Origin of the sequence: Microbacterium testaceum (assembly GCF_029761935.1) — a bacterium.
GTDB lineage: Bacteria > Actinomycetota > Actinomycetes > Actinomycetales > Microbacteriaceae > Microbacterium > Microbacterium testaceum_A.
The window spans coordinates 173,015-399,797 of sequence record NZ_CP121699.1 but is presented as its reverse complement, the minus strand read 5'-3'; the positions used below and the strand labels follow the sequence as shown (position 1 = coordinate 399,797).

Below are 226,783 nucleotides of genomic sequence, written 5' to 3'. Positions count from 1 at the left end.
TCGTACGACACGCCCTCGAGCTCGGAGCCCAGGATCGTGGACTGGACGGCCTCGCGGGCGGCATCCGCGCTCTCGTATCCGAGGTCTTTGGCGTAGCCGGGCAGCAGGTCTTCGGCCAGCAGGTAGCGGTGGGCGACGGCCTCGAAGGCCTCGTCGGGCGTGCCGTCGGGAGCGCGGTGCACGTCGGCGGCACCGTTCGGTCCGCCCTCGATCACGGCATAGCGGATGCCGGGACCCACGGCCAGCGCGAGGTTCGTCGGCAGCGTCCACGGCGTCGTCGTCCACGCCAGTGCGCGGACGCCCGTGAGACCCAGCGCCTCGGCCTTGGCCCCGACCAGCGGGAAGGTCACGGTGACCGAGGGGTCCTGACGCATCTTGTAGACGTCGTCGTCCATGCGCAGTTCGTGCGTGGACAGGGGCGTCTCGTCGCGCCAGCAGTACGGCAGCACGCGGTAGCCCTCGTAGGCGAGGCCCTTGTCGTGGAGCGTCTTGAACGCCCACAGCACGCTCTCCATGTAGGTCGTGTCGAGCGTCTTGTAGCCGCGCTCGAAGTCGACCCAGCGGGCCTGACGCGTGACGTAGTCTTGCCAGTCGCGCGTGTACTCGAGCACCGACTCGCGGGCCTTGGCGTTGAAGGTCGCGACCCCCATCGCCTCGATCTCGTCCTTCTCGGTGATCCCGAGCTGCTTCATCGCCTCGAGCTCGGCGGGAAGGCCGTGCGTGTCCCACCCGAAGACGCGGTCGACCTTCTTGCCGCGCATCGTCTGGAAGCGCGGGAAGACGTCCTTCGCATACCCGGTGAGCAGGTGGCCGTAGTGCGGCAGGCCGTTGGCGAACGGGGGGCCGTCGTAGAAGACCCACTCCTCGGCGCCCTCGCGGTTCGCGATCGACGCGCGGAAGGTGTCGTCGTGCGCCCAGAAGGCGAGCGTGTCATTCTCGATCGACGGGAAGCGGGGGCTCGGAACGACGGATGCCGCGTCGGCGGCCGGGCCGAAGGATGAGGGGCGTGGGTAGGTCATGTCTCTCCGCAGGTTGGGATCCACCTGCGGGGACGATCCGTGCGGACCGCGGTACCACCCCGCGTTGCGCCGCCCCCGTTCGGGACCGGCGCCACTCTCACTGCGGCTGTGACGGGCCTGCCCCGCGCGGTTCTACTCCGGGCCTGAACCCGTTTCTTCCGCGTGCTCCCCGGTGATGGCCGGATCGGTGCGTGTACATCCAGTCTACGCGAGCCGCGCGGGGTGCGCTGCGGGGTGTGCGCGGCCGTCGAGCGTCCGAGAAACACGGACGCAGGGGCGGACTCGTCCGGGTGTCATGGACACTCGGCGCAGGCAGAGGCCGGACACGACCCCCGGCTCACGCGCCGGGCACGCCCAGACCGGCCGCGGCCAGCAGTTCCCGAGTGAACGGATGCCGCGGGGCGGCGAACACGCACGACACGGTGCCCGAGTCGACGACGCGCCCGTCCTTCATCACGATCACGTCATCGGCGATACCGGCGACCACGTCGAGGTCGTGCGTGACGAACACCATGGCGAGGTCGCGTTCGGCCTGCAGGGCGCGTAGGCGGTCGAGGATCCGAGCGCGCACCGACGCGTCGAGCGCCGACACCGGCTCGTCGAGTACGAGAAGGTCCGGCGTCACGGCGAGGGCGCGGGCGATCGCGACGCGCTGTCGCTGTCCGCCCGACAGCTGTGCGGGTCGGCGCCGGACGAACGCGGGCGAGAGGCCCACCTCTTCGAGCAGGGCGGCGACGTTAGTGCGACGCTCGGAGCGCGGGACTCCCCCGGCGGCTACGGCCTCGGTGAGCGTGCGACCCACGGTCCAGCGGGGGTCGAGGGCGCCCCACGGGTTCTGCTGCACGAGCTGTACGCGGGTGCGCGCGGCGCCGCGGGCGACCCCGGGCGACCAGGGGCGTCCCGCGAACGTCATGGTCCCGGAATCCGGATCCGCCACTCCGACGATCAGGCGCGCAAGGGTTGTCTTGCCCGACCCCGACTCCCCCACGACCGCGAGGGTCCGACCGCGGCGCACCTCGATCGACACGTCGTCGACCGCGGCCCGCTCGCCGAAACGTTTGATCAGTGCGTCGGCGGTGAAGATCGGGGCGTCCGTGCGCGGTGCCCGGCGGAGCGGCTCGTGCGACACCGCCGCGACGAGCGCGCGCGTGTGCGGGTCGCGCGGAGCGGCGAGCACCTCGGCGGTCGGCCCGGTCTCGACGACGCGTCCCTCGTGCATCACGACGACGCGATCCGCCACGCGGGCGACCGCCCCGAGGTCGTGGCTGATGAAGACCACGGCCACGCCGTCGTCGGCGATGCGACGCAGCAGGTCGAGCACGCGGGCCTGAACGGTGGCATCCAGCGCGGTGGTGGGCTCGTCGGCAACCAGTACGGCGGGGTTCGCGGCCAGCACCGAGGCGATCAGCGCGCGCTGCCGCAGACCGCCGGACAGCTCGTGGGGGTACTGCCGCGCTCGCGCGTCGGGCTCGGGGAGCGAGACGCGCTCGAGGCTCTCGCGCACGCGTGCGGCGAGCGCCGCTCCGCGCACCTCGGGCTCGTGGATGCGCACGGGCTCGGCCACCTCGGCGCCGATGCGTCGCAGCGGGTCGAGAGAGACGAGGGCGTCCTGTGAGACCAGGGCGATCCGGTGGCCGCGCAGCCCGCGCCACTGCCGCTCACCGAACGAGCGGGCGTCGACGCCGTCGATCTCGAGCTCGTCGGTGCGCGCCGTGAGGCCCGCGGGCACGAGCCCGAGCAGGGCACGGGCGCTCACCGACTTGCCGGTGCCCGACTCCCCCACGATCGCCACGCATTCGCCCGGGGCGACGTCGAGGTCCAGCCCGCGCACGATCGCACCGGCCGGGCCGTCGATGCGCAGACCGCGCAGCCGCAATCCGCTCATGCGTCGCGTTCCTCGGCTCGAGCCCGCAGGACGCGGCCGATCACGCTGACGCTCACGACGGTCGCGGTGATCGCGAGCCCGGGGAACACGGCGACCCACGGCGCCTGCAGCAGCAGGTTGCGTCCGGCCGAGAGCATGAGGCCCCATTCGGCGGTGGGCTCGGTCGGGCCGAGGCCGAGGAAGCTGAGCCCGGCCGCCGCGAGGATCGAGGTGCCGATGCCGATCGTGGCCAGCACGCTCACCGCACCCAGCACGCCCGGCAGCACGTGCCGCACGTGCACGACGGCGGCGGGAACCCCGATGGTCCGTGCGGCCTCGACGTGCTCCGCGGCGGCGAGGGTGCGCGTCTGCGCCCGCGCCAGGCGGATGTACACGGGTACCGCGGCGATGGTCACCGCGACCGCGACGTTGACCGGGCCGGGGCCGAGCACCGCGACGACCAGCAGGGCGACCAGGAACTCGGGAAACGCCAGCAGCACGTCGACGACGCGCATGGCCGCGGCATCCGCCCATCTGGGCGCGACGGCCGACAGCGAACCGGCGATCACCCCGACGACCAGCGCTAGGCCGGTGGCGAGCAGGCCGATGCCGACCGAACGGCCGGCCCCGTAGACCACGCGGGAGTACACGTCGCGGCCGCTCTGATCGGTGCCGAACCAATGCGCCGCGCTCGGCGGCTGCAGGGTCGCGCGCACGTCGGTCAGTAGCGGGTCGTGCGTGGCGAGCAGACCCGGGGCGACGGCGGCCAGGGCGATGACGGCGAGCACGGCACCGGCGATCCCGAGCGCCACGGCCTGGCCGCGGCGCTTCATGAGGGCACCGCCGTGCGTGCGGCCAGCGCCGGGGCCGCCGTCCGCAGCCGCGGGTCGATCAGGGGCACCACGAGGTCGACCACGGTGTTCACCACGACGAAGACAAGGGCGCTCAGCAGGATCACGCCGGTGATCACCGGCAGGTCGCGATCCGTGATCGCGGTCAGCGTCACGCGCCCGATGCCGGGCCGGGCGAACACGGTTTCGACGAGCACCGCACCGCCGAGCAACGACCCGACGAGATAGGCGGCGAGCGTCACTCCCCCGACGCTCGCGTGGCGCAGCGTGTGGTGCACGCTCTCACGCAGGGGTGTCGCGCCGCGGGCGCGCACGGTGGTGAGGAACGGCTCGCGCTCGGCCGCCTCGACCCCGTCGCGCAGCACCTGCGACAGCAGGGCCGCGACCGGCAGGGCCAGGGTCACCGCGGGCAGCACGATCGCCGCGGCATCCCGCGCCCCCGATACCGGGAACCACCCGAGCTGGAACGAGAAGACGCTCAGCAGCAGCAGCCCCGTCCAGAACACCGGCGACGACAGCACGACGAGTTCGATTCCGGATGCCACGGCCCGACCGGTCCGCCCGCGCACCATCAACGACGAAGCGAGGGCCAGCACGACGGCGATGACCAGCGCGAGAGCCGAGAGCTGCAGGGTCGGGGCGAGCTGGCGCCCGATGACCTCGACGACCGGCTGGCGCAGCTGATACGACTCGCCGAGGTCGCCGCGCACGAGTCGGCCGAGGAACGTCGCATACTGCTCGAGCACGGGCCGGTCGAGCCCCAGGTCGCTGCGGATGCCCGCCTTGACCGCCTCGCTCACCTGCGCCTGCGGTCCGAGCAGCACGTCGACCGGGTCGCCCGGGATGATCCGGAACGCCACGAACGCCAGCGTCGCCGCCCCCCACAGCACCAGGACGACGGATGCCACGATCCCGCCGAGGCGCCTCAGCAGGGCGCGCGAGCGAGAACGTGGCATCCGAATAGTGTGTCTGAAACCCGGCGGCTCAGCCGACCGAGGCGGTCGCGAACAGCGGGCGGCCGTACAGGTCGAACGTCAGGCCCGAGACCTTCGGGGCGACGGCGCTGATCAGGGCCGGGCTGTACAGAGGCACGATCGCGGCCTGCTCGGCGTTCCACTGCTGCACCTGGGCGTAGATCGCGTTGCGTGCGGCCGGGTCGGTCGTCGAGGCGCCCTGCTCGAGCAGCGCGTCGAGCGCGGGGTCGCTCACCTGCGAGGCGTTCTGGAACCCGTCGGTGGCGAGGTGGCTGCGCAGCAGATCGGCGTCGACGCCCGAGAAGCCCCAGTCGGTGACGTCGTAGGTCTTCGGTCCGTACTGCTCGTTGTAGGCGCCCGGCTCGAGCACCTCGCGCTGCAGGTCGAAGCCCACGGCCTTCAGGTCGCTCTGCACGGCGTTGGCGAGCGCGGCGCGGTCGTCGGGAACCGGAGTCCACGCGATCCAGCGCGCGGTGAGGCGCTGACCATTCTTGGTGCGGATGCCGTCGGCATCCCGTCCCGTCCAGCCGGCCTCGTCGAGGAGGGCGTTGGCCTGAGCCTGGTCGAAGGGCCACGAGTTCTCGAGGCTCGCGTCGTAGCCGGGGGTCGTCGCGCCCAGGACGCTCCAAGCGCGGGGGTACTGGCCGAAGAAGATCTCCTTCACCGCGGCGTCAACGTCGATCGCGCGGGTGAAGGCCTGACGCACCTTCTGGTCGGCGAACACGCCGTACTTCTCGTTGAGGAACAGCGAGTACGGCAGTCCCGGGTAGGCGATCGACTTCACGGTGTCGTCAGAGGGAACCTGCGCGACGAGGTTCGGCGGCAGGTTGGTGACCACGTCGGTCTGGCCGCTCGACAGCGCGCCCACGCGCACCGACGCCTCGGGCAGGATGTCGACGCGCAGCGTCTTGAAGCTCGGCTTACCGCCGCCGTCGGGACCCCAGGTGTAGTCGTCGTTGCGGGTATACACGATGTCCTGGTCGGGCGTGTATTCGGTGAGCTCGAACGGGCCGGTGCCGACGGTCACGTCGGGGCCGCCGGCCTTCAGCTGGTCGGCCTTGGTCTCGAGCACCTTCGGCGAGTAGAAGCCGAGAAGCGCGGTGCTGGCGGCCTGCAGGAACGGAGCGTAGGGCTGCGTGAACCGCACGCGCACGGTGTGCTCGTCGACCACGTCGGTGCCGGCGTACAGCTCGCCGCCGAGCATGCTGGCGGCCTGCGCCGACGCGGTGTCGGGGTTCACGATGCGGTCGAAGTTCGCCTTGACCGCGGCCGCGTCGAAGGGCGTGCCGTCGTGGAAGGTCACGTCGGTGCGCAGACGGAAGAGGTAGCTCGCGCCGCCGTCCTCGACGTCCCACGACTCGGCGAGCCACGGCGAGAACGTGCCGTCGGCCTCCTGGAACACGAGCGAGTCGAGCACCGCGCGCTGCACCATCGCCGACACGTCGAGCTGGCTGGTCTGCGGGTCCATGTGCCCGGCCGAGAGGTTCGCTCCCTCGATCGCCCAGACGACCTCGCCGTCGCCCTGCGCGGCGGGGTCCGACCCGGCGCAGGAGGAGAGCGAGAGGGCGGAGACGGCCGCGACGGCGACCGCCGACAGCACGCGACGCGAAAGCGAAGAAGGCATGGAGAAACCTCGGAATCTCTGGTGGGAAGGCTTTCAGCTTACCGGGGTTCCTGGACCGGGTGCGGAAACCCCGGCGCGGGGTGCTCGCCGGCAGCGAACGGCCGCGCATCCTCCGCGCGAGTCGCCAGAAATTGTCGCCCAGGGGGACGCGAAGCGACAATTCCTGGCGAGTCACGCAAGATTCCCGCCTCGCGCGCGACCCCCGGTATCGTGGGACCTAGAACCCATCAGGCACGCTCACACAGTGCCGCCCATATCGCTCGAGGAGTACTCCTATGGCCACCATTCCCGACAAGCCCGCCCTGGAAGGCCTCGAGCAGAAGTGGGACGCCGCGTGGCGTGAACGCGGCACGTACGTCTTCGACCGCCTGCGCGCAGCCGAGCTCGGCCGCCAGGGCGTGTACTCCGTCGACACCCCGCCGCCGACGGCATCCGGAAGTCTCCACATCGGCCACGTGTTCTCGTTCACGCACACCGACGTGAAGGTGCGCTTCGAGCGCATGCGCGGCAAGACCGTGTTCTACCCCATGGGCTGGGACGACAACGGCCTGCCGACCGAGCGCCGCGTGCAGAACTACTACGGCGTGCGCTGCGACCCCTCGCTCCCCTACGACGCCGACTCCACCCCGCCGTTCGCGGGTGGCGACAACAAGAGCAGCAAGGCCGCCGACCAGGTGCCCATCAGCCGCCGCAACTTCATCGAGCTCTGTGAGCAGCTGACCGTCGAAGATGAGAAGCAGTTCGAAGATCTCTTCCGCGAGCTGGGCCTCAGCGTCGACTGGACCCAGACCTACCGCACGATCTCCGACGACTCGATCCGCACGAGCCAGCTGGCGTTCCTGCGCAACATCGAGCGCGGCGAGGCGTACCAGGCCCTCGCGCCGACGCTGTGGGACGTGGACTTCCGTTCCGCGATCGCGCAGGCCGAGCTCGAGGATCGCGACCAGCCCGCGGCCTACCACCGCGTGGGCTTCGCCAAGACCGACGGCTCGGGTGACGTGTTCATCGAGACGACCCGCCCCGAGCTGCTGCCCGCGTGCGTGGCCCTCGTCGCCAACCCCGACGACGAGCGCTACCAGCCGCTGTTCGGCACGACCGTGCGCACCCCGCTGTTCGACGTCGAGGTGCCCGTGCTCGCGCACCCCCTCGCGCAGAAGGACAAGGGATCGGGCATCGCCATGATCTGCACCTTCGGCGATGTGACCGACATCATCTGGTGGCGCGAGCTCGACCTCCCCAACCGCACGATCATCGGCAAGGACGGCCGGATCGTGGCCGAGGCTCCCGATGTGATCGTGACGGATGCCGCGAAGGCGGCCTACGACGAGCTCGCGGGCAAGACCGTGTTCAGCGCCAAGAAGCGCATCGTCGAGCTGCTGCAGGAGTCCGGCACTATGGAGGGGGCTCCCAAGCCCTTCACCCACCCCGTGAAGTTCTTCGAGAAGGGGGACCGCCCGCTCGAGATCGTGTCGACGCGCCAGTGGTACATCCGCAACGGAGCACGGGATGCCGAGCTGCGCGAGCGCCTCATCTCGCTCGGTCGCGAGATGTCGTGGCATCCCGACTTCATGCGCGTGCGATTCGAGAACTGGACCAGCGGCCTCACCGGCGACTGGCTCGTGTCGCGGCAGCGCTTCTTCGGCGTGCCGATCCCGGTCTGGTACGGCCTCGACGACAGCGGTGAGCGCGACTACTCGCGCGTGCTGACGCCCGACCTCGCGGCGCTGCCGGTCGACCCCACAGTGGACGTGCCCCCGGGATACACCGAAGACCAGCGCGGCGTGGCCGGAGGGTTCGACGCCGAGCGCGACATCCTCGACACCTGGGCGACCTCGTCGCTCACCCCGCAGCTGGCCGGTGGCTGGCAGCGCGACGAGGAGCTGTGGAATCTCGTGTCGCCGTTCGACCTGCGGCCGCAGGGTCAGGACATCATCCGCACGTGGCTCTTCTCGACCATGCTGCGCAGCGCCCTCGAAGACGACCGCAGCCCGTGGACGGATGCCGCCATCTCGGGCTTCATCGTCGACCCCGACCGCAAAAAGATGTCGAAGTCGAAGGGCAACGTCGTCACGCCCGCCGACATCCTGAAGCAGCACGGCTCCGACGCGGTGCGCTACTGGTCGGCGTCGAGCCGCCTCGGCACCGACGCGGCGTTCGACCCCCAGAACCCCACGCAGGTGAAGATCGGTCGCCGCCTCGCGATCAAGCTCCTGAACGCCGCGAAGTTCGTGCTGTCGTTCCCCGTGCCCGAGGGCGCCGAGGTGACGCACGCGCTCGATGCGTCGATGCTCGCGACGCTGGATGCCGTGGTGCGCGACGCGACCGCGGCGTTCGAGGCGTACGACCACGCGCGGGCGCTCGAGATCACGGAGTCGTTCTTCTGGACGTTCTGCGACGACTACCTCGAGCTCGTCAAGGAGCGCGCGTACGACCAGTCCGACGTGGGCCAGGCCTCGGCCGCCCTTGCCCTGCGCACGGCCCTGTCGACGCTCGTCCGTCTGTTCGCGCCCGTGCTGTCGTTCGCGTCCGAAGAGGTGTGGTCGTGGTTCGAAGAGGGTTCGGTGCACACCGCGGCCTGGCCCGAGCCGCTCGGCATCGAGGGCGACCCGGCCGTGCTCACCGCCGTGAGTGCTGCGCTCATCGGCATCCGTCGCGCCAAGACCGAGGCGAAGGCCTCGCAGAAGACGCCGGTGACCTCGCTCACCGTGTCGGGGCCGCACGTCGAGGCTCTGCGCCTCGCCGAGGGCGACCTGCGCGCCGTGGGCCGCATCGAGATGATCTCGTTCGCCGAGGCCGACACCACCACCGTGACCGACATCGTGTTCGCACCCCAGGAGGCCTGATGCAACTCGGAACCCGCTGGACCGCCCGCGAACAGCCACCGAAGGCTGTTCCCGAGGTGCTCCACGCCCAGATCGCCGCCGTCGAAGCCGCGCTGAACCCCGATGGGCTCAGCGCGCCCGCTCCGAAGTGGACGCTGACCTTCCTCGAGGGGCGCCCCGTCGCCGAGCTCGACACGGGGGTCATCGTGAGCCAGGATGCCGCGGGCGAGGTCGTCGTGCGTTACGACGACGACGCCGAGTTCGCCTGAGCCTCACCGCTCGCGATCGCAGAGCCCGTCGACGCCTTCGCGCGTCGGCGGGCTCTGTGCGTTGCGTTTCTCGGGTGGCTGGGCCTGTCGAAGCCACCGGCGGTTCACCGGTCGCGGGCCTCGACAAGCCCCGGGCCCTGAGGCGTCACCGCGGCAGCAGGTACCGCGCGGCATCCGCCGACATCGCCAGCGACGCGGCACGTCCGGCTCGCCGCGCGGGCTCCGCCTCGACGGCCCACGCGCGACGGCGCATCCGCTCTTCGGCGGCGCGGGCCATCGCTCGCGACAGCGCGAGCAGCGCGGCCTCGAGTCGGGTGGGACGCACCGGCAGGGCGATGGTGCGGGTGACGGCGGTCATGCGGAGCCCCTCTCGGTCGGCAGCGGGAAGACGTCGTTGCGGATCGTCACGGGGCGGACGCCCTCGCCCTCCTGATCGCGGTAACGCTGGACGGTCTCATCGATGAGCGCCCCGATGCGCTGCACGAGATCCCGCGACTGCTCGGCGGTCAGGCGCGCGGTCGCGGTCGAGATCACGGACGCGTCGCGCCACTCTTCGTCCTCGTCCCAGCCGTGCGTGGCGAAGTGCATGAGCTGCTGGTGACGCAGCGTCAGGGTCTCGGAGTGAACGGCTTCCAGCACGGCGCGTCCCGACGGCGTGTGCTCGAGCTCGGGGTTGGTCAGCGTGACGCTGCCGGCCGGACGCTCCCACCAGCGTTCGCGGGCGGTTCCGCGATCGGCGACTTCGCGGATGAGGTCGTGACGGGCCAGCGCCCGCAGGTGGTAGCTCGTCGCTCCGGTGGACTCCCCCGTCAGCTCCGCGAGGCTGCTCGCGGTCTGCGGGCCGTACTGGCTGAGGATGTCGTAGAGCCGCACGCGCAGCGGGTGCGCCAGGGCGCGGAGCGCGCCGGCATCCAGAACACGCTCTTCGCGGGGCTCCGACCTGTCGACCATGAATGCAAAGATACCTTTGCACGGAATCCTTTGCAACATCTTCTCTGCACCCCGTCCACGACTGCGCCTAGGCTGGATGAATGACGGATGCCGTGAACAATCCCCTCCTCGCGCCGCCCTCGCTCCCCTACGACCTGCCGCCCTACGGCAGCATCGACGTCGAGCACTACCTCCCCGCCTTCCGCGCCGGTTTCGCCGCGCAGCGGGCGGAGGTCGACGCGATCACCGCGCAGAGCGACGCGGCCACGTTCGAGAACACACTGGTCGCCCTGGAGCGCAGCGGGCAGATGCTCGACCGCGTCGCGCGCACCTTCTACACCGTGGCCTCCGCCGACGGCACGCTCGCGATCCAGGCCGTCGAGGAGGAGCTCGCTCCCCTCATGTCGGCGCACCGCGATGCGATCCACCTCGACGCCGATCTGTTCGCCCGGATCGCCGCCGTGCACGCGCAGCTCGACTCCCTCGGCCTCGACGCCGAGAGCCGTTACCTCGTCGAGCGGTACCACCGCGAGATGTCGTTGGCCGGCGCCGGTCTCGACGATGCGCAGAAGCAGGAGCTGACGGAGCTGAACCAGCGACTGTCGGTGCTGACGACCACGTTCGAGAAGAACCTGCTCGCCGACACCAACGGGCTCGCGGTGGTGTTCGACTCCGCCGACGAGCTCGACGGCCTCAGCGACGGTGAGCTCTCGGCGGCGGCGCAGGCGGCCACGAGTCGCGGCCTCGACGGGCGCTACGTCGTGAACCTCACGCTGTACACCGGTCACCCTCTGCTCGCGTCGCTGACGAACCGAGAGAGCCGTCGCCGTCTGCTCGAGGCCTCGCGCTCGCGCGCCACGCGCGGCAACGACAACGACAACCGCGCGGTCCTCCGCGAGATCGTGCGCCTGCGCGCCGAGCGCGCCGCGGTACTCGGCTACCCCTCACACGCCGCCGCCGTCCTCGCCGATCAGACGGCGGGTTCTCCGGATGCCGCGCGCGACCTGCTGCGCCGACTCGCCACCCCCGCTGCCGCCAACACCCGGGCCGAGCAAGAGGCTCTGCAGAAGATTGCCGAGGCCGATGGCATCCGGATCGAAGCCCACGACTGGGCCTTCTACACCGAGAAGGTCCGCGCCGAGCGCTACGACCTCGACCGCGCAGCCCTGCGTCCGTGGTTCGAGGCAGAGCGGGTGCTGCGCGACGGCGTGTTCTTCGCGGCCGAGAAGCTCTACGGCATCCGCATGACCGAACGCCACGACCTTCAGGGCTATCACCCCGACGTTCGCGTCTTCGAGGTGCACAACGCCGACGGCAGCGAGCTCGGGCTGTTCCTGCTCGACCTGTACACGCGTGACAGCAAGCGCGGCGGGGCGTGGATGAACTCGATCGTGACGCAGTCGGCCCTCCGCGGCACCGCCCCGGTCGTCGTCAACAACCTGAACGTGAACAAGCCCGCCCCCGGCACCCCGACGCTGCTGACGCTGGACGAGGTCACCACGCTCTTCCACGAGTTCGGCCACGCCCTGCACGGACTGTTCGCCACTGTCACGTACCCGCACTTCGGGGGAACGGCCGTCTACCGCGACTTCGTCGAGTTCCCCAGTCAGGTGAACGAGATGTGGATCCTCTGGCCCGAGATCCTGACCAACTACGCCCGTCACATCGACACCGACGAGCCGCTGCCGACCGATGTTGTCGAGCGTCTGCACGCCTCCGAGGCGTTCAACCAGGGCTTCGCCACGAGCGAGTACCTCGCCGCGTCCTGGATCGACCAGGCGTGGCACGGCCTCTCGGTCGAGGAGGCGTCGGCCGACATCGACGTCGCGGCCTTCGAGGCGGCGGCCCTCGCGGACATCGGACTCGACAATCCCGCCGTCCCCACCCGCTACGCCTCGACGTACTTCGCCCACGTGTTCTCGGGCGGTTACAGCGCCGGGTACTACTCGTACATCTGGAGCGAGGTGCTCGACGCCGATACCGTGGAGTGGTTCCGCGAGAACGGCGGCCTCACGCGCGAGAACGGCGACCGGTTCCGCCAGAAGCTGCTGGGAGTCGGTGGTTCCGGCGATCCTCTTGCCGCCTACCGGGATTTCCGGGGCCGTGATGCCGAGATCCAGCCGCTTCTGCAGCGCCGCGGTCTCGCCGGCTGAGGTCGACGTGCCCGGCCGCTCTCGGCGTCCGGGCACGTAGCGTCAGAGTGCGTACTTGAAGCCGACGTGCGAGTCGGCGAAACCGAGACGCGTGTAGAACCGGTGGGCGTCCACGCGCGCAGCGTCGGAGGTCAGCTGCACGAGGGCCGCGCCGGTCGCGGGTGCGGCGACGTGCATCACCCAGCGCATCACCGCGCTGCCGATCCCACCGGAACGCACACTCGAAGACACCCTGACCGCCTCGACGAGCAGCCGGGTGGCCCCCTGACGTGCCATGCCGGGGATGACAGTGAGTTGCAGGGTGCCGATCACCACCCCCGCCGCGTCGTCGACGACGATCAGATCATTCAACGGCGCCTCGAGGACGCTCCGCAATGCGGTGGCGTACGTTCCCTCGTCCGAGGCATCGGCGCGATCGCCGCGCGCCGCACTGACGGGGTCATCTGCCAGGAGCGCCATCAACGCGGGCAGGTCGGTCGGCTTCGCCCGGCGGACGGTCACCTCGCCGATGCGGGCGGTCACCGTCGTGGGCAGATCGAGGTCGGAGAGCACGTTCTCCATCTTGCCGTGCGCGTCAGCGCCAGCCGAGCACCTCGCGCACGACTGCTTGCGACGCCGGTGAGCCGTCGTTCTTGATGGAGAGCAGCTTCTCGCTGGAGACGAGCCGGTTTCTCGAACGGTACAGATCGGTAATCTCCGTGACCGCTCCCCGGAGGAGAGGGGCGGCGTCGTTGGCGTACGAGCCACCGCGGGTCGAGTAATGCGGATAGACCACGAGCTCTGACGCGTCACCTAGCGACCGGGCTGCAGCGACGACGAGGGTCGGAGTCGCGCCACGCCAGAACCGCGGAAAGAACTCCAGCCCCGTGCCCTCGGCGAAGAATTCCAGCACGCTCCGCTTCCGTGACTGTTTGATGTCTCCGAGGCGAACGTCACGCACAACCCACTCCGAGCCGAGCTGGCGGATGGCGTTCGCATAAGCATCACCGCCGTCTACGAAACCGGAGCGCACGAGCACGTCTACCGCCGTGCGGAGAAGGTCGACAGGATCTTCGTTCACGACGAGCCGTGCCCCGCCGGGATCGATTCCGTTCCACCGAAGCGGGGCGACGTGCGCGTCCTCGCCGCGATCTCTCGAGGTCACAGCGACCACGCTCTCGCGACGGCGTCATCAGCATCGCGGTATGCCTGGGCGGCCACGCGGGCAGCTTCGGCGGCCGCACGGCCGACATCAACCATGTGAGTCACGTCGTTGAGCCAGGTCGTCTGCTTGGCGGCGTAGGAGGTCGCCGCTTCGCCCTTCCATGCGCCAAGGAGCGCGTCGCGGGCAGATGAGAGTGTTGCCGTCTCAGACGCAATGCGGTGCGCCGCGGCATCGATCGAGGACGCCGTGTCGATAAGACTGTCCGGCTTGATGGAGAAGATCGTCATTGATTCAATGCTCCTCTTCACGGTCCGCGACGCGCGAGGTCCAGCGCGTCGCGGATCTTGGTCAATGCCTCAGCGTGGCGCTCCCGCGATTGTCGAACGGCAGCGTCGAACTCGGCGTCGGGCGCGGTGCGGTTAGTGTCCGATTCTTCTCCATCGTCGGCCTCGTTCCAGGAGTCGCGAAGCGAGCGCACGTTGTCCAGTGACATCTTGCGCAACGCTTGCGCCGCCGCGCTCTGGTCGTCTCCTCCGAAAACCGCGCGCAAACTTGTCTCGCCTAGATCGATCCGAGACTGCACGATGCGCCAATCCGCGCCCATTTCGCCCGCGCGAGCGCGGGCCGCGCGACTCTCGTCGGCTTCTCGTCGCGCCTCCGCCTCGATGGCGGACCGCCGATCCTCACGCTCGACGTCCTCTTGCAGCAAACGTGCAAAAGTCTCGGCCATGGTTCGGAAGTCACCGACCAGACGCTCGTCGTCGGGTCCGGGGATGTGATCTGGAAACGCGTCATGCATTGGGGCCATCAAACTCTCACCGCCGCACCGCGAGCAAGTCCCTCGTAAAGATCAGCCATTCGCATCGCACTGTCCGTCATCGTGCCGATGTTGCTCACCATTCCGGATACGAGGTCGTAAATCATGTTGATCCACTTGTACGCCCATCGTGCATCCTCGATGAGCTTGTAGACCGTAACTCCTGCATTCACCGCCGCCACGACCCAGCCACCGACCGGCACGGCTGCGGCTGCGGCAATACGAAGAAGATCTTCCGACAGCCGAGCCAGGATCTTCAAGATCCGACCGACGGCTTCTTTGCACAGCAGGATCAGCACCTTGATCGCCGTCGCCACGGTGCCCGCGGGTCCTGCCACGACGGTGTGGGCCTGCGACATCACGCCGGCCGCCGCGACGAACGCCTCGGAGCCCTTGCCGGTCCACGACGCGAGGGGCGGCAGAAGCCCCATCGCGTTCTGACCGATCGCGCTCATGGCGTCCCCCGCGTGCGTCCAGGCGAACTGTGCCTCGCGCATGCGCTCCCAGTCGCCCGAGAAGGGCTTCGTCACCTCTTCCAATAGTGAGTAGCCGACGAGCTCTTCGAAGAGCCAGTCCACTCCGCCGAAGATCGGACCAGCCTTCCAACGGATGCTCTCGATCTCGGGATCCTCGCCCTGGGGTCGAGAGAGGAAGGAGCGCACGTCCTGCTTCTCGGTGACCGTTCGAGACGCGGAGAGTCCGTCTCCCACGCGGTCGGAGATTCCCGATGCCGTCCCGTCGGCCCACTCGACGGCCGAGTAGCCGTCCCAGAAGGCTTGGTTGAACAGGTTCCCGTCGGGCTCGCCGTAGCGTCTCGATGCCCCGCCCTGTGCAGCGCCGAGAATCGGCGCGGTGCCAGGCGCATACGGCGGCGTGTCGACGCCGAGAGACGCGGCGACCTGAGCGATCGCGTCGTGCGCCGTCTGCTCGGCAGCGCGGTACGCGGCGACCGTCTCGCCCATCCGCTCGGTGCCGATGCCGAAAGCCTGCGACGACATGTCGGCCACGCGTTTTCCGACGTCGACGATGCCGTCGCTGATCGGCTGAAACAGCTGCAGGATGAGGCCCAACTCTCCCGCATTCAGGCGGGCGTACGTTTCGAGGTGTTCCCCGATCGCCTGCCCGTGTTCGGCCTGCCTCTCGAGCACCTGCTGCGCAAGCGACAGCTGGTCGGTATCGACATCCATTCGGTCCCCCCGGTCCGTAGGTGAAGGTGTGAGCGGAGCGGGTTACGCGCTCCGTCGCTTCTGCGCCAGCACGATGGTCGGCTGCGCGCGGTCTTCGACGGCCGCACGCGTGATGACGACCTTAGCGATGTCGTCGGCCGAGGGCACGTCGAACATGATCGGGCCCAGGACGTCTTCGAGGATCGCGCGCAGACCGCGCGCGCCGGTCTTCCGCAGAACGGCGAGGTCGGCGATCGCGCGCAGCGCGTCCTCTTCGAACTCGAGCTGCACACCGTCGAGCTCGAACATCCGCTGGTACTGCTTGACCAGCGCGTTGCGCGGTGCCGTGAGGATCTCCATCAACGCGTCCTGATCCAGGGGCGAGACGGATGCCACGACGGGCAGGCGACCGATGAACTCGGGGATCAGGCCGAACTTGTGAAGATCCTCGGGCAGGGCCTCGCTGAACAGGTCGGGCGCGTCTTCCTTGCGCTGCAGCGGAGCGCCGAAACCGACGCCGTGCTTGCCGACGCGTGCCGAGATGATCTCTTCGAGACCCGCGAAGGCCCCGGCCACGATGAACAGGACGTTCGTCGTGTCGATCTGGATGAACTCCTGGTGCGGGTGCTTGCGGCCGCCCTGCGGCGGAACCGAAGCGACCGTTCCCTCGAGGATCTTCAGCAGCGCCTGCTGCACGCCCTCGCCCGACACGTCGCGCGTGATCGAGGGGTTCTCGGCCTTGCGGGCGATCTTGTCGACCTCGTCGATGTAGATGATGCCGGTCTCGGCGCGCTTGACGTCGAAGTCGGCGGCCTGCAGGAGCTTCAGCAGGATGTTCTCGACGTCTTCACCGACGTAGCCGGCCTCGGTGAGGGCGGTGGCATCGGCGACCGCGAAGGGCACGTTGAGGCGCTTCGCGAGGGTCTGGGCGAGGTAGGTCTTGCCGCAACCGGTGGGCCCGAGCAGCAGGATGTTGCTCTTGGCGATGTCGATCTCTTCGGCGCGCTGCTCCGCGGGCTGAAGGGTGCCGTGCGAGCGCACGCGCTTGTAGTGGTTGTAGACGGCCACGGCGAGGGCGCGCTTGGCGGGCTCCTGCCCGACGACGTACTCCTCGAGGAACGAGAAGATCTCGCGCGGCTTGGGCAGGTCGAACTCGGCGACCTCCCCGGCCGACGATTCGGCCATGCGCTCTTCGATGATCTCGTTGCAGAGCTCGACGCACTCGTCGCAGATGTAGACGCCCGGACCGGCGATCAGCTGCTGTACCTGCTTCTGGCTCTTGCCGCAGAAGGAGCACTTGAACAGGTCGGCGCTCTCACCGATACGTGCCATGGCCGGTTCCTCCCGTCACCCGGCCCCCGCCGGTGTGTTACCCGAGCCTAACCCGAGCCCGGGTGATCCAAGGGCATTCGCGCGCGCGGCGGTGTCGTGATCGCCCACGGCGGACTCCCGGCATCCGGTCTCGCACCCGATCGTCGCGCACGTCGAGCTGCCGCTGTGGCCACCCCGCCGCGGCGGCAGGCGGCGCCGAGACGGCATCTCGCTGACGCGTCCGTTGCAGCGTGACGCCGATTCGTCACCCAGATGCGGTCTCGCGGTCCGGAGCCCCGCGCACGACAACCCCCAACGCGCGACGAAGCCCCGCAGACCGAAACGGGTCTGCGGGGCTTCGTCGTGTCGCGAGCGCGTCAGGCGGTGAGGGCCGCCGGGGTGCGCTTGCGGGTCGTGAGCACCTGGTCGACGATGCCGTACTCCATCGCCTCGGCGGCCGAGAGGATCTTGTCGCGGTCGATGTCCTTGTTGACCTTCGCGACGTCCTGACCGGTGTGGCGCGCCATGGTCTCTTCGAGCCAGGTGCGCATGCGGAGGATCTCCTGCGCCTGAATCTCGATGTCGGACGCCTGTCCGTGTCCGGCCTCGCCCATGGCGGGCTGGTGGATCAGGATGCGGGCGTTCGGCAGGGCGAGACGCTTGCCGGGGGCGCCGGCGGCCAGCAGCACGGATGCCGCGGAGGCGGCCTGACCGAGCACGACCGTCTGGATCTGCGGCGAGACGTACTGCATCGTGTCGTAGATCGCCGTCATGGCCGTGAACGAGCCACCGGGCGAGTTGATGTACATGATGATGTCGCGGTCGGGGTCCTGCGACTCGAGCACGAGCAGCTGGGCCATGACGTCATCGGCCGACGCGTCGTCGACCTGCACGCCGAGGAAGATTACGCGGTCTTCGAACAGCTTGTTATAGGGGTCCTGGCGCTTGTAGCCGTAGGCCGTGCGCTCCTCGAACTGAGGAAGGACGTAGCGGCTCGAAGGCATGTGCGATGCGGCGCCGCCGAAAGTGGGGATGTTCATGATGGTGTCCTTTTCCTCTCGGCTCAGGCCGCGGTTCCGCCGCCGCCGGTGACGTCGGTGGCGTGCTCGCGCATGTGGTCGACGAAGCCGTACTCGAGGGCTTCCTGAGCGGTGAACCAGCGGTCGCGGTCACCGTCGGCGTTGATCTGCTCGACGCTCTTGCCGGTCTGGGCCGCGGTGATCTCGGCGAGACGGCGCTTCATGTCGAGGATGAGCTGCGCCTGCGTCTGGATGTCGCTCGACGTTCCACCGAAGCCACCGTGGGGCTGGTGCAGCAGCACGCGCGCGTTCGGCGTGATGTAGCGCTTGCCCTTGGTGCCGCTGGTCAGCAGCAGCTGGCCCATCGAGGCCGCCATGCCGATACCGACGGTGACGATGTCGTTCGGCACGAACTGCATCGTGTCGTAGATCGCCATACCGGCCGTGATCGAGCCGCCGGGTGAGTTGATGTAGAGGTAGATGTCCTTCTGCGGGTCTTCTGCGGCAAGCAGCAGGATCTTGGCGCAGATCTCGTTGGCGTTGTCGTCGCGCACCTCGGAACCGAGCCAGATGATGCGGTCCTTGAGCAGTCTGTCGAAGACGCTCGTTGCCATAAGGGGTTCGGGCATGTGTGCTCCTCTTCCGTGATCTGAAATGAATCTACCGGCGCGTTCCGGAGCGGGATGCCGTGTTCGCCGCGGGCGGATCAGCGCGCGTTGTCGGCGATTTCTCGCGCATATCCCGTCACAGAACGGGCATAGCGCGGCAGGTGCGGGGCGAGGGCCTGAAGGGCGATGGATGCCGCCCGCTCGGGCTTGCCGTTCGACACGAGCGCGAGGGCGTAGAAGGCGGCGGCCGCGTCGTGCAGAGGCCCGCGCGGTTCGCGCTCGTACTCCGCCTCGAGCATCGCGAGCGACTCTTCGGTCTTGCCGAGGTTGCGGATCGTGCTCGCGAGTTGGATCGTCGCCCGCGTGCGTCGCTCGTCGTCGAGCCCGATCTCCAGGGCGCGGCGGTACAGCACCTCCGCCTCGTCTTCGACGCCGGCCGAGTCGCGCGCCCCGGCGCGTTCGAACAGCGCCACCGCATCGTCCGCCGGGCGCTCGGTGGCGAGCTCATCGATCCGCTCGATCACGAGCTCGGGGCTCAGCGTGTCATGGGCCCAGACGGCATCCACCCTGCTCTGCCAGTCGTTCATGTGTCGCATCCTCATCATCGTTCTGATCCCACGCTCACGCACTGCATGTTCAGAACACCCCGGGACGCTCGAGATGCGGTCCGAGTGTTCTGGACACTCAGCGGGGTCGTTCCCCCGGACGGCGCCCGGGGACGGAAAAGGGGGCGGATGCCACGGCATCCGCCCCCTTCGTCACGACTTACTCGCTGTCGGCGGCTTCGTCGGTCTTCTTCTTGGCGGGGGCGCGCTTCTTGGCGGGAGCCTTCGCGGGGGCCTCCTCCGCGGCGGGCGCCTCGTCAGCGTCGGCCTTCTTCTTCGCGGGGGCGCGCTTCTTGGCGGGAGCCTTCGCGGGAGCCTCCTCAACGGCGGCCTCCTCGGCGGGAGCCTCGTCCGCAGCGTCGTCACCCTCGACGGGCTCTTCGCCCTCGACGGCGACGAAACCGGTCAGGTCGACGGGCTTGCCGTCGGTGTCGACGACGGTGACCTTGCCGAGCGCGATCGCGAGGGCCTTGTTGCGAGCGACCTCACCGACGAGCGCGGGCAGCTGGTTGCCCTGCTGCAGCGCGTTGACGAAGTCCTGCGGCGCCATGTTGTACTGCGCGGCCGACTGGATCAGGTACTGGGTCAGCTCGTCCTGCGACACCTGGACGTTGGCGTCTTCGGCGATCTTGTCGAGCACCATCTGCGTGCGGAACTGCTTCTCGCTCGCTTCGGTGACCTCGGCGCGGTGCTCGTCGTCTTCGAGGCGGTTCTCGCCCTCGAGGTGCTGGTGCACCTCGTCCTCGATGAGCTGCGGCGGAACCGGGATCTCGACGGCCTCGAGGAGCGCCTCGATGAACTTGTCGCGCGCGGCCGAACCCTGGGTGAAGACGGACTGCTGCGACACGCGCTCGCTGAGCGACTCGCGCAGCTCGGCGATGGTGTCGAACTCCGACGCCATCTGCGCGAAGTCGTCGTCGGCCTCGGGGAGCTCGCGCTCCTTGACGGCGGTGATGGTGACCGAGACCTCGGCCTCTTCACCGGCGTGCTCGCCGCCGACCAGCTTCGAACGGAACGTGGTCTGCTCGTCGGCCGTGAGCGACTCGATGGCCTCATCGATGCCCTCGAGCAGTTCGCCCGAGCCGATCTCGTACGACACGCCCTCGGCGCGGTCGATCTCGTTGCCGTCGATCGTGGCGACCAGGTCGAGCTCGACGAAGTCACCGGTCTTGGCGGGACGGTCGACCGTGATCAGCGTGCCGAAGCGCGCACGCAGGCGGTCGAGCTCGGCGTCGATACCGGCCTCGTCGACCTCGGCGGCGTCGACCGTCACCGTGATCGAGTCGTACGCGGGCAGGTCGAACTCGGGGCGAACGTCGACCTCGACGTCGACGATGAGGTCGCCCGAGAAGTCCTTGAGCTCGGGGAGCTCGACGATCTCGGCGTTCGGACGACCGATGACGCGCAGGTCGTTGGCCTCGACGGCCTCGCGGTAGAACCCGTCGAGCCCTTCGTTGACGGCGTGCTCGATGACGGCGCCGCGGCCCATGCGCTGGTCGATGATCGGCGCGGGCACCTTACCCTTGCGGAAGCCGGGGATCTGCACGTCGCGGGCGATGTGCTCGTAGGCGTGGGCGATGCTCGGCTTGAGCTCGTCGGGCGAAACCGTGATGTGCAGCTTGACCCGGGTGGGGCTGAGCTTCTCGACGGTGCTGTTGACCATGCGGTTCGTTCTCCTCGTGTGGCCCGCGCGCACGCGGGGGCCGATTGGGCCTGTGGTCTGTGGGGCCGTTCGTCGGGGCGACAGGATTTGAACCTGCGGCCTCCCGCTCCCAAAGCGGGCGCTCTACCAAGCTGAGCTACGCCCCGGGGCGGCGCGCGGCACGCGCCGACGAAACGACCGCTGAAAGTCTAGTCGATCCCCCTGGCTGCGCCGATTTCGCCGACCCCCTTGCGTGTGAGAGCGGAGGGATACCGACTTTCCCGCGTTCGCGACGGGCCTCAGGGTGTCGTAGAGTAGGGGTCGTCCGACTCCGCGGTTCGTCAGAAAACCGCGGAAATTCGGGGCTGTAGCTTAGTGGTAAAGCCTCTGTCTTCCAAACAGATGATGCGAGTTCGATTCTCGTCAGCCCCTCCATTTCTTGTCCGAGCCGTTGCTAGCGCATCGCGCATCGATTCGCGACTTTCTCGCTGATGCCCCGGTGTTCGCTACGTTTTCTGCCGTGCGCGGAGGGCGCGCACGCTGGCGGCGAACGGGGCGGACGATGCGCAGAACGACGGTCACACGACGAGCTCTCGCGTTGTCGCTCGCAGCGATCATGGGGGCCGGTCTCGCTGCCTGCACCGGCAGTCCCGATTCCGGCGGCGACTTCAGCGCGCAGCGTGAGACGGTGACCGCGTTCATGACCGCTCTCGAACGCGGTGCCGCGCAACAGGCGTCTACGTACCTCTCCGACACCACGTCGTTCCCACGGGAGGCGATGACCGACGAGTTCTACGCGAAGGCAGCCGAACACCCCGCCGACGCGCGCATCTCCGTCGCCACGGATGTCGACGGCAAGGTCGCCGTCCAGGTCGACTACCACCTCGGCGACGACGACCGTGAGCTGAATCTGATGCTGAACCAGGCGGATCCGCCGCGAATCGAGCAGTGGTCGGGTATGCCGACCATCCTGCGCTCCGCCGGCGGAGACGGCCGGCTGGTGATCTCGGGCGCGCTCACCCTCGACCTGGGGGCCGAGTCGACCTACGCCTCGCTGCTCCCGGCGCGATACAGCGTCGCGTTCGCGGGTTTCGCGACGGCAGACGACGTCGACGCCTTCGACCTGGACTTTCCTGTGAGCTCTGAGGCCGCCGACGCCCGACTGCCCGACGGCGTGAGCTTCGCCGGAGGAGCGCTCGAGTTCGGACGCTGACGCCGGCGGTTCAGCCCTCGAGCTCCCGCGTGAACGATTGCGGCAGAACCACGTTCTGGCGCGCGCCCACGAAGAACCGGGCGACCTGCGCGGGCCGGTATCCGGCGATGCCGCAGCCCACCTCGGTGACGAGGAAGCGCAGCTCGGCATGCTCCGCGGCGAAGGCGACGAAGCGCCGCGCCTGCTCCTCGAAGACGCCGAGTCCCGACATCGTGTCGATCCCGTACGACTGACCCTGCAGGCCTTCGCTCTGACCCCAGATCGCGCCGAAGCGGTCCATCGCGAACCGTGCCGCTCCCCCGCCGTGCGCCCCCGACGAGTTCGAGCCGAAGACGAAGATCTCGTTCGGGGCGAGCGATGTGATGTGCACGCGCGCGAGGTTACGCGCCGGAACTCTCGCCGTCCGCCGGGGTTGCGGCATCCTGAATCCGCGTCGCCGAGCCGTGGCGTTCGACGTGCGCGAGATACGTCTGCGCGTTACGGAGGATCTTCGCCCGCTCCTCCGGCGTGAGCGCACGCCTCACCTTCGCGGGGACGCCCGCGACCAGCGACCCCTCGGGGATGACGGTGCCCTCGAGCACGACAGCTCCCCCGGCGATCAGGCATCCGGGACCGATGTCGGCGCCCGACAGGACGACGCTGCCCATACCGATCAACGAGCCGTCGCCGATCGTGCAGCCGTGCACAACGGCGTTGTGCCCCACCGAGACGTCGGCACCGATAGTGACCGGGCGCCCGGCGTCGACGTGCACCGACACGTTGTCCTGCAGATTGCTGCGTGCGCCGAGGACGATGCGCGCGCTGTCACCGCGCACGACGGCGTTGTACCAGACGCTGGCCTGTTCGCCGAGAGTGACATCGCCGATGATGCGCGCACCGGATGCCACGAACGCGGTGTCGTGCAGGCTCGGAGCGGCTCCGCTGAGAGCGACAACAGAGGCATCGAGGGCGATCGGCATGAGCCCGAGGCTAGCCCTACCGAGGAGCTACCGAGAAGCGCGAGAGCACTACCGAGCGCGGACGAACACCGTAGCTCCGGCCCGCGGATCAGTAGCGGCGATCCTGATCACGGCTCATAGTTTCGGTCCCACCACACCCGCATCGCCCTTGGAGACCTCATGTCGCAGTCGACCGAACCCGCTACCCGCACCCGCGCCGACCGCCCGGCCCGGCGACACCGCCGCACCAAGGCGATCCTCGCGATCGCGGCCGGCACGACCCTGCTTCTCGGCGGGGGCGGCACCTACGCGTTCTGGAGCACGCAGACCGCGTTGACCGCGGGGACCGTGAGTTCCGGGAACCTCGCCCTGTCGCTCGGCACGGGCTCGTGGAGCCTGAAGGGAGTCCTCGGGCAGGCGACGTCGGTGTCGAACCTCACCAACGTCAAGATCGTCCCCGGCGACGTGCTCACGCTCACACAGCCGGTGACCGTCACCCTCGTCGGCGACACCCTGGCCGCCGACCTCGCGGTCACCCAGGGCGCCAGCTTCGTCACGGGTCCCGCAGCCCCCTACGTGAAGGTCGCGGTGAACATCACCGGCCTGGGCGCGCAGACGGGGACCAACACCTATCGCGTGACTCCCGCCACGGCCGGAACCCTGACCGCCACCGTCACGGTCACCTTCGATTCGACGACCCCCAACCTCGTGGGCGTGAACACCCCCGTAGACCTCAACCAGCTCGCGTTCTCGCTGACCCAGGCCTCCAGCTGAGGAACGACCCATGCACCGTCGCGACGATCGCGTTCCACGGCGCGTCCGGTGGACCGCGGTCCTCGTCGCAGCGCTCGTGCTGGGCCCCGGCACACTGGCGGCACACGCCGTCTGGTCGGACCGCCACCCGGTCACCGCTGGGGTGACCTCGACCGGCTCACTCGGAGCGACCGCGAGCTGGGCGGGGAGCTGGAGCGCGTGGCAACCGCTCGTGCCGGGGCGCTCCAGCGACACCGCGGCCCTGCGTGTGAGTGCGACCGGGTCGGGTGACACGTTGCGCTGGCGGGTGAACGCCGCGGCGTCGGTGTCGGCAGCGCTCACGCCATACGTCTCGACACAGGTGTTCGTTGGGGCTTGCGGGACGGGAACGCCCCTGCCCGCGGGTGGGTACGCCCCAGCTGGCGGATACGCGCTCGGAGCGTCGGTCGACCTGTGCCTGCGCGTCACTCTCGACCCGAATGCTCCGTCCACGACCCAGGCGATTGCTCTCACCCCGCAGATCACCGTCACCGTCGATCAGGCGACGTCGTGAGCCGTCGTCGTGCGGTCGTCGCCCTCGCGGCCGCCCTGGCCCTGGCGCTCGCCGTGCCCACCGCCGCCGCGGCCGCGTGGCGTGCGTCCACCTCCGCGCCGGCGTTCTCGCTCAGCACGTCCGCACTCGCGGCGCCCGTCACGACGTGCACGTCGAAGCCGGCGGTACTCGGCTTGTCGTCGTACGCGCAGATCTCGTGGTCCCCGATCACCGACGCGACGTCGTACACCGTGACCGCCACGAACTCCGCGAACGGCGCCACCCAGGTGGTCGCGACGGGCGTGACCGCCACGACGATCGATATCACCGGCTCTGTGCTGTCGTCGCTCCTGGCGTCGGTGCTGAGGGCGCTGCTCGAGGGCGGCACTGTCGTGATCACCGTCACCGCCGTCACCCAGAAGTGGACATCACCGCCCAGCAACGGGCAGCCCATCGTCCTCTCCAGCCTGGTCGGCGGACTGCTCGGGGGCGTCACATGTCAGAGCTGATCGAGGATCCCCGGACTCCCGGCTCCACCACTCCGCCGCCGGAACGGCCGAGGTGGACTCGGGCGCGCGCCATCGTGGGCACTGTCCTTCTCTTCGCGGTGTCGCTTTTTGCCCTGATCACCGTGGTGATCCCTCTGCTCCTCGGCGCGCAGACGTACACCGTCCTGACCGCGAGCATGCAACCGGGCATGCCACCGGGGACGTTGATCGCGGTCCGCCCGTCGTCGATCGACGACGTCAGGGTCGGGGATGTCGTGACCTATCAGCTGCGCTCGGGCGAACCCGCCGTGGTAACCCACCGCGTGGTGGGCACGACCAGCAGCACCGGTGGCGCGCGGCTGCTGATCACGCGCGGAGACGCCAACGACGCCGACGATCCCCCGGTGCAGAGCGAGCAACTTCGCGGGACGGTGGTCTTCGCGGTGCCGTATCTCGGGTACCCGGGGATCATCTTCGGAGGACAGGAGCGAGGGATCGTCATCGCGGCGGTCGGTGTCGCGGTCGTCGGCTACGGCCTGGTCCTGCTGATCTTCGATCTCCTCCGTTCGCATCGCCACCGGAGAACGACCACGGCGTTCGCTCTGATCCTCGTCACGGCATCCGCTCCCCTGCTGACGCCGGCTCCCGCATCGGCTTCGTCCAGCCAGCTGCTCGTGAGCGACGATGGGGCGCGCTTCGTCTCCGACGGAGCGGTGCGTCTGTTCGACCAGCCGGACCGCATCGTTCCGGGTGGCACGCTCACCTCCACCCTCTGGATCAGAAACGCGAGTCCCGATCCGGCACGGGCGGGGCTGCGCCTCGATACCGCCCCCGTCGACACGGACCCGCGCGACATCTCGTTCGCGCGCTCTCTCACCCTGGTCGTGGCCTCGACCCCGGTGCCGCAGGGCGACCAATGGGTGAGCTCGGTGATCGCGCCGGGTGACACGCTGCGTGTCGACCTCGGAGTGAGGATGGATGCCGCCTCCGGCAACATCTCGCGCAACGCTGACGCCGTCGTGACGCCCGTCGTCCGGCTCACGGATGCGACAGCGACCGACCCTCCGACCGGAGAGCCCGGTCCGACCCTCGCGGACCCGGCCCACACCGGAGGATCTCTCGCGTGGACCGGCATCCGATCAACGCCCTGGGGAATGCTCGTCGCCGGAGCCGCCGCGGTGGTGACCCTCGGTCTCGCCCTGGGGCTGAGACGGGACCAAGGAAGGTGAGGATTGCCTATTCACCAGGGATTTAGCCGAGCCTCATCTTGCTTGCGGAATGCTCCCACGTGAGTAGCGTTGCATCCAACGAGACTTCGAACGTCGCCTAAGGAGCACCCATGAGCACCGTCCAGACCCCCGCCGCCACCACCGTCGACCCGACGATGGCCGCCGGCACCGCCCAGTTCCTCTCCCCCGTCGTCATCGGCCTCGAGGCGCTCGTCGTCAACGGCAAGCAGGCGCACTGGCACGTCCGCGGCGCCAACTTCATCGGCGTGCACGAGCTGCTCGACTCGGTTGTCGCTCACGCGCAGGAGTGGGCCGACCTGGCCGCTGAGCGCATCGTCGCGCTGGGTCTTCCCATCGACTCGCGCCTGTCGACCGTCGCCGCCAAGGCGAAGGCCACTGAGATCCCCGCTGGTTTCGCGCAGTCCGACGTGGTCATCCGCGCCGTGATCGCCGACATCGACGCGGTGCTCGTCGACATCGAAGCCGCCATCGAGGGTCTCGACGAGATCGACATGTCGAGCCAGGATGTGGCGATCGAGATCAAGCGCGGTCTCGACAAGGACCGTTGGTTCCTGTTCGCGCACCTCGCCGCGTAAGACTTTCCTCGAATGGGACGGTGCTTCGGCACCGCCCCCTTCGTCGTTCCGGCACGTCTCCCGCTCCCCCACCCCTCCGCCGCGCGCGTGAGGGGTCACCTCCTGTCGTCGGGAGACGCGCCAAGCGACAAAAAGTGACCCCTCACGCGGAAAAGAACGACCGTGCGTCAGGCGCCGTGCGTGACGCGACCCGCGAGCAGCGTCGCACGGACGGGCATCGCGCGCAGTCCACGCTCGTCGGCGGTCAGCGGGTCGGCCCCGACGATGACGAGATCGGCGACGGCACCCGGTGAGATCTCGGCGGGTGCGGTCGATCCCCCCGCCGTCGAGGCCGCGATCGCCGTGTCGATGTCGACCCGCTGGTGCGGCTGCCACGCGTCGCGTCCGTCGCGCGTGCGGAACACGGCCGACGCCATCGCGGCCCAGGGGTCGAGGGGCGCGACGGGCGCGTCCGAACCGAAGCGCAGGTTCGCGCCGCTGTCGGCCAGGGCCCGTAGCGGGTAGGGTTGCGCGGATTGCTCGGCCCAGATGGCATCCGTCATGTCCCGATCGTCGAGCGCGTGCTCGGGCTGCACGCTCGCGGCGACCCCCAGACGGGCGAAGCGCGGAATGTCGGCGTGCGCGACGAGCTGCGCGTGTTCGATGGTGCCCACCGCGCCGGTGAGGGCGTACGCGTCGAGCGCGTGGGCGTTCGCCACGTCGCCGATGGCGTGGATCGCGCATTCGAGTCCGGCCGCCGTGGCCCGCGTCATCATGTCGACGAGCTCCTCCGGCGGGACGGTCAGCAACCCGTGGTTGCCGGTGTCGCCCGGATAGTGGTGGGCGCACGCCGCGGTGCGGGTGCCCAGCGAGCCGTCGGTGATCGCCTTGAGCGGCCCGACCCGCACGAGACCGTTCGACGATCCCCTCACGGGGTCGCCCGTGCGAAGGCCCTCGGCGATGGCCCGATCCAGGTCCTGCGGGTACGTGCCGTACGAGATGCGCAGGGTGTCGAATCCGCGCGCCGCTCGCCGCTGCCAGGGGGCGTCGTTCCAGGTCATGTCGAGGTCGACGAGACCCACGACCCCGCGAGCCGCGGCCGCGCGGGCCATGCGCTCCACGGCGGCGTCGGCGACGTCGGCCTCGACGGCGTTCACACGGCGCGAGATCTCGAACGCGTCCTCTTCGACGAGCATCCCGGATGCCACGGGCTCGAAGTCCTCGCGTCGGAAGGCCGCCGTGTTCATCCACACGCTGTGGACGTCGGCGTTGATCAGGTACGTCGGCACGCCCCCGGTGGTGGCATCCAACAACTCCAGGCTCGGCACATCGGACCAGAGCCCGTCGCGGAATCCGGAACCGACCCGGCGGCCGTCGGACTCGGGGGCGAGCGCCATGATCGTGGCGGCGTCGCGCGCGCTCGCCACCTCGCCGAGGGGCACGCGATCCGCCGCGAGGGCCCACTGGAGCACGTGCACGTGGTGGTCCCAGAGCCCGGGGAGAAGCCACCCGCCCTCCCCCTCGAGGACGGCGCCGGTGGGCCGCAGGTTGCCGGTCGGCGCGATGTCGGCGATCCGTCCGTCGGCGATGACGATGTCGACGGGCTCGGACGTCGGGAGGAATTCGCGTCCGGGTCCGGCGACACGCACCGCGCGGAGAAACCCGACGTTCTCGCCGATCACGGGCGGACCCGCGCGTCGGCGGCGCGACGCATCTCGACGGAGAGCTCGTGGCGCCCCTCGGCGGTCAGACCGTCGATGATCGTCTCGACGACCTCCGCGGGACGGTTCTGGCTGAGCTTGCGCTTCGCCGTCACCCGCGTCGGCGTGAGGCGGAACCCCATGGTCCCGCGTTCGAGCCTTTCGACGAAGGCGGCGTCGTTGGGCACCGCGTACAGCCCTCTCGCGTCGTCACCATCTCCCTCGAAACGCTCCACCAGGCGCTCGAGTACCCGCAGGTTCTCTTCCGGAGAGAGAAGTTCCGGGATGCCGCTGAGGTGCGCCGACACGAAGTTCCACGTCGGCACGGCAGGGACGTCCCCGTACCACCGCGGCGTGATGTAGCCGTGGGGGCCCTGGACGACGACGAGCAGTTCCCGGTCGCCGAGACCGAGGATCGCGTCGTCGGGCTTGCCGACATGGCCCACGATCGTGAGGTCGTCGCGGGTGTCGTCGAGCATGACCGCGTAGTGCGAGGCGACGAGACCGTCGTCGGTCTGACTGACGAGGGTGACCCAGGGGTTGAGGTCGATGAGACGACGGATCTCACCGACGTCGGTCATCGTGAAGCTCGGATTCTGACGCACCGAATCAGCCTAGAACGCGGCGCGGGGCGGCTCGAACAGGCTCAGCCGCCTCCTGCCCCGGTCCCTGAGCCTGTCGAAGGGTCTGGCGAGACGTGTGGGTCCCTGAGCCCGTCGCCGGGGACGGAATCCGCTCGGTCACGCCTGGCACTTCGGGCACCAGTACAGCTTGCGCCCGGCGGCTTCTTCCATGACGATCGCGGTTCCGCACACGCGGCAGGGCAGTCCTTCGCGGTGGTAGACCCAGTGCCGGTCGGCGCGGCGCGCCATCGCGCGGCGATAGGCGGCGGGGTCGAGCCCGTCCATCGTCATCATCTGACCGGTCTCGACACCGATCGGCAGCAACGTCGCCCAATCGCGCCAGATGCCCCGCACGACCTCTTCGGGTACGTCGCGACCCGGCGTGTGGGGGTTCTGCCGCGCGCGGAACAGCAGCTCGGCGCGGTACACGTTGCCGATGCCGCTCACGACGGCCTGGTCCATCAGCAGCAGACCGATGGGCGTGGGCTTCTTGCGCACCGTGGCGGTGAAGCGCTCCTCGCCCTCTGCGAGGTCGTCGACGAGGGGGTCGGGCCCGAGCTTCGCGATGGTCGCCTGCACCTCGTCGGGTGTCTGCAGCACGCAGGCTGTCGGTCCGCGCAGGTCGGCGCACGTGTTATCGGTGAGCAGGCGCAAGCGCACCTGACCGACCACCGGCGGCGGCCACTCGTTCTGCTCCTCGAGCCCCGTCGTCTGCTCCGACATGCGCACGCGCGTGCGACGTGGTGCGCCGATCGAGGTCAGGGAGTTCTCGCCCGCTGTATCCAGGATCGGCTCGTCGTCGACGACCGTGCCGCGCTGATTCGTCTGGCCCATGCGGCCGTTGGCCGAGGCGATGGTCGCATCGACGACCACCTCGCCCGAGAAGTCCCAGGCGCCGTACATGCCGAGGTGCACGCGCAGCCACACGTCTCCGTCGAAGCGGAGGAACATCTGCTTCGCCACGGCCCGCACCTCGAGCGCCTCGCGGCCGTCGATGACCGAGGCACCTTCGACGAAACGCCCCTGGGGACTGGATGCCGAGACCGTGCGTCCCACGATGTTGCGGTCGAACTGCCGCGCGATGCGGTGGACGGAATGCCCCTCGGGCATCAGCCTGCCTCGGGGTCGAACGAGTCGCTCGCGTCGGTCATGGTGTTCTGCTTCTCGCCGGCGCGCGGGTCGGGCAGCAGCACCCCGTCCTGCTCGAAGGCGGCGAGCTGCCCGATGCGGCGAGCGTGGCGCTCCTCACCCGAGAAGGGCGTCGCGATGAAGCGGTCGATGAACGACGCGGCCTCGTCGAAGGTGTGCTGTCGCGCACCGATGGAGATGACGTTGGCGTCGTTGTGCTCACGGGCGAGCTCGGCCGTGGAGATGTTCCACACGAGCGCCGCGCGCACGCCGAGCACCTTGTTCGCGGCGATCTGCTCGCCGTTGCCCGAGCCGCCGAACACGACACCGAGGGCCTCGACGCCCGCGGCCTGATCGCGGACGACGGCTTGCGCTGCGCGGATGCAGAAGGCCGGGTAGTCGTCGAGGGCGTCGTACTCGACCGGGCCGTGGTCGACGACCTCGTGCCCCTGAGCGGCGAGGTGGTGCTGGATCTGGGTGGAGAACTCGAGACCGGCGTGATCGGTGCCGATGTGGATGCGCATGCGGCAAGTCTATTGAGCGGGTCCGACATCGAGGGCGGACATGACGACGCCGCCCGCTCCCGGTGAGGAACGGGCGGCGTACGGGGTCGTCAGGGACGCAGACCTGCGGCGACCGGCTTGAAACCGGCCCGGATGTTCTCGCAGCACCCCGGGCGGCACACGTCGTACCAGGGGCCCAGGTCGGTCAGGTGGGGGCGCTCCGCCTTCGGCGTGCCCTTCAGCCGCTCCTCGACCAGGTCGACCAGACCCGAGACGTACGCGGGGTCGATGCCCGGCGTGGGCGTCCGCACCGCACGGATGCCCGCCTCTTCGGCGGCCTCCATGGCCTCGGTGTCGAGGTCCCAGAGCACCTCCATGTGGTCGCTGACGAAACCGAGGGGCACGATGACGACCGCCTCGGCGCCGCGGCCGGGAAGCTCCGCGATCACGTCGTTGACATCGGGCTCGAGCCAGGGCTGCGTGGGCGGGCCCGAGCGCGACTGGTACACGAGCTCCCACTCGACGTCGGCGACGGCGGCGGCGACCTCGGCCATGACGAAGGCGGCGACGGCCTTGTGCTGCGCCTCGTAGGCCCCGCCCTCTCCGAACTCGACGTCGCGAGGGCCGGAACGCTCCGCGTCGGCGCTCGGAATGGAGTGCGTGGAGAAGAGCACGCGGATCTTCTCGGGCGCGATCCCGTCGGCGACGTAGGCCGAGACGGCATCCGTCACGCCCCGGACGAAGGTGCTCACGAAGCCCGGGTGGTCGAAGAACTGACGGACCTTGTCGATCGTCACCGTCTCGCCGAGACCGGTCGCCTCGAGCACACGGGCGTAGTCTTCGCGGTACTGACGGCAGCTCGAGAACGAGCTGTAGGCGCTGGTCGCGATCGCGAGGAGGGTCGTATCGCCCGCCTCGGCCGCCTCGGTGACGGCCTCTTCGAGGTACGGCGACCAGTTGCGGTTGCCCCAGTACACGGGCAGACCCAGTCCGCGCTTGGCGATCTCAGCCTCGAGGGCGGCCTTGAGCTCGCGATTGTGCTGATTGATCGGGCTGACGCCGCCGAAGTGACGGTAGTGGTGGGCGACCTCTTCGAGTCGCTCATCGGGGATGCCGCGCCCACGCGTCACGTTGCGCAGGAACGGGATGACGTCGTCCTGACCCTCGGGCCCGCCGAAGCCGGCGAGGAGGATGCCGTCGTACGCCACCGGCGTCTCGACCCACTTGGGTCCGGACGCCGCGGCGGGCGACGCGTAGAGGACGGTCTCAGGGCTGGTGTCCGTGTCGGTCGTGCTCACGATCACATCCTCGCACTCCCGCGCGAGGCGCGGACGCGAGATATCTCGCTACTAGGCTTATACGGTTGTCACCGACGTCAACCGCGTCACCTGCGACAAACCACCCAGATCCCCGGGAGAACGCCAGTGCCAGGAGAGAACCTCACCCGCATCGAAGCGCAGGAGCGTCGCGCGATCGTCGACACGCACTCCTACGACGTGCAGCTCGACCTCACGCGCGGAGACGAGGTCTTCGCCTCGCGCACCGTCGTGACCTTCGCCGCCACCGAGGGCGCGTCGACCTTCATCGACCTGATCGCGCGCACCGTGCACGCCATCACCCTCAACGGCCGCTCGCTCGACCCCGCCGCCGTCTTCGGCGACTCGCGCATCGCGCTCGACGACCTCGCGGCCGAGAACGAGCTCGTCGTCGAGGCCGACTGCGAATACACCAACACCGGTGAGGGTCTGCATCGCTTCGTCGACCCCGTCGACGGAGAGGTCTACCTCTACTCGCAGTTCGAGGTGCCCGACTCGCGCCGCATGTACACCGTGTTCGAGCAGCCCGACCTCAAGGCCGCGTTCACCTTCTCGGTCACCGCCCCCGCGCGCTGGAAGGTCGTCTCCAACTCCCCCACGCCTGAGCCGGTCGCCGTCTCTGATGACACCGCCCGCTGGGACTTCCCCGCCACTCCGCGCATCTCCTCGTACATCACCGCTCTCGTCGCGGGTCCCTACGAGGCGACCTACAGCGAGCTCACGAGCGCCGACGGCCGCGTCATCCCCCTCGGCGTCTTCGCCCGCAAGAGCCTGTGGCAGTACCTCGACGCCGACTACGTGTTCGAGAAGACCCGTCAGGGCTTCGCGTACTTCGAGGAGAAGTTCGGCTTCCCCTACCCGTTCGCCAAGTACGACCAGCTCTTCGTCCCTGAGTTCAACGCCGGCGCGATGGAGAACGCGGGTGCGGTCACCTTCACCGAGACCTACGTCTTCCGCAGCAAGGTGACGGATGCCGTGAAGGAACGTCGCGTCGTGACGATCCTCCACGAGCTCGCGCACATGTGGTTCGGCGACCTCGTCACCATGAAGTGGTGGAACGACCTCTGGCTGAACGAGTCGTTCGCCGAGTGGGCCTCCACGATCGCCACCGCCGAGGCCACCGAGTGGGAGGCCGCCTGGACGACCTTCAACGCGATGGAGAAGACCTGGGCGTACCGCCAGGACCAGCTCCCCTCGACCCACCCGGTCGTCGCCGAGATCAACGACCTCGAAGACGTGCAGGTGAACTTCGACGGCATCACCTACGCCAAGGGCGGCTCCGTGCTGAAGCAGCTCGCCGCCTGGGTGGGTATCGAGCAGTTCTTCGCGGGCGTGGCCGCGTACTTCCAGAAGCACCAGTGGTCGAACACCGAGGTCGGCGACCTGCTCGTCGAGCTCGAGGCCACCAGCGGTCGCGACCTGGGCGACTGGGCCAAGAAGTGGCTCGAGACGGCGGGTGTCAACACGCTCACCCCGCTCATCGAAGAGGGAGCGGACGGCACGATCACGCGTTTCGCCATCGTGCAGACCGCCCCTGCCGACTACCCCACCATCCGCCCGCACCGCCTGGGCGTGGGCTTCTACTCGGTGACCGAGTCGGGCTCGCTCGAGCGCGTCCACCGCGTCGAGATCGACGTCGACGGCGACCGTACCGAGGTCGCCGAGCTCCGTGGCATCCGTCGTCCCGACCTCGTGCTGCTCAACGACGATGACCTCGCCTACGCGAAGATCCGTCTCGACGAGCGCTCGCTGGCCACCGCGATCGCGCACCTGAAGGACATCTCCGACCCGCTCGCGCGTTCGCTCGTGTGGGGTGCGGCGTGGGATCAGACTCGGGATGCCGAGGCCTCGGCCACCGATTACCTCGACCTCGTCCTGCAGAACATCGGCTCCGAGACCGAATCGACTACGGTGCGCACGACGCTGGGCCAGCTGCAGCTCGCCGCGAACTCGTACGTCGCCCCCGCGACCCGTGACGCGGCGCGCGAGCGCGTGGCCGACGGCCTGTGGGAGCTGGCGCAGAAGGCCGAGGCCGGCAGCGACAGCCAGCTGCAGTTCGTGACGGCGTTCGCCTCGGCGGCCTCCACCCCGGCCCACGCCGAGACGGTCCGCGCCCTCCGCGACGGCGACACGACACTCGAGGGCCTCGCGATCGACACCGACCTGTCGTGGCAGCTCCTGGTCTCGCTCGCCTCCGCGGGCGTGGTCACGGCGGCCGACATCGACGAGGCGCGCGCCGCGGACAACACGGCGAAGGGCGGGGAGTTCGCGGCCATGGCCAAGGCGTCGCTCCCCTCGCACGCGGCGAAGCAGGAGGCGTGGGACTCGCTCATCGAGCGCGCCGACGCGCCGAACACGATCGTTCGGTCGACGGCCTCGGGCTTCACGAACCCGACGACGGTCGACGTGCTCGCCGACTTCGTCGAGCCTTACTTCGCGATGCTGCTGCCCATCTGGGAGTCGCGCAGCTACCAGATCGCGCAGTACCTGATCGTGGGCCTGTATCCCGCCGCCCTGGCGAACAAGGCGCTGCGCGACGCGACGCGTCAGTGGCTGTCGCAGAACGCCGACGCCGCCCCCGCGCTTCGTCGCCTCGTCGGTGAGAACCTCGCCGGCGTCGAGCGCGCGCTGGCGGTCCAGGAGCGCGACGCCCAGTAAACCGCGTCAACGTCGGATGCCCTCTCCCCCTCGGGAGGGGGCATCCGTCGTTGCGGGGTCATCCTCCCGTCGCTCGCGATCATCCGAACGGAGGACGCGGCGACCGGGGCGCCGTCCCTAGCGTGGAGGCATGATCGTTGCAGACAACCTCACCAAGCGGTACGGCGACAAGACCGCCGTCGACGGCGTCTCGTTCACGGTGGCCCCTGGGCGGGTGACCGGCTTCCTCGGACCCAACGGTGCGGGGAAGTCCACCACGATGCGCATGATCGTCGGCCTCGACCGCCCGACCGCCGGCCGCGTGACCGTGGGCGGCCAGGACTACCGGCACCTTCGCTCGCCCCTCACCGAGGTCGGCGTCCTGCTCGACGCGAAAGCCATCCACACCGGCCGATCGGCGCGCAACCACCTTCGCGCCATGGCCGCGACGCACGGCATCGGGAACGCCCGCGTCGACGAGGTGATCGAGCTCACCGGCATCGGATCGGTGGCCGGCAAGCGCGCGGGTGGTTTCTCGCTCGGCATGGGTCAGCGCCTCGGCATCGCGGCCGCCCTGCTCGGCGACCCGCACACGCTGATCCTCGACGAACCGGTCAACGGCCTCGATCCCGAGGGCGTCCGCTGGGTGCGCCAGTTCGTGCGCCATCTCGCGGGCGAGGGTCGAACGGTCCTGCTGTCGAGCCACCTCATGAGCGAGATGTCGCAGACCGCCGATCACGTGATCGTGCTGGGGCGCGGACGCGTGCTCGCCGACGCGGCCCTCCCTGACCTCGTCCGCACCTGGACCACGACCACCCTGCTCGTGCGCTCCCCCCGCCTCGGCGAACTCGTCACCGCCCTCGAGATCCCGGATGCCACCGTCTCGGCCGTCGAGCCGGGCGCGGCGCAGATCACCGGGATCACGGCCGAAACGGTCGGCGACATCGCCGCCGCCCGCGGCATCCCCCTCTACGAACTCAGCCCGCGCGTCGGCTCCCTCGAGGACGCCTATCTCGCCCTGACCGACGACTCCGTCGAGTACAAGACCAAGGAGATCGCATGACCGCCCTCGCCGCCGCGCCCCGCCGGGCGACGCACCCGAGCACCCCGCGCCTGAGCTTCGCGCACCTGCTGAGGAGCGAGGCGATCAAGATCCTCACGCTCCGCTCGACCTGGTGGTCGCTCGGGGTCACCGCCGCGCTGTCGGTGGGGATCTCGCTGCTCATCGCGCTCGCCACGAGCGGCAAGGGCGGGGGGATGGAGCCGACGAACGTCATCCTCGCGCCCACCCAGTTCACGATGCTCGTGGCCGGCATCCTCGGCGCGATCGTCGTGACCGGGGAGTACTCCACCGGGATGATCCGCTCGACGCTCACCGCGGAGCCCCGTCGCGGTGCCGTGCTGCTGGCGAAGGCGCTCGTCGTGGCCGTGACGATGATGGTGACCACCGTGATCATCTACGCCGTCGCCATCGCCGCGACCGCTCCCCTGCTGGGCGGCACGGGCATCGACTGGGCGACGCCGGCCGACTCGATCGTGCCCCTCGCCCTCGGCGTGCTCTCGATGGCCTGCTTCACCCTCATGGGCGTCGGCTTCGGTTTCGTCCTGCGCAGCGGCGCAGGTGCGATCGCCGTCACGGTGGGAGTGCTCTTCGTGCTGCCCATCATGCTGAGCCTGTTCTCGATCGCGGGCCCCGACTGGATGTGGGTCGTCGAGGCGGGCACCTACCTTCCGGTCAGCGCAGCCGGCAGCCTCACCCGGGCCGGGGCGACCGACCTGATGGAGCCCGCGCTCACGATGGCCGGGTGGGTGATCGGGCCCCTTCTGCTCGGGTGGATCGCGCTCCGCTCGCGCGACGCCTGATCCGATCCCCGATGGATGCCTCGACGCTCAGCCGGCGCCGAGGCATCCGTCGTTAGGCTGAATCCGATGTCCGTTCTCGCCGAAAACCCCTCGCCCGTCCCATCGCCCTCGATCACTTCGCCGAGCGATCTGGCCAATCCCGACACCTGGGCCTGGATCGGCGATCAGCTGCTCGGCTTCGGCGGTGTGCTGCTGAGAGTGCTCGGGATCATCATCGGGATCGCCGTCGCCGCCTGGATCCTTCGCGTCATCATCCGCCGCGTGGTGGATCGGATCGTCAACGGGGCGAAGAGCAAGGCCCGCGTCGACGACACGCAGGCGCTCGATCGCTCGCCGCTCAGCGCGGTGCGGCTCGTTCAGCGCACCCGCACCCTCGGCACGATCCTGCAGAACATCGTCAACGTCATCCTCGTGATCGTCGCGCTCGTGTGGATCGCCAGCATCGTCGCGCCCGACGCGCTCGCCTCGCTCACGCTGCTCACCGCCGCAATCGGTGCAGGCCTCGGCTTCGGCGCCCAGAACATCGTCAAAGACGTGCTCAACGGCATCTTCATCGTCGCCGAAGACCAGATCGGCATCGGAGACGTCGTCGACCTGGGGCTTGCGACCGGCATCGTGGAGTTCGTCAGCGTCCGCATCACCCACGTCCGCGACGTCAACGGCACGCTCTGGTACGTGCGCAACGGTGAGATCACCCGCATCGGCAACATGTCCCAGGGATGGTCGCGCGTCATCATCGATTTGGCCGTACCGGTGGATGCCGACATCGACGACGTCGAGAAGGCGATGCTGACCGCCGCCAAGACGATGGCGAAAGAGACGAAGTGGCGCTCGCGCATCATCGAGCAGCCAGAGATCTGGGGCCTGGAGTCGATCAGCGGCGACGCCCTCGTCATACGCCTCGTCATGAAGACCCGCTCGAGCGCGAAGGACGACGTGGCCCGCGAGCTGCGCGCGCGCCTGAAGAAGGCCATCGATGCGATGGGCATCGCGCTCCCCCAGCTCAACTCGATCGTGCTGACGGGCGCGGAGGGCGCGCAGAGCGTCCGCGGAGCGCACCCGCCGAAGACCAAAGAGACCCAGGTCGCGGTCGGCGCGAGCCGCCCGATCTGGCGCCCGCGCCGCAGCAAGATGGACGCCTCCGAGACCGCTGACGAGCACGCCGGCGAAGCGCCCCCTGCCAAGGTGAAGAAGAAGACCGTTCAGGACGACACCCCCACGGCCATCGTCGACCTGCCCCCGGCTCGCGGCGCCGACGTGCCCAAGCCCACTCCTCCGGCGGTCCGCGCCGACGACAAGGACGAGTCATGACCGAGCCCGTCAGCTTCTACGACCAGGTGGGCGGGATGGAGACATTCCGTCGGCTGGTCGACGCGTTCTATCGCGGCGTCGCCTCCGACGAGGTGCTGAAACCGATGTACCCCGAAGAGGACCTCGGCCCGGCCGCCGAACGCCTCACCCTGTTCCTCGCGCAGTACTGGGGCGGCCCGACGACCTATGGCGAGACGCGCGGACACCCGCGCCTGCGCATGCGCCACATGCCGTTCCACGTCGACCCCGACGCCCGCGACCGCTGGCTGCGGCACATGCGCGCCGCCGTCGACGAGATCGCCCTGCCGCCCGCGTTCGAAGAGCCCCTGTGGGACTACCTCGAGCGGGCGGCCTACGCGATGGTCAACACGTTCGAGCCGCGCGGGATCGGCCCGCGCCAGGACGGGCGCCCCGATACGGGCCTGCCCGTCCGCGCGAACGACTGATCACCGACCGAGGAAGTCCCCGAACCCGGGGATGTCGAGGTTCGACAGTCCCTCGCCGAAACCGCTGATCTGCTCGCCGGCCCCCGACACGGCATCCTGAGCTCCTCCGGCCCACTCGCCGAGGCCTGTGCCCTCGGCGAGCGAGGCGAGATCGATGCCGGATGCCATCGCCTCGAGGTCGACGCCCTCTGCGAGCCCCGCGAAGTCGACGCCCATCTGCCCGGCCTGCGCGAGCAGGGGCGCCGCGACGGCGCTGACCACGGCTCCCCCGGCGACCGCAGCGAGGAGGCCCCCGGCGCCCACGGCGCCGGCACCGATCAGACCGCCGCGCCCGGCCTTTGCGAGCAGCCCGGACATGCGTCCGGGACGCGCGGCCTCGGCACGCGCAGCCGTTCGCGCGAGGTCGTCCGCGGTGTCCGTGCGCGGGCGCTCGTGAGGGGCCAGATCGGCATCCATCCGTTCCTTCACGTGCGCGCGCTGCGCCGGTGTGAGGCGGGCGAACGCTTCGCGGTGCATCTGCTCGACCCGGTCGGGGTCGGCCGTGCGCAGGAGGTAGTCGTAGCGGGCGATGGCGGCACGGTCGGCGTCCGGCAGAGCGGACGAGGGACGGGATGCCGCGGGCGGCGCGTACCGCCCGTTCGACGCGGGGCCGCGGGTCGCGGCGCGCGGGGTGCTCGCTCCGCGATCGCCGGTCACGGCGTCGGCCGCGGAGCGCACCATGTCGCGCCAGTCTTTTCCTCCGGAGGCACCCGGGGGGCGCGACGAGGATGCGGCTTTTCCGGCGGCCTTGGAGGCGAGATCGAACAGACGGGAGAACGAGACCATGGGAGGACCTCTCGACGGGCGGCACGCGACCGCGGCGTCAAGGTCTCCTCCGTCCTTTCGGACCGACGTACCCGGAATCCAATCGTGGACTCGTGATGACGGATACGTCGCGTCGGGAGTACTCCCCTTGCGTGCCCTCAGCGTATGAAGGCCACCTGTGCGCTTGCTGGATCAGCTCCCCGTAGCGCGCACCGCGGTGAGCCCCGAACGCACCGGACCGCGCACCAGCACGTGGCCGCGCGCGAGACTCACGCGCGTCCACGCACCGCTGCGACGCACGGGCGCCTGCTCGGACCCCGCGATGAAGCCCAGAGCGAAGGCCGCGAAGGCCGTGCCCAGGGGCAGTCCCCCCAGTGCTTCGTCGGGCTGACCCCAGACCTGGGCCCGCACGAGGCGCACGATGTCCTCGCCGGGGTCGGCGGGAAGGGCGTCGGCGACGGCCGCGACCCCGTACTGCGCGCGCGAGGCGAGTACGGCCGAGTCGATGGCATCCGTCTGCTCCCATCCTCCGCGCGGGGGCGAGATGCCCGCCCAGGCCGGTGAGGTCGCGGTCTCAGGTAGCACGACCGCGGACGCGTCGTCGGGGGCGGGGAGCAGGGCGGACGCCTCGACCACCAGGTCGCACTCGAGCTCGGGGTCGATCGCCGAGACGCGCAGACCCAGAACGGTCGGCGTGGCATCGAGCAGTCCGCGCGGGGCGAGAGGGGCCGCCGTGGCGACCAGCACTCCCCCGTCGGCTCGCAGTCGCACGGTGCCGTCACCGAGACGGATCGTTCGGGCGGCGAAGGTGAGCAGGTCGGCTGCGGCCTGCGGGTCGGGGAACAACAGGCGCGCGGACACCCGCCCTAAACTATCAAGCGGTGCGGGTTCGCCGTACCGGAACGGGAGTCAGTGTGTCCGAGGCCATCGATCCCGTGGCGTCGCTGCTGAGCGTGCTCGACCTCCGCGATGCCGGAGCGCGCACGACCGAAGACATCTTCACGGGGGTGTCGCAGGCCATGCCCACCGGTCGCGTGTACGGCGGTCAGGTGCTCGCGCAGACCATCGTCGCAGCGTCTCGGACCCTCCCGGCTGAGCGCACCGTCCACTCGATGCACGGGTACTTCCTGCGCCCGGGTGACCCCTCCGACGGCATCACCTTCTCCGTCGACCGCATTCACGACGGCCGCTCGTTCTCGACTCGGCGGACCCAGGCGTTCCAGTCCGGCGTCCCGGTCTTCTCGATGATCGCTTCGTTCCAGGACGAAGACCCGGGACTTGAGCACTTCGAGCCGATGCCGGAGGGGATTCCCCAGCCCGAGGACGCCCCCTCGCTCGAGGTCGAGACCCTGCACCCGATCAGCCGCAGGATCCTCTCCGAGAGCCCTGTCGACGTCCGCCACGTGACCTCGCCGCTGTACGCCTCGGTCGAGGGCCCGCACGTGCCCCGGCAGGCGGTCTGGATGAAGCTGCGTCGCCCCGTCGGCGACGACCCCGCCGTCCACCGCGCCGCCCTCGCCTACCTCAGCGACCTCACGATCCAGGAGTCGATCATGCGTGCGCACGGCGTCGCGTGGAACGCCCCCGGGCTGAAGGTCGCGAGCCTCGACCACGCGATGTGGTGGCACCGGCCGGGACGCGTCGACGAGTGGCTGCTGTACGTGCAGGAGTCCCCGAACGCACGCGGGGGCCGAGGACTCGCCACCGGACGCATCTACACGCGCGGCGGCGCGCTCGTGGCCAGCGTCGCGCAAGAGGTCATGGTGCGCGTCCCGCGCGGATGATCCCGGATGCCGACACCCGGCGGCCCTCGCCAAACGAGGTCGCGCGGGTCGGCGGCGGCGTGCGCCGGCCGGGTTCCGCAGGGTGCTGACGAGAGTCGGCTCCCGGCGGGCGGGGAACGCCCCGGGCCCGCGAGTGGCGTCACCGGGCTCCGGCGTCTTACGACGGGCGCGGGATACGCGGGGTCCCGTGGAGCGGGCTCACCCGCGGGAACGGCCCCGGCGGTACTCGATCGGGTCTCCGATGTACGGCGCCCAAGCGGTGCGTTCCGCTTCGGTCCAGCGGATGGGTCGACCACTGGCGGTGTCGACGAGGACCGTGACGGCCGTGGCGCGGGCGTAGAGCACGGGCTCGGCGTCACCGACGGGGCTGTAGACCTCGAAGCAGATGTCGGCGCTCGACCCGCCCATCGCGCCGATCCACATGCGCACGTCGAGGGGGCGTTGGCTGTAGGGCACCGGGCGCAGGTACTCGATCTCTTGACGGGCGATGAGCGTGGCGCGATCGCCGCCGCTCTCGAGCACGTCCATGTCGAACACCGCCGTCGGGAGCGGTTCTCCCTCGCCGTCGCTGTGCCAGAACGCGCGCAACCGTGCCTCTTCGAGCAGCTTCAACATCGAGGTGTTGTTGACGTGCCCGAGGGCGTCGAGGTCGCCCCAGCGGAGGTGGATGGGCACGTGCACCCGCGAGGGTCCGGCGACCGCCGGACCCTCGTCGGGGGTGTGCTGCGCGGGGCTGTCAGTCACGCGTGAGCTTGCGGTAGGTCGAGCGCGAGGGGTTGGCCGCGTCGGCACCGAGACGCTCGACCTTGTTCGCCTCGTAGGCCTCAAAGTTACCCTCGAACCAGTGCCACTGATCGGGGTGCTCTTCGGTGCCCTCGTAGGCGAGGATGTGCGTCGCGATGCGGTCGAGGAACCACCGGTCGTGCGTGATGACCACGGCACAACCGGGGAACTCGAGCAGCGCGTTCTCGAGCGAGCTCAGCGTCTCGACGTCGAGGTCGTTGGTCGGCTCGTCGAGAAGGAGCAGGTTGCCGCCCTCTTTCAGCGTGAGGGCGAGGTTCAGGCGGTTGCGCTCACCGCCGGAGAGGACGCCCGCCTTCTTCTGCTGGTCGGGGCCCTTGAACCCGAACTTCGACACGTACGCGCGCGACGGGATCTCGGTCTTGCCGACGGTGATGATGTCGAGTCCGTCAGACACGACCTCCCACAGCGTCTTCTCGGGGTCGATGTTGGAGCGCGACTGGTCGACGTAGCTGATCTTGACAGTCTCGCCGATCTTCAGCGTGCCGCCGTCGAGGGGCTCGAGGCCGACGATCGTCTTGAACAGCGTGGTCTTTCCGACACCGTTCGGACCGATCACACCGACGATGCCGTTCGGCGGCAGGTTGAAGCTGAGGTTGCTGATCAGCGAGCGGTCGCCGAAGCTCTTCTCGAGCTTCTTAGCGTCGATGACGATGCTGCCCAGGCGCGGGCCCGCGGGGATCTGGATCTCGTCGAAGTCCAACTTGCGCGTGCGCTCGGCCTCGGCTGCCATCTCTTCGTAGCGGGCGAGACGCGCCTTCGACTTGACCTGGCGGCCCTTGGCGTTGGAGCGGACCCACTCGAGCTCCTCCTTGAGGCGCTTGGCGAGCTTGGCGTCCTTCTTGCCCTGGACGTCGAGGCGCTGCCCCTTCTTCTCGAGGTAGGTCGAGTAGTTGCCCTCGTAGGGGTACAGGTGACCGCGGTCGACCTCGGCGATCCACTCCGCGACGTTGTCGAGGAAGTACCGGTCGTGGGTGATCGCGATGACCGCGCCCTTGTACGCCTTGAGGTGCTGCTCGAGCCAGAGCACGCTCTCGGCGTCGAGGTGGTTGGTGGGCTCGTCGAGGAGCAGCAGGTCGGGCTTCTGCAGGAGGAGCTTGGCGAGGGCGACGCGACGACGCTCACCGCCGGAGAGCGGAACGACCGAGGCGTCGGCCGGCGGGGTGCGCAGCGCGTCCATCGCCTGCTCGAGCTGCGAGTCGAGGTCCCAGCCGTCGGCGGCGTCGATCTCTTCCTGCAGCGTTCCCATCTCGGCCAGCAGGGCGTCGAAGTCCGCATCGGGGTCGGCCATGAGGGCCGAGATCTCGTTGAAGCGGTCGAGCTTGGGCTTGATCGCCACGCCGTCCTGGATGTTCTCGAGGACGGTCTTGCTGTCGTCGAGCTCGGGCTCCTGCATGAGGATCCCGACCGTGAAGCCGGGGCTCAGCCGGGCCTCGCCGTTGGAGGGGTTGTCGAGCCCCGCCATGATCTTCAGGATCGTCGACTTACCCGCACCGTTCGGCCCGACCATGCCGATCTTGGCACCGGGGAGGAACGACATGGTGACGTCGTCGAGGATCAGCTTGTCGCCCACAGCTTTGCGAGCGCGGACCATGGAGTAGATGTATTCCGCCATAACCCGTCCAGTCTAGGGGCGATGCGGTATCCCGCCGACGTGAGTCGGCCCCGGGTCACCAGTCGATGGCGCGCGTCTGCCCGATGAGGCACCCGCCGGACGACAGGCCGGGCAGCACCGCGGTGACGGGATTGCCGATCGAGGGGCCGACCTGACCCACCAGGCACTGATCGCCGATGCGGACGGAGAACTCGATGCTCTCGGCGGGGTTGTCGACCGTGGTCCGGTCGGGCGTCACCTGCATCGCGGCCTTGTCAAAGCCCGCGGCGGCGAGAGCGTCGATGTAGGCGCGCCCGGCCACCTGATCGGGGCCCGACCAGACTCCGGAGACGACCTGGGTGAAGAACGGCAAGTTCTGCGCCGCGGTCCCCCCGGGTACGAGCGCGGGAGCGGCCGGCGCCGTCGGCGTGGACGTGGACGACGGCGAGGCCGAGACCGACGGTGGGACGGACTCGACGGGGCCGGGAGCGGGCGACTCGCCGGTGCACCCGGCGAGGCCCAGCACCGCGACGAGGGTCAGGGCGGCGAGGGGACGACCGAGGAGGCGGGACACGCGTCCGAGTCTACGGACCCCTCCGCCACACCCCGCTCCGGACGACGCGATCGCCCGCGCCGCGACCGTCCCCCGCGCCGCCGTGAAACCCCGACTCAGAACGGACCGGCCTCGTCCGCGACCGCGTCCGACGACGATCCCCCGCTGCCCCCGGCGCTCGCGCCGACCATCTCGACGTCACCGGCGACCCCCTCCGACGCCCCGGGGATCGCCCATTGCTCGTCCGCCTCCGGCCCCGCCGCCTCTGAGGCCGCGACGCTCGGGGCGCCCGACGACCGCGCCGCCTTTTCGAACCGCGTGGTGCCCCACCGCAGGTCGTGGCCGATGGCGTCGGCGACGACGTCGGCGCTCACCCCGCGTTTGACGTCGTTCTCCCACTCGCGCAGCCGCAGACGGCCGGTCAGGACGACCCGCTGCCCCTTCCGCAGGGAGTGCAGCGCGTGAGCCCCGAGGTCTCCGAACGCCGAGACGTTGTAGTAGTTCGTGTGCCCGTCCACCCACTCCCCGCGCTCGCGATCGAGTTTGCGCTCGCCGACGGCGATGCGGAAGGCCGCGATGGGCCCGCCTCCGCGCGTGGCGCGTTGCTCCAGCTCGCCGACGATGTTGCCCACCAGGGTGATGTGATCGCTCATGTCCGTTGTTCCTCTCGACGTGGTGTGCGCTCCGACATCCGTGTGCCCGACGGATGCCGGAGCCACGCTCAGAATGACTGGATCGATGCGTACGCCGCGGGTCGATCCGGCGGTTCTGTGGATGATTCCGGCGATCAGGCGCCTGGGGAGGACGGACCCCGGAGACGACCGGCGTCGATGTCGGAGGTTGGTTCTACCGTCATCCCATGAGCACCGCACTGTGGAACGACCTCGCTCCGGCACCGCGTCCGGCCGGGTGGGGCGCGGCGACGCACGTCGCCGCCGGCCTGTGGCGCATCGCCGATCCGCGCGGCATCGTGGTCGGTCATATCCGCGCGATCGCCGCCGACGGAGGGTGGCGCTACGCCGCCGAGCGGTTCCACTCCGCCTCCGGCAGCTTCCGTCGCCTCGGCGAGTTCTGGTCGTCCGCCGACGCCGTCGAGTGCCTGCGGTACCTCCGGTAGAACCGTGCGGCGCTCGGCATCCGGTCTCCCGGTGCGGTCGGGCTGTGCTCAGACGACGGTGGCGAAGTCCGTTCGAGAAGGAATCGCGCTTCCGCCGCGTACGTCGTCCCACGCTGAGCGCAAAATGCCGACCGCCCGCCGCAGCGTCGACGGCGACGCGGTGAACGGCACGCGCAGACGACGGTCGTGGCCGCCCTCAACGGCGAATCGCGATCCGGCGGAGAGGGCGAGCCCTCGTGCCCGCGCCGACATCACCAACGGCGTGCTCAGCGGCTCGCCGATCCCGACCCAGAGAGACACACCGCCGTGCACCTCGGGCACGTCCCACTCCGGAAACAGTCGCCTCAGCTCCTCGACCAGGCTGTCGCGACCCGCACGCAGCAGGGTGCCGCGCTGCGCGGCGATCTCGTCGAGTCGCGGGATGAGGCGCGCCGCGATGGCCTGCTCGAGCTCGGGAGTCCCCAGATCGTGCACGGGTCGACCGCTGGCCAGGCGCCGCACGATGTCGGGCGCTGCGCGCACCCACCCGACGCGCAGTCCACCCCACACCGTCTTGCCGAGGGAGCCGACGCGGATCACGCGCTCATCCTCGGGAAATGCCGCCGACTGCGATCGCCGATCGATGTCGAGCTGTGCGGTGGTCTCATCGAGGACCAGGAGAGTCCCGACCGAGCGCGCGCCCACGACGAAGGCATCCGTCTCGTCCGCGGTCATGGTGCGCCCCGTCGGGTTGTGGAAGTCGGGCATCAGGTACGCCAGCGAGGGCAGCGCCCTCGCGAACGTCTGCTCCGCGCGCTCGAGGTCCCATCCGTGGGTGGAGTCGACCGGCACGCCCACCAGGCGTGCCCCGACCCGACGGAACGCATCCGCCGCGTGAGGGTAGGTGGGGGTCTCGATCATGACCCGGTCGGCGCGGTGCAGGAGCACCGAGGCGATCAGGTGGATCGCGCTCTGCGCCCCCGTCGTCACGAGGATCTGGTCGGCGGAGGTGGCGAGACCTCTCGCGCGGTAGTGCTCGGCGATCGCGGTACGCAGGCCCACATCGCCGACGACGTCGTATCCGATCCGCGCGACGAGTGCCGGCGCGTCCTGGATGACCTCCGCCATGATCCCCGGAAGCCCGGGCCAAGCCGCGGGACTCGCCTGCTGCAGATCGATCGTCTCGGCGTCCGGTTCGTGCCGGCCCGGGTCGGTCCGACGCAGGGGCAGGGTGACGCTCCCGCTCCCGCGCAGGCTCTCGATGTGTCCGGTGTCGCGCAGGCTCTGGTACGCGGCGGCGACGGTGGTGCGACTCACTCCCAGAATCGCCGCCAGCTCGCGCTCGGCGGGCAGGGCCGTGGCCGGAGCGAGGCGATTGTCCAAGCAGAGCAGACGGACACCGTCGGCGAGTGCCTCGTAGGCGGGGCCGTTTCCCCGCCAGCCACCGAGAGAGGCGGCGAGGGTGCGGGCCGATACGCGCGAGTCCATGCGGCCACCGTAGTCGAATTGGCATCCTGCACCAAAGCCAATCCCGTGATTGGATCGCCACATGTCTTCTCGGATCCTGCGCCTCTTCTTCGGACTCGTGCTCTACGGCTTCGGCTGCGCCGTCACCGTCGCGGCCGGCCTGGGAGTCGACCCGTGGACGGTCTTCGCGCAGGGACTTTCGCGCGTGACGGGGATTGGCATCGGCTGGATCACGAACATCGTCGGCCTGGGCGTGCTCCTGCTGTGGATCCCCCTGCGCCAGAAGCCGGGGGTGGGAACCGTGGCGAACATCCTGCTCGTCGGCACGAGCCTCCAGCTCTCGCTCGGGCTGCTCCCCCACCCCGACACCTTCTGGCTGCAAGCCCTCATGCTCGTCGCCGGCGTGGTGCTGGTGGCCGTGGCATCCGGGCTCTACATCGGAGCGCACTTCGGCCCCGGCCCGCGCGACGGCCTTATGACCGGAATGCACGCGCGCTTCGGCTGGCCGATCTGGGCGTGCCGCCTCGGCGTCGAGGGGTCGGTGCTCGTCCTCGGGTGGTTGCTCGGCGGCACCGTCGGCATCGGGACCGTCGTCTTCGCGCTCGGGATCGGGCCGTTGGTCCACCTCGCCCTGCCGCTGCTGGCCACTCCGAAGCCCGCGGCGCCCGCGCGGACGATGGCATCCGCCTGAGACACCGACGGTGGGGCGGCTCCCGCGGACCGGGAGCCGCCCCACCGTTCAGTGCTCGCGGAACTCGGGCCGCTCGCTGCCGGGCTTGAGGTGCGAGTGCACGGCGTTCTTCGCGATCTCCATGGAGGGGTAGACGCCCAGGGGCTCGTCCTTGCCGGCCATGTGAACGCGGTAGCCGTCGCTCTCTTTCTGGATCTTCCCGACGACGCCGTTCGGACCGTAAGCCACCCAGATGCGTCGCGTCGCAGTCTCGGACATGAGTGCTCCTTTGCTCTCTTTCGCCGGAATGTACCGCCGCCCCGGCAGATGTGCCAGGGGCTGGCGCGGCGGGAACGCCTCGGGCGATATCCTGAGATCGACCCCCAGTAGCTCAGTGGATAGAGCAGCGGCCTTCTAATCCGCCGGTCACACGTTCGAATCGTGTCTGGGGGACCAGAGCCGGTGTCGGCACCCCTCACTAGGATGTGGGGATGGTAAACGCCTCCGAGAACGACCGGCTCGTCTGGATCGACTGCGAGATGACCGGGCTCGACCTGGCCGTCGACGAGCTCGTCGAGATCGCCGTCGTCATCACCGATTTCGAACTCAACGTGCTCGACCCCGGTTTCCAGATCGTGATCAAGCCCGACGCCTCGGCCCTCGCCAACATGGGCGAGTTCGTCACCGAGATGCACCGCTCCTCGGGTCTGCTCGACGAGATCCCGCACGGAGTGAGCCTTGCGGATGCCGAGTTCCAGACACTCGAGTACATCCAGCGGTTCGCGCCCGTCGAGGGCAAGGCTCCTCTCGCCGGCAACACCATCGGCACCGATCGCATGTTCCTGGCGAAGTACATGCCGCGCGTCGACCGCTGGCTCCACTACCGCAACGTCGACGTGTCGAGCATCAAAGAGCTCTCGCGCCGCTGGTATCCGCGCGCCTACTTCCAAGCCCCGGCGAAGAACGGCGGCCACCGCGCACTCGCCGACATCCGCGAATCGATCCGCGAGCTCGCCTACTACCGCGCCGCGGTGTTCGTGCCCCAGCCGGGCCCCACGAGCGACGAGGCCAAGGCCGTCTCGGCCTCGGCCGTGTCGTCGTTCACGCTGGACGTATGACATAATCGTTCAGTTGTCTGCTGCGGCAGACACATGGTGGCTATAGCTCAGTCGGTAGAGCACCGCGTTGTGGTCGCGGGGGTCGCGGGTTCAAGTCCCGTTAGCCACCCCAACGAAGAAGGCCCGGTCGAGCATCGCTCGCCGGGCCTTCGTCATTCGCGACCGGCGCTCCCCCGCGCCGTAGAATCGACACGGAACGTCGGCGCGATCTGTCGGCATCCGTTGGACGGTTCGAGACCCCCGGGAGGCCCGCCGTGAACGACCGCGTCGACGCGCGCTCGGCCCTCGAGATGGATGCGTCGGCGTTCGAAGAACTCGTCGTCGACGAGCTGGATCAGCTCCCCGACGACATGGTGGACGGTCTCGACAACGTCGTCTTCGTCGTCGAGGACCGCCCCGAGGACGGGTCCCTGGATCTCCTCGGGCTGTACGACGGCTGGGCGTTGACGGAACGCGAGCGCTACGGCGTCGGCGAGCTCCCCGATCGCATCATCGTGTACCGGGAGCCGCACCTCGCCGCGTGCCACGACGAGGCGGAACTGCGCGACGAGATCCACACGACGCTCGTCCACGAGATCGCTCACTTCTACGGCATCGACGACGAACGCCTCCACGAGCTGGGGTGGGCGTGATGGCGGGCGTGGCGAGTCCCGACCTCGATCTCGATGTCGACCTCAAGACCGATCTGGCGGCGGCTCCGCCGGCGTCGTGGCAGACCGTGGTGTGGAACGACCCCGTGAATCTCATGAGCTACGTCACCCACATCTTCCGCACCTACTTCGGCTACGACGCCGCGACCGCGAACCGGCTGATGCTCGCCGTGCACCACGACGGCCACGCCGTGGTGGCCCGAGGGCCTCGCGAAGTCATGGAAGCCCACGTGCAGGCGATGCACGACTTCGGCCTCTGGGCCACCGTCAGGAAGGACCCCGCGTGAGCGAGCGCGTCGTCGTGCTGGAGATCAGCGGGCTCGAGGCCCTGCATCTGGCCGGCATCGTGGGACAGTTCCGCGATCTGCTGGCGGACTCCCGCGCGGGCGAGGACCCCGCGGTGGAACGCCTGCTTCCGGACGCCTACCCCGACGACGCGGCTGCGAGTCGGGAGTTCCGGCGTCTGACCGGCGGGGACCTCCTCGAGCGTCGGTCGCAGGACGTCGCCACGGTTCTGCACACCCTCGGCCTGGACGGCGCGGACCTCGATCCCGACGCGACGATCGCCGTCGCCCTCGGTGAGACCGAGGCCCTGGCGTGGATGCGCACGCTCTCGGCGCTGCGACTGGTCATGGCGACCCGTCTCGGCATCCAGAACGACGACGATCACGATCCCGAAGACCCGCGCTACGGCGTGTACGACTGGATCGGCTATCGCCTCGACGGTCTCGTCGCAGCTCTCGATCGCGCGTGAGCGGCGTCGTCGACGTCCTTTACGGGACGGAGACGACCAGATCGGCCAGCCGTTCCGGATGGTGCGCCTCGAGATGCCGGTCCTCCTGCGCGGCCCAGCGATCCCAATGCGGACGGTAGGTGTCGCCGTCGCGGTCGAGGGCACGCGCCTTGCGGGACGCCGGCGGAGCATCGACCCACACCGACACGTCGGCGAGTCGCGCGACCTCGGGGGTGAGAAGTCCCGAACCTTCGACCACCAGGGGCAGCGAGGGGTCGACGGCGTACGCGTCGGCCCGCGCGCTCGCTTCCCAGTCCCACCGCTCCCAGACGCCGATCAGCCCCCGCGCGTGCGGAGAGAGGATGACCCGCCGGGCGTATTCGACGCCCTCGGCGAGGCCGTCCCATCCGGGGTAGACGTCATCGAGGGCGACGAGTTGCACGCGTCCGCGGCCCGGCCATGCCGCGACCAGGCGTCGAGCCAAAGAGCTCTTCCCCGCGCCACTGCGCCCGTCGAGGGCGACGACGGGGTTCGCGGCGCCGACCGCGACGATGCGCGCCGACACCGCGGCCAGAGCCGCGGTGAGGGCGTCGGCAACCGGGCCCGCGTTACTTCTTGAGGGCGCGGATGACACGGCTGAGGGCGCGACCGGCCACCCACACGAACGGGATGCCGACGGCAAGCAACGCGACGAGGTTCGGGTCGAACCGCAGATCGTCACCACGGCGGATGTAGGCGCCGAGGGGCAGCGTGTAGCCACCGCCCCCGCCGCCACCGTTGCCCTGCTCGTCGGAGCCGCCGCCGTACCCGGCCCAGGTGAGGGCGACGGGGATCATCTTGACGCCGTTCACGTCCTGCTGCTCCCCGTAGGCGGAGGTGACGCCGAAGCTGGTGGCCTGCTTGCCGAGTTCCAAAGCGATGTTGGGCATGGCACCACCGTAGCGGCCCGGCCTCGGAGCATCGAGGGGCGTTGCGCGACCGGGACCGGCGTGTCAGTGGTCGTACGACGGCCGTGGGTTCGTGGGTAGGGCTCCCCCACCGCGCGACGGCCCGAGCAGCGATCCACGGGTGACGGCCCCTCGGCCGAAGCGGGTGGTGGCGTCGTCGAGCGCTCCCTCGACGCGGCGCCATTCGGCGTCGTCATCCCACAGGGTGGCCGCGATCGCCGCCGGCTTGAGCTTCTCGCCCCGCACGCCGACCAGGCGAACGGCCTGGCGTCGGTCGATCCCGTCGAACAACTCGATGGCCGCGTCGCCGATGCGCTGGCCGACCGAGGTCGGTTCGGGCAGCGTGCGCGAACGGCTGAGCGTGGTGAAGTCCGAGAAGCGCACCTTGATCGAGATCGTCGACGCCTCGTACTGCTGCGCGCGCAGGCGCGCTCCCACGCGATCGGCGAGGCGGCGGAGCTCGACGTGCAGCGTGCGGGTGTCGGAGATGTCGGTGTGGAACGTCTCTTCATGACCGACGCTCTTCTCCGAGCGCCCCGTGTGCACCTCGCGGGCGTCGATGCCGCGCGACAGGTGCCAGATGCGCTCGCCCATCGCGGGACCGAGCACCCGCTCGAGCGCAGGCCGCGGGGTGTCGAGGATGTCGGAGATGAGCCGGATGCCGCGAGACTCGAGCGCCTCGGCGGCCTTGGGACCCACTCCCCACAGCGCGCGAACCGAACGCGGGCGAAGGAACGCCTCGGTGTCGGCCTCGGCCACGACGAGCAGCCCGTCGGGCTTGGAGATCGTGGAGGCCATCTTCGCGACGTGCTTGGTCGCGGCGACTCCGATGCTGCAGGTCAGCCCGGTCTCGGCCTTCACCCGAGCCCTCAGGTTTCGCGCGATCGTGCCGGGGCTCCCCCACAGCCGCCGCGCACCGCGGACGTCGAGGAACGCCTCGTCGATCGAGAGGGGTTCGACCAGCGGGGTGACGTCGTGGAAGATTGCCATGACCTGCCGCGACATCTCGGTGTAGCGGTGGTACGGAGGGTTGACGACGATCGCGGTCGGGCACATCCGCAGGGCGATCGCCACCGGCATCGCCGACTTCACGCCGTAGCGGCGGGCCTCGTACGAGGCGCTCGAGACGACGCCGCGCCCCTCGGACCCGCCGATGATGAGCGGCTTGCCGGCGAGGGACAGATCGTCGAGCACGGCGACCGAGGCGAAGAAGGCGTCCATGTCGACGTGCAGGATGCCCGTGCCCGTGTCATCGGCGTCGGGGCGCGAGACGATGCGCCCCGTTCCGTCACCTCGTCCCATGGCATCCATTCTCCCCCGGACCTCCGACATCGGTCCTCGGCGCCCGCGCGAGGTCAGCGACCCGCGCATCCTCGACCGTCGTCCCGCGACAACCGCCGAGGCTGTGCACACGCCCCGGGCCGGGAACGACGGATGCCACGGCCCCACCCCTCGCGGGGCGCGGTGCCGTGGCATCCGGTGTCGATTACAGAGCGGCGGCGCGCTCCAGCACGAGTTCGCGCACGCGCGCGGCGTCGGCCTGGCCCTTCATCGCCTTCATGACCGCGCCGATGACGGCGCCGGCAGCCTGCACCTTGCCGTCGCGGATCTTCGCGAGCACGTCGGGCTGGGCGACGAGGGCCTCGTCGATCGCGGCGATGAGCGCCCCATCGTCCGAGACCACGGCGAGACCGCGGGCGTCCACGACCTCCTGCGGGGTGCCCTCTCCGGCGATGACGCCCTCGAGCACCTGGCGCGCGAGCTTGTCGGTGAGGGTGCCGGCGTCGATCAGCTTCTGCAGCGCCGCGACGTTCTCGGGAGAGACGAGGTCGGCCGCGTCGCGCTCCTGCGCGTTCGCGACGCGGGTGATCTCACCCGTCCACCACTTGCGAGCCGAGGCGGGAGCGGCTCCCGCGGCGATCGTGTCGGCCACCGCGTCGAGCAGGCCGCCGTTGGCGACGTCCTGGAACTCGAGGTCGGTGAAGCCCCACTCGCCCTTGAGCCGACGACGACGGGCCGCGGGCGGCTCGGGGAGCGCGGCGCGCAGCTCCTCGATCAGCTCGGGCGCGGGCACCACCGGCAGCAGGTCGGGCTCGGGGAAGTAACGGTAGTCGTCGGCATCCGACTTCGGGCGCCCCGGAGACGTGCGACCGGTGTCCTCGTGCCAGTGACGCGTCTCTTGCGTGATCGTCCCGCCCTTGGCGAGGATCGCGGCCTGACGCTGGATCTCGTAGCGCACCGCACGCTCGACCGAACGCATCGAGTTGACGTTCTTGGTCTCGGTGCGGGTGCCGAGCTTCTCCTGGCCGCGGGGGCGCAGCGAGACGTTGGCGTCGCAGCGGAGGTTTCCGCGTTCGAGCTTCGCCTCCGAGATGCCGAGGCCGCGCACGATGTCGCGGATCGTCGCGACGTAGGCCTTCGCCAGTGCAGGCGCCGAGTGCTCGGCACCGAAGATCGGCTTCGTGACGATCTCGACGAGCGGGACGCCGGCGCGGTTGTAGTCGACCAGCGAGTACTCCGCACCCTGGATGCGACCGGTCGAGCCGCCCATGTGGGTGAGCTTGCCGGCGTCTTCTTCCATGTGCGCGCGCTCGATCGGCACGGTCACGATGGTGCCGTCCTCCAGCTCGACCTCGACCGAGCCCTCGAAGGCGATTGGCTCGTCGTACTGCGAGATCTGGTAGTTCTTGCCGAGGTCGGGGTAGAAGTAGTTCTTCCGCGCGAAACGGCTGGACGGGGCGATCGAGCAACCGAGGGCGAGGCCCAGGCTGATCGACGACCGGATGGCCTCGGCGTTCACCACCGGCAGAGCGCCCGGAAGGCCCATGTCGACCGGAGCGACAAGTGTGTTCGGCTCGGCACCGTGGTGGGCCTCGTTGGCGGGGTTGGGCGCGGCCGAGAACATCTTGGTCGCGGTGTTGAGCTCGACGTGCACCTCGAAACCGAGGACGGGCTCGAACATCTTGAGCGCCTCGTCGAAGTCCATCAGGGCATCTTTCGCCATCAGAGCGACGCTCCGTTCGTGAGAGAGGGGGCCTTGTCGAGCAGCGGGGCACCCCACTGGTCGACGAGCAGCGCTTCGAGGGCCGCACCGACACGGTAGAGGCGGGCGTCCTCGCGAGCGGGGGCGAGGAATTGGATGCCGACGGGCAGGCCGTCCTCTGCGGCGAGACCGCTCGGCACCGAGATGCCGGGCACGCCCGCGAGGTTCGCGGGGATCGTGGTGACGTCGTTGAGGTACATCTGCAGCGGGTCGTCGATCTTCTCGCCGAGGCGGAAGGCCGTGGTCGGCGCCGACGGCGTCGCGATGACGTCGACCTGCGAGAACGCGGCGTCGAAGTCCTGCTGGATGAGCGTGCGGACCTTCTGCGCGCTGCCGTAGTAGGCGTCGTAGTAGCCGGCGGACAGGGCGTAGGTGCCGAGGATGATGCGGCGCTTGACCTCGGGGCCGAAGCCCGCGTCGCGCGTCGCCGCCATGACGTTCTCGACGGTCGCGGCCCCCTGCGGGTTCACGCGCATGCCGAAGCGCACCGAGTCGAACTTCGCGAGGTTGCTCGACGCCTCGGCGGGGAGGATCAGGTAGTACGCGGCGACGCCGTACTCGAAGTGCGGGGCGCTGATCTCGACGATCTCGGCGCCCTGCGCCTCCATGGCCGCCAGCGACGCGCGGAACGAGTCCGACACGCCCTTCTGGAAGCCGCGGTCGTCGAGCTCGCGGATGACGCCGACCTTGAGGCCCTTCAGGACCTCGCCGGTCGCCCCCTCGCGGGCGGCGGCGGCGAACGAGGGCCACGCGTCGGACAGCGAGGTGGAGTCGTTCGCGTCGTGTCCACCGATGACGTCGTGGAGCAGACCCGCGTCGAGCACGGTGCGGGTGACCGGGCCGACCTGATCGAGGCTGGATGCCAGGGCGATCGCACCGTAACGGCTCACTCCGCCGTAGGTGGGCTTGACGCCGACCGTGCCGGTGACGTGCGCGGGCTGACGGATCGAGCCGCCCGTGTCGGAGCCGAGGGCCAGCGGCGCCTCGAACGCGGCGACGGCCGCAGCCGACCCGCCGCCGGATCCGCCGGGGATGCGGTCGAGGTCCCACGGGTTGCGGGTGGGGCCGTACGCCGAGAACTCGGTGGAGGAGCCCATCGCGAACTCGTCCATGTTGGTCTTGCCGAGCGGCACCAGGCCCGCGGCGCGCGAGCGCGCGACGACCGTGGCGTCGTAGGGCGACATGTAGCCCTCGAGGATCTTCGATCCGCTCGTGGAGGGCATGTCGGTGGTGACGAGCACGTCCTTGACGGCGAGCGGAACGCCCGCGAGTTCGTGCAGCTGCTCGCCCGCCGCGCGGCGTCGGTCGATGTCGGCCGCGACCGCGAGGGCGTGGTCGCTCACGTGCAGGAAGGCGTGCACGTCGCCGTCCACGGCGGCGATGCGGTCGAGGTGGGCCTGCGTGGCCTCGACGCTCGACACCTCTTTGCTCGAGAGCGCGGAGGCCAGGTCGGCGGCGGTGAGGCGGGTCAGATCGGTCATCGTCCCTGCTCCTTCGTCGCGTCGGAGGTGGAGACTCCCCGGAAATCGGTCGGCACGGTGCGCATCACTGCTCTTCTCCCAGGATCGCGGTCACGCGGAATCGGCCGTCGGCCTGGTCGGGGGCGTTCTGCAGCACCTGCTCGCGCGTGAGCTGCTGCTGCACGACGTCGGGACGGAAGACGTTCTCGAGCGGGATCGGGTGGCTCGTGGCGACGACCTCGGGGGTCGCCACCTCGGACACCTTCGCGATGTTGTCGACGATGGCATCCAGCTGGCCGGTGAGGCTTTGAACCTCCTCGTCGCTCAACTGGATCCGGGCGAGCACACCGAGATGGCGCACGAGATCAGGAGTGATTTCAGACACCCCGCAAGTCTAGTTCGCGTGCGGTCCTGTCCCCGCCGAGCACCACCTCTAGGCTGACGGGGTGACGAGCTTCGATCCCCCGCGGCCCTGGACCTCGAGCTACGCCCCGGGTGTCCCCGAAGACCTGGACCCCCAGAGCGGCTCGCTCGTCGACATCGTCGACGCCTCGGTGCGCGACTACCCCGACGCCCCCGCCCTCCAGTTCTTCGGCCGCGAGACGACGTACGCCGAGATGGCCGCCGACATCGCCCGCATCGCGGGAGCCCTCGCCGAGCGCGGGGTGAAAGCGGGAGACCCGGTCGCGATCGTGCTGCCGAACTGCCCGCAGCACATCGTGGCGTTCTACGCGGTCCTGCGCCTGGGCGCCGTCGTGGTCGAGCACAATCCCCTCTACACCCCGCGGGAACTGCGCAAGCAGTTCGAGGATCACGGTGCGAAGCACGCGATCGTGTGGAGCAAAGTCGTCGCCACGGTCCAGGAGTTCCCGGCCGACCTGACGGTCGACACGCTCATCTCGGTCGACGTGACCACCGCCATGCCCCTGCGGACCCGACTCGCCCTCCGCCTGCCCCTCGCGAAGGCGCGAGAGGCCCGCGCGGCTCTGACGACGAAGACCGAGGATGCCGCCGACTGGGCCGACCTGGTGCGTCACGCGCCCCTTCCCTCGTCGCACCCGCGACCGGGGTCGACCGACCTGGCGATCATCCAGTACACGAGCGGGACGACCGGCACCCCCAAGGGGGCGATGCTCACGCACGCGAACCTGCTCGCCAATGCCGCACAGGCCCGCGCCTGGGTGCCGCAGATCGTCCGCGGCGAGGGGTGCGTCGTCTACGCCGTGCTGCCGATGTTCCACGCGTACGGGCTGACCCTGTGCGTGACCTTCGCGATGTCGATGGGCGCGCGTCTCGTCCTCTTCCCCAAGTTCGATCCCGACCTCGTACTCGCCATCGCGAAGGAGCACCCCGCGACCTTCCTCCCCCTCGTCCCCCCGATCGCCGAGCGGCTGCTCGCGGCGGCGACCGAGAAGGGCGTTTCGCTGACCGGTACCGACGTCGCGATCTCGGGCGCGATGGCCCTCCCGCACGATCTCGTCGTGCCGTTCGAGGAAGCCACCGGAGGCTATCTGGTCGAGGGCTACGGCCTGAGCGAGTGCTCCCCCGTGCTGATGGCCAACCCCGTCGCCGACAACCGCGTCGCGGGGACCGTCGGCCTCCCCCTCCCCGGCACCGAGTGCCGGGTCGTCGACCCCGACGACCCGCGCACCGACGTCGAGCGCGGTGAACTCCTCGTCCGCGGCCCGCAGGTCTTCTCCGGCTACTACGGCAAGCCCGAAGAGACCGACGCGGTCTTCGTCGACGGGTGGTTCCGCACCGGTGACATCGTGACGATCGACGACGGCGGTTTCGTGCGGATCGTCGACCGTATCAAGGAGCTCATCATCACGGGAGGCTTCAACGTCGCCCCCACCGAGGTCGAGAACGTCCTGCGCCAACACCCCTCGATCGCCGATGTCGCCGTGGTCGGCCTTCCGAGCGAGCACTCGGGCGAAGAGGTCGTCGCCGCAGTCGTGCCCTCGACCCCCGGCGAATTCGACGCCGAAGCCGTGCGGGCCTTCGCGCGCGGCATCCTGACGCCCTACAAGGTTCCGAAGCAGATCGTCGTCGTCGACGAACTGCCCCGCTCGCTCATCGGCAAGGTGCTCCGACGTCAGGTGCGCGACCGCTTGCTTGCCGACTGACGCCACCGCCCTGCTACACGCAGACCTCGGCGCGCAAGACCCGGGGCCGAATTGGTCGGTGCACGCGTGCGCTCGGTAGCGTGGGCGCATTCCGGGCCGCGTCGTGCCCGGGTGTGACCTTTGGGGGGAATCACATGATCATCAAGCGCACTCCGTTCGCTCTCGTCGCAGCCTCCGCGTTGCTCCTTCTCGCTGGCTGCTCCGGCGGTGCCAGCAACACCGCCGAATCGAGCGACGACAGCATGACCGACAGCGGCACCACGACGACGCAGGAGACCACCGCGCCCGCGTCGCCCGCCGCACCCGCCGGGGATCAGTCGAAGGCCGACGCCTGCGACATCGTCCGGACGCAGTTCCAGGAGGTCAGCGGTGCGGGCAGCACGGTCGACAGCTCCGACCCGCAGGCGACGTTGGCGGCGTTCAAGAAGCTCGCGTCCGACGTCGGCACGCAGTTCGACTCGATCACCAACGCGGAGGTCGCGCCCGCGGCCAAGAAGGCCAGCGGCGCTCTCAACGACTACGCCGCGTTCCTCGAGACCGTCGTCGCCGACCCGTCGAAGGCCAGCGGCCTGAGCGGCCAGGTGAGCACTCTGCAGGCGAGCTTCACGGAGGCCGCCACGGTCTGCGCCGGCTGACACATACCAAGAACGACCGCGAAGGGCGGGGGCTTCGGCCCCCGCCCTTCCGTTGTTCGATCAGTCGCCGGCGGCGGTCTCTTCCGCGGCGCCCTCGGCCTCGGCCTCGGCCGAGGTGTCGCCGGTCGCCGCGTCAAGGGCCGCGGGGCCCTGCTCGACGAGGATGCGGAACTGCGCGGCATCCAGGATTCTCAATCCGAGCTCCTCGGCCTTCGCGAGCTTGGATCCGGCCCCCGGGCCCGCCGCCACGAAGTCCGTCTTCTTCGACACGCTCGATGCCGCCTTGCCGCCCGCCGAGAGGATGGCTTCTTGCGCCCCCTCGCGGGTGTAGCCCTCGAGCGAGCCGGTCGCCACCACCGTGAGACCCGCGAGGACCCCGCCCGCCGCGGCCGCCGCCCCGGGTCCGGGATGGCCGGGGATCGAGAAGCGCACCCCCGCGGCTGCCCAGCGGTCGACGATCTCGCGGTGCCACTCCACGTCGAACCAATCGATGACGGCGTCGGCGATGATGCCGCCGACACCCTCGACGGCCGCGAGTTCTTCGCGCGAGGCCGCTCGAATGGCCTCGAGCGAGCCGAACCACTGGGCGAGGGCGCGGGCCGCGACCGGACCGACGTGCCGGATGTTCAGCGAGACGAGCAGCCGCCAGAGGTCCTTGGTCTTGGCCTTGTCGAGCTCGGCGATGAGCTTGGTCGCCTGCTCGGACGGCAGGACCTGCCGATAGTCCTTGCGGATGCCGCGGCGGCGGCGCTCGGCCGGGTCGAGGTCCTCGGTGCCCGGCGGGTACGACGCCGGCGACAGCTTCTGGAACGGCAGTCGTCGCACGAGCTCGCCGGTCTCGGGATCGACCTTGCGCTCCCCCGTCTCGGAGTCGCGCACGACGACCTCGATCGGCACGAGCTGGTCGACCGTCAGGTCGAAGAGCCCCGCCTCGGTGTCGAGCGGCGCCCGGTCGGGCACCTCGGGCTGAGTGAGGGCGGCGGCGGTGACTTCTCCCAGGGCTTCGACGTCGAGCGCTCCGCGGGCCCCGATGTGCTCCACACGACCGCGCACCTGGGCGGGACACGAGCGCGCGTTCGGGCACCGCAGGTCGATGTCGCCCTCTTTCGCGGGGCGCAGCGGCGTCCCGCACTCGGGGCAGTCCGCCGGCATGACGAACGCGCGTTCGCTGCCGTCGCGCAGCTCGACCACCGGACCGAGGACCTCGGGGATGACGTCGCCGGCCTTGCGCAGCACGACCGTGTCGCCGATCAGCACTCCCTTGACCTTGACGACGTCTTGGTTGTGCAAAGTGGCCTGGCGCACGACGCTGCCGGCGACCTTCGCGGGTTCCATGACCGCGAAGGGGGTGGCTCGTCCGGTGCGGCCGACGGACACCACGATGTCGAGCAGCTTCGTGTTCACCTGCTCGGGAGGGTACTTGTACGCGATCGCCCATCGCGGCGCTCTACTCGTGGCACCGAGCTCGTCGTGCAGGGCGAGTTCGTCGACCTTGACGACGACGCCGTCGATCTCGTGCTCCACGTCATGACGATGCTCGCCGTGGTGCGCGACGAAGGCCACGACGCCGTCGATCGTCGACTCGACGCGGCTGTACGGCGAGGTGGGCAGTCCCCACGACGCCAGCAGGTCGTAGATCTCGCTCTGTGCGGCCACGGGAGGGTTCTGCCACGCACCGATGCCGTGCACGTAGAGCTTGAGGGAGTCGATGCGCGCGAGACCGGCCTCGAGTTCGAGGCCCGTCTTCTTCTCGATCTGCTGACGCAGTCCGCCGCTGGCCGCGTTGCGGGGATTCGCGAACGCGGGGAAGCGTCGAGCCGCCGCGATCTCGGCCTTCTCTTCGTCGAAGGCGCGGCCCCCACGTCGGCCAGCGGCCCGCTCTCGAGCCTCGGCCAGCGCCCGCTCGCGGAACTCGCCCTGGAGTCGGTTGAGGTTCTCGAATCTCGCGACGGGGATGAAGACTTCTCCGCGCACCTCCACGATCGGCGGGTGCCCCTCTCCCGCGAGCTCGCGCGGGATGTCGGCGAGACGCAGGGCGTTCTCGGTGACGATTTCTCCGACCCGACCGTCGCCGCGGGTCGCGGCGGAGGTGAGCACGCCGTTCTCGTAGCGCAGGCTGATGGCGAGTCCGTCGATCTTGAGTTCGCTGAGCCAGTGCACCGCGCGCCCCGCGGCGGCCTCGGTCTTGACGGCCCAATCGCGCAGCTCTTCGGGCGAGAAGACGTTGTCGAGGCTGAGCATGCGCTCGGCGTGCTCGATCGTCGCGAGGTCGGTGGCCTCGGCGGCTCCCACCGACAGGGTCGGGCTGTCCTGCCCCTGGAGTTCGGGGTGCAGACGCTCGAGGGCCTCAAGCCGATGCATCCATCCGTCGTACGTCGCGTCGTCGACGACCTCAGCGTCTCGGCCGTAGTACGCGTCGCGCGCACCGACGATCCGCTGGGTGAGGTCCGCGGCCTCGGCGCGCGCCTCGTCGAGGGTGAGGTCGGGAAGCTGATCGTGCTCGGTCACGCATCCAGCTTAGGGAGGGGTTCCGACATCGGCCGCGGGCGGGTCGCCGCTCACGACGCCCTCGAGAGCTTGTCGGGGTTCGATATCCGTCGGACGCCGGCGACGAGCCCACCCCTCATCTCCAGCGAGATGACGTCCGTGACGGCGCCCACCGTGAGCGAGAGCCCGATCTCGCCGTTGACGTCCACCTCCCGCGCCGAGATCACGGCTCCGACTGCGGCCGCCTTCTCGAGGATTCCGGCGAAGAAGCGGACGATCCTCTCGGCGCCGAAGATGGGGTTGAGCGCGCTCTTGACCCGCCCGCCTCCGTCCGCCCAGAGGATCGCGTCATCGGTGAGGATGCCCGCCACGCCCGCGACGTCTCCGGTCTCGATCGCGGCGACGAGAGCGCGGACAGCCCCGAGGTCGGCGCCTGACGACGGCGGCTCGGCGCGCAGCTGGAGCCTCCTCTCTCCCCGCGAGATCAGCTGACGCACCGACGCGGGTGAGCGATCGAGGATTCCCGCGATCTCGACGGACGTCATCGCGAACGCCCGATGCAACACCACCGCGGCACGAGCCGCGGGTTCCAGCTGCTCCGCGAGGTGCAGGACCGCCAGCGACAGCATCTCGCGGCCCGCCACCACGTCGTCGGGCAGACGCTCGGTGGCGACCGGCTCCGGCAACCACGGCCCCGGATAATCCTCGCGAGCGGCCTGCACTCGACGCAACTGGTCGATGGATCGTCTGACGCAGACCGTCGTCAGCCAGGCCGCCCACGAGCGCACCTCATCGCCGTCGCTCTCCGCCCGCAGTGCTTCGAGGGCGACGTCCGAGACGACGTCTTCCGCGGCGCCGAAGTCTCCGAGCATCCGATAAGCGATCCCCACGAGTCGGTCCCGCTCCGTGCTCCACGCGAGGCTGGCCATCGTCACCTCGCCGAGGCTACCGGCAGGACGGGCAACGCTCATGCGACGGGGTGGGCGGCATCGACCGGCGGGGTCATCCCGGTCGCCAGGGCGATGCGGTTCCACACGTTGATCGTCGCGATGGCGACCACGAGGGAGCCGAGCTCCTTCTCCGAGAAGAAGGCGGCCGCGCGCTCCCACACCTCATCGGTCACACTCTCCGGTCCGACGAGGGTCACGGCATCGGTGAGGGCGAGCACCGCGCGTTGCCGGTCGTCGAGGAGCTCACCGGCGTGCTGCCAGGCCGCCACGGCGTGGAGCGTCCGTGCGGGGACGCCGTGCGCCGCCGCCGCGGTGGCGTGCATGTCGACGCAGAACCCGCACCCGTTGAGGATCGACGCCCGCAGTTTGAGCAGCTCGTAGAGGGTCTTGTCGACGTGGGTGCGCGCGTACGCCTCGAGGGCAAGGACGGCGGCGTAACCGCCGCGGTTGGTGCGGGACAGGTCGATACGGGTCATCGGAGACTCCTCGAGGTAGGGGACGCGAAGATCGCGTCTCTGAGAGGAGTCGAACGGCGAGGGCGAAGTGTGACGGACCTCAGGCCTCGACCGGGACCGCCGACACCGTCCGGTCGATCGTGAACTGTCCGAGCACACGCGTGCCGTCGTAGAGCACAGCGGTCTGCCCGGGGGCGACCCCGTCGAAAGGCGTCTCGGGACGCACCGTCAGCACGCCGTCGACGAACTCGGCGACGGCGGGCACAGGGTCCGCGTGCGCGCGAATCTGCACGTCGCAGTCGAAGCGCTCGCCCGCGGGTGCGCGTCCGGCCCAGGTGAAGCGCTCCCCCGCGATCTCGGAGCACGCGAGCGCCTCTTTGGGCCCGACGACCACCGTGTTGTTGATGGGACGCACTTCGAGCACGAAGCGGGGCTTGCCGTCGGCCGCGGGAACACCCAGCTGCAGGCCGCGGCGCTGCCCGACAGTGAAGGCGTGCGCGCCTTCGTGCGTGCCGACCACGGCTCCGGTGCGGTCGAGGATCTCGCCGCGCTCGGCGCCCACCTTGTCGGCGAGCCAGCCGCGCGTGTCGCCGTCGGGGATGAAGCAGATGTCGTGGCTGTCGGGCTTCTGCGCGACCGAGAGTCCGCGCTCCTCGGCCTCGGCGCGCACGAGCGCCTTCGACGGGGTGGACCCGAGCGGGAAGTAGGTGTGCGCGAGCTGCTCGGCGGTGAGCACACCCAGCACGTACGACTGGTCCTTCGCGTTGTCGGAGGCGCGGTGCAGCTCGCGCCCCTCGGGCGTGTCGACGAGCGTGGCGTAGTGGCCGGTGCAGACGGCGTCGAAGCCGAGTTCGAGGGCCCGCTCGAGAAGGGCCGCGAACTTGATCTTCTCGTTGCAGCGCATGCAGGGGTTGGGCGTGCGCCCGGCGCGGTACTCCGAGACGAAGTCGTCGATCACGTCGTCGCGGAAGCGCTCCGAGAAGTCCCAGACGTAGAACGGCATGCCGAGCTTGTCGGCGGCACGGCGGGCGTCCATCGCGTCTTCGATCGTGCAGCAGCCGCGGCTGCCGGCCCGGAGGGTTCCCCCGGCGCGCGAGAGCGCCAGGTGCACGCCGACCACGTCGTGACCCGCCTCGACCGCGCGGGCCGCAGCCACCGCGGAGTCGACTCCACCGCTCATCGCCGCAAGAACTCGCATCGTCCCAGTCTACGAACGTCGGTCTGAACGGGCGCCGGATGCCACGGCCCGGGCGTAGGCGTCGGGGAGACGGGTGAGGACGGCGTCGACGTCGGCGTCCGTGGAGGTGTGTCCGAGGGTGAATCTCAGCACCGATCGCGCCGCGCGCTCGTCGAGCCCGAGAGCGAGCACCACGTGCGACGGCTCCGCCACGCCGGCCTGGCACGCCGACCCCGTCGACACGGCGATCTGCTCCATGTCGAGCAGGAACAGGAGCGTCTCGCCCGCGGCATCCGGGAACAGCACGTGCGCGTTGCCGGGCAACCGCTCGGTCGGGTGCCCGAGCAGCCGGGCGGAAGGGATGGACGAGAGGATGCCGCCCACCAGGCGATCGCGCAGCGCGGCGAGCCGCTCCGCCTCGCCGCTGCGCTCGATCTCGGCCGCCGTGAGGGCCGCCGCGAAGGCGGAAGCGCCCGCGACGTCCTGCGTCCCGGCGCGGAGGCTCCGCTGCTGGCCGCCGCCGTGGACGAGAGGTGTGAGTCGGGCGTGTCGCGAGACGACCGCGGCGCCGACGCCGACGGGACCGCCGACCTTGTGCGCCGAGACCGACATCGCCACGAGGCCCGAGGGCGCGCCCCCCGAGCCCCGCCAGGCCGAGAACGACAACGGGATCTGGCCGAGCGCCGACACGGCGTCGAGGTGCAGGGGCACCCCGGCGTCGAGCGCGCGCTGCGCGAGGTCGGCGGCATCCTGGATCGTTCCGACCTCGTTGCTCGCCACGAGCGCCGTCGCGAGGGCGGTTCCCGGAAGAGCGGCAGAGAACGCCTCCGCGTCGATGCGGCCGAGCGGATCGAGGGGTACCGAGCGCACGTGCGCATCCTGCGTCGAGGACAGCCACCCCACCGCATCGAGCGTGGCGTGGTGCTCGCCGTCGGGGAGCACGATCGCGTCGACGTCGGCGGAGCGCGACCACCACAGGCCCTTCAGTGCGAGGTTGGCCGCCTCGGTGCCGCCGGATGTGAAGACGACCTCGATCGGCTGGCACCCGAGCACGGTCGCGAGGGCCTCGCGGGCGTCCTCGAGCAGACGACGCGCGTCCTGACCGGCGCCGTGGATCGACGAGGGGTTGCCGAGCACGTCGTGGGCGGCGAGCCACGCCTCTCGCGCCTCCGGACGCAACGGGGTGGTCGCCGCGTGATCGAGGTACACCCGCATCCTCGCCCTCCCGGTATCTCCAGCGCCTTTCACTACCCTAAGACGCATGGTCCGACCCGAGACTGTCCTGCCCGCCCGCCCCGCCCTGCTCCGCTCGTCGCTCGACGACCTGGGCGTGCGGCTCGGCCCCGACGGGGGCACCCTGCGCGTCTGGTCGGGTTCCGCCGACGCGATGCAGGTGCTCGTCTTCGACGACGTCGACCTCGACTGGGCGACCGAGACCATCACCATGACCCCCGTGGGCGGGGGCGTGTTCGAGGCCACCACTCCCCTGCTGCGACCCGGCGCGCGATACGCGATCCGCGTCGGAGGGCCGCACGGTCCCGGTCACACGTTCAACCCGCAGACGCTCCTGATCGAGCCGTACTCGCGGGGGCTCGTCTCGGGCAGCTACGGCGACTGGCGCTCCGTGGTCGTCGACGGCTCTTTCGACTGGGGCACCTCCACCAAGCCCCGCGTGCCGATGGACCGCACGGTCATCTACGAGGGACATGTCAAGGGGCTCACCAAGCGGCATCCCTTCATTCCGCCCGCTCTGCACGGCACGTATGCGGGACTGGCGCACCCGGCGATGATCGATCACCTGCTCTGCCTCGGCGTCACCAGCGTCGAGCTTCTTCCGGTCCACGCCTTCGCCACCGAGCCGCGCCTGCTGCAGCTGGGCCTGTCGAACTACTGGGGCTACAACTCGCTCAACTTCTTCACCCCGCACGCGCCGTACGCCACGGCCGCCAGCCGCGCCGAGGGTCCAGAGGCCGTTTTGCGCGAGTTCAAGGGAATGGTGAAGCTCCTGCACGAGGCCGGCCTCGAGGTGCTGCTCGACGTCGTCTACAACCACACCGCCGAAGAGGGCATCGGGGGTCCGCGCACGAGTCTGCGCGGCATCGACAACAAGGCCTACTACCGCCAGACCGCCGAGGGCGCGTACATCGACGAGACCGGCTGCGGCAACGCGGTGAACACGTCGACGGATGCCGCGGCACGACTCATCCTCGACTCGCTGCGGTACTGGAGCGACGAGGTGCAGATCGACGGCTTCCGCTTCGATCTCGCCGTCACCCTCGGCCGCGACGACAACCACTCCTTCACGCCCGATCACCCGCTTCTGACGGCCATCCGAGAGGATGCCGCGCTGTCGGGCACCAAGCTCATCGCCGAACCGTGGGACGTCGGCATGGGCGGCTGGCAGACCGGCAACTTCGGCGAGGGCTGGCTGGAGTGGAACGACCGCTATCGCGATCGGGTGCGCAATTTCTGGCTGAGCGACATCGACTACGCCCGGCGCGCGGCCACCGCACCGGTCGGAATCGGCGGCTTCGCCACGCGTCTGGCGGGATCCTCGAACACCTTCTCCGAAGACCGCGGGCCCCTCGCGAGCGTCAACTTCGTCACCGCGCACGACGGGTTCACCCTGCGCGACCTCGTCTCGTACGACGTCAAGCACAACCTCGGCAACGGCGAGCAAAATCGCGACGGCGCCGACACCAACCGCTCGTTCAACCACGGCGCCGAAGGCCGCACCACCGACGAGCGCGTGCTCGCCACCCGCCGCAAGGCCATGCGCAATCTCATGGGCACGCTGCTGCTGTCGGCGGGAGTGCCGATGATCACCGCCGGCGACGAGATGGGACGCACGCAGCGCGGCAACAACAACGCCTACTGCCACGATTCCGCGCTCACCTGGCTGTCGTGGGACCTCGCCCCGTGGCAGGAGCACCTGTTCGCGCATACGCAGCGCCTCCTGCGGCTGCGCCGCGACAATCCCGCGCTGCGGCCCCAGCGCTTCGCCCGGCTCGGCGAGGTGATCCCCTCGGCCTCGGTCATGGAGTGGTTCGACGAGAACGGCGAGACGATGTCGAGCGAGCGCTGGAACGACCCGGCGCACCGGACCCTGCAGTACCTCGCGACCTCGACGCCCGAAGAAGAGGACCCGAACCGCGTCCTCCTCGTGATCCACGGCACCGAGGACGCCACCGATATCGTCCTGCCCGATCTCGAGGACGCGGTCTACGTCTCGCTCTGGTCGAGCGCCGACGAGACGCCGTCCGATGACGAGGAGCGCTTCGCGCCCGGAGACGTCGTCCCCCTCGCCGGCGCCTCGATGCGACTGTTCCGCGTCGACTGATCCGGCCCCGCTGTCAAGGCCGGGCGAAACCGTACGGCAACGTCGGTGGCCCGCGATAGGTTCGGACCGTGGCCACCACGACGACTCCCTCGCCCGAGCTGCCCTGGCGCAGCGCCGCCTCGATTCCCGTGCGTCCGGTCAAGCCGACGCCCACCTCGCGCAGCGTGGTCACCCCGCGCATCCCGATGGCGCTCCCGCGCCCGAGCGTGCCCGGCGGCAGGTTTCGCCCCTCCGCGTACGTCGGTGAGGCCGTGCCGTTCACGGTGACGGCGTTCCGCGAGGGCCACGACCGCATCGGCGTGCAGGTGCGCCTGTTCTCGCCGTCCGGCGACGAATCGCTGCACCGCCTGAGTCCTCTCAACGACGGCTTCGATCGCTGGTCGACGCTCGTCGCTCCGCTCGAGCAGGGCGTCTGGCGGTTCCGTTTCGAATCCTTCGCCGACGACTTCGCGACCTGGGAGCACGCCGCCGAGGTCAAGATCGCGGCGGGCGTCGACGTCGCCCTCATGCGAGAGATGGGCGCGCAGCTCTTCGATCGCGCGCGTGGCGAGAAGAAGCGGCCCGGGACCGACAAGGACCGCCTGTACGACGCCGCCCGCGCCCTGCGCGATCCCGACGTGCACGACGACACCGCGCTCCAGATCGTCCGCGACCCCGAGATCGCGGCGCTGTTCGAGGCCCGCCCCATGATGGGCCTGGTCTCGGTCGGGCGGGATGCCGAGCTGCTCGTCGAACGAGAGCGCGCCGGCGCCGGCGCCTGGTACGAGTTCTTCCCCCGGTCCGAAGGGGCACGACGAGCGGAGGACGGCTCGATCGTCAGCGGCACGTTCCGCACCGCCGCAGAGCGGCTCCCGGCCGTCGCCGGAATGGGCTTCGACGTGCTGTATCTGCCGCCGATCCACCCCATCGGCCAGACCAATCGCAAGGGGCCGAACAACACCCTCGTCACCGAGCCCGGAGACCCGGGCTCGCCGTGGGCCATCGGCGGCGCGGCGGGCGGGCACGACACCGTCCACCCCGACCTCGGCACTCTCGAGGACTTCCGCGCCTTCGTGCGCACCGCGAGAGAGAACGACATCGAGGTGGCACTCGACCTCGCGCTGCAGGCCTCGCCCGACCACCCGTGGGTCGCCGAGCACCCGGAGTGGTTCACCACCCTCCCCGACGGCTCGATCGCCTTCGCCGAGAACCCCCCGAAGAAGTACCAGGACATCTACCCGGTCAACTTCGACAACGACCCCGAGGGCATCCGCGCCGAGGTGCTGCGCATCGTCCGCCACTGGATCGCGCAGGGGGTCACGATCTTCCGCGTCGACAACCCGCACACCAAGCCCCTGCAGTTCTGGGAGTGGCTCATCGCGACCGTCAGCGCCGAGGAGCCCGACGCGGTGTTCCTGGCCGAGGCCTTCACGCGCCCCGCGCCGCTGCAGGGCCTTGCCATGGCGGGGTTCCAGCAGAGCTACACCTACTTCACGTGGCGCAACACGAAAGACGAGCTCGAGGAATTCCTCACCGGTCTCGCCCACGAGACCGACGACTTCCTCCGCCCCAACCTCTTCGTCAACACCCCTGACATCCTCACCGAGTACCTCCAGTTCGGCGGGCGACCGGCGTACAAGATCCGCGCCGCCATCGCGGCGACCGCAGCTCCCACCTACGGCGTCTACGCGGGATACGAGCTGTACGAGAACGTCGCGCGTCCGGGGTCCGAAGAGAACATCGACAACGAGAAGTACGAGTACAAGTTCCGCGACTGGGCCGCCGCCGAAGCCGCGGGCGACTCGCTCGCGCCGTACCTGCGCATGCTGAACGGCGCGCGGCGCGCGCATCCGGCGCTCGGGCAGTTGCGCAACCTCAGCGTGCACTGGAGCGACGACGACAGCATCCTCGTGTACTCCAAGCACCTCGACGCCGCCCTCTCGCCCGATGGTCGCAGCGACACGATCATCGTGGTCGCGAATGTCGACCCGCACTCGGCCCGTGAAACGACCGTCCACCTCGACACCACGGTCTTCGGCATCGAACCCGGCGCCACGTACGAGGTCGAGGATCTCGTCACCGGACAGGTCTGGACCTGGGCCGACCACAACTTCGTGCGCCTCGACGCCTTCGTCGAGCCGGTACACATCCTGCACGTCAAGGAGAACCGATGACCTCCCTTCCCTCCGAGATCCTGGATGCCGTGGCCCACGGCGCCCACCACGACCCGCACAGCGTGCTCGGCGTGCACGAGACCGGCGAGGGATGGGTCATCCGTTCGCGCCGGCCCCTCGCCCGCGAGGTGGTCGCCGAACTGGCCGACGGCACCTCGGTCGCCCTCGAGCACGTCCGCGGGGGGATCTGGGAAGCGCCCGTCGCGGCCTACCCGGGCGCCTACACGGTGCGCGCGTCGTACGACGGTTCGGAGCACGTCTCCGACGACGGGTACCGCCACGCGCCGTCCGTCGGCGAGCTCGACCTGCACCTGATTGCCGAGGGGCGTCACGAAGAGCTCTGGCGCATCCTCGGTGCACACGTGCGCGAACTCGACGGGTCGACGGGTACCGCCTTCACCGTCTGGGCTCCCGATGCGCGCGCCCTGCGCGTCATCGGGGACTTCAACGGGTGGGACGGCGCCGGCCACGCGATGCGGTCGATGGGCGGCAGCGGCGTCTGGGAACTGTTCGTCCCCGAGATCGGCGTCGGCACGCGGTACAAGTTCGAGATCCTCACCCGCGGCGGCCAGTGGATCGAGAAGGCGGATCCCATGGCGCGACTCGCCGAGGTCCCTCCCGCCACGGCATCCGTGGTCACCGATTCGACCTACGCGTGGGCGGACGATGAGTGGATCGACGAACGCTCGCGCACCGCGCCGATCGACCGCCCGATGTCGATCTACGAACTCCACCTCGGCTCCTGGAAGCAGGGGCTGTCGTACCGCGACGCGGCCGACGAGATCATCGACTACGTCGGTGCGCAGGGCTTCACCCACGTCGAGTTCCTTCCCCTGGCCGAGCACCCCTTCGGCGGCTCGTGGGGGTACCAGGTGTCGGGGTACTACGCCCCGACGAGCCGCTTCGGCTCGCCCGACGACCTGCGCTACCTCATCGACCGTCTGCACCAGGCGGGCATCGGCGTGATCATGGACTGGGTCCCCGGCCATTTCCCCAAAGACGACTTCGCGCTCGCCCGCTTCGACGGCGAGGCCCTGTACGAGCACCCGGACCCCCGTCGCGGCGAGCACAAGGACTGGGGCACGCTCATCTTCGACTACGGCCGCAACGAGGTGCGCAACTTCCTCGTCGCGAACGCGCTGTACTGGTTCGAGGAGTTCCACGTCGACGGTCTGCGAGTGGATGCCGTGGCCTCCATGCTCTACCTCGATTACTCGCGCAACGAGGGCGAGTGGGCGCCGAACCAGTTCGGCGGCCGCGAGAACCTCGAGGCGATCCGGTTCCTACAGGAGGTGAACGCGACCTCCTACAAGCGCTACCCCGGTATCGCCCTGATCGCCGAGGAGTCGACGAGCTTCCCCGGCGTCACGGCGCCCACCTCGCACGCGGGCCTCGGTTTCGGCTTCAAGTGGAACATGGGCTGGATGAACGACTCGCTGCAGTACATCGGGCGCGATCCCATGTACCGCTCGCACCACGAGGGTGAGCTGTCGTTCTCGTTCGTGTACTCGTTCAGCGAGAACTTCGTCCTGCCGATCAGCCACGACGAGGTCGTGCACGGCAAGGGCAGCCTGTTCGGTCGCATGCCGGGCGACCACTGGCAGAAGCTCGCCAACATGCGCGCGTTCCTGGCGTACATGTGGGGGCACCCCGGCAAGCAACTGCTGTTCATGGGCCAGGAGTTCGGGCAGATGTCCGAGTGGTCGGAGTCGCGCAGCATCGACTGGTGGATGCTCGACCAGCCCTCGCACGCGCAACTGCGCTCCTTCGTCGCCGAGCTGAACCGCGTCTACAAGGAGCAGGCGGCCCTGTGGTCGCGTGATCACGACGGCGCGGCGTTCTCGCGCCTCGGCGCCCCGGCCTGGAACCCGAACGTCCTCGCCTTCGCCCGTCGCGATCACCACGGCAACACGATCGCCGTGGTGTGCAACTTCTCGGGCGTTCCGCTGACCGATTTCCCCCTCGACCTGCCCGAATCGGGCACGTGGACCGAGATCCTCAACAGCGACGCCGAGGCCTTCGGCGGCTCGGGGCAGGGCAACTTCGGTGCGGTACAGACGGATGGTCGCGGAAGCGCGACACTGACCCTCCCCCCTCTCGGGGTGCTGTGGCTCCACCACCGTTCGGGGAGCTGACCCCGGGCGTCTCGGCCCCTGCGCGGGGTGATCCGTGCCGGAGCGGGGGTCGGACACACGCGCGAACGACGACGGCCCCGTCCCCCTTAGGGGGGACGGGGCCGTGCGACGTCCGGGCTCAGAAGAGCAACGAGGCCAGTCGCGAGCGGGCGCGGATCACTCGCGCGTCCTCGTCGCCGACGAGGCCGAAGAGCTCGAGCAGACGCTCGCGCGCCGGCGCGCGCTCATCCGCGGGAAGCGCGGCGAAGAGGTCGAGCAGACGGCCGAAGGCGTCGTCGACATGCCCGCCCACGACGTCGAGATCCGCGACGAGGAACTGTGCCTCGAGCCCGGTCGGGTCGGCGGCCGCCGCGGCACGGGCCGCCTGGAGGTCGGCGTCCTGGACGCGGTCCAGCAGACGCACCTGTCCGAGACCGGCGCGCGCGTCGGCGTCGCGCGGGTTCTCGGCGAGGGCCTGCTCGTAGGCGGTGATGGCGCGGGCGTAGTCGCCCTCTTCGATCGCGGCGAACGCCTCCGCGTGCAGTGGGGGCAGCTCGGGCTCCGCAGCGGGGGCATCGGCGGAGGGGGCGCCCTCGACCGGGACGGTACCGGTTACGCCGTGCTGAGCGGCGAGCTGCAGAAGCTGGGCGAACACGTCGCGCACCTGCTGCTCGGGGACGGCCCCGGTGAACAGGGGCACCGGCTGACCCGCCACGAGCGCGAGCACCATGGGGATCGACTGGGCGCGGAAGCCCTGCGCGAGCTGCGGGTTCGCGTCGACGTCGACCTTGGCGAGCACCAGGCGGCCGGCGAGCTCGGCGACCACCTTCTCGAGCACGGGGCTCAGCTGCTTGCACGGCCCGCACCACTCGGCCCACAGATCGATGACGACCGGGACGGTGCGCGAGAGCTCGAGGACCTCACCGAACGTCTCATCGGTCACGTCGAAGACCAGGGGCAGCGCGCCGGCGGGGCGCGGGGGCGTCGCGGGGGCGCCGGAGGCGGGTGCCGCCGGCGGCTGGGGACGGTTGCGCAACGACGAGAGGTCGACGGCACCGCGCATCACGGAACCGGGGGCGGGAGTGCTCACGGGGACACCTTCGCTTCGAGGAGGCTGGATCGGTAGCCGAGCAGGCGGATCTGATCGTCGGAGCCCTGGCTGGGCACGTAGAAGAACACCTGGTCGGAGTATGTCGTGGTGAAGCCTGTCGCCGACTGGTCGACACCGGTCAGGGCCTTGACCGCCGGGTTGTTGTCCAGCTTGATCACGGCGTCCTTGTTGGTGGGCTTCGCGGTGTCGCTCTCGTACACGTTGACCGCGACGATCGCACCGGTGTCGAGCGTCGCCAGCGCGATGGGGGTCGCGGCTCCCGCGGAGGCCGAGAAGCTGATCTCCGCCGTTCCCGCACCGGTCTGGTTGAGTTCGTCGGTGCGCTTGGTCTTGTTGTCCTGGATCGCCGAAAGCAACAGGTCGTTCGCCGTGTCGAACCTCGCGAACGAGGCGCTGTTCTGGCCGTTGTTGATGACATCCGCGTAGGCGGCGGCCACCTTCTCGGGCGCCATGACGAGGAAGGACGAGTCCGGCGGAACCTGCGTGGCACCGACGTAGGGCGCCGCGAGCTCGGGAAGGTTCGTCGAGGCCTCGAGGTTGCCGACGTACGAGGCCTTGTACTCCTCCCACGGCGTCTGCTGCGTCATCATCATGATCGTGGTCGTGGGGGTTGCGGCATCCGCCGACTCCACCACCGTCATGAGGGTGCGCGGCCACGTTCCCGTGGTCTGCGGCAGCACGATCTGCACGGGCTCCGCCGGGATCGCGGGCAGGGCGGGTCGGTCGGGGATCGCGGCGCGCAGCTTGTAATTGGTCTGCCGCTCCGCGAGAGCCGGGCCCGACAGCCGTTCGGCGACGACGTTCGCGTCGAGCGAGGCATCGGCCTGCGCGACGGTCGACGAGACCTTCGCCACGATGCGCTGCGCCTGCGCCTCGGTGACCGCCGGCGGGAACTGCCCATCCGGGACGATCACCGTCGGAGTAGGACTCGGCGACTCGGTCGCCGCGAGCTGCGGCCACGCGTCAGCCGAGCATCCCGCCAGCAGAGTGATCGACACGCCCAGCGCGGGGACGGCGACCAGAGCGCGGCGACCGCGCAGGGCACCACGGACTCGCGACCCTCCGCGGCGACCGGGGCTCTGGCTCACGACGCCCTTGCTCTCGGCATCCGCGTCGACCGTCGAAATCGGCTCGGTGACCGGAAGGGGCAGCCCCTTGCGGCGCGGACGACGCTGACGTCGGACGTGACGGATGCCGAGCAGGTAGAGCACCAGACCGGCCAGAAGGACGATTCCGCCGCCGACGATGAGCGGACCGGCCCACGGCGTGGAGTCGTCGATCGGCCAGGTGAGGCTGACGGTCGAGGGGGCGGGGGCCGTTCCGTCGGAAGCGACGAGCACGCTCATGTCGGACGGGAGCTGCAGAGTGGTCGACAGCGATCCGGTCTGTTCGAACTCGTCGAGCCAGAGGTCGGAGTCCACGGGCGATCGTCCGGTGGTCGCGGCGCCCGAGGCGGGGGTGACCGTCGGCGCGACCTGGGAGGTCTGAACGGTGCCGGCGCCGTCGAGCGTCACCGCGGTGTAGGGGACGTCGGCGAGCCACGCGGTGACGTCGGCGGTGCGTCCGTACGAGACGAACACCGCCCCATCGCCTTGGACGCGCAGGGTCTGCGCCCCGGGGACGCTCGTCAGCACCGCGCCGTCGATCAGCGTGAACGCCGTCGAGCCGTCGGTCTGCACGTTGGCCGAGGTCTCCGAAGGGCCGTGGAACACGGTCCTTTGGGCAATACCGGCACCGATCATGGCGGCAGCGATGACGAATGCCACCACGGCCCAGACGAATCTCACGCTTCACACCATCCCCACCGGTGGCTCGGGCGCCACCGAATCGACATTTCAGACTATCCGAGGGCGCCTGAAAGTTCTCGGCGAGGCCCGTCGCGCGCTCGGTCGGGCCATCCGCTCAGTATCCTGACGACACGGGCACGTCAGCCCGGCTGATGCGGGAGTCGTTCGGCATGAAGATTCACAATCCCTTTCGGGTGGCTCTGCTCGCCACGCTCGGCGTCGGAGTCGGCCTGCTGCTCATCGGCAGCGTCCAGAACCTGTCGACGATCCTGCTGTACGTGGGCACGGCGTTGTTCCTGTCTCTCGGCCTCGACCCCGTCGTGTCGTTCCTCGAGCGTCGAGGTCTCCCCCGCTGGGCGGCGGTGCTGGTGACGATCCTGGCGGTGCTCGGCGTCTTCGCCGGGATCATCTTCATGGTCGTCCCGATCATCGTGAGCCAGATCGCCCAGCTGGTGTCCCAGATCGAGCAGCTGCTGCAGCCCGGTCGGTGGAACGAGATCGTCACCGACGTGCAGGCCTGGGTGTCGCAGACCCTCCCCTGGCTGAAGATCGACGAGGTCTGGGCGGGGATCCAGCACTGGTTCTCCACGCTCGACGTCGGCAGCATCTCCACGATGATCGGCAACAGCCTCCTCACCATCGGCGGCGCCGTCGCGGCCGGCCTGGGCGGCGCGTTCATCGTGCTGATCCTCACGATCTACTTCACGGCATCCACTCCCTCGCTGAAGTCGGCCGTCTACCAGCTGGTCCCGGCCTCGAAGCGCGCCCGATTCATCGAGCTGGCCGAGAAGATCACCGACTCCGTCGGCTACTACGTCATGGGGCAGGTCAGCCTCGGAGTCATCAACGGTGTCCTGAGCGCCATCTTCCTGTCGATCATCAACGCGCCCTTCCCGGCCGTGCTGGCGGTCATCGCCTTCTTCTTCTCGCTCATCCCCCTGGTGGGCACCCTCACGGGGTCGACGATCATCGTGCTGACGTGCCTCATCCCGGGCCTCGGCACCCCCACGTGGGCGATCCTCGCCGCCGCGATCTACTACCTCGTGTACATGCAGATCGAGGCGTACGTGATCTCGCCGCGCATCATGAACCGCGCGGTCTCGGTGCCGGGATCCGTCGTCGTGATCTCGGCGTTGGCCGGCGGCGCCCTGTTGAACCTGCTCGGCGCGCTCATCGCGATCCCGGTCGCCGCGAGCATCCTCATCATCTACCGCGAGGTCATCATCCCGCGGCAGAACGAACGCTGAGCCCGTCCGCGAACACCCGGGCTCGACGCCGGAGCACCGGCGCGCGGGTTCAGCCCGCGATCTCGCCGTCCCACTCCACCGGAAGTGGCAGGGCGTCCGGGTTGACCGCCGCGACGATCTCGGTGAGCACGCGACGGGTCTGCGTCTCGCCGACCCACAGGTGCTTGCCGCCCTCGACCGCGATGAGCGTGGCATCCGGTACCGACGAGAATCGCTCGCGGGCCTCGTCGGGACGCAGGTAGTCGTCGAACTCGGGGACGAGCACGACCATGCGGCGCTCGTCGCCCGCCCAGGCGGCGACCTCGTCGGCCGTCGCGCGGTGCAGCGGGGGCGAGAGCAGGATGACGCCCTCGATATCGTGATCGCGACCATACTTGAGCGCCAGCTCGGTGCCGAACGACCAGCCGACGAGCCACGGCCGCGGAAGACCGCGCTCACGGACGAAATCGACGGCGGCCGCGACGTCGAAGCACTCGTTCGCACCCCCGTCAAAGGCCCCGTCGCTCGTCCCGCGCGGAGACGTCGTTCCCCGCGTGTTGAAACGCAGCACCGCGAGGTCGGCCAACGCCGGCAACCGGCCCGCCGCCTTACGCAGGATGTGCGAGTCCATGAAACCGCCCGCCGTGGGCAGGGGGTGAAGCGTGACCAGGGTGGCGACCGGGTCGCGATCGGCCGGGAGCGCCAGCTCGCCCACCAGGGTCAGCTCGTCGACCGTGCGCAGCTCGACGTCCTCGCGACGGGCGGGCAGAAGAACGGGTCCGCGAATCTCCATCAGGCGATCCTCCAACAGTGCGTGTGCCAATGACGACGGGCGGCGAGATCGGCCGCGTCCCCGAGGACGCCGTCGGCGCGCCAGACCACCACGTGAGCGGTTCCGGCCTCGACGGTCCGACCGCACCCGGGGCACAGGTAGTCCTTGACCGCCTGCGGGCCCGAGATGGGCTGCACCGTCCACTCCCCGCCCCGCTTGACCTCGGTGCGCTTCCACCCCGCGATCAGACGGTCGAGCGACTCGTCGCCGCGAGAGGAGTCCGGGCGGCGTTTACGGGAGCGGGGCATGGATGCCGCTCACCACCAGTGGTTGGCGGACCAGAACGCGTAGGCGCCGGCCCATCCGCCGTAACGCCCGGTGGCGTAGCCGGTTCCCCAGCGCAGATTGTCGACCGGGTCGTAGCCGTTGCCGGGGACCTTGCTGCACGGAAGGGCCTGCACGAGGCCGCAGGCGCCGGACGAGCGGTTCGTCGCGTTCGGGTTCCAGCCGCTCTCGCGACTGACGATGTAGTCCACGAAGCCCATGTCGGATTCGGAGATGCCGGCCGCGGCCATCCACTCGGCGGGAGCGCCACCGCCGGTGTAGAGCATGGGACCGGCGTTGCCCGAGGACGAACCGGAGCCGGAGTCCTTCTCGCGGGACGGCGTCGGCGTCGGGGTGGGCGTCGGCTTCGGCTTGACGTAGACGTTGTAGCTGGCCCGGTCGAGTTGCGGCGCCTGCTTCTCGCCCGAGGTCGACACGGCCTGCGTGTCGCCGAGACCCTCGGCGTACAGGGTGACCGTGTGCGGCTCCTCGGCCTGGGCCGGCAGCAGAGAGGCGCCCATCGGGCCGACGTAGGCACCGACGAACAAGACCGCGGCCGCAGCCCCGAAGACGCCGACCACACCGCGACGACGCGACCAGCGGGGGCTGGAACGGTGCGGGAGAGACGGCGGGACCACGTCGACCGAGGCGCCCCGGCGGGCGACACGGGACGTGGATGCGCGCGAAAGTTCCGAACCAGAAGTCACAGTGCGCTCGATTCTACCGACGCCCGAGGCCGGATGCCACGCGTCGGGGTCATCCGACCGCGAGCATCACTTCGACGACGGCGTCGAGGACGGCGTCGACCTGGGTTTCGCGGTATCCCCCGCGCTGCATGCGGAACGCGACCGAGCGCACCTGATCGGGTGTCACCGGATCACCCGCCGCGAGGTAGCGGGCGACGCGATCGGCGACGACGTCCACCTCGTCGACCCGGTAGCCGTAGCGCAAGAGGCCGACGCGATCGAAGCGCGAACCCCGCGGACGACGAAGACGGTCGAGCACGACCTGCGCCGTGTCCCGGGTCTCGGCGACCCACGCGCGAGCGCCGAGACGCGAGAGGGCGTGCTCGCGCTCCCGCGCGGCGAAGGCGTCCTCAACACGGCCGAGAGCGGCGTCCACGGCCTCCACCTTGTATCCGCCCTTGACGAGCGGGAAGGCAGCGGCGCGAACCTCGGAGGAGCGCAGGGCCCCGACCTCGTCGGCTTCGAACGCTTCGCGCGCGCGGGCCAGGAAGACGTCGACCGCGCGCTTCTCGTACCCCTTGGTGCGACCCGAGGTCGTGGGGAACGGCGTCGCGGCCACGGTGTCGTGGATCGGCGTCTCGGTCATGACACTCCCAGGGGGGACAGCAGATAGAACATCACCAGGGCGGCGGTCGCCGACGGCAGGATCGAGTCGAGGCGGTCGAGCACTCCCCCGTGACCCGGAAGCCACGAGCTCATGTCCTTGATGCCCAGGTCCCGCTTGAGCATCGACTCCCCGAGGTCGCCCACGGTCGCCGTCGCGAGGACCACGGCCCCGAAGATGAGACCGGCCCACCACGGCACCTGCAGCATGAAGGCGGCCAGGAGCGCGCCCGCCACGAGCGCCGCGACGCACGCTCCCGCGAAGCCCTCCCAGGTCTTCTTGGGGCTGATGCGGGGGGCCATCGGATGCCGACCACCCCGGCCGAACGTCAAGCCCGAGACGTACGCGCCGGTGTCGGCCGCCACCGCCAGGATGAGGAATGCGAGCACCCACCACTCCCCGCGGGGCTGCGCGAGGAGGATCATCGCGACACTCGTCAGGAAGGGCACGTACAGCTGCACGAAGCTCGCGACGAGGACGTCGCCGATCACCTCGATGTGAGCGCGACCGTCGGCGGCGAACATCTGGGCCGTCAGGCGCCAGACGATCACGACGACGACGGCGACGAGGGTGGCGATCCAGTGCACCCACGGGCCCAGGAAGAACCCGCTCAGCAGGAGCAGGAACCCCATGACGAGCTGCGGGACCACATCGACGCGACGCCCCGCCACCTGGAGGGCGCGCGAGAACTCGAGGACGCCCAGCACCATCGCGGCGGCCGCGAACAGGACGAACAGCCACTTGACGAAGATCAGCGAGGCGATGACGATCACGCCGATGCCGACACCGATCAGGGTCGCCACGATGAGGTCGCGCCCCGTGCGCTGCTTGATCCGCTCGTTGGCCTGGTCGAACTCGGCGCGGGCGTGCGCGATCCGCTGATCGGCGTCCGACCGCATCGCGCGCAGCTGCGACTCGATTGCGGTCACCCCCTCGCCCGTGGTCGGCGAACGGCGCGCTGAATCGGCCCGGCGCGGCGAGACGGACGGATCGACCGGCTCGCTGTCGCCGATCTCGGGAGCGTCGGGCATGGGGGTCAGACCTCGAGGAGCTCAGCCTCTTTGCGCTTGAGAGCCTCGTCGATGAGGTCGACGTGCGTGCGCGTGACGGTGTCGAGCTCCTTCTCGGCGCGGACCAGCTCGTCCTCGCCGACGTCGCTCTTGAGCGCGTCGAGGTCGTCCTTGGCCTTGCGGCGCAGGTTGCGGACCTGCACCTTGGCGTCCTCGCCCTTGCCGCGCACGATCTTGACGTACTCCTTGCGGCGGTCCTGCGTGAGCTCGGGCATGGTGACGCGGACGATGTTGCCGTCGTTCGTCGGGTTCACCCCGAGGTTCGGCATGTCGCGGATCGCCTGCTCGATCGCCTTCAACGCCGACTTGTCGTACGGGTTGATGACGAGAGTGCGCGCCTCGGGGTTGTTCAGCGAGGCGAGCTGAGCCAGCGGGGTGGGCGAGCCGTAGTAGTCGACCAGCACCTTCTGGAACATCTGGGGGTTCGCGCGTCCGGTACGGACCGTCGCGAAGTCTTCCTTGGCGGCCTCCACGGCGCGATCCATACGCGCTCCGGCATCGGCGAGGACATCGGAAATCATGGTGACTCCATTCGTTGGGACTGGCTGTTCAGTCTAGTCGCGCGCGGGCCCGGCTCCCCGGGCCCGCGCGGCGCGTCATGCGGTGACGAGGGTGCCCATCGTCTCGCCGAGAAGGGCCCGGGTGACGTTTCCGGCCGGCTCCATGCCGAACACGCGCATATCCATTCCGTTGTCCATGCAGAGGCTGAACGCCGTGGAGTCCACGACCTTCAGACCCTTCTGCAGGGCGTCGTTGTAGGTGACGTGGTCGAGCTTCGTGGCCGTCGGATCCACGTTCGGGTCGGCCGTGTAGACCCCGTCGACGCCGTTCTTCGCGACGAGGACCTCGGTCGCTCCGATCTCGAGCGCGCGCTGGGCGGCGACGGTGTCGGTGGAGAAGTACGGCAGTCCGGCGCCGGCGCCGAAGATCACGACGCGACCCTTTTCGAGGTGACGGACAGCACGACGCGGGATGTAGGGCTCCGCGACTTGGGTCATCGAGATGGCGGACTGCACGCGCGTGGCGGCCCCCGCCTGCTCAAGGAAGTCCTGCAGCGCGAGGGAGTTCATCACGGTGCCGAGCATTCCCATGTAGTCGGCCCGCCCGCGGTCCATGCCGCGCTGGCTGAGCTCGGCGCCGCGGAAGAAGTTGCCCCCGCCGACGACGATGGCGATGTCGACGCGGTCGACGGCCTCGGCGATCTCACGGGCGATCTGGCCCACGACGTCGGGATTCACGCCCAGTTGGCCGCCGCCGAACGCCTCCCCCGACAGCTTCAGCAGAACTCGGCGGCGCTTGGTGGCTTCATCGATCACGTGTGATGTCCTCTCGTCTTGAACAAACTATCCCCCCGCACCCGCGACCGATACGCAGGAACCGATATGGGACGCGGGCAGGGAAAAGGCCCGGGATGCCGTGGCATCCCGGGCCTCATGACGGGCCCTGAGCCTGTCGAAGGGTTACGCGCCGACCTTGAAGCGGGCGAAGTCGGTCAGCGTGAGACCGGCGTCGGACGCGACCTTGGCGACGGACAGCTTGTTGTCCTTCGCGTAGTCCTGGTCGAGCAGCGAGACCTGCTTGAAAAACGCGTTCACGCGGCCCTCGACGATCTTCGGCAGCGCGGCCTCGGGCTTGCCCTCGTTGCGGGAGATCTCGGTGACGATCTCGCGCTCCTTCTCGACGTCGGCCTCGGGAACGGCGTCGCGGGTGAGGTACGAGGGGTTGGCGAACGAGATGTGCTGCGCGATCGAGCGAGCGGTCTCGGCGTCATCGCCCGAGTAGGCGAGGACGACGCCGACCTGCGGGGGCAGGTCCTTGCTGGTCTTGTGCAGGTAGACCTCGAACTTGTCGCCCGAGATGGTGCGCACGCGACGGAGCTCGACCTTCTCGCCGATGATCGCGGCCTCGTCCGAGATGAGCTGCTCGACGGTCTTGCCGTCGGCGTCGGCGGCCAGGGCGGCCTCGACCGAGTCGGCACCGGCGGCGGCGGCTGCGTCGACGACCTTGTCGGCCAGAGCGATGAAGCGCTCGTTCTTGGCGACGAAGTCGGTCTCGCACGCGAGTTCGAGAAGCGTGACGGAACCGTTGTTCTCGCGGGCGGCGACGAGGCCCTCGCTGGTCGAACGGTCGGCGCGCTTGGCGTTGCCCTTCGCACCCTTGAGTCGCAGGATCTCGACGGCCTTCTCGACGTCGCCGTCAGCCTCTTCGAGCGCCTTCTTGGTGTCGACCATGCCCGTGCCGAGCTGCTCGCGCAGCGCCTTGATATCGGCGATCGTGAAGTTTGCCATGGTGTGGCGTCTCCTTGTCGTTTGCGTTCTAGATGTGAGCCCGGCGGGGCCGTGTCGCCACCCTCCGAAGAGGGAGCTGTCACGACCCCGCCGGATCGTAGCCTGTGCGGGTAGCGGGCCGTTCACGCGGAGGAGAACGGAACGCCTCGCGGCTTACTTGCTGTCGGTTGCCTCGGCGTCAGCGGCCTCGGTCTCGGCGGCCTCGGTCGACTCGGCGGCCGGGGCCTCGGTCGCCTCAGCGGCGGGAGCCTCGTCGGTCGACTCGGCGGGGGTCTCGAGCAGCTCGCGCTCCCACTCGGCGAGGGGCTCGGCGGCCTCTTCTTCACCGGCGGGCTGGTGGCGCTGGATGAGGCCCTCGGCGGCGGCGTCGGCGATGATGCGCGTGAGCAGGCTCACCGAGCGGATCGCGTCGTCGTTGCCGGGGATCGGGTACTGGAACTCGTCGGGGTCGGCGTTCGTGTCGAGGATGCCGATCACGGGGATGCCGAGCTTCTTGGCCTCGTCGACCGCGAGGTGCTCGCGCTTGGCGTCGACGACCCAGATCGCCGAGGGGGTCTTCTGCAGGTTGCGGATACCACCGAGCGACTTGTGCAGCTTGTCGAGCTCGCGCTTCTTGAGCAGGAGCTCCTTTTTGGTGAAGCCGCTCTCGGCCGGGTTCTCGTAGTCGAGCTCCTCGAGCTCCTTCATGCGGGCGAGGCGCTTCGACACCGTCTGGAAGTTGGTGAGGAGGCCACCGAGCCAGCGCTGGTTGACGTAGGGCTGGCCCACGCGGGTCGCCTGCTCGGCGAGGACTTCCTGCGCCTGCTTCTTGGTGCCGACGAAGAGGATGGTGCCGCCGTGCGCGACGGTCTCCTTGACGAACTCGTACGCCTTGTCGATGTAGCCGAGCGACTGCTGGAGGTCGATGATGTGGATGCCCGAGCGCTCGGTCAGAATGAAGCGCTTCACCTTCGGGTTCCACCGGCGGGTCTGGTGTCCGAAGTGAACGCCGCTGTCGAGCAGCTGGCGGATGGTGACGACGGCCATGGTCGTACTCCTGTTTCTGGGCGCTTTCGCACCGTGGTTGTGGTTGTTCGCGCCAGACGATCCGTCTGACGAGCCTGGTACCCGGCGCACACCCGCCATCCGCTGAAGCGGAGGACCAGGGGGTGTGGATGCCGCGCGGTGCGCTGCCCCGGAGGGCGGCGCGATGCGCTGTGGGCACGCGGAGTCATCCCGACATGCGAGATGCGTCCTCCAGCATACAGGACTGCTCCTCCCCACCCGCGTGCGGGGCGCGAACTCTCCCCGGTCTCACCTCCACCACGCTCGGCGCGGACCCAGGGAGAGAAGACTTCGCGGATGATCCCGGCATCCGCCCGCCTCATCACTCTCGCCCTTCTGACGGCGACGCTCCTCGTCTCGCCGCCCGCTGAAGCGTCCGACGGCGACCCGCTCGGCGACCTCGCCTGGGTGTGGCCCGCGATTCCGGCCCGGGTGGTGCGGCCGTTCATCGCCCCTGCTCACTTGTACGGTCCGGGTCACCGCGGGCTCGATCTCGCGGGAGATTCGGTCCGGTCCCCCGCGGATGGCCGCGTCGCCTTCGTGGGGGCCGTAGCCGGGCGCGACATCGTGACCATCGACCACGGCGACGGCCTCGTGACGACGCTGGAACCCGTGGTCACCGACCTGAATGTGGGTGCTTTCGTCGCGCGCGCGTCACCGGTGGGGCGGGTGGACGACGGTGGGCACGCCGGCCCCGCGACCGTCCACTTCGGGGTGCGGTGGAACGGTGAGTACGTGAATCCGCTGCGGCTGCTGGGCGGCGTCCCGCGAGCGGTGCTGCTGCCCTGCTGCGAGAGGTGACTCGGCGGGCCCGCTCATCCGATCCGGTTGCCGCGGCCCTCGACGGTCTGGGTGCCGATGCCGCCCGTGGCGCTCACGATGTTGTCCTGCCCGCGGACCGTGACGGCCGAGATCGCACCGCCCGCCTGGATCGTGGACCGATCGCCGCTCAGGTCGGCGCTGCCGATCGCCCCCGAGGAACGGACCGAGCCGTCATTGCCCTGCAGGATGAGGGCATCGATCGACCCGGCGTCGATGCGGGCGCGGTCGCCAGAGATGCGGAGGGTACCAATCGAGGCCTCCGAGGCGTCGACGGTGAGGGCCGACCCCGAAACGGTGAGCTCGGCGCACGTTCCGACGATGCGGACGCTCTGCTCGGCCCCCGATACGGTCTGGCTTCCCCCGTCGCCGCACGAGACGGCGTCGGTGCCGGATCCTGCGGCGGGAGCCGACGGGGCCGTCGACGAGACCGGGGCGGGAGACGTCGTGACGACGGAGGGCGAGGGCACGGCGACCGTGGGCGGAGGGCTCGAGGCGACGAGCCCGGGAGGAAGACGGGTTTCGACCGGCTCCGGGGCGAGGCTGCACGCGCTGAGCACCCCGACGAGCGCGACGACGCCGATCGCAGCGGGCACCAGGCGGCGGGAGATCACGGTTCCACGCTAGGGGGTCCGACGCGCATGCGCACGCATACGGGACACGTCACGGGCCGCCCGGCGAGAACCCGACGGCGAGGCGGGTCTGCCGGAGCGCTGGCCGAGGACGGTCTCCTCCGTGCAGGGTGCAGTGCGTCCGAGGTCGCCCATGCCTACCGCTCAAGCGCGCGGGTGCGCGAGTCGGTAGGCCTCGCGGAGGCGCTCGGCGGAGACATGGGTGTAGATCTGCGTGGTGCCCAGACTCGCGTGGCCGAGGATCTCCTGCACGGAGCGCAGATCGGCGCCCCCGTCGAGCAGATGGGTCGCGGCAGAGTGCCGCAGAGCGTGCGGCCCGAGCACGTCCGCTCCCACGCTCGGCGCCACGGTTCTCGACACGAGGGCGTGCACGACTCTCGGCCCGAGACGCGAGCCCTTCGCCCCCAGGAACACGGCGCGCTCGTGCGGGCGCGTCGCAGCCCCGGCTTCGCGGGCGGGAATGCGGGAGCCACTCCCGCTTCCGTCGTGGCGCGACCCGGATGCGGGAGATGCGGATGCCTCGACCCGGCGTGCCTGCAGGATGGGACGGGCCCGCACCAGGTAGGCCTGCAGCGCGCGAGCGGCGGGGAGTCCGAACGGCACGACGCGGTCCTTGCCGCCCTTGCCGCGCAGGAACAGGGTGCGTCGATCGTGATCGATATCGTCGAGGTCGAGACCGCACACCTCGGAGACGCGCGCGCCCGATCCGTAGAGCACCTCCAGGAGGGCGTGGTCTCGGAGTGCCACGGCATCGCCACTCGCCGCGCGCTCGGCCGCCGCGGTCAGGACGTCGTCGAGCGCGTCGGTGGTCGCGACGGCGGGGAGGGTGCGCCCGCGTTTCGGAGACACCAGCCTCTGCGCCGGGTCCACCCTGACCAACTCTTCCTCGACGGCCCAGGCGAACAGCCCCCGCACCGTCGACGCGCGACGCGCGGCGGTGGCCTTGGACTGCCCCGACTTGGCCGACTGCCACTGCCATTCGCGCAGGTCCTCCACGCCGACCTCGCCCAGGGGGCGATCGCCGACCCACAGGATCAGGTCCGCGAGATCCGCGCGGTAGGCCCGCACCGTCGCCGGGGAGAGTCGGCGCACGTCGGACAGGTGGGAGAGATATCCCGCGACGGCCTCCGACAACTGCATCCCCCCAGAGTGCCCGGCGGCCGGCCGCGCGTGCGCGACGACGCGCGCCGATCGGCGTTTCCCTCATCGCGGAGATCCCCCGTCCCCCCGACCGGCGGACGTCCACAGCCCCTCGCTGTCGCGGACGACCCGCCCCTCGAGCTCCGCGAAGCCGAGGAGCGCCCCGGCCTCCTCGCTCGACATCCCGCTTCGGCGGGCGACCTCCCGCGTCGACCGACCGGAGCGCGCCGAGAGGGCGTCGAGCAGTCGGGTGGTGTCGTCGGTGCGGTCGGTGGTGCCGTGCTCGCGGGGTCCTCCCGCGCCGATCATCTCGAGCACGTCGGCAGCCCCCGTCACGCACGCGCCGCCGTACTCGCGGAGGATGCGGTGGCACCCCGCCGACGCCGCGCTCGTGACGGGACCGGGCACCGCGCCCAGGGCGCGACCCAGGCTCGCGGCGTGCGCGGCGGTGTTGAGCGAGCCGCTGCGCCACCCCGCCTCGACGACCACGACGGCGTCGGCGATTGCGGCGATGAGCCGGTTGCGAGCGAGGAAGCGCCACTTGGTGGGCGTCGTCCCGCAGGGCGTCTCGCTCCAGACCGCGCCGGCTCCCGCGATCCGGGCGAGAAGACCTTCGTGACCGCGCGGGTACGCCCGATCGACGCCGCCGGCGAGAAACGCGACCGTCGGTCCGCCCGTCGACAGCGCCGCCCGGTGCGCGGCCCCGTCGATCCCGTACGCAGCCCCCGAGACGACGATCACCCCGGCCGCAGCCAGGTCGGCGGCGAGGTCCGCCGCGACCCCCTCCCCGTAAGCCGTCGAGGCTCGCGCGCCCACGAGGGCGACCGTGGGGGAATCGTCCTCGATGGCGACTCCGCGGCGCCAGAGGACGACCGGCGCGTGCTCCCCCAGATCGTCGAGGCGCGCGGGCCACGAGGTGTCACCGGAACGACGAGCGAGGTGCCCGACCGCCGCGCGGCGTCGAGCGCCGCCGCGATCGCGTCGGGATGGAGCCGAGGCAACCACCGGGCGCGCGCCGCCCCGAGATCCTTACGCCCCGTGGACGTGGCCACGCTCAGGGCCTGAACCGGTCCGTGTTCCGCGATGAGTTTTCCCGCGACCCCGTCTCCGGGCTCGGTCAGCACACTCCACACCACCCGCGCGAACGCCTCCGCGGCACCCCCCTGGTCATCGTCGTCCCGCAGGCCCCGGAGGGCGCGTGCGGCCTCGATCTCGTCGACCTCGTAGGGCGTCATGCGCCCGCACCTCGGCGCAGGTAGAGGGCGCGGCCCACATCGTCGGACCGGAGCTGTTCGTGTCCGGCGATGTCGGCGACCGTCCACGCCACGCGGAGCAGGCGGTCGTATCCGCGCAGGGTCAACGCGCCGCGGCGCAGGGCGGTGTCAAGAGGACGCAGGACTTCGGGCGACGGGGCGGCCCGGCCGCGCAACCACGTGCCCGGCACATCGGCGTTGCGCCTCCAGGGCGTCTGGGCCCACCGTCGAGCGGCTTGCGCACGGGCGGCGGCAACGATCTCGCGCGCGCGTTCCGAGGACACCGTCCGGGAACTGCTCTCGTGCCGGGCGGTGGACACGCGCTGCAGCCGCAGGTCGATGTCGATCCGATCGAGAAGCGGGCCCGAGAGGCGCCGCGTGTATCGACGTATCGCCTGCGGAGCGCACTCGCAGGATCCACCCGGGACGCCGTATTGGCCGCACGGGCAGGGGTTCGTGGCCACCACGAGCTGAAACCGCGCGGGGTACGTTGCCGAGACCCCGGAGCGGTGCACCTGAATCACGCCGTTCTCGAGGGGCTGACGAAGGGCGTCGAGAACGGATGCCGGGAACTCGCCGCCCTCGTCGAGGATCACCTAGCCACCGAGCAGATCGCACCGGTTGGGCGTCCTCTCTGAGCGCAAGTACATCGCGAACATCAGAGAGGGCCCCCGACCATGACGACTCCGACTATCCGCCGCGCTGTCCTGTACTGCCGCATCAGCCGCACGAAAGATGAAAGCGTCTCACTCGAGCGCCAAGAGCGCGATCTCCGCAAACTCTGCGAACTCGAGGGCTGGGAAGTGACCGCCGTGATTGTCGATGACGGGAAGAGCGGCACAAAGGACCGCGACGGCGCCGCGCGCGCTCTCGACCTCCTCCGCTCCGGCGAGGCCGACACACTCCTCGTATGGGCCTTCGACCGATGGAGTCGACAAGGTCTCCGTGCCGTGGCTGACCTTATCGACGTCCTCAAGGAGCGCAAGCGCGCGCTCTTCTTCGCGAAGAAGGACGGTCTTCGCTCCGATGCGCAGGCGTGGCGGATAGTCGCCTCCGTGCTCGCCGAGGTCGCCGCGATGGAAGCGGAGAACACCTCCGCCCGCATCCTCGCCGCGCGTTCCGAGCACCTCAGCAAGACCGGCCCAGAGGAGCAGAGATTTCTCGGTGGAAAAGCCCCGTTCGGCTACCGTGCCGTCGACAACCCGCACGGCCCCGGCAGGTCGCTCGCGGTCGACCCGTACGAGGCGGAGATAGTGCGAACGGTCGCGGAGCGGCTCATCGACGGGGAGTATCTCTCTTCCGTCACGGTATGGCTCGACGCCAACGCCGTGCCAACCCCGCAGAGTGAAGCGCGACGAGCGCGACAGGCTGATCAGCCCGTGGAGGGCGTCGACCGCGGCTCGTGGCGCGTCACTACCGTCCGCAACCTCTGGCGGTCGGAAACCCTCATTGGACGTACCACGCGCCGCGTGCCGGTGCTGGCGTCCGACGGCGAGCCCATCGTCGCCGCAGACGGCACCCCCCGACTCGAGCGCCGCGTCGTCAGTGACGCGCATGGGCTGCCTATCACTCGATGGGAGCCGGTGCTCGACCTCGCGACCTTCCAACGCCTGCAAGCGCGTCTGCCGAGCGTCGGCCGCGTCCAGCCGCGTCGCACGGTCTCGTGGCTCACGGGCATCGCTCGATGCGCAAGCTGCAATGGGAAGCTCTATGCACAGAAGCGCCGCAAGGGCGACCGCGAGGAGCTCTTCTTCCGGTGCGCCGCGACCGGGGACGCGCTCAACCCGTGCACGTCGCCGGGACACGTCTCGGTCGCCCGCCTCGAGCAGTACATCGAGGGCAAGTTTCTCGCCTTCGCTGGCTCGCTTCCCATGCTCAAGGAAGTCCAGCGCAGCGCGCCCGCGTACGACGCCCTTGCACTCGCCGCCGTCACCCAAGCCATTGCTGACGCCACTGCCGCGATGCAAGCCGACGGCGCCGACTACTCGCAACTCGTGCCGCGTCTTGACCAGCTCAAGGCACGACGGCGGGAAGTGCTTTCTGCCACGACGACGCACGAAGTCGAGCTCGTCCCGACCGGGCGCACCCTCGGCGACGTGTGGCGCGACCTGGCCGACGACCTCGACGCCAAGCGCGAACATCTGCAAAAAGTCATCGTCCGCGTCGCCGTATCGCGCGTGCCCGGCCTCGACTCGCGCGCACCGCTCGACCGCCGCCGCATCGAGGTCGGATGGAATCGCGACCGGGGAATAGACATCGACGAGCCTCACCTCGCACCGACGGATTACTGGGGTCGGATCAAGTGGGCCGACATCCCCACCCGGTAGGCCCGAGAGGATGCCGTAGAACCTGCCTCAGGCACCAGCGTCCGCCCAGCGTCCGCCCCACCGTCCGCCCCAGCGTCCGCCTACAAAACCGCGCAATCACGCGGCAGGATGGCTCAGGCGGACGCTGGGACGCTGCCCTAGCACCACTCGTCTCTAAGCGTCCCCTGACCGCTAATCCCCACCGTCCTCCATCCCCACATTCCCCACCCCCGTCGCCGGGTGAGCACCCGAAGGGGTTGAGGCGTCCTCTCCGATCATGGAAAACCTCACTACAACCCCACGCCTCCTTGCGTGGGCCGACGAGCCCGCCTCGTCGCCGTGGCCGCTACCCCCGACCGGCGCCGCATGGCCGCTCGACAAGCTCGACGCCGAATTGATCGCGGAAGTGTTCGCCGCGCGCGGATACACGCGCACCCCAGGCCTACCGTCGGCACTCGCCCGCAACGGTGCCGAGAGTCCCGCGGGCGTGCTCGCTGTGCTCCTCGACGAGCTCGCCACTCTCATCGCCGCCTCGTTCGACGGCTACGCCGACGACCTCTTCTCGTTCTCGGAGGAGCTCGACAAGGTTGGCGCAACTCCCGCCCTCCGCGCCTCCCTTCGCGCGACCGCTGCCGCGATTCACGCCGCACCCGAGGCCGCCGCCGTACTCGCCGCACGCGTTGCCGAGCACCTCCCCGTCGACCCCGTTCTCGAGGCACGAGAGCTCCCGTCGGCCTGGCTTGCGCTGCACGACGCCGACGATCGAATTAAGCGACCCGACCTTGTGCGCGCCTACATCCTCGCGGGCTCACCCGGCGACCTCAGCGCCGACGCCCTGCGCGCGCTCGCCGCACGCCGATGGGGACCGACCCGCCGCCTCCGCGGAGAGGACTACTACCGACCCGCACTCGCGTTCGTGGTCGCAACCGGCCCCGACCTCGAGCGCGTCGCCGCCCTCATCGGTGTGCCGCCCGAAGCACTCGCCGAGCTCGTCCGCACGCACCGCACATAGTCCGCGGTCGCGTGAGCACCCGGGCGTCATCTTCTAATGACCCAAGGAAACATCTCCCGGTTACCGAGAGACTTACCCGCCTGGCCGCTCGGGCACGCCCGAAAGCCTCGACGACGCCGTCGAGGCTATTTCATTCGCTCTCCGGGCGTACGTACGCCGCCCACGAACTGAGGAGTCACCGCATGGCCCGATACTCCGTTGCCTGCGCGCGATGCGGACGCGCCGCCAACCTCTCCCAGCCCGGGAAGTTCTGCCGCGCCGCCTGCCGTGTCGCGCACCGCCGCGAGGGCCGCATCGCCGCCCGCGCCGACCTCGCCGCCGATGCCGAGCGCGCACTCTCGAGTGGCGACGTCATAGCCCTCGAGCGAATCGCACGGTCCGCCGTCGCGCTCCTCGCCCCCTAGCTCTTCGCTCTCCGGGCACGCCTGGCACACGGGGCGGTATCTCCTGACGGGAGCCGTCCGCCCAAGTTTCTCGTGCCGCCACCCGGCGACACGTTCCGCCCGCCCGCCGCACCGCGCCTAGCTAACGCACGAGGGACGGCGGGCACGCCGTGTAAACCTCGCCGCCACCCGCAGCGAGCTCACGCTCCCCGCCCAGCTCACCGTTACCGCACGGCAAGGCCCGCGCACCCGACAGATCACCCGGGCACCCCCCTGATACGTCGCCAAGGCGCGACGCGTCCGCCGTCAAGGCACGGCCATCCACCATCCCTCATCCCGGCGCACCCGCGCCCCGACTCCACTAGGAAAGCCACCTATGGCAAACGAATTCAACCTCGACATCAACAACGTCGCCATCATCGCCGCCAAGCTCGTTGGCGCTGACTTCAACCTCGCCTCACTCATCTCAAGCGACGTGGCGGCGGAGTTTCACCCCGGCCAAGGCGCCACCGTCCGCGTCCCCGTCCCCGCAGCGATCCCTACCCGCAGCAGGGACATCTTCGATAAGACGACCGCGCTCGTCGCCGACGAGCTCACCGAGCAGCACATCGACGTCACCCTCGCCGATCACCTCTACAACCTTGCGATCCTGTCCGAGGGCGACCTCTCCCTCAACATCGCGAACTACGGACGGCAAGTGCTCGCCCCGCAGGCCCGCGCCATCGCCGCCAAGATCGAGGCACTCACCGCCGCGACAATGTCGGCGACGCCCGCCGAGACCGGCGTGACCTACTCCGGCACCAACCCGGCTAAGGCGATCAGCAGCGCCCGTCGCCTCCTCCGCAGCAACGGCGTCGGCGCCGACGCGCCGCTTATCGCCGCCGCGGGCGCCTCGGTCTACACCGACCTCCTTGACGCGGGCGCCCTCGTCGACGACAAGGTGCACGGCATCCGCGTCGTCGAGTCCACCCGCCTCGCCGAAAGCGACCTCATCGTGTTCACCCCGTCGGCGTTCACGCTCGTCGTGCGCGCCCCCGTCGTGCCGCAGGGCGCCGCATATGGCGCGAGCATCACGACGCCCATCCTGGACAACGCAAACGGCGAGGCATTCGCGATCCGCGTCCTCAACGACTACGACAGCAACGTCGCCGCCGACCGCTCCCTCGTCGGCACCTTCGCCGCCGTCGCCGCGATGCCGCTGCCCGTCGACCGCGAGGACGGCACCGTCGACCTCGTCAAGCACGGCGGCGCCGTCCGCATCACCTCGGGCGCGTAACCCCGCACCGAGGCGAAACGCGCCACCCGCGAGCCCTGCCCCCTCCCCGGGGCGGCAGGGCTCGCCACCCCGCAACCTCCCCACCACCTGAAAGGCCCCGCCATGCCCGCCGCTCTCGACCTCGTCGAGACGATCCGCTCGCTCCCGCTCGAGCTCCGTCGCGACTACCACTCCCTCACCCGCAGCGGAAAGCAACGCGTCTCCCGCCGCTCCGGCGATGCGCTCCGCCCCCTCGACACAGCCGCACGGCCCGCGCAAGCCGCCGCCATCTTCGCCGCCGCCATCGCGACCTATCGCGCCAACGTCGCACATGAAGCGGCTCGACACGGCCTTCCAAATCTCATCGCGCCCTCCACCTCCCCACACCGCGACGCAACCCCGGACGCGTCACCCGCGCCGCCGAACCTGCCGCCCGCGCGGTACTACCTGCCGTGCGCATGCGGCTCCTACCTGTCGGCCAAATCGCCGCGAGCACGCGTTCCCAGCTGCACGCACGGTGAAGAGTTCGCACGATGAACCCCGCTCACATCACCGTCGACGACCTCGATCACCTCGAGGGCATCCTGCCGCGCCGCGAACGCCACCGCCTCGCCCACCATCTCACCCGCCGCCTCCACTACGCGACGACCTCGCCCGAGCGCGCGCCCGCGGGTCTGCGCGCACCCCACGGGCGCGCAGCGTGGGCCGCTCTGCCCGTCGAGCAACGCGCCGAGATACTCACCGGACACCTCGTGCGGCAATGGATCGAGCTCGGCCATGCCCCCCGCCGCCAGGAGCTCGAGGACCGCTAACCCGGGCGCCTCCCCATACCTATGGGGACGACGCTCGCACACTCCTCGCTCACAGAGCGCAGAGTCGCGGCACACGCGTCATGAGCGCGTGTGCCGTGAGCTTGCGGTCCGTCACCCTTTTGAGCAAGCGAGAGCACGCGACGAGCGGGACTCTTGCGGCGCGAGCTCGTGCCTCGGACGGGAATCGAGGGCGACGAGCCACCGCGGGCAACGACGCCCGCGCCGCTGTGCCCGTCGGCGCACGTTCGTCTCCTTGGACGCGCCGACGGGCACGGCACCCCTCACCCCGCGTATGCGCGTGTATGCCCACGCCCGGTGCCCGAACCGCGCGACGGGGTGGGGAGTGACCCCCCTCCCCCCGGTCGCTTGCTCCCCGGTGCGGCATAGCGTCTGCCAACGCATGCGCATTGGCTTCAGTTTTTCTCAGCGCCGCCGCCACCGCAATGCTCCCGGACCCTCGTAATTCCAACAGCAACCCGGCGACGCGCCCACCATTTCCGGAATAGAAACCGGCCGGAAAACTTGTACCTAAGGCCCTCCCAGCGTTCTATTTGACCCCGCGACTCCACCTACGGGGCCCCTATCGGACAGCGGCACTGAACGCGCGATGCCCCGCTGGGCTCGTCGCAGTTGCCCGACATCTCCAACCTCGCCGACGCTGTCCTGCAGGCCCCGTACGCTTCGCCGAGGGCCGCCGCGCCGTCGCGGCGGACGCCGACGACGCCAACCCCTTCCCCCGGCGCTGCGTCAACTCGCGCCGCCGCCCGCCGCAGACTCGATACCGCTCAAACCGAGCAGTCCGAACCTCGAATCTGCGCTCTAAGGTAGTTCCTTCACGTGAGCCCGCCCCTCATCTCTCAAAGAGGTGGGGGGCCTTTCTGCGTTATGGGCTGGGCCGGATTGACTGGCGCCCTGCTCGCCAACTTGCGCTGCGTGTCGTGTCAGTGACCCGCAGAGCCTCTGGCGTGAGTGGCTTCCTTTCGAGTCACGGTGATTCGAGAGAGCTCGCGGACTCACCATTTGACCTCGACGTACATCTCTTCCGCCGAGGCGCTCGTGACGAGCTATCGAGCACTGTACCGCGCGTCTCAATAGCCAGGCGGACCGCGGAATCGACGGGCTGCCGGATCGCGCGGCGAGTCATGGCTTGCCACGACGGACGAAGATCGGACCGCAAGGCGGTAACCTCCGCCCAAATCTCTTCTAGGCGCCGCGCCCCCGAGCATCGTCGGAGCTTCGTGAAGAAGTTCTCGCCGAATTGTTCCTCCTCGAGACCAGTCATGTTTGCGACAGAGCCCCTTCGTCGCGGACGCCGCGGCTCTACCGCAGATGAGCGGTCACGCTACACAGAGATCTCTGGCAACGCGGCGGTTAGATCATTCACAAACTCGACCGCGTCCTTTTCCTTCACCACCTCGTTGGCCCAATGATCGACGAACACCTGCCAAATGTGGCTTGGCCGGTGCCTCCCACCGAGCGACCTCGAAATGTCTTTGACCCACGCGTGGTGGTTCGGAATGGCTCGCGCGTCGTCGACGGCGTCCAGAAGCTCGCCCACCCCAGTTCCAAGTCGAACAGCGAGGGATTCCCAGGCCACCTGGTCGAATGAGTTGATGACCTCGGGTTCAGGGGCCGATGAGCCCGGGAGCTTTATGCAACCGCGTGAGACACTTTCGTCTCCGTCGAGTACGGCAACGGTAGGGGTATCAAAACGGTTCGAGTCGGCAACCTCGCCGAGAGCCTTCACGACACTCGCAGGACCGACGCTCCGAATGTCGATGCGAGGTATGGCGTCTGGGTTGATTCGACCAAGCAGCGCCAGAATCAAGTCCCCGGCCTGAGTGTCCTCGCAGTATGCGGTGAGCTCGGTGTGCGCAAAATCGTCCATCTGCGAGAGGGCGTACTCGGCGGTTGCCCCGTAGATGATTTCCCTCGCCCCGTCCCGTGTTTGGGCGACGTAGATCCGAGCCTCGGGAGGCAGCGATTCCAGAATGTATGGCGAGTGCGTTGAGACAATCACCTGCAACTTCTTCTTTGAGACGATCTCGAGCAGTTCAGTCATCAAGCGTCTCTGCGCTCTCGGATGCAGAGTCGCGTCAACCTCGTCGATGATTACGAGCGAGTTGTTGCCAACGTCCTCGAAAAGAGCCAGAAGGTCGAGCGTGGCGTCCTCGCCCGCGCCCTGATGAAAGTTGGAGTAACGAGTTCCTCGGTGTTCGAGGATGCCGACTTGCTTACCGCTCTCGCGCGCCATCTCCGCGTCGCCGTAAGAGCGTTTGAGCACGCGCGACAGGCGGCCAATTGTGTCGGTTTCAAACTTCCGCGCCTCTGCACTGGCGAGACTTTGTTGAGCCAGTTTCCCGTAGCCCATCAGCGTGTTCACCGGTTGTGTTCTCGCGATGTCCAGAAAATAGAATTCTCGCGAGGGTCGGTCCGGCATGCCGCGCCATCGAGTCGTCTTTTTCCGGAGGGAGCCGTTTCGGACCACTGAACCGAGTTGGTAGGTGAACGCCAAGGTGGCCGCGGTGACATTCTCCCAAGGCGTGTTTGGAAAGAAGTCATCTGGAGAGTACGTGAGCGCCGTCTTCCCTTGCCCCCCCTTGGGCACGGTATAAGCAGTGGCTGCCGCTTTCAGCACTGTGCTTTTTCCCGAACCGTTCTCCCCCGCGATTGCAACAACCGGAAACCGGAAGTCGACAATTTCGCCCGTCCAACCGCGCAGGCCCGATAACTGCACGGAGGTCAAGAACTGTGGCCATCCTTTCGGTCCGGTTCGCTGGGTAGCCCATTGCGATGCAAGCTTCGCAAGCGTCGGCGGTTCAGATGCCATGTGTTCCCCCCTGATCGCAGCCGCGCGTTCGCACGGCCCAGGAGGAGACTATCGGGCTCACGAGTCGACCCCTGTGCAACACCACGAATGGAAATTACGACCACTAAGCATCGTCGGGTAGCTTGGTCTTCCTCGCCTCGTCGAGGAACAGCACTCCCTCGCTCGCGCGGGCGATGGCCCCCGGACGCACCACGCCGGAGCCTCCCCCGATCAGCGCCGCGGCGGTCGCCCCGTGGTGGGGGCTCTCGAACGGGGGCGTCCGCGACAACCGGGTCACCGCCTCGCCGGACAGGGAGCGCACCGACGCGACCGAGAGGGCCGCCTCGTCATCGAGGGGCGGCAGGATGCCGGGGAGCCGGCGCGCCAGCATCGTCTTACCCGCGCCCGGCGGGCCGCTCATGAGCAGGTGGTGCCCGCCCGCCGCGGCGACAACGAGGGCGTCTACGGCGTCACCCTGCCCCACGACATCGGCGAGGTCGAGCTGCTCCTCCTCGTCTGCGCGGGTGGCGGGCGCCTCGACCGGCTCGAGGTCGGGCGCGTCGCTCGTACCGCCGTGCCACCTCACCACGTCGGCGAGGCACGTGGCGGCGAACACCTCGATCCCCTCGATGAGTCCCGCTTCCGCGGCATTGGCCGCCGGGACCACCACGCGCCGATGACCGGCGCGCTGCGCCGCCACGACCGCCGGCAGGACCCCGGGAACGGGTCGGAGTCGTCCGTCGAGTCCCAGTTCGCCGATGTGCACGGTCTGCGCGACGCGGGCGGCATCCATCCGGACCGAGGTCGCGAGGGCGGCCACGGCGATCGCCACGTCGAACCCCGACCCGCGCTTCGGCAGGCTCGCGGGCGACAGGTTGACGGTGATCCGACGCTTGGGCAGGTCGAGGCCGCGGTTGGTGCACGCGCCCCGCACGCGCCGACCGGCTTCGCCCAGGGCCTTGTCGGCGAGACCGATGATCGAGAACTCCGGGGTCTGAGACGACACGTCGGCCTCGACCTCGACGAGATCGCCGTGCAGCCCCGACAACGCCACCGCCCAGGTCCGCGCGAGGGTCACAGGGCGTCCTCGAGGTGCTCAAGGCGCGCCCGCGCGGGATCGGGACCGACGAGGCCGATCGCGTCGACCCGAAGGCGTCGCCCCCTCGCCTCTTCGGGGTGGGCCGCCAACCACGCCATGGCGAGGCGCCAGAGCCGCTGCGCCTTCCGGGCGTCGATGGCCTCGAAGGGGTGGCCGTAGTCCTCGGTGCGTCGGGTCTTCACCTCGACCACGACGAGAGTGTCGTCGCGCGCGGCGACGATGTCGATCTCGCCCTGATCGCACCGCCAGTTGCGCGTGAGGATGCGGTAGCCGTCGTCCCTCAGGTACGCGACGGCGCGATCTTCGCCTGCTCTGCCGAGTTCGTCTTTCGCTGCCATGCCCGAGAGCGTGGCATCCACCCTCCCCCTCTCGCGGAGCGGAGGGACCTATCGGTGGACAACCCGGGGAAAGATCCGGCTGGGGAGGAACCTCAGTTGTCGAGCGAGAGTTCGTCGGGCAGTTGGAAATCGTGGCGCGAGAGCTCCTCGACGTTGACGTCCTTGAAGGTGAGAACGCGCACGGACTTCACGAAGCGGTCGGCGCGGTAGATGTCCCACACCCACACGTCGGTCATCGAGATCTCGAAGTAGAAGTCGTGCTCGGTGTCGCGCCGCACGACGTTCACGTCGTTCGCGAGATAGAACCGGCGCTCGGTCTCGATCACGTAGGTGAACTGGCGCACGACATCGCGGTACTCGCGGTACAGGGCCAGCTCGAGTTCGCGGTCGTAGTCCTCGAAGACGTCGTCATCCATGGTTGTTCCATCCTAGGCGCGCGCCGTCGCCCCGGCCGCACGGTGCAGCCGCCCGGGCGCGTTCGAGCGCCGTGTCCGCAGCGGGGTCAGAAGAGCGTCGGGGCCGCGGCGATGGCCCACGAGTGCCGGTGATGCACGCTCATTCCGTGCGCGGTGATCGCCTCGCGGTGATCGAGGCTCGCGTAGCCCTTGTTTCGCGCCCACCCGTAGGCAGGGTGGTCGTCGTGCAGTCCCGTCATGAGGGTGTCGCGTGCGACCTTGGCGATGACGGATGCCGCGGCCGCACTCGCGCAGTCACGGTCGGCCTTGATGATGGGGCGCACCGTCAGCTCCGACTCCCCCGCCGGCGTGATGTAGTCGTGGTTGCCGTCCAGGATGACGAGGGCCTCCTCGGGCACCACGCCGTGAGCGCGCAGATCAGCGATCGCGCGGACGGCCGCGAGCCCCAGCGCCCGGATGATGCCGATCTCGTCGACCTCGACCGAGCTCGCCCACCCGACGGCGCTGTGCTGGACGAACGCGGCCGCCCGGGCGGCCACCTCGGGGCGGCGCGCCTCGGGGACGAGCTTGGAGTCGCGCAGCCCCGCGGGCACGCGCTTGCGCGAACGTGCCGGGTCGATGACCGCGGCCCCGACCGCCACCGGGCCCGCCAGGGCCCCGCGCCCGACCTCGTCGCACGCGATGACGATCGCGTGTTCCTTCAGCAGACGGCGCTCGAGGGTGAGGGTGGGTTCGATCACTGCGCTCCCGGCGCGGGGACCCCCGCGAAGACCTCGTGGTGGAAGTCGATCAGACCGAAGCGCGTGAACGGCCAGGTGATGAGGAACGCGCGTCCCACGACGTTGTCGACGGGGACGAAGCCCTGCCCGGGCTGATCCTGGTTGAAACGCGAGTCGCGCGAGCTGTTGCGGTTGTCGCCGAGGACCCAGAGCGAGCCGTCGGGCACCGTGATGTCGTAGGGAACGGGCTCGGGCGCAGTCGCCCCCGGAGCGAGCCGCACGTACGACTCGTCGAGCGGGACGCCGTTGACCGTCGTCTGCCCCAGGGCGTTGCAGCAGACGACGTGGTCGCCCGCCGTGCCGATCACGCGCTTGATGAGGTGATCGTCGCTGTCGGGAGCCGACAGTCCGAAGAGCGACAGCACCCAGTCGGCACCCTCGACCACCGGGGACCGCTGCTCGGTGGGGCTCGGCGGCAGCCATCCACCGGGGTCGCGGAACACGACCACGTCACCCCGCGAGTACTGACCGAACTTCGGGGTCAGCTCGTCCACGAGGATGCGGTCCTTGATCAGCAGCGTGTTCTCCATCGACGCCGAAGGGATGTAGAACGAGCGGACGACGAAGGTCTTGACGAGGAACGACACCACGAGCGCGATCAGCACGATCACGAGCAGGTCGCGGAAGAACGCCCCCCATCCGCGTCGACGCCGTCCGGCGGAGCGGGATGCCACGGCATCCGGGGTCGAGGCGGTCTGGTCGCTCATGTGTTCCTTCACCGGGTTCGACGCACACCGAGCGAACCGCAGGAACCAGGGTCGCACATCGGGGAGCCGCCCCGTGACCGACGACGCCGTGAGAACGCCGAACGCCCCGCGAGTGAAACCCACGGGGCGTTCGAGAGAGCGGACTCAGCGGTCGCGCTTCTCCTTGATCTTGGCCTTCTTGCCACGCAGGCTGCGCAGGTAGTACAGCTTGGCGCGACGCACGTCACCGCGGGTGACGACCTCGATGTGGTCGATCACGGGGCTGTGGACGGGGAAGGTGCGCTCCACGCCGACCTGGAAGCTGACCTTGCGGACGCAGAAGGTCTCGCGCACGCCGTCGCCCGAGCGGCCGATGACGACGCCCTGGAACACCTGGATGCGCGAGCGGTTGCCTTCGGTGATGTTGACGTGCACCTTGACGGTGTCGCCGGGGCCGAAGACGGGGATGTCGGAGCGGAGCGAAGCCGCGTCGACGGAGTCGAGGATCTGCATGATCATCACTTCCTGCGACCGCCACAGGTCGATCGCACGATAAGAGGGAAAAAGGTGAGGCGTGCCCGAAGCCGCCGAAGCAGCTGACTCCCCTGAGGCAGAGCCGGTCAGGGCACAAGCGACCATTCTGCCACGCGCAGGCCGACCCGCCAAAACGGTGCGCTCCGCCGCGGGCACGCGACGACGTCAGTCGGGGCGCCGCGTCTCCGGAACGACGATGACCTCAGCATCCCGTGTCTGTTCGCGGCTCTCGCGCGGCGGCGGGATGTACGCGGTCCCGTCGGTCGTGTGCAGCACCGCCACCGCGCCGCGCGCCTCGTTCCAGAGCTGCGCGAGAGACGACCAGAACAACACCAGCGCTCCCGCGATCGACAGCACGAGCAGCGGGAAGAAGACCCGGGAGTCGAAGAAGCCGAGGGCGACGATCACGATCTGCCAGATGCCCAGGCCCGCCAGATCCCGCCACGACACCGCGCGGTTCTCGCGCACACTCCCCCGCGCTCGCACCATGAGGGTCAGCACGAGCTGCGAGATGAAGACGGCCGGAATCGCGACGAAGAGCCAGAGCAGGCCCCACGCGCTGCCTCCCGAGAAGACGATCCACCCGACGAACAGCCACAGCGGCAGAACGAACGCGGCCGGGAACAGCCAGTGGAGGAACATCCGTCGCAACGCCATGACCCGAGACTAGGGCTCGCGCATGTGCTTCGCCTCTGAGAAGGCTATGGCGCACGCGCATCGGGCGGCGGCGCCGCGGATCGGGGACAATGGAGGTTCGACGCGAGAGGAACCACCCATGATCGAACTGCGCACCCCGGCCGAGATCGACGCGATGCGCCCCGCCGGACGCTTCGTCGCGGAGGTGCTGGCCACGCTGCGCGCCGAGACCAAGGTGGGGACCAACCTGCTGCAGCTGGACCGTCGCGCGCACGACATGATCCGCTCGGCAGGCGCGGAGTCGTGCTACATCGACTACCACCCGTCCTTCGGCGCGAGCCCCTTCGGCAAGGTGCTCTGCACGTCGATCAACGACGCCGTGCTGCACGGACTCCCCCACGACTACGTGCTGCGCGACGGCGACCTCGTCTCGCTCGACTTCGCCGCGTCCGTGGACGGCTGGGTCGCCGACTCCGCCGTCTCGTTCGTCGTGGGCACCGCTCGCGACGAGGACCTCGCCCTCATCGACACCTCGCAGCGCGCGCTGGCCGCCGCGATCGAGGCCGCGAGCGTGGGCCGCAAGATCGGCGACATCTCCGCCGCGATCGCCGCCGTCGCCCACGCCGAGGGCCTCAGCATCAACACCGACTTCGGCGGCCACGGCGTCGGCCGCACCATGCACGGTGACCCGCACGTCGCCAACGACGGCAAGGCGGGCCGCGGCTACCCGCTGCGCGACGGCCTCGTGCTGGCGCTCGAGCCGTGGTTCCTGCAGACCACCGACGAGCTGATCACCGACCCCGACGGATGGACGCTGCGCAGCGCCGACGGATCGCGCGGGGCGCACTCCGAGCACACCGTGGCGATCACCGCCGGTGGCCCCATCGTCCTGACCGATCGCTCGTTCCTGGGCGTCGACTGACGGATGATCCCGGATGCCGCGGCCCGAGGTCGCGGCATCCTCCCGGCAGCGCCGGAAGAGCTCTGCCGCGTCAGTCGGCGAGCAGGTCGGGCCGGCGCTCGCGCGTGCGCTCGATCTGCTGCGCGCGACGCCAGGTCGCCACGGCGCCGTGGTTGCCGCTCAGGAGCACGGGCGGAACCTCTCGCTCGCGCCACACGGCCGGCTTGGTGAACGAGGGGTACTCGAGCAGACCGTCCTCGTGCGACTCCTCGACGAGGCTCTCGGGGTTGCCGACGACGCCGGGGATCAGGCGTCCGATCGCCTCGACCATCGCCATGACGGCGACCTCTCCCCCGTTGAGCACGTAGTCGCCCAAGGAGATCAGGCGCACGTCGCCCCGCTCGGCGGCGTAGTCGAAGACGCGCTCGTCGATGCCTTCATACCGGCCGCAGCCGAAGACGAGGTGGGGGGCGGTGGAGAGTTCTCGCGCCGTCGCCTGCGTGAACCGCTCGCCCGCGGGCGAGGGGAAGATGATGACCGGGCGCGCTTCGGCGTCGCTCGTCACGTCGTCGAGCGCTTCACCCCAGGGCTCCGGCTTCATGACCATGCCCGCGCCGCCGCCGTACGGGGTGTCGTCGACGGTGCGGTGACGGTCGTGCGTGTAGTCCCGCAGATCGCGGATGCGGACGTCGAGCAGACCGCTCTGCCGGGCTCTGCCGAGCAGCGACACCTCGAGAGCATCGAAGATCGTCGGGAAGATCGAGACGATGTCGATGCGCACGTCAGTCCTCGGAGGTGTCGGGGGTCTCGCCGTCGGATTCGTCCGACGTCGAGACGGGTTCGGGCTCGTCGTCGGCGTCGGCCGGGAGCTCTTCGAAGAGCCCCGCGGGCGGAGTGACGACGACGCGGCCACCCGCGATGTCGACCTCGGGGACGATGGCGCCCACGAAAGGAACGAGGACCTCGCGCTCTTCGCCGGCCATGCGGACGATCAAGAGATCCTGGGCCGGGAAGTGGTCGACGCGGGCGACGCGGCCGATGACGGCGCCGTCGCGCACGACGTCGAGACCGACGAGCTGGTGGTCGTACCAGGCGTCGTCTTCGGCGGGAGCGGCTTCGGCATCCTGGTCGATCCACAGAATGGCCTTGACGAGCTCTTCGGCCGCGTTGCGGTCGTCGACGCCCTCGAAGAAGGCGACCGGGTGCGAGTTCATCCACCGGAATTCACGGACCGTCAGCTCGCGGCCGTGCCACGGCGAGGACTCCGGAACCTGCAGGGTGAAGGTGCTCCCCGGCGTGAAGCGCCCGTCGGGATCGTCGGTGTACAGCTCGAGCTTGAACGCACCCTTCAGGCCGTGAGCCTTGACGAGTCGTCCGACGCGGAGCTGGGTCTTGGCGGGCTGCGCGCCCGCGGTGTCGCCGTTCGCCATCAGTCGTCGGCGACGTCGACGCGCACGCGACGTCCGTCGGCGAGAGCCGACACGACCGTGCGCAGTGCCTTGGCGGTGCGTCCGCCGCGCCCGATCACGCGACCCCGGTCATCGGGGTGCACGCGAACCTCCAGCACGTCGCCGCGAGGCGAAGAGCTGGAACGGATGGTCACGGCATCGGGGTGATCGACGATCCCCTTGACGACGTGTTCGAGCGCGGCAGACAGCACGGGAATTACTCGGCCGAGGTCTCGGCGGCGTCCTCAGCGGGCGCCTCGGCGGGAGCTTCGGCCTTCTTCTCGGCCTTGGGCTTGACGACCGACTTCTTCGAGGCGTCGGCCTCGAACGCGGCCTTGGGCTCGCGGACCTTGACGGTCGAGACGGCGTTCTTGTCGCCCTTGAAGGTGCCCCAGTCGCCCGTGAGCTTGAGGATGGCGGCGACCTGCTCGGTGGGCTGCGCGCCCACGGAGAGCCAGTACTGCGCGCGCTCCGAGTCGACCTCGATGAACGAGGGCTCCTCGGTCGGGTGGTACTTGCCGATCTCCTCGATGACACGACCATCGCGCTTGGTGCGCGAGTCGGCGACGACGATGCGGTAGTAGGGCGCGCGGATCTTTCCGAGGCGCTTGAGACGGATCTTGACAGCCACGATGACTCCAAATGATGAAAACGAACGAACCGAACGCCTGGAGAGTGGGGTGCACACCCGGCGGAAGCTCAAAAGGGTGGACCGATACCGGATAGAGGGTCGAGTAGCGGGTCCAGCCCTCTATTCTGCCAGATCCCCGGGCCTCGCGGTGACACGCGACGCGCCGCGACACGCGACGTCTCGAAGGGTAGCGGAGGATCCCGGCCTCCGACCCCCGTGTCAGACTGAGCCGCATGAGGCTGCCGTTCGCTGCATCGACGCGTTCGTCCGTGGGTCTGGAATGGGAGCTCATGCTCGCGGACCGCGAGACGGGCGATCTGGTCCCCCGCGCGCCCGAGATCCTCGACCAGCTCGAAGACAAGACCGCGCTCGAGCGATTCACGGTCACCGGTGAGCTGCTCACCAACACCGTCGAGGTGACCAGTGGCGTCGGGCACACCGTCGCCGAGGCCGTCGACGACATCGCCGACGCCATCTGCGCCCTGCGCGACGAGACCGAGCCGCGCGGGGTCGAGATCCTGTGCGCCGGCAGCCACCCCTTCGCGCAGTGGTTCGACCAGGAGGTCACCGACAAGACGCGCTACCACTCGCTCATCGAGCGCACCCAGTGGTGGGGGCGCAACATGATGATCTGGGGCATCCACGTGCACGTCGGCGTGGACGACGTCGAGAAGGTCATCCCGATCGTCAACGCACTGAACGTCTACCTCCCCCATCTCCAGGCGCTGTCGGCATCCAGCCCCTTCTGGGCGGGCGAACGCACCGGGTACGCCTCGAATCGCGCTCTCGTCTTCCAGCAGCTCCCCACGGCGGGCCTGCCCTGGCAGCTCGACTCCTGGGGCGACTTCGAGAACTACCTCGACGACATGGTCCGCACCGGTGTGATGGCGGATGCCAGCGAGGTGCGCTGGGACATCCGTCCGGCGCCCAAGTGGGGCACGATCGAGATCCGCGCCTGCGACGGCATGTCGACCCTGCCCGAACTGGCCGCGGTCGCCTCGCTCGCGCAGACGCTCGTCGAGCACTTCTCGCGGCTGCTCGACGAGGGGCGCGAGCTTCCCGGCATCCCGCCCTGGTACGCCCGCGAGAACAAGTGGCGCGCGGCCCGCTACGGTCTCGACGCGCGCGTGATCGTCGACCGCGAGGGGACGCAGCGCCCCGTGGTCGAGCACCTGCGCGAGACGATGGAGGAGCTCGCCGACATCGCCCTCGAGCTGAAGTGCGCGAAGGAGTTCGCGAGCCTCGAGACGATCCTCGCCACGGGCGGCAGCTCGGCGCGGCAGATCGCGGTCGCCGACGCGGCCGACGGCGGTCTGCGCGAGGTGGTGCAGCACCTCATCCGCGAGTTCCGCGGGGGGCCGACCCTGCGCGAGCACCTCGCGGCCCTGCGCGTCTAGAGGTGAACCTCCGCGCTCGTTCATAGGTGCGCGAACCTAGGATCGCGTCATGACCCTCGGACGCCGCGCCACCGTGGCCTCGCTGACCACCCTCTCCGCAGGCGTGGTCGCGATGCTCGCCGGCTGCGCCGCCGACCCCGCCGAGCCCGCGGCCGTGCCCACATTCGCTGCCCCCGCGCTCGAAGCGAGCCCGACCCCGTCATCGACCCCGACGGGCCCCCTACGGGTGGTGACCCTGGGCGATTCCCTCATGTCGGGCTTCGGCCTGGACCCGCAGCAGGCGTGGCCGACACTCCTCTCCGCGCGCGCCCACGTGTCGCTGACGAACCTCGCCTGCCCGGGCATGGGTTTCGTGGTGCAGGGCGACTGCGGAACCGCCTACGCCGGTCTGGTTCCCGCTGTCGCCGCTCTGCAGCCGCAGCTGCTCGTCGTCGAGTCCTCCAGCAACGACTTCTGGGAGGACGAGGACGAGATCCGCACCGACACCGCCGATACCGTCGACCAGCTGCACGGGGCCGCTCCCGATGCCCGCATCATCGGCCTGAGCACGATCTGGAACGACGACGCCGACGTCCCCACCGACACGAAGGTGACCTCCGACGCGCTCAAGGACGCCGTCGAGAAGGTCGGGGGAACCTTCATCGACGTCGGGCAGCCCCTCGCGGGCCACCCGGAGTGGATGCAGGAGGACGACGTCCACCCCACCCCGCGCGGTCAGCGAGCTATCGAGCAGACGGTCATGTCCGCCCTGCAGGACGCCGACGTCCTGCCCTGAGGCGGACGCCGGGGTCTCGCCCGGGCGCTGGCGTCAGCCGCGGCCGAGCATCTTCTGCAGCTCGGCGAGATCGGCCTCGCTCGGGGCCGCCTGCCCGCCCAGGCCGAAGCCCGAGCCGGTGGCCGGTGCGGATGCCGCGATACCGGCGTTCTCGGCCGCGCGCTTGGCGGGGTTACCCGAACGCGAGCCCTTCGCCTTCTGCTGCTTTCCGCGCTTGGACGACGCGCCGGGCTTGCCGCCGACGGGTCCCATGCCGGGGATGTTGGGCACCCCGCCGCGCGCGACGGTCTTCATCATCTTGGCGGCCTGGTCGAACCGCTGGACGAGCTGATTGACGTCGGTGACCGTCATGCCCGAACCGCGGGCGATGCGCAGGCGGCGCGAACCGTTGAGCATCTTGGGGTTGCGTCGTTCGGCGACGGTCATCGAGCGGATGATCGCCTCGGTGCGGTCGATCTCGCGCTCGTCGAAGTTCTCGAGCTGTTGCTTCATGTTTCCCATGCCCGGGAGCATCCCGAGCATCTTCTTCATGGAGCCCATCTTCTTCATCTGCTGCATCTGCTCGAGGAAGTCCTCGAGCGTGAAGGTCTCGGTCGCGAGCTTCTCGGCGACCTTCATCGCCTCGGCCTCGTCGAAGGCCGACTGCGCCTGCTCGATCAGGGTGAGGATGTCACCGAGGTCGAGGATGCGGGATGCCATGCGGTCGGGGTAGAAGGGCTCGACGTCATCGAGACCCTCACCGGTCGAGGCGAAGATGATGGGGCGACCGGTGACCGAGGCGACCGACAGCGCGGCGCCACCGCGAGCGTCGCCGTCGAGCTTCGACAGCACGACGCCGGTGAAGTCGACGCCGTCCTGGAACGCCTTCGCGGTGGTGACCGCGTCCTGACCGATCATCGCGTCGATGACGAACAGCACCTCGTCGGGCTCGGTGGCCTTGCGGATGTCGGACGCCTGCTTCATCAGCTCGGCGTCGACGCCCAGGCGACCGGCGGTGTCGATGATGACGATGTCGTGCTGCTGGCGGGTGGCGTACGCGACGCCGTCGCGGGCGACCTTGACCGGGTCTCCGGTACCGTTGCCGGGCTCGGGCGCGTAGATCGCGGCTCCGGCGCGCTCGGCGACGACCTGCAGCTGGTTGACGGCGTTCGGACGCTGGAGGTCGCACGCGACCAGGAGCGGGGTGTGGCCGTCCTTCTCGAGCATCTTGGCGAGCTTGCCGGCGAAGGTCGTCTTACCGGATCCCTGGAGGCCGGCGAGCATGATGACCGTCGGCGGGTTCTTCGCGAACTGCAGGCGACGCTGCTGACCGCCCAGGATGCCGATGAGCTCGTCGTTGACGATCTGCACGACCTGCTGCGCAGGGTTCAGCGCCCGGTTGACCTCGTCGCCCAGGGCGCGCTCGCGGACCGCGGCGGTGAACTCCTTGACCACGGGCAGCGCGACGTCGGCGTCGAGGAGGGCGCGGCGGATCTCGCGCACCGTCCCGTCGACGTCGGCGGGCGTGAGCTGGCCCTTCTTCCGGAGGTTGCGGAAGGTCTCTGTGAGCCGGTCGGAGAGGGTGCCGAAAGTCGCCATGATGTAACGAGTTTACGCGGGGCGCGCCGCGTTCGCCGCCGCGCACTCACCCGCCGGTGGCCCGACGCGGGCGATTCGCCGAACCTCGACCCTCCTCGGAGGGATGCCGCTGGCCCCGGCCAATCTCTCGGGGGCGGGGCGGACGGCCCTGTCGCGTCACGCGAGAGCGAGCGCGGCGTCCAGCACTTCGTCGAGGGGCCGCCCGGCGGCGGTGCGGTCCGCCCACGCCCACACGGCGGCCAGGACAGCGGCCGAGAGCGCGCCCGCGCGGACCTGGGCGTCCAGCTCGGGCATGCCATCGCGCACGAACCGCGCCGCGAGCTCCCGCTGCAGCCGGAATTGCCGGACGGCCCGGTCGCGGTCGAGCTCGACGGAGATGCCCATGGCGTCGGCGTTGGTGATCGCGAGGGCGAGTGCGTCGGGTGCGAGACCCGCGCCGATCGCCGTCAGGCACTGGGCGACCGGCTGGCCTTCGCGGAGGCGCTCGATCGCGGCATCCGCCTGCTCGTCGTATCCCGACCAGAGCACGTCGCTCTTGGCGGAGAAGTAGTTGAAGAAGCTCGAACGGCTCACTCCCGCGCGGCGGGTGATATCGGACACGCTGGTCGCGTCATAGCCCTGCTCCAGGAACAGTTCGCAGGCCGCCTCGGAGAGCACTTCGCGCGAGGAGGCGCGCGGTCGTCCGCTTCGAGGCTCGGGGGTCACCGCCCCAGCCTACGGGGGCGCCTCACGTGTATTGTTGGACGCAATCCAACATCGGAGGCGGTCGATGATCGACATCCAACAGGTGGGCCTGTCCCCGCACTACGTTCCCTACCTCGACGGCTGGGCGCATCAGCGTCGCATCCACGCCGACGTCGTCGCGGGAGCCCGCGTCGACACCCTGCTCCTTCTCGAGCACGAGGCGGTGTACACCGCGGGAAAGCGCACGGAGGCGCACGAACGCCCCGACGACGGCACCCCCGTGATCGACGTCGACCGCGGCGGGAAGATCACGTGGCACGGCCCGGGCCAGCTCGTCGGGTATCCGATCGTGCGGCTCCCCGAACCCATCGACGTCGTCGCGCACGTCCGGCGCCTCGAGGCCCTGCTCATCGACGCCCTCGGCGCCCTCGGCGTCGACGGCTTCCGCGTCGAGGGACGCAGCGGCGTCTGGGTACGGCGCCCCCTCGGCGTGGACAAGGTCGCGGCGATCGGAGTCCGCGTCGAAAGAGGAGTGACCATGCACGGCTTCGCCGTCAACTGCGACAACACCCTCGCGGGCTTCCGCCACATCGTCCCCTGCGGGATCTCGGATGCCGGAGTGACCACCGTCAGCGAGGTGCTCGGCGCCGACGTCTCCCCCGCCGATCTCGTCCCCGCGATCGAGCGCGTCTTCCGCGCCGAGGACGCGGTGGTGGCCGCGTGAGCGCCTGCGGAACCGGGAGCGCCGGGGTGCCGGCATCCACTGCTCCGAACGGCCGCAAGCTCCTGCGCCTCGAGGTGCGCAACGCCGAGACGCCGATCGAGCGCAAGCCCGAGTGGATCAAGACCAAGGCCAAGATGGGCCCGGAGTACACCGCCCTGCAGAACCTCGTGAAAACCGAGGAACTCCACACGGTCTGCCAGGAGGCGGGCTGCCCCAACATCTTCGAGTGCTGGGAGGACCGCGAGGCGACCTTCCTCATCGGCGGTTCGCAGTGCACGCGCCGCTGCGACTTCTGCCAGATCGACACCGGTAAGCCCGCCGACTACGACCGCGACGAACCTCGCCGCGTCGCCGAGAGCGTCACCCGGATGCAGCTGCGCTATGCCACCGTTACCGGCGTCGCCCGCGACGACCTGCCGGACGAGGGCGCGTGGCTGCACGCCGAGACCGTGCGCCGCATCCACGCCGACAACCCGGGTACCGGGGTCGAGATCCTCGCGACCGACTTCTCGGGTAACCCGGCACACCTCGAAGAGGTCTTCTCGTCGCGACCCGAGGTCTTCGCGCACAACGTCGAGACCGTCCCCCGCATCTTCAAGCGCATTCGCCCGGCGTTCCGCTACGAACGCTCCCTCGGCGTGCTCACCGCCGCGCGAGAGGCGGGGCTCATCACCAAGTCCAACCTCATCCTCGGCATGGGCGAAGAGCCCGAAGAGGTCGTCCAGGCCCTCGAAGACCTGCACGCTGCGGGTACCGACATCATCACGATCACGCAGTACCTGCGCCCCACCCCGCGCCACCTCCCCGTGCAGCGCTGGGTGAAGCCGGCCGAGTTCGTGGAGTTCAAGGAAGAGGCCGAGCGCATCGGCTTCCTCGGCGTGCTCGCCGGGCCCCTGGTGCGGTCGTCATACCGCGCCGGACGCCTGTGGGCGCAGTCGATGGTGTCCAAGGGCCGCGAGATCCCGCCGCACCTCGCGCACCTCGCGAAGGACATCGCGTCCGCCGACGCGGGCTTCGCGCAGGCGGTGTGAGCGCGCAGAGCGGAGAGTAGACCTCTCCGCTTCCACGGGATAGGGAACACTTCGTTCACCGCCGAGGTCTACCGTGTCGCCGGGCCAACCGACCCGCTTCCGGTATCACTTCTCGATCGGAGTCGCGGTGGATCTCACCGTCCTCGTCCCCGTCCTTCTCGTCGTCGCCCTCTCGATCTTCTTCGACTTCACCAACGGCTTTCACGACACCGCCAACGCCATGGCGACGTCAGTCGCCACGGGCGCGCTGAAACCCAAAGTCGCGGTGCTCATCTCCGCGATCCTCAACCTCGTCGGCGCGTTCCTGTCGACCGCGGTGGCCAAGACGGTGTCGGAGGGGATTCTCGCCCAGAACGACCAGGGGCTTCCGCAGATCACCGCGCCGATGATCTTCGCGGGGCTCATGGGCGCCGTGGTGTGGAACCTGCTGACCTGGTGGCTCGGGCTGCCCTCCAGCTCCACCCATGCCCTGTTCGGCGGCCTCATCGGCGCCGCGGTCATCGGCGTCGGCTTCCACGCCGTCGAGTGGGGAGGGGTGCTGTCGAAGATCGTGCTGCCCGCGCTGCTGTCGCCGTTCATCGCGGGGATCGTGGCCCTCGCCGCGACCTATCTCGTGTACCGCGTGACGAAGATGGCGACCGTCGCCGGATCGTCCACCGCCCTCCGTCACGGCCAGACGGTCTCGGCCTCGCTCGTCTCGCTCGCACACGGCACCAACGACGCCCAGAAGACGATGGGCGTCATCACGCTGACCCTGATCGTCGCCGGCTTCCAAGAGGCGGGCACCGGCCCGCAGCTGTGGGTCATCCTGTCCGCGGGGCTCGCGATCGCCCTCGGCACCTACCTGGGCGGCTGGCGCATCATGCGCACGGTCGGCAAGCGCATCACCGACGTGAAACCTCCGCAGGGCTTCGCCGCCGAGACCAGCGCCGCCTCGACCATCCTCATCTCGTCGACTCTCGGCTTCCCGCTCTCGACCACGCAGGTCACCTCGGGTGCGGTGATCGGCTCGGGGCTCGGCAAGCGCCTCGCGTCGGTGCACTGGAACGTCGTCACCCGGATCGCCTTCGCGTGGGTCGTCACGCTGCCCGCGGCCGCCGTCGTCGGCGGAGGCGCCGCATGGGCGGCCTCGTCGGGCATCGCCGGCCTCGTGGTCGTGCTGGTGGGCGGCCTGGCCGTCTGCGTGGGCCTGTTCCTGCTCGCCCGCCGACGCCCGGTGTCGGCCGAGAACGTCAACGATGAGGCGGTGGATGCCGATCGCATCGGCCAGCGCCAGACCGAAGGAGAACGCGCGTGATCACTCCCCTTGAAAGCGCCGGCGCCTCGGGCTGGCTCGGCACCGAAGCAGGGTCGATTCTGCTCGTCTTCGTGGTGGGGCTGGCCGCCACCCTCATCATCGTGGGGCTGTACGCCCTCGGCATCCGATTCTTCGCCGTCGGCGCCCCCGACGTTCGAGTGCCGGATGGAGACGACCCCGAAGGACCGACCGCGGTGGTCGCGCCGCGCGAGACGCCGCGACCGCTGCCCGCCACCATGGCCGGTCTCGTCTGCTTCGCCGGCGTCGCCGCCGCGGTGGTCTACGGGATCTACCTGGTGATCCCGCTTTTCCACGGAAAGTGAATCAGACCGGCCAGACGTACGGCAGGTCGTCGGGGACGTCTCCGAAACGGGGGACGTAGAACTCGGGGTCCTTGCGCACGAGGTTGGAGCGGTGCGCGAGGTGGAACGCCTCGTCTCCGATCCAGGGCGGGAGGTCGAGCTCGTTCTGCGTGAGGCCGTCGACCTCGGGCGCGAAGACGCGGATCTTCTCTCGGACGGTGTCGGCCCGGCCCTGGGCGATCCACTCGTCCGTCACGACGAGGCCGTACGACACGAGCGCCGGCAGGTGTCCGTCCCACATCTTCGCCGCCGGATGATGACGCCAGCCATGGTCGGGCACGCTCAACGCGCGCAACAGCTGGAACGTCTCGACGCGCTGCTTGCCCAGTCGCTTGACGTCGAGGGCGGCGGCGGATGCCGCGAACGAGGGGTATGGCAGGAAGGTCTGCACGCGCTCAGTCTGCGCTGGTGACCGACTGGACGCTGCCGTCCGAGGCGAGGTTCACCAGGAGCACGTCGTCGGTCGCGTCGGGATCCAGCGCGTACTCGAGGACGGCGAAGGGGTCGGCACCCCCGTGCTCGTCGGCGAGGATCGTCATGCTCATCAACTGCAGCGCCTTGATGACGTCGATGTGCGTGTCGCCCGAGACGTCCGTCAGAAGGTCCTCGAGCTCTTCGCCGAGGGTCGCCTGCTGCTGAAGGATGTACTCGGTCACCTCGCTGGTTCGCGAATCGAGTTCGTTCACCATGGCGTTGCGCGCGGCGAGGTCGATCGACTCGAGCGACGAGACCATGGATGCCGCGACATCGAGCGCCTCGACCGACACGTCGTCCTGATCGGGGGCGGTCAGGTCGACGGTGACGCTCTGGTCGCCGAACTCGACGTTCTCGCTCCAGAAGATCGACCCGTCGGGGCCCGACTCGAGGAGTCCGAAGAAGTCGTGCTCGATCGCCATGCCTCCATGTAAGCAGTCCGCCCGGAGTTCGGGAAGACGACCCGCCACGGTCGGTGCGTGCGGTAAAGGCGTGCGAGGGGCTCAGTCGACGAGCGAGGCCGCGAAGACGTGCGGGGTGAAACCGGTGAGGTCGTTGATGCCCTCACCCTGGCCGAGGAGCTTCACCGGGATGCCGGTGCGCTCCTGCACCGCGAGGACGAAGCCGCCCTTCGCGGAACCGTCGAGCTTGGTGAGCACCAGCCCCGTGACCCCGGCGCTGTCGAGAAAGGCCTGGGCCTGCATGAGGCCGTTCTGACCGGTCGTCGCGTCGAGCACGAGCAGCACCTCGCTGATGGGCGCTTGCTTCTCGATGACGCGCTTGATCTTTCCGAGCTCGTCCATGAGGCCGCCCTTGGTGTGCAGGCGACCGGCGGTGTCGACGAGGACGATCTCGGTGCCCGTCTCTTTCGCGTGCGCCACGGTCTGGAAGGCGACGGATGCCGGGTCCTGACCCTCGTGCTGGGGACGAACGATCGTCGCTCCCCCGCGCTCGGCCCAGGTCGCCAGCTGATCGACGGCGGCGGCGCGGAAGGTGTCGGCGGCCCCGACCGTGACGGTCCGGCCGTAGCGCTGCAGGAACTTCGCGAACTTGCCGATCGTGGTGGTCTTGCCGACGCCGTTGACGCCGACGACCAGGACCACCGCGGGGCGCTCGGTCAGTCGCAGCGTCGTGTCGAACTTCGCGAAATGCTCCTCGAGCGTCTCGCGGAGCATGCGCTGCAGGTCGCGCGGGTCGGTCGTGCGGAAGCGCTCGACCTTCTCGCGGAGTTCGTCGACGAGGCGCTCGGTCACGTCGGGTCCGAAGTCGGCCGTCAGCAGAGCGGCCTCGAGGTCGTCCCACGTGGTCTCGTCGATCGTGGGTTTGACGAACAGTCCGCGCAGCGCGCGGCCCAGCGACCAGGAGTTCTCAGCCATTGCTTCAGCTTACGGGGGTGACTTCGTCACGGGCGGCGTCGACGGATGCCCGGGGAGTCGCCTCGGCGCGGGCGGCGGCGCGGTCGCCGACCCGCTGACCGACGACGGCTGAGACCCCGTCCTGACGCATCGACACCCCGTACAGCGCGTCGGCGATCTCCATCGTGCGCTTCTGGTGCGTGATGACGATGAGCTGGCTGCTCGCGCGGAGCTTCTCGAACACCCCGAGCAGGCGGCCCAGGTTCGCGTCGTCGAGTGCCGCCTCCACTTCGTCGAGGATGTAGAAGGGGCTCGGTCGCGCCGTGAAGATCGACGTGAGGAAGGCCACCGCCGCGAGCGAGCGTTCCCCGCCCGACAGCAGTGACAGCCGCTCGATCTTCTTGCCCACCGGACGCACCGCCACCTCGATGCCGGTCGTCAGCGGGTGGTCGGGGTCGGTGAGCGAGATGCTCCCCGCGCCTCCGGGGAAGAGGATCGGGAAGATCTCGGTGAAGGCGGCCCGCGTGTCCTCGAAGGCCGCGACGAAGATCGTCTGCATGCGCTCGTCGAGGTCGGCGATGATCGTCTGCAGATCCGCGCGGGTCTGCTGCAGATCCGCCAGTTGCTCGGTGAGGAAGGCGTGCCGTTGTTCGAGAGCGGCGAACTCCTCGAGCGCCAGCGGGTTCACCCTGCCGAGTTGTGAGAGCTTGCGTTCGGCATCCTGCAGTCTGCGCTTCTGCGCGCCCCGCTCGAACGGGACCCCCGCCTCGGTGGCTTCGGCGGGGATCGGCTGGTCGGGACCGTATTCCGAAACGAGAATGTTCTCGTCGAGGGCGAGTTCGGACTGGACGCGTTCGAGCAGCCCCGTCACGTGCAGCTTCTTCTCGTGCATCTGGAGTTCGAGCCCGTGCACACTCTCGGTCAACCGCGCGAGACGCTCACGGACGAGGGCTTCATCGGCGCGCGCCCGCGCGAGTTCCGCGGTGATCGCCGTGCGGGCGGATTCCGCGGCCGCGAGCTCGACGCGCGCCTGACTGACCGAGCGGTCGACCGAGTCGAGCAGGGCCGGGAGGTGACCTGCGACCTCGGCGGCGATCTCTCGCTGCGCGCGGCGCAGCACCGCACGCCGGGCGGCTTCCGCGGCTGCGGAGCGCTCACGCTCGCGCTGCTGTTCGAGCTGGACGATGCGGGCCTCCCCCGCACGCACCCGCTCCTTCAGCGTCTCGATGTCGAGCCGTGCGCGCATCTCGCCCTCCCGCGCGGCGTCGACCTCGGCCGCGAGACCTTCGCGGGCCGACGCGTCGAGCAGGGGACGCGGCGCCTCGAGCGCGCGGGTGAGGGCCTCGTCGGCGCGGCGCGCCGCCTCCTCGGCCTCGGCGACAGCCGTCTCGGTCTGCGCGAGACCCGCGGCCAGCCGATCGCACTCGGCGACCACCGCCTCGTGCCGTACGGTCACCCGGTTGACCTTCTCGGCGTGGGCCGCGAGGGCCGCGTCGTGGGCGCGCAGCGTCGAGAGGGCGTCTTTCGTGCGCTGACGCGCATCGACCTGGGCGCGTTGCTCGTCGGCCAGCGCCTCGCGGAGCGAGTCGGCGATCACCACGATCTCGTCGAGTCGCTCGGCGGCGGCATCCCTCTCGGCGGCGAGTTCGAGGCGCGAGCGGCCCGACCCCGAGCCGGCGCGGACGGTCCGCGCGGTCACGACTTCGCCGGCGCGCGTGACCACCGTCACGTCGTTCGCGAGGTGAGACTGCGCCGCGCGCGCGGCGTCGAGATCGTCGACGATCAGAACGCGGGACAGGATGCCGAGCACCCCGGCCGACGCCGTCACGACATCCGCCGCGGCGATCGCGCCCTCGAGCGAGGGCCCGGACGAATCCGCCACGGGGGCGTCAGCCAAGACGATCTCGACCAAACCGAGATCGGCCTCGGCCGCCGTGTGCGCGGCGGTGAAGGCGGACGCCGCGTCGTCGACGAGCAGTCCCTCGGCGAGGGTGCCCAGCACCGCGGCCACCGCCGCCTCGTACCCCGATCTGACCTTCACGTCGTCGCCGACCAGACCCCGGATGCCGGCACCCCCGGCCGCGATCAGGTCGGCCGCCGCGTTGCGGACATCCAGAGCACGGCCGAGAGCCGTGGTCTGGGCTGTGAGCGCGTCGCGCTCTCGCTCGGCCGCGTGAAGCCGTTCGCGGAGTGCGGCGACTCGCGCCTCGACGTCGTTCGCGTCGCGCTGCGCGCGCTCGTAGGCGGCCGCGTGCTCGGCGGTGGAGGCTTCGGGAACGACGTCGGGGTCGAGCTCGGCTCGCGCCTGCTCGGCCTCGGCCCGTCGAACGAGAGCGGCGTCGAGCGCCCGCTGTTGGCGTTCGACCCCGGCGCGCACGGCGGCGAGGGCGGAATTCGCGGCATCCGCCGCGCCCCGCAGGCTCGTGATCTTCATGTCGTGCTCCGACACGAGGGCGCTCTGCGCGGCGATGTCGACGTCGAGCGCGTCGAGGTCGCTGCGGGCGCGCGTCACTGCGCGGGCCGCCTCGGCTGCGGCATCCTGCGCATCTCCGAGGCCAGCCGCGATCTCGTCGATCTCGGCTCGGACGTCGTCGATCATCGACGGGGTGACGGTGGGCGAGAACCCGGCTCCGTCGGTCTCGTCGTCGCCGAGGAGCGTCAGTCGTTGGCCCGCGAGCGTATAGAGCCCGCGGAGTCGTTCCTGCACCTGCTCGAGGGCGAAGGCGACGCTGCGCGCACGATCGACGGCCTCCGAACGCTGGTCGTGTTCGAGGCGCTCCACCCGTCCGCGGAGTCCCTCGGACTGCTCCTGCAGGCCCAGGCGTTCGGTGTGGCGCTCGCTCTCGGCGCGGGCGGCGTCAGCAAGTTCGGCGCGCAGACGGACGAGCTCGTCGGCGTACAGTCGCGCCTTCGCGTCTCGGACCACGGCGGCAATCGTGGCGGCTTCGCGAGCGATCTCGGCCTGCTTGCCCAGTGGCTTCAGCTGCCGACGCAGCTCGCCCGCCAGATCGCTCAAGCGCGTGAGGTTCGTCTCCATCGCCTCGAGCTTGCGGACGGTCTTCTCTTTGCGGCGGCGGTGCTTCAAGATGCCCGCGGCCTCTTCGATGAAGCCTCGCCGGTCTTCCGCCGACGCCTGGAGCACGGTGTCGAGGCGCCCCTGCCCGATGATGACGTGCATCTCACGACCGAGGCCGGAGTCGCTGAGGAGTTCCTGCACGTCGAGAAGTCGACACGTCTGCCCGTTGATCGCGTACTCGCTCGCGCCGGTGCGGAACAGCGTGCGGCTGATCGTCACCTCGCTGTAGTCGATCGGGAGAGCCCCGTCGGCGTTGTCGATGGTGAGCTGCACCTCGGCGCGACCCAGGGGGCCTCGCGTCGACGTGCCGGCGAAGATGACGTCCTCCATCTTGCCGCCGCGGAGGGTCTTCGCCCCCTGCTCCCCCATGACCCAGGCGAGAGCGTCGACGACGTTGGACTTGCCCGAGCCGTTCGGACCGACGATGCACGTCACCCCCGGCTCGAGCGCGAAGGTGGTCGACTGGGCGAACGACTTGAAGCCCTTGAGCGTCACGCTCTTCAGGTGCATGTCACCCGCCTTCCGCTCGATCGACCCGCGTGTTCACGGTAGCCGAGAAACCGCGGGATTCCGCGGCGGCGGGCCGGTGCACCGGGCTCGACGCGCCCGGCGTTCTTCCGAATCTGAGCGAGAGCTTGACATTCGCTGACAGCCTTCGCTAGCGTCTGAGGTCGCAACCGACGTCGAAAGGAGGTTACTTCCATGATTCGCACCACGACCGGCTTCACCGCCCCAGGCTTCACCGCCGTCCCCGTGCTCTCCGCATACGCCACGGGAGTGACCACCGCCGTCGGCATGCCCCCTCGTCAGGGCTAGTTCGTCGCGTCGAGACGCCTCGTCGTCTCCGCATCTCGTGAGCCCCGTCTTCTCGACGCCGGCCCCCGGACCCTCTGCGTCCGCCCCGCGTGAGCTGTCTGCTCGACGCGCCTTACCCTCGCTAGATCCTCTTACGGAGCTTCCGCATGAACGCCCTGTTCACGCGCGCGCCGCAGCACTCCTCGGCCGCGCCTTCCCCTCCCCCCACGCCCTCGACGATCACGTTCGACACGACGGCATACCGGCCGCTGGGTCTGCTCGACCGCCTGTCGCTGCGTCTGGGTCTCTGGCTGCTGAACCGGCATGCCAACCGGGCCCGCGCCCTCGACACTCGAGCAGTCGAGGCTCTTCGAGCCCGCGACGCGGCCGCCGAGCGCGCCCGCCGCGAGCAGGCCTGGCAGAGCGCCGCCGCGTTCAGCCGCCCGCCGCTCTGATCCCGGTGGGGTCGGCCTTCGGGTCGACCCCACCCCCACCCTCTTCTCATCCGACGAAGGACCTTCGAATGACCTCCCTCCCCGCCGGCCTCGAGCTGCGCCCGCTTCACGTCCCCGCCCACATCGATGACCCGGATGCCGCCGACTTCCGCGAGATGGTCCGCCTCCGCAACCTGATCTACTCCGAGATCTCGGGCCACGACGACTCATCGATGCCCGCCGACGAGCTCCTCCCGCTCTACCAACCGCAACCCGAGATGAAGCGATTCGCCTGGATCGCCGTCCACCACGGCGAGGTCGTCGGGCGCGTGGGTCTCGACTTCCCCCAGGAGGAGGGCGCCCGCACCGGGTTCTGGCTCATCGAACTGCGCCGCTCCGCGTGGGGGCACGGCATCGGGCGCGCCGCCTACGCGCTCATCGAGAACATCGCTCGAGATCACGGGCGTACCGTCCTGCAGTCGTGGGCCGAGCACCCCGCCGCGGACGGACCGCGCCTCGAGCCGCCGACGGGGTTCGGGTCGGTCCCCCGGGATCACGCCGCGCGGTTCCTCCTCGCATCCGGATTCTCGCTCGAGCAGATCGTGCGGGTGAGCGCGCTCGATCTCGCCGGGGCGCGACCGCGTCTCGAGGAACTCCTCACCGAGGCGGAGCAGGCGGCCGTCGGGTACCGGATCGTTCAGTGGGCCCTCCCCACTCCCGACGAGTTCGTCGACTCCTTCGCGTGGATGAAGTCCCGCATGGTGACGGACGCCCCCTCGGCGGACCTCGAGTTCGACGAGGAGGTCTGGGATGCCGCCCGCGTCCGTCGCTACGAAGCGGGTTACACCGACGCGGGGCGGCACATGCTCGTCACCGCCGCCCAGCACGTCGACACCGGCGAGCTCGCGGCCTTCAACGAGCTGGTCATCGGCAAGGACCGCACCGCGGCGACCAGCCAGGAGGACACCCTCGTCGTCGCGTCGCACCGCGGCCATCGGCTCGGAATGCTCGTGAAGTGCGCCGGGCTCCTCGCGTGGAATGACGTTGCTCCCCGCTCGCCCCGCGTGCTGACCTACAACGCCGAGGAGAACCGCCCCATGCTCTCGATAAACGAAGCCATCGGCTTCGCACCGATCTCGTACGAAGGAGTGTGGAAGAAGGTGCTGTGACGACCTGGGTCTCAGAAACCGAGGACCGCGCGAGCGCCGTCGACGTCCGCCTGCGCGAGATCCTGCGCGTACTGCGACACGCGTTGGCTCGTCAGCCGGAGCACCGCGGCCTTGTCGCGCATCGCGCTATCCATCTGAGCGTGTCGACCCGTCCAGGCGGCCTGCGCCTCGCCCTTCCAGCCCGCGCGCATGGTCTGAGAAGCGGATGCCAACGTGTCCATCTCGGCGCTCAGGGCATCGGCCGCGCTGGACAGCGCCTGCGCCGAAGCGGCGAGCGAATCCGTGTCTGCCGTGACGTGCATGGGCCCCTCCTCAGAAGGACGACGTACCCGAACGGGGGTAGCCCCGGTCCGCGTCGCGACGCAAGCTCAGGGCGATGTCGGACTCGGCTCCGAACAGCTCGGCGCCGCGATCCGCGAGGCGGGCCATCGCCGCGTGTTGCGCCTCGGCGATCGTCCGAGTGGTGAGGTGCCCGAGCGCGTCCAGACTGAGGTGCTCGGCTTCGGCACCGAACGCGATCAGTCGCACGCGTCCGCCGACACCGGCGCGCACCCTCACCTCTCCGCGGGCGCTGCGGACCTCTTCGGAGATGGCATCGACGTCCTCGGCCAGCGCTTCCGCCCGCAGCTTGTTGTTCTGCGCCTTGGCGCGGATCTCCTGCAGCTGACGTCGGGCGTCGTCGAACCCGGCATCCATACCGGTGAAAGGATCGGTCATCTCGGCTCCCTGGTGTCAGTTGGCGGCGGTCACGCTGCTCGGAACGGCCGGCACCTCGCCGGGCCACGCGCCGAGTCGCTCTCGAGCGGGCGATCCGTCGCGGACGTTGACGTTGGCGACGGTAAACCCGTCCGACCCCGGCACGGGCTCGCGCGGCTCGATCCACCCCGCTTCGGCGGCCGCCGCGGCGGCGTCGAACCCCGACCCGGCGTCGTCTTTCACGGTGATCGAGATCTGCGCGTTGGGCATGTACCCCTCGCGCACCGACCACGCGGACTCCGTCAAAAAGGTGATCAGGGCCGGTCCGTCGGTGATGCGGTACCCGGGCGAGACGGTCACCGCGATGTCGTAGCCCGTGTTGCCCTTCACGTTGGGCGCCTCACCGCCGCCGACATCGATCGACAGACCGGGGATATGCGAGACCGCAGCGCGCATCTCGCTCAACGTCTGACCGCCCGAGGTCGCGTCGTGGGGAATGTCGTCGCGGCGCGCCTGGCCGCACGCCGTCAGGGATGCGATCCCGCCGACGACGAGAAGAGCCGCGATCCAGCGGTCAAGACGGGCCATAGTTGATCATGTCCTCGAGTCGGTACTGCATGTCGGCCCAGATGCTGACATCAGAGATGCCCGCGTAGGCCCCGTTCGTGTTCCCATCGAATCCGAGACCGTCCAGGATCGTTTCGTCGTAGGCGCCGGTCACCTCGAACACGGCTCGACCGTCGACGTTGCGCAGGCGGAACGCGACCTCGCCCGGATACTCGGGATGCCCGCGCTGCGCGGCGATCACGAACCCGTCATCGGTGATCTGCTGCACCTCGATATTGCCGGCCGTGACGCCGGGGATGCCCATCCCGAAGAGCGACGTCTTGATCGTGTCTCCGACCGCGGGCAGCTGCATGTTGAGCTGCGAGTTGTCACCCTCGCGCGACGGCAGGAAGACGTGCCCGAACTGGTCCCGGAGCATCTGATTCAGCTCGGCGGTCGTCATGTCGGTCGTGCCGAGGTCGTACTCGTGCTGATACCCCAGAGGGTGGGCGTCCTGGAAACGCTGGTCGGAACCGGGGTAGGGCACGGGCCCAGGGTTGTAGGTGTCGCCCATCGACCCGTCCCCCGGCACGAGACCGGGCAGGCCACCGAGCCCGGGGATGTCGCCCGGCGGGAACTCCGCGAGGAGCTGCCCGATCAGGTTCTCGAGATCCTGGTGGAACGGCACGATGGCCCGGTAAAGGTCCGTCACCAGTCGGAGGAGCTCGCGCAGGGCCTGCAGCACACGGTCGATGTTCTCGACGACGTCGTCGATCACCTGGGCGCAATTGTCTGCGAAGTCGCTGATGGCCTGGCTCTTCTCGTCGATCTCCCACGGCCAGCTGCCGAACAGGACGTCTCCGATGACCCCCGCCGCCGACGACAGCAGCTCGAAGCCGCTGCACACGAGGGATCGCATGATCTCGACCGCGCGCACGCAGAGCTGAAGAGCCTGGCTGACGACCTTGGACCAGTCCGCGATCGAGTGCGTCGCCGCAGCCAGCACACGGAGCGAGCCTTCGATGACGGCCGCCGTGATCCCCTGGACATGCCCCTGGATCTGTGTGAGGGCGTCGGTGAAGGTCTGGGACACCGCTTGCACGTCCCCGGCGTAGACCTCCCAGGCATGCGACGCGTGGTACAGGCCCGCCGGGTCGCCAGTGACCCGCTCCAGCAGCTCCTCGAGGGGTTGGACGAACTGGGCGATGACGGAGGCGAAGCCCGACAGGCCACTGCCGCACCCGTCGCCCCCGGCTCCGGGCGCGGGCAGACCACTCTGCCAGTCCGCCGCGGCCAGGGACGCCGCGGCGGAGTCCGCGGCGGGGAGCACGACGATCGCGCTCATCAGAGTTCGCCGGCGAGTCTGTCGAGATCGGACTGCGCGGTCTCGTCGACGCGTTGGAAGCCCGACACGGCGGTCTCAATGCCGGCGGCACTGCGCTCGGCTCGATCACCGACAAAGCCCGACGCGCCTTCCATGAGCCCGCCCAGGGCGTTGAACCCGGGCGGGATGAATGCGGCGATCGGTCCGAACGCCATCGAGGGGACAGCCGACCCGAGCGCGCCGCCCGCGGAGCTCAGGGATTGCGCCGCCTGCGTGAGCGTCTGCCGGACTCGGTCATACTCTTCGCTGTCTACGTCGATCCGACCCATGTGAAAGCTTCCCCCCATCGTGCACCCCACTGACACGATGTCGGCGAGCGTAACACGCCGGCTCGCCCCCCGCCGGGGCGGCCTGCCGCGCTAGACCCGCTGGCAGTGCGGGCAGAAGTGGCTCGACCGGTTCATGAACGACACGCGCACGATCGGGCGCCCGCACCGCGGACACGGCTGGCCGGTGCGCCCGTACGCATTGAGCGAGTGCGCGAAGTAGCCTGCCTGCCCGTTGACGTTGACGTACTGGGCGTCGAAGCTCGTTCCCCCCTCGGCGAGGGCCTTCTCGAGCACCGCCTGCACTTCAACGAGCAGACGGTTCACCGCGCGCGTCGGAAGATCGGATGCCGCCGTCTCGGGGTGGATGCGCGCAGCCCACAAGGACTCGTCGGCGTAGATGTTGCCGATACCGCTCGCCGCCGTCTGATCCAGAAGCACACGTTTGATCCCCGAGGAGGTACGGGCCAATCGCGCGCGGAATCGTGCGGCGTCGAACGCGGGGTCGAGGGGATCGCGGCCGATGTGCGCGACCTGCGTCGGTACGCGGGCGAGGTCCGAGCCGCGACCGCCGGCAGCGCCGTCGGGCGTGTCGACCAGGCTGTCGATCGCGAGCGAACCGAACGTGCGTTGATCGGCGAACACGACCGACAGCGGCCCGTGCACCGGGTGCTCCAGCTCGATGCGGATGCGCTCGTGTCGCTCCTCCGGCGCTCCGGGGGCACGGAGGAGCATCTGGCCGCTCATTCCCAGATGGGTGACGATGGCCTCGTCGTCGGCCACCGGCATCCACAGGAATTTGCCTCTGCGCACGGCGGACGCGATGCGTCGGCCCGTCAGCTCCGCCTCGAAGTGCGCGGCTCCCCCGGCGTGACGGGTCAGCGCGCGGTCGTCGCGCACATCGACCGACGAGATGAGGGCGCCGGTGACGGCGGGCTCGAGACCGGCGCGGACGACCTCGACCTCGGGAAGCTCAGGCACGCGCGTCGAGCTCGCGCCACGCGGTGAGAGCCGCAGCCATCTCGGCGTGCTTCTTGCTGGAGCCGACGCCTGTGGTCACGACGTCGCCCGTGGTGACGGTGGCGGTGAACCGGCGGTCGTGATCGGGCCCGGTCGCCTCGACCGTGTAGACAGGAGCCGCGAGACCGAGTCGGGCCGCGATCTCTTGCAGGCTCGTCTTCGGGTCCATCGCCGCGCCGTACCGCTCGGGGTCCGCGAGAAGCGGTTCGACCAGGCGCAGCACCATGCCGGTCGCCGCGTCGGGGCCGGCCGACAGGAAGGTCGCGCCGATGAGCGCCTCCATGGTGTCGGCGAGGATCGAGTCCTTGTCGCGCCCACCGGTGAGGATCTCGCCGCGGCCCAGCCGCACGTGGTCGCCGAGTTCGATCGTGCGGGCGACCTCGGCCAGCGCCACCGTCGACACGACGCTCGCGCGCCGCTTGGCGAGGCTTCCCTCGTCGAGATCGGGATGCCGCGTGAACAGCCGGACCGTGACGGCCTGGCCGAGCACGGAGTCGCCGAGGAACTCGAGGCGCTCGTTGTGCGGAATGCCGCCGTTCTCGTACGCGAACGAACGGTGGGTCAAAGCAAGAGAAAGAAGCTCGGGGTCAATCTCGACCCCGAGCTTCTCGGTGAGCGCTGCGCGCTCGACGTTGTTACGCGTCACGAATCGCCGATCAGACGTCGGCGACCTTGCGGCCCTTGTACTCGAGGAAGAGCTCGGTGCCCTGCGAGTCGGTGACGACCTTCGCCTGGTGGGGGCGGCTGTAGACGACCTTGCCGTTCTCGATGGTCTTGACCAGCGCGGGGGCTTCAGCCTTCCACTGCGCACGACGCGAGCGGGTGTTGGAGCGGGAGACCTTCCGCTTCGGGGGGTTACCTGCCATGACTAGCTCTTCTCTGTCTTGGGGGCGGCGCGGGGCGCATCGCCGTCGTCTGGGGTGTACTGCTGGAGCGCAGCCCATCGAGGATCGACAGGCGTCTGCTCCGTGGTGCCGGGGCTTTCCGTCAGCCTCTCGCCCGTGTTCGGGTCGAGCCCGGGGCAGTCCGGCTGACACACCGGCTGGAACGGAAGCGAAAGGACAATGGCATCCCGGACCAGATTTTCAAGATCCACGTGGTCGTCTTGAACGTCGAAGTCGTTCGCTTCGTCCCCAGGATACGCGAAAAGTTCCTGGAACTCGACTTCGACAGGCTCGGCGATGTCGATCAAGCAGCGTCCGCACACTCCGACCGCGGTGGTGTCGACGGTGCCCGAGACGAGAATGCCCTCGTGCACGGACTCGAGACGCACGTCGAGCTCGAGGATCTCGCCCTCGGGGATCGCGAGCAGTCCCTCACCCCACTTCTCGGGGGTGGGCAGGTCGAGCGTGTGTTCGCGCATCTCGCCCGGGTGGCGCTCGATGTCGCGTACGGGGAGCTGGAAAGGTCCGGGTCGGCGAGTTCTCACGGTGGTCAATGCTACCCGTGCGCTCCTGGGCGGGGGCCGGGCGTCGCCCGTCGGCGCGGCGGTACGGTCGCCTGCCCGACGGCCAGGGGGGTGTCAGATGCCGCGAGCGCCGGTGTCGAGGAGCCGCGCGACCGCGGGCGGAACGTATTGCGACACGTCACCGCCGAGACCCGCCACCTGACGCACGAGCGAGCTCGAGACCAGCGCATGAGAGGGGTCGGGAAGCAGGAAGACCGTCTCGACGTGGGCGAGGTCGCGGTTCACGATCGCCATGGGCGTCTCGTACGCCACGTCGACCTGCGAACGGATGCCCTTCACGAGCACCTTCGCTCCCACCTCGGTGCAGTAGTCCACGAGCAGGCCCATGCTCCACGCGGCGACGATCACGTCGCCCTGGACGCCCGCCTCGGCGATCGACTGCTCGAGCAGACTCTGCCGCTGAGCGATGGGGAGCATGGCCTCTTTGCCCGGGTTGTGGACCACGAGCACGTGCAGCTGGTCGAAGAGACCCGCCGCGCGCCGGATCACATCGAGGTGACCGAGCGTGGGAGGGTCGAACGAGCCGGGAACGACGGCGATCCGGGGGTTCATGCCGCCAGCCTACCGATGCGACCGGGGCAGCGACCCGACGGTCAGGACTTCGCCAGGGCAGCGCGCTCCTCGACTCCGACACGGCGCTCGAGGGCGGCGGCGAGCCCCGGATGCCGGCGCAGAGCCGGATCGTCGGCGAGAAGTCTCTCGCCCTCGGCGCGGGCCTCGGTGATGAGGTCGGCGTCGGTAACCACTCGCAGCAGACGCAGCGACGAACGCGCTCCCGACTGCGCGCCGCCGAGCACGTCACCTTCGCCGCGCAGGTCGAGGTCGACCTCGGCCAGGGCGAAGCCGTCGAGGGTCGCTGCCACCGCCTCGACGCGTGAGCGCGCCGATGTTCCGGGCGAGGCTTCGGTCACCAGCAGGCAGAGGCCCGGGAGCCCCCCTCGCCCGACGCGTCCGCGCAGCTGATGCAGCTGCGAGACGCCGAAGCGATCGGCTTCGAGGATGACCATCGTGGAGGCGTTGGGCACGTCGACGCCGACCTCGATCACGGTGGTGGCGACGAGAACGTCGATGTCTCCGCGCGCGAAGGCCTGCATCACGGCGTCTTTCTCGTCGGAGGGCATCTTGCCGTGGAGGATCTGCACGCGGATGCCGCTGAACGTCGGCAGTCGCGACAGCAACGCCTCGACCTGCACGACACCCCACCGCGTGCGGGAGCCCTCGGCTGCGGCGGCCGGTGCGTCCGCCGGTTCGTCGGTCTTCTCGTCGGCGGTGAGCTGGTCGGAGTCGATCGCGGCGCACACTACGAACGCCTGGCGCCCGAGGGCGACCTCTTCGGCCACGCGATCCCACACGCGGGCGAACCAGGCGGGCTTCTCGGCGAGCGGGGCGACGAACGACTGGATGCCGGCTCGCCCGGCCGGCATGGTGCGGATGGTCGAGACGTCGAGGTCGCCGAACACCGTCATGGCGACGGTGCGCGGGATGGGGGTCGCCGTCAACACGAGCGTGTGCGGAGAACTGCCTTTGGCGCGCAGCGCCTCGCGCTGGTCGACGCCGAAACGGTGCTGCTCGTCGACGACGACGAAGCCGAGGTCGGCGAAGGTGGTGGTCGCGCTCAGGAGCGCGTGAGTGCCCACGACGATGCGCGCCTGACCAGAGGCGACCCGCAGGGCCGCGCGGCGACGCTCTGCCGCCGGCATCTGCCCGGTGAGCAGGGTCGGCATGACCTCGGGGGCGAGCTCGGGGCCGAGCATGCGGGCGATCGAGCGCAGGTGCTGACCGGCCAGCACCTCGGTGGGGGCGATGAGGGCGGACTGCCCGCCGGATTCGGCGACCTGCAGCATCGCGCGCAACGCTACCAGCGTCTTGCCCGATCCCACCTCGCCCTGCACCAGACGGTTCATGGGCCAGTCGGCGACGAGGTCGGCCTCGAGCTGCGCGCCGACGCTCTGCTGGTCGGCGGTCAGTTCGAAAGGGAGGATCGCGTCGAAGCGCTCGAGCAGACCACCGGGCGCCGCCGGCCGCTTGGTCGCCGACAGCGCCCGCACGAACTGCCGCTGCTGGAGCAGGGCGGTCTGCAGCACGAAGGCCTCGTGCATGCGCAGGGTCGCGATCGCGGGCGGGACGTCGTCATCGGTCTCGGGGCGATGGATCTGCTCGAACGCCGAGCGCGCCGGGAGGAGACCGCGGCGAGCTCGCAGGTCGTCGGGCAGGGGGTCTTCGACCTCTCCGAGTCCGTCGAGCACGAGCGAGATCGTCTTCTGCACGAGCGTGCTCGGGATCGAACTCGTCGCGGGATAGATCGGGATGGGCCGCTTCGCCGTCACCTCGGCCTCGGCGCGAGCCTCGGCGATGTCGTCGAACAGCTCGTAGTCGGGGTTCGTCAGCTGCGTCTGGCGGCGGTACTCGCCGACCTTGCCCGAGAAGATGCCGCGGCGCCCCGGAGTCAGGTCCTTCAAGCGCCAGGGCTGGTTGAAGAAGGTGAGCGACATGCGCCCGTCTCCGTCGCTGATGACGACTTCGAGCAGCGAGCCGCGGCGGTTCTGCATGCGACGCTCGTTCGCGCTGACCACCTCGGCCACGATCGTGACCGGCTCGCCGAGCGGGAGGGAATCGATGGGCGTGAGCTCACCCCGACGGGCGTAGCGGCGGGGGTAATGCTCGAGCAGCTCACCCACCGTCTTCACGCCGAACGCCTTCTCGAATGCCGTCGCGGTCTTGCCGCCGATGGCGCCGTCCAGGCGCGACGCGAGCGAGAATCCGGGCATGCCCCGAGTCTAGGCAGGCCCCCGGACATCGCCGTTCGCTCGCGCGCACGGGACCGCCGCACCGAGGACCCTAGGCTGGAGAGGTGACGCGCATCATCTCGGGCCGGGCCGGAGGCACGGTCCTCGACGTGCCCCCCAAGGGCACCCGCCCCACGAGCGACCGCGTCCGCGAGTCGCTCTTCGGAGCGCTCGAGTCCGCGGGCCTGCTCGACGACGCACGCGTGGCGGATCTGTTCGCGGGCTCCGGCGCCCTGGGGCTCGAGAGCCTCAGCCGCGGCGCCGTCTCCGCGGACCTCGTCGAGCTGTCGGCACCCGCCGCGGCCCTCATCCGCAAGAACGCCGAACGGGTGAAGACGGCCGGCGTCACCGCCCCCGCGCGCGTGCACAAGGCGAACGTCACGACGTTCCTCTCGGCATCCACCCTCGAATGGGACCTCGTTTTCCTCGATCCGCCCTACGACTTCGCCGACGATGAGCTCACGAAAGCGCTCGTCGCGCTCGCGCCGCGCCTGCACCCCGACGCCACGGTGATCGTCGAGCGGGCGAAGCGATCCGCCGCCCCCGAGTGGGCCGCCGCCGGACTCGAGGCCGAGCGCGACCGCGCCTACGGCGACACCACGATGTGGTGGGGACGACCGCGGATCGTCTGATCCCTCAGCCGCGACCGGCGTCCCAGTCGCGGTACGGATCCCACCCGCCCCGGCCCGTCCAGGGCCGATCGTCGACGGTGACGGCTACGCTCCCGCGCGCCACGACCGTTCCCACGCGACGGCCCAGCGGGTCCGCTCCGGCCGCGAACGTCACGAGGAACCCATGGTCCTCTCCCCCGCCGAGCGCGCGGTCGGGGTCGTCGCCGAGGGTCGCGGAGTCGAGGGCGATCGTGACCCCCGAGGCATCGGCCAGGCGCGTGGCGTCGAGGACGAGACCGTCGGAGATGTCCATCATCGCGGTGGCCCCCGCATCCGCGGCGCGCAAGGCCTCCGCGATCGGCGGTCGCGGCGTGAGCTGGCGAGCCAGTCCGCGCGCGTCGTCGGCACCGAGCGCCGCCCGGGCCTCGGACGTGATCACGACGGGAGTGCCGTCGGCATCCCGGAACCGCCCGAAGAGCACCTCGAGTCCCCGCGCGGCCTCGCCGAGCTCGCCGATCACGTAGACGCCGTCTCCGACGCGGGCACCGGAGCGACGCACGGGATCGCGGCCGTCGAGGCTCCCCAGGGCCGTCACGGCGATGGTCAGGGTGTCCGAGACCGTGAGGTCGCCCCCCTCGACCGCGCAGTCCGGTGCCAGCTCGGCGCAGGCCGCCGCGAGGCCGTCGGCGAACCCGCGGACGAACGTGACAGGAGTGTCGTCGGGCATCGCGAGCGCGACCAGCAGAGCGATCGGTCGCGCACCCATCGCGGCGACATCGGCGAGGTTCACCGCCGCGGACTTGAAACCGAGATCGAACGACGACGACCACGCCAGCCGGAAGTCGGGCCCGTGCACGAGCGTGTCGGTCGTCGCGACGACCCGCCCGTCGGGAACCGACAGCACAGCGGCATCGTCACCGGGCCCGACCGGGGCGGTCGACGGCGGAAGACGGTCCAGGATGCCGCGCAGGATCTGCCCCTCGGACAGCTCGCCCACAGTGGTTGCACGGGTGGTCTCGGCGTCGGTCACTCCCCCACGCTATTAGCCTGGAGGGGTGCCCCGCTCCTCCCGCCTCCTCGCGCTCCTCGCCGCCGCCGCCCTCCTCCCCGGCCTCGCGGCGTGCAGCACCACGGTCGCGATGCAGCCGGCCAAGAACGCGAACGACCCGGCGTGCGCCGAGATCACCTCGCGACTGCCCCAGACAATCTCGGGGCAGAACCGCCGCTGGACCGACGCGCAATCGACCGGTGCGTGGGGAGATCCCACCGCGATCCTCATGACGTGCGGGCTCGAGACCCCCGGCCCGTCCACCCTGCCGTGTCGCCCGTTCAACGGCGTGGACTGGCTGGTCGACGAGTCGCAGGCGGCCGACAACCGGTACACCCTGACGACGTTCGGGCGCAGCCCCGCGGTCCAGGTCTACCTGGACTACAAAGAGGCCAGCAGCGCCGATGTGGCCCAGGCCCTCGGACCGCTGATCAGCCAGTACCTGCCGTCGACGGGCGCCGTGTGCACCTCGGCCTCCGACGCCACGCCCTCGCCGAGCCCGACGCCGTAGCGCGCGCCGCGTCCGACCCCGCGTGCGCAACCGCGGGACTCTTCCCGACACACCGGCGTCACCGACCCCGGCGACGGCGCGCCGCCGGCCCGGCCCGCCGTTGCGCACGGCGAGTCGGGCCGCGACTCAGGCCTTCGCGAGGGCCGCGTCGAGCAGGTCGCTGATGAGGTCGGGGTACGACAGGCCCGAGGCGATCCAGCAGGTCGGGAACATCGAGATCGGCGTGAACCCGGGCATGGTGTTGACCTCGTTCACGTAGAACTCGGTGCCGGTGTAGAAGAAGTCGACGCGCGCGAGACCCTGGCCGCCGATTGCCTCGAACGCCTGGGCGGCGATCCGCTGCATCTCGGCGAGCTCGCCGTCGCGCAGGTCGGCGGGGCACACGAGCTCGACGCCGGCAGCCCCGAGGTACTTCGCCTCGAAGTCGTAGAACTCGCGCCCCGTCACGACGATCTCGCCGGCGACGCTGACACGCACCGGTCCGCCATCGCGCCCGGGCAGCACGCCGCACTCCACCTCGCGGCCGACGATCGCCTTCTCGACCAGCACCAGCCCGTCTTCGGCGAACGCGGTGTCGAGAGCGGCGTCGAGGTCATCCCACTGCGACACCTTCGTGACGCCGACGCTGGAGCCGGCCTCGTTCGGCTTGACGAACACGGGCAGGTCGAGCGCTCGGATGCGGCGCTCCCACAGCGAGCGGTCGCGCGCGAGGTCGGCGCGGGTCACCGCGACCCACGGCACCACGGGCACGTTCGCGGCGCGCAGCACCTGCTTGGTCACGTGCTTGTTCATGCCGATCGCCGACATGAGCACTCCGCCGCCGGCGTACGGGATGCCGAGCAGCTCGAGCAGCCCCTGCACCGTACCGTCCTCTCCGAAGCGGCCGTGCAGGATCGGCAGCACGACGTCGACGTCGCCGAGCGACCGAGTGCCCTCGGCATCCGTCACCGTCCACTCGCGTGAGAGCGTCGAGTCGGGCAGGCGAACGCGCGTGCCGTTGTCGCGCACCTCGGGCAGTGCGTCGGGGATCAGCGCGAACTTGTCGGGATCGTCGTCTTCGAGAACGAAAGCGCCGTCGCGGGTGATGCCGACCGGGATGACCCGGAAGCGGTCACGGTCGATCGCCCGCAGCACCCCGCCCGCCGTGGCGGAACTGATCGAATGCTCGCTGGAGCGCCCGCCGAAGAGCACCACCACCACCGGTTTGGTCATTCTGCGTCCTCTCGCCCTGCGGCTGGTCGTCGTCTGTCGTCAGGTGCGGTGCGATGTCGCGCGGGTCCATGGTCCCGTCGAGCACCATCTTGACCTGCTGCACGATGGGCATGTCGACGCCGACCTGCCTCGCGAGTTGCAGGACGGGGGCGACGGATGCCAAGCCCTCCGCGGTCTGCTGCATCTGCGTCACGACCTCTTTGTAGCCGTAGCCCTGGCCGAGCAGGCGCCCGGCGGTGTTGTTGCGGCTGAGCGGCGACTGGCACGTCGCGATGAGGTCGCCGAGGCCGGCGAGGCCCTGCAGGGTCTCGGGCTGGGCGCCCTGCGCCACGGCGAAGTCGGTCATCTCCACGAGGCCGCGCGTGATGATCGAGGCTTTCGTGTTCTCGCCGTAGCCGACGCCGTCGACGATGCCGATCGCGACGGCGATGAGGTTCTTCAGCACGCCGCCGAACTCGGTGCCGATCACGTCGGTGTTCACGAACGAGCGGAAGTACCTGTTGCGCGCGCGGCGGGCCACGGCCTCGGCGGTCTCGGGGCTCAAGGAGCTGATGACGGCCGCGGTGGGCTGCTCGCGGGCGATCTCGAGGGCGAGGTTGGGACCGGATGCCACGGCGATACGGGCCGGGTCGCACTGGAGCACCTGTTCGATGACCTGGCTCATGCGCAGGCCGGTCGACTTCTCGACGCCCTTCATGAGCGAGACGAGCGGCACGTCCGTGCGCTCGACGAGGGGTCGGATGGCCGCGAGGTTGTCGCGCAGCGACTGACTCGGCACCGACAGGAAGATCTGCTCCGCGCCGTTCAGCGCCTCGGCGAGGTCGGTGGTGGCCGTCATGGTCCGCGGCAGGTTGATGCCCGAGAGGTAGCGGCTGTTGCGCTTGGACTCGGTGATCTCTGCGGCCAGCTCGGGGCGGCGCGCCCACATGACCACCGAGGCTCCGCCGTCGGCGAGGATCTTGCCGAACGTCGTGCCCCAGCTGCCCGCGCCGACGACGGCGACCTTAGGTCCGGCGACCGGCACGGGGCTCTTACGGCTCAAGGCGACCCGTCTCGTTCTGCCCGTGCTGCGACGGGTTCCAGCGCTCCGCGGGAGCGGGAAGACCCCGGATGCCGGAGAGCATCGCGGTGATCTCGTTCATCATCGCGTCGGTGGCCTTCGTCAGGGTGGCCGGCTGGGTGCGCGTGGCGGCGTAGGCGCTCATGTCCATGGCGGGGCCGAACTCGACGATGACGTGGGAGCGGCGGGGGAACTTCAGCTTCCCGTACCGCGGCAGGATCTGCTGCACGCCCCACTGCGCCATGGGGATGAGCGGCAGATCGGCGGCCAGGGCCAGGCGAACCGCCCCGGTCTTGCCGCGCATCGGCCACAGGTCGGGGTCGCGCGTGAGGGTTCCCTCCGCGTAAACGATCACACCGCGGCCGTCGCGGGCGATCTGCTCGGCCGCTTTCATCGATTGGTTCGCGCTGGTCGAGGCCCGCGGCACCGGCACCATACCGGTGGCACGGAGCGCCGCACCGAGAACGGGCACCTTGAACAGACTCTCTTTGGCCATGAACCGCGGGGCGCGACCGAGCCGCCAGACGGCGACGGCCACGATCACGGGGTCGAACTCCGAGTTGTGGTTCGGAGCGATGACGTAGGCGCCCTCGCTCGGGAGGTTCTCGCCCCCGCGGATCTCGATCCGGGCGAACAGGCCCGTGATCGGCACGATGATCGCCGCGAGCGGCCAGAAGGCGCTCGGCTTCGTCTTCTCGGGCGAGGCGGCCACGGATCAGCCCACGACGTCGAAGTCGGCGTCGAGAGCGGTCAGCTTCTCGAGGAACTTCTCGTAGCCCCGGCGGATGATGCCGATGTTGCGCACGGTCGACTCGCCCTCCGCGGCCAGGGCCGCGATGACGTAGCTGTAGCCGCCGCGCAGGTCGGGGACCTCGACATCGGCGCCGTGCAACGGCGTCGGTCCGTTGATGACGGCCGCCTGCTCGAGGTCGCGACGCGGCACCCGACGATCGGGGCTCGAGATGCCCTTGGGGTGCACGACGATGTCGGCGCCCATCTTGTTGAGCGCCTCGGTGAAGCCCAGGCGGTTCTCGTACACGGTCTCGTGGACGGTGGAGGTGCCGGGGGCCTGCGTGAGCGCGACAATGAGCGGCTGCTGCCAGTCGGTCATGAAGCCGGGGTGCACGTCGGTCTCGACCACGACGGGCTTGAGGGCGTCGCCGCGGCGGAACAGGATGCCGTCCTCGCGCACGTCGAACCAGCCGCCGGCCTTGCGGAAGACGTTGAGGAAGGTCAGCATGTCCTGCTGGCGGGCGCCCTTGGCGAAGATCTCGCCGTCGGTCGCCAGCGCGGCGCAGGCCCACGAGGCGGCTTCGTTGCGGTCGAAGATCGCGCGGTGGTCGTAGCCGACGAGCTTGTCGACGCCCTCGATGAAGATGACGCGGTTGGGCTCGTACGAGATGATCGCGCCCATCTTCTGCAGCACGGCGATGAGATCCATGATCTCGGGCTCGATCGCGGCGTTGCGCAGCTCCGTGACGCCCTTCGCGCGGACGGCGGTGAGCAGGACCTGCTCGGTCGCGCCGACGCTCGGGTAGGGCAGGGTGATGTTCGCGCCGTGCAGGCCGTTCGGGGCTGTGATGCGGATGCCTTCGTAGCTCTTGTCGACGACGGCGCCGAAGGCGCGCAGGGCGTCCATGTGGAAGTTGATCGGGCGATCGCCGATGCGGCATCCGCCGAGGTCGGGGATGAGCGCCTCGCCGAGCAGGTGCAGCAGCGGCCCGCAGAACAGGATCGGGATGCGCGAGGCCCCCGCGTGCGCGTCGATCTCTTCAAAGTGCGCGGCGACCGCGCCCGAGGGGTCGAGGTGGAGCGTGCCCTCCTCGTCACCCTCGGTCACGGTGACGCCGTGCACCTCGAGGAGCGACCGGACGACCTTGACGTCGCTGATCATCGGCACGTCGCGGAGCGTGCTCGTGGTCTCGCCCAGGAGCGCGGCCACCATGGCCTTCGTCACCAGGTTCTTCGCGCCCTTGACCTCGACGGTCCCGCGCAGGGGCCGACCGCCGCGGATCGAAAGAGTTTCGGCCGCCTCCCAGTCGGGCTGTCCGGGGTTCTGGTCTCCGGAGTCGGTGACGAGTGTGCTCATGGGGGGTGGACCTCACTTCGTGGACGAGGGGCGGCAGATCGACCCGATCGGGTCGATCGGGCTCAGCGGACCGGAAGGGTCTGCGGCCGCCATGCCTCGCGGCGCGCCTCGAACTGCGTGATCTTGTCTTCGTCACGCAGAGTGAGCCCGATGTCATCGAGCCCTTCGAGAAGCCGCCACCTAGTGTAATCGTCGATCTCGAACGAGACCTGGAGATCGCCGACCGTGGCGGTCTTCGCGGTGAGGTCCACGGTCATCTCGATGCCCGGGTTCGCCTCGAGGATAGCCCAGATCTGCTCGACCTCGTCCTCGGTGATCACGCCCGTGACCAGGCCTTGTTTGCCCGAGTTGCCGCGGAAGATGTCGGCGAACTTGGGGCTCAGCACGACACGGAACCCGTAGTCGCGCAGCGCCCACACGGCGTGCTCGCGGCTGGATCCGGTGCCGAAGTCGGGGCCGGCGACGAGGACGGATGCCGAGCGGTAAGCGTCCTGATTGAGCACGAACCCGGGGTCCTGGCGCCAGTTCGAGAACAGGGCGTCTTCGAAGCCGGTCTTGGTGACGCGCTTGAGGAACACCGCGGGGATGATCTGGTCGGTGTCGACGGCAGAGCGTTTCAGAGGCGTGGCGACACCGGTGTGCGTGGTGAACTTCTCCATGTCAGGCCTCCGCCCCGGTCGAAACGGTCTCGGTGGGAACGGGGTCCAGATCGGCCGGGCTCGACAGCGTTCCGCGCACGGCCGTGGCCGCGGCGACCAGCGGCGAGACCAGGTGCGTGCGCCCGCCCTTGCCCTGGCGTCCTTCGAAGTTGCGGTTCGAGGTCGACGCGCAGCGCTCCCCCGGGGCCAACTGGTCGGGGTTCATGCCCAGACACATCGAGCACCCCGCGAAGCGCCACTCGGCGCCGAAGTCGGTGAAGACCTTGTCGAGGCCCTCGGCCTCGGCTTCGAGTCGCACGCGCGCCGATCCCGGCACGACCATGACGCGGACGTTCTCGGCCTTGGTTCGCCCCTCGATGACCGAGGCGAAGGCGCGGAGGTCTTCAATGCGGCTGTTGGTGCAGGAACCCATGAACACGGCATCCACCGGGATGTCCTTCATCGGGGTGCCGGCCTGCAGGTCCATGTACTCCAGCGCCCGCTCGGCGGCGGCGCGCTCGTTGGGGTCGGCGATGTCGGCCGGGGTCGGAACGACGTCGCTCAGCGAGACGCCCTGGCCCGGGTTCGTGCCCCAGGTGACGAAGGGTTCGAGCTCGTTCGCATCGAGGAAGACCTCGGCGTCGTAGACCGCGCCCTCGTCGCTCGGCAGCGTGCGCCAGTAGGCGACCGCGTCGTCCCAGTCCTGGCCCCGCGGCGCGTGCGGCTTGTCCTTGACGTAAGCGAAGGTCGTCTCGTCGGGGGCGATCATGCCCGCGCGGGCACCGGCCTCGATCGACATGTTGCACATCGTCATGCGGCCCTCCATCGAGAGGGAGCGGATCGCGCTGCCGCGGAACTCGAGCACGTAGCCCTGGCCGCCGTTGGCACCGATCTTGGCGATGATCGCGAGGATGATGTCCTTCGCGGTGACGCCGGGCTTCAGCTCGCCCTCGACGGTGATCGCCATCGTCTTGAAGGGCTTGAGCGGCAGGGTCTGGGTGGCGAGCACGTGCTCGACCTCGCTGGTGCCGATGCCGAACGCCATCGCGCCGAACGCGCCGTGGGTGGAGGTGTGCGAGTCGCCGCACACGACGGTGATGCCCGGCATGGTGAGGCCGAGCTGCGGGCCGACCACGTGGACGATGCCCTGCTCCTTGTCGCCCAGCGAGTGGATGCGCACGCCGAACTCGTCGGCGTTGCGGCGCAGCGTCTCGATCTGCGTGCGGCTGGTGAGGTCGGCGATCGGCTTGTCGATGTCGAGCGTCGGGGTGTTGTGGTCTTCGGTCGCGATCGTCAGGTCGAGCCGGCGCACGGGGCGACCCTCGGCGCGCAGGCCGTCGAAGGCCTGGGGGCTCGTCACCTCGTGCACGAGGTGGAGGTCGATGTAGATGAGGTCGGGCTGACCGTTCTCGCCCTTGACCACGAGGTGGTCGTCCCAGACCTTCTCGGCCAGGGTGCGAGGGTTCTCGGGAATCGTGCTCATGTTTGCGTTTCTCCTCGGAAGGGGGTGTGAGGCCCGCGACGAACTCCGCGACGAGAGAGGCCTAGAACAAGGTCTCGTCGCGGCCGCTAAGGAGGAGGCGAGCGATCCGCACGTCGTCACGATACCACCGGCGTCCGACACCCCCGCCGCCGGGGACGGGTGGCGGATGCCGTGTCGGCGGCGTCACAGAGCGACGCACGTTTCGCCGCCCGGAGCCCGCGCGTGCGAATCTGGGCCGACCCGAAGGAAGGAGTGCGCCATGGCCGCAGGCGCCGACACCGGTTTCTCCACTCGCCAGGTCCACGCAGGAGCGGCGACCGCGCAGGCGAGCCCGCGCGCGACCCCGATCTACCTCACGGCGGGCTTCACGTTCAGCGACCTCGACGAGTCGGCCGCGCACTTCGGCGAGGGCACGGGCTTCGGCTACAGCCGCACCGGTAACCCCACCGTGCACGCCGTCGAAGAGCGTCTCGCCTCGCTCGAGGGCGGCGACCAGGCCGTGCTCGTCTCGAGCGGTCAGGCGGCCGTCACCGTCGCGCTGCTCGCCCTCGCCGGAGCCGGCGACCACGTCGTCGTGTCGGAGCACATCTACGAGGGCACGCGCGGCCTCCTGCTCGACAACCTCGCGCGCCTCGGCGTCGAAACGACCTTCGTCGACACCGACGACCTCGACGCCTGGCGCGCCGCGATCACCCCGCGCACGAGGGCCCTCTTCGCCGAGACGCTCTCGAACGCCCGCAACGACGTGCTCGACGTGGCCGCGGTGGCCGTGATCGGCGCCGAGCACGGCATCCCGCTCGTGGTCGACAGCACGTTCACCACTCCGTACCTCCTCCGCCCGATCGAGCACGGGGCCGCCGTCGTCGTGCACTCGGCGAGCAAGTTCCTGGCCGGTCAAGGCGCCGTGCTCGGCGGTGTCATCGTCGACGACGGTCGCTTCGACGCCGCGGCATCCGGTCACCGCTTTGCCCACCTCGTGCAGACCGACCGTCTGGGCGGGGCGAGCTACGCCGAGAAGTACGGCGCCCGTGCGCGCGGGCAGTACATCCGCGAGAGCGTGGCGCCGCGGTTCGGCCCCTCGCCCTCGCCGTTGAACGCCTTCCTGATCGGCCAGGGCATCGAGACCCTGAGCCTGCGCGTCGAGCGGCAGTCGCAGAACGCCCTCGCCGTCGCCCGCTGGCTCGAACAACGCCCCGAGGTCGAGCGCGTCGACTACATCGGTCTCGACTCGCACCCCCACCACGGCCTCGGTGAGCGCTACCTGACGCGCGGCTTCGGGTCGGTCTTCACCGTCACCCTGCGCGGCGGTCTCGAGGCGGCGCGCCACGTCGTGCAGTCGGTCGAGGTCATCACGCACATGACTCACCTCGGCGACGTGCGCTCGCTCGTGCTGCACCCGCAGAGCACCTCGCACGCCGCCCGCACCGTCGCCGAGCGCGAGCGGGCGGGCGTCTTCCCCGGCACGATCCGCCTGTCGGTCGGCATCGAAGACATCGACGACCTGCTCGCCGACCTCGAACAGGCGCTCCTGGGCGTCCCCGTGCTCGAGCGCGAGACGGTCGTGCTATGAGCCGGCTGCAGCACTTCGGCTGGTTCCTCGCGCGCGGCTTCGGCCCCCACGGGTGGGGCCACCCCTACCTGCGCTGGAACCACCGCTGGACCGAGCCCGGCCTCTACCAGGACTCGGCCCGCACGCTCGAGCAGGCCGGCTTCGACCTGCTGATCATCGAAGACGCACCCTCGCTCGGCAGCGCCGACACGATCGACCTGCGCGTGCGCCACGCCTTCGGCGGACCGAAGCACGACCCGCTGCTGCTCGCGCCGTACCTGTTCGCGGCGACGCAGCATTTGGGCGTGGTGCCGACGGTCAACCCGGCCGCGTATCTGCCGTACACCGCCGCTCGGCAGTTCGCGACGCTCCAGCACCTGAGCGGCCACCGTCTCGGCCTGAACGTCGTCACCGACACCGGCAGCGCGCGCCACTTCTCCACCGCGCCGCAGCTCGGGCACGATGCGGCCTACGACCGGGCGGAGGAGTGGCTCGACGGCATCCGGAAGCTCTGGAACAGCTGGGGCGAGGGCGCTCTCGTCGCCGACGAAGAGACGGGTGTTTACGCCGACGGCACGAAGCTCGAGGCGGTGCGGCACCGCGGCGAGCACTACGGCTTCGACGGGCCGCTGAACGCGGTGCCCTTCACCGACGGCGCGCCCACGATCGTCTCCCCCGGCGGATCCGGCCGCGGCCTGTCGTTCGCGGGGCACAACTCCGACGTGCAGCTCGCGCTCGCACCTCTCGACGAACAGAGCATCCGGGCGTATCGGGGCCGCATCCAGGACGCAGCCGTTGCCGCGGGGCGAGCGGCGGCCGACATCAAGATCCTCTTCGCCATCCAGCCCGTGCTCGTCTCGTCGCCGGAGGAAGCCGACCGCCTCGTCGCGGCATCCGCTCACCCCGATGACGAGGCGCTCGTCGCCATCGCCCGCAAGCAGTCAAGCGATCTTGAGACCGATCTGACCGGTCTCGACCTCGACAAGCCGCTCGACCGGTCGATCTTCGGCGAGCACGTGTCGGAGGGCAGCATCAAGCGGCTCGTCGGAAAGCACGACGACGACGCTCCCCTGCGCACGATCCTCGCCGCGCACGCACGCGTGGGCCGCCTGGACGACGGCTCCGGCTTCGTGGGGACGGCCGACGAGTTCGCCGACCGCATCGAAGAACTCGGCACGTGGGGCAATGACGGCGTGCTGCTGTGGGGCGACCTGCACCCTGTCACCGTGCATCGCGTACTCGATGACCTCGTGCCGATCCTGCGTCGGCGCGGCATCCTCCGCGAGGAGTACGTCGACGGCGGACTTCAGGCGAATCTGCGCGCGTTCTAGATTCCGGATGCCGTGGCCCCAGGTGGCTGAGCCCGCCAGGGGTCGCGGCACCCGGACCCTTCGACAGGCTCCGGGTCGTCGACGCGCAGGGTCCTCGTCGGCTCAGTCGCCCTTCGGCTGCTCGACCGTGCGGGGCGTCCCCTTCTCGTCGGCGACGTCGGCCGCGGCATCCTGAGGCCCGTCGACGGACGCGGGCTCGCGGCGGGCGGCGATGAGGCTGGCGATCGTCGCGACCGCCATCGACACCACGATCACCGCGAGAGAGACCCACGTCGAGATCTCGGGCGCCCACTCGATGGGCTCACCGTCGTTGATGAACGAGAGCTCGTTGACGTGCATCGCGTGCAGGATCAGCTTCACACCGATGAACGCGAGGATGAACGCGATGCCGTAGTGCAGGAACTTCAAGCGGTCGAGCAGGTCGCCGAGCAGGAAGTACAGCTGGCGCAGACCCATCAGCGCGAAGAGGTTCGCCGTGAACACGATGAACGGGCTCTGCGTGATGCCGAAGATCGCCGGGATCGAGTCGATCGCGAACAGCAGGTCGGTCACACCGATCGCGACGAACACGATGATCATCGGGGTGAAGAGCTTCTTGCCCTTGACGCGCGTGATGACCTTCTTGCCGTCGTACGAGTCGCTCATCGGCAGCACGCGACGCAGCGTCCGCACGATGAGGTTCTCTTTCTGCGAGTCGTCGTCGTGGTCGTCGCCCGGGAACGCCTGGCGGATCGCCGTGTAGACGAGGAACGCACCGAACAGGTAGAAGATCGGGCTGAAGTTCTCGATGATCGTCGCGCCGACCAGGATGAAGGCGCCGCGCAGGATGAGCGCGATGATGATGCCCACCATCAGCACCTCCTGCTGGTACCGCCGCGGCACCGCGAACTGCCCCATGATCAGCACGAACACGAAGAGGTTGTCGATCGAGAGGCTGTACTCGGTCAGCCAGCCCGCCACGAACTGTCCCGCGACTTCTCCCCCGGCGACGATCCAGAGGACGCCGGCGAAGATGAGCGCGAGGGTCACGTAGAACACGACCCAGAGCGTCGACTCTTTCGCCGCCGGGATGTGCGGGCGTTTGAGGATGATCAGCAGGTCGGCAACCAGGATCAGCACGAGCACGACGAGCGTGATCGTCTGGAAGAGGGGGTCGAGCTGCAGCTCCATCGCGGGGCCTTTCATCGGGGAAACGCTCGAGTTTATCCGCTCGCTCCAGCCGGGCACGGGGTTGTGCTCCTAGTGCTCATAACGTGCGTACATCCGTGAGACGATCCGCTCGAGCCGGACACCTCTGAGTGAGAGATTGCTTCCCGGGGCTCACCCGGAGAGCGGAACGGATGCCATGACCCACGGAGTCATCGACGACAGGGCCCTCGTGGCGCGCGCCGCCGGCGGGTCGGAGGTCGCGTATCGCGAGCTGTATCGGGCGTACGCGCGACCCGTGTACTGGATCGCTCTCGGTCTGGTCGGCGAGCCCGCGGACGCCGAGGACGTGGTGCAGGAGACGTTCGTGGTCGCTTGGCGGAAGATTCCGTCGCTGCGGCTCGAGGGCGAGTCCCTGTTGCCCTGGCTCGCGACCGTCTGTCGGTTGCAGGCGCAGAACCGACTGAGGGCGCGTCGTCGCCACGGATCGCACGCGGCGCTCGACGACGAGATCCCCTCGGCCGTCGACGTCGAGGCTCAGGTCGTGCAGGCGCAGACCGTGGCCGCGATCCTGGCCGCCGTCGATCGGCTCAGCGACCTCGACCGCGAGATCTTCCGCCTGTGCGCCGCCGAAGGCTACGGGTACGAAGCGGCCGCCGCCTCGCTGGGCGTGTCGCACGGAACCGTTCGCAACCGCCTCTCCCGCATCCGCTCCCGGGTGCGCGCCACCGCGATGGAGACGGAGACTTCATGACCACGCCCACTCTTCCCCCTCTCCCCGCCGACCGGATGGATGCCATCGAAGCCGCCGTCTTCGGCCGGATCGCCGACGAGCGCGAGCGCACGCGCCGCCGTCGTCGCGGGATCTGGACGGGCGCCGGAGCCGCGGCCGCCGTGGTCGTGGTCGCCGCGTTCGTCGGCCCGTCGCTGACCGCCACCTCGGGGTCCAGCGGATCGAGCACCGTCATCGGGGCCGAGAGCCAGGGGCTCACGGACCAGTACTCGAGCGGATCCGCCCAGGACCCACCCCTCGCGCCGATCGCCCCGGGCGAGCAGGCCGCGGGGTCGTCCTCGTCGTCCGAGGCCACCGCGGGAGACGCGGCGGCGCGCGACGCGGCGACCCGCGACATCGTCGCCACCGGCTCCAGCACGGTCGAGGTGGACGACATCGCCGCGGCGATCGACGCGATCGGCTCCGCCGCGACCGGGGCGGGCGGATACGTCGAGTCCTCGCAGCTGGGCGGTGCGATCGGCGCGGTGCCGTACGAGGGCTCGGCGACCGGGCCCGCGGCATCCTCGGGCTGGATCACCGTCCGCGTCCCCGCTGCCGCCCTCACGAGCACGATGGACGAACTGCGCCAGGTCGGAGAGATCACGGCCACGACCGTCAACCGCTCCGACGTCACCGAGCAGACGGTCGACCTGCGCGCGCGGGTCGCGGCCGGCGAGGCTTCGGTGGCGCGACTGACGGAGCTGATGGCGAAGGCGGGCTCGGTGTCCGACCTGATCACGGCGGAATCCGCCCTGGCCGAGCGACAGGCGCAACTAGACTCCGACCGTCAGGTGCTGCAGTCGGTCGAGTCCCAGGTCGCGATGTCGTCGCTCAGCGTGCAGCTCGTCGAACGCTCCCCCGCCGTCGCCGCCGACCCCGCCGGTTTCGGCGACGGGCTCGGCGCCGGCTGGAACGGTCTGGTGGCCACGCTCAACGGCATCGTGATCGGCCTCGGCTTCTTGCTGCCCTGGATCGCCGTCGCGGCGGTGGTCCTCGCGGTGACGTGGGGCGTGCGCCGGGCGCTGCGGCGCCGTCGCGAGGCGCGCGAGGGCTGAGCTGCAGCGCTCAGCAGCCTCGGATCGACGGAAGGAGCGAGAGAGTCGGACGCCGGGTCGTCTCGGCATCCGAGTCCGCTTGAGCGTCCGCGAGCTCCTTCTGCCTTGGGCCGCCCCCGCCAGAACGAAAAAGAGCTTCGACCATTCGGTCGAAGCTCTTTTTCGTGTTGGTGACCCCAGCGGGATTCGAACCCGCGTTACCGCCGTGAGAGGGCGGCGTACTAGGCCGCTATACGATGGGGCCGCGTCGCAACCGTTTAAGTATGCATCACGATTGACGCGCACGCAAAATCGAGGCCGAGCCGTCGAAATCCCGGGCGTGTCCGGCCACGGTACCGCGAGTTGGGCGCACAGGGAAGAGCCGTTAGACGCTGTTCACCCTTCGCGCCAGCGCTTGCCTCTCTCCCTCCGTCGGGAGTTGACTCGAAGAATGCGCCTCACGAAGCACGAACACGCCGCCCTGGTCCTCGTCGAATCCGGTCACTCGCTCGTGATCGATCCAGGCAGCTTCACCTCGCCGTTGGACGACCTCACGAACCTCGCGGGGGTCGTGATCACGCATGAGCACGCGGACCACTGGACGCCCGAGCACCTCGCACGCCTGCAGAAAGCGCACCCCAGCGTGCCGATCTATGGCCCCGAGGGGGTGCGCGATGCCGCTGCCGGCTTTGACGTCACGGTGGTGAGCCCCGGCGACACCTTGGATCTGGGTCCGTTCCACCTGGAGTTTTTCGGCGGAAAGCACGCGGTCATCCACTCCTCCATTCCGGTGGTCGACAACGTCGGCGTGCTCGTCAACGACGCGGTGTACTACCCGGGCGACTCCTACGTGGTGCCCAAGCACAAGAAGATCGCCCTGCTCGCGGCCCCGGTCGGCGCCCCCTGGCTGAAGATCGGCGAGGTCATCGACTACGTCCTCGACGTCAAGCCCGAGCGCGTCTTCGCCACGCACGACATGACCCTGTCGGTCGCCGGCAAGCAGATGGGCGACGCGCGCCTCACCTGGGCCGTCGAGCAGAACGGCGGCTCGTTCATCGACCTCAAGCCGGGCGACTCGGTCGAGGTCTGAGTACCGCAGCGTGCCCCATCTCCTGAGAATGCGGCGCGCTCGCGTGCGGAGCCGCGAGAGATCAGCATCGGTTGTCGAGTTCTCAGGAGTTTCGCGCCCCTGACACCGAAAACACCGGATGCCACGAGCCCTGGGGCCGTGGCATCCGGTGTTCTGTAAAGAGGCGCTTACTGCGCGTCGAGATCGGTCTCGAGAAGGGCGACGAGCTCGTCGAGCGCCTGCTCGGCACCCTCACCCTCGGCCTTCAGCGTCACGACGGTGCCGTGACCGGCGCCGAGGCCCATGAGCGACAGGATGCTGCCGGCGTTGAGGTCGGCACCACCCTCGGCGGCGATCGTGACGGGGATCTTCTTCTCCTGCACGGCCTGCACGAAGAGCTTCGCGGGGCGGGCGTGGAGGCCCGAGGCGCTCGCGATGGTGGCCTGACGTTCTGCCATGGTGAATCCTTCCGATTCGACGGGGTGTTACGCGGCGACCGTGGCTGCGGGAGCAGCCTCGGTGACGGCGGCGTCCTGCGTGCTGCGGCCGATGCCCTTGAGGGCGACGACGATCAGCGCAGTCACGACGGTACCCGCCACGATTGCGAGGGCGAAACCCCAGAAGGGGTTGATCGCGAAGAAGACGAAGATGCCTCCGTGAGGTGCGAACGACTGCACCGAGAGCAGCATGCTCAGACCACCCGTGATGGCGCCACCGACCATCGACGCGGGGATGACGCGCAGCGGGTCCGCCGCGGCGAACGGGATCGCGCCCTCGGAGATGAACGAGGCACCGAGCAGCCATGCGGCCGCACCGTTCTCGCGCTCGACCGGGGTGAACTTCTTGCGGGCGAGCAGCGTCGAGGCCAGGGCCATCGCGAGCGGGGGCACCATGCCGGCGGCCATGACGGCCGCCATGATCAGGTACGGGGTGGTGTTCGTCTGGGTCGCGGCTGCGAGCCCCGTGGTGGCGAAGACGTACGCCACCTTGTTGACGGGTCCACCGAGGTCGAAGCACATCATCAGACCGAGGATGACGCCGAGCACGATGGCTCCGGCACCGCTGGCGGCGAGCGAGGTCAGACCGTCGGTGAGCGCAGCCATGAGGGCCGCGATCGGACGACCGAGGAACAGGATCATGAGCCCCGAAGCGAAGATCGAACCGAGGAACGGCACGATGACCACGGGCATGAGACCGCGGAGCCAGCGGGGCGCGTCGAAGCGACCGAGCCACCAGGCGATGAAGCCCGCGAGCAGACCACCGATGATGCCGCCGATGAAGCCGGCGTTCATGAGCACGGCGACCGCACCGGCGACGAAGCCGGGCGCGATGCCGGGGCGGTCGGCGATCGCGTAGGCGATGAAGCCCGCGAGCACGGCGACGATGAAGCCCATCGACGTGGCGCCGATCATGAAGGCGACCGACCCGAGGTACTGACCCACCGGGCCGAACGACGAGGTGATGTTCTCGGTCGGGAGGTCCCAGAGCGAGTTCTGGATGATGACGTTCGAGGCGTTCTTGGTGACTTCGTAGCCACCGAGCAGGAAGCCGAGCGCGATGAGCAGACCGCCACCGGCGACGAATGGGATCATGTAGCTGACACCCGTCAGCAGCCAGCGCTGGATGCGGCGCCCCACCGACTGCTGCGCGACGGGGGCGTCCGAAGCGGATGCCGCGGCGCCACCGCCCTGGACGCGGGCGGCGTTCGGGTTCTCGCTGGCGGCGAGGGCCTCGGCGATGAGCTGCTTCGGCTGCTCGATGCCGCGCTTGACGCCCGCGCGGACGACGGGCTTGCCCGCGAAGCGCTGCGGCTCGCGCACGTCGACGTCCACCGCGAAGATCACGGCGTCGGCGTCGTCGATCACGCTCTGCGGAAGGGCCTTGTAGCCGCTCGAGCCCTGCGGTTCGACGATGAGCTCGACGCCCTCGGTCTCGGCGCCGGCGGCGGTGAGCGCGTCGGCGGCCATGAAGGTGTGGGCGATGCCCGTGGCGCACGCGGTGACGGCCACGATCTTCTTGGTCTTGGTGGCGGTGCGGGCCTCGGCGCGCGTGGCCGCGGGCGCTGCCGCCGCCGGGGCTGCCGCGGGTGCGGCGGCCGGGGTGACGGCATTCGTGATGAGCGTCACGGCTTCGGCGGGCGTCTGCGCGGAACGCAGGCCCGACATGAAGTCGTTGTTCATGAGGCTACGGGCCAGCTGCGACAGCACCGAGAGGTGAGCCTCGTCGGCACCCTCGGGCGCCGCGATGAGGAACACGATGTCGGCGGGTCCGTCGGGGGCACCGAAGTCGACGCCGGGGGTGAGCCGCGCGAAGGCGAGGGTGGGTTCGGTGACCGAGGCGCTGCGCGCGTGTGGGATGCCGATGCCGCCGGGCAGGCCGGTCTCGTCCTTCTGCTCACGCGCCCACGCGTCGTCGAACAGCTCTTGGGCACTGCGCGCGCGGCCCTGCGCGACGACGCGCTCGGCGAGAGCACGGATCACCGACTGCTTGTCGGTGCCCAGGGGCGCGTCGAGAGTGACGAGCTCCGGAGTGATGATGTCGGACATTGTCAGTGACCTCCGTGGTCAGGATGTTGCGATGGGGGTGGGGAATTCGGTGACGGCGATCGGCCCCGCGGGCAGATCGTCGGGGGTCGGCGCCTGCGTGCCGGGCAGAGTGGCGGCGGCCGCTCCGTAGGCGATGCTGCGCGCGAGACGGTCGGGCGCGGGCGCGCCCTCGAGGTCGGCGAGCAGGTATCCGGCGAGCGAGCTGTCGCCCGCGCCGACGGTGCTGGCGACCTGGATGCGGGGGGCGCGACCGCGCCAGGTTCCCTCGGCCGTGAAGAGCAGGGCGCCGTCGGCGCCGAGGGTCACGAGGGCGGACGCCACGCGGCCCGGAACCAGCGTGCGTGCGCGGCGCGAGGCGGCGTCGTGCACGTCGTCATCGACCGCAGGGTCTTCGCCGACGAGTTCGGCGAGCTCCTCGTGGTTGGGCTTGATGAGGTCGGGGCGAGCGGTGGCGACGACGGCGCTGAGCGCCGGACCGGAGGCATCGACGGCGATGAGCGGGGCGGCGGCGCCCCAGCGCTCGCGCACCGCGGCGATGAGGTCGGCGTAGAACGACACCGGGACTCCGGGGGGAAGCGACCCGGCGAGGACGAGCCAGCTCGCGCCCTGCGACGCCGCGACGACGCCCGCGACGAGGGCGTCGGCTTCGGCCGCGGACAGCTCGGCACCCGGCAGGTTGAGCTTGGTCGTCTCGCCCGCGGGGTCGGTGATCGTCAGGTTCGCTCGGGCCCGACCGGCCACCTCGATCACGTCGAGGGCGATGCCGGTGTCGTCGAGGAGCATCCGATAGGGGTCGTGGGCGTTGACCGGCACCACGGCGCGCGCGGGGACTCCCGCGGCCGAGACGACGCGGGCGACGTTCACGCCCTTGCCTCCGGCGTCTTCGCGCGACGACAGTGCGCGCTGCACCTCGCCGGGCTGCAGGGTCTCGGACAGGACGACGGCGCGGTCGGCGGACGGGTTGGCGGTCAGAGTGACGATCATGCGACGCGCACCTCGATGTCGGCGGCCGCGAGGGCCTCGGAAAGGGCCGCGGGAGGGGCGGCGTCGGTCACGAGCACGTCGAGCTCGTCGAGTCGGGCGAAGCGGACGAGCAGCTCTTCGCCGAACTTCGCCGCGTCCGCGAGCAGGACGACGCGACGGGCGGACTGGATGATGGCCGCCTTGACCGCGGCCTCTTCGGGGTCGGGGGTGCTGAGTCCGAAACCGGCGCTGAGACCGTTCGTTCCGACGAACGCGATGTCCGGACGCAGTTGACCGATGGCGCGGACGGTGTGCGCTCCGACCGCGGCCGCGGTGACTCCGCGCACGCGCCCGCCGATGGTGGTGAGCGAGAGACGCTCCTCTCCGGCGAGCAGGTGTGCGGCCTCGAGGGAGTGCGTGACCACCTCGACACCGCCGATACCCGCTCCGAGAGCGGCGGGAAGGAGCGAGGCGACCTCGGCGGGGGTCGTGCCGGCGTCGACGAAGATCGAGCCGCGGAAGTCGGGGCCGAGCAGAGACACGGCTTCGGCGGCGATGGCGCGCTTGGCGTCGCGGTGGCGCTCGCGGCGCTCGGTGAGAGGGGACTCAGCGGTGCTGGCGCGACCGATGTCGACCGCCCCGCCGTGGACGCGGCGCAGGGATCCGAGCGACTCGAGGCGGTCCAGGTCGCGGCGGACGGTCTCTGTCGTGACGTCGAAGCGGCGGGCGAGGTCAACGACGCTGACGCGTCCGACGTCGCGCAGTTCGCGCTCGATGAGCTGCTGGCGCTCCATTGCGTACACGGGAATCCCCTTCGAAGATTCCCACACGATACAACACGAAACCACACACGGCAACAGAAATGCGAACGTGAAGAGCGATCCAGCGACCGCACGATTTGCCACACGAACGAAGAACCGCGACTCGGCCGCGCAGGAAGTGAGGCTATCCTTACCGTGGTCCGCCGTCGGGCCGCTCGTTCCACGATCCCTACGGAGTTCCCGGATGCCACGCGCCCGCGCCCTCGCCTTCCCCCTCGTCCTGCTGACCGCCGCAGCCGCTCTGACCGGCTGCGGAGCGTCGGAGGTCGTTCCCGAAGCCTCCGCCTCCTCGGCCGGAGAGGGCGCCACGGTCTACCCCCTGACGCTGGAGAACTGCGGGCGCGAAATCACGGTCGATCAGGCCCCCAGCCGCGTGGTCTCGCTCGACCAGGACTCCACCGAAATCCTGCTGTCGCTGGGGCTCCAGGACCGCATGGTCGGCACGGCATCCTGGACCGATCCCGTTCTGGACTCGCTCGCCGAGGCGAATGCCGCCGTTCCCCGTCTGTCCGACAACGCCCCCTCGTACGAGGTCGTGCTCGGAACCGATCCCGATTTCGTCACCGCCTCGTTCGGCCGCCACTTCGCCCAGGGTGGCGTCGCCACGCGGGATCGTTTCGCCGAGACCGGCATCGCCTCCTACCTCTCCCCCACCGACTGCGACGGAGACGTGAGCGTCAACGCCGGCGGAAAGCGGACCACCCCGCTGACGATCGACGCGCTGTACGGCGAGATCCGCGACCTCGCCCGCGTCTTCGACGTCTCGGATCGCGGCGAGGCACTGATCTCCTCGCTGCAGCAGCGGGCGGCCGCCGCGACCGAGGGCATCGACTTCGAGGGCCACAGCGTCGCCTTCTGGTTCGCCGACACCAAGACCCCCTACATCGCGGGCGGATTCTCGAACGCCGCACTCCTGGCATCCACCACCAAGATGACCAACGTGTTCGCCGGGCAGACCGACGACTGGCCCGCGGTCGGGTGGGAGAGCATGGTCTCGGCCGACCCCGACGTGCTGGTGCTGGGCGACCTGCAGCGGGACCGCTTCCCGGGCGACCGGCTCGCCGACAAGATCGCGTTCCTCGAGAGCGACCCGCTCACCAGCACCATGACCGCCGTCAAGGAGAAGCGGTACATCGCGCTGCACGGCGCGGAGCTGAACCCCTCGATCCGCTTCGTCGACGCGCTCGACAAGATCCGCGCCTGGTGGGACGAGAACGGGAGCACGCTCTGAGCGCGCCCGTCGTCTCGGGGGCCCGACTCGGGAGGGGATCCGCCGGACTCGGCATCCTGCTCGCTCTCGCCGGCCTCGTCGTCCTGGTGATCTCGGTGGGTGTCGCGGTCACGCTCGGCCCCGCCGACGTGTCGCTGGTGAACGTGCGCGACGTGCTGCTGAACCACCTCGGTCTCGCCGACATCCCGGTCAAGGCCGCGAAGAACGCCATCGTGTGGGAGGAGCGTCTCCCCCGCGCCCTGGTCGCCGCCTGCGCCGGGGCCGGGCTCGCGCTCTGCGGGGTCGTCATGCAGTCGCTGCTGCGCAACCCGCTCGCCGAGCCGTTCGTGCTGGGCGTGTCGTCGGGGGCGTCGACCGGCGCGGTCGTGATCGGCGTGCTCGGGATCGGCGGCGGGGTCCTCGGCCTGTCGGGCGGAGCCTTCGTCGGCGCACTGGTCGCCTTCGGTCTCGTTCTGCTGCTGTCGCGCTTCACCTCGGGCGGTACCTCGGGCGTCATCCTGGCCGGTGTCGCCAGCACGCAGTTCTTCTCGGCACTGACCTCTCTCGTCGTGTTCGCGGTCGCCGACAGCGACGAGACGCGGGGCGTGATGTTCTGGCTCCTCGGCTCGCTCGAGGGCATGCGCTGGGACAAGGTCGTCCTGTGCGCCGTCGTGGTCGTCGTCGGGGGTGCGGTGTGCCTGTTCGGGGCACGCGCCCTCGATGCCTTCACGTTCGGAGACGACGTGGCCGCCTCGCTCGGCATCCCCGTTGCCCGCACGCGCATCGGACTGCTCGTCGTGACGGCCCTCATGACCGCGGCCCTGGTCAGCGTCGTCGGCGCGGTCGGCTTCGTCGGCCTCGTCGTGCCGCACGCCGTCCGCCTGCTGGTGGGCCAGCGTCACGTGCGCGTGGTCCCGCTCGCGGCGGTCGTCGGCGCCGTGTTCATGGTGTGGGTGGATGCCGCGACGCGCACGCTCTTTGCGCCCACGCCTCTGCCGGTCGGGGTCGGGACGGCGATCGTCGGCGTCCCCGTCTTCGTCGCTCTGCTCGTTCGACGGAGGGGACGCGCATGACGCTCGAAACCCGCGAGGTGCGCTGGACGCGCGGGGGAACCCTCGTCGTCGACGGCGTCTCGCTGCATCCCGAGCCCGGGACCACCGTGGGTCTGCTCGGGCCCAACGGCTCGGGCAAGTCTTCACTGCTGCGCCTGCTGCAGGGCGCGGCGCGACCGGACTCCGGCGACGTCCTGCTCGACGAGCGGCCGCTGACGCAGTGGCGCCGCCGCGATCTCGCCCGCACGGTCGCGGTGGTCACGCAGCACGCCGAGACCGACGCCGACATCGTGGTCCGCGATGTCGTGCGCCTCGGTCGCACTCCGCACCGCCCGATCTGGGGCGGGTCGACCAGCGGCGACGAGGAGGCGATCGACGCGGCGCTCGAGCGGGTCGCCCTCACGGACAAGGCCGACCGCCTCTGGCACACCCTGTCCGGCGGAGAGCGCCAGCGTGCGCAGATCGCCCGCGCCCTGGCGCAGGAGCCCCGCGAGCTGCTGCTCGACGAGCCGACGAACCACCTTGACATCCGTCACCAGCTCGACGTGTTGGCGCTGGTGGCCGCCCTGCCGGTGACGAGCATCATCGCCCTGCACGACCTCAACCTCGCGGCGACCTATTGCGACAGCGTGCTCGTCTTGCGCGAGGGCGTCGTCGTCGCCGCGGGAGCCCCCGCCGAGGTGCTCACGCCGGCGCTCATCGCCGAGGTGTACGAGGTGAGGGCGAGAGTGATCCCGGATGCCGAGACCGGGCGCTCCACGATCCTGTTCGACGGGCCGCTGGCATCCTGATCCCTCCCGTCCGCCCTCTCAGGGGGCGATGACGGAGAGGGTGAAGCGGAGGGTCCTGCCGTCCGGGCCCGTGAGGGTGGCCGCCGTCTGACCGATCTCGTGCGGCAGGAAGCCGGGGCGGAACACCGAACCCTCGGAAGGCCCTCCCGGGGAGAAGTCGGCGATCGCCACGTCGGCTGTCGACCCGGTCCATTCGGCCTCGGTGCCGTCGGGGACCGCGAGCACGAGCGAGGTGCCGATCTTCACGGTCGCGTCCTTGCCGTCGAGGTCCTCGGGAGAGACGACCGTGGGGGCGAAGGCCTGGTCGTCCACCGACGCGGCGGGACTCGGCGCGTCCGCCGCGGGCGCGACGGGAGTGTCGGATGCCGCGGGCGCGCAGCCCGCGAGCAGGACGCCGGCCGTGACGACCGGGGCGAGCCGAAGAGCGAGGGAGCGCTTCACGAGGACCTTCTTCCGCGAGGAGGGAGACATCCTGCATCCCCGCTCGGATGCTAACCCGCGAAGTCTTTGATCGCGCCGAGCGCGCGCCGGGTTCAGTCGCCGAGGGGGATCTCGACCGAGGTCACCGAAGAACCGCCGAGGTCGAGCAGGCCGGGAACGGCCGCGGGGTGCTCATCGTCGGGCAGGAGTTCGGCGCGGGTCTTCGGCCGCGCCGGTTCGCCGGGAAGCCCGGCCCACTCGCTCGGTTCCTCGGGTCGCTGTACGAAGAGTCCCATGGAGCCATCCTCTCGCCGATTCCCGGTTCACGGCAGAGGGTGAGCTGTGAAGAAGGTTTCGATCAGGGTCGTCGCCGAGATCGCCGTCTCGCCGGAGCCCTCCGCTCCCGGCCACACGTGCCCTCCCCCGTCGATCCGGTAGTGCACCAGGGCACCGCGGTCGCGGCATCCGGTCCAGGTCTGCCTCTCGACCCCCGTCGCGACCGATTCCGAGCGCGGATCGATGGTGCAGCCGTTGCGCGTCGCCACCTGCGACAGCCAGAGCGGCACCGGGGCGACGGTCGCGTCGTGCCGGATGCCGCCGTCGTAGGGGATGACGTCGTCGGCGGTGCCGTGGAACTCGATCACCGGCACCGGGGAGCCGCTCTCACACGACGGGTTGGTCGCGGGGTAGATCGCACCCGAGACGACGGCGAAAGCGGCGAGGCGTTCGGGGAGGGCACACGACAACAGCGATACGAAGCCGCCGCCGTTCGAGATCCCGGCGGCGAACACGCGTTTCGGGTCGACGCAGAGACGCGACTCGACGTCGTCGAGGAGGGCCGCGGTGAAGGCCACGTCGTCCGCGCCCGACGAGTAGGGCGCCCCCTGCCAGCCGACGCCCGCCGCGGTGCTCGCCGCCTGCGGGTAGACGACGATCGCGCCGCTGCCGTTGAGGTCGCTGAGCTGCTCGAGCTGCCCGGGCGGCATGCGGTATCCGGCGAAGGCGAGGATGAGCGGCGTCGGCGTCTGCGTCGTCATCGTCGCCGGGACGTGCACGGTGTACACACGGGTCGCGCCGTCGACCGTCACCAAGAGCGGGGCGCTCGCGCCCGGCTCGAGGGTGAAGTTCGCGTCGCAGCCCGAGGCCGTGGCGGCAGGGCGCGTGCCCGCCCCGCATCCGGCCAGCACCGTGCCCGCCACGACCAAGGCGGCGAGGGCGACGAGCGGGCGGAGGCGCATCGGGTCATCCTACGGTTTGCCTGTAGCGGCGCAGAGAAGCATCATCCGACGGGGGCATCGCGATACGCGAAAGGCCCGGGATCTTCCGATCACCGGGCCTTTTCACAGAGCTGGGGTACCTGGACTCGAACCAAGAACAACGGAACCAGAAACCGCCGTGTTGCCAATTACACCATACCCCAATGGCTTCGAGCCGTAACTCGTGCCGAGGATCAAGCTTACGTGACGCGGAGCCCTGCGCCAAACCGGCGCCTCGCTCGGCGCGTCCCGGGCGCGTCCCGGGTGACTCGTCGCCAGCCGCGCCGACGACGGAGCTTCGCTCACCGATCCGCGTCGCATCCTCTGCGTCGGGCGCCGCCGCGCGCCCGAGAACGCGCGATCCCCGCGGCCGGAAGGCCACGGGGATCGGGGGGGGCGTCTCAGCCCAGGTGCGAGACCAGCGCCTCGAGGCGGCGGATCGACTCAGCCTTGCCGAGAAGCTCCATCGACTCGAACAGCGGCGGCGAGATGCGACGGCCGGTCAGCGCGACGCGCGGCGGGCCGTAGGCGACGCGGGGCTTGAGCCCGAGCTCTTCGACGAGGGCCGTCGACAGGGCCTCCTGCACGGCGGCGGCGGTGAAGTCGTCGACACCCTCGAGGGCACGAACGGATGCCGCGAGCACCTCCGCCGCATTCGCGGGCAGACCCGTGAGCGCATCCTCGGCGTAGTCGACCTCGGACACGAAGAGGAAGCCGAGCATGCCGGGGACCTCGCCCAGCAACTGCACGCGCTCCTGCACGAGCGGAGCCGCCTGGGCGATGATCGCGCGGTGCTCCTCGCTGGGCTGCTCCGCGATGAAGCCCGCCCCCGCGAGGTAGGGGACGAGGCGGGTCGCGAAGTCATCGGCATCCAGCATGCGGATGTGATCGCCGTTGATGGCCTCGGCCTTCTTCTGGTCGAAGCGCGCCGGGTTGGGGTTCACGTCCGCGATGTCGAAGGCGGCGATCATCTCGTCGAGCGAGAACACGTCGCGGTCGCTCGCGAGCGACCAGCCGAGAAGCGAGAGGTAGTTGAGCAGACCCTCGTGGATGAAGCCCTTCTCGCGCTGCAGGAACAGATCGGCCTGCGGGTCGCGCTTGGAGAGCTTCTTGTTGCCGGTCTCGCCCAGCACGAGCGGCATGTGGCCGAAGCGCGGCAGGAAGTCGGTGACGCCGGCGTCGAGCAGCGCGCGGTACAGCGCGAGCTGACGAGCGGTCGAGGGCATGAGGTCTTCGCCGCGGATGACGTGGGTGATCCCCATGAGCGCGTCGTCGACGGGGTTCACGAACGTGTACAGCGGGATGCCGCCGGCGCGCACGATCACGAAGTCGGGGAACGACCCGGCCGGGAAGGTGACCTCGCCGCGGATGAGGTCGACGAAGGTGAGGTCCTCGTCGGGCACGCGCACGCGCCACGCGGGCTCGCGACCCTCGGCGCGGAAGGCGGCCTTCTGCTCGTCCGTGAGGTCGCGGTCGAAGTTGTCGTAGCCGAGCTGCTTCGCGCGGCCGTTGGCCTCGTTGCGCGCGTCGATCTCTTCGGCGGTCGAGTAGCTCTCGTACACCGCACCCGCGGCGATGAGCTTGTCGAGCACCTCGCGGTAGATCTCGTGGCGCTGCGACTGCCGGTACGGAGCGTGCGGTCCGCCGACCTCGACACCCTCGTCCCAGTCGATGTTCATCCACCGCAGTGCCTCGAGGAGCTGCTGGTAGCTCTCCTCGCTGTCGCGCGCGGCGTCGGTGTCTTCGATGCGGAAGACGAGCTTGCCGCCGTTGTGCCGGGCGTAGGCCCAGTTGAACAGGACGGTGCGGATGAGACCGACGTGCGGCAGCCCCGTAGGTGAGGGGCAGAAGCGGACGCGAACGTCGGCGCCGGTGGCGGTCGTGGTGCGGGGATCGGGCGTGGCAGACATCCCCTCGATCCTACCGGCGGGCGGTGTCGCTTCCCGAGTGCCGGAGGTGATCGGCCAGCACCTCCCCCATGACCTCCAACGCCGCTCCGACCGCGGGCACATGCTCGGCCCCCCGCGCGGTCACGACGTGCAGGGTGCGCGCCTCGGCCGCGGGCAGTCGAGGAGCCGCGATGCCGGCGAGCATCGGGAGCGACGCCACCGCCATCCGCGGCAGGATCGCCATGCCGACCCCCTGGGCGACGAGGTTCTCGACAGCGATGAAGTTGTCGGTCTCGAACGCGATGTCGGGCGTGAACCCGGCCCGACCGCACGCTTCGAGAAGGTGCCCGCGGCACTGCGGGCAGCCCGCGATCCATCGCTCCCCCGCGAGCTGCGACAGGTCGATGGGGTCGTGCGCGGCGGCCGGGTGATCGGTGGGCACGACCACGACGGTGTCGTCGTCGCCGATGAGGCGGGACGAGAGACCGGATGCCGCGGACTCGAGATGTTCGCGCCGATCGCCGGGGTAGCTGTAGGTGAGGGCGATGTCGGCACGGTTCTCGCGCACGGCGGCGATAGCCTCGGGCGGCTCGGCCTCGACGAAGCTGATCGAGACGCCCGGGCGGCGCGCGGTGACGGCGGCGATCACGCGCGGCACCACGGTCGACGACGCGGAGGGAAAGGCGGCGATGCGGACCCGGCCGGCGCGAAGTCCCCGGAGCTCGGCGAGATCCCCGGCCGCGGCGTCGAGAGCCGTGGTCACGGCGGCGGCGTGACGGGCGAGGATCGAGCCGGCCTCGGTGAGACGCACGCCTCGGCCGACGCGTTCGACGATCGGCATCCCGGCCCGTCGTTCAAGTCGCCGCAGTTGCTGGCTCACCGCGGGCTGGCTGTAGCCGAGGGCCCGGGCGGCGGCCGTGATCGACCCGGTGTCGGCGATGGCTTTGACCACCCGCAGGGCGTTCGCGTCGAGGGAGTCATCGATGTCGGCCATGGGCATACATAAGCAGACGTGATGGTTTTCATGCAACACCTGTTCTGGTGCAATGACACGCGTGGCGAGATCCTGGGGTCATGAGCAGCCTCGCATCGCACTTCGCCGGCGGCCGCGACTATCTCGCAGCCTGCACCCTCGGCCTGCCCTCGCGCGCCACGGTGGCCGCGGTCCGCGCCGACCTCGAGTCCGCGGCATCCGGTCGACCCGACGTCGTCGCTGCGTCCCTGGCCGTCGAAGAGGCTCGAGCCTCGTACGCGCGTCTCGTGAGCTCCCCGGTGAGCGACGTCGCGATCGGCTCGCAGACGTCGGTCCAGGTGGCGCTGCTGGCCGCCTCGGTGCCCGACGGCGCCGAAGTGCTCTGTGCCGAAGGCGACTTCTCGTCGCTCGTCGCCCCGTTCGCCCACGCGGGCCGGGGCGTGCGACTGCGCACGGCTCCCCTTCGGGAACTCGCCGCCGCCGTCTCCCCCGACACCTGGCTCGTCGCCTTCTCGCTCGTGCAGTCGGCCACCGGAGAGGTCGCGGATGCCGCGGGCATCGCCGCCGCGGCCGCCCGCGCCGGAGCGCGCACCCTGTGCGACCTCACCCAGGCCGCGGGGTGGCTCCCCGTCGACGCGACCATGTTCGACGCGACGGTCTGCCACGCCTACAAGTGGCTCTGCTGCCCCCGCGGCGTGTCCTTCCTCACGATCACGCCCGCGTTCGCGAGCGAGATCCGGCCCGTGCAGGCCGGGTGGTACGCGGGCGACGACCCGTGGTCGTCCTGCTACGGCACGGGCGGCACCCTCGCCGCCGATGCCCGCCGCTTCGACGTCTCGCCCGCGTGGCAGGCGTTCGTCGGGGCCGCCCCCGCGCTCGCTCTGTTCGCCGACACCGACATCACGGCGACCTACGCGCACGTGACGGGCCTGGCGGCACGCTTCCGCGAGGGCCTCGGCCTGGAGCACCCCGAGCGCCCCTCGGCGATCGTCACCTGGCCGGATGCCACGGGCGAAGCCCTCGCCCAACTGACCGCCCACGGGATCACGGCGTCGGGGCGCGCGGGTCGAGCCCGCGTGGCGTTCCACGTGTTCAACGACGAACTCGACGTCGACCGGGCTCTGCACGCGCTCGGCGTCCGCGGCGGAGAGGACCTCTCGGCCTTCGACGGCTTGGTCTACGCGATCTGAGACTGCCCGCGACGATCGGCCTGCCCGCCCTTAGACCGTTGACGCGCGAGTCGCCATGAATCGTCGCTTCGACAGTGTTCGAAGCGACACATTGTGGCGACTCACGCGGCGGGTACGGCCCGGCGGGACCCGACGACGACAGCCCCCGCGCACACCAGCGCGACCGGTACGAACGCCCACAGCGCGAGTCCGCCGTAGCCGACGAGGCCGAGGATGACTCCCGCGAGCACGGAACCGACCGCCGCGCACGCGGTCATGAGGGTGTCGCTGCGGCCCTGACGTCGAGGACGCAGGGCGAGGGGTGTGACTTCGGTCAACAGCGCGGAGCCTGCCACGGTCGCCGCGCTCCACCCCAGCCCGAGCAGAACGAGACCGACGAGGACTCCGACCTGGGTGTCCGAGAAGGCGGCGGCGACAGCGAGCGATGCGGCGAGCAGCACCTGCCCCAGCAGGATCACGGGGATCCTCCCCCACCGGTCCGCCAGCACGCCGAACAGCGGCGACAGCCCGTACATGCCGAACACGTGCAGGGCGATCGTGACGCCGACGGCCAGGGTCACGGCATCCGGAGCGACGATGTGCGAGAGGTGCACCGGAGTCATCGCCATGACCGACGCCATCGTGACGTGAGAGGCCGCGACCGCGAGCATCGCGAAGCGGGCGGTCAGCGGACGATCGACCTCGGGGGCGGGAGCGGTGGCGGATGCCGCGCGCTCGCGGTCGAGGCGCTGGGCGAGCAGCAGCGGATCCGGGCGCAGCACGAGCACGTACAGCCCGAAGGCGCAGACCTGCGCGGCGAACGAGAACAGGTATGCCCCGGTGAGCGGGGGCATACCCACGCTCGCGCCGATGAGCTCACCCGGTGCCAGCAGCAGGGGCCCGACCACACCGCCCACCGTCGTCGCCCACACCACGGTCGCCAGGTCGCGCCCGCGGCGCGGGGTGGTGGAGAGGTCGGTGGCGGCGAACCGCGACTGCAGGGTCGCCGCGTTGCCGGCGCCGATCAGGGCGATGCCGACCAACAGCAGGGGGAACGCGTGCAGCGCCGCCGCGGTGATGACGACCGCGATGCCGAGGAGCGCGGCGATGTTGCCCGTCGTCAAAGCGACACGCCGGCCTCGGCGGCCGGCCAATCGAGCGAGCGGGATCGCGGTGAGCGCCGCGCCCAGGGTGACCGATGCCGTCGCGAAGCCTGACAACGCCTCCTGACCCGACAGGTCGGCGGCCAGCAACGCCCCGAGTGACAGCGTCGCCCCGAACGCGACACCCGTGAGCACCTGCCCCGCCGCGAGCACCCGCACCGTCCGGCGCTGCGTGGAGGCGAGATCGACGCCCGCGGGCGTCGGGATCTCAGGCATCTCGCGCGGTGTTGCGCAGCACCCCGATGCCGTCGATCTCGACCTCGACGACGTCGCCGGCGACGAACGAGCCGATGCCCGCCGGCGTGCCGGTGAGGATCAGGTCGCCCGGGAGCAGGGTGAACACGGCGCTGGCGTAGGCGATGAGGGCGGGGATGTCGTGGATCATGTCGGACACGGGACCCTGCTGACGCACCTCGCCGTTCACGCGCGTCGTGATGGACGCGGCCTTCAAGTCGAGGTCGGTCTCGATGACGGGGCCGACGGGGCAGAACGTATCGAAGCCCTTCGCGCGCGACCACTGGCCGTCGGTGGCCTGGAGGTCGCGCGCGGTGACGTCGTTCGCGACGGTGTAGCCGAAGATGTACTCGCCCGCGCGCTCGGCGGGGACGTTCTTGGCGATGCGGCCGATGACGACGGCCAGCTCGCCCTCGTAGTCGGTGCGCGAGCTGAGTTTCGTCGGGCGAACGATCTGATCGTTCGGGCCGATGACCGAGGTGTTGGGCTTGAGGAACATCAGCGGCTCGGCCGGTGCCTCCCCGCCCATCTCGGCGGCGTGGTCGTGGTAGTTCTTGCCGATGCAGACGACCTTCGAGCGCGGGATGACCGGCGCGAGCAGCCCGACCTCGGACAGGGGGATGCGCTCCCCCGTCGTGTCGAATCCGGCGAACATCGGGTCTCCGGCGAGCACCACGAGCTCGCCGTCGTCGACGATCCCGTAGCGGAGGGCATCCTGGTGGCTGAAACGAGCGATCTTCACCGTGCCAGCCTATCCGCGGCCTCCGACACGCGCGGGGGCCGCCCCCGTCCCTCTCCCCGGGTGAAGACGCCCCTCGCCGAGAATCACGGGCGGGACGCGTTTCTGCGCGCGGATCGCGTTCATGCGTGGATCACCGGGCGCTCGGGCCGCGGATGGGCCGCGACCCCCGCACTCGCGACGGAGGGGCCCCCGGCATCCGGGAACCCCTCCGTGAGACGACGCGGGTCAGGCGTCGAGGCGGTACAGCCAGCCGTGCTTGTCTTCGGCGCGGCCGTACTGGATGTTCGTGAGCTCTTCGCGCAGCTCGAGCGCGAGGGTACCGGTCGGCTGCTCGTCGATGAAGTCGCGACCCTTGAGGACGCCGATCGGCGTGACCACCGCGGCAGTGCCGCACGCGAAAACCTCGACGATGTCTCCGGATGCCACGCCCTGACGCCACTCGTCGAGCGAGACGTTGCGACCTTCGACGTGGTGGCCGCGGTCACGGGCGAGCTGCAGGATCGAGTCGCGCGTGATGCCCTCGAGGATCGAGTCGGACTGCGGGGTGACGATCGAGCCGTCCTTGTAGACGAACACGACGTTCATGCCGCCGAGCTCTTCGACGTTGCGGTCCTGGTCGAGGAAGACGACCTGGTCGCACTCGTTCTCGTACGCCTCGGACTGCGGCAGCAGGCTCGCTGCGTAGTTGCCACCGGTCTTGGCTGCTCCGGTGCCGCCCTTGCCGGCGCGGGAGTAGTCCTCGCTGAGCCAGATCGACACCGGCTGCACGCCGCCCTTGAAGTAGGCGCCGGCGGGGCTGGCGATCAGGTAGTACGCGACCTTGTGCGCGGGGCGGACGCCGAGGAACGCCTCTTTCGCGAACATGAACGGGCGCAGGTACAGGCTCTGGTCGTCGCCCGAGGGAACCCACGCGCCGTCGACCGCGATGAGCTCGCGCAGCGACTGCAGGAAGTACGGCACGGGCAGCTCGGGGAGGGCCAGGCGACGGGCCGAGCGCTGCAGGCGGCGGCCGTTCTGGTCGGGGCGGAAGGTGTGGACCGAGCCGTCGGCGTGACGGTAGGCCTTGATGCCCTCGAAGATCTCCTGACCGTAGTGCAGCACCGCGGCCGCCGGGTCGAGCGAGATGGGTCCGTAGGGCGAGACGCGCGGGCGGTGCCACCCGCCGCGGACAGACCAGCAGATGTCGACCATGTGGTCGGTGAAGCTCTGCCCGAAGCCGGGGTTGGCGAGGATCGCATCGCGGTCGGTAGCGCTCTTGGCCGCGAGGTTGCGGGTGACGGCGAACTCGAGCGGGTCGAGTCCGGTGTCGGGATCGGTGTCGATGGTGGTCATTCGTTGTCCAAAGCTTGTCGAGTGCCGGGGGCGATGCTCGCCGATCGGTCCAGGTTACGCCCGGACGCGCTCGGCGATGGCGTCGCCGATCTGGGCGGTGGTGCGGACCCCGTCGCGGTTCGCGATGTCGTCCTCGACCGCGCGGGTGACGCGGGCGGATTCGTCGGTGAGCCCGAGGTGATCGAGCAGGAGGGCGACGGAGAGGATCGCGGCCGTGGGGTCGGCCTTCTGGGATCCCGCGATGTCGGGCGCCGATCCGTGCACGGGCTCGAACATCGAGGGGAAAGCGCCGTCGGGGTTGATGTTGCCCGAAGCGGCGAGGCCGATGCCTCCGGTGACGGCGCCGGCCAGGTCGGTGAGGATGTCGCCGAAGAGGTTGTCGGTGACGATCACGTCGAAACGGCTCGGGTTCGTGACCAGGAAGATGGTTGCCGCGTCGACGTGCAGGTAGTCTACGTCGACCCCGGGGAACTCCTGCGCCACGGTGTCGACGATGCGCTTCCACATGCCGCCGGCGTGGACGAGCACGTTGGTCTTGTGCACGAGCGTCAGCTTGTGGCGACGGCGGTCGGCGAGGGCGAAGGCGTAGCGGACGACGCGCTCGACCCCGAAGGCGGTGTTCACCGAGGTCTCGTTGGCGACCTCGTGCGCGGTGCCGCGACGAATGGCACCGCCGTTGCCTACGTACGGCCCCTCGGTGCCCTCGCGGACGACCACGAAATCGATGTCGCCCGGGTCGGCGAGCGGGCCTGCGGCGCCGCGGTACAGCTTCGAGGGGCGCAGGTTGACGTAGTGGTCGAGTTCGAAACGGAGCTTCAGCAACAGACCGCGCTCGATGTTGGCGTCTTTCAGGCGGGGGTCGCCGGGGACTCCCCCGACGGCGCCGAGCAGGATCGCGTCGTGTGCGGCGATCGCGGCGAGATCGTCGTCGGTCAGGGTGTCACCCGTCTCGAGGTAGCGCCCGGCACCGAGCGAGAACGGCGTCTTCTCGAACGTCACGTCCGACGCTGCGGTGACGGCGTCGAGCACCTTGACGGCTTCTCTGACGACCTCGGGACCGATGCCGTCACCGGGGATGACGGCCAGCTTCACGACACGCGACATCGCTCTCCTCAGAGCTCGGGCACGTCACTTCTTCGACGTGCTGCGGGATCCTCCCAGGGTAGTGGCAGCGATGACCGCGGCCGCGACGATCAGACCCGCTCCGATGAGCGCCGTGATTACGACCCCGGAGTCGAAGGCGTGCGCGGCGGCGAGACGCAGGGCGTCGGCCAGGGCGACGTCGTCGAGCGTGTTCGACACCGCGACGGCCCCGGCGAGCGTCTCGCGGGCGGCCTGGGCCGCGGCGTCCGGGAGTCCCGCGGGCAACACGAGCTGAGCCCGGTAGAAGGCGGCGAGGATGCCGCCGAGCACCGCCGTGCCGAGGACGGCTCCCACCTCGTACGCTGTCTCGGAGACCGCGCTGGCCGCGCCGGCCTTCGCCGAGGGGGCGCTGGAGAGGATCAGCTCGTTCGAGACGGTCTCGGCCGCCCCGATACCGATGCCCAGCAGCGCGAACGCGATGATCAGCAGCGTCAGATCCGCCGTCGAGAGCGCGACCATGACGTAGGCGACCACCGAGAACGACAGGGCGACGGGCACGACGACCCGCGCCGGGAAGCGCTTGGCGACCGCGACCACCGCGAGGCCCGAGATGATCATGAGCACGAGCCCGGGCAGCAGGGCGAAGCCCGCGACCATCGGCGACAGTCCGACGACCAGCTGAAGGTGCTGAGCCACGAAGTAGAGGAAGCCCACGAGCCCCACCACGCTGAGCAGGTTGACCAGGATCGCGCCCGAGAACGAGCCCTGACGGAACAGTGTCATGTCGAGCATGGGCGTGGCCAGGCGCCGCTGGCGCCGGACGAAGAGCCAGCCGAAGACCACCCCGACGACGAAGAGCACGGGAGCGAGGGAGAGGGGGCCGTCGACGGCGAGCTTCTTGATGCCGTAGACGATCGGCACCATGGTCGCCAGCGACAGCAGCACGCTGACGGGGTCGAATCGCCCCGGCTGAGGATCACTACTCTCGGGCACGAAGAACGGCGCGAGGATCAGCAGCGGAACCAGCACCGGCACCGCCATGAGGAAGACGGAGCCCCACGTGAAGTGCTCGAGGAGGAAGCCACCGACGATCGGACCGAGGGCCGCTCCCGCCGAGAAGCCGGACGCCCACACGGCGATGGCGATGCGACGCTGGTCGCGGTCGCGGAAGATGCTGCGCAGCAGCGACAGGGTCGAGGGCATGAGCATGGCGCCGAACACGCCCATGAGCGCGCGGCCAGCGATGAGCAGAGCCGCGGTGGGCGCGAACGCCGACAGCGCGGACACCGCCGCGAAGCCGGTCGCCCCGATCAGGAGCATGCGGCGACGCCCGAACCGGTCGCCCAGGGTGCCCATGGTGACGAGGAGTCCGGCGAGCACGAGCGGGTAGACGTCGATGATCCAGAGCTGCTCGATGCTAGAGGGCTGCAGCGACAGGGCGATCTCGGGGAGCGCGAAGCTCAGCACCGTGTTGTCGACCGACACGAGAAGCACCGGCAGCATGAGGACGGCCAGCGCGAACCACCCGCGCCAACCGGCACGCGTCACGGTGATCTCCGAGGTGGGCAACGACGAGGTGAGCATTGTGCGAATCCGTTTCTTAACCGTCCAGCCGGTATAGTATCAGAGCAACACCGAACGCCGCCAGTACGATCGAGGAGTCATGAGCCGTCCCCCTCTTGCCCGCGAAGCCGTCCTCGACGCCTTCAGCCGCATCCTCGTCGACGAGGGCGAACGCGCCGCGACGATGGATGCCACCGCGCGCGGTGCGGGCGTGTCGAAGGGCGGCCTGCTCTACCACTTCGCCTCGAAGAGCGCTCTCGAAGCGGCCCTCGTCGAGCGGCTGGAGAGGCTCGCCGAAGAGGACGTCGCCGAGATCGAGCGATCCGACGAGGGCGTGGTCGCAGCTCACCTGCGCTCCTCGCAGAACACCGGCTCGCCCCTCGACGTGACCATCCTCGCCGTGTCCCGCCTCGCGCAGAACGGCAGCGACGCCGCCTCGGCATCCCTCCGTCGTGTCCGCGAGCTCTGGGAAGACAGCCTCCGTGCGCACACGCGCGACGAGACGGCGCTGCAGATGGTGCTGCTCGTCAGCGACGGGCTGTACTTCAACGCCGTCCTCGACCTCAACGCCCTCCCCGGCCCGGCCCTCGAGGGCGCCGACCTCGACGCGCTCATCGCCCGCGTCGTCGCCGCCGCGACCTAGACCGCGATATCACCGGTCAGTCGTGCGGCCGCTCGACCCGCCGCTCACGACGCTCGCGCCGGAGCTCGATCACCACCCCGAGCAGGATCAGCGCCCCGCCGATCACACCGACGAAACCCCACGGCGTGCGTCGCACGACATCGGCCACCCCGGCGACGACGAACAGGATGCCGAGACCGGCGGAGACGACGCGAAGGACGAGGGCCACGAGCGAAGTGTCATCCGCCCGATTATGCGTCGCCCCAGAGCGGGGAACGTGCGCGCCGAGAACGAACGGAAGAGGGGGCCGCCGCAGCGACCCCCTCCCCCGGAACGACCGTCCCGGGCGTCAGCCCTCGACGATGTCGATCTGTCGGAACAGGTCGGCGCCGACGGCCTCGCGCATGGCCACGAGGATCTCGTCGGGCACCGGCGAGTCGACCGTGAGCACCGAGAGCGCCCGCCCCGTGGCATCCGGAGCCGCCACCTGCAGGCCCGCGATGTTGATGCCCGCTTCGCCCAGCTTCTGGCCGTAGATCGCCACGATTCCGGGGCGGTCGGCGTAACGCATGACCACGTGGTGCTGCTCGATCGGCACCTCGATCTCGTAGCCGTTGATCGAGACGACCTTGGGCACCATGCGCGTGCCCGCGAGCGTGCCCGCGACCTCAAGGGTCGAGCCATCGGCCAGCGTGCCGCGCAGGATCGTGATGTTGCGGTACAGCGGGCTCTCGGCCTCGACGACCAGGCGAGCCTCGACGCCGCGCTGCTCGGCGAAGAGCGGGGCGTTGACGTACGAGACGCTCTCGCTGACGATGCGGCTGAAGTACCCCTTGAGGGCGGCGAGACGGTAGACGCTGACGTCGTACTGCGCGAGCTCTCCGCGCACCTCGATCTCGAGGCTGGTCAGGGCGCTGTCGGCGAGGCCGCTGAAGAACTGGCCGAGCATCTCGACCAGCGCGATACCGGGGCGCACGAAGGGGTCGATCGCGCCGCCGGCGACGTTCACGGCATCCGGAACGAGATCGCCCTCGAGAGCGAGCTTCACGCTGCGCGCGACCGAGACGCCCGCCTTCTCCTGCGCCTCCTCGGTGCTGGCGCCGAGGTGCGGGGTGACGACGACGTTCGGCAGGTCGAGGAGCTTGCGGGCGGGTCCGCCCTCGGCGGGGGGCTCGGTCGAGAACACGTCGAGACCGGCGCCGGCGATCTCACCCGTGGTGAGGGCGTCGAACAGCGCCTCTTCGTCGATGAGGCCGCCGCGGGCGACGTTGATGACGTAAGCGCTCTTCTTCATGCGGCGCAGCTGCTCGGCGCCGATCATGCCAGTCGTCTCGGGCGTCTTGGGCATGTGGATCGTGACGAAGTCGCTCTGCTCGAGCAGTTCGTCGAGCGAGACGAGCTGCACGCCGAGCTGCTGGGCACGAGCCGCCGTGACGTAGGGGTCGTACGCGATGACGCGCATGTCGAAGCCCTGCAGGCGCGCGGCGATGAGCGCGCCGATGCGGCCGAGCCCGATGATGCCGATCGTCTTCTCGAACAGCTCGGTGCCGGTGAACGAGCTGCGCTTCCACAGGCCCTGCGCGAGCGAAGCGTGCGCGGCCGGGATGCGGCGCGCGAGGCTCAGCACGTGACCGACGGTGAGCTCGGCGGCCGAGATGATGTTCGAGGTCGGGGCGTTGACGACCATGACGCCGGCCGCGGTGGCCGACTTGATGTCGACGTTGTCGAGGCCGACACCGGCGCGGGCGACGACCTTCAGCGACGGCGCGGCAGCGAGGGCCTCGGCGTCGATCTGGGTGGCCGAGCGCACGAGCACCGCGTGGGCGTCGGCGAGGGCCGACAGCAGCGCGGGGCGGTCGGTCCCGTCGACGCCTCGCACGTCGAAGTCGGGGCCGAGCGCGTCGATCGTGGCGGGAGAGAGTTCTTCGGCGATGAGCACGACGGGCTTCGTCACGGATACGTCCTTCGAAACGGTGCTGGGGACGGCCGCGCACCGTCGCACACCGCCGGCGCGAACCGGGCGCGCGACCCGTGCGGGCCGTCTGTCAGCCTAGCGCGGAGCCACCCGACGCCCTGACCGTGTGACACCGCACGACGGGGCTGCGCTGGCCGTGTGCAAGCCCGAGCGGGGCGGAGCGGGGTAGACATCGCCCCGACACCTCCGCCGCATGAGACCGCATCTCGCAGACGACCCGCGTCAGCGTGACGCCGAGATGTCAGCGACATGCCGTCTCGCGGCGAACGACGCCACGCGCGAGCAGAACGGGACCGGATGCCGGGACCCTCGTCCTCAGCCGCCGTACAGGCCGTAGGAGGTGGTGCCGTAACCCACGATCGCGAGCCAGAACGCGGCGGAGAGCGTCAGCCCCGCGAGCAGGGCGATCGCGAGCTCGCCCGCTTTTCGCCGCTGGCCGATCGCGAAGGCCACACCGAACGCGACGAGTGGGAACACGATCGGAAGGATATACACGAACCAGCCCAGACCGTTGAGCCCCAGGGGGCCGTTGACCTGCTGGATCAGCAGCGCGACCGAGCTCCACACGACGTACGCGTAGAACAGGCCGAAGAGTCCCGCGATCGTGACGAGAAGCCACGTCGGCAGGTGGCGGGAGCGGACGGGAGTGCTCATGCGAAGGCTCCCAACGACAGGAACGGCCAGGGAACGAGAAGCACGATCCCCACGATCAGCAGCAGGAAGCGCTGCCACGTGCGCCAGCTGCGCGTGAGAGCGAGCACGGCGACGAACCACACGACCGGGGCGAGCGCCGCGCCGATCGTCAGGGCGATCACCGTCACCGACGGAATGGGAAGACCGAGGCCGTTCAGCCGCAGTCCCGCGAGAAGCCAGCCAATCGCGAAGAGCAGGAACGTCGCCGCCACCATGCCGATCCCCACGAGACCCACGTTCCCGAGGGGCGCCGCGTGGGCGGCATCCGGATCCTCATCGTCGACGTCGTCGACCGCGACCGGCTCGGAGCGGACGGGCTCGGGATGCCGGGTGACCGGCGCCGCGGCAGGCTGCAGGGGCTCGATCGGCTCGGCCTCGACCTCGCCGCCGGGGACGGGGGTCGGCGCGTGCTTCTCGCCGACGTCGAGGGTGGGGTCGTCGTCACCGCCCCAGGACAGGGCGTCGTCATCGCGCGGAGTGCTCACGGCTCCACGGTAGCGGCGCTCCCCCGCCGCCGGGCCGCGCCCCGCCGAAACGGCGAACGCCCCGGAACCGCGAGGTCCCGGGGCGTTCGACGAGAGGATCAGCGCGCGGCGGAACCCTCGACGTAGTCGGAGTCCTGCTGCTTCCACGCGAAGAGGCCGCGCAGCTCCTTGCCGGTCGCCTCGATGGGGTGACCCTGCTCCTTCTCGCGGAGCTCGAGGAACTCGGGGGCGCCCTTGTCCTGGTCGGCGATGAAGCGCTCAGCGAAGGCACCCGACTGGATGTCGCTGAGGACGGCCTTCATGCTGGCCTTGACGTCGGACGAGATGACGCGGGGACCCGAGACGTAGTCGCCGTACTCGGCGGTGTCGGAGATCGACCAGCGCTGCTTGGCGATGCCGCCCTCCCACATGAGGTCGACGATGAGTTTGAGCTCGTGCAGCACCTCGAAGTACGCGATCTGCGGCTGGTAGCCCGCTTCGACGAGGGTCTCGAAGCCGGCCTGCACGAGGTGGCTCATGCCACCGCAGAGCACGGCCTGCTCGCCGAACAGGTCGGTCTCGGTCTCTTCGGTGAAGGTCGTCTTGATGACGCCGGCGCGGGTGCCGCCGATGGCCTTGGCGTACGACAGGGCGGTGTCCCAGGCCGAGCCCGAGGCGTCGCGCTCGACGGCGATGATGTCGGGGATGCCGCGGCCCGCGACGTACTCGCGACGCACGGTGTGACCGGGAGCCTTGGGGGCGACGAGGATCACGTCGACACCCTCGGGGGCGTCGATGTAGCCGAAGCGGATGTTGAAGCCGTGCGCGAAGGCGAGCGTCTTGCCCTCGGTCAGCTTGTCCTTGATCGAGTCGGCGAAAATCGAACGCTGGTGCTGGTCGGGCGCCAGGATCATGATCAGGTCGGCCCAGTCCGCGGCATCCGCCACGTTCTTGACCTCGAAGCCGTCTTCCTGCGCCTTGGCGGCCGACTTGGAGCCGTCCTTGAGCGCGATGACGACCTCGACACCCGAGTCGCGCAGGTTCTGCGCGTGGGCGTGACCCTGCGAGCCGTAGCCGACGATCGCGACCTTCTTGCCCTGGATGATCGAGAGGTCGGCGTCGTCGTCGTAGAAAATCTCTGCCATGAGGATGTTTCTCCTTGAATCGTGGCCCCCGCTCAGGGGCCGCTGGTGAGTGGGAAGTTGGGAAGATTCAGCCGCGCAGGACGCGCTCGGTGATGCTCTTGCCGCCGCGACCGACGGCGAGCAGGCCCGACTGCGCGAGCTCCTTGACGCCGAAGGGCTCGATCGCCTTGAGGAAGGCCGCGACCTTGCCCGAGTCGCCGGTGATCTCGATCACGATGGCGTCGGGGGCGTAGTCGACGACCGACGCGCGGAAGAGATTCACGACCTCGAGCACGTTGGAGCGGCTCGCGTTGTCGGCGCGCACCTTGACGAGCACGTGCTCGCGCTGGACGGAGCTGGCGGGGTCGAGCTCGACGATCTTGATGACGTTGATCAGCTTGTTCAGCTGCTTGGTCACCTGCTCGAGCGGCAGACCCTCGACGTCGACGACGACCGTGATGCGCGAAAGACCCGGCACCTCGGTGACACCCACGGCGAGCGATTCGATGTTGAAGCCGCGGCGGGCGAACAGGCCCGCGACGCGCGTGAGCAGACCGGGCTTGTCCTCGACGAGGAGGCTCAGAACGTGGCGGGACATCTCAGTCCTCCTGCTCGTTGAAGGTGGGCGAGTGATCGCGCGCGTACTGGACGTAGCTGTTGCTGACGCCCTGCGGGACCATCGGCCAGACCATGGCGTCGGCGCTCACGACGAAGTCGATCACGACCGGGCGGTCGTTCGTGTCGAGCGCGAGCTGGATGGCCGCGTCGATCTCGTCTTCTTTCTCGACGCGGATCGCCAGGCATCCGTACGCCTCGGCGAGCTTGACGAAGTCGGGGATGCGGCGGGTGCCGTGTCCCGTGTTCAGGTCGGTGTTCGAGTGGCGGCCGTCGAAGAACAGCGTCTGCCACTGGCGCACCATGCCGAGCGAGGAGTTGTTGATGATCGCGACCTTGATCGGGATGTCGTTGATGACGCAGGTCGCGAGCTCCTGGTTGGTCATCTGGAAGCAGCCGTCGCCGTCGATCGCCCACACGGCGCGCTCGGGCTGGGCCACCTTGGCACCCATTGCCGCGGGCACCGCGTAGCCCATGGTGCCGGCACCGCCGGAGTTGAGCCATGCGTTCGGGCGCTCGTACTTGATGAACTGCGCGGCCCACATCTGGTGTTGGCCCACGCCCGAGGCGTAAACGCCCTCGGGGCCGGTCATCTCGCCGATGCGCTGGATCACGTACTGCGGCGAGAGCAGACCATCGGTGGTGGGCGTGTAGCCGAGCGGGAACTCCTCGCGGAGCCCGTTCAGGTAGGTCCACCACTCGGTGTAGTCGTGGGGCTGCTCAGCGTCGACGGCACGGAACGCGGCGTCGAGGTCGACGAGCACGTCCTTCAGGTCGCCCACGATCGGCACATCGGCTGTGCGGATCTTTGAGATCTCGGCCGGGTCGATGTCGACGTGCACCACCTGCGCGTGCGGGGCGAAGAGCGCCGCCTTGCCGGTCACACGGTCGTCGAAGCGCGCGCCGAGCGAGACGATCAGGTCGCTCTCTTGCAGGGCGAGCACCGCGGGCACGGTGCCGTGCATGCCCGGCATGCCGAGGTGCTGCTCGTGCGAGTCGGGGAACGCGCCGCGCGCCATGAGCGTGGTGACCACGGGCGCACCGGTCGCTTCGGCGAGCACCTTCAGCTCGGCCGAGGCGTTCGCGCGGATCGTGCCACCGCCCACGTACAGCACGGGCTTCTTGGCGGCGGCGAGCAGCTGAGCCGCGGCCTGGATCTGCTTGCCGTGCGCCTTGGTCACGGGGCGGTAGCCGGGGAGCTCGACCTTGGGCGGCCAGACGAACGGCGCTTCGGCCTGCTGGGCGTCCTTGGTGATGTCGACGAGCACGGGACCGGGGCGACCGGTCGAGGCGATCTCGAAGGCCGCGGCGATCGCGCCGGGGATCTCTTCGGCGGTCTTCACCAGGAACGAGTGCTTGGTGATCGGCATGGTGATGCCGACGATGTCGGCCTCCTGGAAGGCGTCCGTTCCCATGAGGGTCGAGAACACTTGGCCGGTGATGCAGACCAGCGGCACCGAGTCCATGTAGGCGTCGGCGATGGCGGTGACGAGGTTGGTCGCGCCGGGGCCCGACGTCGCGATCGCGACGCCGACCTTGCCCGAGGCGGCGGCGTAGCCCTCGGCCGCGTGGCCGGCGCCCTGCTCGTGGCGCACGAGGATGTGGCGCACGTGCTCGTCGTCCATGAGCGGGTCGTAGACGGGCATGATCGCCCCGCCCGGCAGACCGAACACATCGGTCACGCCGAGCAGGTCGAGCGAGCGGACGACCGCCTGAGCACCCGTCATCACGGGCGCCGGAGCGGTGCGGGCGGGCGGCCGGGGAATGGCTGCCGTGGAGGAATCGATGGACATGGGAGTACCTCGAGAACCGGGAGAAGGTGAGAAGGGGGACGGCCGTCAGCCCGTGACCGCGCCCTCCGCGGCGGAGTGCACGAGCTTGGAGTACTTGGCCAGAACGCCACGGGTATAGCGCGGGGGAAGCGGTTCCCAGCCTTCGCGGCGGGAACTCAGCTCGGCGTCATCGACGATCAAGTCGAGAGTGCGAGCGGCGATATCGACCCGTATCAGATCACCATCGCGCACGAAGGCGATGGGACCTGCGTCCACCGCTTCGGGAGCTATGTGGCCGATGCACAGGCCGGTTGTGCCGCCTGAGAATCGTCCGTCCGTCAACAGTAGTACATCTTTTCCGAGGCCCGCGCCCTTGATGGCCGCGGTGATCGCGAGCATCTCGCGCATGCCCGGACCGCCCTTGGGACCCTCGTAGCGGATGACCACGACGTCGCCGGCGGCGATCTCGCCCGCCTCGAGGGCGTCCATCGCGCCGCGCTCGCGCTCGAACACGCGGGCGGGGCCTTCGAAGACGTTCCCGTCGAAGCCGGCCGACTTCACCACCGCACCCTCGGGGGCCATCGAGCCGTGCAGGATCGTGATGCCGCCGGTCGCGTGGATCGGGTCGTTGAACGAGTGGATGACCTTGCCGTCGACCGGGTCGGGGTTCAGGTCCGCGAGGTTCTCGGCGAGGGTCTTGCCCGTGACGGTGAGCGCGTCGCCGTGCAGCAGCCCCTCGTCGAGCATGGCCTTCATGATGACCGGGATGCCGCCGTGGCGGTCGACGTCGTTCATGACGTACTGGCCGAAGGGCTTCATGTCGGCCACGTGGGGCGTGCGGTCGCCGATGCGGTTGAAGTCGTGCAGGTTGAGCTCGACCTCGGCCTCGTTCGCGATGGCGAGCAGGTGCAGCACGACGTTGGTCGAGCCGCCGAGCGCCATGGCGAGGGCGATGGCGTTCTCGAACGCCTCTTTGGTGAGGATGTCGCGCGTGGTGATGCCCTGGCGCAGCAGGTTGACCACGGCCTCGCCCGAGCGGTGGGCGAAGTAGTCGCGGCGGCGGTCGGCCGAGGGCGGGGCTGCGGAGCCGGGGAGGCTGAGGCCGAGGGCCTCGGCGACGGACGCCATGGTGTTGGCGGTGTACATGCCACCGCACGCGCCCTCACCCGGGGCGATCGCGCACTCGATGCGCTTGAGATCGGCCTCGCTCATCTTGCCCGCGAGGCACGCGCCCACGGCCTCGAACGAGTCGATGATCGTGACGTCCTTCTCGGTGCCGTCGCTGAGCTTGACCCAGCCCGGGGCGATGGAGCCGGCGTAGAGGAAGACGCTCGAGAGGTCGAGACGAGCGGATGCCATGAGCATGCCGGGGATCGACTTGTCGCAGCCGGCGAGCAGCACGGAGCCGTCGAGGCGCTCGGCCATCATCACGGTCTCGACGCTGTCGGCGATGACCTCGCGCGACACGAGCGAGAAGTGCATGCCCTCGTGGCCCATCGAGATGCCGTCGGAGACGGAGATGGTCCCGAACTGCAACGGGTACCCGCCGCCGGCGTGCACGCCCTCTTTCGCGCCCTGCGCGAGGCGGTCGAGGCTGAGGTTGCAGGGCGTGATCTCGTTCCAGCTCGACGCGATGCCGATCTGGGGCTTGTCCCAATCCTCGTCACCCATGCCGACGGCGCGGAGCATTCCGCGCGACGTGGTGGCTTCGATGCCATCGGTGACGACGCGACTGCGGGGCTTGATGTCGAATTCGCCGGTGTTCGGATTCTGCGGTGCGGGCATTCTCGAAGTCTATTGCGCGGGTACGACACCCGATGCTCCGCAGGCCGTGAACGCTCGATTAATCGGCGCTCGTGAACCCCGCGCCCGGTGCCGGCCGCATCGACTTCCGCGCGGACGCGGATCGTCGAGGTGGCGTCGGGTCAGTCGACGTGCGCACGACGCAGGCGCGCCACATCCTCCAACACCGCGACGAACGCGTCGATGTCGTCCACGCGGAGCGTCGCCGCGGTGTCTCCCCCGCCCACGCGCACGCCGAGGTCACCGGCATCCAGGGAGCTCAGGGCATCTTCATCGGTGACGTCGTCGCCCGCGAACAGCACGGCCGTCGCCCCGACGCGCTCGCGCAAGCGCGCCACGGCGGAGTCCTTGCCCTCGTGTCGGAACGAGAACTCGAGGATGTCGTGGCCGGTGCGACGCCGCCACGAGGGCGCTCGATCGGCGAGCATCTCGTCGACGAGAGCACGGGCGGCCCGAGCGGTCGCGGCATCCGCGGTGCGCGTGTGGACGCCGAGACCGTACTCCTTGGGCTCGATCCAGACACCCGCCATGTCGGCCGTGCGCTCGAGGACCTCCTTCTGCAGCTCGTCCCGCAGCTCGAGGTCGGCGGCGTTGTCGCCCGTCTCTTCGATCCCTGCACCGGGCACCCAGAACTGGGCGCCGTGCGAGCCCGCGAGCAAGATGGGCGAGGAGTCGTCGTGCTCGGCGATCTCGCGCAGGTGCCCGAGCGAGCGCCCCGAGACCAGGGCGACGACCGTACGCGGGAGCACCGCGAGGGCGTCGACCGCGGCCCGGGCACCCGGGGTCATCCGCGCCGACATCGGCTCGTCGACGAGCGGCGAGAGCGTGCCGTCGAAATCGAGGGCGACGAGGAGCGTGTCGGTGGTGGCGACGGCCTCGACCGTCGCGTCGGCGGCGGTCATTCGGCATCCGTTTCGTCGATGGGTTCGCGTTCGGGGACCGAACCGTCGTCGTGTTCGATCACCTCGGCGGCAGCGGCGGCGCTCGACGATTTCTCGTGGAAGACCGACAGCGCCTCGAGGAATTCCCGCGACCAGTCTTCGACGTCGTGGTCACGCACGCGTTTGCGCAGGGCCCGCATGCGGCGACCCTGCTCCGCGGCGGGCATGTCGATCGCGCGCACGATCTGGTCCTTCAGCCCGTCGATGTCGTGCGGGTTGATGAGCAGGGCGCTGCCCATCTCGTCGGCGGCTCCCGCGAACTCGCTCAGCACGAGCACGCCGCGGTTGTCGATGCGGCTGGCGACGTACTCCTTGGCGACGAGGTTCATGCCGTCGCGGAGCGCGGTGACGAGCATGACGTCGGCCGCGAGGAAGAGGGCGACCATCTCTTCGCGCGGGTACGACTGATGCAGGTAGCGGATGGCCGTGTGCGTGGTGGTGTCGTAATCGCCGTTGACGCGCCCGACGGTCATCTCGATCTCGTCGCGCAGCTGCACGTAGGCGTCGACGCGCTCACGGCTCGGGCTCGCCACCTGCACAAGGGTGGCGTCCTCGACGGTGGCCCGGCCGTCTTCGAGCAGTTCGCCCCACGCTTTCAGGCGGTGGCGGATGCCCTTGGTGTAGTCGAGGCGGTCGACCCCCAGCAGGATCTTGCGCGGATTGCCAAGCCCCTCGCGGATCTCTTTGGCGCGCTGCTGGATCTCGGGCTTCTGCGCGAGCTCGATGTAGGACTCGGCGTCGATCGAGATGGGGAACGCCTTCGCAAGGGCGACGCGCGTGCCGCCCTGGGAGTCGGGCACCAGGATGCCGCTGGCCTTGGTCTCGTATCGCAGCTGTCGCCGCACGGCCCGGGCGAAGTTGCCGGCGTCGGCCACGCGCTGGAATCCGATGACGTCGGCGCCGAGAAGTCCCTCGAGCACCTGCTTGCGCCAGGGCAGCTGCGAGTACAGGCCGTAGGCGGGGAACGGGATGTGGTGGAAGTACCCGATCGTGAGGTCGGGGCGGAGCTCGCGCAACAGTTTGGGGACGAGCTGGAGCTGGTAGTCCTGCACCCACACGATGCCGCCCTCGGCGGTCACGTCGGCGGCGGCGCGGGCGAAGCGTTCGTTCACCTTCACGTAGGCGTCCCACCACGCGCGCTTGTACGTCGGCGCGGCGATGACGTCGTGGTACAGCGGCCAGATGGTGTCGTTCGAGAAGCCCTCGTAGTAGAGCTGCACGTCGGACGCCGACAGGGTCACGGGAACGAGGTGCGTGCCCTCGAAGTCGAAGGGGTCGACGGTGGCATCGGCTTGACCGGCCCATCCGACCCAGGCGCCTTCGGCGCGGCGCATGACGGGTTCGAGAGCGGTGACGAGACCGCCGGGTGAGCGTCGCCACCCCTCGCCGTCGGGGGTGCGATCGACGGGCAGTCGGTTGGCGACGACGACGAAATCGGCCTGGGTCACAGGTCCTCCTCGGGGATCGTCCTCAGGCTAACAGCGGGCCCGATCCGCGCACGGGGCTGGACGGGATGCGATACGTGCGTTCTCGCGCGCGGGCCGGCCGTGCTCCGCTGTCAAGGTGCGGCGCCGGATCACACCGCTCGATAGGTTGGGCTCATGCGGCAGTACATCTTCGGAACCGGTCTTCTCAGCGCCATCACCGGCGGCGTCACGCTCTTGCGCGGGCTCAAGAACGACGAGCCGTTCACCTGGCGCACGGCGCTGGCGTGGCTGAGCTGGGGCATCACGCTCGCGCTCGCGATCGGCGCGGTCGTCGACACGCGCCGCGCGCGTCGGGGTCGCGTGATCTCGGGGGACTCCCCCGTCTCGAAGAAGCAGGAGAAGCTGTTCAAGAAGCGTCTCGCGCGCTGACCCACGGAGACCTCACGGATGCCGCGGCCTCGAGGTCGCAGCATCCGTTCGTCTGAGGCCGGCCCTACCGGGTGAGGATCAGCGCGTCGCCCTGACCGCCACCGCCGCACAGCGCCACCGCGGCCGTGCCGCCATCGCGACGTACCAGCTCGTGCACCGCGTGGACGACGAGACGGTTGCCCGAGGCGCCGATGGGGTGCCCGATCGCGATGCCGCCGCCGTGCGGGTTGACGACCTCGTCGGAGACGCCCAGCTCGGCCTGCGACCGCGCGACCACGGCGCCGAAGGCCTCGTTGATCTCGACGAGGTCGAGGTCGGATGCCGCGATGCCCTGCTTCTCGAGCGCTTTCGCGATCGCGCGGGCGGGCTGGGCGTGCAGGGAGTTGTCGGGGCCGGCGACCTGACCCGAGGCCCCGACCACGGCGAGCACGTCCCACCCGCGCTCGTCGGCGATCGCGCGGGTGGTGACGACCACCGCGGCGGCGCCATCGGAGATCTGCGAGGCGTTTCCCGCGGTGATCGAGCCGCCCTCGGCGAAGGCGGGACGCAGCTTCGCGAGCGTCTCGACCGTCGTGTCGGCGCGGATGCCCTCGTCGGCCGAGACGACCACGGGGTCGCCCTTCCGCTGCGGGATCGACACCGGGACGATCTCGGCGTCGAACATCCCGTCCGCCTGCGCGGCGGCGGCGCGCTGGTGGGAGCGGGCGGCCACGGCATCCTGAGCTTCGCGCGTGACCTCGTACCGGGCGTTCGCGCGCTCGGTCGAGGCGCCCATGCTCTCGCGGTCGTACGCGTCGGTGAGGCCGTCGTGCGCCATGTGGTCGAGCACCTCGACGGAACCGTAGGCGTAGCCGTCGCGCGAGTTCATCAGCAGGTGCGGAGCGCGGGTCATCGACTCCATGCCCGCGGCGACGACCACCGTCGCGTCTCCCAGGCGCAGCATGCGTGCCGCGTCGATGACCGCGGTGAGGCCCGACAGGCAGACCTTGTTGATGGTGGCGGAGTGCACGTCCCAGCCGATGCCCGCTTCGATCGCGGCCTGGCGCGCGGCGTTCTGCCCCGCTCCGGCCTGCAGCACCTGGCCCACGAGCACCGCGTCGACGGCGTCGGCGGGGATGCCGCCGCGCTCGAGCGCCCCGCGGATGGCGGCCGCCCCGAGCTGCACGGCAGTCAACGGCGCGAGCTGCCCCTTCAAGCGGCCCTGCGGGGTGCGGGCGGCGGCGACGATGACGACGTCGTTCTGTGCGGTCATGCGTGCTGCTCCTCAGCGAGTCGGACGGTCAGCGCGGGCTCGGTGGCGGCCCGCACCTCGTCGACGCTCACCCCGGGGGCGAGCTCGACGAGCACGAGTCCATCCTCCGTCACATCGATCACGGCGAGGTCGGTGATGATGCGGTCGACGACGCCGCGGCCGGTCAGCGGCAGCGAGCACTCGTCCACGATCTTCGGTGAGCCGTCGCGGGCGACGTGCTCCATCAGCACGATCACGCGGGCGGCGCCGTGGACGAGGTCCATCGCTCCCCCGGGGCCCTTGACCATCTTTCCGGGGATCATCCAGTTCGCCAGGTCTCCGGATGCCGACACCTGCATCGCCCCGAGGATGGCGGCGTCGATCTTGCCCCCGCGGATCATCCCGAAGCTCAGCGCCGAGTCGAAGAACGCCGACCCCGGGAGCGTGGTCACGGTCTCTTTGCCGGCGTTGATGAGGTCGGCGTCCACCGCGTCCTCGGTCGGGTAGGGACCGACGCCGAGGATGCCGTTCTCGGACTGCAGCACGACCGTGACCCCGTCGGGCACGTAGTTGGGCACGAGCGTCGGCAGGCCGATGCCGAGGTTGACGTACGAGCCGTCGGCGAGCTCGCGGGCGGCGCGGGCGGCCATCTCGGTGCGGGCCAGAGCCATCAGCGGGTCTCCTCACTCACGGTGCGCTTCTCGATGCGCTTGGGGATGTCGGGGCCGACCTCGACGAGGCGGTGGACGTAGACGCCGGGGAGGTGAACGGCATCCGGGTCGAGCTCTCCGGGTTCGACGAGGTGCTCGACCTGCACGATGCAGGTGCGGCCGGCCATCGCGGCGAGGGGGTTGAAGGCGCGCGCGGCCTTACGGAACACGAGGTTGCCGTGCCGGTCGCCCGTGTGGGCGTGCACGAGCGAGAAGTCGGTGGTGATGGCCTCTTCGAGCACGAACTCGCGCTGCTCGCCGTTCACCTCGAAGGTGCGGACGTCCTTGACCGGGGAGGCGACGGCGATGCCGCCGGCCCCGTCGTAGCGACGCGGCAGTCCGCCCTCGGCGACCTGGGTGCCGACACCGGTCTGGGTGTAGAAGGCCGCGATGCCCGAGCCGCCGGCCCGCAGCTTCTCGGCGAGCGTGCCCTGCGGGGTGAGCTCGAGCTCGAGTTCGCCCGAGAGGAACTGCCGCTCGAACTCCTTGTTCTCTCCGACGTACGACGAGGTCATCTTGCGGATGCGACCGGCGCCGAGCAAGATGCCGAGCCCCCAGTCGTCGACGCCGCAGTTGTTCGACACGACCGACAGGTCGCTGGTCCCCTGGGCGAGAAGGGCCTCGATGAGGGCGAGGGGGTTGCCGGACAGGCCGAACCCGCCGACGGCGAGAGACGCCCCGTCGGGGATGTCGGTGACGGCCTCTGCGGCCGAGGCGACGGTCTTGTCGATCACGCAAACTCCTTCGTTTCGTCCTCCTACGGTGCGCTGGGTGGGCCCGCCCGGTCGACCGTGCTCTTGTCATGTGGATGACGTGGGGCTTAGCGTCCACATCGTGGACACTGCATCGCGATCCGTTCCCGGCGCCCAGGCCATCTCGCGGGCGGCCCGACTCCTGCGCCTCGTGACGGCCGCGGGCGAGACCGGCGCGTCGGTCGGCGACCTCGCGCGCGGCGCCGATCTCACGCGACCGACCGCGCACCGCCTCCTCAGCGCACTGCGCGCCGAGGGGCTCGTCGACCGCGACGAGCCGACCGGTCACTGGCTACCGGGGCCGGAGCTCTATCTGATGGGGAGTGTGGCGGCATCCCGATTCGACATCACCTCGACCGCGCGCGACATCGTGCGCTCCCTGGCGGTCCGAACCGAGGAGAGCGCGTTCCTGTCGGTGCGGCGGGGCGACGAGACGGTATGCCTAGTGCGCGAGGACGGGAGCTTTCCGATCCGCTCGTTCGTGCTGTCGGAAGGGGTGCGCTTCCCCCTCGGGGTGGCCTCGGCGGGGTTGGCGATCCTGGCGTTCCTGCCGTCGAGCGAGGTGGATGCGTATCTCGAGCGGCATCCGGAACTTCCCGAGAAGTGGGGGGCGTCGCACTCCCCCACCCGTCTGCGTGGGCGAATCCGCGACACGCAGGCTCGCGGATACGCGGTGAACCCGGGACTGATCGTGGAGGGGAGCTACGGGCTCGGCGCGGCCGTGTTCACGCGGGCGGGCGACCCGCAGTGGGCTCTCAGCCTGACCGGGGTGGAGTTCCGCTTCGGCGGCGAGCGCCTTGCTGAGCTTGGACGGATCCTTCTCGCGCACGCGCACCAGTTGTCCACGCGCATCGCGTCTCGGTGAATCCGCCCGAATAGATACCCAAGGTATATACCGAGGGTATACTTCTAAGTATGACCCGCCACGACGACCTGCAGACGCTTCTGCTCGCGGTGCACGCCCTCACCCGCGTCGCGGCTCTCGACACCCAGACCGACGCCCCCGCCGCGCAGTGGCGCACACTGACCCTCCTGCGCGACCACGGCCCCCAGCGCCTCGGCGACCTCGCGACCCTCAGCCGTGTGACACAACCCGGCATGACCCGACTCGTCCACCAGATGGACGCCGCGGGACTCGTCGAGCGCCGCCGCCTGCCCGACGACTCGCGCGTCAGCGTGGTCGCCGCCACGGCGAAGGGCCTCGACGCGCTGGCCGGGTGGTACGAGCAGTTCCGCGCGGCCCTTGCGCCGCACGTGGCCGACCTCTCGGAGAAGGAGTGGGATGCCGTGAGCGTCGCCGCCTCCGCGCTCTCACTGCGCGTGGGGATGGCGCCGACTCCCGCGGGTCGACACCAATTCACAGACATCCGAACCCCCGACGACGATGGCGCCGCCGACCCCACCGAAGACCGCGGAGCCCTCGCGGAATCCGCAGAAGAACAGGAGGTGGTCCGGTGAGTGCCGGAACCGCAGCAGTCAGCAAGGCGCCCAGCGTCTGGAAACAGCCCGCGCAGGTCTGGGCCGTCGCCTTCGCGTGCGTCGTCGCCTTCATGGGCATCGGTCTCGTCGACCCGATCCTCCCCGCCATAGCGGATTCCTTGAAGGCCACCCCGGTCGAGACGGAGCTGCTGTTCACCAGCTACCTCGTCGTGACCGGCCTGGCGATGCTCATCACCAGCTGGATCTCGAGCCGCATCGGCGCCAAGGCGACCCTGCTCGTCGGTCTCGGTTTGATCGTCGTGTTCGCGTTCTTCTGCGCCATCAGCGGCAGCGTCGACGCCGTGATCGGCTTCCGCGCCGGATGGGGTCTGGGCAACGCCCTCTTCATCTCCACCGCGCTGGCGACCATCGTGGGCGCGGCATCCGGCGGGAGCTCGGCCGCGATCATCCTCTACGAAGCCGCGCTGGGCCTCGGCATCGCCGTGGGGCCGCTGCTCGGGGGCATCCTGGGTGAAGTCAGCTGGCGCGGGCCGTTCTTCGGCGTCGTCGTCCTGATGGCGATCGCGTTCCTCGCGGTGGCGGTCCTTCTGCGCGGCCCCCAGCCCGCGCGCACGCCGCTCCCCTTCAGTGCCCCGTTCCGTGCCCTCGGCCGTCCGGCGCTTGCGATCCTCGCGGCGACCGCGCTGTTCTACAACATCGGCTTCTTCACGCTGCTCGCGTTCTCGCCGTTCCCCCTCGGGTTCGGGGCGATGGGGATCGGCCTGACCTTCTTCGGCTGGGGCGTGGGCCTGGCGATCACGAGCGTCTGGGTCGCCCCTCTGCTGCTGCGCCGCCTGCGGCTGACGACGGTCCTGTTGACCGCCCTGCCTCTGCTGGCCCTCGACCTGCTCGTCGCCGCGTTCATCGTGTCGTCGGCCGTCGCTCTGGTCGTGTGCATCATCGTGGGTGGTCTCGTGCTGGGCGTCGTGAACACCGCGCTGACCGAAGCGGTCATGGAAGCCACCGACCTCCCCCGCTCGGTCGCCTCGTCGGCCTACTCGGCCGTGCGCTTCCTGGGCGGGGCGGTCGCTCCCCCGCTCGCCGCGCTGCTCTGGCACGCGTACGGCGCCGGAGTGCCCTACGTGATGGCAGCGGTGTCGGTCGTGATCGCTGCCGCCTGCATCCTCTTCGGTCGGCGTCTGCTCGCACACGTCGACGGAGCACACCCGGATGCCGCTGACGAGGGCGCCGCTGTTCTCGTGGGGGATGCGGCGTAGGGCGTCGGCGTCACCTCTCCTCGCGCCGGGTGCCGGCAGGACGGACCGATGGGATCGTCATGTCGGCGCCCGGCGCTTTCGCGTGGGTGGGCGATACCGGCTCTATTTCGCCCTCGACCGGCGGTTCCTCCTGATGTCGGAGGTCCTCGATAGCGTGGGCCACGCCCGGACCTTGCGGGCACGGTGCGGCCTGGCCTGGCGGGCGTTCCTCGACGGGCGGATCTCCGAGAGCCGCGCGATCAGAATCGCCCGGCTCGCCGGCTCCCTCCCCGATGACCGCGAGGCCTGGACCGCGTTCGACACCGGTGCCACCGAGCGCGCTCAACGCGTCACGCCCTCGAGCTTCGACACCGCCGCTCGCGCGCTGCGCGAGAAGGTCCACGCCGAGTCGATCGAGGAGCGGCATCGCCGCGCCCTCCGCGACCGCGGGGTGTGGTTGACCGCCGAGCTCGACGGCATGGCGACGCTGACGGCCTTGCTTCCGGCCGACAAGGCTCACGCCGTCATGACCCGCCTGGATCGCGCCGCACGGCATCTGGCGACGACAGCCGGCGAAGAGTGCTCGCTGGCGCAGCTGAGAGCCGATGCGCTGGCGGATCTGCTCGCGGGTGGGCCGACGGCGGGGCCACCGACCACGACAACCTCGAACCCGAGTGCCGCCACCACCACCGCCTCCGCCACGAGACGAAATGGGAACCGCTCAAGAACCCCGGCGATGTCGACCTGAGGTGGCGCTCACCCCTGGGTCACGACATCGAGGTGGATCCGCCGCCGTTCTGATCTTCGGCGGCGCCGACCCGGCGCTCGTCTCGCACCCGTTCCACCAGCGTGTCCCACAGCTGATCGAACCGTGCGTTCCACGGTGTCGCGAAAACCCCGTCCTTCCAGCGCTGGTGCACGACGTCGAGGGTGACCCACTCGGCATCATGAACCTCCTCGGGGTCCGGCACGGGCGCGGGCTCCCCGTCGACACGGCCGACCCAGAGGTCGAACAGGGCTCTTTCTTCGACGACGCGACCCACCAGGACCAGGTCGTCGGGGGCGAGCACCATCCCCGTCTCTTCCGCGAGTTCCCGCACGGCGCCGGTGCGGCTGGTCTCTCCGCGCAAGGCGCTGCCGGCGGGGAACTCCCACGCCAAGGGGTAGTCCTTGCCCACGGCGCGCAGGCTCATCAGCACGCGGCCGGTGGACGACACCAGACAGACGGATGCCACGACGTGGAACGACCCGACCGGCACGGGGCCGTCACCGCGTCGGTGGAGGGTTCCGGTGGGTGTGCCCTCAATGTCGGTGACATCCCACATCTCGTCGTCGGCCATGGAAACCTCCCGGGTCACGCGCCGCCGTTGGAGACGGGGCTCGTCCCATCATGCCGAGCGCCATCGAGGAGGCGGAGGGATTGCGCAGAACCCGGATCCGAGAGACGAAAATCCCCTCCACACCACACGGGCGAGAGGGGACTTTCTGTGCTGGTGCACCCCCTGGGACTTGAACCCAGAACCCACTGATTAAGAGTCAGTTGCTCTGCCGATTGAGCTAGAGGTGCGTTCCGTTCGGCCGGAGTTTCGCTCTCCGCGCCGAGGAATGACACTACCAGGCGTGACTCGGGCACGCCAAATCGAGCCAGGATCGACCGTTATCCTGGAGCCGTGTCCCGCATCGAAGAGCCCGCCGCACCCCCCGCGGACCTGACCGACGATCTCGCACTCGCCCTCCGTCTGGCTGACGCTGCCGACGCCGTGGCGATGGAACGCTTCGACTCCGCCGACCTCCGGATCGACACGAAGCCCGACCGCACGCACGTGACCGAGGCCGACCTGGCGACGGAGCGCGCGATTCGCGGAATCCTCGACGCGGAGCGCCCGGGCGACTCCGTGCTCGGCGAGGAATACGGCACGTCGGGTGACACGTCCCGCCGCTGGGTCATCGATCCGATCGACGGGACCCACAACTACATGCGCGGCATTCCGGTCTGGGCGACGCTCATCGCCCTGACCGTCGACGGCGTCCCCCGGGTGGGCGTCGTAAGCCAGCCCGCGATCGGTCGCCGCTGGTGGGCCGCAACGGGCCAGGGCGCGTGGACGACGACCGCCGACGGTGACATCCGACGCATTCACGTATCCGGGGTCGACGAGGTCTCGGCATCCAGCATCAGCTTCCAGAGCATCGAGCAGTGGGACGACGTCGAGCTCGTCCCCACCCTCGAGAAGCTCACGCGCGCTGTCTGGCGCGATCGCGCCTACGGGGATGCGCTCCCTTACATGTGGTTGGCCGAGGGCCGTCTCGAGCTCGTGGCCGAGTTCGGGGTGAAGGAGTACGACATCGCGGCGATCGCCCCCATCGTGCGCGAGGCCGGCGGGCGTTTCACGGCGTTCGACGGGACCGACCGTCTCGATGCCGGTTCTTCCCTCGCGACGAACGGCCTGCTGCACGACGACTTCTACGCTCTGCTGCACGAGGACGGTGCCCGATGACACGCGCGCGCCTCGCACTCCTCGCCGCCGGCGGCGCCGTCGTCGCACTGGCTCTCGCCGGGTGCACGTCGACCCCTGACGCCGCCCCGAGCGTCGCGGCCAGCGCCACGACGACCGATGCACCCGCTCCCGACGCCGGTGCCAGCGCGACTCCCACGACGGACCCGATCACCCCGACCTGCGAGAACATCATTCCGACCGCCACCGTCGACGACTTCAAGAGCCTCGGGTGGACGTACCAGGAGGAGCCGTTCCGGATCGGCGCGACGGCGCTCGACGATGGCGTCCAGTGCAAGTGGGGCGATGCCAAGGTGGCATCCGATCGAGTGCAGATCTTCGGGTGGGCTCCCATCGACGACGCGACGGCGCAGCAGGCCGAGAAGGACCTCGTCGCTTCGGGGTGGAAGCTCGAACGCGACGGCACGGGCGACTACGTCACCGAGAACCCCGACTGGCTCGGCGGCCGCGGTGCCGATGGCTACGGTCTGACGTACCTGTTCGGCGACGGCTGGGTGAAGTTCGCGGACACCCGCCAGAGTCTCCTCCTCGTCGAGACGCCTCAGTAGGGCGCCGCAGACGCGGAGGTTTCCCTCACCGGTACGGATTCACCGCCGCGGCGTCCCGTCCGGCCGCGAAGCCCTCGTCCCACGCGTCTCCGCGCGCCTCGAGACCACGCCACCGTTCGTCGGTCTGCAGGATCCGTTGTGCGAACGCGACCCAGTCGCTCCACCCACCCTCGACCGAGGCGTCGCCGCCTCGGCCCTCGGCCCGCCACCGCGCCGAATCGGGAACGGGGTCGAGGTGGAAGGGACCGACATCGATGCGGATGTGACGCGGATCGGGCATTCCCCGACGCTAGCTGGTTCACTGGGACGCATGGGATTCCTGGATCGCCTGTTCGGCAAGAACGTCCCGGCCCCGCAGGCCGCTCCCCTCGCGTCCGATCCTGGTCTCGCAGGGCTCAGACGGACAGCTCAGGATGCTGTCATCCTCGGCTTCCGCGACTTCGATGAGGTCGTGCAGCAGGTGCAGGACGTCCACGAACTCGACGATGCCGCAGCGGCCGAGGCCGTGGTGCGCGAGGTCTGGGCCGAGCGCCGCCGCATCGAGCACGGACGGCCGTCCGTCACGGAAGGCGACCGCCTGCGCACGGCGTTCGCGATCCTCGAGGCACGCGGCTTCGTCGCCCGCGCCGACTTCACCTGTTGCAATACGTGCGGAACCGCTGAGATCGACGACGAGCGCACGCCCGCGCCGAGCGACGAGACGGGTGCACCGCAGTTCCGCGAGTGGGCCTACACCTTCTTCCACCAGCAGGACGCCGAGCGACTCGCCGAGGAGCCCGCGCAGCTGTTCCTCACCTTCAGCGCCTTCGCACCCCTGCGCGATCTCGACCCCGGGCTTCTCGCGGCGGCCGATGTCGGCGACGAGGCCGCGCGCAGCGAGGTCTGGCGACAGACCGATGCCCGCGTCGGCCGGATCGTCGCCGATGCTCTCGCCGAAGCCGGCCTGCCGGTGGAGTGGGACGGCGACCCCGCGCACCGCATCGTCATCCCGCTCCCCCAGTGGCGCAACCGCCTTCCCGGCACCGCCCCCGCGACCGCGTAGGCGCGGCACGGCACGGCGAGCCCGGCACAACGAGCACGGCACAACGCGCCCGGCACAGCGCGCACGGTCATGCCGGCCCGACCACGTAGGCTCGACCCTCGTGGCTATCGGCTCGACCATTCACCAGTTCACCGTGCAGCTCTCCGACGTCGATCGCGGCGTCTACGACGAGCTGGCGTTGCGCGTCGCTCGGCACCCCTCGGAGACCGCTCCGTACATGCTGACGCGCGTGCTGGCTTACTGCCTCGAGTACGAGGAGGGCATCGGCTTCAGCGAGGGCGTCGCCGCGACCGACGAGCCCGCCGTGATGATCCGCGACCTCACGGGCGCCCTGGTGGCGTGGGTCGAGGTCGGAGCTCCGGATGCCGCGCGCCTGCACACCGGCAGCATGAAGGCCGAGCGCGTCGCGATCTACACGCACCGCGATCCCGATAAAGTCGCCGCCCCGTGGGCGGGAAAGCGCATCCACCGCGCCGAGGAGGTGCTCCTGCACAGCTTCGAGCCCGGCTTCGTCGAGAAGCTGTCGGATGCCATCGAGCGACGCAACACCGCGACTCTGACGCGCACCGAGGGGCGCATCTATCTCGAGCTGAACGGCGTTGCCGGCGAGAGCGACATCCACACGCGCCCCGCGGGTTGATCCCGAGATCGAGAAAGCCGCCACCTTCGCCGAAACGGGCGAAGATGGGGGCTTTCTCACGTGACGATGGTTCGTGGAGCTGGGGGGAATCGAACCCCCGTCCAACGCTGGGTCTCCGCGTTTTCTCCGGGCGCAGTCTGTGCAGACGTTCTGCTCGGCTCCGACCTTTGTCACAGACACCTAAGTCGACAAGCCCAGCCTGGGAAAAGTCCCGCGTGACGTCCAGACGCCGTCACACAGCAAGACCCCTAAATGACGCCAGATTCCGTGGCGGGGTCGCACACGGCCTGACGGACTATCGGGCTCGCTTACGCAGCGAGGGCGAAGTCAGTGCGCTTAGCATTGGCACTTATTGTTTTGCAGGGAGCGTTTACGAGATAACCCCACATCCTCGGCCCGCTTCTCGCGGGTTCGCAGGCGCTGTCGAAACCGATCAGCCCCGGGAACTCCGTGAAGGAGCGACCATCGTCACGCTGTTGAGTTGCCACCTCGGGGGCCGAAGCGCCCGAGCATCACAGTCTACAACGGTTCGCGGCGCGCGATGATTCCCACCCGAAGCCGGTGCCCCGCGTCCCGCAGGCTCACCGCGTGAGCGACGTCGCCGCGCCCTCACCGATCCCACCCGAGCGCGCCCCTCCCGTAGGCTCACCGCATGAGCGACGTCGTCATCACCGTCCGGGGCGAGAGCAACGCCCGTGCCCGCGCTGAAGAGGCCGCCGTCCGCGTCACCGTGTCGACCGACGGTCCCACTCGCGGGCCGGTGGTCGAACGGGCGCAGGAGCGCGCGGCGAGCGTGCAGGATGGCCTGGTCGCTCACCTGCGCTCCGGCGAGGTGTCGGAGTGGTCGAGCGCGCGCGTGTCGGTGTGGTCCGACCGGCCGTGGAACAACGAGGGAGCGCAGCTCCCCCTCGTCCATCACGCCGCCGTGGAACTCTCCGCCACGTTCACCGACGCCGGTGCCCTGTCATGGTGGCTGGGGGATGTGGCCGAGTCCGATGATGTGCAGGTCACCGCGGTGGAGTGGCGCCTATCCCCCACCACCCGCGCCCGGGTCGAGCGCGAGGTGGCCGCCGACGCCGTCCACGTCGCCGTGGAACGGGCGACGGCCTATGCGGACGCTCTGGGGCTGGCATCCGTGTCCGCCGTCGAGATCGCGGATGCCGGTCTGCTCGGCGCGCACCCCGAACAGCCGGCGCCGTTCGCCGCGCGCATGATGGCGGCCTCCGGTCCAGCCGGGGGGCCGTCGTTCAGCCTGCAGCCGCCCGAGATCGTGGTCACCTCGGTCGTGGAGGGCCGCTTCCGCGCGGAGTGACTCAGCGCGTCACTCGCCCAGACGGTTCTTCGTGCGCATAGCACGTTCGGCTTCGCGCTTGTCTTCGCGCTCGCGGATCGTCTGACGCTTCTCGAACTCGCGCTTGCCCTTCGCGACGGCGATCTCGACCTTGGCGCGGCCGTCGAGGAAGTACAGGCGCAGGGGCACCAGGGTGTACCCGCCCGCCGACACGGCGTGCGAGAGCTTGATGATCTCTTCTTTGTGCAGCAGCAGCTTGCGCGTGCGCTTGGCCGAGTGGTTCGTCCAGTGGCCCTGGGAGTACTCCGGGATGTGCACGGCATCGAGGAACGCCTGGCCGCCGTCGATGTAGGCGTAGCCGTCGGTGAGGTTGGCGCGCCCCTGGCGCAGCGACTTCACCTCGGTGCCCGTGAGCACCAGTCCCGCTTCGTACGTCTTCTCGATGGCGTAGTCGTGACGCGCCTTCTTGTTGGACGCGATGAGCTTTTCACCCTGCTCACGAGGCATGGTGCCACCTCCTCATGATCATGGGCACACAGAGCCTTACAGTTTACCCCACAGCGGATGCCGACTCCGCGCGCGACCGGAGGTCAGGCGCGCAGCCAGCGGCGGATGGCGAAACTGGCGCTCAGGGCGGCGAGGACGATACCGATCACCACGAGCGCGGGGATGACGATCGCGACGTCGCCGAAATCGACCCACGAGGTGATGAAGCCGATCCGATCCCTCAGGTACTGGTTCACGCCGACGCCGACGATCGCCCAGACGGCGACGCTCGCCAGAGCGGACCCGATCAGCGCAGCGAGGACGCCCTCGACGATGAACGGCGTCTGGATGAATCGGTTGGACGCGCCCACCAGGCGCATGATCCCGAGCTCCTTGCGTCGAGCGAACGCCGAAAGGCGAATGGTCGTCGCGATCAGCAGCACCGCCGCGATCAGCATGAGTCCGGCGATGCCCACCGCCACGTAGGTCGCGACCGTCAACGCCTGGAAGAGGGGCTCGAGGTATTGGAGCTGGTTCGTGACGCTCTCGACGCCGTCCTGTCCGCTGAAGGCTTCCGCGATGACGTCGGACTGGCTCTGGTCGACGAGGTTGATGCTGAAGGTCGCGTTGAACTGGTCGGCGGTGACGACACCGAGGATGTCCTCGGACAGCAGGCCCTTGGCGTTCTCGAACACCTGGTCACTGGTCTGGAAGGTGTAGTCGCGGATGAGCGGGGCCAGGGCGGAGCCGTCGAGCTTCGCGGTGACCGCGTCGATCTGATCCTGCGTCGCGGGCTGACCGGCCACGCAGGTCGGCGCGTTCGACGAGGCCGCGCACATGAACACCGCCACCTGGGCGCGATCGGCCCAGTACGACTGCATCTTGCCGATCTGCATCTGCATGAGCATCGCCGCGCCGACGAAGGTCAGCGAGACGAAGGTGACGAGGATGACCGAGATGACCATCGACGCGTTGCGGCGAAGACCGGTGAAGGCCTCCGAGAGGATGAGCCCGAACCTCATGACGTGGGTCCCACTTCGTCGTTGCGGTCTTTCTTCTGGCCCAGGCCGAGTCGGTCGGCGAGACCGAGAGCGTCGACGTCGGGGCGGGTGACCGGGATGGAGCGCGTGTTGGTGCCGGGCTCGCGGGGCTCGTCGGCGGGGGCCGGAGCGTCGTCCGACGCGGCCGCAGCGGTCTCGTCGCGTCGCTCCGCCGGAGCAGTCTCGTCGCGTCGTGCCGCCGGCGTCGCGTCCGCGCCCGGCTTGGTCAGCGGTTCGACGGGCCCGGTCAAACCGGTGACCTCGCGCTGCACCTCGAGCACCGCGGTGAGGGCGGCGACCGCGGCCGCTCCGCGCTCGACCTCGGGCGCGAGGCGCGGGAGGCTCGACGTGTCGCCGTAGCCACCGTGGCGCTCGTCGCGCACCATCTCGCCACCGCGCAGCTCGATCACGCGGCGCTGCATCTGGTCGACGAAGCCGGCCTCGTGCGTGGCCATGACGACGGTCGTGCCGCCGGCGTTGATCCGCGCGAGCAGGCGCATGATGTCGATCGAGGTGCCGGGGTCGAGGTTTCCGGTCGGCTCGTCGGCGAGCAGCACCTGCGGACGGTTCACGAGCGCGCGGGCGATCGCGACGCGCTGCTGCTCACCGCCCGAGAGCTCGTGCGGCAAACGCTTCTCTTTGCCGTCGAGACCGACGAGCGCGAGCACCTCGGGCACGGCCTGCTGGATGAACCCGCGCGAGGCGCCGGTCACCTGCAGCGTGAAGGCGACGTTCTGGTGCACCGTCTTGTTCGGCAGCAGGCGGAAGTCCTGGAAGACCGAACCGATGTGACGGCGGAAGTAGGGAACCTTACGGTTCGACAGCGTGCGCAGGTCGCGACCGAGCACGACGACACGGCCGTCGCTGGGGGTCTCGGCGCGCAGGATGAGCTGCAGGCACGACGATTTGCCGGAGCCCGAAGCGCCGACGAGGAAGACGAACTCCCCGCGCTGCACTTCGAAGTCGACGGCGTTCAGGGCGGGCTTCGCGGTGCCGCGATACCGCTTGGTGACGTTCTCGAACCGGATCATGGCTTGACGAGCCTAAGCGCGGGCTTCGAGCAGGCCGACAGGACGCGCCGGGTGGCGAAACCGAGAGAGCCCTATGGATGCCGAGGTGCCGGCATCCAGAGGGCTCTCTGTCGTGAGAGGGGACGACTCAGTCGTCGTCCTTGCGCTTGCGCCAGCGGATGCCGGCCGCGATCAGGCCGTCGAGGTCGCCGTCGAACACGACCGCCGGGTTTCCGACCTCGTATCCGGTGCGGAGGTCCTTCACCAGCTGCTGGCCGTAGAGGAAGTACGAGCGCATCTGGTCGCCCCAGCTCGCGGTGATCGTGCCGGCGAGCTCCTTCTTCTTGGCCGCTTCTTCTTCGCGCTTGAGCAGCAGAAGGCGGGTCTGCAGCACGCGCATGGCGGCCGCGCGGTTCTGGATCTGCGACTTCTCGTTCTGCATCGAGACGACGAGGCCCGTCGGAAGGTGCGTGATGCGCACGGCGGAGTCGGTCGTGTTGACCGACTGTCCACCGGGGCCCGACGAACGGAACACGTCGACGCGGATGTCACCCTCGGGCACCTCGACCTCGACGGCTTCTTCCATGACGGGGATGACCTCGACGGCCGCGAAGCTCGTCTGTCGCTTGTCGGCGCCACCGAAGGGGCTGATGCGCGCGAGGCGGTGCGTTCCGGCCTCGACCGACAGGGTGCCGTAGGCGTAGGGCACGTCGACCTCGAAGGTGGCCGACTTGATGCCGGCGCCTTCGGCGTAGGACGTGTCCATGACCTTGACGGGATACTTGTGACGCTCGGCCCAGCGCAGGTACATGCGCAGCAGCATCTCGGCGAAGTCGGTAGCGTCGTCGCCGCCGGCGCCGGAGCGGATCGTGACGACCGCGGAGCGCGGGTCGTACTCGCCGTCGAGCAGCGTCTGCACCTCGAGCTGGCCGATGACGTCCTTCAGCGAGGCGAGCTCGCGGCGCGCTTCGTCGGCGGACTCGTCGTCGTCCATCTCGATGGCGAGTTCGACGAGCACCTCGAGGTCGTCGAGGCGCTGCTCGATCTCGGTGACCCGCTTGAGCTCGGCCTGCTTGTGGCTCAGGCGGCTGGTGACCTTCTGGGCGTTGTCGACGTCGTCCCAGAGGTCGGGGGCACCGGCCTCTTCGCTGAGGCGTTCGATGTCGGCTTTGAGTGCGTCGACGTCGACCACGGCCTGGATATCGGCGAAGGTCGAGCGCAGCGCCTGGATGTCGGCGGTCAAATCGAGTTCGAGCATTTGACATCAAGCCTATCGTGGAGACGGTGACAGCCGACTCTCCCCGGAACGTGCTGGTGCGCTTCGCACCGATGATCTACGGCCCCACGCTGCTGTTCGCGGTCGGCGAGGGCGCCGTGATCCCCCTCGTTCCGGTCATCGCGAACCGCCTCGGTGCCGACGTCGCTCTCGCCGCCCTCGTGGCCGCGGCCCTCGTCGTCGGCCAGCTCTGCGGCAACATCCCGGCCGGTTGGGCGGTCGCGCGCTTCGGCGAGCGCGTCACCATGGGGGTGGCCGGCATCGTCGTGCTGGCGGGTCTGCTGGGAATCGTGTTCGCGCAGTCGTTGGCGTTCTTCACCGCGGCGGTGTTCCTCATCGGCTTCTGTGCCGCGTCGTTCGCGCTCGCCCGTCACTCCTTCATGACCACGAGGGTTCCTCTGACCTTCCGTGCTCGCGCGCTGTCGCTGCTGGGCGGCACGTTCCGCCTCGGGATGTTCGTCGGCCCGTTCATCTCGGCGGCGCTGTTGGCGGTCTTCGGTACCGAGACGGCATCCATCGTGTTCTTCGCCGTGTGCCAGGTCGCCACGATTCTGCTCGTGTTCTTCGGCCCCGATCCCGAGAAGGCCGTCCCCGTCGGCGCGGGCTCGGCCACCCGGCGCGACGCCGGCGACTCGCGCGATGCCGAAGACACGGGTGAGCCGGTCACCGGGGCGATCCCCACCGTCGAGCGGGTCGGGGTGTTCCGCACGATGTGGCGCTTCCGCGGAGTGCTCGCCCGGTTAGGCCTGGCGGCGTCGTCACTGTCGGCCGTGCGCTCGGCGCGGCAGGTGGTGCTCCCGCTCTGGGGCGTCTCCCTCGGACTCGATGCCGGAACGATCGCGGTGGTCGTTGGCGTCTCGGGCGCGATCGACTTCGCGCTCTTCTACGCGAGTGGCCAGGTGATGGACCGCTTCGGTCGCCTCTGGGCCGCCCTTCCGGCCATGATCCTGATGGGCGCGGGGTTCTTCGCCCTCTCGTTCACGCACGATCTGTCGTCGGCGGCGATGTGGTACGCCATGTTCGCGGCGGTGCTGGGTGTCGGGAACGGTTTGTCGAGCGGCATCCTGCTCACCCTCGGCGCGGACGTCGCCCCGCCGACCGATCCTGCGGCGTTCCTCGGCTCGTGGAGGACGTTGACGGATGCCGGGGGCGCGGTCGCTCCGTTGATCGTGTCGGCCCTGACGGCCGTGGCATCCCTGTCGGTTGGTGTCGGCGCAATGGGACTGATCGCCGTCCTGGGTGCCGCGGGCTTCATCCGGTGGGTGCCGCGCTACGTCCCGCGCACCCGCTGACCGAGCCTCACTCCCCTTTCGTCTCTCGCGTGAGGGGTCATCTTCTGTCGCTTCAGGCGCACTCGAGCGACAGTTTCCGACCCCTCACGCGCAACGCGAGGCGGAGATCACTCCGCGACGCGGATGAGCACCTTGCCGAGCGCACCCTGCTCGACGGCGTCGTGCGCGGCGGCGGTGCCGGCCAGGTCGAAGAAGGTCAGCGGAAGCCCCGCGTCCTCCCCCACCGGCAGAGCGCCGTCGGCCACAGCCGCGGCGACGTCCTCGGCGGCGGCGAGCAGCGCCCGCTCCCCCACCGTGTACAGCAGCAGTCCCTGCCAGCGGATGTTCTTCGCGAAGCTCACGCGGACGGGGGCGGTGAAGTCGTCGCCACCGTTGTCGGCGTAGTACCCGATCGTTCCGTGGTTGGCGATCACCTCGACGTCGAGGGCGGCGTTGTCGGCGATCGCGACCTCGACGATGTGTTCGACGCCGTTCGGGGCGAGTTCCCGGATGCCGTCGGCCAGCGCGTCGCTCGGGTACTGCAGCACGTGGTGGGCGCCGGCGGCCCGCGCGAGGGCTTCCTTCTCGTCACTGCTCACGGTCGCGATGACGGTGGCTCCGGCCCAGGCCGCGAGTTGGATCGCCGCATGCCCCACGGCTCCGGCACCACCCTGCACGAGGACGGTGCGTCCGGCGAGCGCGCCGGGAGCCAGGCGCGAGGGGCCGTCCTCGTGGACGGTGAGCGCGCGGTGGGCGGTCATCGCGGGCACCCCGAGGCTCGCGCCGAGTTCGAACGGAGCGTCGTCGGGCAGGGAGACCGCGCGCGACGCGGGGAGCACCGTGTACTCGGCCGCCGTGCCGAGAGGACGCTGGTGCGCCGCGAGGTACACCCACACCCGCTGACCGACCGTCAGGGTGTCGACGCCGTCGCCGACGGCATCCACCACTCCCGCTCCGTCCTGGTTCGGGGTGACCTCATCGAAGGGAAGGGGCCGCCCGGTCGTGGCCCGCGCCTTCCAATCCGTCGGGTTGACGCCCGAGACGGTCACGCGCACGCGCACCTCTCCGGGGCCGGGTTCGGGCAGCGGACGGTCCTCGAGCGAGAGGACGGAGGAGCCACCGGGCTGGGAGTACGTGATCGCCTTCATGGAGGGGAGAACGGATGCCATGTCGTCCAGCATTCCCCCGCGGCGTGTCGCACCGGGTGGAACAGGCGTGGGCTTGACGGCTGCTTCACATCGTGGGCGCGCTCCGCACGCTTAGAATGAGCACACTCGCGGGAGTGGTGAAATCGGTAGACACGCAGGATTTAGGTTCCTGTGCCTTCGGGCGTGGGGGTTCAAGTCCCCCCTTCCGCACGGCATCCGCTGTTCTCAGCACCGACTCTCCGACCCGACGGGACCGATGTGATCCACACCACCAGTTCGCTGCTCCCGTGGCTCGACCCTGCGGCGATCATCACCAACTCGCAGCCGTGGGCGCTGCTCGTGGTGTGCTTCATCATCTTCGCCGAGACCGGTCTGCTGATCGGCTTCCTGCTGCCGGGTGACACCCTGCTGATCATGGCGGGGCTGCTGTCGCACTCGACTCCCGCGGCGCCCAACGGAGTGTTCGGCCTCAACGCGTGGTGGGTCGCCCTGGCGATCGGCGTCGCCGCCTTCATCGGCGGTGAGGTCGGGTACTTCATCGGTCATAAGGCCGGGCCCTCGATCTTCGAGCGCAAAGACTCCGGCATCTTCAGCAAGAAGAACGTCGAGCGCACGAACGCGTTCTTCGAGCGCTTCGGCGGACTGACCGTGATCCTCGCGCGCTTCGTGCCGGTCGTGCGCACGTTCGCCCCGATCGCGGCGGGCGTGGGCCACATGCCGTGGAAGAAGTACTCGCTGTACAACCTCATCGGTGCGGTCATCTGGGGCATCGGTCTCACGATGCTCGGCTACGCGGTCGGCTACATCCCCTTCATCCGCGACATCGTCACCGAGTACATCGACGTGATCCTGCTCGCCGCGGTCGCCGGTACCGCGATCTTCATCGCGATCCACTACTTCCGCGAGCGTGCCGCCGCCAAGCACGAGGGCGCCGTCACCCCCGCCGAGGCCGAGGCCCTCACGCTCGACCCGAAGACCCTCGAAGACGGAGACCAGCCGACGCGCTAAGACGCCTTCGACGTCTTCTTCTTCGCGGGAGCCTTCTTCTTCGGCGCGCCCTCGGTCTTATCGGCGCGGGCGGCCCGGCTGCGCTCGACGCTCGCGCGCAGCGCCTCCATGAGGTCGATGACCTCACCGCCGTCCTCTTCTTCCTTCTTGCCGAAGGTGGCGTCGGTGTCGAGCGCATCGCCTTGCTCGAGCTTCGCGTCGATCAGGGTGCGCAGCTCGGCCTGGTACTCGTCAGTGAACTCCTCGGGGTCGAAGTCCTTCGAGAAGCTGTCGACGAGCGAGGCCGACATCTCGAGCTCCTTCGCCGAGATGCGCACGCTCTCGTCCAACGCGGGGAACGCCGCCGCGCGCACCTCGTCGGCCCACAGCAGGGTCTGCAGCACGAGCACGTCCCCGCGGACGCGGAGGGCCGCGAGCCGCGTCTTCTGACGCAGCGAGAAGCGGACGATCGCGGTGCGGTCGGTCTGCTCGAGCGTCTTGCGCAACAGGACGTAGGCCTTGGGCGACGACGAGTCGGGCTCGAGGTAGTACGCCTTGTCGAGGGTCAGCAGATCGACCTGGTCGCTGGGCACGAATTCGACGACCTCGATCTCGCGGCTGCGTTCGCTCGGCAGTGACGCGAGATCATCCTTGGTCAGCACGACCGTTTGTTCACCATCGTCGTAGGCCTTGTCGATGTCCTGGTATGGCACGACCTCGCCGTCGATCTCGCAGATGCGCTGGTATCGGATGCGCCCGCCGTCGGCGTTGTGCACCTGGTGCAGAGAGACGTCATGGTCTTCGGTCGCGGAGTACACCTTCACGGGCACGTTGACGAGGCCGAAGGTCAGGGCGCCTTTCCAGATCGATCGCATGGGATCAGTGAACACCGAATAGGCGGTGGATGCCGAGAGGGTTGTGCCCGCTCCCCGTGCACAACTCCTGCAGATCCGCCCCTCCGGCCCTCTCCCACGCGCCATCCGTCGCGATCTGCAGGAGTTGTGCCGCCCGCTCCGGTGCACTGTGCAGGAGATTCGGCCGTCCCACCGCCCCTCCGTGCCACGCCGACGGCCGTCCGCCGCTCGCCTCCTGCGGTGTGTCCGCGATCGCACGACGCCGCCGCGTCCCCCGCAACCCCCTCGGCATCCGCCGCCCCCTCCGCTCTACGCTGGGGCGATGACGGAGCAGACGGTGCGCATCGGCGGTCGCCGCCTGCGCCTGTCGAACCTCGACAAGGTGCTGTACCCCGAGACCGGCACCACGAAGGGGGAGGTGATCGACTACTACACGCGCATCGCTCCGCTTCTGCTCCCCCACGTCACCGATCGTCCGCTCACGCGCAAGCGCTGGCCCGACGGAGTGGGGACGGATGCCGACCCCGGCGAACCGTTCTTCGCCAAGGCCCTCGAGCCCGGTGCTCCGGCGTGGGTGCGGCGCTTCCCGATCGATCATTCGAGCGGCGCGAAGGACTACCCGCTCGTCGACGACCTGCCGACGCTCGTCTACCTCGCGCAGGTCGCGAGCCTCGAGTTGCACGTGCCGCAGTGGCGCTTCGCCTCCGACGGCGAGCGGCAGAACCCCGACCGGCTGGTGCTCGATCTGGATCCGGGCACGGGCGTCGGTCTCGCAGAATGCGCCGAGGTCGCCCGGTGGGCGCGCGCGATCCTGCAGGACATCGGCCTCGAGCCGTTCCCGGTGACCAGCGGCAGCAAGGGCATCCATCTGTACGCGCGCCTCGACGGCCGCCAGTCGAGCGATGCGGCGAGCGCGGTCGCGAAAGAACTCGCCCGCGCTATCGAAGCAGACCACCCCGACCTGGTCGTGAGCCAGATGTCGAAGGCGGCGCGCCCGGGCAAGGTGTTCATCGACTGGAGCCAGAACAACGGCTCGAAGACGACGATCGCTCCGTACTCCCTGCGCGGGCGCCCGCGTCCGTTTGTCGCCGCCCCGCGCACGTGGGCCGAACTCGACGACCCCGACCTGCGGCACCTCTTGTTCCACGAGGTGCTCGAGCGACCCGACGATTCGCTGGCTCCGGTCGACGAAGCGCACGGACCCCTGCGCGCGTACATCGCCAAGCGCACGGCCGGCAAGACCCCCGAGCCGGTGCCTGACGCGCCTCACGGCGAGCCCGATCCCGAGGGCCTCCCCCGCTTCGTCATCCAGGAGCACCACGCCAGCCGCCTGCACTGGGACCTTCGCCTCGAACGCGATGGCGTGCTGGTCAGCTGGGCCGTCCCTAAGGGCGTGCCCCCGACGACCGCGAAGAACAGCCTCGCCGTCATGACCGAGGACCACCCCCTGCAGTACCTCGACTTCGCCGGCGAAATTCCGCGCGGCGAGTACGGCGCGGGCATCATGACCGTCTGGGACACCGGCACGTACGAGCTCGAGAAGTGGCGCGACGACGAGGTGATCGCGACCCTCGAGGGTCAAGACGACGGTCCCCTGGGCCGTGTGCGCCTCGCGCTGATCCGCACCGAGGGGCAGGGCGAGAAGTCGCAGTGGCTGCTGCACCGGATGAAGACGGATGCCGACGGCACGCCGCAGAGCGAGGGAGCCCCCGTCGTGGCTCTCGATCACGGGTCCCCCGCCCCCGAACCCGTCCGTGCCACGGCCCCCTCGCCCATCGACACCCCCACCGTCGCCGAACTCCGGCCGATGCTCGCCACCTCCGCGACGCCGGGGATCGCCCGCGCCGCCGCCGACCGCTGGGGCTCTCCCTGGGTGGAGATGAAGTGGGACGGCATCCGGGGGCTGAGCGTGTGGGACGGTGAGCGACTGCGCCTGCGCTCGCGGAACGGCAACGATCTGACCGCCGCCTACCCCGAGCTGACGAGCGTCGACCTGGGCCTCGGGCCCGACCCGGCCGTCTTCGACGGCGAGATCGTCGCGCTCGACGACAGGGGCCGACCGAGCTTCCCCCTCCTGCAGAAACGCATGAACCTCGCCCAGCCCCGCGAGGTCGAGCGTGAGGCGAAACGCACGCCCGTGCACCTGTACCTGTTCGACGTGCTCTCGGTGGCGGGCCGGGATGTGGCATCCCTCCCTCTCTCGAAACGGCGGCACGTGCTCGAAGAACTCACCGCCGGCGCCGGGAGTCCGGTCGTCGTGCCGCCCGTCTTCGATGACGTGGATGCCGCGGTGTCGACGAGCGGCCGGTTCGGGCTCGAGGGGGTCGTCGTGAAAGACCCGACTTCGACGTATCGCCGCGGGGTGCGTTCGGAGCAGTGGCTCAAGGTGAAGCACTCGCGGACGCAGGAGGTCGTGATCGGCGGCATCCGTCCGGGGAAGGGCAGTCGGTCGGGGACCATCGGCTCGCTGCTCGTGGGGGTGCCCACCGCCGACGGCTTGCAGTACGCGGGCCGGGTGGGCTCGGGCTTCGGCGAGCAGACCCTCGCGCGATTGACCGAGCTGCTCGAACCGCTGCGCGTCGATGCCGATCCGTTCGTGGGCGTTCCGCCGGCCGATGCGCGCGATGCGCTGTGGGTGCGGCCCGAGCTCGTCGCCGAGGTCGAGTTCGCCGAGTTCACCCCCGGCGGGATTCTGCGGCAGGCGCGGTGGCGTGGGCTGCGGCCCGACAAGGAGCCCGGCGAGGTCGTGCGGGAGGACTGACGCTAACGAGGTGACCGGCCGACGCGACGGCTGGGCCTTTTGAAGCCACCGGTCCTCATCGCGAGCCCCGCCACGGCGTCAGTCGTCGATGACGGCCCACTCCCCGAAGCGGCGGAACCCGGATGCCGAGGCCGGTACCACCGACGGCGCATTGTTGAGCCGGCATCCGTACTGCGGTTCGTAGCCGCCTTCGAGCGCGTCGGCAGCCATCGCCAGGACGGTGGCGCGGGCGAGCCCCCGCCCGCGGAACTCGGGCAGCGTGATGACGCCGAGATCGGCCGGCCGTGTGCCGCTCCAGGGGTACTTGTTGGCCGCGGCGGCGAGTCGGCCGTTCATGAATGTGCCGAACACCAGCCCGTGGTCGATCTCGGCGAACGCCTCGTCGAGATCATGCTCAGGTGCTGCGGCGGCGAGGGCGGAGAATGCCGCTGCGAGGTTTTTCAGGCAAGGATGCTGTCAACTCCTGCGTGAAGCCTGCCATCGAGCCCGCCTGAGCCAATCCCTGCGGCCCGTTCAAGATGACCAGCCGTCCGAGACGCGATCAAACGCTTCATCGGGCGAGTGGCATTCACCGTCCGTGACGCCGATCTTGCGGCCCGCTCGGGCTTCACCGATAGAAAAGTGGCGCCGTCGCCCGTAAGGTGCAACGTCAGCCCCCACTCATGAGCAGCCCGATGTCACGACATCGAGTTAAAGAGGAAATGAACTGACTTATTTCCGGCGGGTCGTAGCCCGTGATTGTGCGCACCTCTTGAGGCCACAAGTATGCCACCATCTCATGCGCGCATGACAGAGTCGCCTGGAGCGTGTTCAAGGTCGTCAATAGCAGCGGAGCACTGGTATCAACGGAGAGAATTCCGATAAATCGAGCCGTGGCGCGGAGGTTCTGTTGGACGAACTTCTCTTCAGTCGAACTGAGGGCAAAAGCGTTCAAAAGAATATGGCGAATCGCTTTCTTTCCTCGAATCCTGGGGTAATTCAGCAGAAACTGCGTCCCACGGTCGAGCTCAGCTCTTGAGGCCCCCACCTTGTCCTCGAGAGGGGAGCCGACACCCAGGGATTGAATAGCTTCACGAAAGCATGAAAGCCATATCGAGGCGTCGTCTTCCGTAACGCTCATCACGACGCAGGCAGGCCTGATCTGAGTTCCGCTTTCCCTCCCGGCGAAGGCATATTCGACGTTCATCATTCAACACCCTTCAGATCTACGAAGTATTGATACCCCGACCGGGGTCGAAACGCAGTTCCACCATCGATGTTATTCGGGTCGACGGCCACGAATGTTCCATCCTTCCAGTAAGCAGTCCGCCCCCGCGGTAGTGCGCGCTTCTCGCCCGTCACGATGACATCACGGATCAGATCGGCGTATTGGGCTTGGGTGGTCACCGTCGGGAACTCGCCTCCGTCGATTACGTGCTTCGTAAAACCGTGCCCGTTTGCAATTTTCGCCGCGGCCGCCGCCGCGGCCGTGGCCTCGGCAGAGGGGCTCCCGGGAGAGATCTCACTCGCACGATTGCTCCCGATCCCCTTCTGCGTAGTGGTGCCCAACGGTGCGACAATGGGGATACGGGGAACCAGTATCTCTAGGCCACGCCCGAGAGCTCCGCCGATGGCCCCGCCTAGGAGTCCCTCGTTAGTGGCTCTGGCGAGGCCTTCCACGGTCGGAGAACTATTGCTCAGGCCGTACGTCGTTGCGGCTCCAGCAGCCCCGCCAAGTCCCCCGGCTACTACCGCTGCTGCGATGAGGCATCCGCCCCCGGTCACCCCGGTGCAGAGCCCGAGGGCAAGGATCCCTGCGGTCACACCAATTCCGACACCGATGCCTGCAGCTACGGCACCGACGCTGCCCCAGGTTTCGCCCGACCAGCTGAACGGGTTCCACCAGTCTTCGTGTCGGGCGGTCGGTTGAGATGTAGCTTTCGGTGTCACGACCTTCGGCTTCAGCGGGTACCCGGTGAACGTCTTGGATGGGCCGTACGACGACGGCTGCGTCCGCGCGCCGCTGTTCGGCCACACCCCCGGTGCGGTGAATCGCGGCCGCACCGAGTTCCCGTCGGCCCAGTCATACCGCCCCAGCGGCCGGTATCCGAGCAGGTCACGCGAGGTCACCGGGTTGCCCTCGACGTACGCGTACCCGTTCAGGGACGTGGGTGACTCGAGCACCCCCTCCCAAGAGTCCTGCGACAACCACGAACCCGACCGAGAGTCGTACCCGCGGGAGTAGAACAGGCTCAGGCCGGCAACAGGGTCGGCACGCTCGCCCGAATGTCCGACCGAGGCGTTCCATCCGGACGTCGAGAAGCTCGAGACACCCCAGTCCGACCCACCCGACACCTGAGTGATCCGCGAGGTGCGGTCCGTCAAGGCGTCGCGGGCGCTCTGCACCGAGTTGTTCAGCGACGATCCGAGCCGTGTATCCCCCACCTGCGCGATAGCGCTTCCCAACCGATCGAGAAGATCCCAGGTCGTCGCACCCGAGGTGCGCCCCTCGAGCAACAGCTCACCGGCGACATCGCGGACCAGCGTGGTCGTCCCGGCGACGTCGCTGACGTCCTGGACGGGCTGCAGACCGTTCCACACGGTCGAGGTGTGCACGGAGCCGTGCGCACTATCGGTGGTGGTGGAGACGCGTCGGCTGAGCGCGTCGTAATCGAATCGGGTGGATCCAGAGCTGTCGGTGTACCCCGTGAGCTGTCCGAGCTCGTTCCAGCGGTACGTCGCGTCGAAACCGCCCCCCGTCACTAACGTGCGGTGCCCGTCGGCGTCGTACCCGTAGGTCTGTGCGCCCGCGGGCCCGCCGGTGGCGGAGACGAGCTGGTTCAGGTTGTTGAACTCCTGCGTCTGCTGGAAGGAGGTATCGGTCGCCTTCACCGACCCGGACGCGACCGAGGCGGGCGGGCGGGGATCGCTTCGCCCGGACGCATCGACCATCAACACCGGATCCAGCACCCCCGATGAGGACGTGGCGGCGGAGTGCGACCAACCCGTGCGGTTACCGACCTCGTCGTACGCATACTCATCGGCTCCGCCGGTGCTCCGCGTCGACAGGGCCAACCGATTGCTGTTGTCGTAGGCGTACTTCGTGGTGAGCTTGTCCAGGACGGTCACCGACGGGTCCGATGACCCCGGGAGCGCACCTGCCGGCGCGACACCCCCGGGAAGAGCCGACGTCGGCGCGGCGGCGGTGCGGGTGGCCTCAGTCACATTGCCGGCCGCGTCATACCCGTATCCGAGCGACAACGTGGCGCCCTGCGGGAGCGACCCGGTATCCGAGGGCAATGAACGATGTCCGAGGTAGGACGAGACGGTGCTGCACCCAGGCTTGTCGACGGTGGAGGCGCGGAGCCCGGGAGCGTTCTCGTTCGTCACCACCGGGCACAACCCCTGGGTGCGCACCGCCCCCGGAACCGCGGGTCCCGCTACCGGTGATGCCGGTGGTGGGGTGGTCGAGGTAATCGCAGTGACCTGGCGGGCGGCGTCGTAGCCGTAGCGGGTGGTGACGCCGTTGGAGCGGTCGATGCCGGTGAGGTTCCCGGTCTTGTCATAGCCGTAGACGGCACTCCCCCACGGGCTCGACATGCGCAACACGCGGCCCGCCGCGTCGCGCTCGTAGTCGATCTTCTGACCGCCCGGGACGGTGAGCTGCGTGAGGGCACCGGCCCGGTCGTACGCGTAGGACAGCTCACGTCCTTGCTGATCGATCTGGGATGCCATCTGCCCGGTGGGGGTGTAGGTCCACCCGGTCGTGCCATGGGCGTTGGAGGCGGCGATGAGGCGCTGTTCCGCGTCGTATTCGAACCGGACGACATCGGAGACGGAGGCCTGTTCGGTGCGGTCACCGCGCGCGTCGTAGCCGTAGGACACGGCCGCCCCCGAGGGTGCGACGACGCGGGACGTCATCCCGCGCCGGTCGTACTCGTAACGGGTGCGCCCACCCGCGGGGTCGGTTACGGTCACCGGCTGCCCGAGCGCGTTGTTCTCGTACGCGGACTGATTACCGCGCGCGTCGGTGACGGCTGCGAGCACCCCGAGCTCGTCATAGGCATACCGCGTGACCCCACCCGTCGGGTCTGTGACGGTCGCGAGCTGCCCGTGCTCCTCGTAGGTGTAGGCGCTGGCGTGACCGAGTGCATCCGACGTGGAGGTCAGTTGCCCGGCCGTGTCGTAGGTGAACGTCGTCGATTCGCCGAGGGCATTCGTCACGCTGGTCCGGCGGCCTGCGACATCCCATGTGGCGCGGGTCACGCTTCCGTCCGGATCGGTCACCGCGACGACGTTGCCGAGGACATCGTGCTCGTAGCGCGTCGTGTTGCCGGCGGCGTCCGTCGACTCCGTGACCTGACCGGTCGCGTCGTAGGCGAAGGTTCTCGTCCGGCCGGTCGGGTCGGTGACGGAGACGAGCTGGCCTGCCGCGTCGTATGCGTAGGCGGTGGTGCCGTCCGCGTCCGTGATCTTCGCGAGTTGGCCCGCTGCGTCACGCTCGTACAGGGTGGTGTTGCCGAGGCGATCCGTCGTCCCGACCACCTGACCGTCGGCGTTGTAGGTGTATCCGGCGCGTCGACCGGTGGGGTCGACGACGGAGGTGACGTGATCGAGTGCGTCGTATTCGTAGGTCGTCGTGTTTCCTGCGCCGTCCGCGACGGAGCTCACCCGTCCCACAGCGTCATACGCGGTGCTCTGCACGACGCCGGTCGGGCCCTTCGTCGAGGTGACGCGACCAAGCGCATCGACCTCGTTCTTCGACTCCGCTCCGCGGGGGTCGGCCTGCGTCACCGGGACACCGGACGCGTCGAAAGACTGCTTCCACGATCGCCCCGCGGGATCGATGGTTTCGACCGGGCGCGCGAGCACGTCGAGCGCGAAGCGGGTCTGACGACCGGCCGCGTCGGTGGTGCCGGTGAGGCCATCTTCCTTGTCGTACGTGTACGAGGTGGTGCCGCCTGTCGCATCCGTGGCGCTGACGATGCGGAAGAGCGCGTCCCAGGTGTAACGGGTGGCGTTGCCGGCGGGGTCGGTAGCGGAGGTGAGGTTCCCATTCAGGTCGTACGCGAACCGCGACACCCGCCCCAGAGCGTCGGTGACTGCGGTGAGCTTGTCCCGCGCATCCCACGCGTACCGGGTCACCCGACCGAGAGGGTCGGTCGAGGCGATCAGGCGGTTCCCGTCGTCATACGCGAAGCGGGTGGTCCGGCCCAACGGGTCGGTGCTCGCCACACGGTTTCCGCGCCCGTCGACCTCGAACGCGTACGCCGCTCCCGACGGCAGAGTCGTCCGAACGACGTTGCCGGACCCGTCGACGTCGTGGGTGATGACGGATCCGTCGGCCTGCACTGTCTTCGTCAAAGCTCCCCGGTCGTTGTACCCGTAGCTCGTGACCCGACCGAGGGCGTCCGTGCGCGAGGCGACGGTCCCCTTCGGGGTGTACGTGTACGCGGTGGTGTTTCCGGCGGCATCCGTCACCCCGGTCACATTCCCGGCGGCGTCATAGGCGTAGGAGGTGGTGCGTCCCGCCGCGTCGGTGAAGGCCGTGACGTTGTTCTCGTCGTCGTAGGTCCACGACTGCTCACCACCGGCGGGGTCGGTGATCTTCGTGATGCGCGAACGGGAGTCGAACGCGTAGGTGTGAATGCGGCCTTCCTGATCCGTATAGGTCGTCTGCCCCGCCTCGTAGGCGAAGTGACGCTCGTTACCGGCGGCATCCCACTGCCGCACGACGCGCCCCGCGTCGTCGTAGGCGTTGCGCAGATAGGTCGCCCCCAGCGCGTCGGTCATCGTGACGATGCGGTGCGACCCGTCGTAGGCGAAGGTCTTCGCTCCGCCGTCGGGCGAGGTGATGCGGGTGAGGTCGCCGTTGCCGTCGTACCCGAGCGACCACGCGCGGCCATCGGGCAGCGAGAAGGCGGTGATCCGTCCGGCGTCGTCCGAGTCGACCCGCACGCGCTGACCGCTCGCATCGACGATCGCGGTCAGCGGCACGAACTGCTGCGTTCTCGAAGGTGTGCCGTAGGTGAGGGTGGTGGCGCGTCCGGCGGCATCGACGGCGCGGGTCATCTCCCCGATCCCGTCCTGGTCGGCGGCGTCGAAGTCCCATGTCTCCCCGGCGCGCGACGACATGCGCAGGATGCCGCACCCGGCTTCAATCAGATGGAGCCCTTCGCCACGGGGGTCGACGTAGCCCCCTGTCCCGTCGGGTTCGAACATGATCGACGCCCCGTCGCCGCGCACGACCATGACGGAATGGTCATCGAAGCGCTGCGCATGATCACCGAGCGCGAAATTCCATCCCGCACCGACGCGACCCAGCCGACCGTCCTGCGCGTTGTAGACGAGGGAGACATCTGTCGAGGCACCGCCCGCGCCCGGGAGGGAGAAGAGGTGTTCCGTTTCGACGAGGTTGCCCGTCGAGAAGGACACCGGGTCGGCGCCGTAGTGCTGCCAGTTGCGGTATCCAAGCTGGTACCAGCGAGACAACTCCGCCGCGGACGGGCGAGCGGGCCATCCGCCCGTGATCGGGTTCGTGCAGGAGAAGCCCTTCGACTCGAGGTACTTGCCGACGCCGGTGAACGCGCCGTTCGCGATCGAGTCCCACCCGTTATCGATCACAGGGCGGTCGAAGTTGTGATCCATGTAAAGGGCTTCCATGTGCACCACCGCCCCTGGCAGCCCCTGGTACTCCTCGCGCGGAAAGTCCGCCGTCGGCGGTTTCACCCGTCCGGGCCGGCCGGTATACGCGCGCATCTCCGACATCAGCGAATCGCGCAGGGCATCGCTGTCTCCACCGCGGGCGAACAGCTGCGTTCCGCCGTTGCGGGTGTTGCCCCAGGCGGTCCCCTGATTGGTTCCGAACGCAACCGTGAGCGTCACGTCCGGGTTGTGGGATGCAGCAATCGAGCGTCGCGTCTGCGCGGATACGAAACGCTGGTCCGCGCCACGCGTGAGCGTGACGTCCGCGGCGCACCGCTCGCGGAACATTCCCGCCATCTGATCGGCCAACCGGACGTTCAGCGGCAGTTCGGTAATGCGCGGGCCGGGAGAGTTCGCCCACCCCGCGTCGTCATCGGGATCCAGCACGATCCGGGGCACCGGAGTCGTCTGTACCGGAGTCCCGATGACGACGAACTGCGACAGATGCTCCGACTCCGCTCGCACCACCCGCGCGTCCGCATCGTAATACGACGGAAGCTGCGTCCAGGGGTCGCCGGGGTTCTCGCGCGTCACGACACGAAGACTGTCGAGGTCCACGCCTGAGCGCGTCAGCGAGTCGGGGTCGACATCGAGCTGCAGGCTCACGCCGGGCCGCACGTTCTTCGCAACCTCGATACCGGACGAGTCGTCTTTCTCGAGCGTGTAGGACGCAGGGAACTGGGTGACGTCGTCACCGGCCTCCGTGTGGGCACGGATCTCGACGGGAGGAGCGGCGACCACACCCCCTGTCTCGGACGCAGCCGAGACCGCGGCACCGTCGTCCAACGCAACGGCCCGCACCGCCAACTTCTCGTCGACCTCGTGACCGGAGAACTCCGCTCGAACACCGGCAGCATCCGCATCCAGCACCGCGCCCTCGCCCGGTTCGAGCGTGGCTTCTGCCGATGTGCCCTCGTCGACCGCGGGAGCGGACACACGCGCGGTGGGAGCCGCGGCCGCGCGCACACGATCAAGGATCTGCTGTTGCACGTCGGCCGGACGGGTCACGGGCCGCTCGACGGCGTGGACGGACCCACCCGTCACGACCAGAGCCGCGACCAGGACGGCAGCGCACGCACTTCTCACCATCGTGCTCACGCGAAGACCTCCGCACCTTCGCTGGCGTCACGTTTCGCGCGGCGGCGCGCGCGCACCGCCAGCGCGCCCGCACCGCCGATGATCAATGCCGCCCCGACACCGACCGCCCAGGGAACCCCATCCCCGTCCTGACCCGTCGTCGCGAGTTTCTGGCGGTAGAGCGCGTACGCCTGGAGGCTCACCGCGTCGGCGACGCCGTCACCATCGAGGTCCTCCGAGCCGGTCGCACACGTCGCGGTCCCACAGATGACGAATTCCACCCAGTCGGGGACCCCGTCCCCATCCGTGTCCTCACGGCCGGAGGTGCACGTGTCGGAACCGCACACCAGGCGCTCCACGAAATCCGGGATGCCGTCCCCGTCCGCGTCGGCACGAGGGTCTGCGCAGCGCGTCGTTCCGCACGACGCAACCTCGACAGCGTCGGTGATCCCGTCACCGTCCACGTCCTCTGTGCCCGTGGCGCACGTCGAACTGCCGCACACCGCGCGTTCGATCGTGTCGGGGATAGTGTCACCGTCGATGTCGCCGGGGCTGGCGGAGGTGACCGGACCCGAAGCACGGGCGGCGGCCGGCGACAGCGTCAGAGCCCCGACGAGGGCGAGGAAGACCGCGACAGACGCGGCGAAGCGAGGGAAAGGCACACGTCAGGATGGCGTCCACTTCGACCCTCGAAAACGCGGAGGCGCGGAAAATCAAGGGTTCTCGACGCGAAATCCACCCGCGATTTCACCCTCGACGCGGTTGAGCCAGCTCCTCCTTCACCCGCTTATCGGGGTGCGGGCTGTCCGAGGAAGGTCGAGCCGCGGCGGAGTTCACGCGTGTCGAGAGTCGTGCTCCACATGCCCCGCGGGCTCCAGCTGGAAGGTCGAGTGCTCCACGTCGAAGTGATCGGCGAGGCACGTCTGCAACGAAGCGAGGATCGCCGCGGCCCGCCCATCGGTCAGGGCCGCGTCTTCGACGATCACGTGCGCGCTGAACACCGGGGCGCCGCGCGTGAGCTGCCACACGTGCACGTCGTGCACATCGACCACCCCGTCCGCCTCGCGGAGGTGCTCGCGGATCTCGGCGACGTGGACGCCGACGGGCGCCGATTCGGTCAGCACGACCACGACCTCGCGCAGAAGACCGAGAGCCCGCGGCACGATCATCACCGCGATGAACAGCGAGGCGATGGCATCCGCCTGCGCGAATCCGGTCGTCACGATCACGATGGCCGCGACGATCACGGCGGCGGAGCCGATGAGATCGCCGAGCACCTCGAGATACGCCCCGCGCACGTTGATGCTGCGCTTCTGCGCGCGCGAGAGCAGGAACATCGACACCGCGTTGGCCACGAGGCCCACCACCGCGACGACGAGCATGAGCCCGCCCTGCACCTCGGCTTCGGCGGGGGTCAGGAGTCGCTGCACCGCCTCGACGCCGATCCACGCGCACAGCACGAGGAGGATCACGCCGTTCGCCAGAGCTCCCAGGACTTCGGCGCGCTGGTAGCCGAACGTGCGGCGATCGTCCGCCGGGCGCGCAGCGATCGCGGTGGCGATCAGCGCCACCACCAGGGCCGCGGCGTCGGTGAACATGTGCGCCGCATCGGCCAGCAGCGCCAGCGACCCGGTCAGGATCGCGCCCGCGACCTGCACGAGCATCACCGTGGCCGTCAGGGCCAGGGCGGTCGCGAGCAGGCGCCTATTGCTGGCATCCCGGATGCCACCGGAGGGCGCGTGATCGTGCATAGATCCAGGCTAGATCGGGCACAGGCTCGGCCGCGTCGGTTCGAGCAACTCGGGAATGAGAACGGGTGTCGGTCTCGCTCAGAGCGCCTCGAGCAGTGGCGCCAACTCGCGGAACGCCCGCGACCGGTGCGATGCCGCGTTCTTCTCCGCGGCCGTCCACTCCCCCACGGTCCGTTCCTCGCCGGCGGGCTGGCCGTCGGGGATGAAGATCGGGTCGTAGCCGAAACCGCCGGGGCCGGCGGGTGCCGTCGCCAGGCGGCCGGGCCAACGGCCCTCGACCGTCTGCTCCCCGCCGTCCGGACGCACCAGCGCGATCACCGACACGAACTGCGCCGTGCGATGCGGGTCGGCGACATCCGACAGCTGGTCGAGGAGCAGCTCGAGGTTGGCGGTCGCGTCCTTCTTGTGTCCCGCCCAGTACGCCGAGAAAACGCCCGGCGATCCGCCCAGTACGTCGACCGCCACGCCCGAGTCGTCGGCCAGCGCCGGCAGACCCGTGTGCGCCGCGGCCGCGCGGGCCTTGATCAGCGCGTTCGCGGCGAAGGTCACGCCGTCTTCGACCGGCTCAGGACCGTCGTATCCGACGACCTCGAGGTCGGGACGCACCTCGGCGACGATCGCCTGGAACTCCTCGACCTTGTGGGGATTATGCGTAGCCAGAACGATGCGCGCCATGTCAGCCCTCGAGCACCGAGGTCTGGATGCCGCGCAGCTCGGCGCAGCCGTTCACACCCAGCTCGAGCAGCTGATCGAGCTCGCGCTTGTCGAACGGCGCGCCCTCGGCGGTGCCCTGCACCTCGACGAACAGGCCACGGCCGGTGACGACGACGTTCATGTCGGTCTCGGCCCGCACGTCCTCGACGTAGGCGAGGTCGAGCATGGGCTCTCCGTCGATGATGCCCACCGACACCGCCGCGACCGAGTCGCGCAGCACCTCTGTGCGCTGACCGATGAACTTCTTCTCGCGGCCCCAAGCGATGGCATCCGCCAACGCCACATATGCACCCGTGATCGCCGCGGTGCGCGTGCCGCCGTCGGCCTGCAGCACGTCGCAGTCGATGACGATGGTGTTCTCACCGAGTGCCTTGGTGTCGACTACGGCGCGGAGCGCGCGGCCGATCAGGCGCGAGATCTCGTGCGTGCGACCGCCGACCTTACCCTTGATGGACTCGCGATCGTTGCGGCTGTTCGTCGCGCGCGGCAGCATCGCGTACTCGGCGGTGACCCAGCCCTTGCCCTTGCCGGTCAGCCAGCGCGGCACACCGTTCGTGAACGACGCGGTGCACAGCACCTTCGTGCCGCCGAAGGTGACGAGAGCCGAGCCCTCGGCGTGCGCCGACCAGCCGCGCTCGATGGTGACGGGGCGGAGCTGGTCATTGGTGCGACCGTCTTTGCGGGTCATGAGTCCTCCAGAGGAACGGGGATGGATGCCACGCCTCAGCGCGGCAGGTCGATGGCGCCGGTCTGCACGAGCTGCACCTCGCGCACCTCGCGGCCCATGAGTCGGTGAGCCAGGCGCAGGAAATCGTCGGCGGATGAACCGGTGGCCTCGTAGCGGGCGGTGGGCACGGCATCCGGAGTCGCGAGAAGGTCGCGCGACACGAGCTGGCGGTACACGTCTTTCGCGGTCTCGCTGTCGCTCGAGACGAGGCTCACCTCGGAGCCCATCACGTAACTGATGGCGCCCTCGAGGAACGGGTAGTGCGTGCAGCCGAGCACGAGCGTGTCGACGCCGGCGTGGCGGAGCGGGGCGAGGTACTGCTCGGCGGTGGCGAGCACCTCGGGCGAGTCGGTGACTCCGGCCTCGACGAATTCGACGAAGCGCGGGCAGGCCTCGGCGAACACCGTGAGGTTCTCGTTGACCTCGAGCATGTCCTGGTAGGCGCGGGATCCGATCGTGCCGACCGTGCCGATCACGCCGATGCGGCCGTTGCGGGTGGTCGACATGGCGGTGCGGACGGCGGGGCCGATGACCTCGACGACGGGCACGTCGTACCGCTCGCGGGCATCGCGGAGCATGGCGGACGACGCCGTGTTGCAGGCGATCACGAGCATCTTCACGCCCTGCTCGACGAGGGTGTCGAGCACCTCGAGCGAGTACTTGCGGACGTCGGCGATGGGCTTCGGGCCGTAGGGCGAACGCGCGGTGTCGCCGATGTAGAGGATCGACTCGCGCGGCAGCTGTTGAGAGACCGCGCGGGCGACGGTGAGGCCGCCGACTCCTGAGTCGAAGATCCCGATCGGCGCGTCGTTCATAGGGACCCAGCCTATCGGGCGGGGGTGGGGCGGGTTGCGGGGTGTCGACAGCGTCGCCGCGGACACAAGGCAGGAGATTCGGCATCCCTCCTCCCCGCCGCCGCGGCTCGTCGACGGCCCGCCACCGGATTTTCCTGCGTTGTGCGTGCGGGGGCATGTACCGCCAGGCGGCGCCGCGACCGTTCCGAATCCCGCGCACGCCGCCAGAATGCAGGAATGTCGGCATCCTCCCGCTCCTCCAACGCCCGTCGACAGGGCGCGTCGGCCGAAAGTCCTGGGTTGTGTCGCACCGACCCGTCAAGGGGCCGCGGGTGACCCGACGCCCGAGAACGGGCCGCAATAGGCTGACCGAATGAGCCGTAGCACCGCCCTGCACACCGACCGTTACGAACTCACGATGCTCGACGCGGCGCTCCGCGACGGCACGGCCTCGCGCCGTTGCGTGTTCGAGGTCTTCGGTCGCCGCCTGTCCGGCGGGCGCCGGTTCGGCGTCGTCGCGGGCACGGGGCGGTTGCTCGAGGCGATCCGCGACTTCCGCTTCGGCGATGACGAGTTGCGCTACCTCCGCGACAACCGGGTGGTGGATGCCACGACCATCGACTTCCTCGCCGACTACCGTTTCACCGGCTCGGTGACGGGATACCGCGAGGGCGAGGTCTACTTCCCCGGGTCGCCGCTGCTGACGATCGAGGGCACCTTCGCCGAGGCGGTGCTGCTCGAGACGCTCGCCCTGAGCATCTTGAACTACGACTCCGCCGTCGCCACCGCCGCCGCCCGCATGACCGTGGCCGCGGGCGAGCGTCCCCTCGCCGAGATGGGCTCGCGGCGCGCGAGCGAAGAGGCCGCCGTCGCTGCCGCCCGCGCGGCGTACATCGCGGGGTTCTCGGCGACGAGCAACCTCGAGGCCGGACGCCGCTGGGGAGTCCCGACCATGGGCACCGCGGCCCACGCGTGGACGCTCCTGCACGACACCGAAGAAGCCGCTTTCCGCTCGCAGGTCGAGGCCCTCGGCCCCGGCACGACCCTGCTCATCGACACGTACGACATCCCCGAGGGTGTGCGCACGGCCGTCCGCGTCGCGGGCACCGAGCTGGGCGGGGTCCGCATCGACTCCGGCGACCTCCCCATCGTCGCGGGCGAGGTGCGGGCGCTGCTCGACGAACTCGGCGCGACGAACACGCGGATCACCGTGACGAGCGACCTCGACGAGTACGCGCTCGCTGCTCTCGCGGCATCCCCCGTCGACTCGTACGGCGTCGGGACCTCGGTCGCGACCGGGTCGGGCGTTCCGACGGCGGGCTTGGTCTTCAAACTCGTCGCCCGCGAGGCCACGGACGGTTCGTGGGTGGGTGTGGCCAAGGCATCCGCTCAGAAGGCCTCGCACGGCGGTCGCAAGGCGGCCTTCCGTACCCTCGACGCGGGCACCGCGACCTCGGAGCTGATCATCGTCAGCGACGGTTTCGAAGAGCTTTCGACCGCGGGCGAGCACCCCGACGCCCGTGCGCTGCAGACCGCGCTCATGGAGGACGGACAAGCGGATGCCGCCTCCCTCGGCGCAGCGGGAGTGCAGGCCGCTCGGGCTCATCACTCGCGCGTCCGCGAGGAGCTGCCCGTGCGCGCCCTCGCGCTGAGCAAGGCCGACCCCGCGCTCCCGACGGAGTACCGCAACGCCGAGTGAGCCGCGCTCCCCCGCCCCGTCGCGCGTGAGGGGTCAGAAACTGTCGCCGCGCGCGCGTAGGCCACGGAAGGTGCGTCACGCGCGTGAAAACTTTGGCTGATTGAGTTGCCGCGAATGGCCACCGGACGGGTCGCGCAGCGACCAAGTGCGGCAATTGAAGCGGCTCGCGGCCATGGCGCGCGCACGAGTCCGCCACCGTCACCGGGTTGAGTTGCCGCGAATGGCCACCGGGCGGGCCGCGCGGCGACAAAGTGCGGCAAGTGCGGCAAGGGGCCTCGCGCACCAGGTCCGAAACGCGCGTGAGGAGTCAGGAAGTGTCGCTGGGTGTCAGCGCCGGCGACACTTTTTGACCCCTCACGCGGGGTGAGAAACCCTCAGTTGATGAGGGACTCGTAGATCTCTTTGCACTGCGGGCAGACGGGGAACTTCTCGGGGTCACGCCCCGGCGTCCACTTCTTGCCGCACAGCGCACGCACCGGCTTGCCGCTGAGGGCGGACTCGAGGATCTTGTCCTTCTTCACGTAATGCGAGAAGCGCTCGTGATCACCGGGCTCGATGTTCTCTTCGCGGATGAGCTCTTCGAGCTCACGATCCAGGGTCGCGAGACCCCCGCTGTCAGGACTGTCGAGAGGCGTGCTCATGGAGAGCCAGTGTAGCCGCGGTACGCCCCGAGCGGTCGGTGCGATGCGAGGTCAGGTCGCTTCGGCGAACTCCATGAGCCGGGTTCCGCGACGTTCGAACAGCGCCGCACCGACGGTGACACCGATGACGAGCACGACTGCTCCGGCGCCGACGCCGGCCCAGAGAGCGAGCATCGAGTCGATCTCTTGACCGTTGATCGCCTGCCACGTGAGCCACGCCGCGGGCGAGGCCGCCGCGATCGCCCCGGCCATTACGAGACCCTGGGCGACGACGCCGCCCGAGCCGGTGCGCTGCGGCTGCTGGAACGGGCTGTCACCCGGCCGCGACACCGCGTAGGGAGCGACGACCGACGAGATGCTCGACAGTCCGAGCCCGGCCAGGAACAGCGCCGCGCAGACGCCGACCATGGCGGGGAAGACGGCCCAGCGCCCGTGGGCGACGATGGCGAGCGGCAGGGTGATGGCAAGGATCGGGATGCCGATGAGCAGCACCGGAACGAGTCGTCCGATGCGGTCGGGAGTCCCGCGCATGCCGCTGGCGATGTGCATCCACAGCGCGGTGGAGTCGTAGGCGAGGTCGTTGTGCGGCAGCCAGCCGAAGAACAGCGCCATGATCGGCACCGGCAAGAGGACGGCGAGTTCGAACGGCACCCCGGCGACCAGCAGCGGCACCGTCGAGACGACGGCGGCGATCGGCACGATGATGACGTTGACGATGTAGCGACGGTCGCGCAGCCAGTACGAGAGGCTGCGGGCGGCGACCGCTCCCCCGGGCGTTCCGGGCAGGATCGCGAACCATCCGAGACCGCCGCGCTCGCGCACGGCGATGGGGCGGCGGGTCGTGGTGAGCAGGGTGTTGACGAGCGCGAACCACGCCAGGGCGAGAACGAGCACGGTGGCCAGGGCCACGACGAAGCTGCCCACGGCGGCTCCGGCCGAGGGCGCCAGGGCGATGCCCCACGCGGCGCCGATCGGCGTCCACGCGAGAACCTCGGCGGCCGACGCGAGTTGCGAGGGCACGGCGCCGCGCCACTCGAGCGAACCGAGGAAGACGCCCACGGGCACGACGACGACGAGCACGGCGACCAGGTACACGCCGATGAGCTCGCGCGACTGCCGGGGGCGCTGAACGAGAGCGCCGAGCGCCATGCTCACCCGTGCGAACAAGACGCATGTCGTGAGGCCCAGGACCACGGATGCCACGCTCGCCCAGGCCGATGCTCCGTGAGCGCCCCACGCGACCGCGAGGCTCACACCGAGGGCGAGGACCACGAGCACGGGGACGCTGAGGAAGCCGGCCAGCAGCAGCGCTCCGGCCAGGGGGCGGGGTTCGGGGCCCACGACGGCGAAGCGCCGGGGGTCGAGGGGGTCGATCGACGCGGTGACGGGCGGACCGACCGCGAAACCGAGCGTCACCGCCGAGCCCGCGAGCACCGTGACGACGGCCGTGGTGAGGCTGCTGGCATCCGCGAGACCGGCCGCGCTCATCGCGGCCACGACGGTGGCGGCGATCAGGATGACCACGCCGATGGCACGCCGGATGACTTCGCGCCGGTCGCCCCGCAGGGCGCCCAGCATCATGGCGAGCCTCAGGCGGAGAACGTGTGCAACCACTCGAGGCCCTCCACGTCGCCGAGCCCACCGGAGAGCTCGCGGAAGCGCTCCTCGAGCGTTCCTTCGCCGCGCACCTCGTCGACGGTGCCCTCGGCGAGCACCTGACCCGAGACGATCACCGCGACCCGCGAGCAGACGCGTTCGACGAGCTCCATGCCGTGGCTCGAGAGGATGACCGTGCCGCCGTGTTCGACGTACGTGCCGAGGATGTCGAGGATGACGCCGCTCGAGACGGGGTCGACGGCCTCGAACGGCTCGTCGAGCACGAGCAGGCGCGGCGAGTGGATCATCGCGCCGGCGAGCATGACCTTCTTGGTCATGCCGGCGGAGTAGTCCGACACGGGACGCGACAGCGCCTCAACGAGGTCGAACGCGCGGGCGAGGTCGGCCGTGCGGCTCTCGACGAGCGGGGCGGGGAGCCCGCGCAGAGCGCCGTAGTACGACAGCAGCTGACGGCCCGTAAGCCGGTCGAAGGTGCGCAGCCGGTCGGGCAGCACGCCGATGAGCTTCTTCGCTTCGCGCGAGCGCTTGCCCGCGTCGACGCCGTTGATCGTGACGGTGCCGCGATCGGGTCGCAGCAGTCCCGCGATGATCGACAGGGTCGTGGTCTTGCCGGCACCGTTGGGGCCGACCAGACCGTAGAACGCACCGGCGGGAACGGTCAGGTCGATCGCGTCGACCGCCCGCAGCTCACCGAAGCTCTTCGTGATCGTCCGAAGTGCGAGAGCGGGGACGGCGGTCTCGTCAGCGGATGCCGTGACCCCATCGACCGCGGGCGCAGCCACGACCGCGGGCTCGAGGTCGTCGCCGTGGCGGGCGGAGTCGTCGCTCGACTCAGCCGAGGCGGCAGCGAACACAGCGGTCTCGGGCTCGCGCGTCTCCTCGGCCTCGGCCGATGCGTCCGCTCCGTCGGGGGCGACGCTCTCGACGAGCAGTTCAGACTCGTTCGACCCCGCCGCGGCCTCGTCCACGCGCACGTCGGCGGGGGTCGGGTCGTGGGGCTCGGCCGCGTCGTCGATGTCGGAGGTACCGGCGGACCCGGCGACGGCGCTCGACGCGTCGCCCGAGACCTCGGCTCGGTCGTCGTCCTCGAGCGGCTTCTCGGTGACGATCTCGGCGACCGGCTCGGCGGCGAGCGCCGAGGCAGACTCAGACTCCGACGGAGACGCCTCAGCGGGCTCGAGCTCCGCCACGTCGACGGGCTCAGACTCGGACACCGACGCGTCAGTGGCCTCGATCACGGGCTCCTCGACGGCGACATCGGCGGGCGTGGGATCAACCACAGGCTCCGCATCCGTCGGTTCCAGGTCAGCATCAGCCGCCCCAGCCGAAGCCAGCTCAGGCGCAGGATCCCCGACCGCCACCTCCGGCGCAGCCGCAGGGTCACCAACGGGCTCCTCGACCACAACCTCCGGCGCAGCCGCAGAGTCACCAGCGGGCTCCTCGACCACCAGTGGAGCCGGCGCGGCCTCGCCCGAGGGCTCAGCACCCGGCAGCGGCGGACGCGGGGGCACCACGATGTCATCGGGAACCAGCGGAGGGATGCCGACACTCGGCGCGACCGTATCGGTCGCCGTCGTCGACGTTTCGTCCTGGGCGGCCTCGAGAGCGGCTGCCTTCGCCGCGGCTGCCTTCGCCGCCGCCGTCTGCCGCGGGGCGGCCGGCTTCTTGGGAACCGCCGGCTTCGCTCCGGCAGCGGGCTGCGCTCCCGCGGCCGGCTTCGCTGCGGCGGCGGGCTTCGCTCCCGCGGCCTTCGACGCGGCCGTGGTACGCGGGGTAGCAGGCTTTCGCGGAGTCGCGGGCTTCTTCGCGGCGGCCGTGCGGGCGGTCGCGGACGTGCCCGAGGCGGCGCGCGCGGCCGTCGTGCGCGGGGCACGCGGCTTCGCCGGCGGCTTGGGCGCCGTGGCCGACTCGGACTCGGCGTCGTCCGACGCCGTCGCCGCGGCGGGGCGCCGGGGCGCACGCGGGGTCGTCGTCCGCGGAGTGCGGGGCTTAGGCGGGGGCGACACCGAGGCTTCGGCGCTCGCCGACGCGCCCTCGGTCTCTGGAGAGGACTTTTCGGGGGGCACCGGCAGCGACGCTGTCATCGCACCAAACTACCAACCCCCTCCGACACCGACCGACGCCTGGTCGCGCGCCGCACACACTCACAGGTAGCGAAAGACCCGACGACCAGTGCGAAACATTTCATCTGAACGGATGACGTCGGTGCGCGGCATCCCGTCGGCTTCTCTCCGTCCCCGCGTGAGAGGTCGAATTCTGTCGCTTCGCGCCCCCAGGGGGCAACACTTCTCGACCCCTCACGCCCCGTCGCGCCCCGGGAGCGCCCCGCCGTCAACCGCCCCCGGCCGAATCGCCACCGGGGTGAGGATGGAGGCATGGCTGAGAAGGTGCACCGCATCCACACCCTGCCCGACGACGCCCCCTGGAAAGGAGGCCTCCCGCCGGTGGGGTCCGAGGAGCACCCGCGCACCATCCGTCTGCTCGATCGCGTGCTCTCGGTGCAGCGACCCGTGGTGCTCGCGCACCTGCGCAGCGTGCGGTTGCGGCATCCGGATGCCACCGTCGACGAGATCCTGAGAATCCTCGAGCGCCGCTATCTCGCGGCCGTCACCACGGGTGGAGCTGCGGTCGGGGCCACGGCCGTGGTGCCCGGCATCGGCACGGGCGTGACGCTCGCGTTGAGCGGGGTCGAGACCGTGGGCTTCCTCGAGGCGACGGCTCTCTATGCGCAGTCGGTCGCCGAAGTGCACGGGGTCGTCGTCGAAGACCCCGACCGCGCTCGCGCTCTGGTTCTCGCGCTCATGCTCGGCAAGGAGGGCATCGACCTCGTGTCGCAGCTGGCGTCGCAGGCCGCCGGTCGCGGCGTCTCGCGCTCGAGCTACTGGGGAGAGATGGTGACCAAGACGCTTCCCCGCGCGATGGTCGGGCCGCTCGTCGACCGCCTCAAGACGACGTTCGTGCGGCAGTTCGCCACGCGCGGCGGTGCGTCGTGGATCGGCAAGGCGCTGCCGTTCGGCGTCGGCGCTGTCGTCGGAGGTGCGGGCAATCACATCCTCGGCCGTCGCGTGCTCGTCAACGCCCGTCGTGCGTTCGGCACTCCCCCGCTCGCGCTCCCGGCCGACCTCGAGCCCACGCCCGGCAGCGAGCGGCTCGAACGCGCCGCGGTGGGCGGTGTCCGCCGCGTCGGCGGCGCCATCGCCGGGGCCGGTCGTCGCACGGGTTCGCTGGCCCGCAAGGCCCTCCCGGGGCGCAAGAACCGCCCCGAGAAGTCGGGGCTCGAGGCGGCCGACGACGACCGCATGTCGGCATCCTGAGGCTCACCCTTTCTCATCGACACGGGGGCGCGCGCAAGACCTTCGCGATGCGAAGACCCGCGCGTTAGCCTCGCGACATGGGCGACCTCCTCGATCTCCTCGCTGTCTGGATGCCGCGTCAGCGCTGGTACGGCACGAAGGGCCGCGATCCGCGGCTGACTCTCGTGGCCGACTGGCCGCTCGATGCCGCCGATGCGCGACTGCTGCTGGTGCGCGACGAAGCCGTGCACCCGGCGATCGTGTACCAGGTGCCGGTTGCGCGCCGGCCGGAGGGGTCCGTTCCTCCCGGGAGTCTGATCGGCGCCGCCGACGACGGGCTCGTGTGGACGGATGCCACGACCGACCCCGCCTTCACCGATGCGCTGTACGCGTTGGTGACGGTCGGCGGCGAGGTGGGTTCGGACGAGGACGGGTTCCGGGGCATTCCGCTCGGGGCGACGGGCGGGCGGGCGTTGGCTCCGCAGATGACCGCGCGCGTGCTGAGCGGCGAGCAGTCGAACACCTCGATCATCTACCGGCCCGAGGGTGAAGAGCCGGGTCTGCCCGTCATCTGCAAGTTGTTCCGACAGGTGAATCCGGGCATCAATCCTGACGTCGAGCTGCAGTCCGCCCTGGCCGCCGGAGGGGCCGCTTTCGTGCCCGGAGCGATCGGCGAAGTCCGCGGAATCTGGATGACGCCCGAGGGTGTTCCGGTCAGCGGATCGCTCGCTTTCGCGCAGGAATTCTTTGAGGGAGTCGAAGACGCGTGGCGCGTCGCGCTCGACGCCGCGGCCGCCGGAGAGGACTTCGCCGACCGCGCGTACGCCCTCGGAGCGAGCGTCGCCGGCATGCACGTGGCACTCGCCGAGCAGTTCTCGACCCTCGATCCGAGCGAGGCCGACCGCTCCGCCATCACCGGCGCGTGGGAGCGACGACTGACGATCGCGCTCGGGGAAGTGCCCGCTCTGCAGCCCTACGAGGAGCAGATCCGCGACGTCTACGCCCGCGCTCTGGCCGCGAAATGGCCTGCTCTGCAGCGGATCCACGGCGATCTGCACCTCGGTCAGGTGCTCGACACGCCCTCGAACGGATGGGTGCTCCTCGACTTCGAGGGTGAGCCCCTTCGTCCGATCAACGAGCGCCTCCAGCCCGATGTCGCGGTCCGCGACGTGGCCGGCATGCTCCGCTCGTTCGACTACGTCTCGGGTGCCGTGGCCGACGACGACGGCGAGGCCGTGCGCGCGTGGGTCATCGCCGCGCAGCAGGCCTTCCTCGACGGATACGCCGACACGACGCGTCGCCCCCGCACCGACGACGATCCTCTGCTCGAGGCGTTCGAGCTCGACAAGGCCGTGTACGAAGCGATCTACGAGACGCGAAATCGCCCGGACTGGGTGGGTATCCCCCTCGCCGCCATCGGGCGCCTGGCACCCCTGCGCTGACCGCTCACTTCATCACGAGAACGCCACCCCGCACTGTCTGGCGGGGTGGCGTTTTCGTCGCTCGGAGCGGGTCAGCTCGTGGGCATCGAGCCCAGGGTGACCTCGGCGGTCTTCTCCTGGCCGGAGCGGTTGTAGGTGATCTCGGCCTTGCTGCCCGCGGCGAGCGCGCGCACCTGGGCGGTGAGGTCGATGGAGTTCGTCACCGGGATGCCGTTGACCTTGGTGATCACGTCGCCCTTCTGGAGTCCGGCCGCCTGCGCCGCCCCTCCGCTGGAGACGTCGGCGATGTAGGCACCGGTCGTGGTCGCTCCCTGGATGGAGGCGGCATCCTGAACCGAGGCACCCAGCAGGCCGTGCGTGGCGGAGCCGTTGTCGATGATCTCCTGCGAGATGCGCTTGGCGATGTCGGAGGGGATCGAGAAGCCGACGCCGATGTTGCCGGACTGTCCGCCCGACGACGATCCGCCGGCGCTCGCGATGGCGACGTTGATGCCGATCAGCTTGCCCTCGTTGTTGACGAGCGCTCCACCGGAGTTGCCGGGGTTGATGGCGGCGTCGGTCTGGATGACGGCGATCTTGATCGTCTGGTTGGCGGACTGCTGCTGCTGGCCCTGACCGAAGTCGAAGCGGAACGGGCTCTCCTGACCCGGCTCCTGCTGCTGCTGGTCGGTGCCGTCGCTCGGGGCGGCTGACGAGGCGACCTGGATCGAACGGTTCAGCGCGCTGACGATGCCGGTCGTGACGGTGTTGGGCAGGTCGAGCGGGGCGCCGATCGCGATGGCGTTGTCGCCGACGTTGAGCTTGGACGAGTCGGCCCACTCGATGGGGGTCAGACCCGAGGCGTTGTCGAGCTTGATGACGGCGAGGTCGTAGGTGGGGTCGGTGCCGACGACCTTGGCCGAGTAGACCCTGCCGTCCGAGGTGGTGACCGAGATCTTTGCGCTGCCGCTTTGACCGTCGAGGGTGACCACGTGCGTGTTGGTGAGCACGTAGCCGTCCTGGCTGAGGATCACGCCCGAACCGGTGCCGCCCGACTGCCCGGCCGTCGCGCTGATGGTGACGACGCTGGGGACGACCTTTGCGGCGACCGCCGAGGTGTTGTTGACGCTGTCGGGGTTGTTGACCGTGATGGCCGAGGGTCCCGACGCCGCGGAGGTGCTCGAGCCGCCCCAGAGGTTGAGGCCGGCGTAGGTGCCGCCGAGGCCCGCGCCACCGCCGACGAGGGCGGCCGCGACGAGCAGGGCCGCGACGCGCGGCACCGAGCTCTTCTTGCGGGGGGCGGTCGACGTCGATGACGGCATCGCGAGGGTGGGGTGTGCGTCGGTGGCGGCGGGGCCGAAGGCCTGACCGGTCGGCGTCGTCGCGCCCGAGGGGGCCGAGGCGTAACCGGGGTGCTGCGGTGCGGTGCCGGCGGCGGGCGGGGGCCAGGCGGCGGCGGCCGAGGCCGGCGAACGCGTGGGCACCGGCGGCACGTCGTAGCGCGGCACCGCGGGGGTGGTGGACTCGGGCTGCGGCGACGCGGGAACGGCGCCGTTCGCGGCGGAGTTGTCGAGGTGGCTGTTGTGGTCGCCCGCGGGGCGGTTGTCCGTGTTGTCGCTCATGGGATGCTCCTTGTTCCAGGTGCTTCTACGATGACCACCGATCCTGTGGACCACCTATGACGGGCGTGGGCCGTCTCTATGGGTCTAGCAGGAGAGACCCGCGTGGCATTCCCGCTTGCGTTGCGCGGGGGTGCGGCATCCTGGATCCATGCGACACATCCCCGGCGCTTGGCAGCGCACCGCTCGCGGCGCGGGTCTGCTCGCGCCCGACGGCTCGTCGGTTCCCACCATCTTCGCCGAGATGAGCGCCCTCGCCACCGCGACCGGGGCTCTCAACCTGGGGCAGGGTTTTCCCGACGAGGACGGGCCCGAAGCGGTTCTGGATGCCGCCCGCGCGGCCATCTCGTCGGGCGTCAACCAGTACGCGCCGGGGCGCGGCTTTCCCGACCTGTTGGCCGCCGTCGCCGAGCACCAGCAGCGCTTCTACGGGATCGAGCTCGACCCGCAGCGCGAGGTGCTCATCACGGTCGGGGCGACCGAGGCACTCGCCGCGACCCTGCTCGCCCTGGTGGACTCCCCCGACGACGAGGTCGTGGTGTTCGAGCCCTACTACGACTCGTACGCGGCCTGCGTGGCCCTCTCGGGCGCCACGCTCGTGCCGGTGCCCCTGCGGTGGCCCGACTTCCAGCCCGACCTCGAGCGGTTGGCATCCGCCGTCACCGACCGCACGCGCGTGATCCTCGTGAACGACCCGCACAACCCGACGGGCACGGTGTTCTCTCCCGAGGTGCTCGACGAGGTCGTACGCCTCGCCCACCGGCACGACGCGATCATCGTCACTGACGAGGTGTACGAGCACCTGGTGTTCGACGGGCCGCACGTGCCGATCGCGACTCTCCCCGGGGCGGCCGAGCGGACGCTGTCGATCTCGTCGGGCGGCAAGACGTTCTCGCTGACCGGATGGAAGACCGGCTGGGTCACCGGCCCCGCCGACCTCGTGTCGGCCGTGCTCGCGGTCAAGCAGTACCTGACCTACGTGGGTGGGTCGCCCTTTCAACCGGCGATCGCCGTCGGCCTGCGCCTGCCCGATGCCTTCTTCGCCTCGGTCGCGTCGGAGATGGCCGCCAAGGCCGCCCTGCTGGGCACGGGGCTCCGCGCGGCGGGGTTCGACGTCTCCTCCCCCGCGGGCTCGTACTTCACGGTGGTGGATGCCGCCCCCCCCTCGGCGCCACCGACGCCGACGCGTTCTGCCGCGAGCTGCCCGCCCGCGCAGGGGTAGTCGGGATTCCGCTCACGGCGTTCGTCACGCCGGAGCACCGCGGCGACTACGCCACGCTGGTGCGATTCGCGGCGTGCAAGCGGGTGAAGGTGTTGGAGGATGCGGTGGGGCGGTTGGCGGGGATGACGTTCAACTGAGGCACTGGGCGGTCAGGACGCAACGAGTCGGCCGATGTGGTCTACTCAACGCCCGTCTCGGCAGTGGCCCACTAAGCGCGAACGGCCGGTATTTCTTGAGCTCTGGCAACTTATAACCGAAAGGTGCGCTCGAGGCCGAGCCGGCACAGTTTGAGCGTGACCTGCGCAGGTTCGTAGTGGCTGATACCGCCACTTAAATGGGGGTCGGCATGGTCCGGCCATGGCCGACACAGCAGTAGATCCTGCCGGCCTGATCGAACATCGACGGCATCGCGGGACAGCCTCTCTGACAGCCGCTCGAACTCAGCTGCCCCAGTACGCTCCCTCATTGGTCGGATAGGTCACCACGGGGGAGTCGTCTCAATCCGGCTGCCAGCTCCCGTACTTGCTGTCGTAACCGCTGCTTTTCCGCTCGCCGTCGTCTGGGCAGGACATCATTTCGCGGGAAAACCATCCATCGCCCTCGGTAGACGATTCACGAAAGGCAGTCGGGGGTTGCTGTACCGTTGTCGCCATGAAGACGGAAGCGCGGGCGAATGTAGGCGCCTACGCCGTCCTCGCGGGCCTCACGCCGACGCTTCTGGGGGCGCTCTTAGGCTGGAGCCTCGGTTACGTGGTCCTCCTGAGCGTGTCCTTCGCCTCCAGCGGGGCGGTTGTCGCTGCGCTGCAAGCGATCGATGACATGCGCGCCGCGGCCCACGATGGTTGAGAAACCCGGTCGGGCCTTAGCCGTTGGTCTTGGCGTTGCAATCGCCATATTGACCCTTGTGCCGTCGTCCGCGTTGGCGCATCTTCCGCTCGGGAGCTTTTACCCAATAGCCGGGGCGTTCTTCGCGCTCGTCACGGGCATCACAGTTGCACACGACCGTATGAAGCGTCCACCGTTCGTGTGGCCGCTCGTGGGCTTCTACCTGCTTGTGACCATCTCATCGCTGGTGTTCACCGAAGCCAACCCGTTCTCTCTGCTCATTGGCGCAATTACCATCCCCGCCTACTGGGCAGCGTGCAGCGCGACAGTCGCCGAGAAGCGCGGCGTTGTTCGGGTCGTTATCATCATCGCGGTAGCCGAGACGGCACTGGCGGTGGGAGAGGTGTTTCTTAAGACCGGAGTCTTTCTGGGCACGCCCTTCCGTCTATCGCCGGAGAACCCTTTCTTCGAGGGTGCTGCGCGAGCGCAGGGAACGCTTGCCCACCCCCTCGCGCTGAGCTTTGTTCTGCTCATCGCTCTGGGCTTTATGTGCGCGCGTCAATCGAACGCCGCGATACGCATGGTGTTGATGGGTATCTTCCTCCTTGGGGTGGTGCTCACAGGAAGCGCATCCTCAGCCGCAATCGCCGCGCTGATTGTCCTCTACTGGTTCCTAAACCGGTCAACCCTCATCGGGGTCACCTTCGCGATCTTGATAGCCGCCGCAGCGACGCTCATACTCTTCGCCGGAGGGCTTCCCGCCGCAGTCTTCGAGCAAGAGTTCGACCAGCGCAATGCAGGCCATCGACTCAACTCCATCGCCGCGTTTCCCTTGCTCGCTTTCGGTAGAGACGCCCCGCAGGCTCTTTTTGGTAGCGGGTACGACGTGCGGAACCTCTACACGTCGGGCTATTTCTTCAACGACGGCTTCTACACGATCGACAACCAGTACGTAAGCTTCCTCGCTCAAGGTGGGCTCATCGGCTTTGCGATGGCGGTCGTCTTTCTCGTTGGCCTGACAGTCCGATCCAGCCGTCGGTATCTGCCTGGCTGGATCGGGCTGCTGGGGATGGGCATGTCGTTCGACTTCATGAGCTGGTACGCGCTTGCCACGCTAACTCTCGTCTTTGCGGCTATCGCGGCGCGGTCCCGGGTCCCGCGGGGGACACTTCAACCACGACCTGCTCATTTCCGTCCGCATCGGCGAGACACAAGGTTGAATCATGTGTCAGTTGGAACGGTCAGCGCCGCGATGAAAGACCGAGTTCGTTAGAGCACCCCCTCAAAGAGGGTGAGAGGCTGAGGGCTCCGATGTAGGCGAGCCCACAGCCCTCGCCGCCTGCAACGACGATTATGTTGCCGTCGAATTCGCGGGCGGTGTGGTCGGCCGAGTCTGTCTATCGGGTGGTGGGGAGTGCGTGCAGCCCGCCCGAGGTGAGAGCCTGGACGGGGTCGACGGCAGGAGCCTGGTGGGGAACCCACCGCCGCTGCTCTCGAATGAGATCCGGTGCTCGGAAAACCCGCTCTCGCGGACGGGTGCATCGAGGGTTCCTGTCATCCGCCGACCGCGCTTGTCTCCAGAGTGCTGCGAGGCGGCTGTGATGCTGACCAGCGTTACGATCGGCCGTCACACTTCGAAGTTTTGGATCAGAACTTCGCACGGGCCCGGGCTGTAGTGAGAACACTGACGAAGCGGTGGTACCGGTCTGTATCTGAGGCGAGTCACGCCCTTACCCGCACCTTTGACTCTGGCGCGGCAGCGAGGCTGAATTTCTTCGTGGATGCAGCCTGAGGCGGGGACTCAATGCGACCCCGCCTCCGGCGCTGCGATATTCCTCCTGAAATATGGCATCCGCCGCCCTAGCGGGGCGTGACGCGATAGCGCCGCAACTCCAGCGCGGGGTTCACACGTCGCACACGCGCGATCACGGCCCGATCGATGTGCGCCATCGCCACACCAGTCGCGGTGCCGACCTGAGCTAGCGTGACGCCCTGCGGGTCGACGATCATCGAATGCCCGACACCGAGCGGTGGCGGGTGATCGGCCGCGGCCACGAAGAACGTGTTCTCGATTGCTCTAGCGGACAGCAGCGTTGTCCAATGGTGCTCCTTCAGCGGACCACGCACCCATTCGGCGGGAACCAGTGCGACGTCGACTCTTGCGTCGGCCAGCGTCCGCGACACCTCGGGGAACCGCAGGTCGTAACACGTCATCAGACCGAACCGCATGCCCCGCACCTCGAACAGCTGGGGCGGTGCGATCTCCCCTGGCTCCACCCAATCAGACTCACGCTGACCGAACGCGTCGTACAGATGCAGCTTTCGATACACAGATCGAATGCCACCGGCTCCTACCGCTACAACGGTGTTCCGCACCCGGCGACCGTCGTCCGCCTTCTCGAGGAGGCCTGCAACGACGACCAGGTCGAGCTCGGCTGCGAGCGCCGTCAGCGTACGCACAAACGACCCGTCGAGATCTTCAGCATTCTCGGCGAGCGAGGGATCGAAGGGGTCGACGAAGTAACTGGAGTACTCCGGGAAGACGACGACGTCGGCTCCGCGATCGGCGGCCACGCGGGCAAGGTCAGAGATGACCGCGAGGTTGCCTTCGCGAGAGGCCGACGGCGCGAATTGTGCGACGGCGATTCCGAGGGTCTCGTGACTCATTGCGCGCTCTCCCTCCCCCGGTGCCGGACCACCATCGGCACCACCATCCACAGTACGAGGATGACCACGCCGAGCACGACCCCGGACGCCACGGCCGCCCAAAACCCTACGACGACGTCGAAGACGAACGCGACCACACCGACCAACAAGAGAGAGACCAGGGCGAGCGCCGCGCGGAGGGCGTCGTGCGCGACCCTCACGAGCGCAGGCTTAACCTGCAGGTGGAACACGGCGCGGTGGAGCGCCACCGGTGCGAGGGCTACCACCGCGCTAAGTGCGGCGAGGCAGATGAGCACGAGGTAGAGCAAACGCTGGGCGGTCTCGAGCTCGCTAAACGACGCTTGGAACGCCAGGGCAAGCAAGAACCCTGTGAGGATCTGCGTGCCGGTCTGCAACACCCGCAACTCCTGCAGAATCTCGCTCCAGTTGCGGTCGGCGCGCTGTGCCGGCGTTTCGGGCCGCCCGTCGGCGAGGTCATCAATATCATTGCTCACCAGCCTATTCTCTCGCGACACTCCCGGGCAGCATGCGCGGATTTGCGGGTTCGTTCATCTGTAGGTAATGTTTTCTCTTGTGCCGCGGGGTGGAGCAGCTCGGTAGCTCGCTGGGCTCATAACCCAGAGGTCGTAGGTTCAAATCCTGCCCCCGCAACAATAAGAAGGCCCCGGATCGTACGATCCGGGGCCTTCTCTCTATCTGGCTGATTCGCTCGAGCGCGCTGTTGACGCGTCGTCACCCGGAAGCCCCGGCAAGGGTCGCGATGCATCTAGTTGACGAGACCGCCGCAGCGCTCTCTGGACTCTCCTCTACAAAAGTACGCGCAAGGTCCCGCTTCGCGCTGTGCCTCGACTCCATCGCTCACGTTCCGCGGAGACCCCACTCTCGACACCGCCGTGATCCAGGCGACTGCCGCTGGCGATGCACGCAACCATGCAGAGGGTTGCCCCCCCCTTCTGAGAAGGCTCTCAGTCCAGCAGATGGCATTGTTTCGGACCGCTACACAACACAGCTGAATGACACCCACGAACAGAACGTAAGACGTCACTTTCAGCCCCAGATCCTCATCAGAAGAAATGCAATATTCACGCGAAGGTGATCGAGCGTTTCTAGCCTGCTGATAGCGTTCAGCCCAGGAGAGCCGGAGATGAAGCAATCTAAGAAGGGACCCCGCCAGATGTCGAGCGACCTCAGCAACAGCTCGGCAAGGTCGAGCGCACGTACAAACCCGCTTAGCTCACCAGACTTCTCAGCTCGGATCTCAGCCAGTACCGGCACCGCCCACCCTGCCGATGGGTAACAGAACGGGCTCCCCCTCCCGCAGACCCCTCCGCGGACGCGACAAGGAGCACGGTGGTGCGGCTGGCATCTTGAGCAGCGCCGGCGCAGGCCTTCTTGGCATCGTTGTCGGACTGGCTCTGCTTCCTCTGGTGATCGCAACCATCGGTAGCGGGGCTTACGGACTTTGGCTTCTCGTCTCCGCGGTTTCTGTCTACCTCCAGTACGCCGACGTGGGTGTCGGATCTGCCATTGTCCATTTCGGTTCCCGTTCGAGAGCGGGAGTCCAAGGCCACACCTTCTCCCAGTACGTGTCTGGCGGGCTGATGTGGAACATGTTGGTCGCAACCGCGGTGGTACCGCTCTTCGCAGTACTTGCCATCTTCATCACCTCGTCGAACGCAGGTGCTGCAGGAGTGTCGTCAGCCGACGCCAACGCCCTCGCACTCCTAGCGACCCTCATGCTGGCGTGCCTTCTTGTCTCGCCATTTGCCTCAGCGCTGATCGGGTCGGGGCTTCTCCCTGTTGAACGTAGAAATCAGTCCATCGGGATTGCAGTACGTTGCGCTGGCACATTAACTGCGTGCCTGGTCTTTGACAGCATCGTTTGGCTTGCGGCTGCCGAAGTCATCGCCGCGATTACTCCTCACGGAGCGGCGGTCATCGCACTTGCGAGGCGCAAGCTGTTGAAGATTTCCTTCCGACACGGCGCCTTCAGCGCCCTGCGAAAAATGCTTCGCTACAGTATCCGCTCTTTCGGGGTCGCGCTTGTAGGAGCGACCATCCTTCAGCTGGGAACCGTTGTTGTGGGCAGCCTGATGGGCCCAAGCGACGTGACCTACTACAACGCAGCATTTCGGGTCTACACGGCTGCCCGCCAGCTACTCACCTGGATCGTCGACCCGTTTCGCTCGACTCTCAGCCGGCAATTTGTAGAGGACCCCCCAAGAGCCAGACGAATACTGACGACTCTCTGCGCGGCGGCGTTCGGCGCGTCCGCGCTCGGCGCAGGCGTCCTCGTATTCGGCGCGAGCGACATCGTCCACCTCTGGCTCGGCGCCTCCGTTCCGACTGCCACCATCTCGCTGACAATGATCGTGCTCCTCGTCGGGTTCGTCGTCAACGCGATACAGATTCCGCTGGTTCCCGCCGGCGACGCTCTCGGACGTCCGGGGGCGTTCTTCTTAATCCAACTCACCTGGCTTGTCGCCTTCGCCGCGCTGGTCTTCCCGCTGGTGCACAGTCTAGGAATCGTCGGCGCCGCGCTGGCCCTCAGCGCCCCCCTCGCGCTCATTGCACCCCTCTACCTCTGGCGGGCTCGTTCAGTGCTCGAGCTAGGGGCTGATGATTGGCGGGCAAGTGGTATCTTCGCAATTTTCGCGATAGTCAGCGCCTCCGCCATACTCGCTTTCGTCGCCGCCGTAATACAGTTCTTCGCTGGACTGGAACCACTTTCCTTCTACAGTACGCTCACATTTGCAGTATCCGCGGTGGTCTTCGCAATAGTGTTGCGAAACCACCTTCCCACCCAGCGAATTCGCGAGCTTCTTCGCGCGAAGCTGTAGCCAACCGCCCTCCGGAATGGAATATCTAGGTGAGCGAAACCGCCTTTCCCGCATTCGAATCGCTTGACGCAGTTCGGACGTTCACTTCCTCTGTCTTGCAGGACACCCTGTCGAGCGCTTCTGAGGTCGTTCTGCTAGACATACCGACCCATGAGAATGTCGGAGACAACATGATCTGGCAGGGAGAGATTGAGTATTTGAAACGGCTTCACGTTCGAGTCGCCTACGAAGCTGATATTTTCCGGCACAGCCGCAAGCTCTTGGATCGACTCGCTCCCAGCACACCGATTCTGCTGCATGGAGGCGGAAACTTCGGAGACGTATGGCCGGAGTTTCAGGAATTTCGTGAACGGATCGTAGCTGACAATCACGACCGCCGCATCGTTCAGCTCCCGCAGACCGTGTATTTCCAGTCCCCATCGCGCGCGGCGCAGGCCAATGCGATCCTTTCAGCACATCCCGACTTCACCTTGCTCGTCCGCGACACGGATTCTCTCGAGAGGGCTAGTACTGCTCTGCCCGATGTGAATGTTCGACTGTGCCCCGACATGGCGCTCGGTTGGACACCCAGAGAGGCTCAAACGCGCGGGAAGAGTCGAGGCATCCTTGTCGTGGCGCGCGAGGACAAGGAAGCGGCTGGAGATCTCGCCGCGGAGATCGAACTGAACCTTGGGCCGTCTGACGAGGTGCGCGACTGGCGCCTGACCGGTTGGCGGAAAGCCCTGTGGAAAGTGACGCGTGTGCCAGGACGGTTAGCCCGGGTCGTCCCCTGGCTCCGTAATAGTGCGCTCATGTTTCGCGTGATCCGGCACGCCAACGAATTCAATAGAAAGCAGAACCTTCTGGCTGGCCTGACGCTGGTGCGGGGCAGGCGTGCAGTCATCACGAACAGACTGCATGCGCATGTGCTGGCTGGCCTACTCAGCGTTCCGTATGTCGTTACGGAGAACAACTACGGGAAAATCGGGCCGATTTTCCAGAATTACACGCATGTGCTTCGTTCGGGGACTTTCGCTCCCAAGGCAACCGACGTCCTTTCGTCAGATGTTCTGAACCGAGTGGAAAACCGATGACCCGCACCGTCTCGATAGGATTTCCCGCCGCATGGGACATTGCAGAGTGGGAGACGTTGCACGCGAAGGGAGAACGACCGGATCGCTGGCCATACGGCCTGGACCGCCTCGACGATCGGTACAATCTACAAACCGTCCCGTTGTCGAGCAACGTATTCCTACCCCGACTTTGGACTCGTCAATCAGAGCGGCAAAGTGTGGCGATCGGGTGGGAAGAGAGTAGCGTCTCTCGGCTCGTAGCTTCCCGCCAATTCGAGCACGTAGTTGGGGGCGTGATCTGGAATACCGACCCGCCAGTAAACGCGCGAGACCGAGCAGTCAAAGCCCTCTACCGGAGGGCCCTTAGGCAAGCGAGTGCGCTGTGGTGCCTTAGTCGACCCCAGGTCGCGTTGGTGAAAGCATTCCTCGGCCTCGACAGCCCACCGGTGCACTTCTTAAAGTTTGGTATCGACACGGACTTCTACAGGCCAACGCCCCTCCCTCCCCAGCCGCTTGTACTAAGCGCCGGCGGCGACCGCGATCGAGACATACCAACGCTGTACGCCGCGATGGCTGAGATCAAGGCCGCCCGACCGGAAACCCAGGTCGTAGTTCAGACTGCCTCCGACCATCCGGTGCCCGCTGGTGTTGTTCGCGTGCAACGCCTCTCTCATCGAGATCTGCGCGATCTTTACGGCCGCGCCTGCATCGTGGCTATCGCTACGCGTTTCAATCATCACGTGTCCGGGATGACCGTCGCCCTCGAGGCGGCGGCCACAGGGCGGCCAGTTGTCACGACAGACACACCCGGGATGTCTGATTATGTCGACGAGGCCTCCGGCCGCCTCACGCCAGCTGGCGACGCAAGCGCCATGGCAGCAGCTGTCGTCGGACTCCTGGACAACCCCCAGCAGCTGAGGGATCTGGGACGCGCTGGCCAACATCGGGTTCAGACGTCACACTCCACGAAGACAATGTCCTCAGCGATCGGCGAGATCGTCGCCGCCTTGCCCGATTGATCGTGTCGCACTTATTCATTTCTCACGAGGAGGCAGACTTTGCCTAAAGTCGCAATCATCGGCACACGCGGTTACCCGAGCTATTACGGCGGCTTTGAGACGGCCGTGAGAAAGCTTGCGCCCTACCTGAGCGACGCCGGGTGGGACGTTGTCGTGTATGGACGACCGCAGGCCATGAAATTGGACGACCCCGAGCGAGACCAACGGGTGCACTCCGTCGCCACGCGAGGATTTGAGCGGAAGTCCCTTAGTACTCTCACATACGGCTTCACATCTGTGCGACGAGCAGTCAAGGACGGTTGCGACGTCGCACTCGTCATGAATGTTGCGAACGGGTTCTGGCTTCCCCTGCTCCGAGCAGCACGCATCCCGACACTCGTGAACGTCGATGGAATCGAGTGGGAGCGTGCCAAGTGGGGGCGGATTGCGAAGACTGTCTTTCGCAGCGGCGCGAGGAGCACAGCACGCTGGGCCAACACGCTCGTTTATGACGCGCATGAGATCAAGCGCTGGTGGGGAGCGAAGTTCGGTCGGGACGGGATCTACATCCCCTACGGGGGCGACGCCCCCGCACAAAGTAGTGAACCACCGCTTGGCCTGGAGTTCCGCGGCTATGTATTAGTTGTCGCCCGCTTCGTACCGGAAAACACTATTCCAGAATTCTTCGAAGCAGCGAAATCAATCGCGAAATCGTGGCCGGTGGTGATTGTGGGATCGTCTGGCTACGGCGGAGAACTCGATGACTGTGCACGGCTGCTTGCGGAGTCGACACCGAACATCACCTGGCTTGGACATGTCGCGGACGATCAGCTTCTCCACCGGCTCATGCAGAACTGCGGCGTCTACTTCCACGGCCACAGCGTCGGTGGCACTAACCCTGCGCTCGTTCAGGCAATGGCGTGCGGCACCCCGGCTGTTGCCCGAGACACTGTATACAATCGCGAGGTGTTGGGAGACGCGGGCGTATTCACCGAACCAAGCCCACGTCGAATTGCGAACACCGTGTCCGAATTGATGCAAGATAGTGACCGCCAGTCCGCTCTTTCACTCGCCGCCCGCAGCCGTCAGCAGGAATTGTTCACCTGGGAGTCGGTCTGCGAACGTTACGAATCCGCACTAAGGGGGGCGCTGAATGCGCGTCCTGTTTGACGCGTTCTGGTGGCACAGCGGCCCGATCGCCAACCGCACCGTAATGCGCGAGATCGTCTTCGGATGGTCGCGACGCTTCCCCGAAGACGAAATACTTCTCGCCGTGCGCGCAAGACATAGAGACCTTGTGGACGTGCCGCCCGAGGCGAGGGTTGTTACAACGCGGCTGTCTCCGCAGGCACTTGCGAATGTCGTGGAACTGCCCGCTCAGGCTCGACGCCATCAGGTGGACCTTGTCGTGTCGCATAATTACACCTCCCCTTTCACTCGCAACGCAGTGTTCATTCATGATCTGCTCTTCGAGGAATCCCCGCACTGGTTCACCCGAAAAGAACGCCTGTACTTCTGGCCCATGAGCCGTCTCGCGGCGTGCGCGTCGACCGTGTTCACGTCCTCGCGTACAGAAGCGGCGCGGATTAAGAGGCTGCACCCACGCCTCTCGCCGGTGCTTGCGACGAGCCTTGCCATCTCGCCGGCGCTCGCGGGCGCGTCACCTCGTACCCCCGAAGGGGTGCCGACCAACTGGGATGGCTTCTGGCTTTGTGTAGGAAGATTGAACCGGAGAAAGAACCTCGACACCGCTCTTCGCGGGGCGGTCTCGTCAGGACTTCTCTCGCCAACGCACCCGCTGATCATCGTAGGTAGCGCTGAGTATTCCGGCGCCACCACCGAATTGCCAGAGAACATTCGCACGCTGGTCGACT

222 protein-coding genes, 9 tRNA genes, 1 other RNA gene and 2 pseudogenes (2 of these 234 cut by a window edge) are annotated in these 226,783 nt (G+C 69.4%); 85 read left to right on the top strand and 149 right to left on the bottom strand.

All coding sequences use genetic code 11. From position 1 onward, the window contains the following. From ileS to QBE02_RS01885, 5 genes are all read right to left on the bottom strand, one after another. On the bottom strand, positions 1-1,019 hold the 5' end (the start) of the coding sequence (gene ileS / locus QBE02_RS01905; RefSeq protein WP_279366913.1) for an isoleucine--tRNA ligase. The gene continues 2,377 nt to the left of window position 1, outside the view; 1,019 of the gene's 3,396 nt are visible here — the first part of the coding sequence; it begins with the start codon at positions 1,017-1,019; its stop codon lies beyond the left edge, outside the window. Between the two features lie 337 nt (positions 1,020-1,356). Next, the gene (locus QBE02_RS01900) at positions 1,357-2,904 is read right to left on the bottom strand and encodes an ABC transporter ATP-binding protein (protein WP_279366912.1); all 1,548 of its coding nucleotides are present in this window, start codon (positions 2,902-2,904) and stop codon (positions 1,357-1,359) included. Next, positions 2,901-3,716 (bottom strand): ABC transporter permease, encoded by an 816-nt coding sequence (locus tag QBE02_RS01895; RefSeq protein WP_279366911.1) that lies wholly within the window; start codon positions 3,714-3,716, stop codon positions 2,901-2,903. The genes QBE02_RS01900 and QBE02_RS01895 overlap by 4 nt, the downstream gene beginning before the upstream one ends. Next, positions 3,713-4,690 carry an ABC transporter permease gene (locus QBE02_RS01890; RefSeq protein WP_279366910.1) on the bottom strand — a complete coding sequence of 326 codons (978 nt, stop codon included), beginning with the start codon at positions 4,688-4,690 and terminating at the stop codon, positions 3,713-3,715. Before QBE02_RS01890 ends, QBE02_RS01895 begins: the two co-directional genes overlap by 4 nt. 28 nt (positions 4,691-4,718) lie before the next feature. Further along, a complete protein-coding gene (locus QBE02_RS01885) occupies positions 4,719-6,332 on the bottom strand; it encodes an ABC transporter substrate-binding protein (protein WP_279366909.1) in 1,614 nt (537 codons plus the stop codon). A gap of 275 nt (positions 6,333-6,607) precedes the next feature. On the opposite strand from QBE02_RS01885, the gene valS reads away from it, so the two are divergent. Together valS and QBE02_RS01875 are read left to right on the top strand one after the other, a co-directional pair. Next, positions 6,608-9,175 (top strand): valine--tRNA ligase, encoded by a 2,568-nt coding sequence (gene valS, locus QBE02_RS01880; RefSeq protein ID WP_279366908.1) that lies wholly within the window; start codon positions 6,608-6,610, stop codon positions 9,173-9,175. Beyond that, positions 9,175-9,423, top strand: coding sequence for a hypothetical protein (locus tag QBE02_RS01875; RefSeq protein ID WP_056231099.1), 249 nt, complete (start codon positions 9,175-9,177; stop codon positions 9,421-9,423). Before valS ends, QBE02_RS01875 begins: the two co-directional genes overlap by 1 nt. 145 nt (positions 9,424-9,568) lie before the next feature. On the opposite strand, the gene QBE02_RS01870 is transcribed toward QBE02_RS01875, so the two are convergent. Further along, positions 9,569-9,781: a hypothetical protein gene (locus QBE02_RS01870; protein ID WP_279366907.1), complete on the bottom strand. Its 213-nt coding sequence runs from the start codon at positions 9,779-9,781 to the stop codon at positions 9,569-9,571. Beyond that, positions 9,778-10,374, bottom strand: coding sequence for a helix-turn-helix domain-containing protein (locus QBE02_RS01865; protein WP_279366906.1), 597 nt, complete (start codon positions 10,372-10,374; stop codon positions 9,778-9,780). Before QBE02_RS01865 ends, QBE02_RS01870 begins: the two co-directional genes overlap by 4 nt. A gap of 80 nt (positions 10,375-10,454) precedes the next feature. Between QBE02_RS01865 and QBE02_RS01860 the strand changes: the two genes are divergently transcribed. Next, complete coding sequence (locus QBE02_RS01860) at positions 10,455-12,506, top strand: M3 family metallopeptidase (protein WP_279366905.1); 2,052 nt, start codon at positions 10,455-10,457, stop codon at positions 12,504-12,506. A 42-nt stretch (positions 12,507-12,548) separates the two neighbouring features. Here the strand turns inward: QBE02_RS01860 and QBE02_RS01855 are convergent, their stop codons facing one another. The 11 genes from QBE02_RS01855 to QBE02_RS01805 all read right to left on the bottom strand — a co-directional run bounded on the left by QBE02_RS01855 (position 12,549) and on the right by QBE02_RS01805 (position 20,985). After that, on the bottom strand, positions 12,549-13,058 hold the full coding sequence (locus tag QBE02_RS01855; RefSeq protein ID WP_279366904.1) for a GNAT family N-acetyltransferase: 510 nt from the start codon (positions 13,056-13,058) through the stop codon (positions 12,549-12,551). A 22-nt stretch (positions 13,059-13,080) separates the two neighbouring features. Next, the gene (locus tag QBE02_RS01850; RefSeq protein WP_279366902.1) at positions 13,081-13,659 is read right to left on the bottom strand and encodes a hypothetical protein; all 579 of its coding nucleotides are present in this window, start codon (positions 13,657-13,659) and stop codon (positions 13,081-13,083) included. Beyond that, entirely contained in the window at positions 13,647-13,937 is a 291-nt protein-coding gene (locus tag QBE02_RS01845; RefSeq protein WP_279366900.1) for a WXG100 family type VII secretion target, read from the bottom strand. The genes QBE02_RS01850 and QBE02_RS01845 overlap by 13 nt, the downstream gene beginning before the upstream one ends. Before the next feature lie 17 nt (positions 13,938-13,954). Beyond that, complete coding sequence (locus QBE02_RS01840) at positions 13,955-14,449, bottom strand: hypothetical protein (protein ID WP_279366898.1); 495 nt, start codon at positions 14,447-14,449, stop codon at positions 13,955-13,957. 8 nt (positions 14,450-14,457) lie between these two features. Continuing rightward, entirely contained in the window at positions 14,458-15,654 is a 1,197-nt protein-coding gene (locus tag QBE02_RS01835) for a hypothetical protein (RefSeq protein WP_279366897.1), read from the bottom strand. A 42-nt stretch (positions 15,655-15,696) separates the two neighbouring features. After that, positions 15,697-16,965, bottom strand: coding sequence for an ATP-dependent Clp protease ATP-binding subunit ClpX (clpX, locus tag QBE02_RS01830; protein ID WP_056231076.1), 1,269 nt, complete (start codon positions 16,963-16,965; stop codon positions 15,697-15,699). Between the two features lie 356 nt (positions 16,966-17,321). After that, positions 17,322-17,984, bottom strand: a complete 663-nt coding sequence (locus tag QBE02_RS01825) for an ATP-dependent Clp protease proteolytic subunit (RefSeq protein WP_056231073.1) — start codon at positions 17,982-17,984, stop codon at positions 17,322-17,324. A gap of 23 nt (positions 17,985-18,007) precedes the next feature. Beyond that, complete coding sequence (locus QBE02_RS01820; protein WP_056231069.1) at positions 18,008-18,592, bottom strand: ATP-dependent Clp protease proteolytic subunit; 585 nt, start codon at positions 18,590-18,592, stop codon at positions 18,008-18,010. A 77-nt stretch (positions 18,593-18,669) separates the two neighbouring features. Beyond that, the gene (locus QBE02_RS01815; protein WP_279366894.1) at positions 18,670-19,158 is read right to left on the bottom strand and encodes a tetratricopeptide repeat protein; all 489 of its coding nucleotides are present in this window, start codon (positions 19,156-19,158) and stop codon (positions 18,670-18,672) included. A gap of 178 nt (positions 19,159-19,336) precedes the next feature. Beyond that, positions 19,337-20,839 carry a trigger factor gene (gene tig, locus QBE02_RS01810; RefSeq protein WP_279366891.1) on the bottom strand — a complete coding sequence of 501 codons (1,503 nt, stop codon included), beginning with the start codon at positions 20,837-20,839 and terminating at the stop codon, positions 19,337-19,339. A gap of 72 nt (positions 20,840-20,911) precedes the next feature. After that, positions 20,912-20,985: transfer RNA gene (locus QBE02_RS01805), tRNA-Pro, on the bottom strand. 194 nt (positions 20,986-21,179) lie between these two features. On the opposite strand from QBE02_RS01805, the gene QBE02_RS01800 reads away from it, so the two are divergent. Beyond that, a tRNA-Gly gene (locus tag QBE02_RS01800) sits at positions 21,180-21,253 on the top strand. 127 nt (positions 21,254-21,380) lie between these two features. Beyond that, positions 21,381-22,031: a hypothetical protein gene (locus QBE02_RS01795; protein ID WP_279366889.1), complete on the top strand. Its 651-nt coding sequence runs from the start codon at positions 21,381-21,383 to the stop codon at positions 22,029-22,031. A gap of 10 nt (positions 22,032-22,041) precedes the next feature. On the opposite strand, the gene QBE02_RS01790 is transcribed toward QBE02_RS01795, so the two are convergent. After that, positions 22,042-22,401 (bottom strand): A1S_2505 family phage non-structural protein, encoded by a 360-nt coding sequence (locus QBE02_RS01790; protein WP_279366887.1) that lies wholly within the window; start codon positions 22,399-22,401, stop codon positions 22,042-22,044. A gap of 10 nt (positions 22,402-22,411) precedes the next feature. After that, positions 22,412-22,990, bottom strand: a complete 579-nt coding sequence (locus QBE02_RS01785; protein WP_279366886.1) for a gamma carbonic anhydrase family protein — start codon at positions 22,988-22,990, stop codon at positions 22,412-22,414. Between the two features lie 159 nt (positions 22,991-23,149). Here QBE02_RS01785 and QBE02_RS01780 point away from each other — a divergent pair, with 159 nt between their 5' ends. The 5 genes from QBE02_RS01780 (at position 23,150) to QBE02_RS01760 (ending at position 26,567) form a co-directional block, all read left to right on the top strand. Then, positions 23,150-23,743 carry an alternate-type signal peptide domain-containing protein gene (locus tag QBE02_RS01780; protein WP_279366885.1) on the top strand — a complete coding sequence of 198 codons (594 nt, stop codon included), beginning with the start codon at positions 23,150-23,152 and terminating at the stop codon, positions 23,741-23,743. Between the two features lie 10 nt (positions 23,744-23,753). Then, the gene (locus tag QBE02_RS01775; protein WP_279366884.1) at positions 23,754-24,275 is read left to right on the top strand and encodes a hypothetical protein; all 522 of its coding nucleotides are present in this window, start codon (positions 23,754-23,756) and stop codon (positions 24,273-24,275) included. Then, on the top strand, positions 24,272-24,763 hold the full coding sequence (locus tag QBE02_RS01770) for a hypothetical protein (protein WP_279366882.1): 492 nt from the start codon (positions 24,272-24,274) through the stop codon (positions 24,761-24,763). Before QBE02_RS01775 ends, QBE02_RS01770 begins: the two co-directional genes overlap by 4 nt. Before the next feature lie 74 nt (positions 24,764-24,837). Continuing rightward, on the top strand, positions 24,838-25,971 hold the full coding sequence (locus QBE02_RS01765; RefSeq protein ID WP_279366881.1) for a signal peptidase I: 1,134 nt from the start codon (positions 24,838-24,840) through the stop codon (positions 25,969-25,971). A gap of 110 nt (positions 25,972-26,081) precedes the next feature. Then, complete coding sequence (locus QBE02_RS01760) at positions 26,082-26,567, top strand: Dps family protein (protein ID WP_279366879.1); 486 nt, start codon at positions 26,082-26,084, stop codon at positions 26,565-26,567. A gap of 167 nt (positions 26,568-26,734) precedes the next feature. On the opposite strand, the gene QBE02_RS01755 is transcribed toward QBE02_RS01760, so the two are convergent. From QBE02_RS01755 to QBE02_RS01735, 5 genes are all read right to left on the bottom strand, one after another. Then, positions 26,735-28,228, bottom strand: coding sequence for an amidohydrolase (locus QBE02_RS01755; protein WP_279366877.1), 1,494 nt, complete (start codon positions 28,226-28,228; stop codon positions 26,735-26,737). Continuing rightward, positions 28,225-28,851 (bottom strand): FMN-binding negative transcriptional regulator, encoded by a 627-nt coding sequence (locus tag QBE02_RS01750; RefSeq protein ID WP_279366876.1) that lies wholly within the window; start codon positions 28,849-28,851, stop codon positions 28,225-28,227. The genes QBE02_RS01755 and QBE02_RS01750 overlap by 4 nt, the downstream gene beginning before the upstream one ends. 135 nt (positions 28,852-28,986) lie before the next feature. Further along, the gene (locus QBE02_RS01745; RefSeq protein WP_279366875.1) at positions 28,987-29,979 is read right to left on the bottom strand and encodes an Fpg/Nei family DNA glycosylase; all 993 of its coding nucleotides are present in this window, start codon (positions 29,977-29,979) and stop codon (positions 28,987-28,989) included. Then, a complete protein-coding gene (locus QBE02_RS01740; protein ID WP_144785273.1) occupies positions 29,979-30,521 on the bottom strand; it encodes a ribose-5-phosphate isomerase in 543 nt (180 codons plus the stop codon). The genes QBE02_RS01745 and QBE02_RS01740 overlap by 1 nt, the downstream gene beginning before the upstream one ends. An 89-nt stretch (positions 30,522-30,610) precedes the next feature. Beyond that, positions 30,611-31,798: a ferrochelatase gene (locus QBE02_RS01735; RefSeq protein ID WP_279366874.1), complete on the bottom strand. Its 1,188-nt coding sequence runs from the start codon at positions 31,796-31,798 to the stop codon at positions 30,611-30,613. A gap of 126 nt (positions 31,799-31,924) precedes the next feature. Here QBE02_RS01735 and pepN point away from each other — a divergent pair, with 126 nt between their 5' ends. The 5 genes from pepN to QBE02_RS01710 all read left to right on the top strand — a co-directional run bounded on the left by pepN (position 31,925) and on the right by QBE02_RS01710 (position 38,073). Next, complete coding sequence (pepN, locus tag QBE02_RS01730) at positions 31,925-34,474, top strand: aminopeptidase N (RefSeq protein WP_279366872.1); 2,550 nt, start codon at positions 31,925-31,927, stop codon at positions 34,472-34,474. 130 nt (positions 34,475-34,604) lie between these two features. Further along, the gene (locus QBE02_RS01725) at positions 34,605-35,516 is read left to right on the top strand and encodes an ABC transporter ATP-binding protein (protein WP_056231016.1); all 912 of its coding nucleotides are present in this window, start codon (positions 34,605-34,607) and stop codon (positions 35,514-35,516) included. Next, positions 35,513-36,316: an ABC transporter permease subunit gene (locus QBE02_RS01720; protein WP_279366871.1), complete on the top strand. Its 804-nt coding sequence runs from the start codon at positions 35,513-35,515 to the stop codon at positions 36,314-36,316. Before QBE02_RS01725 ends, QBE02_RS01720 begins: the two co-directional genes overlap by 4 nt. 66 nt (positions 36,317-36,382) lie before the next feature. After that, the gene (locus tag QBE02_RS01715; RefSeq protein ID WP_279366870.1) at positions 36,383-37,627 is read left to right on the top strand and encodes a mechanosensitive ion channel family protein; all 1,245 of its coding nucleotides are present in this window, start codon (positions 36,383-36,385) and stop codon (positions 37,625-37,627) included. Further along, positions 37,624-38,073: a globin gene (locus QBE02_RS01710; RefSeq protein ID WP_144785279.1), complete on the top strand. Its 450-nt coding sequence runs from the start codon at positions 37,624-37,626 to the stop codon at positions 38,071-38,073. The genes QBE02_RS01715 and QBE02_RS01710 overlap by 4 nt, the downstream gene beginning before the upstream one ends. Here the strand turns inward: QBE02_RS01710 and QBE02_RS01705 are convergent, their stop codons facing one another. After that, the gene (locus tag QBE02_RS01705) at positions 38,074-38,898 is read right to left on the bottom strand and encodes a cation-transporting ATPase (RefSeq protein WP_279366868.1); all 825 of its coding nucleotides are present in this window, start codon (positions 38,896-38,898) and stop codon (positions 38,074-38,076) included. Positions 38,899-39,069: 171 nt separating this feature from the next. Next, the gene (locus QBE02_RS01700; RefSeq protein ID WP_279366867.1) at positions 39,070-39,738 is read right to left on the bottom strand and encodes a hypothetical protein; all 669 of its coding nucleotides are present in this window, start codon (positions 39,736-39,738) and stop codon (positions 39,070-39,072) included. A gap of 20 nt (positions 39,739-39,758) precedes the next feature. Between QBE02_RS01700 and QBE02_RS01695 the strand changes: the two genes are divergently transcribed. After that, positions 39,759-40,661, top strand: coding sequence for an acyl-CoA thioesterase (locus tag QBE02_RS01695; RefSeq protein WP_431844576.1), 903 nt, complete (start codon positions 39,759-39,761; stop codon positions 40,659-40,661). A 198-nt stretch (positions 40,662-40,859) separates the two neighbouring features. Here QBE02_RS01695 and QBE02_RS01690 read toward each other — a convergent pair whose 3' ends face one another. The 4 genes from QBE02_RS01690 to QBE02_RS01675 form a co-directional block, all read right to left on the bottom strand. Further along, positions 40,860-41,405 carry an acyl-CoA thioesterase gene (locus tag QBE02_RS01690; RefSeq protein ID WP_074695075.1) on the bottom strand — a complete coding sequence of 182 codons (546 nt, stop codon included), beginning with the start codon at positions 41,403-41,405 and terminating at the stop codon, positions 40,860-40,862. Next, positions 41,398-43,077, bottom strand: coding sequence for an energy-dependent translational throttle protein EttA (ettA, locus tag QBE02_RS01685; RefSeq protein WP_074695076.1), 1,680 nt, complete (start codon positions 43,075-43,077; stop codon positions 41,398-41,400). Before ettA ends, QBE02_RS01690 begins: the two co-directional genes overlap by 8 nt. A gap of 55 nt (positions 43,078-43,132) precedes the next feature. Further along, on the bottom strand, positions 43,133-43,630 hold the full coding sequence (locus QBE02_RS01680; RefSeq protein ID WP_279366865.1) for a DUF6993 domain-containing protein: 498 nt from the start codon (positions 43,628-43,630) through the stop codon (positions 43,133-43,135). 95 nt (positions 43,631-43,725) lie between these two features. Next, a complete protein-coding gene (locus tag QBE02_RS01675) occupies positions 43,726-44,262 on the bottom strand; it encodes a single-stranded DNA-binding protein (RefSeq protein ID WP_279366864.1) in 537 nt (178 codons plus the stop codon). Between the two features lie 206 nt (positions 44,263-44,468). On the opposite strand from QBE02_RS01675, the gene QBE02_RS01670 reads away from it, so the two are divergent. After that, on the top strand, positions 44,469-44,726 hold the full coding sequence (locus QBE02_RS01670; RefSeq protein WP_279366863.1) for a hypothetical protein: 258 nt from the start codon (positions 44,469-44,471) through the stop codon (positions 44,724-44,726). Positions 44,727-44,774: 48 nt separating this feature from the next. On the opposite strand, the gene QBE02_RS01665 is transcribed toward QBE02_RS01670, so the two are convergent. Further along, positions 44,775-46,193, bottom strand: a complete 1,419-nt coding sequence (locus tag QBE02_RS01665; RefSeq protein ID WP_279366861.1) for a PLP-dependent aminotransferase family protein — start codon at positions 46,191-46,193, stop codon at positions 44,775-44,777. Positions 46,194-46,254: 61 nt separating this feature from the next. On the opposite strand from QBE02_RS01665, the gene QBE02_RS01660 reads away from it, so the two are divergent. Then, complete coding sequence (locus QBE02_RS01660; protein WP_056230978.1) at positions 46,255-46,863, top strand: YczE/YyaS/YitT family protein; 609 nt, start codon at positions 46,255-46,257, stop codon at positions 46,861-46,863. 48 nt (positions 46,864-46,911) lie between these two features. Here the strand turns inward: QBE02_RS01660 and QBE02_RS01655 are convergent, their stop codons facing one another. Next, complete coding sequence (locus QBE02_RS01655) at positions 46,912-47,121, bottom strand: methyltransferase (RefSeq protein WP_279366860.1); 210 nt, start codon at positions 47,119-47,121, stop codon at positions 46,912-46,914. A 101-nt stretch (positions 47,122-47,222) separates the two neighbouring features. Between QBE02_RS01655 and QBE02_RS01650 the strand changes: the two genes are divergently transcribed. The 6 genes from QBE02_RS01650 (at position 47,223) to QBE02_RS01625 (ending at position 49,364) form a co-directional block, all read left to right on the top strand. Then, positions 47,223-47,298, top strand: a tRNA-Arg gene (locus QBE02_RS01650). Positions 47,299-47,333: 35 nt separating this feature from the next. Continuing rightward, positions 47,334-47,960 (top strand): oligoribonuclease, encoded by a 627-nt coding sequence (gene orn / locus QBE02_RS01645; RefSeq protein ID WP_279366859.1) that lies wholly within the window; start codon positions 47,334-47,336, stop codon positions 47,958-47,960. Between the two features lie 36 nt (positions 47,961-47,996). Continuing rightward, positions 47,997-48,072 (top strand) — tRNA-His (locus QBE02_RS01640). Positions 48,073-48,250: 178 nt separating this feature from the next. Next, positions 48,251-48,592 (top strand): metallopeptidase family protein, encoded by a 342-nt coding sequence (locus QBE02_RS01635; RefSeq protein ID WP_279367845.1) that lies wholly within the window; start codon positions 48,251-48,253, stop codon positions 48,590-48,592. Beyond that, positions 48,592-48,897, top strand: a complete 306-nt coding sequence (gene clpS / locus QBE02_RS01630; protein WP_279366857.1) for an ATP-dependent Clp protease adapter ClpS — start codon at positions 48,592-48,594, stop codon at positions 48,895-48,897. Before QBE02_RS01635 ends, clpS begins: the two co-directional genes overlap by 1 nt. Continuing rightward, the gene (locus QBE02_RS01625; RefSeq protein WP_279366856.1) at positions 48,894-49,364 is read left to right on the top strand and encodes a DUF2017 family protein; all 471 of its coding nucleotides are present in this window, start codon (positions 48,894-48,896) and stop codon (positions 49,362-49,364) included. Before clpS ends, QBE02_RS01625 begins: the two co-directional genes overlap by 4 nt. A 19-nt stretch (positions 49,365-49,383) precedes the next feature. On the opposite strand, the gene QBE02_RS01620 is transcribed toward QBE02_RS01625, so the two are convergent. From QBE02_RS01620 to gatC, 6 genes are all read right to left on the bottom strand, one after another. After that, positions 49,384-49,977 (bottom strand): hypothetical protein, encoded by a 594-nt coding sequence (locus QBE02_RS01620; RefSeq protein ID WP_279366855.1) that lies wholly within the window; start codon positions 49,975-49,977, stop codon positions 49,384-49,386. Continuing rightward, positions 49,952-50,272, bottom strand: coding sequence for a hypothetical protein (locus QBE02_RS01615; protein ID WP_056230965.1), 321 nt, complete (start codon positions 50,270-50,272; stop codon positions 49,952-49,954). Before QBE02_RS01615 ends, QBE02_RS01620 begins: the two co-directional genes overlap by 26 nt. A gap of 63 nt (positions 50,273-50,335) precedes the next feature. Beyond that, complete coding sequence (locus QBE02_RS01610) at positions 50,336-51,592, bottom strand: DNA polymerase IV (RefSeq protein WP_279366853.1); 1,257 nt, start codon at positions 51,590-51,592, stop codon at positions 50,336-50,338. A 184-nt stretch (positions 51,593-51,776) separates the two neighbouring features. Next, entirely contained in the window at positions 51,777-53,294 is a 1,518-nt protein-coding gene (gene gatB, locus QBE02_RS01605) for an Asp-tRNA(Asn)/Glu-tRNA(Gln) amidotransferase subunit GatB (protein ID WP_279366852.1), read from the bottom strand. Then, the gene (gene gatA / locus QBE02_RS01600) at positions 53,294-54,814 is read right to left on the bottom strand and encodes an Asp-tRNA(Asn)/Glu-tRNA(Gln) amidotransferase subunit GatA (protein ID WP_279366851.1); all 1,521 of its coding nucleotides are present in this window, start codon (positions 54,812-54,814) and stop codon (positions 53,294-53,296) included. Before gatA ends, gatB begins: the two co-directional genes overlap by 1 nt. 64 nt (positions 54,815-54,878) lie before the next feature. Then, entirely contained in the window at positions 54,879-55,178 is a 300-nt protein-coding gene (gatC, locus tag QBE02_RS01595; protein ID WP_056230955.1) for an Asp-tRNA(Asn)/Glu-tRNA(Gln) amidotransferase subunit GatC, read from the bottom strand. A gap of 61 nt (positions 55,179-55,239) precedes the next feature. On the opposite strand from gatC, the gene QBE02_RS01590 reads away from it, so the two are divergent. Together QBE02_RS01590 and QBE02_RS01585 are read left to right on the top strand one after the other, a co-directional pair. Continuing rightward, positions 55,240-56,919 (top strand): long-chain-fatty-acid--CoA ligase, encoded by a 1,680-nt coding sequence (locus tag QBE02_RS01590; RefSeq protein ID WP_279366850.1) that lies wholly within the window; start codon positions 55,240-55,242, stop codon positions 56,917-56,919. Positions 56,920-57,053: 134 nt separating this feature from the next. Continuing rightward, positions 57,054-57,554, top strand: a complete 501-nt coding sequence (locus QBE02_RS01585; protein WP_056230950.1) for a hypothetical protein — start codon at positions 57,054-57,056, stop codon at positions 57,552-57,554. 60 nt (positions 57,555-57,614) lie between these two features. Here QBE02_RS01585 and ligA read toward each other — a convergent pair whose 3' ends face one another. The 5 genes from ligA to QBE02_RS01560 all read right to left on the bottom strand — a co-directional run bounded on the left by ligA (position 57,615) and on the right by QBE02_RS01560 (position 63,838). After that, complete coding sequence (gene ligA / locus QBE02_RS01580) at positions 57,615-60,062, bottom strand: NAD-dependent DNA ligase LigA (RefSeq protein WP_279366848.1); 2,448 nt, start codon at positions 60,060-60,062, stop codon at positions 57,615-57,617. A 50-nt stretch (positions 60,063-60,112) separates the two neighbouring features. Beyond that, positions 60,113-60,970, bottom strand: coding sequence for a sigma-70 family RNA polymerase sigma factor (locus tag QBE02_RS01575; RefSeq protein ID WP_279367844.1), 858 nt, complete (start codon positions 60,968-60,970; stop codon positions 60,113-60,115). Between the two features lie 38 nt (positions 60,971-61,008). Then, positions 61,009-61,467, bottom strand: coding sequence for a carboxymuconolactone decarboxylase family protein (locus QBE02_RS01570; RefSeq protein WP_279366847.1), 459 nt, complete (start codon positions 61,465-61,467; stop codon positions 61,009-61,011). A gap of 79 nt (positions 61,468-61,546) precedes the next feature. Then, positions 61,547-62,644 (bottom strand): tRNA 2-thiouridine(34) synthase MnmA, encoded by a 1,098-nt coding sequence (gene mnmA, locus QBE02_RS01565; protein WP_279366846.1) that lies wholly within the window; start codon positions 62,642-62,644, stop codon positions 61,547-61,549. A gap of 9 nt (positions 62,645-62,653) precedes the next feature. Then, a complete protein-coding gene (locus QBE02_RS01560) occupies positions 62,654-63,838 on the bottom strand; it encodes a cysteine desulfurase family protein (protein WP_279366845.1) in 1,185 nt (394 codons plus the stop codon). Positions 63,839-63,884: 46 nt separating this feature from the next. Between QBE02_RS01560 and glgX the strand changes: the two genes are divergently transcribed. The 3 genes from glgX to glgB all read left to right on the top strand — a co-directional run bounded on the left by glgX (position 63,885) and on the right by glgB (position 70,251). Continuing rightward, the gene (glgX, locus tag QBE02_RS01555) at positions 63,885-65,963 is read left to right on the top strand and encodes a glycogen debranching protein GlgX (protein WP_279366844.1); all 2,079 of its coding nucleotides are present in this window, start codon (positions 63,885-63,887) and stop codon (positions 65,961-65,963) included. Positions 65,964-66,148: 185 nt separating this feature from the next. Next, the gene (locus QBE02_RS01550; protein WP_279367843.1) at positions 66,149-68,116 is read left to right on the top strand and encodes an alpha-1,4-glucan--maltose-1-phosphate maltosyltransferase; all 1,968 of its coding nucleotides are present in this window, start codon (positions 66,149-66,151) and stop codon (positions 68,114-68,116) included. Next, complete coding sequence (gene glgB / locus QBE02_RS01545; RefSeq protein ID WP_279366843.1) at positions 68,113-70,251, top strand: 1,4-alpha-glucan branching protein GlgB; 2,139 nt, start codon at positions 68,113-68,115, stop codon at positions 70,249-70,251. Before QBE02_RS01550 ends, glgB begins: the two co-directional genes overlap by 4 nt. A gap of 118 nt (positions 70,252-70,369) precedes the next feature. Here glgB and QBE02_RS01540 read toward each other — a convergent pair whose 3' ends face one another. Beyond that, a complete protein-coding gene (locus QBE02_RS01540; protein ID WP_279366842.1) occupies positions 70,370-71,320 on the bottom strand; it encodes a tetratricopeptide repeat protein in 951 nt (316 codons plus the stop codon). After that, on the bottom strand, positions 71,317-73,128 hold the full coding sequence (locus QBE02_RS01535) for a glycosyl transferase (RefSeq protein WP_279366841.1): 1,812 nt from the start codon (positions 73,126-73,128) through the stop codon (positions 71,317-71,319). The genes QBE02_RS01540 and QBE02_RS01535 overlap by 4 nt, the downstream gene beginning before the upstream one ends. A gap of 170 nt (positions 73,129-73,298) precedes the next feature. Between QBE02_RS01535 and QBE02_RS01530 the strand changes: the two genes are divergently transcribed. After that, positions 73,299-74,375 (top strand): AI-2E family transporter, encoded by a 1,077-nt coding sequence (locus QBE02_RS01530; RefSeq protein WP_056232310.1) that lies wholly within the window; start codon positions 73,299-73,301, stop codon positions 74,373-74,375. Positions 74,376-74,424: 49 nt separating this feature from the next. On the opposite strand, the gene QBE02_RS01525 is transcribed toward QBE02_RS01530, so the two are convergent. The 9 genes from QBE02_RS01525 to rpsB all read right to left on the bottom strand — a co-directional run bounded on the left by QBE02_RS01525 (position 74,425) and on the right by rpsB (position 81,184). Continuing rightward, positions 74,425-75,147 carry an alpha/beta hydrolase gene (locus tag QBE02_RS01525; protein WP_279366840.1) on the bottom strand — a complete coding sequence of 241 codons (723 nt, stop codon included), beginning with the start codon at positions 75,145-75,147 and terminating at the stop codon, positions 74,425-74,427. Further along, positions 75,147-75,434, bottom strand: coding sequence for a hypothetical protein (locus tag QBE02_RS01520; RefSeq protein WP_056230930.1), 288 nt, complete (start codon positions 75,432-75,434; stop codon positions 75,147-75,149). The genes QBE02_RS01525 and QBE02_RS01520 overlap by 1 nt, the downstream gene beginning before the upstream one ends. Before the next feature lie 9 nt (positions 75,435-75,443). Continuing rightward, positions 75,444-76,157 carry a transglycosylase SLT domain-containing protein gene (locus tag QBE02_RS01515; protein ID WP_074695091.1) on the bottom strand — a complete coding sequence of 238 codons (714 nt, stop codon included), beginning with the start codon at positions 76,155-76,157 and terminating at the stop codon, positions 75,444-75,446. A 49-nt stretch (positions 76,158-76,206) separates the two neighbouring features. After that, positions 76,207-76,782, bottom strand: coding sequence for a DivIVA domain-containing protein (locus tag QBE02_RS01510; RefSeq protein ID WP_056230928.1), 576 nt, complete (start codon positions 76,780-76,782; stop codon positions 76,207-76,209). Next, the gene (locus QBE02_RS01505; RefSeq protein WP_279366838.1) at positions 76,779-77,831 is read right to left on the bottom strand and encodes a phosphatidate cytidylyltransferase; all 1,053 of its coding nucleotides are present in this window, start codon (positions 77,829-77,831) and stop codon (positions 76,779-76,781) included. The genes QBE02_RS01510 and QBE02_RS01505 overlap by 4 nt, the downstream gene beginning before the upstream one ends. 5 nt (positions 77,832-77,836) lie before the next feature. Then, positions 77,837-78,391 (bottom strand): ribosome recycling factor, encoded by a 555-nt coding sequence (gene frr / locus QBE02_RS01500; RefSeq protein ID WP_056230923.1) that lies wholly within the window; start codon positions 78,389-78,391, stop codon positions 77,837-77,839. Positions 78,392-78,466: 75 nt separating this feature from the next. Continuing rightward, positions 78,467-79,186 (bottom strand): UMP kinase, encoded by a 720-nt coding sequence (gene pyrH / locus QBE02_RS01495; RefSeq protein ID WP_056230920.1) that lies wholly within the window; start codon positions 79,184-79,186, stop codon positions 78,467-78,469. A 144-nt stretch (positions 79,187-79,330) separates the two neighbouring features. Next, complete coding sequence (gene tsf, locus QBE02_RS01490) at positions 79,331-80,158, bottom strand: translation elongation factor Ts (protein WP_056230918.1); 828 nt, start codon at positions 80,156-80,158, stop codon at positions 79,331-79,333. A 153-nt stretch (positions 80,159-80,311) separates the two neighbouring features. After that, complete coding sequence (gene rpsB / locus QBE02_RS01485) at positions 80,312-81,184, bottom strand: 30S ribosomal protein S2 (RefSeq protein WP_279366835.1); 873 nt, start codon at positions 81,182-81,184, stop codon at positions 80,312-80,314. A 315-nt stretch (positions 81,185-81,499) separates the two neighbouring features. On the opposite strand from rpsB, the gene QBE02_RS01480 reads away from it, so the two are divergent. Beyond that, entirely contained in the window at positions 81,500-82,003 is a 504-nt protein-coding gene (locus QBE02_RS01480) for a murein hydrolase activator EnvC family protein (RefSeq protein ID WP_279366834.1), read from the top strand. Between the two features lie 14 nt (positions 82,004-82,017). Here QBE02_RS01480 and QBE02_RS01475 read toward each other — a convergent pair whose 3' ends face one another. The 4 genes from QBE02_RS01475 to QBE02_RS01460 all read right to left on the bottom strand — a co-directional run bounded on the left by QBE02_RS01475 (position 82,018) and on the right by QBE02_RS01460 (position 85,642). Beyond that, positions 82,018-82,635 (bottom strand): hypothetical protein, encoded by a 618-nt coding sequence (locus tag QBE02_RS01475; protein ID WP_279366833.1) that lies wholly within the window; start codon positions 82,633-82,635, stop codon positions 82,018-82,020. A gap of 162 nt (positions 82,636-82,797) precedes the next feature. Beyond that, a complete protein-coding gene (locus QBE02_RS01470; RefSeq protein ID WP_279366832.1) occupies positions 82,798-83,793 on the bottom strand; it encodes a tyrosine recombinase XerC in 996 nt (331 codons plus the stop codon). A gap of 63 nt (positions 83,794-83,856) precedes the next feature. Next, complete coding sequence (gene dprA / locus QBE02_RS01465; RefSeq protein WP_279366831.1) at positions 83,857-84,798, bottom strand: DNA-processing protein DprA; 942 nt, start codon at positions 84,796-84,798, stop codon at positions 83,857-83,859. 226 nt (positions 84,799-85,024) lie between these two features. Then, positions 85,025-85,642, bottom strand: coding sequence for an ATP-binding protein (locus QBE02_RS01460; RefSeq protein ID WP_279366830.1), 618 nt, complete (start codon positions 85,640-85,642; stop codon positions 85,025-85,027). Positions 85,643-85,723: 81 nt separating this feature from the next. Here QBE02_RS01460 and QBE02_RS01455 point away from each other — a divergent pair, with 81 nt between their 5' ends. The 6 genes from QBE02_RS01455 (at position 85,724) to QBE02_RS01430 (ending at position 90,814) form a co-directional block, all read left to right on the top strand. Then, positions 85,724-87,373 carry a recombinase family protein gene (locus QBE02_RS01455; RefSeq protein WP_279366829.1) on the top strand — a complete coding sequence of 550 codons (1,650 nt, stop codon included), beginning with the start codon at positions 85,724-85,726 and terminating at the stop codon, positions 87,371-87,373. A gap of 256 nt (positions 87,374-87,629) precedes the next feature. Next, positions 87,630-88,364, top strand: coding sequence for a hypothetical protein (locus QBE02_RS01450; RefSeq protein ID WP_279366827.1), 735 nt, complete (start codon positions 87,630-87,632; stop codon positions 88,362-88,364). Positions 88,365-88,546: 182 nt separating this feature from the next. After that, positions 88,547-88,768 (top strand): hypothetical protein, encoded by a 222-nt coding sequence (locus QBE02_RS01445; protein WP_279366826.1) that lies wholly within the window; start codon positions 88,547-88,549, stop codon positions 88,766-88,768. A gap of 355 nt (positions 88,769-89,123) precedes the next feature. After that, positions 89,124-90,023, top strand: a complete 900-nt coding sequence (locus QBE02_RS01440; RefSeq protein ID WP_279366825.1) for a P22 phage major capsid protein family protein — start codon at positions 89,124-89,126, stop codon at positions 90,021-90,023. Between the two features lie 102 nt (positions 90,024-90,125). Then, entirely contained in the window at positions 90,126-90,539 is a 414-nt protein-coding gene (locus tag QBE02_RS01435) for a hypothetical protein (RefSeq protein ID WP_279366824.1), read from the top strand. Next, a complete protein-coding gene (locus QBE02_RS01430; RefSeq protein WP_279366823.1) occupies positions 90,536-90,814 on the top strand; it encodes a hypothetical protein in 279 nt (92 codons plus the stop codon). Before QBE02_RS01435 ends, QBE02_RS01430 begins: the two co-directional genes overlap by 4 nt. A gap of 1,342 nt (positions 90,815-92,156) precedes the next feature. On the opposite strand, the gene QBE02_RS01425 is transcribed toward QBE02_RS01430, so the two are convergent. From QBE02_RS01425 to QBE02_RS01390, 8 genes and pseudogenes are all read right to left on the bottom strand, one after another. Next, positions 92,157-93,551 (bottom strand): ATP-dependent nuclease, encoded by a 1,395-nt coding sequence (locus QBE02_RS01425; RefSeq protein ID WP_279367842.1) that lies wholly within the window; start codon positions 93,549-93,551, stop codon positions 92,157-92,159. Positions 93,552-93,777: 226 nt separating this feature from the next. Continuing rightward, positions 93,778-94,701: pseudogene (locus tag QBE02_RS01420) on the bottom strand (ATP-binding protein); the annotation flags it as partial. Then, the gene (locus QBE02_RS01415; protein ID WP_056232302.1) at positions 94,698-95,060 is read right to left on the bottom strand and encodes a YraN family protein; all 363 of its coding nucleotides are present in this window, start codon (positions 95,058-95,060) and stop codon (positions 94,698-94,700) included. The gene QBE02_RS01415 and the pseudogene QBE02_RS01420, both read right to left, overlap by 4 nt. Positions 95,061-95,152: 92 nt before the next feature. Beyond that, complete coding sequence (locus QBE02_RS01410; protein ID WP_055836674.1) at positions 95,153-95,476, bottom strand: DUF2469 family protein; 324 nt, start codon at positions 95,474-95,476, stop codon at positions 95,153-95,155. Between the two features lie 86 nt (positions 95,477-95,562). After that, positions 95,563-96,216, bottom strand: coding sequence for a ribonuclease HII (locus QBE02_RS01405; RefSeq protein ID WP_279366822.1), 654 nt, complete (start codon positions 96,214-96,216; stop codon positions 95,563-95,565). Continuing rightward, entirely contained in the window at positions 96,213-96,962 is a 750-nt protein-coding gene (lepB, locus tag QBE02_RS01400) for a signal peptidase I (protein WP_056232298.1), read from the bottom strand. The genes QBE02_RS01405 and lepB overlap by 4 nt, the downstream gene beginning before the upstream one ends. Before the next feature lie 144 nt (positions 96,963-97,106). After that, positions 97,107-97,454, bottom strand: a complete 348-nt coding sequence (gene rplS, locus QBE02_RS01395) for a 50S ribosomal protein L19 (protein ID WP_056232294.1) — start codon at positions 97,452-97,454, stop codon at positions 97,107-97,109. 186 nt (positions 97,455-97,640) lie between these two features. Further along, positions 97,641-98,132 carry an MFS transporter permease gene (locus tag QBE02_RS01390; RefSeq protein ID WP_279366820.1) on the bottom strand — a complete coding sequence of 164 codons (492 nt, stop codon included), beginning with the start codon at positions 98,130-98,132 and terminating at the stop codon, positions 97,641-97,643. Positions 98,133-98,250: 118 nt separating this feature from the next. On the opposite strand from QBE02_RS01390, the gene map reads away from it, so the two are divergent. Further along, positions 98,251-99,033, top strand: a complete 783-nt coding sequence (gene map, locus QBE02_RS01385) for a type I methionyl aminopeptidase (RefSeq protein WP_279366819.1) — start codon at positions 98,251-98,253, stop codon at positions 99,031-99,033. Positions 99,034-99,103: 70 nt separating this feature from the next. On the opposite strand, the gene trmD is transcribed toward map, so the two are convergent. The 4 genes from trmD to rpsP are packed head-to-tail and all read right to left on the bottom strand — an operon-like array spanning position 99,104 to position 101,091. After that, positions 99,104-99,793 carry a tRNA (guanosine(37)-N1)-methyltransferase TrmD gene (gene trmD / locus QBE02_RS01380; RefSeq protein ID WP_279366818.1) on the bottom strand — a complete coding sequence of 230 codons (690 nt, stop codon included), beginning with the start codon at positions 99,791-99,793 and terminating at the stop codon, positions 99,104-99,106. Between the two features lies 1 nt (position 99,794). Further along, positions 99,795-100,442 carry a ribosome maturation factor RimM gene (gene rimM, locus QBE02_RS01375; RefSeq protein WP_279366817.1) on the bottom strand — a complete coding sequence of 216 codons (648 nt, stop codon included), beginning with the start codon at positions 100,440-100,442 and terminating at the stop codon, positions 99,795-99,797. Beyond that, a complete protein-coding gene (locus QBE02_RS01370) occupies positions 100,442-100,672 on the bottom strand; it encodes an RNA-binding protein (protein ID WP_056230892.1) in 231 nt (76 codons plus the stop codon). The genes rimM and QBE02_RS01370 overlap by 1 nt, the downstream gene beginning before the upstream one ends. Positions 100,673-100,677: 5 nt before the next feature. Further along, entirely contained in the window at positions 100,678-101,091 is a 414-nt protein-coding gene (gene rpsP, locus QBE02_RS01365; protein WP_279366816.1) for a 30S ribosomal protein S16, read from the bottom strand. Positions 101,092-101,324: 233 nt separating this feature from the next. Between rpsP and QBE02_RS01360 the strand changes: the two genes are divergently transcribed. After that, complete coding sequence (locus tag QBE02_RS01360) at positions 101,325-102,488, top strand: glutamate--cysteine ligase (protein ID WP_279366815.1); 1,164 nt, start codon at positions 101,325-101,327, stop codon at positions 102,486-102,488. Positions 102,489-102,537: 49 nt separating this feature from the next. Beyond that, the gene (locus QBE02_RS01355) at positions 102,538-103,263 is read left to right on the top strand and encodes an SGNH/GDSL hydrolase family protein (RefSeq protein WP_279366814.1); all 726 of its coding nucleotides are present in this window, start codon (positions 102,538-102,540) and stop codon (positions 103,261-103,263) included. Between the two features lie 33 nt (positions 103,264-103,296). On the opposite strand, the gene ffh is transcribed toward QBE02_RS01355, so the two are convergent. Next, the gene (gene ffh / locus QBE02_RS01350; protein ID WP_279366813.1) at positions 103,297-104,841 is read right to left on the bottom strand and encodes a signal recognition particle protein; all 1,545 of its coding nucleotides are present in this window, start codon (positions 104,839-104,841) and stop codon (positions 103,297-103,299) included. A 156-nt stretch (positions 104,842-104,997) separates the two neighbouring features. Then, entirely contained in the window at positions 104,998-105,546 is a 549-nt protein-coding gene (locus tag QBE02_RS01345; protein ID WP_279366812.1) for a TetR/AcrR family transcriptional regulator, read from the bottom strand. Positions 105,547-105,610: 64 nt separating this feature from the next. Here QBE02_RS01345 and lipB point away from each other — a divergent pair, with 64 nt between their 5' ends. The 4 genes from lipB to QBE02_RS01325 all read left to right on the top strand — a co-directional run bounded on the left by lipB (position 105,611) and on the right by QBE02_RS01325 (position 108,900). After that, positions 105,611-106,249 (top strand): lipoyl(octanoyl) transferase LipB, encoded by a 639-nt coding sequence (lipB, locus tag QBE02_RS01340; protein ID WP_141378309.1) that lies wholly within the window; start codon positions 105,611-105,613, stop codon positions 106,247-106,249. A gap of 26 nt (positions 106,250-106,275) precedes the next feature. After that, complete coding sequence (lipA, locus tag QBE02_RS01335) at positions 106,276-107,280, top strand: lipoyl synthase (protein ID WP_103208924.1); 1,005 nt, start codon at positions 106,276-106,278, stop codon at positions 107,278-107,280. 127 nt (positions 107,281-107,407) lie between these two features. Beyond that, positions 107,408-108,577, top strand: coding sequence for an inorganic phosphate transporter (locus QBE02_RS01330; protein WP_279366811.1), 1,170 nt, complete (start codon positions 107,408-107,410; stop codon positions 108,575-108,577). After that, positions 108,574-108,900, top strand: a complete 327-nt coding sequence (locus tag QBE02_RS01325) for a hypothetical protein (protein ID WP_056230874.1) — start codon at positions 108,574-108,576, stop codon at positions 108,898-108,900. The genes QBE02_RS01330 and QBE02_RS01325 overlap by 4 nt, the downstream gene beginning before the upstream one ends. 1 nt (position 108,901) lies before the next feature. On the opposite strand, the gene QBE02_RS01320 is transcribed toward QBE02_RS01325, so the two are convergent. The 4 genes from QBE02_RS01320 to smc form a co-directional block, all read right to left on the bottom strand. Beyond that, on the bottom strand, positions 108,902-109,330 hold the full coding sequence (locus QBE02_RS01320; protein WP_279366810.1) for an MSMEG_6728 family protein: 429 nt from the start codon (positions 109,328-109,330) through the stop codon (positions 108,902-108,904). A gap of 4 nt (positions 109,331-109,334) precedes the next feature. After that, the gene (locus tag QBE02_RS01315; RefSeq protein WP_056230870.1) at positions 109,335-109,835 is read right to left on the bottom strand and encodes a DUF2004 domain-containing protein; all 501 of its coding nucleotides are present in this window, start codon (positions 109,833-109,835) and stop codon (positions 109,335-109,337) included. A gap of 81 nt (positions 109,836-109,916) precedes the next feature. Further along, the gene (gene ftsY / locus QBE02_RS01310) at positions 109,917-110,789 is read right to left on the bottom strand and encodes a signal recognition particle-docking protein FtsY (protein WP_279366809.1); all 873 of its coding nucleotides are present in this window, start codon (positions 110,787-110,789) and stop codon (positions 109,917-109,919) included. A 4-nt stretch (positions 110,790-110,793) separates the two neighbouring features. After that, a complete protein-coding gene (gene smc / locus QBE02_RS01305) occupies positions 110,794-114,354 on the bottom strand; it encodes a chromosome segregation protein SMC (protein ID WP_279366808.1) in 3,561 nt (1,186 codons plus the stop codon). 452 nt (positions 114,355-114,806) lie between these two features. Between smc and QBE02_RS01300 the strand changes: the two genes are divergently transcribed. Together QBE02_RS01300 and QBE02_RS01295 are read left to right on the top strand one after the other, a co-directional pair. Continuing rightward, complete coding sequence (locus QBE02_RS01300) at positions 114,807-115,094, top strand: hypothetical protein (RefSeq protein WP_279366807.1); 288 nt, start codon at positions 114,807-114,809, stop codon at positions 115,092-115,094. 68 nt (positions 115,095-115,162) lie between these two features. Beyond that, a complete protein-coding gene (locus QBE02_RS01295; RefSeq protein WP_279366806.1) occupies positions 115,163-116,242 on the top strand; it encodes a GNAT family N-acetyltransferase in 1,080 nt (359 codons plus the stop codon). Between the two features lie 11 nt (positions 116,243-116,253). Here QBE02_RS01295 and QBE02_RS01290 read toward each other — a convergent pair whose 3' ends face one another. The 11 genes from QBE02_RS01290 to QBE02_RS01240 form a co-directional block, all read right to left on the bottom strand. Then, the gene (locus tag QBE02_RS01290; protein ID WP_279366805.1) at positions 116,254-116,544 is read right to left on the bottom strand and encodes a WXG100 family type VII secretion target; all 291 of its coding nucleotides are present in this window, start codon (positions 116,542-116,544) and stop codon (positions 116,254-116,256) included. 10 nt (positions 116,545-116,554) lie between these two features. Beyond that, a complete protein-coding gene (locus tag QBE02_RS01285) occupies positions 116,555-116,959 on the bottom strand; it encodes a hypothetical protein (RefSeq protein ID WP_279366804.1) in 405 nt (134 codons plus the stop codon). 15 nt (positions 116,960-116,974) lie between these two features. Then, a complete protein-coding gene (locus QBE02_RS01280) occupies positions 116,975-117,526 on the bottom strand; it encodes a hypothetical protein (protein WP_279366803.1) in 552 nt (183 codons plus the stop codon). After that, positions 117,513-118,829 (bottom strand): hypothetical protein, encoded by a 1,317-nt coding sequence (locus QBE02_RS01275; RefSeq protein ID WP_279366802.1) that lies wholly within the window; start codon positions 118,827-118,829, stop codon positions 117,513-117,515. The genes QBE02_RS01280 and QBE02_RS01275 overlap by 14 nt, the downstream gene beginning before the upstream one ends. Beyond that, positions 118,829-119,137 (bottom strand): hypothetical protein, encoded by a 309-nt coding sequence (locus tag QBE02_RS01270; RefSeq protein ID WP_279366801.1) that lies wholly within the window; start codon positions 119,135-119,137, stop codon positions 118,829-118,831. The genes QBE02_RS01275 and QBE02_RS01270 overlap by 1 nt, the downstream gene beginning before the upstream one ends. Before the next feature lie 90 nt (positions 119,138-119,227). Continuing rightward, positions 119,228-120,115: a bifunctional DNA-formamidopyrimidine glycosylase/DNA-(apurinic or apyrimidinic site) lyase gene (gene mutM / locus QBE02_RS01265; protein ID WP_279366800.1), complete on the bottom strand. Its 888-nt coding sequence runs from the start codon at positions 120,113-120,115 to the stop codon at positions 119,228-119,230. After that, positions 120,108-120,800: a ribonuclease III gene (gene rnc, locus QBE02_RS01260; protein WP_279366799.1), complete on the bottom strand. Its 693-nt coding sequence runs from the start codon at positions 120,798-120,800 to the stop codon at positions 120,108-120,110. Before rnc ends, mutM begins: the two co-directional genes overlap by 8 nt. Before the next feature lie 10 nt (positions 120,801-120,810). Further along, positions 120,811-121,020, bottom strand: coding sequence for a 50S ribosomal protein L32 (gene rpmF / locus QBE02_RS01255; RefSeq protein ID WP_013586329.1), 210 nt, complete (start codon positions 121,018-121,020; stop codon positions 120,811-120,813). Between the two features lie 2 nt (positions 121,021-121,022). Continuing rightward, positions 121,023-121,517, bottom strand: coding sequence for a YceD family protein (locus tag QBE02_RS01250; RefSeq protein ID WP_056230851.1), 495 nt, complete (start codon positions 121,515-121,517; stop codon positions 121,023-121,025). A gap of 159 nt (positions 121,518-121,676) precedes the next feature. Further along, a complete protein-coding gene (gene coaD, locus QBE02_RS01245) occupies positions 121,677-122,174 on the bottom strand; it encodes a pantetheine-phosphate adenylyltransferase (protein ID WP_279366798.1) in 498 nt (165 codons plus the stop codon). Between the two features lie 41 nt (positions 122,175-122,215). Beyond that, positions 122,216-124,390, bottom strand: a complete 2,175-nt coding sequence (locus QBE02_RS01240) for an ATP-dependent DNA helicase RecG (RefSeq protein ID WP_279366797.1) — start codon at positions 124,388-124,390, stop codon at positions 122,216-122,218. A gap of 83 nt (positions 124,391-124,473) precedes the next feature. Here QBE02_RS01240 and rsmD point away from each other — a divergent pair, with 83 nt between their 5' ends. Beyond that, entirely contained in the window at positions 124,474-125,040 is a 567-nt protein-coding gene (gene rsmD, locus QBE02_RS01235) for a 16S rRNA (guanine(966)-N(2))-methyltransferase RsmD (protein WP_279366796.1), read from the top strand. Between the two features lie 4 nt (positions 125,041-125,044). Here the strand turns inward: rsmD and thiL are convergent, their stop codons facing one another. Next, positions 125,045-126,049 (bottom strand): thiamine-phosphate kinase, encoded by a 1,005-nt coding sequence (gene thiL, locus QBE02_RS01230; protein ID WP_279366795.1) that lies wholly within the window; start codon positions 126,047-126,049, stop codon positions 125,045-125,047. 25 nt (positions 126,050-126,074) lie between these two features. On the opposite strand from thiL, the gene QBE02_RS01225 reads away from it, so the two are divergent. Continuing rightward, positions 126,075-126,578: a DUF3515 family protein gene (locus QBE02_RS01225; protein ID WP_279366794.1), complete on the top strand. Its 504-nt coding sequence runs from the start codon at positions 126,075-126,077 to the stop codon at positions 126,576-126,578. A gap of 126 nt (positions 126,579-126,704) precedes the next feature. Here QBE02_RS01225 and QBE02_RS01220 read toward each other — a convergent pair whose 3' ends face one another. The 6 genes from QBE02_RS01220 to leuC all read right to left on the bottom strand — a co-directional run bounded on the left by QBE02_RS01220 (position 126,705) and on the right by leuC (position 133,060). Then, entirely contained in the window at positions 126,705-127,790 is a 1,086-nt protein-coding gene (locus tag QBE02_RS01220) for a D-alanine--D-alanine ligase family protein (protein ID WP_279366793.1), read from the bottom strand. Continuing rightward, a complete protein-coding gene (locus QBE02_RS01215; protein WP_279366792.1) occupies positions 127,690-128,832 on the bottom strand; it encodes an NAD(P)H-dependent glycerol-3-phosphate dehydrogenase in 1,143 nt (380 codons plus the stop codon). The genes QBE02_RS01220 and QBE02_RS01215 overlap by 101 nt, the downstream gene beginning before the upstream one ends. Continuing rightward, positions 128,822-129,562 (bottom strand): lysophospholipid acyltransferase family protein, encoded by a 741-nt coding sequence (locus QBE02_RS01210; protein WP_268104134.1) that lies wholly within the window; start codon positions 129,560-129,562, stop codon positions 128,822-128,824. The genes QBE02_RS01215 and QBE02_RS01210 overlap by 11 nt, the downstream gene beginning before the upstream one ends. 3 nt (positions 129,563-129,565) lie before the next feature. Next, complete coding sequence (murA, locus tag QBE02_RS01205; RefSeq protein WP_279366791.1) at positions 129,566-130,939, bottom strand: UDP-N-acetylglucosamine 1-carboxyvinyltransferase; 1,374 nt, start codon at positions 130,937-130,939, stop codon at positions 129,566-129,568. A gap of 62 nt (positions 130,940-131,001) precedes the next feature. After that, positions 131,002-131,598, bottom strand: a complete 597-nt coding sequence (leuD, locus tag QBE02_RS01200) for a 3-isopropylmalate dehydratase small subunit (protein WP_279366790.1) — start codon at positions 131,596-131,598, stop codon at positions 131,002-131,004. A gap of 1 nt (position 131,599) precedes the next feature. Beyond that, positions 131,600-133,060: a 3-isopropylmalate dehydratase large subunit gene (leuC, locus tag QBE02_RS01195; RefSeq protein ID WP_279366789.1), complete on the bottom strand. Its 1,461-nt coding sequence runs from the start codon at positions 133,058-133,060 to the stop codon at positions 131,600-131,602. A 259-nt stretch (positions 133,061-133,319) separates the two neighbouring features. Between leuC and QBE02_RS01190 the strand changes: the two genes are divergently transcribed. Continuing rightward, positions 133,320-134,630, top strand: coding sequence for an O-acetylhomoserine aminocarboxypropyltransferase/cysteine synthase family protein (locus tag QBE02_RS01190; RefSeq protein ID WP_279366788.1), 1,311 nt, complete (start codon positions 133,320-133,322; stop codon positions 134,628-134,630). Next, on the top strand, positions 134,627-135,940 hold the full coding sequence (locus tag QBE02_RS01185) for an LLM class flavin-dependent oxidoreductase (protein WP_279366787.1): 1,314 nt from the start codon (positions 134,627-134,629) through the stop codon (positions 135,938-135,940). Before QBE02_RS01190 ends, QBE02_RS01185 begins: the two co-directional genes overlap by 4 nt. 102 nt (positions 135,941-136,042) lie before the next feature. On the opposite strand, the gene QBE02_RS01180 is transcribed toward QBE02_RS01185, so the two are convergent. Then, positions 136,043-137,110: a TerC family protein gene (locus tag QBE02_RS01180; RefSeq protein ID WP_268104918.1), complete on the bottom strand. Its 1,068-nt coding sequence runs from the start codon at positions 137,108-137,110 to the stop codon at positions 136,043-136,045. Positions 137,111-137,285: 175 nt separating this feature from the next. Here QBE02_RS01180 and QBE02_RS01175 point away from each other — a divergent pair, with 175 nt between their 5' ends. Together QBE02_RS01175 and QBE02_RS01170 are read left to right on the top strand one after the other, a co-directional pair. Continuing rightward, positions 137,286-137,840, top strand: coding sequence for an RNA polymerase sigma factor (locus QBE02_RS01175; RefSeq protein WP_279366786.1), 555 nt, complete (start codon positions 137,286-137,288; stop codon positions 137,838-137,840). After that, complete coding sequence (locus tag QBE02_RS01170) at positions 137,837-138,913, top strand: DUF4349 domain-containing protein (RefSeq protein WP_279366785.1); 1,077 nt, start codon at positions 137,837-137,839, stop codon at positions 138,911-138,913. The genes QBE02_RS01175 and QBE02_RS01170 overlap by 4 nt, the downstream gene beginning before the upstream one ends. Positions 138,914-139,081: 168 nt before the next feature. Here the strand turns inward: QBE02_RS01170 and QBE02_RS01165 are convergent. Next, positions 139,082-139,157 (bottom strand) — tRNA-Glu (locus QBE02_RS01165). 186 nt (positions 139,158-139,343) lie between these two features. On the opposite strand from QBE02_RS01165, the gene QBE02_RS01160 reads away from it, so the two are divergent. Further along, positions 139,344-139,982, top strand: a complete 639-nt coding sequence (locus QBE02_RS01160; RefSeq protein WP_279366784.1) for an MBL fold metallo-hydrolase — start codon at positions 139,344-139,346, stop codon at positions 139,980-139,982. A gap of 167 nt (positions 139,983-140,149) precedes the next feature. Here the strand turns inward: QBE02_RS01160 and QBE02_RS01155 are convergent, their stop codons facing one another. From QBE02_RS01155 to QBE02_RS01140, 4 genes are read right to left on the bottom strand one after another with little or no spacing between them, the layout of a single operon-like run. Beyond that, the gene (locus QBE02_RS01155) at positions 140,150-140,419 is read right to left on the bottom strand and encodes an HPr family phosphocarrier protein (protein ID WP_056230686.1); all 270 of its coding nucleotides are present in this window, start codon (positions 140,417-140,419) and stop codon (positions 140,150-140,152) included. A gap of 27 nt (positions 140,420-140,446) precedes the next feature. Further along, complete coding sequence (locus QBE02_RS01150) at positions 140,447-142,507, bottom strand: PTS fructose transporter subunit IIABC (protein ID WP_279366783.1); 2,061 nt, start codon at positions 142,505-142,507, stop codon at positions 140,447-140,449. An 18-nt stretch (positions 142,508-142,525) separates the two neighbouring features. Continuing rightward, positions 142,526-143,491 (bottom strand): 1-phosphofructokinase family hexose kinase, encoded by a 966-nt coding sequence (locus QBE02_RS01145; RefSeq protein WP_279366782.1) that lies wholly within the window; start codon positions 143,489-143,491, stop codon positions 142,526-142,528. Beyond that, on the bottom strand, positions 143,488-144,273 hold the full coding sequence (locus tag QBE02_RS01140) for a DeoR/GlpR family DNA-binding transcription regulator (protein ID WP_279366781.1): 786 nt from the start codon (positions 144,271-144,273) through the stop codon (positions 143,488-143,490). Before QBE02_RS01140 ends, QBE02_RS01145 begins: the two co-directional genes overlap by 4 nt. 202 nt (positions 144,274-144,475) lie before the next feature. Here QBE02_RS01140 and QBE02_RS01135 point away from each other — a divergent pair, with 202 nt between their 5' ends. Genes QBE02_RS01135 through QBE02_RS01125 form a run of 3 tightly spaced genes read left to right on the top strand, consistent with a single transcriptional unit; the run spans position 144,476 to position 147,344 of the window. Continuing rightward, positions 144,476-145,522, top strand: a complete 1,047-nt coding sequence (locus tag QBE02_RS01135; protein WP_279366780.1) for an ABC transporter substrate-binding protein — start codon at positions 144,476-144,478, stop codon at positions 145,520-145,522. Positions 145,523-145,575: 53 nt separating this feature from the next. Continuing rightward, on the top strand, positions 145,576-146,574 hold the full coding sequence (locus QBE02_RS01130; protein WP_279367841.1) for a FecCD family ABC transporter permease: 999 nt from the start codon (positions 145,576-145,578) through the stop codon (positions 146,572-146,574). Continuing rightward, on the top strand, positions 146,571-147,344 hold the full coding sequence (locus tag QBE02_RS01125) for an ABC transporter ATP-binding protein (protein WP_144785353.1): 774 nt from the start codon (positions 146,571-146,573) through the stop codon (positions 147,342-147,344). Before QBE02_RS01130 ends, QBE02_RS01125 begins: the two co-directional genes overlap by 4 nt. 18 nt (positions 147,345-147,362) lie before the next feature. Here QBE02_RS01125 and QBE02_RS01120 read toward each other — a convergent pair whose 3' ends face one another. The 6 genes from QBE02_RS01120 to QBE02_RS01095 form a co-directional block, all read right to left on the bottom strand. Then, positions 147,363-147,785: a hypothetical protein gene (locus QBE02_RS01120; RefSeq protein ID WP_279366779.1), complete on the bottom strand. Its 423-nt coding sequence runs from the start codon at positions 147,783-147,785 to the stop codon at positions 147,363-147,365. Between the two features lie 92 nt (positions 147,786-147,877). Next, positions 147,878-148,060: a hypothetical protein gene (locus tag QBE02_RS01115; protein ID WP_056230670.1), complete on the bottom strand. Its 183-nt coding sequence runs from the start codon at positions 148,058-148,060 to the stop codon at positions 147,878-147,880. A 27-nt stretch (positions 148,061-148,087) separates the two neighbouring features. Further along, on the bottom strand, positions 148,088-149,002 hold the full coding sequence (locus tag QBE02_RS01110) for an alpha/beta hydrolase family esterase (RefSeq protein ID WP_279366778.1): 915 nt from the start codon (positions 149,000-149,002) through the stop codon (positions 148,088-148,090). 110 nt (positions 149,003-149,112) lie between these two features. After that, positions 149,113-149,184, bottom strand: a tRNA-Gln gene (locus QBE02_RS01105). A 237-nt stretch (positions 149,185-149,421) separates the two neighbouring features. After that, the gene (gene gltX / locus QBE02_RS01100; RefSeq protein ID WP_279366777.1) at positions 149,422-150,930 is read right to left on the bottom strand and encodes a glutamate--tRNA ligase; all 1,509 of its coding nucleotides are present in this window, start codon (positions 150,928-150,930) and stop codon (positions 149,422-149,424) included. 10 nt (positions 150,931-150,940) lie between these two features. Further along, complete coding sequence (locus QBE02_RS01095; protein ID WP_279366776.1) at positions 150,941-151,903, bottom strand: LysR family transcriptional regulator; 963 nt, start codon at positions 151,901-151,903, stop codon at positions 150,941-150,943. An 80-nt stretch (positions 151,904-151,983) separates the two neighbouring features. On the opposite strand from QBE02_RS01095, the gene QBE02_RS01090 reads away from it, so the two are divergent. Further along, positions 151,984-153,072 carry an aminotransferase class V-fold PLP-dependent enzyme gene (locus tag QBE02_RS01090; RefSeq protein ID WP_056230661.1) on the top strand — a complete coding sequence of 363 codons (1,089 nt, stop codon included), beginning with the start codon at positions 151,984-151,986 and terminating at the stop codon, positions 153,070-153,072. 101 nt (positions 153,073-153,173) lie between these two features. On the opposite strand, the gene QBE02_RS01085 is transcribed toward QBE02_RS01090, so the two are convergent. The 5 genes from QBE02_RS01085 to QBE02_RS01065 form a co-directional block, all read right to left on the bottom strand. Next, the gene (locus QBE02_RS01085; protein WP_279366775.1) at positions 153,174-154,430 is read right to left on the bottom strand and encodes an MFS transporter; all 1,257 of its coding nucleotides are present in this window, start codon (positions 154,428-154,430) and stop codon (positions 153,174-153,176) included. Further along, the gene (locus tag QBE02_RS01080) at positions 154,423-155,190 is read right to left on the bottom strand and encodes a fumarylacetoacetate hydrolase family protein (RefSeq protein WP_279366774.1); all 768 of its coding nucleotides are present in this window, start codon (positions 155,188-155,190) and stop codon (positions 154,423-154,425) included. The genes QBE02_RS01085 and QBE02_RS01080 overlap by 8 nt, the downstream gene beginning before the upstream one ends. Before the next feature lie 225 nt (positions 155,191-155,415). Beyond that, positions 155,416-156,522: a branched-chain amino acid aminotransferase gene (locus QBE02_RS01075; protein ID WP_279366773.1), complete on the bottom strand. Its 1,107-nt coding sequence runs from the start codon at positions 156,520-156,522 to the stop codon at positions 155,416-155,418. Positions 156,523-156,576: 54 nt separating this feature from the next. Beyond that, positions 156,577-157,626 (bottom strand): 3-isopropylmalate dehydrogenase, encoded by a 1,050-nt coding sequence (locus QBE02_RS01070; RefSeq protein ID WP_279366772.1) that lies wholly within the window; start codon positions 157,624-157,626, stop codon positions 156,577-156,579. Between the two features lie 24 nt (positions 157,627-157,650). Further along, a complete protein-coding gene (locus QBE02_RS01065; protein WP_279366771.1) occupies positions 157,651-159,189 on the bottom strand; it encodes an MFS transporter in 1,539 nt (512 codons plus the stop codon). Between the two features lie 79 nt (positions 159,190-159,268). On the opposite strand from QBE02_RS01065, the gene QBE02_RS01060 reads away from it, so the two are divergent. Further along, a complete protein-coding gene (locus QBE02_RS01060; protein ID WP_279366770.1) occupies positions 159,269-159,811 on the top strand; it encodes a TetR/AcrR family transcriptional regulator in 543 nt (180 codons plus the stop codon). 16 nt (positions 159,812-159,827) lie between these two features. Here the strand turns inward: QBE02_RS01060 and QBE02_RS01055 are convergent, their stop codons facing one another. From QBE02_RS01055 to QBE02_RS01010, 10 genes are all read right to left on the bottom strand, one after another. Then, the gene (locus QBE02_RS01055; protein WP_279366769.1) at positions 159,828-160,019 is read right to left on the bottom strand and encodes a hypothetical protein; all 192 of its coding nucleotides are present in this window, start codon (positions 160,017-160,019) and stop codon (positions 159,828-159,830) included. A gap of 120 nt (positions 160,020-160,139) precedes the next feature. Next, positions 160,140-161,744: a phosphoglycerate dehydrogenase gene (gene serA, locus QBE02_RS01050; protein WP_279366768.1), complete on the bottom strand. Its 1,605-nt coding sequence runs from the start codon at positions 161,742-161,744 to the stop codon at positions 160,140-160,142. A gap of 336 nt (positions 161,745-162,080) precedes the next feature. Then, positions 162,081-162,419: a bacitracin resistance protein gene (locus tag QBE02_RS01045; RefSeq protein ID WP_279366767.1), complete on the bottom strand. Its 339-nt coding sequence runs from the start codon at positions 162,417-162,419 to the stop codon at positions 162,081-162,083. After that, on the bottom strand, positions 162,416-162,943 hold the full coding sequence (locus QBE02_RS01040; RefSeq protein WP_056230639.1) for a hypothetical protein: 528 nt from the start codon (positions 162,941-162,943) through the stop codon (positions 162,416-162,418). The genes QBE02_RS01045 and QBE02_RS01040 overlap by 4 nt, the downstream gene beginning before the upstream one ends. A 98-nt stretch (positions 162,944-163,041) precedes the next feature. Next, complete coding sequence (ilvC, locus tag QBE02_RS01035) at positions 163,042-164,067, bottom strand: ketol-acid reductoisomerase (RefSeq protein ID WP_279366766.1); 1,026 nt, start codon at positions 164,065-164,067, stop codon at positions 163,042-163,044. A 67-nt stretch (positions 164,068-164,134) separates the two neighbouring features. Next, complete coding sequence (gene ilvN / locus QBE02_RS01030; protein ID WP_056230635.1) at positions 164,135-164,644, bottom strand: acetolactate synthase small subunit; 510 nt, start codon at positions 164,642-164,644, stop codon at positions 164,135-164,137. 1 nt (position 164,645) lies between these two features. After that, positions 164,646-166,454 (bottom strand): acetolactate synthase large subunit, encoded by a 1,809-nt coding sequence (locus QBE02_RS01025; RefSeq protein WP_279366765.1) that lies wholly within the window; start codon positions 166,452-166,454, stop codon positions 164,646-164,648. 45 nt (positions 166,455-166,499) lie between these two features. Continuing rightward, a complete protein-coding gene (ilvD, locus tag QBE02_RS01020) occupies positions 166,500-168,218 on the bottom strand; it encodes a dihydroxy-acid dehydratase (RefSeq protein WP_056230630.1) in 1,719 nt (572 codons plus the stop codon). A gap of 140 nt (positions 168,219-168,358) precedes the next feature. Next, positions 168,359-169,138, bottom strand: a complete 780-nt coding sequence (otsB, locus tag QBE02_RS01015; RefSeq protein WP_279366764.1) for a trehalose-phosphatase — start codon at positions 169,136-169,138, stop codon at positions 168,359-168,361. Beyond that, positions 169,135-170,625, bottom strand: coding sequence for an alpha,alpha-trehalose-phosphate synthase (UDP-forming) (locus tag QBE02_RS01010; RefSeq protein WP_279366763.1), 1,491 nt, complete (start codon positions 170,623-170,625; stop codon positions 169,135-169,137). Before QBE02_RS01010 ends, otsB begins: the two co-directional genes overlap by 4 nt. Before the next feature lie 153 nt (positions 170,626-170,778). On the opposite strand from QBE02_RS01010, the gene QBE02_RS01005 reads away from it, so the two are divergent. Beyond that, positions 170,779-171,033, top strand: coding sequence for a hypothetical protein (locus tag QBE02_RS01005; protein ID WP_056230625.1), 255 nt, complete (start codon positions 170,779-170,781; stop codon positions 171,031-171,033). Positions 171,034-171,097: 64 nt separating this feature from the next. Here QBE02_RS01005 and QBE02_RS01000 read toward each other — a convergent pair whose 3' ends face one another. Genes QBE02_RS01000 through QBE02_RS00990 form a run of 3 tightly spaced genes read right to left on the bottom strand, consistent with a single transcriptional unit; the run spans position 171,098 to position 173,708 of the window. Then, positions 171,098-172,285, bottom strand: coding sequence for an acetyl-CoA C-acetyltransferase (locus QBE02_RS01000; RefSeq protein ID WP_279366762.1), 1,188 nt, complete (start codon positions 172,283-172,285; stop codon positions 171,098-171,100). Then, entirely contained in the window at positions 172,282-172,935 is a 654-nt protein-coding gene (locus QBE02_RS00995; protein WP_279366761.1) for a CoA transferase subunit B, read from the bottom strand. Before QBE02_RS00995 ends, QBE02_RS01000 begins: the two co-directional genes overlap by 4 nt. Continuing rightward, entirely contained in the window at positions 172,935-173,708 is a 774-nt protein-coding gene (locus QBE02_RS00990) for a CoA transferase subunit A (protein WP_279366760.1), read from the bottom strand. The genes QBE02_RS00995 and QBE02_RS00990 overlap by 1 nt, the downstream gene beginning before the upstream one ends. A gap of 100 nt (positions 173,709-173,808) precedes the next feature. Here QBE02_RS00990 and QBE02_RS00985 point away from each other — a divergent pair, with 100 nt between their 5' ends. The 4 genes from QBE02_RS00985 to QBE02_RS00970 all read left to right on the top strand — a co-directional run bounded on the left by QBE02_RS00985 (position 173,809) and on the right by QBE02_RS00970 (position 177,149). After that, on the top strand, positions 173,809-174,591 hold the full coding sequence (locus QBE02_RS00985; protein ID WP_279366759.1) for an IclR family transcriptional regulator: 783 nt from the start codon (positions 173,809-173,811) through the stop codon (positions 174,589-174,591). 50 nt (positions 174,592-174,641) lie between these two features. Continuing rightward, complete coding sequence (locus QBE02_RS00980; protein WP_279366758.1) at positions 174,642-175,184, top strand: MarR family winged helix-turn-helix transcriptional regulator; 543 nt, start codon at positions 174,642-174,644, stop codon at positions 175,182-175,184. Continuing rightward, a complete protein-coding gene (locus QBE02_RS00975) occupies positions 175,181-176,422 on the top strand; it encodes an MFS transporter (RefSeq protein ID WP_279366757.1) in 1,242 nt (413 codons plus the stop codon). Before QBE02_RS00980 ends, QBE02_RS00975 begins: the two co-directional genes overlap by 4 nt. Before the next feature lie 133 nt (positions 176,423-176,555). Beyond that, entirely contained in the window at positions 176,556-177,149 is a 594-nt protein-coding gene (locus QBE02_RS00970; RefSeq protein WP_279366756.1) for a DUF222 domain-containing protein, read from the top strand. A gap of 19 nt (positions 177,150-177,168) precedes the next feature. Here the strand turns inward: QBE02_RS00970 and QBE02_RS00965 are convergent, their stop codons facing one another. Beyond that, entirely contained in the window at positions 177,169-177,741 is a 573-nt protein-coding gene (locus QBE02_RS00965) for an NUDIX hydrolase (RefSeq protein ID WP_279366755.1), read from the bottom strand. A 151-nt stretch (positions 177,742-177,892) separates the two neighbouring features. After that, positions 177,893-177,968 (bottom strand) — tRNA-Lys (locus QBE02_RS00960). Between the two features lie 103 nt (positions 177,969-178,071). Here QBE02_RS00960 and QBE02_RS00955 point away from each other — a divergent pair. After that, entirely contained in the window at positions 178,072-178,896 is an 825-nt protein-coding gene (locus QBE02_RS00955; protein ID WP_279366754.1) for an inositol monophosphatase family protein, read from the top strand. Next, a complete protein-coding gene (locus tag QBE02_RS00950; RefSeq protein ID WP_279366753.1) occupies positions 178,893-179,462 on the top strand; it encodes a hypothetical protein in 570 nt (189 codons plus the stop codon). Before QBE02_RS00955 ends, QBE02_RS00950 begins: the two co-directional genes overlap by 4 nt. A gap of 25 nt (positions 179,463-179,487) precedes the next feature. On the opposite strand, the gene QBE02_RS00945 is transcribed toward QBE02_RS00950, so the two are convergent. Next, on the bottom strand, positions 179,488-179,742 hold the full coding sequence (locus QBE02_RS00945; RefSeq protein ID WP_279366752.1) for a hypothetical protein: 255 nt from the start codon (positions 179,740-179,742) through the stop codon (positions 179,488-179,490). A gap of 30 nt (positions 179,743-179,772) precedes the next feature. Between QBE02_RS00945 and QBE02_RS00940 the strand changes: the two genes are divergently transcribed. After that, the gene (locus tag QBE02_RS00940; RefSeq protein ID WP_279366751.1) at positions 179,773-180,504 is read left to right on the top strand and encodes a DUF6891 domain-containing protein; all 732 of its coding nucleotides are present in this window, start codon (positions 179,773-179,775) and stop codon (positions 180,502-180,504) included. A gap of 100 nt (positions 180,505-180,604) precedes the next feature. Continuing rightward, positions 180,605-181,144, top strand: a complete 540-nt coding sequence (locus tag QBE02_RS00935; protein WP_279366750.1) for a YaeQ family protein — start codon at positions 180,605-180,607, stop codon at positions 181,142-181,144. A gap of 71 nt (positions 181,145-181,215) precedes the next feature. Here QBE02_RS00935 and ssrA read toward each other — a convergent pair. Next, positions 181,216-181,585, bottom strand: a transfer-messenger RNA (tmRNA) gene (ssrA, locus tag QBE02_RS00930). 211 nt (positions 181,586-181,796) lie between these two features. On the opposite strand from ssrA, the gene QBE02_RS00925 reads away from it, so the two are divergent. Then, positions 181,797-182,456, top strand: coding sequence for an SIMPL domain-containing protein (locus QBE02_RS00925; protein WP_074696875.1), 660 nt, complete (start codon positions 181,797-181,799; stop codon positions 182,454-182,456). 9 nt (positions 182,457-182,465) lie between these two features. Here QBE02_RS00925 and smpB read toward each other — a convergent pair whose 3' ends face one another. From smpB to prfB, 4 genes are all read right to left on the bottom strand, one after another. Next, positions 182,466-182,942, bottom strand: a complete 477-nt coding sequence (smpB, locus tag QBE02_RS00920; RefSeq protein ID WP_074696877.1) for an SsrA-binding protein SmpB — start codon at positions 182,940-182,942, stop codon at positions 182,466-182,468. Positions 182,943-183,025: 83 nt separating this feature from the next. Beyond that, positions 183,026-183,943, bottom strand: a complete 918-nt coding sequence (gene ftsX / locus QBE02_RS00915) for a permease-like cell division protein FtsX (protein WP_056230602.1) — start codon at positions 183,941-183,943, stop codon at positions 183,026-183,028. Then, positions 183,940-184,992: a cell division ATP-binding protein FtsE gene (gene ftsE / locus QBE02_RS00910; RefSeq protein WP_279366749.1), complete on the bottom strand. Its 1,053-nt coding sequence runs from the start codon at positions 184,990-184,992 to the stop codon at positions 183,940-183,942. Before ftsE ends, ftsX begins: the two co-directional genes overlap by 4 nt. Before the next feature lie 127 nt (positions 184,993-185,119). Further along, positions 185,120-186,229 (bottom strand): peptide chain release factor 2, encoded by a 1,110-nt coding sequence (gene prfB / locus QBE02_RS00905; RefSeq protein ID WP_279366748.1) that lies wholly within the window; start codon positions 186,227-186,229, stop codon positions 185,120-185,122. 71 nt (positions 186,230-186,300) lie between these two features. On the opposite strand from prfB, the gene QBE02_RS00900 reads away from it, so the two are divergent. Further along, positions 186,301-187,539 carry an MFS transporter gene (locus QBE02_RS00900; RefSeq protein ID WP_279367840.1) on the top strand — a complete coding sequence of 413 codons (1,239 nt, stop codon included), beginning with the start codon at positions 186,301-186,303 and terminating at the stop codon, positions 187,537-187,539. 107 nt (positions 187,540-187,646) lie between these two features. Here QBE02_RS00900 and QBE02_RS00895 read toward each other — a convergent pair whose 3' ends face one another. Beyond that, on the bottom strand, positions 187,647-188,666 hold the full coding sequence (locus QBE02_RS00895) for an NADPH:quinone reductase (RefSeq protein WP_279367839.1): 1,020 nt from the start codon (positions 188,664-188,666) through the stop codon (positions 187,647-187,649). A gap of 128 nt (positions 188,667-188,794) precedes the next feature. Between QBE02_RS00895 and QBE02_RS00890 the strand changes: the two genes are divergently transcribed. Together QBE02_RS00890 and QBE02_RS00885 are read left to right on the top strand one after the other, a co-directional pair. Continuing rightward, positions 188,795-188,876: transfer RNA gene (locus QBE02_RS00890), tRNA-Leu, on the top strand. Between the two features lie 48 nt (positions 188,877-188,924). Beyond that, a complete protein-coding gene (locus QBE02_RS00885) occupies positions 188,925-189,674 on the top strand; it encodes a DedA family protein (RefSeq protein ID WP_279366747.1) in 750 nt (249 codons plus the stop codon). Here QBE02_RS00885 and QBE02_RS00880 read toward each other — a convergent pair. Further along, positions 189,671-190,528, bottom strand: a complete 858-nt coding sequence (locus QBE02_RS00880) for a Ku protein (protein ID WP_279366746.1) — start codon at positions 190,526-190,528, stop codon at positions 189,671-189,673. The two genes, QBE02_RS00885 and QBE02_RS00880, sit on opposite strands and share 4 nt — an antisense overlap. A gap of 301 nt (positions 190,529-190,829) precedes the next feature. Between QBE02_RS00880 and QBE02_RS00875 the strand changes: the two genes are divergently transcribed. Continuing rightward, entirely contained in the window at positions 190,830-193,268 is a 2,439-nt protein-coding gene (locus tag QBE02_RS00875) for an ATP-dependent DNA ligase (protein WP_279366745.1), read from the top strand. Between the two features lie 78 nt (positions 193,269-193,346). On the opposite strand, the gene QBE02_RS00870 is transcribed toward QBE02_RS00875, so the two are convergent. The 8 genes from QBE02_RS00870 to murI form a co-directional block, all read right to left on the bottom strand. After that, a complete protein-coding gene (locus QBE02_RS00870) occupies positions 193,347-193,712 on the bottom strand; it encodes a GNAT family N-acetyltransferase (RefSeq protein ID WP_279367838.1) in 366 nt (121 codons plus the stop codon). 205 nt (positions 193,713-193,917) lie between these two features. After that, positions 193,918-194,457: a hypothetical protein gene (locus QBE02_RS00865; RefSeq protein WP_279366744.1), complete on the bottom strand. Its 540-nt coding sequence runs from the start codon at positions 194,455-194,457 to the stop codon at positions 193,918-193,920. After that, the gene (locus tag QBE02_RS00860) at positions 194,454-201,041 is read right to left on the bottom strand and encodes an RHS repeat-associated core domain-containing protein (RefSeq protein ID WP_279366743.1); all 6,588 of its coding nucleotides are present in this window, start codon (positions 201,039-201,041) and stop codon (positions 194,454-194,456) included. Before QBE02_RS00860 ends, QBE02_RS00865 begins: the two co-directional genes overlap by 4 nt. Before the next feature lie 5 nt (positions 201,042-201,046). Beyond that, positions 201,047-201,493 (bottom strand): hypothetical protein, encoded by a 447-nt coding sequence (locus tag QBE02_RS00855; RefSeq protein WP_347710270.1) that lies wholly within the window; start codon positions 201,491-201,493, stop codon positions 201,047-201,049. 369 nt (positions 201,494-201,862) lie between these two features. Continuing rightward, positions 201,863-202,780: a cation diffusion facilitator family transporter gene (locus tag QBE02_RS00850; RefSeq protein WP_279366741.1), complete on the bottom strand. Its 918-nt coding sequence runs from the start codon at positions 202,778-202,780 to the stop codon at positions 201,863-201,865. A 78-nt stretch (positions 202,781-202,858) separates the two neighbouring features. Continuing rightward, complete coding sequence (rdgB, locus tag QBE02_RS00845) at positions 202,859-203,455, bottom strand: RdgB/HAM1 family non-canonical purine NTP pyrophosphatase (protein ID WP_279366740.1); 597 nt, start codon at positions 203,453-203,455, stop codon at positions 202,859-202,861. 1 nt (position 203,456) lies between these two features. Next, on the bottom strand, positions 203,457-204,182 hold the full coding sequence (gene rph, locus QBE02_RS00840) for a ribonuclease PH (protein ID WP_279366739.1): 726 nt from the start codon (positions 204,180-204,182) through the stop codon (positions 203,457-203,459). A 35-nt stretch (positions 204,183-204,217) separates the two neighbouring features. Beyond that, on the bottom strand, positions 204,218-205,036 hold the full coding sequence (gene murI / locus QBE02_RS00835; RefSeq protein ID WP_279366738.1) for a glutamate racemase: 819 nt from the start codon (positions 205,034-205,036) through the stop codon (positions 204,218-204,220). A 352-nt stretch (positions 205,037-205,388) separates the two neighbouring features. On the opposite strand from murI, the gene QBE02_RS00830 reads away from it, so the two are divergent. After that, positions 205,389-206,714 (top strand): nicotinate phosphoribosyltransferase, encoded by a 1,326-nt coding sequence (locus tag QBE02_RS00830; protein WP_279366737.1) that lies wholly within the window; start codon positions 205,389-205,391, stop codon positions 206,712-206,714. Positions 206,715-207,088: 374 nt separating this feature from the next. On the opposite strand, the gene QBE02_RS00825 is transcribed toward QBE02_RS00830, so the two are convergent. From QBE02_RS00825 to QBE02_RS00815, 3 genes are read right to left on the bottom strand one after another with little or no spacing between them, the layout of a single operon-like run. Then, the gene (locus tag QBE02_RS00825) at positions 207,089-207,355 is read right to left on the bottom strand and encodes a DUF3039 domain-containing protein (RefSeq protein ID WP_056230575.1); all 267 of its coding nucleotides are present in this window, start codon (positions 207,353-207,355) and stop codon (positions 207,089-207,091) included. Between the two features lie 51 nt (positions 207,356-207,406). Then, complete coding sequence (locus QBE02_RS00820; protein ID WP_347710269.1) at positions 207,407-208,936, bottom strand: hypothetical protein; 1,530 nt, start codon at positions 208,934-208,936, stop codon at positions 207,407-207,409. Positions 208,937-208,944: 8 nt separating this feature from the next. Next, positions 208,945-210,252, bottom strand: coding sequence for an ABC transporter ATP-binding protein (locus QBE02_RS00815; protein WP_279366736.1), 1,308 nt, complete (start codon positions 210,250-210,252; stop codon positions 208,945-208,947). A 259-nt stretch (positions 210,253-210,511) separates the two neighbouring features. Between QBE02_RS00815 and QBE02_RS00810 the strand changes: the two genes are divergently transcribed. The 3 genes from QBE02_RS00810 (at position 210,512) to QBE02_RS00800 (ending at position 213,707) form a co-directional block, all read left to right on the top strand. Next, positions 210,512-211,126 carry a hypothetical protein gene (locus QBE02_RS00810; protein ID WP_279366735.1) on the top strand — a complete coding sequence of 205 codons (615 nt, stop codon included), beginning with the start codon at positions 210,512-210,514 and terminating at the stop codon, positions 211,124-211,126. Positions 211,127-211,347: 221 nt separating this feature from the next. Then, complete coding sequence (locus QBE02_RS00805) at positions 211,348-212,286, top strand: hypothetical protein (RefSeq protein ID WP_279366734.1); 939 nt, start codon at positions 211,348-211,350, stop codon at positions 212,284-212,286. Positions 212,287-212,363: 77 nt separating this feature from the next. Beyond that, positions 212,364-213,707: a maltokinase N-terminal cap-like domain-containing protein gene (locus QBE02_RS00800; protein ID WP_279366733.1), complete on the top strand. Its 1,344-nt coding sequence runs from the start codon at positions 212,364-212,366 to the stop codon at positions 213,705-213,707. A 71-nt stretch (positions 213,708-213,778) separates the two neighbouring features. Here the strand turns inward: QBE02_RS00800 and QBE02_RS00795 are convergent, their stop codons facing one another. Then, positions 213,779-215,308 carry a S1C family serine protease gene (locus tag QBE02_RS00795; RefSeq protein WP_279366732.1) on the bottom strand — a complete coding sequence of 510 codons (1,530 nt, stop codon included), beginning with the start codon at positions 215,306-215,308 and terminating at the stop codon, positions 213,779-213,781. A 148-nt stretch (positions 215,309-215,456) separates the two neighbouring features. On the opposite strand from QBE02_RS00795, the pseudogene QBE02_RS00790 reads away from it, so the two are divergent. From QBE02_RS00790 to QBE02_RS00780, 3 genes and pseudogenes are all read left to right on the top strand, one after another. Further along, positions 215,457-216,664, top strand: a pseudogene (locus QBE02_RS00790) (aminotransferase class I/II-fold pyridoxal phosphate-dependent enzyme). A gap of 514 nt (positions 216,665-217,178) precedes the next feature. Next, positions 217,179-217,373: a hypothetical protein gene (locus QBE02_RS00785; RefSeq protein WP_279366731.1), complete on the top strand. Its 195-nt coding sequence runs from the start codon at positions 217,179-217,181 to the stop codon at positions 217,371-217,373. Continuing rightward, on the top strand, positions 217,366-218,625 hold the full coding sequence (locus tag QBE02_RS00780; RefSeq protein ID WP_279366730.1) for a hypothetical protein: 1,260 nt from the start codon (positions 217,366-217,368) through the stop codon (positions 218,623-218,625). Before QBE02_RS00785 ends, QBE02_RS00780 begins: the two co-directional genes overlap by 8 nt. Before the next feature lie 587 nt (positions 218,626-219,212). Here the strand turns inward: QBE02_RS00780 and QBE02_RS00775 are convergent. Next, on the bottom strand, positions 219,213-220,019 hold the full coding sequence (locus tag QBE02_RS00775) for a carbon-nitrogen hydrolase family protein (RefSeq protein ID WP_279366729.1): 807 nt from the start codon (positions 220,017-220,019) through the stop codon (positions 219,213-219,215). Beyond that, a complete protein-coding gene (locus tag QBE02_RS00770; RefSeq protein ID WP_279366728.1) occupies positions 220,016-220,513 on the bottom strand; it encodes a DUF6328 family protein in 498 nt (165 codons plus the stop codon). The genes QBE02_RS00775 and QBE02_RS00770 overlap by 4 nt, the downstream gene beginning before the upstream one ends. Before the next feature lie 83 nt (positions 220,514-220,596). Here QBE02_RS00770 and QBE02_RS00765 point away from each other — a divergent pair. From QBE02_RS00765 to QBE02_RS00740, 6 genes are all read left to right on the top strand, one after another. Further along, a tRNA-Met gene (locus tag QBE02_RS00765) sits at positions 220,597-220,670 on the top strand. Between the two features lie 716 nt (positions 220,671-221,386). Further along, positions 221,387-222,859, top strand: coding sequence for a lipopolysaccharide biosynthesis protein (locus tag QBE02_RS00760; RefSeq protein WP_279366727.1), 1,473 nt, complete (start codon positions 221,387-221,389; stop codon positions 222,857-222,859). A gap of 29 nt (positions 222,860-222,888) precedes the next feature. Beyond that, the gene (locus tag QBE02_RS00755; RefSeq protein WP_279366726.1) at positions 222,889-223,932 is read left to right on the top strand and encodes a polysaccharide pyruvyl transferase family protein; all 1,044 of its coding nucleotides are present in this window, start codon (positions 222,889-222,891) and stop codon (positions 223,930-223,932) included. Positions 223,933-224,324: 392 nt separating this feature from the next. Next, the gene (locus QBE02_RS00750; protein ID WP_279366725.1) at positions 224,325-224,930 is read left to right on the top strand and encodes a glycosyltransferase family 4 protein; all 606 of its coding nucleotides are present in this window, start codon (positions 224,325-224,327) and stop codon (positions 224,928-224,930) included. A 39-nt stretch (positions 224,931-224,969) separates the two neighbouring features. Further along, positions 224,970-226,079: a glycosyltransferase gene (locus tag QBE02_RS00745; protein ID WP_431844575.1), complete on the top strand. Its 1,110-nt coding sequence runs from the start codon at positions 224,970-224,972 to the stop codon at positions 226,077-226,079. Beyond that, on the top strand, positions 226,063-226,783 hold the 5' portion of the coding sequence (locus tag QBE02_RS00740) for a glycosyltransferase family 4 protein (RefSeq protein ID WP_279366724.1). 356 nt of this gene lie beyond the right edge of the window; the window shows 721 of its 1,077 coding nt (coding positions 1-721); the start codon lies at positions 226,063-226,065; its stop codon lies beyond the right edge, outside the window. Before QBE02_RS00745 ends, QBE02_RS00740 begins: the two co-directional genes overlap by 17 nt.

Coding starts and splice junctions, on each gene's coding strand:
- QBE02_RS01900 (WP_279366912.1), bottom strand. CDS start 2,904: ATGAGCGGATTGCGGCTGCGCGGTCTGCGCATCGACGGCCCGGCCGGT.
- QBE02_RS01895 (WP_279366911.1), bottom strand. CDS start 3,716: ATGAAGCGCCGCGGCCAGGCCGTGGCGCTCGGGATCGCCGGTGCCGTG.
- QBE02_RS01890 (WP_279366910.1), bottom strand. CDS start 4,690: ATGCCACGTTCTCGCTCGCGCGCCCTGCTGAGGCGCCTCGGCGGGATC.
- QBE02_RS01885 (WP_279366909.1), bottom strand. CDS start 6,332: ATGCCTTCTTCGCTTTCGCGTCGCGTGCTGTCGGCGGTCGCCGTCGCG.
- valS (WP_279366908.1), top strand. CDS start 6,608: ATGGCCACCATTCCCGACAAGCCCGCCCTGGAAGGCCTCGAGCAGAAG.
- QBE02_RS01875 (WP_056231099.1), top strand. CDS start 9,175: ATGCAACTCGGAACCCGCTGGACCGCCCGCGAACAGCCACCGAAGGCT.
- QBE02_RS01870 (WP_279366907.1), bottom strand. CDS start 9,781: ATGACCGCCGTCACCCGCACCATCGCCCTGCCGGTGCGTCCCACCCGA.
- QBE02_RS01865 (WP_279366906.1), bottom strand. CDS start 10,374: ATGGTCGACAGGTCGGAGCCCCGCGAAGAGCGTGTTCTGGATGCCGGC.
- QBE02_RS01860 (WP_279366905.1), top strand. CDS start 10,455: ATGACGGATGCCGTGAACAATCCCCTCCTCGCGCCGCCCTCGCTCCCC.
- QBE02_RS01845 (WP_279366900.1), bottom strand. CDS start 13,937: ATGACGATCTTCTCCATCAAGCCGGACAGTCTTATCGACACGGCGTCC.
- QBE02_RS01840 (WP_279366898.1), bottom strand. CDS start 14,449: ATGCATGACGCGTTTCCAGATCACATCCCCGGACCCGACGACGAGCGT.
- QBE02_RS01835 (WP_279366897.1), bottom strand. CDS start 15,654: ATGGATGTCGATACCGACCAGCTGTCGCTTGCGCAGCAGGTGCTCGAG.
- clpX (WP_056231076.1), bottom strand. CDS start 16,965: ATGGCACGTATCGGTGAGAGCGCCGACCTGTTCAAGTGCTCCTTCTGC.
- QBE02_RS01825 (WP_056231073.1), bottom strand. CDS start 17,984: ATGAACATCCCCACTTTCGGCGGCGCCGCATCGCACATGCCTTCGAGC.
- QBE02_RS01820 (WP_056231069.1), bottom strand. CDS start 18,592: ATGCCCGAACCCCTTATGGCAACGAGCGTCTTCGACAGACTGCTCAAG.
- QBE02_RS01815 (WP_279366894.1), bottom strand. CDS start 19,158: ATGAACGACTGGCAGAGCAGGGTGGATGCCGTCTGGGCCCATGACACG.
- tig (WP_279366891.1), bottom strand. CDS start 20,839: ATGGTCAACAGCACCGTCGAGAAGCTCAGCCCCACCCGGGTCAAGCTG.
- QBE02_RS01795 (WP_279366889.1), top strand. CDS start 21,381: ATGCGCAGAACGACGGTCACACGACGAGCTCTCGCGTTGTCGCTCGCA.
- QBE02_RS01785 (WP_279366886.1), bottom strand. CDS start 22,990: ATGCCGATCGCCCTCGATGCCTCTGTTGTCGCTCTCAGCGGAGCCGCT.
- QBE02_RS01780 (WP_279366885.1), top strand. CDS start 23,150: ATGTCGCAGTCGACCGAACCCGCTACCCGCACCCGCGCCGACCGCCCG.
- QBE02_RS01775 (WP_279366884.1), top strand. CDS start 23,754: ATGCACCGTCGCGACGATCGCGTTCCACGGCGCGTCCGGTGGACCGCG.
- QBE02_RS01760 (WP_279366879.1), top strand. CDS start 26,082: ATGAGCACCGTCCAGACCCCCGCCGCCACCACCGTCGACCCGACGATG.
- QBE02_RS01745 (WP_279366875.1), bottom strand. CDS start 29,979: ATGCCCGAGGGGCATTCCGTCCACCGCATCGCGCGGCAGTTCGACCGC.
- QBE02_RS01740 (WP_144785273.1), bottom strand. CDS start 30,521: ATGCGCATCCACATCGGCACCGATCACGCCGGTCTCGAGTTCTCCACC.
- QBE02_RS01725 (WP_056231016.1), top strand. CDS start 34,605: ATGATCGTTGCAGACAACCTCACCAAGCGGTACGGCGACAAGACCGCC.
- QBE02_RS01720 (WP_279366871.1), top strand. CDS start 35,513: ATGACCGCCCTCGCCGCCGCGCCCCGCCGGGCGACGCACCCGAGCACC.
- QBE02_RS01715 (WP_279366870.1), top strand. CDS start 36,383: ATGTCCGTTCTCGCCGAAAACCCCTCGCCCGTCCCATCGCCCTCGATC.
- QBE02_RS01710 (WP_144785279.1), top strand. CDS start 37,624: ATGACCGAGCCCGTCAGCTTCTACGACCAGGTGGGCGGGATGGAGACA.
- QBE02_RS01705 (WP_279366868.1), bottom strand. CDS start 38,898: ATGGTCTCGTTCTCCCGTCTGTTCGATCTCGCCTCCAAGGCCGCCGGA.
- ettA (WP_074695076.1), bottom strand. CDS start 43,077: ATGGCGGAATACATCTACTCCATGGTCCGCGCTCGCAAAGCTGTGGGC.
- QBE02_RS01675 (WP_279366864.1), bottom strand. CDS start 44,262: ATGAGCGATCACATCACCCTGGTGGGCAACATCGTCGGCGAGCTGGAG.
- QBE02_RS01670 (WP_279366863.1), top strand. CDS start 44,469: ATGAGCACCGCACTGTGGAACGACCTCGCTCCGGCACCGCGTCCGGCC.
- QBE02_RS01665 (WP_279366861.1), bottom strand. CDS start 46,193: ATGGACTCGCGCGTATCGGCCCGCACCCTCGCCGCCTCTCTCGGTGGC.
- QBE02_RS01660 (WP_056230978.1), top strand. CDS start 46,255: ATGTCTTCTCGGATCCTGCGCCTCTTCTTCGGACTCGTGCTCTACGGC.
- QBE02_RS01655 (WP_279366860.1), bottom strand. CDS start 47,121: ATGTCCGAGACTGCGACGCGACGCATCTGGGTGGCTTACGGTCCGAAC.
- orn (WP_279366859.1), top strand. CDS start 47,334: ATGGTAAACGCCTCCGAGAACGACCGGCTCGTCTGGATCGACTGCGAG.
- QBE02_RS01635 (WP_279367845.1), top strand. CDS start 48,251: ATGGATGCGTCGGCGTTCGAAGAACTCGTCGTCGACGAGCTGGATCAG.
- clpS (WP_279366857.1), top strand. CDS start 48,592: ATGGCGGGCGTGGCGAGTCCCGACCTCGATCTCGATGTCGACCTCAAG.
- QBE02_RS01615 (WP_056230965.1), bottom strand. CDS start 50,272: ATGCCCAACATCGCTTTGGAACTCGGCAAGCAGGCCACCAGCTTCGGC.
- QBE02_RS01610 (WP_279366853.1), bottom strand. CDS start 51,592: ATGGGACGAGGTGACGGAACGGGGCGCATCGTCTCGCGCCCCGACGCC.
- gatB (WP_279366852.1), bottom strand. CDS start 53,294: ATGGCGAAAGATGCCCTGATGGACTTCGACGAGGCGCTCAAGATGTTC.
- gatA (WP_279366851.1), bottom strand. CDS start 54,814: ATGACCGATCTGACCCGCCTCACCGCCGCCGACCTGGCCTCCGCGCTC.
- QBE02_RS01585 (WP_056230950.1), top strand. CDS start 57,054: ATGATCATCAAGCGCACTCCGTTCGCTCTCGTCGCAGCCTCCGCGTTG.
- QBE02_RS01575 (WP_279367844.1), bottom strand. CDS start 60,970: ATGGCCAGCCTCGCGTGGAGCACGGAGCGGGACCGACTCGTGGGGATC.
- QBE02_RS01570 (WP_279366847.1), bottom strand. CDS start 61,467: ATGACCCGTATCGACCTGTCCCGCACCAACCGCGGCGGTTACGCCGCC.
- mnmA (WP_279366846.1), bottom strand. CDS start 62,644: ATGCGAGTTCTTGCGGCGATGAGCGGTGGAGTCGACTCCGCGGTGGCT.
- QBE02_RS01560 (WP_279366845.1), bottom strand. CDS start 63,838: ATGCGGGTGTACCTCGATCACGCGGCGACCACCCCGTTGCGTCCGGAG.
- glgX (WP_279366844.1), top strand. CDS start 63,885: ATGGTCCGACCCGAGACTGTCCTGCCCGCCCGCCCCGCCCTGCTCCGC.
- QBE02_RS01550 (WP_279367843.1), top strand. CDS start 66,149: ATGGCGCTCCCGCGCCCGAGCGTGCCCGGCGGCAGGTTTCGCCCCTCC.
- glgB (WP_279366843.1), top strand. CDS start 68,113: ATGACCTCCCTTCCCTCCGAGATCCTGGATGCCGTGGCCCACGGCGCC.
- QBE02_RS01530 (WP_056232310.1), top strand. CDS start 73,299: ATGAAGATTCACAATCCCTTTCGGGTGGCTCTGCTCGCCACGCTCGGC.
- QBE02_RS01525 (WP_279366840.1), bottom strand. CDS start 75,147: ATGGAGATTCGCGGACCCGTTCTTCTGCCCGCCCGTCGCGAGGACGTC.
- QBE02_RS01520 (WP_056230930.1), bottom strand. CDS start 75,434: ATGCCCCGCTCCCGTAAACGCCGCCCGGACTCCTCTCGCGGCGACGAG.
- QBE02_RS01510 (WP_056230928.1), bottom strand. CDS start 76,782: ATGACCGAGACGCCGATCCACGACACCGTGGCCGCGACGCCGTTCCCC.
- QBE02_RS01505 (WP_279366838.1), bottom strand. CDS start 77,831: ATGCCCGACGCTCCCGAGATCGGCGACAGCGAGCCGGTCGATCCGTCC.
- frr (WP_056230923.1), bottom strand. CDS start 78,391: ATGATTTCCGATGTCCTCGCCGATGCCGGAGCGCGTATGGATCGCGCC.
- tsf (WP_056230918.1), bottom strand. CDS start 80,158: ATGGCAAACTTCACGATCGCCGATATCAAGGCGCTGCGCGAGCAGCTC.
- rpsB (WP_279366835.1), bottom strand. CDS start 81,184: ATGGCCGTCGTCACCATCCGCCAGCTGCTCGACAGCGGCGTTCACTTC.
- QBE02_RS01480 (WP_279366834.1), top strand. CDS start 81,500: ATGATCCCGGCATCCGCCCGCCTCATCACTCTCGCCCTTCTGACGGCG.
- QBE02_RS01470 (WP_279366832.1), bottom strand. CDS start 83,793: ATGCAGTTGTCGGAGGCCGTCGCGGGATATCTCTCCCACCTGTCCGAC.
- QBE02_RS01455 (WP_279366829.1), top strand. CDS start 85,724: ATGACGACTCCGACTATCCGCCGCGCTGTCCTGTACTGCCGCATCAGC.
- QBE02_RS01450 (WP_279366827.1), top strand. CDS start 87,630: ATGGAAAACCTCACTACAACCCCACGCCTCCTTGCGTGGGCCGACGAG.
- QBE02_RS01445 (WP_279366826.1), top strand. CDS start 88,547: ATGGCCCGATACTCCGTTGCCTGCGCGCGATGCGGACGCGCCGCCAAC.
- QBE02_RS01440 (WP_279366825.1), top strand. CDS start 89,124: ATGGCAAACGAATTCAACCTCGACATCAACAACGTCGCCATCATCGCC.
- QBE02_RS01435 (WP_279366824.1), top strand. CDS start 90,126: ATGCCCGCCGCTCTCGACCTCGTCGAGACGATCCGCTCGCTCCCGCTC.
- QBE02_RS01430 (WP_279366823.1), top strand. CDS start 90,536: ATGAACCCCGCTCACATCACCGTCGACGACCTCGATCACCTCGAGGGC.
- QBE02_RS01415 (WP_056232302.1), bottom strand. CDS start 95,060: ATGGCAGCGAAAGACGAACTCGGCAGAGCAGGCGAAGATCGCGCCGTC.
- QBE02_RS01410 (WP_055836674.1), bottom strand. CDS start 95,476: ATGGATGACGACGTCTTCGAGGACTACGACCGCGAACTCGAGCTGGCC.
- lepB (WP_056232298.1), bottom strand. CDS start 96,962: ATGAGCGACCAGACCGCCTCGACCCCGGATGCCGTGGCATCCCGCTCC.
- rplS (WP_056232294.1), bottom strand. CDS start 97,454: ATGCAGATCCTCGACTCCGTCGACGCGGCTTCGCTCCGCTCCGACATC.
- QBE02_RS01390 (WP_279366820.1), bottom strand. CDS start 98,132: ATGGCGTTGCGACGGATGTTCCTCCACTGGCTGTTCCCGGCCGCGTTC.
- map (WP_279366819.1), top strand. CDS start 98,251: ATGATCGAACTGCGCACCCCGGCCGAGATCGACGCGATGCGCCCCGCC.
- rimM (WP_279366817.1), bottom strand. CDS start 100,442: ATGGCGAACGGCGACACCGCGGGCGCGCAGCCCGCCAAGACCCAGCTC.
- QBE02_RS01360 (WP_279366815.1), top strand. CDS start 101,325: ATGAGGCTGCCGTTCGCTGCATCGACGCGTTCGTCCGTGGGTCTGGAA.
- QBE02_RS01355 (WP_279366814.1), top strand. CDS start 102,538: ATGACCCTCGGACGCCGCGCCACCGTGGCCTCGCTGACCACCCTCTCC.
- ffh (WP_279366813.1), bottom strand. CDS start 104,841: ATGGCGACTTTCGGCACCCTCTCCGACCGGCTCACAGAGACCTTCCGC.
- lipB (WP_141378309.1), top strand. CDS start 105,611: ATGATCGACATCCAACAGGTGGGCCTGTCCCCGCACTACGTTCCCTAC.
- QBE02_RS01315 (WP_056230870.1), bottom strand. CDS start 109,835: ATGGCGATCGAGCACGACTTCTTCGGACTCCTCGAGTCGGGCCCCGAC.
- ftsY (WP_279366809.1), bottom strand. CDS start 110,789: ATGGCTGAGAACTCCTGGTCGCTGGGCCGCGCGCTGCGCGGACTGTTC.
- smc (WP_279366808.1), bottom strand. CDS start 114,354: ATGCACCTGAAGAGCGTGACGCTCAAGGGCTTCAAGTCGTTCGCCCAG.
- QBE02_RS01300 (WP_279366807.1), top strand. CDS start 114,807: ATGAACGCCCTGTTCACGCGCGCGCCGCAGCACTCCTCGGCCGCGCCT.
- QBE02_RS01295 (WP_279366806.1), top strand. CDS start 115,163: ATGACCTCCCTCCCCGCCGGCCTCGAGCTGCGCCCGCTTCACGTCCCC.
- QBE02_RS01290 (WP_279366805.1), bottom strand. CDS start 116,544: ATGCACGTCACGGCAGACACGGATTCGCTCGCCGCTTCGGCGCAGGCG.
- QBE02_RS01285 (WP_279366804.1), bottom strand. CDS start 116,959: ATGACCGATCCTTTCACCGGTATGGATGCCGGGTTCGACGACGCCCGA.
- QBE02_RS01280 (WP_279366803.1), bottom strand. CDS start 117,526: ATGGCCCGTCTTGACCGCTGGATCGCGGCTCTTCTCGTCGTCGGCGGG.
- QBE02_RS01275 (WP_279366802.1), bottom strand. CDS start 118,829: ATGAGCGCGATCGTCGTGCTCCCCGCCGCGGACTCCGCCGCGGCGTCC.
- QBE02_RS01270 (WP_279366801.1), bottom strand. CDS start 119,137: ATGGGTCGGATCGACGTAGACAGCGAAGAGTATGACCGAGTCCGGCAG.
- rpmF (WP_013586329.1), bottom strand. CDS start 121,020: ATGGCAGGTAACCCCCCGAAGCGGAAGGTCTCCCGCTCCAACACCCGC.
- QBE02_RS01250 (WP_056230851.1), bottom strand. CDS start 121,517: ATGCGCGAACACACGCTCGACCTGCCCACCCCCGAGAAGTGGGGTGAG.
- coaD (WP_279366798.1), bottom strand. CDS start 122,174: ATGAACCCCCGGATCGCCGTCGTTCCCGGCTCGTTCGACCCTCCCACG.
- QBE02_RS01240 (WP_279366797.1), bottom strand. CDS start 124,390: ATGCCCGGATTCTCGCTCGCGTCGCGCCTGGACGGCGCCATCGGCGGC.
- QBE02_RS01220 (WP_279366793.1), bottom strand. CDS start 127,790: ATGACCAAACCGGTGGTGGTGGTGCTCTTCGGCGGGCGCTCCAGCGAG.
- murA (WP_279366791.1), bottom strand. CDS start 130,939: ATGAGCACACTCGTCACCGACTCCGGAGACCAGAACCCCGGACAGCCC.
- leuD (WP_279366790.1), bottom strand. CDS start 131,598: ATGGAGAAGTTCACCACGCACACCGGTGTCGCCACGCCTCTGAAACGC.
- leuC (WP_279366789.1), bottom strand. CDS start 133,060: ATGAGCACGATTCCCGAGAACCCTCGCACCCTGGCCGAGAAGGTCTGG.
- QBE02_RS01190 (WP_279366788.1), top strand. CDS start 133,320: ATGGCCGCAGGCGCCGACACCGGTTTCTCCACTCGCCAGGTCCACGCA.
- QBE02_RS01185 (WP_279366787.1), top strand. CDS start 134,627: ATGAGCCGGCTGCAGCACTTCGGCTGGTTCCTCGCGCGCGGCTTCGGC.
- QBE02_RS01180 (WP_268104918.1), bottom strand. CDS start 137,110: ATGGAGCTGCAGCTCGACCCCCTCTTCCAGACGATCACGCTCGTCGTG.
- QBE02_RS01175 (WP_279366786.1), top strand. CDS start 137,286: ATGACCCACGGAGTCATCGACGACAGGGCCCTCGTGGCGCGCGCCGCC.
- QBE02_RS01170 (WP_279366785.1), top strand. CDS start 137,837: ATGACCACGCCCACTCTTCCCCCTCTCCCCGCCGACCGGATGGATGCC.
- QBE02_RS01160 (WP_279366784.1), top strand. CDS start 139,344: ATGCGCCTCACGAAGCACGAACACGCCGCCCTGGTCCTCGTCGAATCC.
- QBE02_RS01155 (WP_056230686.1), bottom strand. CDS start 140,419: ATGGCAGAACGTCAGGCCACCATCGCGAGCGCCTCGGGCCTCCACGCC.
- QBE02_RS01150 (WP_279366783.1), bottom strand. CDS start 142,507: ATGTCCGACATCATCACTCCGGAGCTCGTCACTCTCGACGCGCCCCTG.
- QBE02_RS01145 (WP_279366782.1), bottom strand. CDS start 143,491: ATGATCGTCACTCTGACCGCCAACCCGTCCGCCGACCGCGCCGTCGTC.
- QBE02_RS01135 (WP_279366780.1), top strand. CDS start 144,476: ATGCCACGCGCCCGCGCCCTCGCCTTCCCCCTCGTCCTGCTGACCGCC.
- QBE02_RS01125 (WP_144785353.1), top strand. CDS start 146,571: ATGACGCTCGAAACCCGCGAGGTGCGCTGGACGCGCGGGGGAACCCTC.
- QBE02_RS01115 (WP_056230670.1), bottom strand. CDS start 148,060: ATGGGACTCTTCGTACAGCGACCCGAGGAACCGAGCGAGTGGGCCGGG.
- QBE02_RS01110 (WP_279366778.1), bottom strand. CDS start 149,002: ATGCGCCTCCGCCCGCTCGTCGCCCTCGCCGCCTTGGTCGTGGCGGGC.
- gltX (WP_279366777.1), bottom strand. CDS start 150,930: ATGTCTGCCACGCCCGATCCCCGCACCACGACCGCCACCGGCGCCGAC.
- QBE02_RS01095 (WP_279366776.1), bottom strand. CDS start 151,903: ATGGCCGACATCGATGACTCCCTCGACGCGAACGCCCTGCGGGTGGTC.
- QBE02_RS01090 (WP_056230661.1), top strand. CDS start 151,984: ATGAGCAGCCTCGCATCGCACTTCGCCGGCGGCCGCGACTATCTCGCA.
- QBE02_RS01085 (WP_279366775.1), bottom strand. CDS start 154,430: ATGCCTGAGATCCCGACGCCCGCGGGCGTCGATCTCGCCTCCACGCAG.
- QBE02_RS01075 (WP_279366773.1), bottom strand. CDS start 156,522: ATGACCACCATCGACACCGATCCCGACACCGGACTCGACCCGCTCGAG.
- QBE02_RS01070 (WP_279366772.1), bottom strand. CDS start 157,626: ATGTCGCGTGTCGTGAAGCTGGCCGTCATCCCCGGTGACGGCATCGGT.
- QBE02_RS01065 (WP_279366771.1), bottom strand. CDS start 159,189: ATGCTCACCTCGTCGTTGCCCACCTCGGAGATCACCGTGACGCGTGCC.
- QBE02_RS01060 (WP_279366770.1), top strand. CDS start 159,269: ATGAGCCGTCCCCCTCTTGCCCGCGAAGCCGTCCTCGACGCCTTCAGC.
- QBE02_RS01045 (WP_279366767.1), bottom strand. CDS start 162,419: ATGAGCACTCCCGTCCGCTCCCGCCACCTGCCGACGTGGCTTCTCGTC.
- ilvC (WP_279366766.1), bottom strand. CDS start 164,067: ATGGCAGAGATTTTCTACGACGACGACGCCGACCTCTCGATCATCCAG.
- ilvN (WP_056230635.1), bottom strand. CDS start 164,644: ATGTCCCGCCACGTTCTGAGCCTCCTCGTCGAGGACAAGCCCGGTCTG.
- QBE02_RS01025 (WP_279366765.1), bottom strand. CDS start 166,454: ATGTCCATCGATTCCTCCACGGCAGCCATTCCCCGGCCGCCCGCCCGC.
- ilvD (WP_056230630.1), bottom strand. CDS start 168,218: ATGCCCGCACCGCAGAATCCGAACACCGGCGAATTCGACATCAAGCCC.
- otsB (WP_279366764.1), bottom strand. CDS start 169,138: ATGACCGCCGCCGACGCGACGGTCGAGGCCGTCGCCACCACCGACACG.
- QBE02_RS01005 (WP_056230625.1), top strand. CDS start 170,779: ATGCGGCAGTACATCTTCGGAACCGGTCTTCTCAGCGCCATCACCGGC.
- QBE02_RS01000 (WP_279366762.1), bottom strand. CDS start 172,285: ATGACCGCACAGAACGACGTCGTCATCGTCGCCGCCGCCCGCACCCCG.
- QBE02_RS00995 (WP_279366761.1), bottom strand. CDS start 172,935: ATGGCTCTGGCCCGCACCGAGATGGCCGCCCGCGCCGCCCGCGAGCTC.
- QBE02_RS00980 (WP_279366758.1), top strand. CDS start 174,642: ATGACCCGCCACGACGACCTGCAGACGCTTCTGCTCGCGGTGCACGCC.
- QBE02_RS00970 (WP_279366756.1), top strand. CDS start 176,556: ATGTCGGAGGTCCTCGATAGCGTGGGCCACGCCCGGACCTTGCGGGCA.
- QBE02_RS00965 (WP_279366755.1), bottom strand. CDS start 177,741: ATGGCCGACGACGAGATGTGGGATGTCACCGACATTGAGGGCACACCC.
- QBE02_RS00950 (WP_279366753.1), top strand. CDS start 178,893: ATGACACGCGCGCGCCTCGCACTCCTCGCCGCCGGCGGCGCCGTCGTC.
- QBE02_RS00945 (WP_279366752.1), bottom strand. CDS start 179,742: ATGCCCGATCCGCGTCACATCCGCATCGATGTCGGTCCCTTCCACCTC.
- QBE02_RS00940 (WP_279366751.1), top strand. CDS start 179,773: ATGGGATTCCTGGATCGCCTGTTCGGCAAGAACGTCCCGGCCCCGCAG.
- QBE02_RS00925 (WP_074696875.1), top strand. CDS start 181,797: ATGAGCGACGTCGTCATCACCGTCCGGGGCGAGAGCAACGCCCGTGCC.
- smpB (WP_074696877.1), bottom strand. CDS start 182,942: ATGCCTCGTGAGCAGGGTGAAAAGCTCATCGCGTCCAACAAGAAGGCG.
- ftsX (WP_056230602.1), bottom strand. CDS start 183,943: ATGAGGTTCGGGCTCATCCTCTCGGAGGCCTTCACCGGTCTTCGCCGC.
- ftsE (WP_279366749.1), bottom strand. CDS start 184,992: ATGATCCGGTTCGAGAACGTCACCAAGCGGTATCGCGGCACCGCGAAG.
- prfB (WP_279366748.1), bottom strand. CDS start 186,229: ATGCTCGAACTCGATTTGACCGCCGACATCCAGGCGCTGCGCTCGACC.
- QBE02_RS00900 (WP_279367840.1), top strand. CDS start 186,301: ATGATCTACGGCCCCACGCTGCTGTTCGCGGTCGGCGAGGGCGCCGTG.
- QBE02_RS00895 (WP_279367839.1), bottom strand. CDS start 188,666: ATGAAGGCGATCACGTACTCCCAGCCCGGTGGCTCCTCCGTCCTCTCG.
- QBE02_RS00880 (WP_279366746.1), bottom strand. CDS start 190,528: ATGCGATCGATCTGGAAAGGCGCCCTGACCTTCGGCCTCGTCAACGTG.
- QBE02_RS00875 (WP_279366745.1), top strand. CDS start 190,830: ATGACGGAGCAGACGGTGCGCATCGGCGGTCGCCGCCTGCGCCTGTCG.
- QBE02_RS00865 (WP_279366744.1), bottom strand. CDS start 194,457: ATGATGAACGTCGAATATGCCTTCGCCGGGAGGGAAAGCGGAACTCAG.
- QBE02_RS00860 (WP_279366743.1), bottom strand. CDS start 201,041: ATGGTGAGAAGTGCGTGCGCTGCCGTCCTGGTCGCGGCTCTGGTCGTG.
- QBE02_RS00850 (WP_279366741.1), bottom strand. CDS start 202,780: ATGCACGATCACGCGCCCTCCGGTGGCATCCGGGATGCCAGCAATAGG.
- rdgB (WP_279366740.1), bottom strand. CDS start 203,455: ATGGCGCGCATCGTTCTGGCTACGCATAATCCCCACAAGGTCGAGGAG.
- rph (WP_279366739.1), bottom strand. CDS start 204,182: ATGACCCGCAAAGACGGTCGCACCAATGACCAGCTCCGCCCCGTCACC.
- murI (WP_279366738.1), bottom strand. CDS start 205,036: ATGAACGACGCGCCGATCGGGATCTTCGACTCAGGAGTCGGCGGCCTC.
- QBE02_RS00830 (WP_279366737.1), top strand. CDS start 205,389: ATGAGCCGTAGCACCGCCCTGCACACCGACCGTTACGAACTCACGATG.
- QBE02_RS00825 (WP_056230575.1), bottom strand. CDS start 207,355: ATGAGCACGCCTCTCGACAGTCCTGACAGCGGGGGTCTCGCGACCCTG.
- QBE02_RS00820 (WP_347710269.1), bottom strand. CDS start 208,936: ATGATGCTGGGCGCCCTGCGGGGCGACCGGCGCGAAGTCATCCGGCGT.
- QBE02_RS00810 (WP_279366735.1), top strand. CDS start 210,512: ATGCCGACACTCGGCGCGACCGTATCGGTCGCCGTCGTCGACGTTTCG.
- QBE02_RS00805 (WP_279366734.1), top strand. CDS start 211,348: ATGGCTGAGAAGGTGCACCGCATCCACACCCTGCCCGACGACGCCCCC.
- QBE02_RS00800 (WP_279366733.1), top strand. CDS start 212,364: ATGGGCGACCTCCTCGATCTCCTCGCTGTCTGGATGCCGCGTCAGCGC.
- QBE02_RS00795 (WP_279366732.1), bottom strand. CDS start 215,308: ATGAGCGACAACACGGACAACCGCCCCGCGGGCGACCACAACAGCCAC.
- QBE02_RS00785 (WP_279366731.1), top strand. CDS start 217,179: ATGAAGACGGAAGCGCGGGCGAATGTAGGCGCCTACGCCGTCCTCGCG.
- QBE02_RS00780 (WP_279366730.1), top strand. CDS start 217,366: ATGGTTGAGAAACCCGGTCGGGCCTTAGCCGTTGGTCTTGGCGTTGCA.
- QBE02_RS00775 (WP_279366729.1), bottom strand. CDS start 220,019: ATGAGTCACGAGACCCTCGGAATCGCCGTCGCACAATTCGCGCCGTCG.